At 71.4% G+C, this 215,211-nt stretch carries 186 protein-coding genes; 102 read left to right on the top strand and 84 right to left on the bottom strand.

Annotation, left to right across the window (positions count from 1 at the left end):
- Positions 1-301, bottom strand: a 301-nt coding sequence (locus ISP_RS38850; RefSeq protein ID WP_320109492.1) for a sigma factor, incomplete at its 3' end; no start/stop codon positions are given.
- Positions 302-404: 103 nt separating this feature from the next.
- On the opposite strand from ISP_RS38850, the gene ISP_RS38845 reads away from it, so the two are divergent.
- Positions 405-602 (top strand): hypothetical protein, encoded by a 198-nt coding sequence (locus ISP_RS38845; RefSeq protein WP_013229264.1) that lies wholly within the window; start codon positions 405-407, stop codon positions 600-602.
- On the opposite strand, the gene ISP_RS38840 is transcribed toward ISP_RS38845, so the two are convergent.
- Positions 599-967 (bottom strand): RNA-binding S4 domain-containing protein, encoded by a 369-nt coding sequence (locus ISP_RS38840; protein WP_230468554.1) that lies wholly within the window; start codon positions 965-967, stop codon positions 599-601. The two genes, ISP_RS38845 and ISP_RS38840, sit on opposite strands and share 4 nt — an antisense overlap.
- A 263-nt stretch (positions 968-1,230) precedes the next feature.
- Here ISP_RS38840 and ISP_RS38835 point away from each other — a divergent pair, with 263 nt between their 5' ends.
- Entirely contained in the window at positions 1,231-2,748 is a 1,518-nt protein-coding gene (locus ISP_RS38835; protein WP_459542240.1) for a GMC oxidoreductase, read from the top strand.
- 703 nt (positions 2,749-3,451) lie between these two features.
- Here the strand turns inward: ISP_RS38835 and ISP_RS38830 are convergent.
- Positions 3,452-4,528, bottom strand: coding sequence for an NAD(P)H-dependent amine dehydrogenase family protein (locus tag ISP_RS38830; protein WP_014467639.1), 1,077 nt, complete (start codon positions 4,526-4,528; stop codon positions 3,452-3,454).
- A 114-nt stretch (positions 4,529-4,642) separates the two neighbouring features.
- Between ISP_RS38830 and ilvD the strand changes: the two genes are divergently transcribed.
- Positions 4,643-6,334: a dihydroxy-acid dehydratase gene (ilvD, locus tag ISP_RS38825; RefSeq protein WP_013229259.1), complete on the top strand. Its 1,692-nt coding sequence runs from the start codon at positions 4,643-4,645 to the stop codon at positions 6,332-6,334.
- Here the strand turns inward: ilvD and ISP_RS38820 are convergent.
- Together ISP_RS38820 and ISP_RS38815 are read right to left on the bottom strand one after the other, a co-directional pair.
- Positions 6,324-7,688: a class I adenylate-forming enzyme family protein gene (locus tag ISP_RS38820; RefSeq protein WP_013229258.1), complete on the bottom strand. Its 1,365-nt coding sequence runs from the start codon at positions 7,686-7,688 to the stop codon at positions 6,324-6,326. The genes ilvD and ISP_RS38820 overlap by 11 nt on opposite strands.
- A gap of 15 nt (positions 7,689-7,703) precedes the next feature.
- The gene (locus tag ISP_RS38815; RefSeq protein WP_013229257.1) at positions 7,704-8,117 is read right to left on the bottom strand and encodes an SsgA family sporulation/cell division regulator; all 414 of its coding nucleotides are present in this window, start codon (positions 8,115-8,117) and stop codon (positions 7,704-7,706) included.
- A 334-nt stretch (positions 8,118-8,451) separates the two neighbouring features.
- On the opposite strand from ISP_RS38815, the gene sigK reads away from it, so the two are divergent.
- The 4 genes from sigK to ISP_RS38795 all read left to right on the top strand — a co-directional run bounded on the left by sigK (position 8,452) and on the right by ISP_RS38795 (position 12,009).
- The gene (gene sigK / locus ISP_RS38810) at positions 8,452-9,048 is read left to right on the top strand and encodes an ECF RNA polymerase sigma factor SigK (protein WP_014467638.1); all 597 of its coding nucleotides are present in this window, start codon (positions 8,452-8,454) and stop codon (positions 9,046-9,048) included.
- The gene (locus tag ISP_RS38805) at positions 9,045-9,725 is read left to right on the top strand and encodes an anti-sigma factor (protein ID WP_013229255.1); all 681 of its coding nucleotides are present in this window, start codon (positions 9,045-9,047) and stop codon (positions 9,723-9,725) included. Before sigK ends, ISP_RS38805 begins: the two co-directional genes overlap by 4 nt.
- Positions 9,726-9,765: 40 nt before the next feature.
- Positions 9,766-11,241 carry a molybdopterin-dependent oxidoreductase gene (locus ISP_RS38800; RefSeq protein ID WP_013229254.1) on the top strand — a complete coding sequence of 492 codons (1,476 nt, stop codon included), beginning with the start codon at positions 9,766-9,768 and terminating at the stop codon, positions 11,239-11,241.
- A gap of 93 nt (positions 11,242-11,334) precedes the next feature.
- Positions 11,335-12,009, top strand: a complete 675-nt coding sequence (locus tag ISP_RS38795; protein ID WP_013229253.1) for a fasciclin domain-containing protein — start codon at positions 11,335-11,337, stop codon at positions 12,007-12,009.
- A gap of 1 nt (position 12,010) precedes the next feature.
- Here ISP_RS38795 and ISP_RS38790 read toward each other — a convergent pair whose 3' ends face one another.
- Both ISP_RS38790 and ISP_RS38785 read right to left on the bottom strand, forming a co-directional pair.
- The gene (locus tag ISP_RS38790) at positions 12,011-13,009 is read right to left on the bottom strand and encodes an LLM class flavin-dependent oxidoreductase (protein WP_034284494.1); all 999 of its coding nucleotides are present in this window, start codon (positions 13,007-13,009) and stop codon (positions 12,011-12,013) included.
- A gap of 45 nt (positions 13,010-13,054) precedes the next feature.
- Positions 13,055-13,714: a TetR/AcrR family transcriptional regulator gene (locus tag ISP_RS38785; protein ID WP_013229251.1), complete on the bottom strand. Its 660-nt coding sequence runs from the start codon at positions 13,712-13,714 to the stop codon at positions 13,055-13,057.
- Between the two features lie 99 nt (positions 13,715-13,813).
- Here ISP_RS38785 and ISP_RS38780 point away from each other — a divergent pair, with 99 nt between their 5' ends.
- Positions 13,814-14,794: an NAD(P)-dependent alcohol dehydrogenase gene (locus ISP_RS38780; protein ID WP_013229250.1), complete on the top strand. Its 981-nt coding sequence runs from the start codon at positions 13,814-13,816 to the stop codon at positions 14,792-14,794.
- A gap of 917 nt (positions 14,795-15,711) precedes the next feature.
- Here ISP_RS38780 and bdeA read toward each other — a convergent pair.
- Positions 15,712-16,641 carry a bis(hydroxyethyl) terephthalate hydrolase gene (gene bdeA / locus ISP_RS38775; RefSeq protein ID WP_013229249.1) on the bottom strand — a complete coding sequence of 310 codons (930 nt, stop codon included), beginning with the start codon at positions 16,639-16,641 and terminating at the stop codon, positions 15,712-15,714.
- Between the two features lie 197 nt (positions 16,642-16,838).
- Positions 16,839-17,438 carry a QsdR family transcriptional regulator gene (locus tag ISP_RS38770; RefSeq protein WP_013229248.1) on the bottom strand — a complete coding sequence of 200 codons (600 nt, stop codon included), beginning with the start codon at positions 17,436-17,438 and terminating at the stop codon, positions 16,839-16,841.
- Between the two features lie 222 nt (positions 17,439-17,660).
- Between ISP_RS38770 and ISP_RS38765 the strand changes: the two genes are divergently transcribed.
- Positions 17,661-18,299 (top strand): DsbA family oxidoreductase, encoded by a 639-nt coding sequence (locus ISP_RS38765; RefSeq protein ID WP_176742128.1) that lies wholly within the window; start codon positions 17,661-17,663, stop codon positions 18,297-18,299.
- Here ISP_RS38765 and ISP_RS38760 read toward each other — a convergent pair.
- Positions 18,274-18,459, bottom strand: a complete 186-nt coding sequence (locus tag ISP_RS38760; protein ID WP_013229246.1) for a hypothetical protein — start codon at positions 18,457-18,459, stop codon at positions 18,274-18,276. The genes ISP_RS38765 and ISP_RS38760 overlap by 26 nt on opposite strands.
- A gap of 641 nt (positions 18,460-19,100) precedes the next feature.
- Positions 19,101-20,156 (bottom strand): LacI family DNA-binding transcriptional regulator, encoded by a 1,056-nt coding sequence (locus ISP_RS38755; protein ID WP_013229245.1) that lies wholly within the window; start codon positions 20,154-20,156, stop codon positions 19,101-19,103.
- A 111-nt stretch (positions 20,157-20,267) separates the two neighbouring features.
- Here ISP_RS38755 and ISP_RS38750 point away from each other — a divergent pair, with 111 nt between their 5' ends.
- The 6 genes from ISP_RS38750 to ISP_RS38725 all read left to right on the top strand — a co-directional run bounded on the left by ISP_RS38750 (position 20,268) and on the right by ISP_RS38725 (position 28,758).
- Complete coding sequence (locus tag ISP_RS38750; RefSeq protein WP_014467636.1) at positions 20,268-21,194, top strand: carbohydrate ABC transporter permease; 927 nt, start codon at positions 20,268-20,270, stop codon at positions 21,192-21,194.
- A 1-nt stretch (position 21,195) separates the two neighbouring features.
- Positions 21,196-22,059, top strand: coding sequence for a carbohydrate ABC transporter permease (locus ISP_RS38745; RefSeq protein WP_013229243.1), 864 nt, complete (start codon positions 21,196-21,198; stop codon positions 22,057-22,059).
- A 49-nt stretch (positions 22,060-22,108) separates the two neighbouring features.
- Complete coding sequence (locus tag ISP_RS38740) at positions 22,109-23,449, top strand: ABC transporter substrate-binding protein (RefSeq protein WP_049878184.1); 1,341 nt, start codon at positions 22,109-22,111, stop codon at positions 23,447-23,449.
- Positions 23,446-24,990 carry an arabinosylfuranosidase ArfA gene (gene arfA / locus ISP_RS38735; protein WP_013229241.1) on the top strand — a complete coding sequence of 515 codons (1,545 nt, stop codon included), beginning with the start codon at positions 23,446-23,448 and terminating at the stop codon, positions 24,988-24,990. The genes ISP_RS38740 and arfA overlap by 4 nt, the downstream gene beginning before the upstream one ends.
- Positions 24,983-26,737 (top strand): glycoside hydrolase family 35 protein, encoded by a 1,755-nt coding sequence (locus ISP_RS38730; protein ID WP_013229240.1) that lies wholly within the window; start codon positions 24,983-24,985, stop codon positions 26,735-26,737. The genes arfA and ISP_RS38730 overlap by 8 nt, the downstream gene beginning before the upstream one ends.
- 77 nt (positions 26,738-26,814) lie before the next feature.
- Positions 26,815-28,758 carry a glycoside hydrolase gene (locus tag ISP_RS38725; protein ID WP_265049881.1) on the top strand — a complete coding sequence of 648 codons (1,944 nt, stop codon included), beginning with the start codon at positions 26,815-26,817 and terminating at the stop codon, positions 28,756-28,758.
- 102 nt (positions 28,759-28,860) lie between these two features.
- Here the strand turns inward: ISP_RS38725 and ISP_RS38720 are convergent, their stop codons facing one another.
- Entirely contained in the window at positions 28,861-29,196 is a 336-nt protein-coding gene (locus ISP_RS38720) for a DUF3140 domain-containing protein (RefSeq protein ID WP_013229238.1), read from the bottom strand.
- 173 nt (positions 29,197-29,369) lie between these two features.
- On the opposite strand from ISP_RS38720, the gene ISP_RS38715 reads away from it, so the two are divergent.
- Positions 29,370-30,095 carry an ANTAR domain-containing response regulator gene (locus ISP_RS38715; RefSeq protein WP_014467635.1) on the top strand — a complete coding sequence of 242 codons (726 nt, stop codon included), beginning with the start codon at positions 29,370-29,372 and terminating at the stop codon, positions 30,093-30,095.
- A 160-nt stretch (positions 30,096-30,255) separates the two neighbouring features.
- Complete coding sequence (locus ISP_RS38710) at positions 30,256-31,470, top strand: metal-dependent hydrolase family protein (protein ID WP_013229236.1); 1,215 nt, start codon at positions 30,256-30,258, stop codon at positions 31,468-31,470.
- Here the strand turns inward: ISP_RS38710 and ISP_RS38705 are convergent, their stop codons facing one another.
- Both ISP_RS38705 and ISP_RS38700 read right to left on the bottom strand, forming a co-directional pair.
- Entirely contained in the window at positions 31,471-32,535 is a 1,065-nt protein-coding gene (locus tag ISP_RS38705) for an aldo/keto reductase (protein WP_013229235.1), read from the bottom strand.
- A 79-nt stretch (positions 32,536-32,614) separates the two neighbouring features.
- The gene (locus tag ISP_RS38700; RefSeq protein WP_013229234.1) at positions 32,615-34,114 is read right to left on the bottom strand and encodes a tannase/feruloyl esterase family alpha/beta hydrolase; all 1,500 of its coding nucleotides are present in this window, start codon (positions 34,112-34,114) and stop codon (positions 32,615-32,617) included.
- Between the two features lie 149 nt (positions 34,115-34,263).
- Here ISP_RS38700 and ISP_RS38695 point away from each other — a divergent pair, with 149 nt between their 5' ends.
- Positions 34,264-36,963: an ATP-binding protein gene (locus ISP_RS38695; RefSeq protein ID WP_013229233.1), complete on the top strand. Its 2,700-nt coding sequence runs from the start codon at positions 34,264-34,266 to the stop codon at positions 36,961-36,963.
- 94 nt (positions 36,964-37,057) lie between these two features.
- On the top strand, positions 37,058-38,089 hold the full coding sequence (locus ISP_RS38690) for an alpha/beta fold hydrolase (protein WP_013229232.1): 1,032 nt from the start codon (positions 37,058-37,060) through the stop codon (positions 38,087-38,089).
- A gap of 29 nt (positions 38,090-38,118) precedes the next feature.
- Here ISP_RS38690 and ISP_RS38685 read toward each other — a convergent pair whose 3' ends face one another.
- Complete coding sequence (locus tag ISP_RS38685; protein ID WP_230468552.1) at positions 38,119-38,424, bottom strand: hypothetical protein; 306 nt, start codon at positions 38,422-38,424, stop codon at positions 38,119-38,121.
- A gap of 81 nt (positions 38,425-38,505) precedes the next feature.
- On the bottom strand, positions 38,506-38,937 hold the full coding sequence (locus ISP_RS38680; protein WP_013229230.1) for an organic hydroperoxide resistance protein: 432 nt from the start codon (positions 38,935-38,937) through the stop codon (positions 38,506-38,508).
- 154 nt (positions 38,938-39,091) lie between these two features.
- On the opposite strand from ISP_RS38680, the gene ISP_RS38675 reads away from it, so the two are divergent.
- Positions 39,092-40,114 (top strand): NAD-dependent epimerase/dehydratase family protein, encoded by a 1,023-nt coding sequence (locus ISP_RS38675; RefSeq protein WP_013229229.1) that lies wholly within the window; start codon positions 39,092-39,094, stop codon positions 40,112-40,114.
- On the opposite strand, the gene ISP_RS38670 is transcribed toward ISP_RS38675, so the two are convergent.
- On the bottom strand, positions 40,111-40,380 hold the full coding sequence (locus ISP_RS38670) for a hypothetical protein (RefSeq protein WP_013229228.1): 270 nt from the start codon (positions 40,378-40,380) through the stop codon (positions 40,111-40,113). The genes ISP_RS38675 and ISP_RS38670 overlap by 4 nt on opposite strands.
- A gap of 196 nt (positions 40,381-40,576) precedes the next feature.
- Positions 40,577-41,536: an ArsR/SmtB family transcription factor gene (locus ISP_RS38665; RefSeq protein WP_013229227.1), complete on the bottom strand. Its 960-nt coding sequence runs from the start codon at positions 41,534-41,536 to the stop codon at positions 40,577-40,579.
- 374 nt (positions 41,537-41,910) lie between these two features.
- On the opposite strand from ISP_RS38665, the gene ISP_RS38660 reads away from it, so the two are divergent.
- The 5 genes from ISP_RS38660 (at position 41,911) to ISP_RS38640 (ending at position 46,334) form a co-directional block, all read left to right on the top strand.
- Complete coding sequence (locus ISP_RS38660) at positions 41,911-44,106, top strand: sensor histidine kinase (RefSeq protein WP_013229226.1); 2,196 nt, start codon at positions 41,911-41,913, stop codon at positions 44,104-44,106.
- Positions 44,103-44,537, top strand: coding sequence for a roadblock/LC7 domain-containing protein (locus ISP_RS38655; RefSeq protein ID WP_014467633.1), 435 nt, complete (start codon positions 44,103-44,105; stop codon positions 44,535-44,537). The genes ISP_RS38660 and ISP_RS38655 overlap by 4 nt, the downstream gene beginning before the upstream one ends.
- On the top strand, positions 44,534-44,911 hold the full coding sequence (locus ISP_RS38650) for a DUF742 domain-containing protein (protein ID WP_013229224.1): 378 nt from the start codon (positions 44,534-44,536) through the stop codon (positions 44,909-44,911). Before ISP_RS38655 ends, ISP_RS38650 begins: the two co-directional genes overlap by 4 nt.
- Before the next feature lie 88 nt (positions 44,912-44,999).
- Positions 45,000-45,539 (top strand): GTP-binding protein, encoded by a 540-nt coding sequence (locus ISP_RS38645; RefSeq protein WP_013229223.1) that lies wholly within the window; start codon positions 45,000-45,002, stop codon positions 45,537-45,539.
- An 18-nt stretch (positions 45,540-45,557) separates the two neighbouring features.
- Positions 45,558-46,334, top strand: coding sequence for an MHYT domain-containing protein (locus ISP_RS38640; RefSeq protein WP_014467632.1), 777 nt, complete (start codon positions 45,558-45,560; stop codon positions 46,332-46,334).
- A 29-nt stretch (positions 46,335-46,363) separates the two neighbouring features.
- On the opposite strand, the gene ISP_RS38635 is transcribed toward ISP_RS38640, so the two are convergent.
- Positions 46,364-47,011 carry a PaaI family thioesterase gene (locus ISP_RS38635; RefSeq protein ID WP_013229221.1) on the bottom strand — a complete coding sequence of 216 codons (648 nt, stop codon included), beginning with the start codon at positions 47,009-47,011 and terminating at the stop codon, positions 46,364-46,366.
- Between the two features lie 114 nt (positions 47,012-47,125).
- Positions 47,126-47,662 carry a ferritin gene (locus tag ISP_RS38630; RefSeq protein WP_013229220.1) on the bottom strand — a complete coding sequence of 179 codons (537 nt, stop codon included), beginning with the start codon at positions 47,660-47,662 and terminating at the stop codon, positions 47,126-47,128.
- A 47-nt stretch (positions 47,663-47,709) separates the two neighbouring features.
- Between ISP_RS38630 and ISP_RS38625 the strand changes: the two genes are divergently transcribed.
- The 3 genes from ISP_RS38625 (at position 47,710) to ISP_RS38615 (ending at position 50,418) form a co-directional block, all read left to right on the top strand.
- Positions 47,710-48,468 (top strand): SDR family NAD(P)-dependent oxidoreductase, encoded by a 759-nt coding sequence (locus tag ISP_RS38625; protein ID WP_013229219.1) that lies wholly within the window; start codon positions 47,710-47,712, stop codon positions 48,466-48,468.
- Positions 48,469-48,724: 256 nt separating this feature from the next.
- Entirely contained in the window at positions 48,725-49,465 is a 741-nt protein-coding gene (locus ISP_RS38620) for an SGNH/GDSL hydrolase family protein (protein ID WP_013229218.1), read from the top strand.
- 41 nt (positions 49,466-49,506) lie between these two features.
- Entirely contained in the window at positions 49,507-50,418 is a 912-nt protein-coding gene (locus ISP_RS38615) for an extracellular catalytic domain type 1 short-chain-length polyhydroxyalkanoate depolymerase (protein ID WP_014467631.1), read from the top strand.
- Between the two features lie 68 nt (positions 50,419-50,486).
- Here ISP_RS38615 and ISP_RS38610 read toward each other — a convergent pair whose 3' ends face one another.
- The 5 genes from ISP_RS38610 to ISP_RS38590 are packed head-to-tail and all read right to left on the bottom strand — an operon-like array spanning position 50,487 to position 56,006.
- Positions 50,487-52,622 carry an alpha/beta hydrolase family protein gene (locus ISP_RS38610; RefSeq protein ID WP_014467630.1) on the bottom strand — a complete coding sequence of 712 codons (2,136 nt, stop codon included), beginning with the start codon at positions 52,620-52,622 and terminating at the stop codon, positions 50,487-50,489.
- Positions 52,619-53,731, bottom strand: a complete 1,113-nt coding sequence (locus tag ISP_RS38605; RefSeq protein WP_176742129.1) for an alpha/beta hydrolase family protein — start codon at positions 53,729-53,731, stop codon at positions 52,619-52,621. Before ISP_RS38605 ends, ISP_RS38610 begins: the two co-directional genes overlap by 4 nt.
- Before the next feature lie 21 nt (positions 53,732-53,752).
- Positions 53,753-54,736 carry an ABC-2 transporter permease gene (locus ISP_RS38600; RefSeq protein ID WP_013229214.1) on the bottom strand — a complete coding sequence of 328 codons (984 nt, stop codon included), beginning with the start codon at positions 54,734-54,736 and terminating at the stop codon, positions 53,753-53,755.
- Positions 54,733-55,614, bottom strand: a complete 882-nt coding sequence (locus ISP_RS38595; RefSeq protein ID WP_013229213.1) for an ABC transporter ATP-binding protein — start codon at positions 55,612-55,614, stop codon at positions 54,733-54,735. Before ISP_RS38595 ends, ISP_RS38600 begins: the two co-directional genes overlap by 4 nt.
- Positions 55,611-56,006: a GntR family transcriptional regulator gene (locus tag ISP_RS38590; RefSeq protein WP_034284752.1), complete on the bottom strand. Its 396-nt coding sequence runs from the start codon at positions 56,004-56,006 to the stop codon at positions 55,611-55,613. Before ISP_RS38590 ends, ISP_RS38595 begins: the two co-directional genes overlap by 4 nt.
- 243 nt (positions 56,007-56,249) lie before the next feature.
- Here ISP_RS38590 and ISP_RS38585 point away from each other — a divergent pair, with 243 nt between their 5' ends.
- From ISP_RS38585 to ISP_RS38530, 12 genes are all read left to right on the top strand, one after another.
- A complete protein-coding gene (locus tag ISP_RS38585; RefSeq protein ID WP_013229211.1) occupies positions 56,250-57,776 on the top strand; it encodes an alpha/beta hydrolase in 1,527 nt (508 codons plus the stop codon).
- A gap of 221 nt (positions 57,777-57,997) precedes the next feature.
- A complete protein-coding gene (locus tag ISP_RS38580; protein WP_155258941.1) occupies positions 57,998-58,153 on the top strand; it encodes a hypothetical protein in 156 nt (51 codons plus the stop codon).
- Positions 58,134-59,051 carry an SAM-dependent methyltransferase gene (locus ISP_RS38575; protein ID WP_013229210.1) on the top strand — a complete coding sequence of 306 codons (918 nt, stop codon included), beginning with the start codon at positions 58,134-58,136 and terminating at the stop codon, positions 59,049-59,051. Before ISP_RS38580 ends, ISP_RS38575 begins: the two co-directional genes overlap by 20 nt.
- A 120-nt stretch (positions 59,052-59,171) precedes the next feature.
- Positions 59,172-59,849 (top strand): hypothetical protein, encoded by a 678-nt coding sequence (locus tag ISP_RS38570; protein WP_013229209.1) that lies wholly within the window; start codon positions 59,172-59,174, stop codon positions 59,847-59,849.
- Between the two features lie 198 nt (positions 59,850-60,047).
- Complete coding sequence (locus ISP_RS38565; protein WP_187324688.1) at positions 60,048-61,628, top strand: DNA polymerase Y family protein; 1,581 nt, start codon at positions 60,048-60,050, stop codon at positions 61,626-61,628.
- A gap of 145 nt (positions 61,629-61,773) precedes the next feature.
- Complete coding sequence (locus ISP_RS38560) at positions 61,774-64,065, top strand: Orn/Lys/Arg family decarboxylase (protein ID WP_013229207.1); 2,292 nt, start codon at positions 61,774-61,776, stop codon at positions 64,063-64,065.
- A gap of 95 nt (positions 64,066-64,160) precedes the next feature.
- Entirely contained in the window at positions 64,161-64,886 is a 726-nt protein-coding gene (locus tag ISP_RS38555) for a dihydrofolate reductase family protein (RefSeq protein WP_013229206.1), read from the top strand.
- Between the two features lie 15 nt (positions 64,887-64,901).
- Entirely contained in the window at positions 64,902-65,264 is a 363-nt protein-coding gene (locus ISP_RS38550) for a YciI family protein (protein WP_013229205.1), read from the top strand.
- Entirely contained in the window at positions 65,261-66,466 is a 1,206-nt protein-coding gene (locus ISP_RS38545; RefSeq protein ID WP_013229204.1) for an RNA polymerase sigma factor, read from the top strand. Before ISP_RS38550 ends, ISP_RS38545 begins: the two co-directional genes overlap by 4 nt.
- A gap of 131 nt (positions 66,467-66,597) precedes the next feature.
- The gene (locus ISP_RS38540) at positions 66,598-69,924 is read left to right on the top strand and encodes an error-prone DNA polymerase (RefSeq protein WP_034284781.1); all 3,327 of its coding nucleotides are present in this window, start codon (positions 66,598-66,600) and stop codon (positions 69,922-69,924) included.
- A gap of 80 nt (positions 69,925-70,004) precedes the next feature.
- Positions 70,005-71,837 (top strand): fibronectin type III domain-containing protein, encoded by a 1,833-nt coding sequence (locus ISP_RS38535; protein WP_230468551.1) that lies wholly within the window; start codon positions 70,005-70,007, stop codon positions 71,835-71,837.
- Entirely contained in the window at positions 71,741-72,037 is a 297-nt protein-coding gene (locus tag ISP_RS38530) for a cellulose binding domain-containing protein (RefSeq protein WP_080713088.1), read from the top strand. Before ISP_RS38535 ends, ISP_RS38530 begins: the two co-directional genes overlap by 97 nt.
- Here ISP_RS38530 and ISP_RS38525 read toward each other — a convergent pair.
- Complete coding sequence (locus ISP_RS38525; protein WP_013229201.1) at positions 72,034-72,444, bottom strand: SRPBCC family protein; 411 nt, start codon at positions 72,442-72,444, stop codon at positions 72,034-72,036. The genes ISP_RS38530 and ISP_RS38525 overlap by 4 nt on opposite strands.
- Before the next feature lie 53 nt (positions 72,445-72,497).
- Between ISP_RS38525 and ISP_RS38520 the strand changes: the two genes are divergently transcribed.
- Positions 72,498-72,914: a MarR family winged helix-turn-helix transcriptional regulator gene (locus ISP_RS38520; protein ID WP_013229200.1), complete on the top strand. Its 417-nt coding sequence runs from the start codon at positions 72,498-72,500 to the stop codon at positions 72,912-72,914.
- Positions 72,915-73,306: 392 nt separating this feature from the next.
- Here ISP_RS38520 and ISP_RS38515 read toward each other — a convergent pair whose 3' ends face one another.
- Positions 73,307-74,161 carry an LLM class flavin-dependent oxidoreductase gene (locus tag ISP_RS38515; protein WP_013229199.1) on the bottom strand — a complete coding sequence of 285 codons (855 nt, stop codon included), beginning with the start codon at positions 74,159-74,161 and terminating at the stop codon, positions 73,307-73,309.
- Positions 74,158-75,180 (bottom strand): aldo/keto reductase, encoded by a 1,023-nt coding sequence (locus tag ISP_RS38510; protein ID WP_013229198.1) that lies wholly within the window; start codon positions 75,178-75,180, stop codon positions 74,158-74,160. The genes ISP_RS38515 and ISP_RS38510 overlap by 4 nt, the downstream gene beginning before the upstream one ends.
- Before the next feature lie 87 nt (positions 75,181-75,267).
- Between ISP_RS38510 and ISP_RS38505 the strand changes: the two genes are divergently transcribed.
- From ISP_RS38505 to ISP_RS38475, 7 genes are all read left to right on the top strand, one after another.
- A complete protein-coding gene (locus ISP_RS38505) occupies positions 75,268-75,840 on the top strand; it encodes a TetR/AcrR family transcriptional regulator (protein WP_013229197.1) in 573 nt (190 codons plus the stop codon).
- Entirely contained in the window at positions 75,837-76,271 is a 435-nt protein-coding gene (locus ISP_RS38500; protein WP_013229196.1) for a pyridoxamine 5'-phosphate oxidase family protein, read from the top strand. The genes ISP_RS38505 and ISP_RS38500 overlap by 4 nt, the downstream gene beginning before the upstream one ends.
- Positions 76,272-76,453: 182 nt before the next feature.
- On the top strand, positions 76,454-77,662 hold the full coding sequence (locus ISP_RS38495; RefSeq protein WP_014467629.1) for a cytochrome P450: 1,209 nt from the start codon (positions 76,454-76,456) through the stop codon (positions 77,660-77,662).
- Positions 77,659-78,279, top strand: coding sequence for a TetR/AcrR family transcriptional regulator (locus ISP_RS38490; protein ID WP_013229194.1), 621 nt, complete (start codon positions 77,659-77,661; stop codon positions 78,277-78,279). The genes ISP_RS38495 and ISP_RS38490 overlap by 4 nt, the downstream gene beginning before the upstream one ends.
- Before the next feature lie 19 nt (positions 78,280-78,298).
- Positions 78,299-78,499, top strand: a complete 201-nt coding sequence (locus tag ISP_RS38485; RefSeq protein ID WP_013229193.1) for a ferredoxin — start codon at positions 78,299-78,301, stop codon at positions 78,497-78,499.
- A complete protein-coding gene (locus ISP_RS38480) occupies positions 78,496-79,677 on the top strand; it encodes an NAD(P)/FAD-dependent oxidoreductase (RefSeq protein ID WP_013229192.1) in 1,182 nt (393 codons plus the stop codon). The genes ISP_RS38485 and ISP_RS38480 overlap by 4 nt, the downstream gene beginning before the upstream one ends.
- Positions 79,678-79,755: 78 nt before the next feature.
- A complete protein-coding gene (locus ISP_RS38475; RefSeq protein ID WP_013229191.1) occupies positions 79,756-81,186 on the top strand; it encodes a BNR repeat-containing protein in 1,431 nt (476 codons plus the stop codon).
- Between the two features lie 11 nt (positions 81,187-81,197).
- On the opposite strand, the gene glmS is transcribed toward ISP_RS38475, so the two are convergent.
- Both glmS and ISP_RS38465 read right to left on the bottom strand, forming a co-directional pair.
- Positions 81,198-83,021, bottom strand: coding sequence for a glutamine--fructose-6-phosphate transaminase (isomerizing) (glmS, locus tag ISP_RS38470; protein WP_013229190.1), 1,824 nt, complete (start codon positions 83,019-83,021; stop codon positions 81,198-81,200).
- Between the two features lie 11 nt (positions 83,022-83,032).
- The gene (locus ISP_RS38465; protein ID WP_013229189.1) at positions 83,033-83,305 is read right to left on the bottom strand and encodes a hypothetical protein; all 273 of its coding nucleotides are present in this window, start codon (positions 83,303-83,305) and stop codon (positions 83,033-83,035) included.
- Between the two features lie 94 nt (positions 83,306-83,399).
- Here ISP_RS38465 and ISP_RS38460 point away from each other — a divergent pair, with 94 nt between their 5' ends.
- The gene (locus tag ISP_RS38460; RefSeq protein ID WP_013229188.1) at positions 83,400-84,122 is read left to right on the top strand and encodes a class I SAM-dependent DNA methyltransferase; all 723 of its coding nucleotides are present in this window, start codon (positions 83,400-83,402) and stop codon (positions 84,120-84,122) included.
- On the opposite strand, the gene ISP_RS38455 is transcribed toward ISP_RS38460, so the two are convergent.
- The gene (locus ISP_RS38455) at positions 84,076-85,035 is read right to left on the bottom strand and encodes a LysR family transcriptional regulator (RefSeq protein WP_013229187.1); all 960 of its coding nucleotides are present in this window, start codon (positions 85,033-85,035) and stop codon (positions 84,076-84,078) included. The genes ISP_RS38460 and ISP_RS38455 overlap by 47 nt on opposite strands.
- A gap of 72 nt (positions 85,036-85,107) precedes the next feature.
- On the opposite strand from ISP_RS38455, the gene dapA reads away from it, so the two are divergent.
- Positions 85,108-85,944 carry a 4-hydroxy-tetrahydrodipicolinate synthase gene (gene dapA, locus ISP_RS38450; RefSeq protein ID WP_013229186.1) on the top strand — a complete coding sequence of 279 codons (837 nt, stop codon included), beginning with the start codon at positions 85,108-85,110 and terminating at the stop codon, positions 85,942-85,944.
- 351 nt (positions 85,945-86,295) lie between these two features.
- Here the strand turns inward: dapA and ISP_RS38445 are convergent, their stop codons facing one another.
- From ISP_RS38445 to ISP_RS38430, 4 genes are read right to left on the bottom strand one after another with little or no spacing between them, the layout of a single operon-like run.
- The gene (locus tag ISP_RS38445; RefSeq protein ID WP_013229185.1) at positions 86,296-86,640 is read right to left on the bottom strand and encodes an STAS domain-containing protein; all 345 of its coding nucleotides are present in this window, start codon (positions 86,638-86,640) and stop codon (positions 86,296-86,298) included.
- The gene (locus ISP_RS38440) at positions 86,637-87,806 is read right to left on the bottom strand and encodes a SpoIIE family protein phosphatase (protein ID WP_013229184.1); all 1,170 of its coding nucleotides are present in this window, start codon (positions 87,804-87,806) and stop codon (positions 86,637-86,639) included. The genes ISP_RS38445 and ISP_RS38440 overlap by 4 nt, the downstream gene beginning before the upstream one ends.
- 59 nt (positions 87,807-87,865) lie before the next feature.
- Positions 87,866-88,666 (bottom strand): alpha/beta fold hydrolase, encoded by an 801-nt coding sequence (locus ISP_RS38435; protein WP_013229183.1) that lies wholly within the window; start codon positions 88,664-88,666, stop codon positions 87,866-87,868.
- A gap of 50 nt (positions 88,667-88,716) precedes the next feature.
- Entirely contained in the window at positions 88,717-89,385 is a 669-nt protein-coding gene (locus ISP_RS38430) for a TetR/AcrR family transcriptional regulator (RefSeq protein ID WP_013229182.1), read from the bottom strand.
- Between the two features lie 53 nt (positions 89,386-89,438).
- Between ISP_RS38430 and ISP_RS38425 the strand changes: the two genes are divergently transcribed.
- The gene (locus ISP_RS38425; protein ID WP_013229181.1) at positions 89,439-90,446 is read left to right on the top strand and encodes a hypothetical protein; all 1,008 of its coding nucleotides are present in this window, start codon (positions 89,439-89,441) and stop codon (positions 90,444-90,446) included.
- Here the strand turns inward: ISP_RS38425 and ISP_RS38420 are convergent, their stop codons facing one another.
- From ISP_RS38420 to ISP_RS38405, 4 genes are all read right to left on the bottom strand, one after another.
- A complete protein-coding gene (locus ISP_RS38420; protein WP_013229180.1) occupies positions 90,447-90,818 on the bottom strand; it encodes an STAS domain-containing protein in 372 nt (123 codons plus the stop codon).
- A 219-nt stretch (positions 90,819-91,037) separates the two neighbouring features.
- Positions 91,038-92,006 carry a hypothetical protein gene (locus ISP_RS38415; protein ID WP_013229179.1) on the bottom strand — a complete coding sequence of 323 codons (969 nt, stop codon included), beginning with the start codon at positions 92,004-92,006 and terminating at the stop codon, positions 91,038-91,040.
- A gap of 100 nt (positions 92,007-92,106) precedes the next feature.
- Positions 92,107-93,129, bottom strand: coding sequence for a GDSL-type esterase/lipase family protein (locus ISP_RS38410; protein ID WP_013229178.1), 1,023 nt, complete (start codon positions 93,127-93,129; stop codon positions 92,107-92,109).
- Positions 93,126-95,852 carry an exo-rhamnogalacturonan lyase family protein gene (locus ISP_RS38405; RefSeq protein ID WP_013229177.1) on the bottom strand — a complete coding sequence of 909 codons (2,727 nt, stop codon included), beginning with the start codon at positions 95,850-95,852 and terminating at the stop codon, positions 93,126-93,128. Before ISP_RS38405 ends, ISP_RS38410 begins: the two co-directional genes overlap by 4 nt.
- 284 nt (positions 95,853-96,136) lie before the next feature.
- Between ISP_RS38405 and ISP_RS38400 the strand changes: the two genes are divergently transcribed.
- From ISP_RS38400 to ISP_RS38340, 13 genes are all read left to right on the top strand, one after another.
- Positions 96,137-97,423 carry an ABC transporter substrate-binding protein gene (locus ISP_RS38400; protein WP_013229176.1) on the top strand — a complete coding sequence of 429 codons (1,287 nt, stop codon included), beginning with the start codon at positions 96,137-96,139 and terminating at the stop codon, positions 97,421-97,423.
- 11 nt (positions 97,424-97,434) lie between these two features.
- Positions 97,435-98,376, top strand: a complete 942-nt coding sequence (locus ISP_RS38395) for a carbohydrate ABC transporter permease (protein WP_013229175.1) — start codon at positions 97,435-97,437, stop codon at positions 98,374-98,376.
- Positions 98,373-99,203, top strand: coding sequence for a carbohydrate ABC transporter permease (locus ISP_RS38390; protein ID WP_013229174.1), 831 nt, complete (start codon positions 98,373-98,375; stop codon positions 99,201-99,203). Before ISP_RS38395 ends, ISP_RS38390 begins: the two co-directional genes overlap by 4 nt.
- The gene (locus ISP_RS38385; RefSeq protein WP_013229173.1) at positions 99,200-99,757 is read left to right on the top strand and encodes a hypothetical protein; all 558 of its coding nucleotides are present in this window, start codon (positions 99,200-99,202) and stop codon (positions 99,755-99,757) included. The genes ISP_RS38390 and ISP_RS38385 overlap by 4 nt, the downstream gene beginning before the upstream one ends.
- Positions 99,754-100,812, top strand: a complete 1,059-nt coding sequence (locus tag ISP_RS38380; protein ID WP_013229172.1) for a LacI family DNA-binding transcriptional regulator — start codon at positions 99,754-99,756, stop codon at positions 100,810-100,812. The genes ISP_RS38385 and ISP_RS38380 overlap by 4 nt, the downstream gene beginning before the upstream one ends.
- Complete coding sequence (locus ISP_RS38375) at positions 100,809-101,981, top strand: glycoside hydrolase family 53 protein (RefSeq protein ID WP_013229171.1); 1,173 nt, start codon at positions 100,809-100,811, stop codon at positions 101,979-101,981. The genes ISP_RS38380 and ISP_RS38375 overlap by 4 nt, the downstream gene beginning before the upstream one ends.
- Before the next feature lie 169 nt (positions 101,982-102,150).
- Entirely contained in the window at positions 102,151-104,418 is a 2,268-nt protein-coding gene (locus ISP_RS38370) for a cellulase family glycosylhydrolase (protein ID WP_013229170.1), read from the top strand.
- Positions 104,419-104,456: 38 nt separating this feature from the next.
- Positions 104,457-105,512 (top strand): rhamnogalacturonan acetylesterase, encoded by a 1,056-nt coding sequence (locus tag ISP_RS38365; protein WP_013229169.1) that lies wholly within the window; start codon positions 104,457-104,459, stop codon positions 105,510-105,512.
- Positions 105,513-105,531: 19 nt separating this feature from the next.
- A complete protein-coding gene (locus ISP_RS38360; RefSeq protein ID WP_013229168.1) occupies positions 105,532-107,355 on the top strand; it encodes a rhamnogalacturonan lyase in 1,824 nt (607 codons plus the stop codon).
- Positions 107,355-109,547 carry a glycoside hydrolase family 2 gene (locus ISP_RS38355; protein WP_014467627.1) on the top strand — a complete coding sequence of 731 codons (2,193 nt, stop codon included), beginning with the start codon at positions 107,355-107,357 and terminating at the stop codon, positions 109,545-109,547. Before ISP_RS38360 ends, ISP_RS38355 begins: the two co-directional genes overlap by 1 nt.
- A gap of 14 nt (positions 109,548-109,561) precedes the next feature.
- The gene (locus ISP_RS38350; protein ID WP_013229166.1) at positions 109,562-110,878 is read left to right on the top strand and encodes a right-handed parallel beta-helix repeat-containing protein; all 1,317 of its coding nucleotides are present in this window, start codon (positions 109,562-109,564) and stop codon (positions 110,876-110,878) included.
- Between the two features lie 128 nt (positions 110,879-111,006).
- Positions 111,007-111,384, top strand: coding sequence for a VOC family protein (locus tag ISP_RS38345; protein WP_013229165.1), 378 nt, complete (start codon positions 111,007-111,009; stop codon positions 111,382-111,384).
- 146 nt (positions 111,385-111,530) lie between these two features.
- Positions 111,531-112,295: an MEDS domain-containing protein gene (locus ISP_RS38340; protein ID WP_013229164.1), complete on the top strand. Its 765-nt coding sequence runs from the start codon at positions 111,531-111,533 to the stop codon at positions 112,293-112,295.
- Here the strand turns inward: ISP_RS38340 and ISP_RS38335 are convergent.
- Positions 112,252-113,193, bottom strand: coding sequence for a lysyl oxidase family protein (locus ISP_RS38335; RefSeq protein WP_013229163.1), 942 nt, complete (start codon positions 113,191-113,193; stop codon positions 112,252-112,254). The two genes, ISP_RS38340 and ISP_RS38335, sit on opposite strands and share 44 nt — an antisense overlap.
- A gap of 162 nt (positions 113,194-113,355) precedes the next feature.
- Between ISP_RS38335 and wecB the strand changes: the two genes are divergently transcribed.
- Complete coding sequence (gene wecB, locus ISP_RS38330; protein ID WP_013229162.1) at positions 113,356-114,531, top strand: non-hydrolyzing UDP-N-acetylglucosamine 2-epimerase; 1,176 nt, start codon at positions 113,356-113,358, stop codon at positions 114,529-114,531.
- Here wecB and ISP_RS38325 read toward each other — a convergent pair.
- Both ISP_RS38325 and ISP_RS38320 read right to left on the bottom strand, forming a co-directional pair.
- Positions 114,501-115,811 carry an NAD(P)/FAD-dependent oxidoreductase gene (locus tag ISP_RS38325; RefSeq protein WP_013229161.1) on the bottom strand — a complete coding sequence of 437 codons (1,311 nt, stop codon included), beginning with the start codon at positions 115,809-115,811 and terminating at the stop codon, positions 114,501-114,503. The genes wecB and ISP_RS38325 overlap by 31 nt on opposite strands.
- A 4-nt stretch (positions 115,812-115,815) precedes the next feature.
- A complete protein-coding gene (locus ISP_RS38320) occupies positions 115,816-116,646 on the bottom strand; it encodes a glycosyltransferase (RefSeq protein ID WP_013229160.1) in 831 nt (276 codons plus the stop codon).
- Between the two features lie 314 nt (positions 116,647-116,960).
- On the opposite strand from ISP_RS38320, the gene ISP_RS38315 reads away from it, so the two are divergent.
- Positions 116,961-118,391, top strand: a complete 1,431-nt coding sequence (locus ISP_RS38315) for an exopolysaccharide biosynthesis polyprenyl glycosylphosphotransferase (RefSeq protein ID WP_013229159.1) — start codon at positions 116,961-116,963, stop codon at positions 118,389-118,391.
- Positions 118,373-119,779: a putative glycoside hydrolase family 15 protein gene (locus ISP_RS38310; protein WP_013229158.1), complete on the top strand. Its 1,407-nt coding sequence runs from the start codon at positions 118,373-118,375 to the stop codon at positions 119,777-119,779. The genes ISP_RS38315 and ISP_RS38310 overlap by 19 nt, the downstream gene beginning before the upstream one ends.
- 131 nt (positions 119,780-119,910) lie before the next feature.
- Here ISP_RS38310 and ISP_RS38305 read toward each other — a convergent pair whose 3' ends face one another.
- From ISP_RS38305 to ISP_RS38265, 9 genes are all read right to left on the bottom strand, one after another.
- A complete protein-coding gene (locus tag ISP_RS38305) occupies positions 119,911-121,041 on the bottom strand; it encodes a glycosyltransferase family 4 protein (protein WP_013229157.1) in 1,131 nt (376 codons plus the stop codon).
- Positions 121,038-122,147, bottom strand: coding sequence for a glycosyltransferase (locus ISP_RS38300; protein ID WP_013229156.1), 1,110 nt, complete (start codon positions 122,145-122,147; stop codon positions 121,038-121,040). Before ISP_RS38300 ends, ISP_RS38305 begins: the two co-directional genes overlap by 4 nt.
- Positions 122,144-123,568, bottom strand: a complete 1,425-nt coding sequence (locus ISP_RS38295) for an oligosaccharide flippase family protein (protein WP_230468549.1) — start codon at positions 123,566-123,568, stop codon at positions 122,144-122,146. The genes ISP_RS38300 and ISP_RS38295 overlap by 4 nt, the downstream gene beginning before the upstream one ends.
- Positions 123,565-124,734 (bottom strand): glycosyltransferase 87 family protein, encoded by a 1,170-nt coding sequence (locus ISP_RS38290; protein WP_230468548.1) that lies wholly within the window; start codon positions 124,732-124,734, stop codon positions 123,565-123,567. Before ISP_RS38290 ends, ISP_RS38295 begins: the two co-directional genes overlap by 4 nt.
- A gap of 173 nt (positions 124,735-124,907) precedes the next feature.
- Positions 124,908-125,762 (bottom strand): YveK family protein, encoded by an 855-nt coding sequence (locus ISP_RS38285; protein ID WP_013229153.1) that lies wholly within the window; start codon positions 125,760-125,762, stop codon positions 124,908-124,910.
- The gene (locus ISP_RS38280) at positions 125,759-126,811 is read right to left on the bottom strand and encodes a glycosyltransferase (RefSeq protein WP_230468547.1); all 1,053 of its coding nucleotides are present in this window, start codon (positions 126,809-126,811) and stop codon (positions 125,759-125,761) included. The genes ISP_RS38285 and ISP_RS38280 overlap by 4 nt, the downstream gene beginning before the upstream one ends.
- Positions 126,786-128,021 carry an O-antigen ligase family protein gene (locus tag ISP_RS38275; protein ID WP_013229151.1) on the bottom strand — a complete coding sequence of 412 codons (1,236 nt, stop codon included), beginning with the start codon at positions 128,019-128,021 and terminating at the stop codon, positions 126,786-126,788. The genes ISP_RS38280 and ISP_RS38275 overlap by 26 nt, the downstream gene beginning before the upstream one ends.
- Positions 128,018-128,983, bottom strand: coding sequence for a polysaccharide deacetylase family protein (locus ISP_RS38270; protein WP_013229150.1), 966 nt, complete (start codon positions 128,981-128,983; stop codon positions 128,018-128,020). The genes ISP_RS38275 and ISP_RS38270 overlap by 4 nt, the downstream gene beginning before the upstream one ends.
- Complete coding sequence (locus ISP_RS38265) at positions 128,980-129,816, bottom strand: hypothetical protein (protein WP_013229149.1); 837 nt, start codon at positions 129,814-129,816, stop codon at positions 128,980-128,982. Before ISP_RS38265 ends, ISP_RS38270 begins: the two co-directional genes overlap by 4 nt.
- Positions 129,817-130,239: 423 nt before the next feature.
- Between ISP_RS38265 and ISP_RS38260 the strand changes: the two genes are divergently transcribed.
- The 4 genes from ISP_RS38260 (at position 130,240) to ISP_RS38245 (ending at position 132,266) form a co-directional block, all read left to right on the top strand.
- Entirely contained in the window at positions 130,240-130,608 is a 369-nt protein-coding gene (locus ISP_RS38260; RefSeq protein WP_013229148.1) for a hypothetical protein, read from the top strand.
- 106 nt (positions 130,609-130,714) lie between these two features.
- On the top strand, positions 130,715-131,065 hold the full coding sequence (locus tag ISP_RS38255) for a hypothetical protein (RefSeq protein ID WP_013229147.1): 351 nt from the start codon (positions 130,715-130,717) through the stop codon (positions 131,063-131,065).
- Positions 131,066-131,145: 80 nt separating this feature from the next.
- Entirely contained in the window at positions 131,146-131,502 is a 357-nt protein-coding gene (locus ISP_RS38250; RefSeq protein ID WP_013229146.1) for an ANTAR domain-containing protein, read from the top strand.
- 410 nt (positions 131,503-131,912) lie between these two features.
- Positions 131,913-132,266 carry a hypothetical protein gene (locus ISP_RS38245; RefSeq protein WP_013229145.1) on the top strand — a complete coding sequence of 118 codons (354 nt, stop codon included), beginning with the start codon at positions 131,913-131,915 and terminating at the stop codon, positions 132,264-132,266.
- A gap of 262 nt (positions 132,267-132,528) precedes the next feature.
- Here the strand turns inward: ISP_RS38245 and ISP_RS38240 are convergent, their stop codons facing one another.
- Both ISP_RS38240 and ISP_RS38235 read right to left on the bottom strand, forming a co-directional pair.
- Positions 132,529-132,762, bottom strand: a complete 234-nt coding sequence (locus ISP_RS38240) for a hypothetical protein (RefSeq protein WP_013229144.1) — start codon at positions 132,760-132,762, stop codon at positions 132,529-132,531.
- A 284-nt stretch (positions 132,763-133,046) separates the two neighbouring features.
- A complete protein-coding gene (locus tag ISP_RS38235; protein WP_013229143.1) occupies positions 133,047-134,675 on the bottom strand; it encodes a glycoside hydrolase family 27 protein in 1,629 nt (542 codons plus the stop codon).
- Between the two features lie 241 nt (positions 134,676-134,916).
- On the opposite strand from ISP_RS38235, the gene ISP_RS38230 reads away from it, so the two are divergent.
- The 3 genes from ISP_RS38230 to ISP_RS38220 all read left to right on the top strand — a co-directional run bounded on the left by ISP_RS38230 (position 134,917) and on the right by ISP_RS38220 (position 139,412).
- Positions 134,917-137,796 carry a glycoside hydrolase family 9 protein gene (locus ISP_RS38230; RefSeq protein WP_176742130.1) on the top strand — a complete coding sequence of 960 codons (2,880 nt, stop codon included), beginning with the start codon at positions 134,917-134,919 and terminating at the stop codon, positions 137,794-137,796.
- A 168-nt stretch (positions 137,797-137,964) separates the two neighbouring features.
- Positions 137,965-138,690 (top strand): ABC transporter ATP-binding protein, encoded by a 726-nt coding sequence (locus tag ISP_RS38225; protein ID WP_013229141.1) that lies wholly within the window; start codon positions 137,965-137,967, stop codon positions 138,688-138,690.
- On the top strand, positions 138,687-139,412 hold the full coding sequence (locus ISP_RS38220; RefSeq protein ID WP_013229140.1) for an ABC transporter permease: 726 nt from the start codon (positions 138,687-138,689) through the stop codon (positions 139,410-139,412). Before ISP_RS38225 ends, ISP_RS38220 begins: the two co-directional genes overlap by 4 nt.
- Before the next feature lie 18 nt (positions 139,413-139,430).
- On the opposite strand, the gene ISP_RS38215 is transcribed toward ISP_RS38220, so the two are convergent.
- Positions 139,431-140,630 carry a glycoside hydrolase family 5 protein gene (locus ISP_RS38215; protein WP_230468546.1) on the bottom strand — a complete coding sequence of 400 codons (1,200 nt, stop codon included), beginning with the start codon at positions 140,628-140,630 and terminating at the stop codon, positions 139,431-139,433.
- A gap of 240 nt (positions 140,631-140,870) precedes the next feature.
- On the opposite strand from ISP_RS38215, the gene ISP_RS38210 reads away from it, so the two are divergent.
- Both ISP_RS38210 and ISP_RS38205 read left to right on the top strand, forming a co-directional pair.
- The gene (locus tag ISP_RS38210) at positions 140,871-141,221 is read left to right on the top strand and encodes a UBP-type zinc finger domain-containing protein (protein ID WP_013229138.1); all 351 of its coding nucleotides are present in this window, start codon (positions 140,871-140,873) and stop codon (positions 141,219-141,221) included.
- A gap of 681 nt (positions 141,222-141,902) precedes the next feature.
- The gene (locus tag ISP_RS38205) at positions 141,903-142,994 is read left to right on the top strand and encodes a TIGR01777 family oxidoreductase (protein WP_013229137.1); all 1,092 of its coding nucleotides are present in this window, start codon (positions 141,903-141,905) and stop codon (positions 142,992-142,994) included.
- Positions 142,995-143,041: 47 nt separating this feature from the next.
- Here the strand turns inward: ISP_RS38205 and ISP_RS38200 are convergent, their stop codons facing one another.
- Positions 143,042-145,303, bottom strand: coding sequence for a glycoside hydrolase family 3 N-terminal domain-containing protein (locus ISP_RS38200; RefSeq protein ID WP_230468545.1), 2,262 nt, complete (start codon positions 145,301-145,303; stop codon positions 143,042-143,044).
- A 131-nt stretch (positions 145,304-145,434) separates the two neighbouring features.
- Between ISP_RS38200 and ISP_RS38195 the strand changes: the two genes are divergently transcribed.
- Positions 145,435-145,749, top strand: coding sequence for a DUF6204 family protein (locus tag ISP_RS38195; RefSeq protein WP_013229135.1), 315 nt, complete (start codon positions 145,435-145,437; stop codon positions 145,747-145,749).
- A 101-nt stretch (positions 145,750-145,850) separates the two neighbouring features.
- On the opposite strand, the gene ISP_RS38190 is transcribed toward ISP_RS38195, so the two are convergent.
- Positions 145,851-148,904 carry an RICIN domain-containing protein gene (locus ISP_RS38190; protein ID WP_014467624.1) on the bottom strand — a complete coding sequence of 1,018 codons (3,054 nt, stop codon included), beginning with the start codon at positions 148,902-148,904 and terminating at the stop codon, positions 145,851-145,853.
- Positions 148,905-149,186: 282 nt separating this feature from the next.
- Positions 149,187-150,086 (bottom strand): LysR family transcriptional regulator, encoded by a 900-nt coding sequence (locus ISP_RS38185; RefSeq protein WP_034284765.1) that lies wholly within the window; start codon positions 150,084-150,086, stop codon positions 149,187-149,189.
- Between the two features lie 91 nt (positions 150,087-150,177).
- On the opposite strand from ISP_RS38185, the gene ISP_RS38180 reads away from it, so the two are divergent.
- Positions 150,178-151,263, top strand: a complete 1,086-nt coding sequence (locus tag ISP_RS38180) for an alcohol dehydrogenase catalytic domain-containing protein (RefSeq protein WP_014467622.1) — start codon at positions 150,178-150,180, stop codon at positions 151,261-151,263.
- A gap of 1 nt (position 151,264) precedes the next feature.
- On the opposite strand, the gene ISP_RS38175 is transcribed toward ISP_RS38180, so the two are convergent.
- The 7 genes from ISP_RS38175 to ISP_RS38145 form a co-directional block, all read right to left on the bottom strand.
- On the bottom strand, positions 151,265-152,110 hold the full coding sequence (locus ISP_RS38175; RefSeq protein ID WP_013229131.1) for a hypothetical protein: 846 nt from the start codon (positions 152,108-152,110) through the stop codon (positions 151,265-151,267).
- Positions 152,111-152,158: 48 nt separating this feature from the next.
- The gene (locus ISP_RS38170) at positions 152,159-153,628 is read right to left on the bottom strand and encodes an amidase (protein WP_034284768.1); all 1,470 of its coding nucleotides are present in this window, start codon (positions 153,626-153,628) and stop codon (positions 152,159-152,161) included.
- 261 nt (positions 153,629-153,889) lie between these two features.
- On the bottom strand, positions 153,890-154,387 hold the full coding sequence (locus ISP_RS38165; protein WP_013229129.1) for a hypothetical protein: 498 nt from the start codon (positions 154,385-154,387) through the stop codon (positions 153,890-153,892).
- 169 nt (positions 154,388-154,556) lie between these two features.
- On the bottom strand, positions 154,557-155,405 hold the full coding sequence (locus ISP_RS38160) for an SGNH/GDSL hydrolase family protein (RefSeq protein ID WP_230468544.1): 849 nt from the start codon (positions 155,403-155,405) through the stop codon (positions 154,557-154,559).
- 73 nt (positions 155,406-155,478) lie between these two features.
- The gene (locus ISP_RS38155) at positions 155,479-156,927 is read right to left on the bottom strand and encodes an O-antigen ligase family protein (RefSeq protein ID WP_141748465.1); all 1,449 of its coding nucleotides are present in this window, start codon (positions 156,925-156,927) and stop codon (positions 155,479-155,481) included.
- Entirely contained in the window at positions 156,924-157,724 is an 801-nt protein-coding gene (locus tag ISP_RS38150; protein WP_080582947.1) for a S1 family peptidase, read from the bottom strand. Before ISP_RS38150 ends, ISP_RS38155 begins: the two co-directional genes overlap by 4 nt.
- Before the next feature lie 535 nt (positions 157,725-158,259).
- Positions 158,260-159,489, bottom strand: coding sequence for an acyl-CoA dehydrogenase family protein (locus ISP_RS38145; RefSeq protein ID WP_013229126.1), 1,230 nt, complete (start codon positions 159,487-159,489; stop codon positions 158,260-158,262).
- Positions 159,490-159,573: 84 nt separating this feature from the next.
- Here ISP_RS38145 and ISP_RS38140 point away from each other — a divergent pair, with 84 nt between their 5' ends.
- Positions 159,574-160,200 (top strand): TetR family transcriptional regulator, encoded by a 627-nt coding sequence (locus ISP_RS38140; RefSeq protein WP_230468543.1) that lies wholly within the window; start codon positions 159,574-159,576, stop codon positions 160,198-160,200.
- Positions 160,201-160,212: 12 nt separating this feature from the next.
- On the opposite strand, the gene ISP_RS38135 is transcribed toward ISP_RS38140, so the two are convergent.
- From ISP_RS38135 to pstC, 6 genes are all read right to left on the bottom strand, one after another.
- A complete protein-coding gene (locus ISP_RS38135; protein WP_013229124.1) occupies positions 160,213-162,030 on the bottom strand; it encodes a PstS family phosphate ABC transporter substrate-binding protein in 1,818 nt (605 codons plus the stop codon).
- Positions 162,017-162,715, bottom strand: coding sequence for a DUF6313 family protein (locus tag ISP_RS38130; protein ID WP_013229123.1), 699 nt, complete (start codon positions 162,713-162,715; stop codon positions 162,017-162,019). The genes ISP_RS38135 and ISP_RS38130 overlap by 14 nt, the downstream gene beginning before the upstream one ends.
- Before the next feature lie 127 nt (positions 162,716-162,842).
- Positions 162,843-164,360, bottom strand: coding sequence for a substrate-binding domain-containing protein (locus ISP_RS38125; protein WP_230468542.1), 1,518 nt, complete (start codon positions 164,358-164,360; stop codon positions 162,843-162,845).
- Entirely contained in the window at positions 164,357-165,172 is an 816-nt protein-coding gene (locus ISP_RS38120; protein ID WP_013229121.1) for a phosphate ABC transporter ATP-binding protein, read from the bottom strand. The genes ISP_RS38125 and ISP_RS38120 overlap by 4 nt, the downstream gene beginning before the upstream one ends.
- Positions 165,173-165,180: 8 nt before the next feature.
- Entirely contained in the window at positions 165,181-166,299 is a 1,119-nt protein-coding gene (gene pstA, locus ISP_RS38115) for a phosphate ABC transporter permease PstA (protein ID WP_013229120.1), read from the bottom strand.
- Complete coding sequence (gene pstC / locus ISP_RS38110) at positions 166,296-167,285, bottom strand: phosphate ABC transporter permease subunit PstC (protein WP_013229119.1); 990 nt, start codon at positions 167,283-167,285, stop codon at positions 166,296-166,298. The genes pstA and pstC overlap by 4 nt, the downstream gene beginning before the upstream one ends.
- Positions 167,286-167,508: 223 nt before the next feature.
- Between pstC and ISP_RS38105 the strand changes: the two genes are divergently transcribed.
- Both ISP_RS38105 and ISP_RS38100 read left to right on the top strand, forming a co-directional pair.
- Positions 167,509-169,830 (top strand): hypothetical protein, encoded by a 2,322-nt coding sequence (locus ISP_RS38105; RefSeq protein WP_013229118.1) that lies wholly within the window; start codon positions 167,509-167,511, stop codon positions 169,828-169,830.
- Complete coding sequence (locus ISP_RS38100; RefSeq protein WP_013229117.1) at positions 169,827-170,699, top strand: sortase; 873 nt, start codon at positions 169,827-169,829, stop codon at positions 170,697-170,699. The genes ISP_RS38105 and ISP_RS38100 overlap by 4 nt, the downstream gene beginning before the upstream one ends.
- Positions 170,700-170,757: 58 nt before the next feature.
- Here the strand turns inward: ISP_RS38100 and ISP_RS38095 are convergent, their stop codons facing one another.
- Together ISP_RS38095 and ISP_RS38090 are read right to left on the bottom strand one after the other, a co-directional pair.
- Positions 170,758-171,747 carry a PstS family phosphate ABC transporter substrate-binding protein gene (locus tag ISP_RS38095; protein ID WP_013229116.1) on the bottom strand — a complete coding sequence of 330 codons (990 nt, stop codon included), beginning with the start codon at positions 171,745-171,747 and terminating at the stop codon, positions 170,758-170,760.
- Positions 171,748-171,988: 241 nt separating this feature from the next.
- Positions 171,989-172,381: a DUF1508 domain-containing protein gene (locus ISP_RS38090; protein ID WP_013229115.1), complete on the bottom strand. Its 393-nt coding sequence runs from the start codon at positions 172,379-172,381 to the stop codon at positions 171,989-171,991.
- Positions 172,382-172,628: 247 nt separating this feature from the next.
- Between ISP_RS38090 and ISP_RS38085 the strand changes: the two genes are divergently transcribed.
- Complete coding sequence (locus ISP_RS38085) at positions 172,629-173,189, top strand: phosphoribosyltransferase family protein (RefSeq protein WP_230468541.1); 561 nt, start codon at positions 172,629-172,631, stop codon at positions 173,187-173,189.
- Here ISP_RS38085 and ISP_RS38080 read toward each other — a convergent pair.
- A complete protein-coding gene (locus tag ISP_RS38080; RefSeq protein WP_013229113.1) occupies positions 173,163-173,978 on the bottom strand; it encodes an NAD(P)H-binding protein in 816 nt (271 codons plus the stop codon). The genes ISP_RS38085 and ISP_RS38080 overlap by 27 nt on opposite strands.
- A gap of 81 nt (positions 173,979-174,059) precedes the next feature.
- Between ISP_RS38080 and ISP_RS38075 the strand changes: the two genes are divergently transcribed.
- The 4 genes from ISP_RS38075 to ISP_RS38060 all read left to right on the top strand — a co-directional run bounded on the left by ISP_RS38075 (position 174,060) and on the right by ISP_RS38060 (position 177,798).
- Positions 174,060-174,992 carry an AraC family transcriptional regulator gene (locus ISP_RS38075; protein ID WP_013229112.1) on the top strand — a complete coding sequence of 311 codons (933 nt, stop codon included), beginning with the start codon at positions 174,060-174,062 and terminating at the stop codon, positions 174,990-174,992.
- 92 nt (positions 174,993-175,084) lie between these two features.
- A complete protein-coding gene (locus ISP_RS38070) occupies positions 175,085-175,702 on the top strand; it encodes a TetR/AcrR family transcriptional regulator (RefSeq protein ID WP_013229111.1) in 618 nt (205 codons plus the stop codon).
- Between the two features lie 162 nt (positions 175,703-175,864).
- A complete protein-coding gene (locus ISP_RS38065) occupies positions 175,865-176,551 on the top strand; it encodes a serine hydrolase domain-containing protein (protein WP_013229110.1) in 687 nt (228 codons plus the stop codon).
- Between the two features lie 176 nt (positions 176,552-176,727).
- Entirely contained in the window at positions 176,728-177,798 is a 1,071-nt protein-coding gene (locus ISP_RS38060; RefSeq protein WP_013229109.1) for a class I SAM-dependent methyltransferase, read from the top strand.
- A gap of 79 nt (positions 177,799-177,877) precedes the next feature.
- Here the strand turns inward: ISP_RS38060 and ISP_RS48430 are convergent, their stop codons facing one another.
- Positions 177,878-178,132 (bottom strand): cellulose binding domain-containing protein, encoded by a 255-nt coding sequence (locus ISP_RS48430; protein ID WP_350601914.1) that lies wholly within the window; start codon positions 178,130-178,132, stop codon positions 177,878-177,880.
- On the opposite strand from ISP_RS48430, the gene ISP_RS38055 reads away from it, so the two are divergent.
- A complete protein-coding gene (locus ISP_RS38055) occupies positions 178,128-178,331 on the top strand; it encodes a hypothetical protein (protein WP_013229108.1) in 204 nt (67 codons plus the stop codon). The two genes, ISP_RS48430 and ISP_RS38055, sit on opposite strands and share 5 nt — an antisense overlap.
- A gap of 902 nt (positions 178,332-179,233) precedes the next feature.
- Here ISP_RS38055 and ISP_RS38050 read toward each other — a convergent pair.
- Positions 179,234-184,327 carry a LamG-like jellyroll fold domain-containing protein gene (locus tag ISP_RS38050; protein ID WP_013229107.1) on the bottom strand — a complete coding sequence of 1,698 codons (5,094 nt, stop codon included), beginning with the start codon at positions 184,325-184,327 and terminating at the stop codon, positions 179,234-179,236.
- Between the two features lie 400 nt (positions 184,328-184,727).
- On the opposite strand from ISP_RS38050, the gene ISP_RS38045 reads away from it, so the two are divergent.
- Genes ISP_RS38045 through ISP_RS38035 form a run of 3 tightly spaced genes read left to right on the top strand, consistent with a single transcriptional unit; the run spans position 184,728 to position 192,950 of the window.
- A complete protein-coding gene (locus ISP_RS38045) occupies positions 184,728-191,501 on the top strand; it encodes an RHS repeat-associated core domain-containing protein (RefSeq protein WP_014467616.1) in 6,774 nt (2,257 codons plus the stop codon).
- Between the two features lie 9 nt (positions 191,502-191,510).
- Positions 191,511-192,395, top strand: a complete 885-nt coding sequence (locus ISP_RS38040; RefSeq protein WP_014467615.1) for a leucine-rich repeat domain-containing protein — start codon at positions 191,511-191,513, stop codon at positions 192,393-192,395.
- Positions 192,396-192,410: 15 nt separating this feature from the next.
- Positions 192,411-192,950, top strand: coding sequence for a hypothetical protein (locus tag ISP_RS38035; protein ID WP_013229104.1), 540 nt, complete (start codon positions 192,411-192,413; stop codon positions 192,948-192,950).
- Between the two features lie 84 nt (positions 192,951-193,034).
- On the opposite strand, the gene ISP_RS38030 is transcribed toward ISP_RS38035, so the two are convergent.
- Together ISP_RS38030 and ISP_RS38025 are read right to left on the bottom strand one after the other, a co-directional pair.
- A complete protein-coding gene (locus ISP_RS38030) occupies positions 193,035-196,238 on the bottom strand; it encodes a hypothetical protein (protein ID WP_230468540.1) in 3,204 nt (1,067 codons plus the stop codon).
- Positions 196,239-196,347: 109 nt separating this feature from the next.
- Positions 196,348-196,893: a hypothetical protein gene (locus ISP_RS38025; protein ID WP_013229102.1), complete on the bottom strand. Its 546-nt coding sequence runs from the start codon at positions 196,891-196,893 to the stop codon at positions 196,348-196,350.
- Between the two features lie 570 nt (positions 196,894-197,463).
- Between ISP_RS38025 and ISP_RS38020 the strand changes: the two genes are divergently transcribed.
- Complete coding sequence (locus ISP_RS38020) at positions 197,464-198,930, top strand: MFS transporter (RefSeq protein ID WP_034284773.1); 1,467 nt, start codon at positions 197,464-197,466, stop codon at positions 198,928-198,930.
- A gap of 108 nt (positions 198,931-199,038) precedes the next feature.
- Here the strand turns inward: ISP_RS38020 and ISP_RS38015 are convergent, their stop codons facing one another.
- Together ISP_RS38015 and ISP_RS38010 are read right to left on the bottom strand one after the other, a co-directional pair.
- The gene (locus tag ISP_RS38015) at positions 199,039-199,614 is read right to left on the bottom strand and encodes a dihydrofolate reductase family protein (protein ID WP_013229100.1); all 576 of its coding nucleotides are present in this window, start codon (positions 199,612-199,614) and stop codon (positions 199,039-199,041) included.
- 88 nt (positions 199,615-199,702) lie between these two features.
- Positions 199,703-200,650, bottom strand: coding sequence for an LLM class F420-dependent oxidoreductase (locus tag ISP_RS38010; RefSeq protein WP_230468539.1), 948 nt, complete (start codon positions 200,648-200,650; stop codon positions 199,703-199,705).
- A 510-nt stretch (positions 200,651-201,160) separates the two neighbouring features.
- Between ISP_RS38010 and ISP_RS38005 the strand changes: the two genes are divergently transcribed.
- Complete coding sequence (locus tag ISP_RS38005) at positions 201,161-202,693, top strand: FAD-binding protein (RefSeq protein WP_014467614.1); 1,533 nt, start codon at positions 201,161-201,163, stop codon at positions 202,691-202,693.
- Between the two features lie 124 nt (positions 202,694-202,817).
- Here ISP_RS38005 and ISP_RS38000 read toward each other — a convergent pair whose 3' ends face one another.
- Entirely contained in the window at positions 202,818-203,534 is a 717-nt protein-coding gene (locus ISP_RS38000; RefSeq protein WP_013229097.1) for an RNA polymerase subunit sigma-70, read from the bottom strand.
- Positions 203,535-203,955: 421 nt separating this feature from the next.
- On the opposite strand from ISP_RS38000, the gene ISP_RS37995 reads away from it, so the two are divergent.
- Complete coding sequence (locus tag ISP_RS37995) at positions 203,956-205,224, top strand: cytochrome P450 family protein (RefSeq protein WP_013229096.1); 1,269 nt, start codon at positions 203,956-203,958, stop codon at positions 205,222-205,224.
- 209 nt (positions 205,225-205,433) lie between these two features.
- Positions 205,434-206,324 carry a bifunctional transcriptional activator/DNA repair enzyme AdaA gene (locus tag ISP_RS37990; RefSeq protein ID WP_013229095.1) on the top strand — a complete coding sequence of 297 codons (891 nt, stop codon included), beginning with the start codon at positions 205,434-205,436 and terminating at the stop codon, positions 206,322-206,324.
- 39 nt (positions 206,325-206,363) lie between these two features.
- On the opposite strand, the gene ISP_RS37985 is transcribed toward ISP_RS37990, so the two are convergent.
- Together ISP_RS37985 and ISP_RS37980 are read right to left on the bottom strand one after the other, a co-directional pair.
- On the bottom strand, positions 206,364-207,113 hold the full coding sequence (locus tag ISP_RS37985; RefSeq protein ID WP_013229094.1) for an SDR family NAD(P)-dependent oxidoreductase: 750 nt from the start codon (positions 207,111-207,113) through the stop codon (positions 206,364-206,366).
- Positions 207,114-207,115: 2 nt separating this feature from the next.
- Positions 207,116-208,078: an LLM class flavin-dependent oxidoreductase gene (locus tag ISP_RS37980; protein ID WP_013229093.1), complete on the bottom strand. Its 963-nt coding sequence runs from the start codon at positions 208,076-208,078 to the stop codon at positions 207,116-207,118.
- Positions 208,079-208,318: 240 nt separating this feature from the next.
- Between ISP_RS37980 and ISP_RS48185 the strand changes: the two genes are divergently transcribed.
- From ISP_RS48185 to ISP_RS37955, 6 genes are all read left to right on the top strand, one after another.
- Positions 208,319-208,843, top strand: a complete 525-nt coding sequence (locus ISP_RS48185) for an FO synthase (protein WP_320109491.1) — start codon at positions 208,319-208,321, stop codon at positions 208,841-208,843.
- A complete protein-coding gene (locus ISP_RS48180; RefSeq protein WP_320109490.1) occupies positions 208,843-208,950 on the top strand; it encodes an FO synthase in 108 nt (35 codons plus the stop codon). Before ISP_RS48185 ends, ISP_RS48180 begins: the two co-directional genes overlap by 1 nt.
- An 85-nt stretch (positions 208,951-209,035) precedes the next feature.
- On the top strand, positions 209,036-209,653 hold the full coding sequence (locus ISP_RS37970; protein WP_320109489.1) for a nuclear transport factor 2 family protein: 618 nt from the start codon (positions 209,036-209,038) through the stop codon (positions 209,651-209,653).
- Between the two features lie 190 nt (positions 209,654-209,843).
- Positions 209,844-210,281 (top strand): SgcJ/EcaC family oxidoreductase, encoded by a 438-nt coding sequence (locus ISP_RS37965; RefSeq protein WP_013229090.1) that lies wholly within the window; start codon positions 209,844-209,846, stop codon positions 210,279-210,281.
- A 232-nt stretch (positions 210,282-210,513) separates the two neighbouring features.
- Entirely contained in the window at positions 210,514-211,386 is an 873-nt protein-coding gene (locus tag ISP_RS37960) for an SDR family oxidoreductase (protein WP_013229089.1), read from the top strand.
- Between the two features lie 156 nt (positions 211,387-211,542).
- Entirely contained in the window at positions 211,543-211,812 is a 270-nt protein-coding gene (locus ISP_RS37955) for a hypothetical protein (protein ID WP_230468537.1), read from the top strand.
- Between the two features lie 121 nt (positions 211,813-211,933).
- Here the strand turns inward: ISP_RS37955 and ISP_RS37950 are convergent, their stop codons facing one another.
- Positions 211,934-212,248, bottom strand: a complete 315-nt coding sequence (locus ISP_RS37950; RefSeq protein WP_013229087.1) for an ArsR/SmtB family transcription factor — start codon at positions 212,246-212,248, stop codon at positions 211,934-211,936.
- 114 nt (positions 212,249-212,362) lie between these two features.
- Between ISP_RS37950 and ISP_RS37945 the strand changes: the two genes are divergently transcribed.
- A complete protein-coding gene (locus ISP_RS37945; protein ID WP_013229086.1) occupies positions 212,363-213,214 on the top strand; it encodes a Rossmann-fold NAD(P)-binding domain-containing protein in 852 nt (283 codons plus the stop codon).
- A 183-nt stretch (positions 213,215-213,397) separates the two neighbouring features.
- Here ISP_RS37945 and ISP_RS37935 read toward each other — a convergent pair whose 3' ends face one another.
- The gene (locus tag ISP_RS37935) at positions 213,398-213,907 is read right to left on the bottom strand and encodes an SRPBCC domain-containing protein (protein ID WP_265049927.1); all 510 of its coding nucleotides are present in this window, start codon (positions 213,905-213,907) and stop codon (positions 213,398-213,400) included.
- Positions 213,908-213,953: 46 nt separating this feature from the next.
- Between ISP_RS37935 and ISP_RS37930 the strand changes: the two genes are divergently transcribed.
- On the top strand, positions 213,954-214,562 hold the full coding sequence (locus ISP_RS37930; protein WP_230468536.1) for a TetR/AcrR family transcriptional regulator: 609 nt from the start codon (positions 213,954-213,956) through the stop codon (positions 214,560-214,562).
- Positions 214,563-215,211: the final 649 nt, after the last annotated feature.

Genomic DNA, 215,211 nt, shown 5'->3' with positions numbered 1-215,211 from the left:
CCCCCCGGGGGTGGGGTCCGGCCCCCCCCGCGTGGCCGGGCGGGTCGGCCTGTAGGCGGACCGGCCCGCCCGCCCGCGCGCCCCCCTCGGGGGGGGCCGCGACCTTGGTCCGGGCAATGTCCCAGACGAAGTCCGCGAAGGCGCGGTCCGGCGGTCGCCGCGGCAGGGCCTTGATGAGCGCCACGCAGACGTCCTGGGCGACGTCGTCCGCCGCATCGGGGTCCAGGCGGGCGCGGCAGTAGCGCTCCACGAGTGGCCGCGCCGCGGCCAGCAGTTTCTCCGGGGTGGTGCTGCTCGTCATGGCTTCCTCCGAGCGGGGAACTACCCGCATTCCCCGCGGACCGACCTGCCCGCGGCGGATTCCCGGCTATTTCCGGGGAAGGACCGCAGGAGGCGACGATCCGTTGATCGAAGGGCGAGATGACCTAGTCCTGCGCGGTCGGCCGGACGACGATCTCGTCGACGTCGACGTCGACGTCGACGTCGACGTCCGCCGGCTGACCGCGCCCAGCCGCTCGGCCGGCGTGCCCAGCCTCCAACTAAGTGGACAACTGTCCGCTTCGACCGACTTCGGCGCCGATCGGGACGGCCTGCAGGCCTAAGGCTCCTGCTGGGACCGGAACGCGTCCAGCACGCGACGCTCCCTTTTGGTCGGCCGGCCGGCGCCGCGGTCGCGGCGGGCGACCGGGATCGCCGTTTCGGGAGGCGGCTTCGGGGTCCGGTCGACGTAGCACGTCGCCGCGTCCGGGGCGCCCACGCGCTTCTGGATCACCCTGACCACGTCGAGGATCTTCGTCGTCCCGGCGACGCGGTAGCGCACTTCGTCGCCCGGGACGACCGTGGTCGCCGGCTTGGCCGGTTTGTCGTTGACGCGCACGTGGCCGCCGCGGCAGGCCGCCGCCGCGTCCGGGCGGGTCTTCGTCAGCCGGACCGCCCAGAGCCAGCGGTCCACTCGGGTGGACTCCACAGTCGTCCATCATGGCCCATTCAGCGGCACAGCCCGCCAACCCCGCCAGGTTACTCGTGGGTATATGTCGACTTGTCTGTACCTTAGAGCTATAACTTGTTCTAAAATACCTCAACGGTGAGGAACAACGAATGAGTGACGAACCCGTGTGGAGAACAACTTCCGGCTCCGTGTCCCGTCGTCTCTTCCTTGCTGGAACCGGTTCTATATTGGCGAGCGCCGCGCTGGCCGGTCGGGCCACGGCAGCGTCGTCGCAGCCGGCTGTGGCGGGCTCGGCGGCCGCGATTTCCGACGGCGCCCGGGTGACCGCGCTGGTGATCGGCACCGGGTACGGCGGCTCGGTCGCCGCGCTGCGGCTGGCCCAGGCCGGCGTCGACGTGCAGATGGTCGAAATGGGCATGGCCTGGGACACCCCGGGCGCCGACGGCAAGATCTTCTGCACCACGCCCAATCCGGACCAGCGGTCGTTCTGGTTGCGCACCAGGACGAAGCAGCCGTTGTCGAACTTCCTCGGGTTCCCGATCGACAAGGACATCCCGCGCTACACGGGCATCCTCGACGCCGAGGAGTTCAGCGGGATCACCGTGTACCAGGGCCGCGGCGTCGGCGGTGGCTCGCTCGTCAACGGCGGCATGGCCGTCACGCCGAAGCGGGAGAACTTCGGCGCGATCCTGCCGACGGTCGACGCGAACGAGATGTACGACGTCTACTACCCGCGGGCGAACGCCGGGCTCGGGGTCGCCAGTGTCCGCCCGGCCTGGTTCGAGACCACCGACTGGTACCAGTTCGCCCGTGTCGGCCGGAAACAGGCCCAGCGGTCCGGTTTCCCGTTCGTGTTCGTGCCGGACGTGTACGACTGGGACTACATGGAACGGGAGGCGGCGGGCACCGCCACGAAGTCGGCGCTGGCCGGGGAAATCCTGTTCGGCAACAACTACGGCAAGAAATCGCTGCAGAAGACCTACCTGCCGAAGATCGCCGCGACCGGCCGGGTCACCATCTCGCCGCTGCACCGCGTGACGCAGGTGGTGCCGGCCTCCGGCGGCGGCTACACCGTGACCATCGAGCAGCTCACCACCGACGGCGCGGTGTCCGCGATCAAAACCGTCACGGCGGCCAAGGTGTTCTTCGCCGCGGGCAGCGTCGGCACGAGCAAGCTGCTGGTGAAGCTGAAGGCGACCGGCGCGCTGCCGAACCTCAACGGCGAAGTCGGGAAGGGCTGGGGCGACAACGGGAACGTGATGGTCGGGCGCGCCAACCAGATCTGGGACCCGACCGGGGCCTCCCAATCGACCATCCCGTGCGGCGGTATCGACAACTGGGCCGCGGGCGGCGCGTTCGCCGAGGTCGCGCCGCTGCCGACCGGGATCGAGACGTGGGCGTCGTTCTACCTCTCGATCACGAAGAACCCCAACCGCGCGCAGTTCACCTGGAACCCCACGACGCGCGCGGTGGACCTGAACTGGCAGACGGCGTGGAAGCAGCCGGGCATCGACATGGCGAAGACCATCTTCGACAAGATCAACGCGACCGAGGGCACGATCTACCGGACCGACCTCTTCGGCACGTACAAGACCTGGGGCGACCACCTCACCTACCACCCGCTCGGAGGCGCGGTGCTCGGCAAGGCGACCGACAACTACGGCAGGCTCGCCGGCCACCCGGGCCTGTACGCGATCGACGGCTCGCTGATCCCGGGCAACACCAGCGTCAACCCGTTCGTCACCATCACCGCACTGGCGGAACGCAACATCGAGAAGATCATCGCGCAGGACTTCTGACGCTCCCAGGTCGTGGGGGGGGGGGGGGGGGGCCCCCCCCCCCCCGGGGGGGGCGCCCCCCGCCCCCCCCGGGGGGCCCCCGCCGGGGGGGGCGCGCGCCGGCCCCCCCCCCCCCCCCCGCCCAGCCCCCCCCCCCCCCCGGCCCGCAACACCACTCTCCGCACCCCCGCGGCGGCGGGCCGGCGGCGGGGGGGGGGGGGGGGGGGGGGGGCCCCCCCCCCCCACGACCGGTGGGACGGCAGCACGCAGACCGTGTCGAGGCCCAGGACGTGGTTGAGCCGTCCGAAGGCCAGCCACGCGCCGAGGCTCATGCTCAGCTCGACGATCTCCTGCTGCGTGTAGCACGCGGACATCCGCTTCCAGAACTCGTCGTCGAGGTTGTGGTGGTCGGTCGCGTACCGCTCGGCGTACTCCGCAGCGAGCCGCGTCCGGTCGTCGAAGCGGCCGGTCGTGCGCCACTCGAGGACGGCGTCGGCGAACTCCGCCTCGACCTTCTCCCCGTCGCGTTCGGTGCGCCAGTCGAGGCAGAAGACGCAGCCGTTGAGCTGCGCGATCCGCAGCCGCGCGGCCTCGAACTCCCGCAGCCCGAGCGTCGTGTGCTCGTACACCGCCAGCGAGAACTTCGACGCGGCGATGCCGATGCCGGGCACCATCTCGCCCCAGACGTACCCGATCGGGTCCTTGCCCGCGGGGATGTCGATGTTCACGGACGGCTCCTTCCGAGCTTGCCGGCTGCCGGGCGCAGCGGGACGTCGAGTGCGTCGTAGAGGCCGGGTTCCGCCGCGGCCAGCCAGTCGATCGCGCCGACCAGGCGGCCGACGGCGGTGGCGTTGCCGCCCGCCGACCGGTTTTCGCCTTCGTCGGTCGCCTCGACGGTGACTTCGATGCGCGGCCGACCTTCGATGATCACGCGGTGGGCGCCGTCACCGCTGGGCGGTGTCGGCCAGTCGGGCGCGCACGACGGGTGGATGCGCGTGACGTGTTCGACGACGATCCGCGGCTCGCCGTCGACGATGCCCTGGACCTCGAACCGCACGGCACCCTGCGTGCCTTTCTCGAACTCGCCCATCGTCCGCGTGCTCACGGTTTCGTCCAGCGGACGCCGGTCGAGCGTCTCGCGCAACTCGGTCAGCTCGACGCCGAGGCCGCGCGCGATCAGCCGGACCTGGCCGCCCCAGACCATCGACGGCACGCCGGTCATCAGCATCGGCGGGTCGTAGTCCATCGGCTGGCCCATGCCGACCAGGTAGCGGACGGAGTCGGGCTGCTCGTAGGTCGAGTAGTCGAAGATCTCCTGGCAGCGGACGACGTCGACGTCCGTGCCGAGCCCGCTGATCAGCAGCGGCAGCACGTCGTTGCCCCAGCCGGGGTCGACGCCGGAGACGAACAGCGAACCGCCCCCCTCCTCGATCGCGGCAAGCACCGGGTCGCGCAGCTCCGGGGGCGCGTTGCGCTGGTCGTAGAGGGGGTAGAGGGCCGGTGTCACGACGACCGCGCCCGCCCGGACCGCACGAACGATGTCGGCGAGCGCGTCGTCGAACCGGACGTCACCCGAGGCGGCGTACACGATCGCGCGCGGGCTCGTGGCCAGGACGGCGTCGATGTCATCCGTCGCGGCGACACCCAGTGCGTCGACTCCGGCCAGCTCTCCGGCGTCCTTGCCGACCTTGGCCGGGTCGTGGACGAGCACCGCGGTGAGCTTCAGCGCCGGGTGGGCGTCGACGGCCCGGATTGCCGCACGGCCGACGTTGCCCGTGCCCCACACCACTGTGGCGATCATGGCCTGAGTTTTCGCCCGCTCGCGCGGGCGCGGTAGGACTTCGTTCCGGCCAGCGGACCGCGGGCCCGTTGGTAACATGACCAGCGCCCGAACGTCGTAATCCGGAGGCCCGCGATGACGATCGACCCGAAGCCCCGCAGCCGCACGGTGACCGACGGGATCGAGGCCGCGCCCGCGCGCGGCATGCTCCGCGCCGTCGGGATGGGCGACGGCGACTGGCAGAAACCGATCATCGGCGTCGCCAGCTCCTGGAACGAGATCACCCCGTGCAACCTGTCCCTGGACCGGCTGGCCCAGGCGGCCAAGGAGGGCGTGCACGCCGGTGGCGGCTACCCCCTGCAGTTCGGCACGATCTCGGTGTCCGACGGCATCTCCATGGGCCACGACGGCATGCACTTCTCGCTGGTCTCCCGCGAGGTCATCGCCGACTCGGTCGAGACGGTGATGCAGGCCGAGCGGCTCGACGGCTCGATCCTGCTGGCCGGCTGCGACAAGTCGCTGCCGGGCATGCTGATGGCCGCCGCGCGCCTCGACCTGGCGTCGGTGTTCCTCTACGCGGGCACGATCGCTCCCGGCTGGGTGAAGCTCACCGACGGCACCGAGAAGGACGTCACGCTCATCGACGCCTTCGAGGCGGTCGGCGCGTGCCGGGCGGGCCGGCTCGGGACCGCCGACCTCGACCGGATCGAACGCGCCATCTGCCCCGGTGAAGGCGCTTGCGGCGGGATGTACACCGCGAACACGATGGCGTCGGCGGCCGAAGCCATGGGGATGAGCATGCCGGGGTCGGCCGCGCCGCCGTCCGCGGACCGCCGTCGCGACCACTACGCCCACCTTTCCGGGGAGGCCGTCGTCGGCCTGCTGGAAAAGGGCATCACCGCGCGGGACATCCTCACGCGGGAGGCGTTCGAGAACGCCATCACCGTGGTCATGGCGCTGGGTGGTTCGACCAATGCCGTGCTGCACCTGCTGGCCATCGCGCACGAGGCGAAGGTTTCGCTGACGCTCGACGACTTCAACACGGTCGGCGACCGCGTCCCGCACCTGGGCGACCTGAAGCCGTTCGGCAAGTACGTCATGAACGACATCGACCGCCACGGCGGCATCCCGGTGCTGATGAAGGCGCTGCTGGACGAGGGCCTGATCCACGGCGACGCGCTCACGGTGACCGGGCGGACGGTGGCCGAGAACCTCGCCGCGCTCGACCCGGACCCGATCGACGGCGAAGTGCTGCGCACCCTGGACAACCCGCTGCACCCGACCGGGGGCATCACCATCCTGCGCGGCTCGCTCGCGCCGGAGGGCGCGGTCGTGAAGTCCGCGGGCTTCGACACGGCCAACTTCGAAGGCCCGGCGCGCGTGTTCGAGCGCGAGCAGGAGGCGATGGCCGCGCTGAACGAGGGCCGGATCTCGGCCGGCGACGTGGTCGTCATCCGCTACGAAGGCCCCAAGGGCGGCCCCGGGATGCGCGAGATGCTCGCGATCACCGCGGCGATCAAGGGCGCCGGGCTCGGCAAGGACGTGCTGCTGCTGACCGACGGGCGGTTCTCCGGTGGCACCACCGGCCTGTGCATCGGCCACGTCGCGCCGGAGGCGGTCGACGGCGGGCCGATCGCCTTCGTCCGGACCGGCGACCGGATCGCCGTCGACATCAAGGCGCGCAGCATCGACCTGCTGGTCGACGCGGCCGAGCTGGCTTCCCGCCGCGCGGGCTGGGAGCCGCTGCCGACCAAGTTCCCGGAAGGGGTGCTCGGCAAGTACGTGAAGCTCGTCAAGTCGTCGTCGGACGGCGCCGTCACGAGCTGAACGCGGCGCGCAGCGCGCGTTTGTCGACCTTCCCGACGCTCGTGAGCGGCAGGGCGGCCACGAAGTCGACACTCGCCGGGACGTAGTGCTCCTGGCCGAACGCGTCCCGCGCGTGGGCCCGGACCTCTTCGGAGGTCACTTCGGCGGACGCGACCACGACCGCGTGCAGCAGCTGGCCGTCCTCGCCCGGAACGCCGAAGACCGCCGCGCTCCGCACCGCGGGATGCGCCGCGAGGGCGTGTTCGACGACGGTCGTGGCGACCTTCGTGCCGTGCTCGCCGACCACGACGACGTCGTCCACGCGGTCGAGCAGGTAGAGGTAGCCCTCGTCGTCGAAGCGGCCGAGGTCACCGGTGCGCAGCCAGCCCGCGCCGATCTCCGGGCCGCCGAGATAACCGTCCATCATGGACAGTCCGCGCACCTCGACCTCGCCGTCGGTGAGGCGCGCCTCCATCCCCGGCACGATCCGGCCGACCGAGCTGCGCAGTTCGGGACGGGCGATCAGCTCGGCGGCGGAGATGCTCGCGATCATCGGCGCCTCGGTGAGGCCGTAGCCCTGGCCGACGACCGGGCCGAAGACGTCGAGGGCCTGGGTGAGCCGGTGCGGCGGCAGCGGCGCGGCGCCGAGGGAGAGCGAGCGGACGCTGCTCAGGTCGGTGCTTTCGCGGGCCGGGTGGTCGAGGAGCGCGGCCAGCCGCGGCGGAGTCAGGGACAGCGTGTCGATCCGGTGCGCCTGGATCGCGTCGAGGACGGCTTCTGCGTCGAAGCCGTCGTGGACCACCACGGTGTCCAGCCGCAGCAGCGCGCCGAGCACGGTGGCGTTGCCGGTCATGTGCGTCATCGGGGCGACCAGCAGGGTGCGGCCCGGGCCGTCCGGCGACGGCGTGAAGAGGTAGGCCATGCCGTCGTAGATGCCGCTGTGGCGGATCAGCTTCGGCGTGCCGGTGGTGCCACCGGTGGGGAAGAGCAGGCGCACGGTTTCCGGCGGGCGCAGCGGCCCGGGTTCGTCGTCGAGGTCGTCGAGGGTGCGGACGTCGCCCGCGGGCCAGTCGTGCGGCCGGTCGGTGACGACGGTGGCGCCGTTCACCGCGGCGAGCCGGTCGCGGGCCGGCGCCGAGGCCGGGACCATGAGCACGGTCGCGCCGCGCAGGAGGGCCGCCAGCTGGACCAGGACCGTCTCGGGCCGGTTGCGCAGGTCGACGGCGAGCGTTTCGACGTCGCCCAGTCCGCCGTGCAGGCGGCGCAAGCGGTCGCGGGCCTGGCGGTAGGTGGTGACGTCGCCGCCGCAGTGGAACAGGACGTGGTCACCGCCGTCGTCCAGCGCGGCGAGGACCTTCGTCAGGAAGAAGCTCACGCCTCGGGACGGTACTCAGTCCTGGTAGGAAAGCTTCGCCAATTCCTCGTCGAAGTCGAACCAGTCGCTCTCGCTGCCGGCCGGGATGACGTCGTAGGTGCGGTCGAGGAAGGCCGCGATCTCCTTGGCGGGCGCTTCGAGCACCGCGGCGCCGTCGGGGGAGCTCAGCTCCACGAGGACCAGTGCGGGGTCGCCGGCGGGCCCGATCCGCACGTCGCCGTCGCCGCAGCGGGCGAGCAGGCCGTCGGCGAGCAGGTCGCGGCCGAAGAGCCACCGGACCGCGCTCGGGCCGGCGTGCAGCACCACGGCGACCGCGTACGGGTCGAGGGTGTCGTACTCCAGCTCGGCCGGCACCGGTCGCGGTCCGGCCCCGAAGGTGCGGAGCGCGAAGTCGATGCGGGCGGTGATCACGGTGTTCGGGTCGGCCATGGTGGCCCCTTTGCTACTCGTCGGTGGGGTTCGCTCTCGTTCCAGGGATAACCCATGGTGAGTTCAACGCCCAGCGATCCGAAAAACTTTCACACGCGAGGGTGATCAAGAAGTGTCCGAGGTCACCTTCCGCGTGGCCGAAAGGGCAGCTTCCTCACTCATGGTGAGCGTTCGTCACAGCTCCTGAACGAGCTTTCGGAGCCGCGCCGCCGCCGGATGGGTCCCGGCGCCGGAGTTGCGCCTTCCGGGTGGGAAGGGTCACCGCACACCAGTCCGGTCCACCCTCCGGCGGCGAACCCTGCACGGGAAGCGGGATGACGTGGAGGGTGCCGGCATGGCTGAGCGTGGGCGGTTGCGACTGCAACCGGATGAGGCGCAGGCGCTCGCGCCGAGCGCCGAAGAACTGCTCCGGCGGGTGGCGGCGGGCGATGAGACGGCGTTCGCGTCGCTCTACGACCTCGTCGCCGGTCCGGTGCTCGGCCTGGCGACGCGCGTGCTGCGCAGTCACGCGCAGGCCGAAGAAGTGGCGCAGGAGGTGCTGGTGGAGGTGTGGCGCAAGGCGACGAGGTACGAGCCGGAGCGCGGCAGTGCGCTGTCGTGGGTGCTGACCATCGCCCACCGCCGGGCCGTCGACCGCGTGCGCTCGCACCAGGCCGGCGTCGACCGGGAGGAGCGGGCCGGCCTGATGGACGTGCGACGGCCGTTCGACGAGGTGACCGAGTCCACTTTGGCCGGTCTGGAGCAGCAGCGGGTGCGGCAGTGCCTGGCCGCGCTGACCGAGCTGCAGCGCGAGTCGATCGTGCTGGCCTACTACAACGGCTACACCTACCCCGAGGTCGCCGAGGTGCTGAAGGTCGCGCCCGGCACCGTCAAGACCCGTATCCGCGACGGCCTGATCCGGCTGCGCGACTGCCTGGGGGTGGACCGATGACCGCCGAGCTGCACATGCTGACCGGGGCGTACGCCCTGGACGCGGTGTCCGATGTGGACCGCGCCGAATTCGAACGCCACCTCGGCGAATGCGCGGCCTGCCAGGAGGAGGTCGCGGAGCTGCGGGCGACCGGTGCGCGGCTCGCCGTGGCCGCCGCGGTGGCCACGCCGCCGGAGCTGAAGCCGGTGGTGCTGGCCGAGGTGGCCCGCACCCGGCAGCTGCCGCCGAAACTGCCGGTCGTCCGCCGGCTGAGCCGGGCCAAGACCTGGCAGCTGCGCATCTCGCTGTTCGGTGCGGCCGCCGCGGCCGTGGTGGCGGTCGTGCTCGGCGTCGCCAGGACGCCCGCGCCCGTCGACTCGGTGCTGGGTGCGCCGGACGCGTCCGCGATCCAGGGAGCCGGCCAGGGGCACGCGACGCTCGTCGTCTCGCGCAGCCGGAACCAGGCCGTGCTGCTCGCCTCGGACCTGCCCGCGCTCGACGCCGGGCACGTCTACCAGGTGTGGCTGATCGGCAGCCGCGGCGCGCGGTCGGCCGGGCTGATGACGTCCGAGGCGTCGCAGCGGATGCTCGTGGCCGAGCTGCCGTCCGACGTCGACCGGATCGGGATCACCGTCGAACCCGCCGGCGGTTCGGCCGGCCCGACGACCCCCGCCGTCACCAGGATTTCCCTTGTCTAGCGGGCGCTCGCTGCGCCGTTGGCGGGCCGCCCTGCTCGGGGTGCTGGCGCTCGTGGCGGCCTTGGCGGCGGGGCACCTCGTGGCCGGGTTCGTCGGCGTCAACGCTTCGCCGTACCTGGCGGTCGGCAACGGCGCCATCGACTTGACCCCGGTGTGGCTCAAGGACTTCGCGGTCCGCACCTTCGGCACCTACGACAAGCTGGTGCTGCTGTCCGGGATGGCGGTGGCCATGGTGGCCGTGGCGGCGGTGGCCGGCCTGCTGTCCCGGCGCACGCCGGTGCCGGGGCTGGTGGTGATCACCGGGGTCGGGCTGGTCGGCCTCGTCGCGGTGTACGCGCGGCCCGACCTCGACGTGGTCGCGCTGCTCGCGCCGCTGGCAAGCCTGGTCGCCGGGGTGGCGACGTTCGCCTTCCTGCACCGGCTGGCCCGCCGCGAAGCCGTCTCGGACGCCTCGCGCCGGACGGTGCTGCTGGCGGGCGCCGGTGTCGTCGTCGGGGCCGGGGTCGCGGGCCTCGGCGGGCAGCTGCTCGCCGGCAGCCGGGACGCGACGTCGTCGCGCGAAGCGGTCGGGCGGCTCGTCCCGGCCCGGACCGCGCCGATGATCCCGGCCGACGCCGACTTCGCGAAGCTCGGCACCCCGCCGTTCCTGACGTCCAACACCCGCTTCTACCGGGTCGACACCGCGTTGAGCGTGCCGCAGGTGCGGACCGAGGACTGGAGCCTGCGGCTGCACGGGATGGTCGACCGCGAAATCCGGTACCGCTACGCCGACATCCGCAACCGGCCGCTGGTGGAACGCACGATCACGATGACCTGCGTCTCGAACGAGGTCGGCGGCACCTACGTGTCCACCGCGAACTTCGTCGGCGTCGACCTGGCCGACCTGCTCGACGAGGCCGGCGTGCGGCCCGGCGCCGAGCAGCTCTTTTCGTCCAGTGTGGACGGTTGGACCTCCGGCAGCCCGGTCGCCGCGGCGCTGGACCGGACGCGCGGGGCCATGCTCGCCATCGGCATGAACGGCGAGCCGCTGCCGATCGAGCACGGTTTCCCGGCCCGGCTCGTCATTCCCGGGTTGTACGGCTACGTGTCGGCCACGAAATGGGTGACCGACCTCGAAGTCACCACCTGGGGAGCGCGGCAGGCGTATTGGCTGAAACGCGGTTGGGGCCGGGAAGCGCCGATCAAGACGGAATCGCGGATCGACACGCCCAAGGGGTTTGAAACCGTTTCTTCGGGGAAGGTCCGCGTCGCCGGGATCGCCTGGGCCCAGCACACCGGGATCACGAAGGTCGAGCTGCGCATGGACAACGGCCCGTGGCGCGAAGCCATGCTGTCGCACGAAGTCAACGTGCGCACCTGGCGCATGTGGTGGCTCGAGTTCGACGTCGCACCCGGCGGGCACCAGGTCGTCTGCCGCGCGACCGACAAAAGCGGGTACACGCAGACCGAAATGCGGGCCGGAACCGTCCCCGACGGCGCCACCGGGTGGCACAGCATCGCCTTCACGGCCCGGTGACCCGGATCACCCGAATGGGGGCAATCCGCTTTCTCCACAGTTCCGAATCAAGGGTAAGAAGCAGTTCTCAGCCGCTTTATGGGAGTGATTTTTGTGACCAAGCTCCGTGTCGCCGGTATCGGCGTCGCCGCCGTCGCCGCCCTTTCGCTGACCGCGTGCAGCGGTAGCGACACCGCTTCGTCGGGCAGTTCCAGCAGCTCGATGGCGCCGTCGTCCTCGGTGCCCGCGCCGTCGTCCAGCATGGCTTCCGGTGCCGCCAACGGCGTGACCACCAACGCCGACGTCTTCGGCCCGGCGTGTTCGCAGCTGCCGCAGGGGTCCTCGCCCGGTTCGCTGGACTCGATGGGCCCGCAGCCGGTCGCCTCGGCCGCGTCGACCAACCCGCTGCTGACCAAGCTGGTGGCGGCCGTCAAGGCCACCAACCTGGTCGACACGCTCAACAGCCAGGAGGCCATCACGGTCTTCGCGCCGGCCGACCCGGCGTTCGCCGCGCTGGGCGACGCCAAGTTCAACGAGCTGGCCGGCAAGCCCGCCGAGCTGGCGCCGATCCTGCAGTACCACGTCGTCGGCAAGCGCTACGACGCCAAGGGCCTCGCCACCGCGGGTTCGGTCGACACCCTGAACACCGCCGGTGGTCCGGTGAAGATCGAGGGCTCGGGCGACAACATGACGGTCAACGGCGCGAAGATCCTGTGCGGCAACATCCCCACCAAGAACGCCACGGTCTTCGTCATCGACAAGGTGCTGACGCCGGGCACCAACAAGTAGGTCAGGAATTGCGGCCCAGCGCCGGGCCGAGGCGTTCCGCGATGTCGGTGAGGATCTGCACGTAGTCTTCGTGTTCGAAGGTGAACGGCAGGGCGAAAGCCACCTCGTCGATCTCGCGGAACGCCTTGTGCGCGTGCAGCCGCTCGGCGATTTCCGCGGACGTGCCGACGAAGTCGGGGGAGAACAGCGTCCGCGCCGGACCCTGCGGTTCGGCGGTGCGGGGCAGGCGCTTTTCGGCGTAGGCCTCGTACTTCGCCCGCTGGTGCGGCGTCGCGCTGTCGGTCGGGATCACGACCAGGCCCTGCGAGATGCGGCCGGCGGGGTGGTGCTCGCGGAACGCCCGGATGTGCGAGAGCTGGATTTCGGCGAAGTCCGTGCTCTCGCCTTCGGCCTTGACCACGCTGCTGGTCAGGAAGTTCATCCGGTGCTCGCCCGCCCACTGCGCCGAGCGCAGGCTCGCGCCGCCGTACCAGAGGCGGTCGCCGAGCCCGGGCGACTGCGGCTGGACCCGGTCGGAGAACACCTCGAACCCTTGGGTGCCGCTGAACCCGGTGGCCGGTTCGCCGCGCACGAACCCGAGCAGCCGTTCCACCCGGTCGTAGGAGAAGTCCTCGGCGTCGGCGGTGTCGGGGTAGAGGGCGTCCTTGACGTCGTCCCAGCGCATCGGCGGCCCCACGCTGAGGCCCGGGTTGAGCCGCCCGCCGGAGAGCAGGTCGACGGTGGCGAGGTCCTCGGCCAGCCGCAGCGGGTTCTCCCAGCCGAGCGGGATCACGGCGGTGCCGAGCTCGATCCGGCTGGTCCGCTGCGACGCGGCGGCCAGCACGGCGACCGGCGACGAGATGCCGTACTGCAGGTGCCGGTGGCGTACCCAGGCGCTGTCGAACCCGAGCCGTTCGCCCAGCTCGATGATCTCCAGCGTCGACTCGTGGCCCCGGCGCGGGTCGGCCGCGTCGAACAGGCCGATGGTCAGGAAGCCGAGCTTCCGCAGTGGTCGTGACACGGTGCCGATTCTGCCCCCGCGCACGCCGGGGTCCCACCTGGTGGACTACTGCGTCCGCAGCCGGTCCAGGCCGTCGAGGATGACGTCGAGGCCGAATTCGAACTCGGCCTGGTCGTCGCACCAGCCCAGCGTCGAGTGCGGGTCGTCGTGGGCGATCTCGCTGAGCATCCCCACCAGGTTCGGCAGCTGCCAGACCAGGTCCACCGGCACGTCGGCCGACTCGCCGGCGCTGGGGTCGAACAGCTCCTGGCTGAACCCGAGCGCGCGGCTGCCGAGGGCGTGCAGCGCGTGGTGCACCAGGTCGTAGGAGAACCCGCCGTTGCGCATCAACCCGACCAGCGCGTCGAAGTAGCGCAGGACCTCGGTGCTCGTCGACGACCGCGTCTCGAACAGTCCCGGCGCCCAGCGGTGCCGGAGGAACACCTGCCGCGCGGCCAGGATCCGCTCCCGCACCGCCGTCTTCCAGTCCGGGCCCGCCTCGATGCGGCCGACGGCCTCGTTGATCTCGCCGGCCACGACGTCGACGATGCCGTCGAGCACGTCTTCCTTCTTGGCCACGTGGTAGTAGAGCGACATCGCCTCGGCACCGAGCTCTTCGGCGAGGCGGCGCATCGTCAGCGCCCGCAGCCCGTGTTCGTCGGCGAGGCCGACTGCCGCGCGCAGAACGCGCTCGCGGCTCAGGGGCATCCGCGCGTCGGTCGTCACCCACAAGATCGTACAAGGTAAGGCGCGGTTGACGTTCTTACATTGTACGGCGTACCTTACAACGTACGACTTACGGCGTAAGAGCAGCGGGAGGCAACGATGAAAGCCCTGGTCCAGCACGTGTACGGTGCGGCTTCGAGCCTGGTCCTCGAAGACGTGCCGGAGCCCGTCCCCGGCGAAGGTGAGGTCCTGGTCCGGGTGCGCGCGACATCGGTCAACCCGTACGACTGGCACTTCATGAGAGGCGAGCCGTACGTGGCCCGCCTGATGACCGGGGGCTTCGGCCTCCGCCGTCCACCGGTGGGCGTCCTCGGGTGTGACCTGGCCGGCCGGGTCGAGACGGCCGGGACGAGGTTCGCACCCGGCGACGACGTCTACGCGCTCCTGCCGCGGGGTGCGCACGCCGAGTACGTCTGCGTGCGCGAGGACCTGCTGGCACCGATGCCGGCGAACCTCACGCACGAGCAGGCGGCGGCGATGCCGATGGCGGCGGTGACGGCGCTGGTGGCCTTGCGGGGTGTCGAAGCCGGGCAGCGGGTGCTGGTCAACGGCGCTTCCGGCGGCGTCGGCACGTTCGCTGTCCAGCTGGCGAAGGCGCTCGGTGCCCAGGTCGATGCGGTGTGCGGCGCGGCCAACGCCGAGATGGTGCGCTCACTCGGGGCCGGCCACGTCTTCGACTACCGGGCGGAGGACTTCACCCGCAGCGGCCGTGGCTACGACGTGGTGCTGGACATCGCGGGCAGCCGTTCGGTATTCGCCTGCCGGCGGGTGCTCGCCCGCGACGGCACGTTCGTCGCCGTCGGCGGCCCGGCGGGGCGCTGGGTCCAGCCCGCCGGGCACGTCTTCTCCGCCCTGGCCTCCGGGCCATTGGCGCGAAGGCGCGTGGTCTTGGCGGACGCCGTGGCCTGCGCCGACAAGGCGGCGGCCCTCGGCGAGCTGGCAGGCATGGTGGAGCGCGGCGCGGTCACGCCGGTGATCGACCGGAGCTACCCGTTCGACGACCTGCGTGAGGCGTTCGCCTACCAGGAAGCGGGACACGCCAGGGGAAAGGTGGTGGTGACCATCGGCGCGCCTGCTTGAGCGATGGGGTCGTCTCGTTGGGGGCGGGTCGGCGGCTCGATGAATGGCGGCGGAGACGAGCCGGCCGGTGATGGGGAGGACCTGATGCTTTGTCGAGGGGCCGGCGTGAGGGGTTCGAGCCAGTGCCGCACGCTTCCCGAGCCGAGCCGAGCCGAGCCGAGCCGAGCCGAGCCGAGCCGAGCCGAGCCGAGCCGAGCCGAGCCGAGCCGAGCCGGGCCGAGCCGGGCCGAGCCGGGCCGAGCTGGGCCGAGCTGGGCCGGGCCGGGCCGGGCCGAGCCGAGCCGAGCCGAGCCGAGCCGAGCCGAGCCGAGCCGAACCCAGCCCAGGGCGGGCCGGGCCGAGCCGAGCCGAGCCCAGCCCAGGGCGGGCCGAGCCGGGCCGGGCCGGGCCGAGCCGAGCCCAGCCCAGGGCGAGCCGGGCCGAGCCGGGCCGAGCCCAGTCCAGCCCAGGGCGAGCCGGGCCGAGCCCAGTCCAGCCCAGGCGAGCCGGGCCGAGCCGAGCCCAGCCCAGGCGAGCTGGGCCGAGCGGAGCCCAACCCAACCCGGCGGCGGGCCGGGCCGCTGCCGAGCGGGGTTCCCCACCGCGCCGGGCAAGCTCAGCCTGGCGCAGTGCAGCCGAGCGCAGCCCAGACCAGCGGCGGCCCGGGCCGCCGCTGCAGCCGAGGGAGCCTCACCGGGCCAGCCCTGGCCAGCCCAGCCCCGGCGCTGCTTCGATCTCAGCCCTGGCAAAGTCCCTTGCCCAGCTCCGGGCCCCAGTCCCGATCCTGGCCTGCTCGGCCCTGGCCCTGGCCACGGCTCCAGTTGGTGGCGGCGGCGAAGGCCCAGAAGCTGGCTGCTTCGAGCCGATGCCGCGTCCGAGTGCGATACCGGGTAGCCGGTGCAGCAATCCGAGCCACACCGGCCCCCGGATAACCTCGCCTAACCGTTGTGCGGGCAGTTGCCGCGGTAGTCCGAAATGGACAGGCTGGTGCTCGGGATCGGGCAGAGGAACTGTTCGTAGCGGGTGTCGTTGTCGATGAACCGCTTGAGCCACGACAGGGTGTACTTCGCAATCGTCGTGTTCGGCGAGTTCGGCGCGAAGTGGCTGGCCCCACGCAACTCCAGGTACGCGCGGTCCAAAGTAGACGGGAGGCTGGTGTAGAACGGGATCGAGTGCGACGCCACCGGCGCGACGGTGTCCGATTGCGCCCCGACGACGAGCGTCGGCACCTGCAGCGTCGACCAGTTCTTCGTCAGGTCCCAGGCGGTCAGGGGCACCGCGGCCTGCAGCGTCGGCCGTGACCGCGCCGCTTCGAGGGTGCCGCCGCCACCCATGGAGTGCCCGACGACGCCGAGCCGGGTGCTGTCGATGCGCGACCGCACCGAGCTCTGCTGGGTCAGGTAGTCCAGCGAGGCCAGCAACTGCCTGCCGCGGCTGTCGGGCTGGTCGCTCGTGGTCAGCGTGTCGATGGTGAACACCACGAAGCCCTGCGACGCCAGGCGCGGGCCCAGCCAGGCGATGCTCGACTGGGTCGCGGTGAAGCCGGGCGCGATGGAGAGGGCGCCGAACGTGCCGGCGGTCGTGGTCGTCGGGTAGTAGATGGTGCCGCCGCCGAAGCCGGAGACGGCCAGCCGCGACACCGTCACGGTGCTCGTCGCGAACGAGCCGCTGGTGGCTTCGATGCTGGCGGTGGTGGGGTCGGGACCCCGCTCGTAGGGGTTCGCGGCGGCGGGCGCCGGCGCGGCGACCCCGGTGGTCAGCGCCAGCGCGGCCAGGACCACGCCGGCGGCCTTGGCGCGCCACCCACGGAGGCGGGGAATTTTCTCACTCGAGCCGGACGACGTCGGCTGGCTGGTGAGTGCGGACATGGATCGCTCTCTTTCCCCGGGCAGGCGAAAGCGCGCCCGGACACAGACGGGCGGATCGGCAGAACTGGTGCACGGCAACGGAAAGGAGTGCCGCGGGCGGGTGCGGGGTAACCGCTTTCCCGTCGCCTATGAAACACCTTGGGGAAATGTTCCACATCCTCCGAACGGGGGAGTGGTCTGACGAACTGTGCGGTCGCTCAGTGAACGCGGACCGGCTCCAGGGCCCCGCGCACCAGGGTGTCCACCAGTGTCGTCGCGACGGTCAGGTCCACCGACCGGGCGGCCAGGACGTCGGAGTAGAGGAACGACTCGCCGAGCCGGACGACCGCGAACGCCAGGTCCGGCAGGCCGACCAGCGGAGCCAGCCCGGCGGCGTCGGCGTCGGCCCGGAACAGCTCGACGTGCGCGTCGACCAGCCCGGGCTGGACGGCGCCGCGCGGGTCGGTCAGCACGCGCAAGGCGACCGCCGACTCCGCCTCGATCAGCTTGCGCATCCCGTCGCTGCCGGCGACCTCGCGGCGGTACTCCTCCATGACCCACAGGCAGCGCAGCCGGCCTTCCGGCGTGCGGACCGCGTCGCCGTGCCCGGCGCGCCAGCCGTCGAGCGCGCGCTGCCAGGTCCGGTCGGACAGCAGCCGCAGCCCGGCGCCCATGAGGTCGTCGCGGTTGCCGACGCGCCGGAAGAACGTGGTGCGCGAAATCCCGAGCTCGGCCGCCATCCGGCCGAGGTCGAGGCGGGTCCCGGCCATCAGCAGCCGGGCCGCGTGCCGGACGATGTCGTCGGTCGAGACGGTCACCGGCCCACCCTAGCTTCGGCGCCCCGGAGGTCACGGCTTCTTTCGGGGGTTCCGGGTGGCGGAAGCCCCGGGCCCGGGGTGAAGCCCCGGAGGTCACGGCTTGTTTCGGGGGTTCCGGGTGGCGGAAGCCCCGGGCCCGGGGCGAAGCCCCGGATGTCACTGTCCGCAGGTGGCCGCCGGTTACCTTGAAGTGTGCGGTGCCCCTTCGGTTAGCGTGGATTCGTGCGCGTAGACATTTGGTCCGATCTGGTCTGTCCCTGGTGCTATCTCGGCAAACGCCGCTTCGAGCGGGCGGTGGCCGAAGCCGGCGTCGACGTCGAGGTGGTGCACCACTCGTTCCAGCTCGATCCGTCGTTCCCGCGCGGTACTTCCAAGCCGACCCGCGAGGTGCTGGCCGAGAAGTACGGCCGGACACTCGAAGAAGCGGACGCGATGGAAGCCCAGATGGAGGAGCGCGCGGCCGCCGACGGCCTCGAGTACCACCTTGACGGCGTCCACATGGGCAACACGGTCGACGGCCACCGCCTGGTCCACCTCGCGCAGGAGCGCGGAGTGGCCGACGCCGTCATCGACCGGTTCTACCGAGCGCACTTCACCGAGCGCCGCTCGCTGTTCGACCACGAGTCCCTGGTGGAGCTGGCGGCCGAAGCGGGTTTGGACGCCGACGAGGCGCGAGCCGTGCTCGAGTCCGACGCGTACGAAGCAGAAGTGGCGTCGGACGGCGAGCAGGCCCGCGCCCTTGGCGCGTCCGGCGTCCCGTTCTTCGTGATCGACGAGCGGTACGGCGTGTCGGGAGCCCAGTCGCCGGAGGTGTTCGCGCAGGTGCTGAGGCGAGTCAGCGACGGCGCCGCCGCCGGGTGAACCGCGACCGGTCGGTGGCCACCCCGGCCAGGTGCAGGGCAACGCACAGCAGCCCGGCGGTGGTGAGCGTCCCGGTGGTGATCACCGGGCCCAGCCCGAACCCGGCCAGCTCCATGAGCAGGGCGAGCCCGAAGAGCACGGCGGCGAGAATGGCGAGCATGACGGCCTCGTTTCCGTGGGTGCGTCCGAATGGTCCACACCACTGCGACGTTCGCGGTGCCGGAGATCCCGGCTTGGTGGCCGGTAATTCCCCCGCCCCGCCCGCCTGAAACGACCTTTCGTGCGCATCTCGTCCCAACGCGCCGCGCCTCAACCCGCCTCGCTCCCGACCAACCCCGCACTCGCCCCGCCCGGTCGCAACCCCCGCCGGCTCGTGACCCCGCCGGCTCGTGACCCCCGCCCGCTCGCGACCCCGGCGCGGCCCTCGCCCCGTCCGCCATTCGACTCGCGTGCCCACCCGATCGGCGCGCCCCGGTTGGAAAGCCGCCCCGCAGGCCTCGTTCCGGCCGGATGTCGCGTACCCACCCGGTCGGCTGGCGTACCCAGAGGGTCGGTTCGCGTACCTGGAGGGTCGGTTGGCGTGAGCGAAGGGGCATCACTCGTGATTGGAGGGCGACACGCGTGATTGGCAGGGCATCACGCTGATGCCCGCTCAATCACGGGTGATGCCCCTCGAGACACGAGAGATGCCTGTCCGGACACGGGTGATGTCCTCAGGCGCGATGACCGGCGGCCGAAAGCCCCGGGCCGCGGGGGCGCCCCCCGTTTTCCACGCTACCGGAGGGCACCGACAGTTTCGGGTCAAGCCGGGGGTGGGGCGGTGCTCGAACGGATGACCAGCTCCGTCGGGAGCAGGACCGGTTCGCCGGCTTCGGCGCCCGTCTCGATTTCGGTCAACAGGGCCTCCACCGCGTGGCGGCCCACCGCCTCGAAGGACTGGCGGATCGTCGTCAACGGAGGCCAGAAGTGGGCCGACTCCTCCATGTCGTCGAAGCCGACCACGCTCACTTCGGACGGCACACCGCGACCAGTCTCGTGCAACGCGCGCAGCAGACCCAGCGCCATCTGGTCGTTCGCCGCGAAGACCGCCGTCACCGTCGGGTCCGCGGCCAGCCTCAAGCCCGCCTGGTAGCCCGACTCCGGTGACCAGTCGCCGACCACGACCGGGGGTACCGGGCGGCCCGCCCGCTCCAATGTGGCCTGCCACGACTTTCGGCGGCGCTCCGCCGAATACGACTGCGGCGGGCCCGCGATGTGCCAGACCGTCGAGTGCCCCAGCGAAAGCAGGTGGCTGGTCGCCCTCGCCGCTCCGTCGGCCTGGTCGTTGTCCACCACCGGGTAGTCGTAGCGGGCGCTGGAATCGATCACCACCACCGGGAGCCCGTGCGGCAGTTCGATCTCGCTTTGGTCGAGCTGGTGCTGCTCGATCAGGATGATCACGCCGTCGACGGCCTGCTCGTTGAGCGTGCTGAACGCTCCCGTCACCTCGCCCTGGGTCGGGCGCGTCACCGGCATCAAGATGATCGAGAACCCCTCCGGGACGACCGCGGCCGCGATGGCGTCGAGCGTGCGGCTGTTGCCGAACGTCGGTAGCGCCGAAATGATCACGCCGATGCTGCGGAACTGGCCGTTGCGCAGGGCGCGGGCGGCGCTGTTCGGCCGGTAGCCGACCCGGCGCATCGCGGCCAGGACCCGCTCGCGCGTGGCGTCGTCCACATTGGTCTTGCCGTTCGCGACGCGCGAGACCGTCTGGCCCGACACGCCCGCCTCGCGGGCCACGTCCGCCATCGACGGCCCCCGGCGCCGGGTGGCGTGGCCGGATGCGGACGAGGTCGCTGTCTGGCGCGGCACGGTCACTCCTTGGTGTCCTGGACATGTTTACGTCAACAAGTTACTCTGCGGCCGTCCATGTTGACGTAAACATCACGCCGGGTCCATAGCCCGGCCGCATGACCACTCGGAGAGACGATGACGTCCACAGCGGCTCCGCCCGCCCCGGTGCCGGCACGCCGGGCGCCCGCGGCCCGCCGGCCGCGGCGGAAATGGCGGGGCTGGCTCTTCGTCGCCCCCTTCATGCTGGTGTTCGCGCTGACCTTCGTCGCGCCGGTCGTGTACGCGTTCGTGCTCAGCCTCTTCCGCGACCAGGCCTTCTTCGGCGGCACCGTGTTCGTCGGCGCCGACAACTACGTCCAGGTCTTCGGCGACCCGAAGTTCTGGGAGGCCTTCCGGCGCGTGCTGGTGTTCCTCGCCGTGCAGGTGCCGATCATGCTGGTGCTCGCGCTGATCGCGGCGCTGGCGATCGACAGCGCCCGGCTGCACGGCGCCGGGTTCTTCCGGATCGTGATCTTCCTGCCGTACGCGGTCCCCGCCGTGGTCGCCGCGCTGATGTGGGGCTTCATCTACGGTGACCACTTCGGACTCGCCGCCGACCTGAACCACCTGCTGGGCACCGCGGTCAAGCCGTTGTCGCCGAGCTGGCTGCTGACGTCGATCGGCAACATCGTCACGTGGGAGTTCGTGGGCTACAACATGCTCATCTTCTACTCCGCGCTGAAGGTGATCCCCAAGGAACTGTTCGAGGCGGCCGCGATCGACGGCGCCGGGACGTTCCGCACGATCGTGTCGGTCAAGCTCCCCGCGATCCGGGGCGCCATCGTGGTCGCGACGATCTTCTCGATCATCGGCAGCTTCCAGCTGTTCAACGAGCCGAACATCATGCGCAACCTGGTGCCGAACACGATCGGCACCTTCTACACGCCGAACATGTACGCCTACAACCTTTCCTTCAACGGGCAGCAGTACAACTACTCCGCCACCGTCGCGATCGTGATGGGCGTGATCACCGCGGTCATCGCCTACGTCGTGCAGCTGCGCGGCTCCCGGAAGGAGATGTGACGTGGCCACGTTCTCGGTGACCCAACCCCGCAAGTCGCGTGTCCTCACCGGCTTCATGGCGCTCTACCTGCTCTACACCCTGGTTCCGCTGGTGTGGCTGGTGATCAACGCGAGCAAGACCCAGCCGGCCCTGTTCTCGACGTCGGGGCTGTCCTTCGGCGGCACGTTCGCGCTGTTCGACAACATCGGCCAGACGTTCACCTACAACGGCGGGATCTTCTTCCGCTGGCTCGGGAACACCCTGCTGTACGTGGTGGTCGGGGCCGGTGGCGCGACGATCCTCGCCACGGCCGCGGGCTACGGGCTGGCCAAGTACCGCTTCCCCGGCCGCCGCGCGGTGTTCGCCGTCGTCCTCGGGGCCGTGGCCGTGCCGCCGACGGCGCTGGCCGTGCCGACGTTCCTGATGTTCAGCAAGCTCGGGCTGACCAACACGCCGCTGGCGGTCATCATCCCGTCGCTGATCAGCCCGTTCGGCCTGTACCTGATCTGGGTCTACGCCGCCGACGCCATCCCCGACGAGCTGCTGGAGGCGGCGCGGATCGACGGTGCCGGGGAGATCCGGATCTTCCTCACCGTCACGCTGCGCCAGCTGGTCCCCGGGATCATCACCGTCACGCTGTTCACGATGGTGCAGACGTGGAACAACTACTTCCTGCCGCTGATCATGCTCAGCGAGCCGAAGTGGTACCCGCTGACCGTCGGGCTCAACCAGTGGAGCGCCCAGGCCAACGGCGCCGGCGCCCAGCCGATCTTCAACCTGGTCCTCACCGGGTCGTTGCTCACGATCATCCCCCTAGTCGTCGCTTTCCTGCTCATGCAACGGTTCTGGCAATCGGGCCTGAGCGCCGGCAGCGTCAAGCAGTAGCAGCGTCGTCAGTAAAACCCGCCGTCACACCGCTGTGAAGGGACACTCGATGTCAAGATTCCGCACCCGCGCCAAGGCGGCTGCCGCCGTGGCGCTGGCCGCCGCACTGGCGGTCGGCTGCTCGTCCGGGGGCTCGTCGTCCGCGCCCGCCGCCGCCACCGGCACCCAGGACTCCGTCGACGCCGCGCTCAAGGCCGGCGGGGAGATCACCTACTGGAGCTGGACCCCGTCCGCCAAGGACCAGGTGGCCGCGTTCGAGAAGGAATACCCGAACGTCAAGGTCAACTACGTCAACGCGGGCACCAACAAGGACGAGTACACCAAGCTGCAGAACGCGATCAAGGCCGGCTCGGGAGCCCCCGACGTCGCCCAGATCGAGTACTACGCCCTCCCGCAGTTCGCGCTGACCGATTCACTGGCCGACCTCAACCAGTTCGGCTTCGGCTCGTTCGAAAAGGACTACAGCGCCTCGACGTGGGCGCAGGTGAAGAACGGCAACGGGGTCTACGGCCTCCCGCAGGACTCCGGCCCGATGGCGCTGTTCTACAACAAGGAGGTCTTCGACAAGAACGGCATCGCCGTGCCGAAGACCTGGGCCGAGTACATCGAAGCGGCGAAGAAGCTGCACACCGCCGACCCCACCAAGTACATGACCTCGGACACCGGTGACCCCGGGGCCGTGCTGAGCATGATCTGGCAGGCCGGCGGGCGCCCGTTCGCCGTCGACGGCAAGAACGTGAAGGTCAACTTCGGCGACGCGGGCACCAAGAAGTGGACCGCGCTGTGGGACCAGATGATCCAGGGCAAGCTGCTCGCCCCGGTCAAGGAGTGGTCCGACGACTGGTTCCGCGCCCTCGGTGACGGCACCGTCTCGTCCCTGGTCACCGGCGCCTGGATGCCGGGCAACTTCATCTCGTCCGTGCCCGGTGCCTCCGGCAAGTGGGCCGTCGCGCCGATGCCGACCTACGACGGCAAGCCGGTGACGGCGGAGAACGGCGGCAGCGCGCAGTCCGTGGTCAAGCAGAGCAAGAACGCGCCGCTGGCCGCGGCCTTCGTGCGCTGGCTCAACCACGGCGGCGGCGTCCAGCCGTTCATCAAGAGCGGCGGCTTCCCGTCCACCACGGCCGACCTGACCTCGCCGGCGTTCGTCGACCAGGAGGTGCCGTACTTCGGTGGCCAGAAGATCAACCAGGTGCTGACGCAGGCGTCGAAGGACGTCGCGCCGGGCTGGAGCTACCTGCCGTACCAGACCTACGCCAACAGCGTCTTCAGCGACACCGCGGGCAAGGCCTACCTGAACGGCACCGGCCTCGACGCCGGGCTGGCGGCCTGGCAACAGGCCATCGTCGACTACGGCAACCAGCAGGGCTTCACGGTCAGCGCGGGATGACCGTCCACATCGAAGGCGACGCGGGCCAGGTCATCGGCCCGGTCCCGCGTCGCCTCTTCGGCTCGTTCGTCGAGCACATGGGCCGGTCCGTCTACACCGGACTGTACGAGCCCGGTCACTCCACTTCGGACGATCGCGGCTTCCGCGGCGACGTGCTGGAGCTGGTCCGGGAACTCGGGCCCACCGTGCTCCGCTACCCCGGTGGCAACTTCGTCTCCGGCTACCGCTGGGAAGACGGCGTCGGACCGGCCGAAACCCGGCCGGTCCGGTTGGACCCGGCGTGGCACAGCGTGGAACCCAACCGCTTCGGCCTGCACGAATTCGTCGCGTGGGCCGAAGCCGCGGGTGCCGAGGTGATGTACGCCGTCAACCTCGGCACCCGCGGCATCCAGGAAGCGGCCGACGTCCTGGAGTACTGCAACCACGCCGGCGGCACGGAACTGAGCGAGCGGCGGCGCGCGAACGGCGCCGACCGCCCGTTCGGGTTCAAGCTGTGGTGCCTCGGCAACGAGATGGACGGCCCGTGGCAGATCGGCCACAAGACGGCCGACGAATACGGCCGCCTCGCTGCGGAAACCGCCCGGCTCATGCGGATGATCGACCCGGGTGTCGAGCTGGTCGTCGCGGGCAGCTCGCACGCCGACATGCCGACGTTCGGCTCGTGGGAGCGCACGGTGCTGCGCCACACCGCGGAGCTGGTCGACCACATCTCGCTGCACGCCTACTACCAGGAGCTGCACGGCGACACCGACAGCTACCTGGCCAGCGCGGCCGCGCTGGACCAGTACATCGCCACGACGGCCGGGGTCATCGACGAAACGCTCGACGAGCTGGGGCTCGACAAGAAGATCGGGATCAGCGTCGACGAGTGGAACGTCTGGGACCTGCGCCGCTGGAACGAGGTCGACCAGGCGAAGCTCGCCGCGGGCGGCTGGCGGGAGCACCCGCGGATCATCGAGGACACCTACACCGTCACCGACGCGGTCGTCGTCGGCTCGCTGCTGAGCTCCCTGCTGCGCAACGTCGACCGCGTCACCATGGCGAACCAGGCCCAGCTGGTGAACGTCATCGCGCCGATCCGCTCCGAGCCCGGCGGCCCGGCCTGGCGGCAGACGACGTTCCACCCGTTCCGGCAGGTCGCCGCGCTTGCGGGCGGGGCGAGCCTGCGCCTGAGCGTCGAAGGCGCGCGGCTGCGCACCGCGCAGCACGGCGAAGTCGACCTCGTGGACGCCGCCGCGACGGTCGAGGACTCCGGGCGCGGCGCGGTGTTCCTGACCAACCGCGCCACGGCGTCCGCGACCGAAGTCCGGATCCGCCTGCGCGGCGCCCGGTTCGGCGTCTACGCCGCCGAAACGCTGACCACACCCGACGGCGAGACCCGCCACACCGTGAACACCGCCGACGCACAACCGGTCCGGCCGGTGCCGCTACCCGGCACGGTCACGACGTCCGATCCCGGGGGGACCACCATCACCGTGACACTGCCACCGCTGTCCTGGACCGTGCTCCAGCTGACCCCGCAGGCGGCCCCGAATGCCTGAGTTCGCCATCGGGGAGCACGACTTCCTGCTCGACGGGCGCCCGTTCCGCATCCTGTCCGGCGCCCTGCACTACTTCCGGGTGCACCCGGACCTGTGGGCCGACCGGATCGACAAGGCCCGGCGGATGGGGCTCAACACCATCGAGACGTACGTGGCGTGGAACGCGCACGCCCCCGAACCCGGCACGTTCGACCTGTCGGGCGGCCTCGACCTCGACCGCTTCCTGCGGCTCGTGGCCGATGCCGGGATGTACGCGATCGTGCGGCCCGGCCCGTACATCTGCGCCGAGTGGGACAACGGCGGGCTGCCCGCGTGGCTGTTCCGCGACCCGTCGGTCGGGGTGCGCCGGTACGAGCCGAAGTACCTGGACGCCGTCCGCGAGTACCTCACGAAGGTGTACGAGGTCGTCGTCCCGCACCAGATCGACCGCGGCGGGCCGGTGCTGCTGGTCCAGGTGGAAAACGAATATGGGGCGTTCGGCGACGACAAGCGCTACCTGAAAGCGCTTGCCGAGCACACGCGCGAAGCCGGCGTCACCGTGCCACTGACCACAGTGGACCAGCCGACGCCGGAGATGCTGGAAGCGGGCAGCCTCGACGGGCTGCACCGCACCGCGTCGTTCGGGTCCGGCGCCGAGGCGCGGCTGGCGATCCTGCGCGCGCACCAGCCGACCGGGCCGCTGATGTGCAGCGAGTTCTGGAACGGCTGGTTCGACCACTGGGGCGCGCACCACCACACGACCTCGGCCGCGGACTCGGCGGCGGAGCTCGACGCGCTGCTCGCCGCGGGCGCGTCGGTCAACCTCTACATGTTCCACGGCGGCACCAACTTCGGCCTCACCAACGGCGCCAACGACAAGGGCGTCTACCAGCCGCTGATCACCTCCTACGACTACGACGCGCCGCTGGACGAAGCCGGCGACCCGACGCCGAAGTACCACGCCTTCCGGGACGTGATCGCCCGCTACCACAAGGTGCCCGACACGGTCCCGCCGCCGGCGCGGCCCGCGCCGACGCCGTCCGGGGTGCTCGGCGACCCGGTCCGGCTGCTCGACGCGCCGGAACGCTGGGGCACCTGGGAGTTCCACGAGGAACTGCCCGCGTTCGACGACCTGACGCCGATGCCGCAGCTCGCGCTGCTGCGCTGTGCCGTCGAGGGGGACCGGTCCGGGGTGCTGACCTTCGGCGAGGTCCGCGACCGCGCCACGGTGTTCTTCGACGGCGACCTGGTGGGCACGCTCAGCCGGGACCACCACGAGCGCGCGATCCCGCTGCCGCGTGGCCGCGGCGAGCTGCTGGTGCTGGTCGAGGACCAGGGCCGCGTCGACTACGGCCCGCGCATCGGCGAGGCGAAGGGCATCATCGGCGGGGCGTCGCTGCAGGGCGAGCCGCTGGCCGGCTGGGACGTGCTGCCGCTCGACCTGGCCGCGCTGCCCGCGCTGCGGCCGCCCGCGCCGGAGTCCGTGACGGGTGCGGTGGCCGGGCCGGTGGTGCTGCGCACCGAGATCGACCTCGACGAGCCTGCCGACCTCTTCCTCGACACCGGGGAGTGGGGCAAGGGCGTTGCGTGGCTCAACGGCTTCGCGCTCGGCCGGTACTGGCGGCGGGGGCCGCAACGGACGTTGTACGTGCCGCGCCCGGTGGTCCGGGCCGGTGCCAACGAACTCGTCGTGCTCGAACTCGGCACGATGCTCGACCCCGCGGCCCGGTTCGTGCCGCGGCCGCTGCTCGGCCACACCGAGGCCTGAGAAAGTCCCCACCGCACCGAAGGGCAGTTTCGACGATGAACCTGCGGCGTTTGCTCACCGTCCTTTGTGTACCGATCGTGGCGATCGGGCTGGCCGCCGCGCCCGCCGAGGCCGCCACCTCGGTCACCGTGAAGCCGGACCCGACCTACCGGCAGCAGCCGTTCGACGGGTGGGGCGCCAGCCTGGCGTGGATGGCCGAGGCGACCGGCGGCTACCCCGACGCGGTCCGGAACAAGCTGGCGGACCTGGTGTTCGGCCCCGACGGGCTGAACCTGAACATCGCCCGGTTCAACGTCGGCGGCGGCAACGCCCCCGACGTCCCGGCGTACCTGCGTCCGGGCGCGGCGGTCCCGGGCTGGTGGAAGGCGCCGGCCGGCACCACCCGCGCCGACAAGGACTGGTGGACGCCCGGCGACGCCGCCGAGTTCGACCCGAAGGCCGACCCGAACCAGCGCTGGTGGCTCGACAAGATCAAGAACCGGGTCACGAAGTGGGAGGCGTTCAGCAACTCGCCGCCGTACTTCCAGACCGTGTCCGGGTACGTCTCGGGCGGCTTCAACGCCACCGACGAACAGCTGCGCTCCGACAAGATCGGCGACTTCACCGCGTACCTGACGCAGGTCGTGCGGACCCTCGAACGCGCGCACGGCATCAAGTTCGCGTCGGTGAACCCGCTGAACGAGCCCAACACGAACTACTGGAAGACCGCGCTCGGAGCCGACGGCAACCCGACCGGCGGGCGGCAGGAAGGCGCGCACATCGGCCCGTCGGTCCAGTCGCAGCTGATCCCGGCGATGGCCGGAGCTCTGAAGGCGGCCGGCTCGCGGGCGATCGTCTCCGCGCCCGACGAGACCAACCCGGACATCTTCGCCGCGGACTGGGCCGGCTGGTCGGCCGACGCCCGCGCGGCGGCGGGCCGGCTCAACGTGCACACCTACGGCACCGGCAACCGGCCGGTCCCGCGCGATCTGGCCAAGGGCGGCGGCAAGCCGTTGTGGATGAGCGAGGTCGGCGGCAGCTGGCTGGACCGGCAGGACTTCACGGACATGGACCCCGGCCTCGGGATGGCCAAGCAGATCACCGACGACCTGCGGCTGCTCGAGCCGAGCGCGTGGGTCAGCTGGCAGCCGATCGAGGACTACAACAACATGAAGCCGGGCGGGGAGTCCGCGGCCGGGATGAACTGGGGCGAGATCCAGGTCCCGTTCGACTGCCCGAAGAACGCCACGCTGCAGACCTGCCAGATCAAGACGAACACGAAGTTCAACACCATGCGCAACTTCACCCACTACATCAAGCCGGGTGACCGGCTGGTCGGGGTGAACGACACCGCGTCGACGGCCGCGATGCGCGGCGAGGACCTGGCGACAGTCGTGCACACCAACGCGGACACCACCGATCAGGACGTCACGCTGGACCTGTCCGGTTTCCGGAACGTCCGGCCCGGCGCTTCGGTGACGCCGGTCGTCACCGACGTCACCGGGGCGCTGAAGCGGGGCAAGCCGGTGCGGGTGACCGCGGGCAAGGCGACGCTGCGGGTGCCGGCGCGTTCGGTGACGAGCTTCCTCGTCGACGGCGTCTCCTCGACGGCGCCCGGCACGGGCCTCGGCTCGGGCCGGCCGGTCACCTTCACCGGCGTGCAGAGCGGCAAGTCGCTGTCGGCGGAGAACGGCTCGCTGGTCCAGCGCACGACGGACGCTTCGGCGACGGCGCAGCGCTGGACGCTCACCGACCGCACGGGCCGCTACGGCAACCGCGACCGGTTCACCATCACCAACACCGGCACGGGCCAGGTGCTCGCCACGGCAGGCGGCGCGGTGACCCTGGCCGCGGCGGGACCGTGCGACCCGGCGGCGCAGTGGACACTGTCCACCACCGGTGACGGCACCTGGACGTTCGTCAACGCGGCGACCGGGCAGCTGCTCGACGTCACGGGCGAGTCCCGTGCGGACGGCGCCCGGATCGGCCTGTACAAGCCGACCAACGGGCCCAACCAGCGCCGGCAGGCCATCGCCGGCTGACGACCGGCCCAAGCGCCCCAAGGTGGCCTTGGTTGCGTTGAACGCACCCAATGTGGCCTTCGGTGCGTTCAACGCACCGAAGGCCACATTGGGGCGCTCTGGTCAGGCGGGCTTGAGCGGGTCGTGGCCGATCGACATGAGCCGGTGCCGCCAGTGGGCCTCGCCGGCGGTGGGTTCCAGGTCGTCGCGGCGCTCGGAGTGCACCCGGTCGACCACCTTGCGCATCACGTCCGCGTCGCGGTCGTCCACGTCGGACCGCCGCTTGCGCAGGACGCCCAGCACCTGGTGGCCCGTCGGCGGGCCCGCCTCGTCGGGGAGCGGCTCGGCCTCCGGGCCCGCGTCGCGGGTGCGCAGCCAGTCCTCCAGCTCGCGCGAGGTCATGTTCACCACCCGGTGGAACTCCGCCCACAGTTCGTCGTCAACAGCGGGATTGTCCATTGTCCCGGGCTACCCGGCGCGGCCGACGTCAAACCGCCGCCGGTGGCCGGTAGAATTCCTCCGGACCCGTTGAAACGCCAGCGGTGGTCTCTGTTGACGCTGCTGGCGAGCTCATCCCGTGCTCGCCGCTTGACGCATGGGAGGGGTGGGCCTTGCCGACCACTGGCGACGGCATGGCGGAGCGGGTCGACGAGCTGAACGCCGTGCTGGCCGATCTCGTCGGGGTCCTCGAATCGATGTCCGACACGCCCGGGCTGCTCGACGCGGTCTGCGGCGAGGCGGTCCGGGTGGTCCCGGACGCGGACCTGGCCAGCATCCTGGTCGTCCGCGACGGGGTGACCCAGACCGCGGCTTTCACCGACGAGCGAGCCCGGCGCATCGACGACGTCCAGTACGCGGCGGGCGACGGTCCCGGCCTGCTCGCGGCGCTGACGGGCGAAGTCGTGCGGGTGGCGGTCGCGGAGACGGGCGATCAGTGGCCCGAATTCGTGGCCGCGGCCAAGGAACTCGGCGTGGGCAGCTACCTGGCGGTCCCGCTGCGGGTGGACGACACCCTGGTGGGCGCGATCACGCTGTTCGGTTTCGAGACCCACGGCTACCACGAGTTCGACACGAAGGTGTTGCGGCTGTTCACGTTGTGCGTGGAGACGGTGCTGCGGCTGACCCGCCGCTACCGGGAGGCTAGAAGACTCGCCGACGAGCTGCGCAACGCGATGGAGACGCGCGCGGTGATCGAGCAGGCCAAGGGCATGCTGATGCTGATCCACCGGGTCAACGAGGACGCGGCGATGCACCGGCTGATCGTGGAGTCCCAGCACACGAACATCAAGCTGCGCGACGTCGCGGCCCGCTTCACGAAGCGGATGAGCTCGGCGGACGGCGGCTCGGCGCGGCACTGAAGGTCACGGGCACGGCCGGGCGGCCGTGCCCGTGGTCTCGGCCGCCCGGACGCTGGAGGGTGCTGAACACCCTCGACGCGGAAGGCGCCCAAGACGAGGATTCCGTCAAGGCGGCCGGATCCCTCGCGCCGCTCGCCGTGCCCGCGCTCGAGGAGGACCGATGACCGGATCGCTGCTGCTGCGCAACGCCCGCCTGCTCGACCCGCTGTCCGGCGAGTACACCGAAGGCGACCTCCGGTGCGCCGACGGCCGCGTCGCCGAGGTGGGGCCCGGCCTGGCCGCGGCCGACGTGCCCACGCTCGACGTGCGGGGCGCGGTCGTGCTGCCCGGCCTGATCGACGCGCACGTGCACGTCACGGCGTCGACCGCGGACCTGGGTTCGCTGCCGTCGTCGTCACCGTCCTATGTGGCCGCGCACGCCGCCCGCACGATGAGCCGGATGCTCGACCGCGGGTTCACCACGGTCCGCGACGTCGCGGGCGCCGACTTCGGGCTGGCCGACGCCCAGGCGGAGGGGTTGTTCCGCGGCCCGCGGCTGCTGTTCTGCGGACGGGCGCTGAGCCAGACCGGCGGGCACGGCGACAGCCGGACCCGCGGCAGCCAGGTGCAGGACGACCACCCGTGCTGCGCGGGCCTGAGCCGGGTGGCCGACGGCGAGGACGCCGTCCGCGCCGCGGCCCGCGACGAGCTGCGCAAGGGCGCCCACCACCTCAAGGTGATGGCCTCGGGCGGCGTGGCGTCCCCGACCGACCGCGTCGACTCGACGCAGTACTCGGCCGGGGAGCTGCGCGCGATCGTCGAGGAAGCCGAGGCGGCCAACCGGTACGTCGCCGCGCACGCCTACACCGCCCGCGCCGTCAACCGCGCCCTGGAACTGGGTGTCCGGTCGATCGAGCACGGCAACCTCATCGACGACCGCAGTGTCGAGCTGTTCCGGGAGCACGACGCCTTCCTGGTCCCGACGCTGGTGACGTACTGGGCCTTGAAGGAGGAGGGCCGCGAGCACGGGCTGCCGGAATCGAGCCGGCGCAAGGTCGACGACGTCCTCGGCGCGGGCCTGGCGGCCCTGGACCGCGCGGCCCGCGGCGGCGTCCGGCTGGTCTACGGCACGGACCTGCTCGGCGGCATGCACCGCCACCAGAACCACGAGTTCCGCCTGCGCGCCGAGGTCCAGTCCCCGCTGGAGGTGCTCCGCTCGGCGACGTCGACGGCGGCGGAGCTGCTGAACCTCACCGGCGAGATCGGCACGCTGGCCGTGGGCGCGCACGCCGACCTGCTGGTGGTGGACGGCGACCCGCTGGCGGACGCCGGCGTGCTGGCCGAGCCGAAGCACTTCCGCCACATCGTCCAGGGCGGCGAAGTGGTCTCCGGCTGACTACCAGTTCCGGACCGGGGGCGCGTACCCCGCCGGCTTGTCGCCGATCTTCAGGTCCGGGCTGACGATCCAGTGCTGGTACGCCGGGGTGAACATGCGGTACACCGACGCCGGCGGGACCGCGCTCGCCTCGTCGAGCAGGGTCCGCAGCTCGGCCGGGAGTGCGAAGTCGAGCGCCGCCATGCTCTTGCCGAGCTGCTCGGCGCTGCTCGCGCCGACGATCGCGGCCGCGATGCCCGGCTGCGTCGCCACCCAGTTGATCGCCACCTGGGCCATCGTCACGCCCAGCTTGGTGGCGACCTCTTCGAGGGGCTCGAGCACCTGAGGGGTGCGCTCGGTCCAGCCGGTCCCGTCGCTGAGCCGTCCCGCGCCGCCGTCGCGGTACTTGCCGGTGAGGACCCCGCCGGCCAGCGGGCTCCACGCCGTGACGCCGAGGCCGAGGTGCTGGGCCATCGGGACGTGTTCGGTCTCGATCTGGCGCTCGACCAGCGAATACGGCAGCTGCAGGGTGACCATCGGAGCCAGCGAGTGCGCCTCGGTGAGGCTCTGCGCCCGCGCCGCGTACCAGCTCGGCACGTCGGACAGGCCGGGGTAGCGGATCTTGCCCGCGCGGACGAGGTCGTCGAACGTGCGCACGACCTCCTCGACCGGCGTGATCCGGTCCCAGGTGTGCAGCAGGTAGACGTCGACGTAGTCGGTGCCCAGCCGGCGCAGCGAGGCGTCGAGCGCGCGGATCAGGTGCTTGCGCCCGTTGCCGCCGGCGTTGGGATCGGCCGGGTCGACGGTGTTGGTGAACTTGGTGGTGAGCACCACCCGGTCGCGGGAGTGCGTTTCGGCGATCAGCTTGCCGAGGATCGTCTCGCTCTCGCCGGCGGTGTAGAAGTCCGCCGTGTCGACGAAGTTGCCGCCCTCGTCGAGGTACTTCCGGAAGATCGGGCGCGCTTCGGCTTCGGTCTTGCCGTAGGCGGCGTGGAAGCCGCCGGTGCCGAAGTTCATGGTGCCGAGGGCGAGCCGGCTGACGCGCAGCCCGGAGCGGCCGAGGAGGTAGTACTGGTCTAGTGCCATGACTGCAGCGTGCCGAGCCGTTTTTGGACCCGCAAGTCCAGTCCGCGAGCGCCTCGGGATGGCGCTCGCGGACCGGAGCTCAGCGGCAGCGGTAGCTCGACGCCGTGGCCGGGTCGCCGCCGGTGTAGCGCGAAACCCGCGGGTACGGGCACAGGTTGCGCGTCTTCCCGTCCGCGGACGCCGCCAGGGTGGCCGGCGCCGTGCCGTGCTCGACCCAGTCGACGAGCGCGCCCAGCGCGTTCGTCGGCTCCGGGCCGCCACCGCCGAAGCAGTGCTCGACACCCGGCGCGAGGAACAGCCGGTAGAAGTCGTTCACCCGCTGCGGGCCGCCCATCGTGCGCTCCACCTGGGTGCGGTAGGACAGCGTGCCGCCCGGCGGGATGAGCTGGTCGTTCACGCCGACGAACGTGATCAGCTTGCCGCCGGCGCGGCGGAACGCCGACAGATCCGGGTCGGACGTGCCGATGACGTCGTCGTACTCCCGCACCGACTGGCGGAACAGGGCGGTGAACTGCGGGTAAGTGAGCTTCGAGGTGTCGAAGCCGTTCTGCTTCTCCAGGAACGACTGCACCCACTTGACGGCGACCGGGAAGCCCGGCGCGGTCAGCGTGCCGTCGGGGCCGGGCTGGGTGCCGGCCAGCCACGTGAAGTCCGCGCCCTTCGGCAGCCCCGCCCACAGCTTGCGGCCGCGCTCGTCCGTGGGGCCGGCCCAGATCTTGCGCACGACCTCGGCGTCCGCGGCCGTGACGGTGACCTCGTGGCCGTCGCAGACCACCTTCGTCCCGACGAGGCTGCGCGGGTCGTAGCCGCACTCGTCCGGGCGGTCGACGATGCCGTTGGTCACGCCGTCCCGCGCGTCACACGCCTGGACCGCGGCCGTGCGGAACGCCGAAAGCACGCAGGGGCTGGGGAAATCGTGGCTCTGGTTCATCACGATCTGCGGCCAGAGGGTCGCGACCGCGAACTGCGTCCAGTCGACGGCGGGTGCGTTGGCCAGGATGCCGTCGAAGTCGCCCGGGTGGTTCTGGGCTTCCGAGTAGCCCTGGCGGCCGCCGGTCGAGCAGCCGGTCCAGTAGGAGTACGAGATCGGCCGCTGGTAGTACCGCTGGGTGACGGCCTTGCCGATGACGGCTTCTTCGTGCACCGATCGGGTGGCGAAGTTGGTCAGGAGCGTCTGGTCGACCTGGCCGTCTTTCAGCGCCCAGGACGTGTCGAGGCCGTTCAGGGACACGCCGGCGTCGGTCGTCACGGCGCTGTAGCCGTCCTTGACCGCCTGCGGGAGCGCGTCGAAGTTGCCGGCGGCGTAGGCGCTGCCGCCGAGGGCCTGGAGGCGGCCGTTCCACCCGGTGTCCGGCAGGGCCACGGCGACCTTGACGTGGTCCGCGCCGGTGTGGGTGAGCGTGACGGTGATCTGGCAGTACGACGGCTGCTGCGCGGCCTGCACCGACTCGATCTTGGCGCCGGGCGGGGCGGGCACCGCGACGGCGGCGCACGGGGTCGGGGTTGCTGCCGAGGCGGCCGGCTGCGTGACGGTGGTCAGCAGGAGCGGCACGGCGGCGGCGAGAAGGAGGCGTTTCATCGGTCTCTCCGGTCGCTTTCGTCCGATGTGGACATTGCGGGGGGAACGGTAGGCGCGAGGCCGGGGCCCCCGCGCCCGTCGGATGACGCTGCTGCCGTACGTCACTCGGCCGTGAGCTGCGGAAACGGGCGTTGGGTAAGGTCGTTCGCATGGCGCTGAGCGGACGGGACACCGAGCTGAAGGAGCTGGGCGAGCTCGTCGACGGCCCGGCGGACCGCAGCGGCGTCGTCCTCCGCGGCGAAGCGGGCATCGGGAAGTCCGCGCTCGTGGCGTCGACGGCCGCGGCGGCCTCGGTGGCGGGGTTGCGGGTGCTGCGGACGTCCGGGGCGGAGGCCGAGCGGAACCTGGCTTACGCCGGGCTGCACCAGTTGCTGTACCCGGTCCGGGCGGGGGTGGCGGAGCTCCCCGCGCCGCAGCGGGACGCCTTGCGGACGGCGCTGGGGCTGGCAGACGGTCCTTCGCCGAGTGCGTACCTGGTCGGGCTGGCGGCGCTGACGCTGCTGGCCGAGGAGGCGGCGGCCAAGCCGCTGCTGCTGGTGGCGGAGGACGTGCACTGGCTGGACCGGGCGAGCGCGGACGTCCTGGCGTTCGTGGCGCGGCGGATCGAGACCGAGCCGATCGTGCTGCTGGCCACCCTCCGGGACGGCGCGGAGTCCCCGTTGCTCGAGGCGGGGTTGCCCTCGATGGTGCTGGACCGCCTCCCGCCCGACGCGGCGGCCGAGCTGCTGGATTCGGTGGCACCGCGGCTGGCACCGGCGGTCCGGACGAGGCTGCTCGCGGAGGCGGCGGGGTTGCCGCTGGCGTTGACGGAGCTGCCCTCGGCGGTGGCCGAGCTCGACGGGCTGGATCCGGTGCTGCCGTTGACCGAGCGCTTGGAGCGCACGTTCACGGCCCGGGTGGCGGCACTGCCGGAGGCGACGCGCACGGCATTGCTGGTGGCGGCGCTGAACGAGACGACATCGTTGACGGAGACACTGGCGGCGACGGGCGCGCTGCTCGGGATGACTACAGAGTCCGGCATCCTCGCCCCCGCCGTCGAGGCTCGGCTGGTCGAGCTCTCCGCCGGAGCCGTCACCTTCCGGCACCCCCTCATGCGGTCCGCCATCCCCGGCGCCTTCACCCCGCTCGACCGCCGGAACGCCCACCTCGCGCTCGTCGAAGCCCTCCGGGACCAGCCCGATCGGCGCGCCTGGCACCAGGCCGCCGCCACCGCCGGGCCCGATGAAACCGTCGCCGCCGAACTCGAACGCACCGCCGAGCGGGCGCGGTTCCGGGGCGGGGCCGCCGCGGCCATTGCCGCTCTCGAACAGGCCGCGCGGCTGAGCCCGGACGCCGAGGACCAGGCCGACCGGCTGCTCAAGGCCGCCGAACTGGCCGTCGAGTCCGGGTGGCGGGAGACCGCCGAACGGCTCGTGCACGCCGCCAACCCCGCGGACTCCCGCCGGCGGGCCACCGCCGGGCGGCTGCTCAGCGAGTTCGATGACGGCGTCCGCGAAGATCCCGCCCGCGTCGCCGAACTCGCCCGGACCGCCGCCTCCGTCGCGGAAGACGGGCACCACGACGCCGCCATGCGGATCCTCTGGAGCGCCGCCATGCGCTGCTTCTGGACCGAACCCGGCCGAGAAGCGAGACAAGCCCTCCTGAACGTCGCCGATCGGCTGCCCATCCCCGGAAACGACCCGCGGATCGTCGCCGTCACCGCGTACGTCGCGCCCTTCGAACGCGGTGAAGCCGTCCTGGCCCACCTGCGGGAGCTGGTCGCCAAGACCGGCGCCGATCCCGAAGTGGACCGGTACCTGGGCAGCGCCGCGCTGCAGGTCGGGGCCTTCGACCTCGCCGCCCGGTTCTCCGCCGCGGCAGCCCCCGGCCTGCGGGCCCAGGGCCGGCTCGGGCTGCTGCCGCGGGCGCTGGCCGTCCAGGCGTGGAGCCGCGTCCGGCTCGGCGATCTGGCCGGGGCCGGGCCGGCCGCGGCGGAGGCGGCCCGGTTCGCGCGGGAGACCGGCCAGCCGTTCATGGCCGGGCTCGCCACCGCGGTCCAGGCCGAAATCGCCGCCCTGCGCGGCGAGCACAAGCAGGCGAAGACGCTGGCCGACGAGGCCGAACGCGCCGGACTCGCGGCCGGCGCCCGGCCCGTGCTGGCCACCGTCCAGCTCACCCGCGGGCTGACCAGCCTGAGCGAGGGCCGGTTCGAGGACGCCTTCGCCGACCTGCGGCGGCTGCTCGACCCGGCCGACCCCGCCTACCAGCTGGCGTTGCGCACCTACTGCGTCGCGGAACTCACCGAGGCCGCGGTGCGGGCCGGCCGGACGGACGCGCTGCGCGACGTCCTCGCCGAGCTCGAGCCGCTCGCGGCGAAGACTCCGTCACCCGCGCTGCACATCGGGCTGCGGTACGCGCGAGCCGTGCTCGACCCGGACGACGAGCGGTTCGCCGAAGCACTGCGCGCCGACCTGACCGGCTGGCCCGCCGAACGCGGCCGCGTCCACCTGGCGTTCGGCGAGTGGCTGCGGCGGCAGCGGCGGGTCGTCGAATCGCGGACGCACCTGCGCACCGCCCGCAAGACGTTCGACGCGCTCGGCATGGCCGCCTGGGCCGACCGGGCGCGCCGCGAGCTGCGCAGCGCGGGCGAGTCGAGCCCGAACCGCGGCCCGGACGCCCGGGACAAGCTGACCCCGCACGAGCTGAGCATCGCGCAGCTGGCCGCCGAGGGGCTGACGAACCGGGAGATCGGGCAGCGGCTGTACCTTTCGCACCGGACCGTCGGCACCCACCTGCACCGGATCTTCCCCAAGCTGGGCGTGAGCTCCCGCGCCGACCTCGCCGGGAAGCTCAAGACCCTCGGCGGGTGACGTACACCGGCTGCGTCATTTGACGGGCGCGCGGTTCACCGGACAGCTCCTAACGTGGTGAAAGTCCCACGGTCTTTTCGCACAGGAGCAGCAGATGATCAGCAGGAGAAGGTTCGGGCAGGCGTTCGCGGCCGGGCTCGCGGCGGCGTCCTTGGCGGCCTGCTCGACGACGGGCACTCCCGCGGCCGCCCCCTCCTCGCCGCCCGACTTGCGGGCCGGGTCCGGGGAGCACACCTCGCTCGGGCCGGTCAAGCAGGCCGACGCCGGGGTGCTCACCATGGCCTACCACGAGTTCGGGCCGGCGACCGGGCAGCCGGTGGTGCTGCTGCACGGCTGGCCCTACGACCCGTACAGCTACGTCGACGTCGCGCCGATCCTGGCCGCCGCCGGCTACCGGGTGATCGTCCCCTACCTGCGCGGCTACGGCCCGACGGCGTTCAAGTCCGCCGAGACGGTCCGCAACGGCCAGCAGACGGCCGTGGCGCTGGACGTCATCGCGCTGCTGGACGCGCTCAAGATCGACAAGGCCGTCTTCGGCGGGTACGACTGGGGCGGCCGGACCGTCGACATCATCGCCGCGCTGTGGCCGCAGCGCTGCAAGGCGATCGTCGCGGTGAGCGGGTACATCGTCACGAACCTCACGGCGAACCTGCAGCCCTTGGCGCCGCAGGCCGAGCTCGGCTGGTGGTACCAGTACTACTTCGCGACCGAGCGCGGCCGCGCCGGCTACACGGCGAACCGCCACGACTTCAACAAGCTGATCTGGAAGACCGCGTCCCCGGCCTGGCACTTCGACGACGCGACCTACGACCGCAGCGCGGCGGCGTTCGACAACCCCGACCACGTCGCCATCGTCATCCACAACTACCGCTGGCGCCTGAGCCTCGCCCCGGGCGAGCCGCAGTACGAGGCGTACGAAGAGAAGCTGGCGGCCGGCGCGACCATCGGCGTCCCGTCGATCACCATCGGCAGCGACTTCGACGGCGCGGCCAAGGACGGCCAGGCGTACCGGGCGAAGTTCACCGGCAAGTACGAGCACCGGATCTTCGACGGCATCGGCCACAACGTGCCGCAGGAGGCGCCGCGGCCGTTCGCCCAGGCGATCGTGGACGCCGACCGGATGTGAGAAAAGGGCCCGATCTTCCCGGGCCCCTTTCAGTGCGTCGCTCGGTGGATGACGTCGACGACGGCTTCCGGGCCCGCCGCCGCGATCGCGTGCGGCGAATCCACCTCGGTGATCGACGCGTGCGCGCGCCGGGCCTCGAACCGTTCCGCCGCCGGGGGAATCGCCTGGTCGCGGGTCGCGACCAGGGCGTACTTCCGGATGCCCGCCGGTGCGGTGGCGGCGATCTGCTCGTCGAAGGCCGCCGCCAGGATCGGGCGCCGGCCCGCCGCCGCGACGGCCGTGTCCAGAGCCGGGAGACCCGCGGCGAACAGCGATGGGTAGCTCGCCGCGTTCACGACCAGCTCCGGGCCCACCGCGAGTGAGCACGCCCGCCCCGGCGACCGCCACGGCCGCCAGCGCCGTGATGGCCCGCTGCATCAGGCGACCGTCGCGTCGAGGGTGACCTCGATGTTGCCGCGCGTGGCCTTCGAGTACGGGCACACCTGGTGCGCGCCCTGGACGAGCTCGTCGGCCGTGGCCTGGTCGATGCCCGTCGCCTCCAGGTGCAGCGCGGCGCTGAGCTGGAACTCGCCCGCCTCGGTGTCGTGGTGCAGGGTCACCTCGGCGACCACGGCGAGGTCGTCCAGCGGCACCTTCTTCGCGCCCGCGACCCGGCGCACGGCCCCGACGAAGCAGGACGCCCAGCCCGCCGCGAACAGCTGCTCCGGGTTGGTGCCGTCGCCCGCGCCGCCGAAGGCCTTGGGCACGGTGAGGGTGACGTCGAGCGCGCCGTCGTCGGAGGTCGCGCGGCCGCCGTTGCGGCCCTCCGCGGTGGAGGTGGCGACGGCGGTGTAGGTCACTTCGGACATGGTCTTCCTTTCAGCGGGTGACTTCACCACGCTAGAAATCCCGGAGGGCCCGCGGCGACCGTCGTCCGACGTCACCCGTGTACGTCACCGCAGCCGGCCGGCCGCTTTCGAAGGAAGCAGGGTTGTCCGTCCGGACCCCGGGTAACCGGCCCGGATGCGCATCGTGGTGACCGGAGCGACCGGCAACATCGGAACCGGGGTCGTGCGCGCGTTGGGCGCGGATCCGCAGGTCGAGACCATCGTCAAGCTCGCCAGGCGGCCGGCGGAGGGGGTCGTCACGGCCGACGTCGAACGCGACGACCTCGTGCCGCTCTTGCGCGGCGCCGACGCCGTCGTGCACCTGGCGTGGCTGTTCCAGCCCACCCGGCGTCCCGAACGGACGTGGCGCGCGAACGTCCTCGGCTCGATGCGGGTGTTCGAAGCGGCGGCCGCGGCGGGCGTGCCCAAGCTCGTCTACACGTCGTCGATCGGGGCCTATTCGCCGCGGCGGGACGACGAGCCGGTGACCGAGGACTGGCCGACGCACGGCTGGCCCGGGGCCGCCTACACCCGGGAAAAGGCCTATCTGGAGCGGTACCTCGACGCGTTCGAGGGCCGGCACCCGAAGCTCGACGTCGTCCGGATGCGGCCGGGGTTCGTCTTCCAGCGCAGTGCCGCGACCGAGCAGCGCCGCCTGTTCGCTGGGCCGTTCGTGCCGGGATCGCTGGTGCGGCCGGGCCTGATCCCGGTGGTGCCGGACGTCCGCGGCCTGCGGTTCCAGATCGTGCACACCGACGATCTCGCCGACGCCGTCCGCCGCGCGGTGACGCGCCCGGTGCGCGGGGCATTCAACATCGCGACCGGCCCGGTCGTGGACCCGCGGTTCGCGGCCGGCCTGCTGGGCGCGCGCACGATCGGTGTCCCGGCGGCCGTGGTCCGCGCGGCGGTGGACGCGGCTTGGCGCCTGCACGCGATCCCGGCGTCACCGGGCCTGTTCGACGCGGTCATGCGGCTGCCGGTGCTGGACACGAGCCGCGCGGAGTCCGAATTGGACTGGCAGCCGGGCCGGGACGCGGCGGCCACGCTGAAGGAATTCCTCGCGGGACTGCGGGAAGGCGCCGGCGCGGACACCGCCCCGCTGGCCCCGGACGCCCACCGGCTGCACGAGATCTCGACCGGCGTGGGGCGCAAGCCCTAGGCGAGCTCGGCCGAGACGACCGACAGCAGCTCGCGCAGCCGGTCGAGCAGGGGGCCGGTCTCGTCGGCCGCCAGCAGGACGGCGCAGACCATGCTGCTCTCGCGGACGCCGTCCTTGATGTCGACGGACAGTTCGTGCACGGGCCGGCCTTCGAGGGCGCCGACCAGCGCGGCGATCTCTTCGGCACCGCCGACGAAGTAGGTGGCGATCCGGCGGCGCAGCAGCATGGCCGAGCGGGGCGCGGCAACGGCGAAGGACGTGGACATGGCGGATCTCCCTTGTGGAGGGGGGAATGAGATCGGGGCCAGGTCCCGGAAAAGGGCGATCGTCGACGCAGCGCGCCGGCGACCTGGGTTCAGCCGGCGCGCCGGGTTACGAGTCGCGAGGACAGCATCGGGCGCAGCACGGCGACAGGCTAACACGACCCCGGAACACCGCGCACGGCGTCACCGGCCGCACCCCTCAACTCGCGCGGATGATCCCCAGGCCGAGCGGCGTGATCTCGTGGATCTGCGACTTCCCCGACCGGTTGCTGCTGATCAGCCCGCTGGCCCGCAACACCGACGCGTGCTGGCTCGCCGTGGCCGGGGAGATGCCCGTCAGGTCCGCCAGCTCGCTCGTGTTGCACCTCGTCGTCGCGATCGTCACCAGGACCTTGGCCCGCGTCTGGCCCAGCAGCGCCGCCAGTGAGGGGCCCGGCTCCGCGTCGCTGTCGAACCTCGGGTGGCTGATCGAATAGACCAGCGCCGGCGGGAGGAGGGGGTCCTTGTACGTCGTCGGCATGCCGTGGGCGAAGAACGCCGGGATCAGCCTCAGCCCGCGGCCGTCGAGGTGCAGCTCCTGGTCGATCGGGAAGCGCACCCGCAGCACCGGCGGGGACCAGGTCACCTCCGGGTGCAACGTCGACAGCAGCAGCTGCGGCCCGCCGCGGTCCAGGTTGGCCTGCAGCCGGTGGCGGTCGCGGGCGACCGCGCGGCGCACCGTCGCCCAGTCCGGCGCGACGCACTGGCGGTAGTAGTCGTGCAGCGCCGAGCCCAGCCGCCGCAGCTCGCGGGGCTCGCCGTCGCCGATGCGGCGCAGCCACGCCGGGACGTGGGTGCCCTGCGCCGCCAGCTCGCCGACGTCGGCGGCCAGCACCGGCGATGGCGTCTCGAGCACCGCCGAAATCCCGTCGCCGATCGTGCGGGTGCCGGCCGGGGTGAGGAAGTCCGGGCAGTAGCCGTACGGCGGGACGGCGGACATCAGCAGCCGGCCGGACTGCGGGACCGCGGAGCGTGATCCCCGCCGCCAGCGGCCGAAGAACGGCTCACCCTCCGGACGCCGGATGCGGTAGCTGCTCATCAGCAGCTCCCACATCGGGTCGGCGTCCTCGGCGATGGTCAGCTTCGCCAGGTCCGCTTCGGTGAAGTGAATTTTCAACATCGATGGCGGCACCCCTTTCCCCGCCGAGGGTAACGGGCACCGCCGGGGCATCCGACGAGGGTCACGCGGCCGCCGGAAATTCACGCACCCGGGCTCGAATTCCGCACAGTCTGGCGAGCCGCCTTCACCCTCCGCAAGGGTAAAAAGCCGTGCTGTGGCAGTTCACGCTGTGTGATTGGTGCGTACGGGGGAAACGACCGGCATTCCTTGACAACACCACGGTCGCCGGAGTTACGTCGTCGGCTGAATTCCGCGGAAAAGGAACCGGAAATCGTTCTCGGGCCACCGGTACGAATCGAGCCACGCCACCGATGAAAGAAGACGAACCCTCGTCCCGCCGTTCCGTCGCGTCCTGGAATCCGGGTAGCTGGCGGTTGCGCACCAAGATCTCCGTAGTCCTGTTGCTGCCCGTCCTGGTCGCCCTGCTGCTGGCGGGCGGCCGGGTGCAGGCCGAACTCGCCCAAGCGGGCGGCCTCAGCGCCGTCCGCGACCAAATGCCGGTCGTGCAAGGGATTTCCGAACTCGCCGGGCTGGTCGACGACGAGATGATCCACGACGGCGCGGCCGCCCAGACCGCGGCGGTCGACGAGAAAGCCGCCACCGTCCGCCACGATGCCGCCTTTTCCCAGCTCAGCCCGGAGCTGGCGCGGTCATTGGAAGATCAGCTGGGTAAATTGGCCGACCTGCGGCAGCAGACCGGTTCACCGGCCGCGAAAACCGCGGCTTACCACGACTTCACGGTCGCGCTCAGCGAAGTGATCGCCGGGATCGTCGAGCAGGCCGGGAATGGTGATCTCGGCGCTTTGGCCTCCGTCGCCGAATCGTTGGTGCAGCTGAGGACCAGTCTCGCCGATCAACAGGCATTGGCCGGCCGGTCCGAAGGCACCTCGGCCTCCGCCGCCGAGCGCGCCGCGGCGGAGGAAACCGTACTCACCGGACAGATCCGGCGTGCGCTGCCCGCCGGCGCCGCGGCCGCCCGGTTCGCCGCGGCGACCAGTCCGGGTGCCGGGGGCGCCGAGGCGAAGCGCACGGTGCTCGGCACCATCCTCGCCGAGCAGGTGAAAACGCTTTCGGACGCGGTCGGTGCGCAGACCAACACCGCGCGGTCCGACGCGCTGCGCGACACCGCGCTGGTGATCGCCTCGCTCCTCGGCGCCCTCGCCATCGCCCTCGCCGTGGCCCGCTCGGTGGTCGCCCCGATCCGGCGGCTGCACGCCGCCGCGCTCGACACCGCGCAACGCCGCCTGCCCGGCACCATCGAACGCATCCGCGAAGGCGAGGAGGTCGACTGGCGGCGGACCGCGCCGATCCCGGTCGACTCCGAGGAGGAGATCGGGCAGCTCGCCCGGGCCTTCGACGACATGCACCGGCAGGCGGTCCGCCTGGCCGTCGGTGAGCAGGCCGAGATGCGGATCCAGGTCAGCGAAATGTTCATGACGCTGTCCCGGCGCAGCCAGTCGCTGGTGGAGCTGCAGCTTTCGGTGATCGAGGACCTCGAAGCCGACGAGCAGGACCCGCAGCGGCTGGCCGAGCTGTTCCAGATCGACCACATCGCCACCCGGCTGCGGCGCAACGGCGAGAACCTGCAGGTCCTCGCGGGCGGCAAGCCGGTGCGCCGCGACGTCGGCCCGGTCGCGACGGTCGAGCTGCTGCGGGCCGCGACGTCGGAGGTCAAGGACTACCAGCGCGTCTCGCTCGGCAACGCGCCGCGCGGCTCGGTGCAGTCCGAGGCCGCGGCGGACGTCGTGCACATCCTCGCCGAGCTGCTGGAGAACGCCATCCGGTCGTCGCCGCCGGAGGAGCAGGTCGTGCTCACCGCCGACCGCGGCTTCGACGGCGGCCTGCTGATCGAGGTCGTCGACGTCGGGCTCGGCATGACCCGCGAAGACCTCGAAGCGGCGAACGCCCGGCTGGCCGCCGGGGCCGCGGTCAGCCCGGAGACCACCCGCCGGATGGGCCTGTTCGTGGTGAGCAGGCTGGCCGCCTCGCACGGGATCACCGTCCGGCTGCGGCCCACGACCACGCGGACCGCGAGCGCCGGCATCACCGCCAGCGTGCACGTCCCGGGCGTGCTGATCCTGGTCGACCTGCCGCCCCGGACCGTCCCGCCGGCGCTGACCCCGGCGGTCAACGGCTCGGTCAACGGCGGGGTCAACGGCGCCGTCCGGCACGAGCTCGAACCGCGGTGGCCCGCCGAAGAACCGCCGCCGGTGGCCGTGGCGGACCCGCCGACGCCGATCTTCGACCAGATGCTGTCGCACTGGTTCGCCGAAGCCCCGGCGACGCCGGCCCGGCCCGGCACCTGGGCGACGCCGGCCGACCCGGTCCGCCAGGCCGCCGAAGCCGCGGTCGGCACCCTCGACGACAGCGAGTTCACCGATTCGGGGCTGCCGGCCCGGACGCCGGGTGCGCAGCTCGCGCCGGGCTCGGTGACCCCGCGCGCGCCGCAGCCGCCGGACCCGGCCTTCCGCGACCCGGCCGCGGTGCGGAACAACCTTTCCCGGCACTACAGCGGCATGCGCGCGGCCCGGCACCGGGTCGCGGGCGAGCCGGAGGCGGAGCAGCGATGAGCACCCGGCAGGAAGGAGCGGAAGTGGCCGAGAGGTCCCGGAACTGGCTGGTTTCGGCGTTCACCCAGGAGGTGCCCGGCGTGGCGCACGCCGCGCTGGTCTCGGCGGACGGGCTGCTCGTGGCGGCGGACGAAGCCCTGCCGCGCGACCGCGCCGACCAGCTCTCGGCGATCGCGTCCGGCCTCTCCAGCCTCGCGCTCGGCACCGCCGACCTGTTCACCGCGGGGCGGGTGGTGCAGTCGGTGATCGAGATGGAGCAGGGCTTCCTGCTGCTGATGAACGTCGGCGACGGCTCGAACCTGGTGGTGCTGGCCAACCCGGGCTGCGACATCGGTCTGGTGGGCTACGAGATGACGTTGCTGGTGGACCGGGTCGGGAAGGTGGTCGAGACCCCGGCTCGGCCCGCGGCCGCACCGGGGGCGGCCCGGTGACCGAAGGCCGGCGACGCGAGGGCGGGCGGCACGCGGCGTCGCTGGCCCGCCCCTACGCGTGGACCGCCGGTCGCACCCGGCCGACGGTCGACCTGGCGGTGGAAGCCCTCGTGGAGACGACGGCGGAGGGCCGCACGGCGCCCTTCAGCCCGACCAACCCCCTGGCCGTGGTGACGCAGCTGTGCCTGCACCAGCGGTCGGTGGCGGAGGTCGCCGCCCACCTGGGCGTGCCGCTCGGCGTGGCCAGGGTGCTCATCGGCGATCTGCTCATCGCCGGCCAGGTGTCGATCCGCGACACGCTCACCGCGGACGCCTCCTGGGACGAACGGAACGACCTGCTCGAAAGGGTCCTCAGTGGACTACGTGCGCTCTGACAGTGTCACCCAAAGCGGTGTTTCCCAAAACGGTGTCGCGAGAAGCGGTACCACCCGAAGCAGCCGGATCACCTCGGCGAAGATCGTCGTGGCCGGGGGGTTCGGGGCCGGCAAGACGACGTTCGTCGGTGCCGTCTCGGAAATCGCCCCGCTGCGGACCGAAGCCCTGATGACGACCGCGTCGATCGGCGTGGACCGGGCCGAAGCGGTGCCGGGGAAGTTCGCCACCACGGTCGCGATGGACTTCGGCAGGCTCACCCTGGCCGACGACCTGGTGCTCTACGTCTTCGGCACGCCGGGGCAGCACCGGTTCTGGTTCATGTGGGACGACCTCGTCTGCGGGGCGGTGGCGGCGATCGTCCTGGTGGACACGCGCCGGCTGGCCGACTCCTTCGCCTCGATCGACTTCTTCGAGTCGCGCGGCCTGCCGTTCCTGGTCGCCATCAACCAGTTCCAGGACACCCGCCAGCACGGGCCCGACCAGGTGCGCGAGGCCCTCAAGATCCCGCCCGCGGTGGAGGTCGTCACCTGCGACGCGCGCTCGCCGGAGTCGACGAAGAAGACCCTCATCGCCGCGGCCGAGCACGCGCTCGCCGAGCACCACGCCCCCCGATCACGCAAAGCTTGAAGGAGCCCGGAAATGCCCATGAACCACGAAGACTTCGCGATGGGCAACTGGCTCGTCGTGCTCGCGTACCTCACCTCGGTGGTGGGCTGCGCCCTCGGCCTCGCCTGCACGCTGCAGGCGCGCTCCACCGACAGCCCGCGCGCCCGGCTGACCTGGCTGGTGCTCGCGGCGGTGTCGATCGGCGGGGTCGGCATCTGGGTCATGCACTTCATCGCGATGCTCGGCTTTTCCACGCCCGGCATGCCGGTGCGGTACGACATCCTGCGCACGGCGCTCTCGGCGATCCTGTCGGTGGCGGCGGTGTTCTGCGGGCTGCTGGTGTTCGGCGTCCGCAACCGGTTCGCGTGGAGGCGGCTGCTGCTCGGCGGGCTGCTGACCGGGCTGGCGGTGGCCGTCATGCACTACACGGGGATGTGGGCGGTGCAGGTCAAGGGCGTGATCGGCTACGACCCGACGCTGGTGGCGCTCTCGGTGATCATCGCCGTGGTCGCGGCCACGGCGGCGCTGTGGTTCACGGTCGGGCTGGACAAGCTCCTGCCCCGGCTGGCGGCGGGCCTGGTGATGGGCGCGGCGGTCACCGGCATGCACTACACCGGCATGGCGGCGGTGCGCCTGCACCTGGACCCGGGTGCGCCCGACCCGTCCGGCACCGAGGTGTTCTCGTTCCTGTTCCCGGTGTTCGTCCTGGCGGCACTGGCGATGGCGGTCCCGATCTGCGCTGTCCTGATGGCGACGTCGAGTTCGGAGGCACCCCGGCACACGACGGTCGTGCCCTCGGAGCTGTCCTCGAAGTAGGGGCGGCTCATCGGCCCGGCGGACCCGCCCTAGTCCGTCGCGGACTTCGTGGCGGCGGTGGGCACGGGGAACCGGTCGGCGCTGAAGTGGACCAGGATCGCCGTCGCCGTGGCGCAGACGACGTCGCCCGCTCTGAGCTCACCGGTGGCGTGGAGCTTGCGGCCGTCGCGGCGGACGAGCCGGGCTTCGGCGGTGAGCGGCACGGCGTACGGCGTCCCCTGGTGGTAGTCGACGGTCAGCGACGCCGTCATGCCCGGGAAGCCGGCCGCGGCGGTGGCGCGGCCCAGCACGTGGTCCAGCACGGCGGCGACCCAGCCGCCGTGCACGCGCCCGGGCGGCCCTTCGTGCGCGGCGCCGAGGAGGACGTCGGCGCGCACCGACTCGGGTCCCACGTGCACCCACGACAGCGGCGGCGCCAGCGGGTTCCCCGGCCCCTCCAGGGGATTGTTGATGCTCAGGTGACCTCCGCCGTCGAGGGCGGCGAGCAGCAGCGGCTGCGCGCCGCCGCCCGCGCGCAGTGCCTCGGTGACGGCTTCGACCCGGCGGGCCGCGGCGGCGAGATCGGCTTCGCCGTCGCGCACGCAGACGGAGGCCTCGATCAGCTCGCGGATCCGGGCGCCGAGCAGCGCCCGCCCGGGTGGCACGCCGTCGACGATCGGAAAGGGGTTTTCGGACATCGCGCTCCCCGGGCCCGGAACTAGAACACGTTTCACTCTAGCAGGCGGAAAGCGCCGATCGGCAAGATCAACCAGGCATACCCGGTGCGCCGCCGGCGGTGCGCCCGGTCGCCGTCAGAGCTTCCCGCCCGCCACCGGCGGCATGTCCGGGGCGTCCTCGATCGGCGTGCCGGCTTCGCGGAACAGGTGGTTCTCGACCTCGAACAGGTTGCCGCCGGCCCGCTCGACGACGGTGAGCAGCGTGGACATCTGCGCCACCTCCTCCACCTGTTCCTTCAGGAACCAGTGCACGAACTGCTCGCCGAGGTAGTCCTCCTCCAGCCGCGCGGCCTTCGCCATCGCCTCGATGGCGGCGGTGACCGTGCGTTCCTGGGTCACGGCCAGCTCGATCGCTTCGTGCACGCTCGAAAAGTCGTTCCGCACTTCTTCGCTGCCCGGGATGGCCACCGGCTCGTCGCGGTCGAGCAGGTAGCGCACCATCGCCAGCGCGTGGTTGCGCTCCTCGATCGCCTGCCGGTAGAAGCGCTTGGCCAGCCGGGGCAGGTCGCGAGCGTCGAACCAGACGGCCAGGGCGATGTACTGCTGGGCGGCGGTGAACTCGTGGCGGATCTGCGTCTGCAGCAGTTCGGCGAACTTCCGGGTTTCGGCCATGCCCCACAACCTACGACGGATCCGGGGCGCGCAGCTACGATCGGCCGGTGCCTCCCGCGCCCGGCCTGCCCGATCTGTCCGGCACGATCGCCTGCGTCACCGGCGCCTCCGGGGTGATCGGCCGCGGGATCGCGCTCCGGTTCGCCGAAGCGGGCGCGGCCGTGGCGGTGCACCACCGCCGTCCCGGAGCGGCCGACGAGGTTGTCGCGGCGATCGAAGCCGCCGGTGGGCGGGCCCGCGCGTTCGCCGCCGAGCTCACCGAAGACCACGCTCTGCTCGACGCCGTCGCGGAGTGGGGTGGCCGGCTCGACGCGCTGGTGAACAACGCCGGCATCCAGCCGGTGGAAGCCCTCGACGGGCTGACGGTCGAGCGCTGGCGGGCCATGCTGGAGGCCACCTTGACGAGCGCGTTCTCCTGCACCCAGGCCGCGGCCCGGCTGATGGGCGACGGCGGGAGCGTCACGCACATCGCGTCGATCGAGGCCCGGCAGCCGGCGCCCGGCCACGTCCACTACAGCGCGGCCAAGGCGGCGCTGGTCATGCACGCCCGCGGCGCGGCGCTGGAGTACGGGCCGCGCGGGATCCGCGTCAACACGGTGTCGCCGGGGCTGATCGCGCGGCCGGGTCTGGCCGAGGACTGGCCGGAGGGCGTCGAGCGGTGGCACCGCGCGGCACCGCTGGGCCGGCTGGGCACGCCCGCCGACATCGGCAACGCGTGCGTGTTCCTGGCCTCCCCGCTGGCGTCCTGGATCACCGGCCACGACCTCGTCGTCGACGGCGGCGTCACCGCGCACCCGAACTGGTGATCCGAGGCGGTATTGCGCTGAGTAGCCGACCGTTGTCATCCGGTGCCGTGCGGGTTTAAGCTGTCGTCAACAACCGAATGTTACCGCTAACAGCAAAAGCGAAAGTTTCGGGAACCCGTCGATTTTTCGGATCCGATGGCGAAAGTTTCGGCCGCCACCGTACTACCTCGTTTGCCAGAACGACGACGCCGCCGGCAGCGATATTTCCCATGCCTGCGGCGGAAGTGTGTCGAAGAACTTGCCGAGGAGGAGGACGATGAAAAGATTCCTGGCCGCCGCGGCGGCCCTGGCGATCGCGTTCGCCGGCCCGACCGGAGTCGCGAACGCGGAATCGAACGGCGGCGTGCGGATCATGCCGCTGGGCGACTCGATCACCTACGGCACCGGCGTGCCGGGTGGGTACCGGATCGGCCTGTGGCAACGCTTGGCCGCGGGCCGCTACACCAACGATTTCGTCGGTTCGCAGTTCAACGGGCCCGGCAGCCTGTGGGACCACGACCACGAAGGGCACCCCGGCTGGCGCATCGACCAGATCGACGCGAACGCCACCGGCTGGATGCGCACCTACAACCCGCGCTCGGTGCTGCTGCACATCGGCACCAACGACGTGCTGCAGAACTACAACGTCGCCGGCGCGCCCGGCCGGCTGTCCACGCTCATCGACCACCTCACCGCCGCCGCGCCGAACGCCGACGTCTTCGTCGCGCAGCTCATCCCGATCGGGTGGGCGAGCGGGGACGCCGCCGTGCGGACGTTCAACAACGCCCTGCCGGGGATCGTGCAGGGCAAGGTGAACGCCGGCAAGCACGTGCACCTGGTCGACCTGCACAGCGCGGTGAGCGCCGCCGACCTCACCGACGGCGTCCACCCGAACGCCGGTGGGTACGACAAGATGGCGGCCGTCTGGTACACCGCCCTGCGGTCGGTCCCCGGCAGCATCGGCAACCCGCGTGCCGCCGTGGCCGCGGAGACGCTCGCCGCGGCGACGCGATCGTGAGCCATGCCCACGCCTTCGGCGCGGCGTAAAGGAGATCAGTGATGAAACGCATGCTCGGAGTCCTGCTGGCACTGGTGGTCATGGTCACCGGCCTGGCTTCGCCCGCCCAGGCGGCGGCGTTGACCAGGGTGACCGGCTTCGGCAACAACCCGACGAACCTGAACATGTACGTCTACGTCCCGGACCACGTGGCGGCCAAGCCCGCCATGCTGGTGCTGGTGCACTACTGCGGCGGCTCGGCGAGCTCGATCTTCGGCTGGAACGGCAAGGACTACGTCACCGCGGCCGACCGGTACGGGTACGTCATCGTGCTGCCGGAGGCCACCCGCAGTGAGAAGTGCTTCGACGTCTCGACGCCGAACGCGTTGCGGCGCAACGGCGGCGGGGACTCGACCGGGATCATGTCGATGGTCGCCTACGCCAAGTCCCGCTACAACGTCGACCCGGCGCGGGTCGTGGTCAGCGGGTTCTCCTCCGGGGCGATGATGACGAACGTGCTGGCCGCCCAGTACCCCGACGTGTTCTCGGCGGCTTCGGCGTTCTCCGGCGTGCCTGCCGGGTGCTTCGCCACCACGAACGGCTCGCTGTGGAACAGCACGTGCTCGGGCGGGAAGTCGATCAAGACCGCGCAGCAGTGGGGCGATCTGGCCCGGGCGATGTACCCGGGCTACACCGGCCGCTACCCGCGGATGCAGCTGTGGCACGGCACCACCGACACGACGCTGTCGTACCCGAACTTCGGTGAAGAGATCAAGCAGTGGACCAACCTGAACGGGCTGAGCCAGACACCGGCGTTCACCGACCACCCGCAGTCGTCGTGGACGCGCACCCGGTACGGCAACACCAGTACCCAGGCCACGGTGGAGGGCGTCAGCATTGCCGGCGTCGGGCACCAGCTGCCGATGACCGGCCAGCTGGCGTACGCGATCTCGTTCCTCGGCCTCGACCACTGAGAAACGACTGAGAACGACCGGGAAACGGCGGAAGCGGCACCCCCAGTGCCGCTTCCGCCGTGTCTCTCTCAGTGGCAGAACGTGACTTCCGGGTAGCCCGGCCGGTCGAGCACCGGCCGTGCCTCGCCCCGCAGGTGCTGGTCGAAGAAGGCGTTGACGTACGTCCGGGCGATTTCCTGGGTCCGCAGCGCGGTCGTCGTCGCGCCGTAGCCGACGCCCAGTTCGTCGCCGACCAGGCCCACGTCCGTGAACGACGCGTGCTGGGCGCCCCGCACGTCGGCCCAGCGCCGCCAGCCGGTCAGCTGCGCCCAGTCCCGTTCCCACGTCGGGTCGCCCGGTACGCAGGCGGTGGCACCGAGCTGGTGGCCCAGGAACATGAACGGCCGCGACAGCCCGGGCGGGGTCAGTGCGACGTGGGTCGTGCCGTCGATGTCCATCCCGGCCTTGATCCGGCTGTCGGCGAGCATCGCCGGGAGGGTGCCGGCGCCGCCGATGGAGTGCCCGGCCATGCCGATCCGGGCCGCGTCGATCAGCGGCGCCCACTTCGAGTGCGTCAGCGAGTCCAGCACGAACGACACGTCGGCGGCCCGGCCGAGTTCCAGCTTCTCCCAGAACGCGTCGTCGTGCGGGACGTCGCACGACGCGCACCCGGCGAACCGCCCGTCCGGGAAGCTCTGCCCGGCGTTCTCGTAGGTGTGGCCGACCAGCGCGACGGCGTACCCGTGGCTCGCCAGGTCCTCGGCCAGCGCGGTCAGCGTGGCGCGGGGTTTCGTGTAGCCGGGCGAAAGCACGATCAGCGGCAACCCGCGCCCGGCCGGCCGCGCGTCGGCGACGGAGTTGGTCACCATCCCGGTGAGCAGGTCCGGCGCCACGTTCAGGCCGCTGTCCTTCAGCAACGCCGCGGACTCCGCCGAGGTCAGGTACTGCGTCTTCGGGCCCTTCGCCGAAGCGGCGGGGTAGAAGAGGGAAACCATCAGTTCCCGGTAGGGCACCGAAGGCACCCACGGGTCGGGGCGCGAGGTGTCCTTCAGGTACACCGCCGTGCTGCCCACCGGCCGGTCGCCGGTCGGAGCGGGCAGGTACGGCGTCGACGTCCGGGCGAAGGCGACCTCCGGGTACTGCGGGGCCGGCTGGTCCAGCAGCGGCTGCGGCCGGCCGCGCAGGTGCTGGTCGAAGAACGCCCGGACGTACGCCGCGGTGATCGCCTGGCCGCGCCCGGCCGGGGTGGTCGCGCCGAAGTCGAGGCCCAGCTGCTCACCCACCAGGCCGAGGTCGGTGAACGACGGGTGCTGCATCCCGGCCACGGTGAGCCAGCGCTTCCAGCCCGTCAGCTGCTTCCAGTCGGCGTCCCAGGTGCCGGATTCAACGCCGGTACCGGGGGCGTACAGGCTCTGGCGGCCGAAGAACAGAAACGGGCGGTCGAGCCCCGGGGCGAGCAGGGGATCGCTCTGCGTGCCGTCCACGTCGATCCCGGCCTTGATCCGGGTGTCGGTCACCATCGCGTTCACCGTGCTCGTGCCGCCGACGGAATGCCCGGCCATGCCGATCCGGGAGGTGTCGAGCAGCGGAGCCCACTTCGAGTGCGCCAGCGAGTCCAGCACGAACGACACGTCCTTCGCCCGGCTGCGCTGCAGCCGCTGCCAGAACTCGGGACTGGAGCTGCCGCAGGCCGCGCAGCCGGTGACCCGGCCGTCCGGGAAGGTGGTGGCCACGTTCTCGTAGGTGTGGTCGACCAGGACCACCAGGTAGCCGTGACTCGCCAGGTCTTCCGACAGCGAGGTCAGCTCGGCGCGGGGCCGCTTGAAGCCGGGCGACAGGACGACGGCGGGCAGGCCGTGCCCGGCCGGCCGCGCGTCGACGACCGCGTCGGTGCGGACCGTGGTCAGCACCGACGGCGGGATGCCCTTGATGCCGGCTTCGTCGAAGACGGCCTTCGCTTCGGCCTCCGACATGAACTGCTTCTTCGGCCCGTTCGCCGGAGCCGCTGGGTAGAAGAGGGAAACCATCAGTTCGCGGTAGGGCACCGACGGCACCCACGGATCGGGCCGTGCGCTGTCCTTGAGGTACAGGGCGGTCGTGCCGACGGGCCGGTCGCCGGTCGGTTTCGCCAGCGTGGGCGCCGGGTCCGCCGAAGCGGACGGCGACGTCAAGGCGAGGGTGAGCGCGGCGATGACCATGATGGCCATGATGCTCTTGATTCTCATCCGACGAAGGTCACTTCCGGGTAAGCGGGCGAGGGGGTGGTCAGCAGCGGCTGCGGACGGCAGCGCAGGTGCAGGTCGAAGAAAGCGCTTACGTACGTCCGCGTGATGGCCAGCGCGCGGTACGGGTCGATCGCGTCACCGAGGTCGACGCCCAGCTGCTCGGCGAGCACGCCGAGGTCGGTGAACGACTGGTGCACCGTGCCCGACACCATGAGCCAGCGCTTCCAGCCGGTCAGGTGCGGCCAGTCGGTTTCCCAGTCGTCGTACGGACCCGGCTCGCCCGGCGTGTAGGACTCCGTGCGGCCCACGAACATGAAGGGCCGGGACAGCCCGGACGCCGGGATCGGCACGTGGACGCTGCCGTCGAGGTCGGCCCCGGCGCGGATGCGCGGGTCGGCCAGCATCGCCTGGGTGGTGACCGCGCCGCCCGCGGAGTGCCCGGTCATGCCGATGCGCCGCGGGTCGATCAGCGCGCCCCACCTCGAGGACAGGAGGGAATCGAGCACGAACGACGTGTCCTTCGGGCGGACCTGCGCGAACTTCTCCCAGAAGCCGGGCTGTTCGTCGACGTCACAGGCAGCGCAGCCGGTGACGTGCCCGTCGGGGAAGGTGGTGGCGCGGTTTTCGTAGGTGTGGTCGATCGCCGCCACGGCGTACCCGCGGCTGGCGAGCTCTTCGGCCAGCGCGGTGAGCGTCGCCCGCGGCTGGGTCCAGCCCGGCGACAGCACGACCAGCGGCAGGCTGTGCCACCGCCCGGCCGGGTGCGCGTCGACGACGGCGTTCGTCCGGACCGTGCTGAAGACGTCCAGCGGCAGGCCGGGGATGTTCTGCCGCTCGAGGTTGCGTTCCGACTCGAGCGGGGTCATGTACTGCTTCTTCGGCCCGTTCGCCGAGGTCGCCGGGTAGAAGAGGGAGACCATCAGCTCCCGGTAGGGCACCGTCGGCACCCACGGGTCAGGCCGTGAAGTGTCCTTCATGGACAGTGTGGTGACGCCGACGGGCTGGTGCCCGGTCGGGGCGGGCAGGTAGGGCGTCGTGGCCGCCGAAGCGGGCGACGCGGACAGGGACAAGGTCAGGGTCAAGGCGGTGGCTACCGCGAGAGTGCGCATGATTCCCCCAGTCGGAATTCATCAGGACAGGTGGCGGAGACGGCGGAAGCAGAACCAGGTGAGCAGGGCGGTCATGGCGAGGTAGAGCGCCAGCTCGAGCCACTGCAGCGGCCAGAACCGGGAGCCGGGCTGGAAGGTCAGCCGCTGCTGGTAGCCGTGGGCGCCCAGCTGGGCCATGCACTGTTCCAAGGTGCCGCGTTCCGGCGGGCCCGCGCCCGGCCTCGGGGCGCACGTCTGCACGAAGGACGGCAGCGGGTCGGCCACGTTCCCGGCCGGGTCCACGGTTTCGTTCGCCAGCACCCACGCACCGGCCGGCTGCCGCATCCCGATCTCGGTGATCCCCTGGTCGTCGTTGCCGGTGATGTTCGTGATGTCCTTGCCGACGATCGCGACCGTCTGGGTCTGCGGCGGCAGCAGGTACGGGCGCACGAACGACGGGACCAGCACCAGTACGGCGGCGAGCGTGACGAGGGTGACGGCCATGGCGGCCACCGTCCGCTTCAGCAGCATCCCGGCCGCGACGCCCAGGGCGAGGGCGAAGGCCGCGTAGCCGATCGGGACGATGCCGCGGGCGCCGAACACCACCGGCATGATGCGCGAGAGCATTCCGCGATCGGTTTGCGTCGCCGCGAGCGCGTCGATCGGGCTCGCCCACCACGACACCGCCCAGCCGAGCAGACCGGCCGCGAGCATCGCGGCGAGCAGGCCGAAGCCGAGCTTGGTGGTGAGCCACTGCTTGCGCGTGACGGTCTGGTTCCACACCAGGCTGTGCGTGCCGCTCTCCAGCTCGCGCGTGATCATCGGGACGCCCCAGAACACGCCGATGACCGCCGGCAGCAGGTACAGTGCCAGGATCGTGCCACCGAAGAGGGTGTCCTGGTCGGAGAAGTTCGTGCGGCCCACCAGGTCCGGCCCCGTGATCGCCAGCACCACGGCGATCGCGATCAGGCCGGCGAGCACGGACAACGCGGGAACGCGGAACTGGCGCCAGGTCAGCCAGGTCATCGGAGGACCTCCAGGGCGGGGCGGGCGGCGGTGGGGTGGCTCATGTACTCGAGGACGAGGTCTTCGAGGCCGAGCTGCGCGACCGTCCACGCGGGATCGAGGATCGGCGCTTCGGTGCGGACGAGGACGGTGGTCTGGCGGTCGGTGTGCGTCGCCGACACGACGTGCTGATCCGCCGGCAGCGTCTCGACGTCGCGGCGCGGCCCGGAGAGCCGGTGGTGCGTGGCGAGCAGCGTCTCCACTTCGCCGATCACCCGGACCTGGGAGTCCACCAGCACGACGAGGTGGTCGCAGACCCGTTCCAGGTCGTTGACCAGGTGCGAGGACATCACGACGGACAGCCCGTGCTCGGCGACGGCTTCCATCAGGTCCTGCAGGAACTCGCGGCGCGCCAGCGGGTCCAGCGCCGCGACCGGCTCGTCGAGCAGGAGCAGTTCGGGCCGCTTGGCGATGCCGATCGTGAGCGCCAGCTGGGCGCGCTGGCCGCCGGAGAGCTTGCCGGCGGGCTGCTTCGGGTCCAGTCCGAGCCGTTCGACGCGCTTCTCGGCGAGCGAGGTGTCCCAGCCCGGGTTGAGGTGGGCGCCGAGCCGCAGGTGCTCTTCGATGGTCAGTCCACTGTAGACCGGCGTGTTCTGGGCGACGTACCCGACCTTGGCCAGCTGCTCCGGGCCGCTGCCCGGCAGGCCGCCGCACACCTCGATCGTGCCGCTCGTCGGCTCCAGCATGCCGGCCGCGATGTTCAGCAGCGTCGACTTGCCGGCGCCGTTGGGGCCGACGAGCCCGGTGACGTGGCCGGCCTCGATCTCCAGCGTGCAGCCGGTCAGTGCCTGCTTGCGCCCGTACTTCTTGCCCAGGCCCTGGGCTTTCAGGACAGTCACGCTATGTCCTCTCTGGCGGAGTCGCGAAACGTGGACATCAACAAGGCTTCGATGCTCTCCTCGTCGAGGCCCGCCTTGCGGGCCTGGGAAAGCCAGCGGCGCAGGTCGCGCCGCAGCGGTCCGAGCGCGGCGAAGGAGGCTCCGCCGTTCAACGTGGCCGTCACGAACGTGCCGACGCCGGGACGGGCCGCGACCAGGCCGTCGTGCTCCAGCTCGCGGTAGGCCTTCAGCACGGTGTTCGGGTTGATCGCGAGGCTCGCGACCACGTCCTTGACCTTCGGGAGCTGGTCTCCCTCGGACAGCAGGCCGAGGCGCAGCGCGTGCCGCACCTGCTGGACCAGCTGCTGGTACGGCGACAGGCCGGACCTCGCGTCCAGGTGGAACTCGATCATCGGCAACTCCATTTATCTAGTTACCTAGCACTATAGCTAAGTGGTGCCGTCGGGGCCAGTGCTCATCCGGGGCTTCGCCCCGGGCCGGGGGGCTTCGCCACCCGGAACCCCCCGAAAAGCCGCCAGTGATCTTTTTCGGCGGCCGGAGCCAACCTCGCCGCCGGTGCGGCGTCTGTGGAGGCGAAGTGATCGTTTTCCTCTCCGAAGGGACTTTTCGTGCGCCGATTTTCTGGGGGAGGCCTCGTGCGCGGCGTCGTCGTCGCGCTCGGGGTCTCGATGGCCGTCGCGGCGGGACCGGCGGTTGCGTCCGCGGCACCGGTGTCCATCGACAAGGTGCCGACACCGCAGCTGAGCTGGACGGACTGCGCGGACGGATTCCAGTGCGGCAAGGCATCCGTGCCGCTGGACTACGACCGGCCGACCGGCACGAAGATCGACCTGGCGCTGATCAAGCTGCCCGCCACCGATCCCGCGCACCGGATCGGCACGCTGTTCGTCAACTTCGGCGGGCCCGGCGCGTCCGGCCTGCAGCGGCTGCGGGAGCGCGGCAAGTGGCCGTGGCTGTTCTCCGACGAACTGCGCGCGCGGTTCGACCTGGTCTCGTGGGACCCGCGCGGGATCGCCAACAGCACGGCGGTCCGGTGCTTCGATTCCCTGGCCGAGCAGCAGGACTTCTTCGGGTCGTTCCCGGAGATGCCGGGTGACCCGAGCGGCAACGCGGCCTTCTACGCCAAGTCGAAGGAGCTCGCCGACCGCTGCTCGGCGAAGGCCGGCCCGATCCTGGAGCACGTCTCCACGGCCAACACCGCCCGTGACCTGGAACTGCTGCGCCGCGCGGTCGGCGACCCGAAGCTGAACTACCACGGCATTTCCTACGGAACGCAGCTCGGCGCGACCTACGCGAACCTGTTCCCGAACCGGATCCGGGCGATGGTGTTCGACGGCACCATGGACTTCGCCGGCAACTCGACCGGGCAGAACGGCAACGGCAAGAGCGTCCCGCTGGACACCCGCCAGGACGTCGCGACCGGCATCGCGCAGACCTTCGAGCAGTTCCTGCGGCTGTGCACGGAAGCGGGCCCGAAGTGCGCGTTCTCTTCGGGCGACCCGAAGGCGAAGTGGGCGGCTCTCACGGCGCGCGCCAAGCAGGCCCCCATCGTCAGCAACGGCGAGACCTGGACCTACTCGGGCATCATCAACGCGGCGGCCGACCTGTCCGACTCGCGGGGCTGGCCGGACATCGCCGCGCTGCTGCAGCGGCTCTACGACGCTCCGGCCACGCCGGCCCTTCGTGCTTCCGCCGCGGTGGCCGGTGAGCAGTACACCTCGAACCGGACCGAGTCGTTCAACGCCATCCAGTGCTCCGACAGCGACGTGCCCACCGACCCGGCGGTCTACAGCCGCTACGCCGAGTCGGAAGACCAGCGCGTGCCGTACTTCGGGCGGATCGCCGTGCTGGACATGATGAGCTGCGCGTACTGGAAGGCGAAGGACACCGACCGCTACACGGGCCCGTGGAACCGCCCGACGTCGGCGGAGATCCTCGTGCTGAACAACCGCTACGACCCGTCCACGCCGGTGCACGGCGCGCGGGACGGCGCCGCGGAACTGGCGCGGGCGCGGGTGTTCGTGACCGAGGGCTACGGGCACTCGTCGATGTACGTGCCGAGCACGTGCACCGAAAAGGTCAAGCGGGACTACCTGATCTCGGGGACCTTCCCCGCGGCGGGCCAGACCTGCACGATCGACGCCAGCCCGTTCGCCGGCTGATCTCGATCGGGGCGGGCCCCGCCGGCGACGGTGGGGCCCGCCCACGAAGGTGTCCCGCGGGGTGCTGCACCGGTCACGACGAGCGCGGCTGCGGCTGCGGCGGCTTCGGCGAAGGGCCGCGGCGAGCAACGGGCCGATCTTCGGTGTCCCAGGCCGATCCGCCGATGCCGGTCCGGTCGCCGGGCGTGCGTGGCCCGGCGTGCGTCGGCAGAATTGCGTGGATGGCGCACACCGTCCGGCTCCGTGATGCCTCGACATGGGCCGGCGCGCTCGGCCTGATCGCGTGGGCGGGCGGCGGGCACGCGTGGACCGTGAGCCGGGTGGTCGGCCCGCGGCCGTCGGAAGACGGGGGAGAGCATGGCTTCGAGCAGGCATGACGGCGACACCTGGGACCTGGCGTCCAGCGTCGGCGCGACCGCCACGATGGCCGCGGCGGCGCGGGCGATGGCGACCCGCGCGGATCCGTCGCTCATCGACGACCGGTTCGCCGAACCGCTCGTCCGGGCGGTCGGCGTCGACCTCCTCACCCGGCTGGCGAGCGGCGAAGCGGCGCCCGGCGACCTGGTCGAGCAGGTGTGGATCGACGTGGCCAAGGTGCGGACGAAGTTCTACGACGAGTTCTTCCGCGCGGCGGGTCTCCCGCAGGTCGTGATCCTGGCTTCGGGCCTGGATTCGCGCGCTTACCGGCTGCCGTGGCCGGCCGGGACCGTCGTCTACGAGGTCGACCGGCCGCAGGTCCTCGAATTCAAGACCCGCACCCTGGCCGGGCTGGGCGCCGAGCCTGCCGCCGACCGGCGGGTGGTGGCGGCCGACCTGCGCGAGGACTGGCCCGCCGCCCTGCACGCCGCCGGCTTCGACCCGGCGCGGCCGACCGCGTGGAGCGCCGAAGGCCTGCTCGGCTACCTGCCGCCCGAGGCGCAGGACCGGCTGCTGGACACCATCACCGAACTCAGCGCGCCGGGCAGCCGGGTGGCCACCGAAAGCCGGCCGAACCCGCGACCGGGCGACGAGGCCCGGACGAAGGAAAGCCTGGACCGGCTCTCCGGACGCTGGCGCGAGCACAGCTTCGACACGGACATGGCGAAGCTGCGCTATTTCGGTGAACGCAACGAAGCGGCGTCCTACCTGGCCGCCCGTGGCTGGGAGCTGACCGGGAGCACCGTCCGGGAGCTGCTCGCGGCCCACGGTCTCGCGCCCCTGGAGGACGACGACCTGCGCACGGGCGACGTGCGGTACGTCAGCGGCGTCCTCCCCCCGATGCCGCGCCCGGCTTGACAGCGGGGCCGCCCGTCTCGCACTATGCGAACAAGTGTTCGATGATTGTTCTGGGTTCGCCTGTGGCTTCCTGACGCGGGTGTCTCCGGTACGAGTACGTGGTGCTGGAGGTGAGCGGCGGTGGCGGTGCCGGAGGCGCTCACGGCCATTCCCGGGGTGCGCACGGCCGCGCAGCTGCGTGAGCCGGACGCGGGGCCGGGGGAACTGCTGACGGTGCTGCCCGAGCTGGCCGGCCTGCTCCCCGGCGGCGGCCTGCGGCGCGGCAGCACGATCGCGGTCCGCGGAGGGACATCGCTGGTACTGGCCCTCCTCGCGGCGGCCACCCGCACCGGTTCCTGGGCGGCGGTGACCGGCCTGCCGCAGCTGGGCCTGGCCGCGGCCGCGGAACTCGGCGTCGACCTGGAGCGCCTCGCCCTGGTGCCGGAGCCGGGCGCGGAGCTGGTGGCGGTGGTGTCGGCGCTGGTCGACGGGTTCGACGTGGTGGTCCTCGGCCCGGCCCGGGTGCAGCCCCAGGTGGCTCGCCGGCTGGCGGGCCGGGTCCGCAACCGGGGAACGGTCCTGCTGACGGCGGGATCGTGGCCGGGAGCGGACCTGGAGCTGAGGGTGTCGGGCCGCCGCTGGCACGGCCTGACCCAGGACGGACACGGCCACCTGCGCGCCCGCAAGGTGGTGGCGACCAGCCGCGGCCGAGGCGCGGCGGCTCGGCCGTCGTCGGTGGGGTTGCTGCTCCCGGGCCCGGAAGGAGCGGTGGCCGGGGCTGACGTCCCGGGGCGGCGGCTGGTCGAGGTGGCCGGGTGAACCCGGCGGTGTGGCCGGGTGCCGGGGTTTCGGGTTGGGTCCGGGCCGGCCGGGGTGTGGAATGAGCGCGCCGAGGCGGCTTGGCCGGTGTGGTGGTTGGCGGGTTCGCCGCACCAGTGCGGTGCAGAGATCGGTGTTGGTGGCCGGTCGAGGCTGCGGGATGAGCGCCGCACCGAGGTTGCTCGTGCTGGTTGCCGGATGAACGATGCGCCACGGTTGCTCGTGCTGTGGTGCCCGGACTGGCCGGTCGTTGCCGCCGGGGCTGCTGCCGGGACGCCGCCCACCTCGCCCGCCGCCGTTTTCTCCGCCAATCGGGTGGTGGCCTGCTCCGCTTCCGCGCGGCACCACGGTGTCGGGCGGGGGATGCGGCGCCGGGATGCCCAGTCGCGGTGTCCCGGGCTCGTGGTGCACCAGCACGATCCCGATCGGGATGCCCGGCTGTTCGAACCCGTCGCCGCCGCCGTCGAAGCGCAGGCCGTCGGCGTCGAAGTCGTCCGGCCCGGGCTGGTCGCCGTGCCCGTCGACGGGGCTGCCGGGTACTTCGGCGGGGAGGCCGCCCTCGCCGAGCTGCTCATCGATGAGGCCGCGGCCCGGGCCGGGGTCGAATGCCAGGTCGGGGTGGCCGATGGGCTGTTCGCCGCCACCCTCGCCGCCCGTCGATCGGCGCTCGTTCCGCGGGGACGGGCGGGCGAATTCCTCGCGCCGCTCTCGATCGGCGAGCTGAACCAGCCGGGTGACGACCGCGGGGAGCTCGTCGACCTGCTCAAGCGGCTCGGCCTGCGCACCCTCGGTGCGTTCGCCGCGCTGGCCGAACGCGACGTCGCCGGCCGCTTCCCGAAGGACGCCATCACCGCCCACCGCCTCGCCCGGGGGCTCTCCGAACGCCCGCCGCTGCGTCGCGCCCTTCCGCCGGACCTGGCGGTCACCGAAACCTTCGACGAACCTCTGCGCAGAATCGACGAAGCCGCCTTCGTCGCGAAGACGCTCGGCGAGCGCTTCTTCGCCGGGCTCGCGAACCACGGCCTCGCCTGCACGCGCCTGGCCATCGTCGCCGTCACCGAAGCCGGCGAAGAACGCGTACGCGTCTGGCGCTGCGCCGAGCCCCTCACCGCCCGCTCGACGGCCGATCGCGTGCGGTGGCAGTGCGAAGGCTGGCTCACCGCGCGGGACCGGCCCACCGCCGGCATCGTCCGGCTGCGCCTCGACCCCGAAGAGGTCGCCGGCGGCCAGGCGCTGCAGCTGCAGCTCGGCTCGGTGGGCCGCGACGCGGCCGCCGCCGAACGCGCCGGCCGCGCCCTGGTCCGCATCCAGGGCCTGCTGGGCCCGGACGCGGTCGTCACCCCGCTGCTGGACGGCGGCCGCGGCCCGGCCGAACGCGTCCGGCTCATCCCGTGGGGCGAGCCGCGCCGTCCGCTGGCCGCGGACCGGCCGTGGCCGGGACGGCTGCCCGCGCCTTCGCCGACGGTGGTGCCGCCCCGCCCGGTGCCGGCCGAGGTGCTCGACGCGGTCGGCGACGTCGTCCGCTGCTCCACGCGCGGCGAACTCGGCTACCCGCCGTCGACGGTCGCCGTCGAAGGGGGGCCGCCGCGCCGGGTGATCGGCTCGGCGGGCCCGTGGGTGGTGCACCCGGCCCTGCCCGGCCGCCGCGGCGAGCGGCCCCTCGCCCGCGTCCAGGTGGTCCTGGAGGGCGACTCCGCGGAAGACGGCGACATCGCACTCCTGCTCCGGGTCACGGTCGGCGACGATCCACAGTGGACGGTCGAGGGCTGCTACGACTGAGCACGAAAGGGTGATGAGCCGCTACCCAAAGGCGCCATTCCGCGGCGAATTCCCCGAAAGGGAAGAAATCCTCAGACTTCCGGCCGATCGACGACGGACCGGATCAACGGATATAACCGAAAGGATCTCCGGAAAGGACACCGACGTGGCCGGTTCGACGGTTCTGCTGGCGTTGACCGGAATTCCGCCGGGGTCGGTGCCCGATGCCCAGCTGGCGCGGATCTGCGAGCACCTCGCCGAAGGCGGCCACGACGTCGTGCGCGCGGGCACCGACGAGGACGCGCTGGCCCTCGTGCAGAGCCGGGCCGATCTCACCGCCGCCCTCGTCAGCTGGGACCTGGGGGAAAGCGACGCGGCCGCCGAAGCCGTGCTGAAAGCGCTGGTCGGCCGGTTCACCCGGCTGCCGGTGTTCCTGGTGACCACCTCGACGTCGGTGGACGACCTGCCGCTGTGGGTGTCCGAAGTGATCTGCGGGTACGTGTGGCTGCTCGAAGACACGCCGGGGTTCATCGCCGGCCGGATCGGCGTGGCCGCGCGCCGGTACCGGGAAGAAATACTGCCGCCGTTCTTCCGGGAACTCCGCCGGTTCGACGACACCCACGAATACTCCTGGCACACGCCGGCCCACGCCGGCGGTGTCGCTTTCCTGAAATCGCCGGTCGGGCGGGCGCTGTTCGACTACTACGGCGAACGGCTGTTCCGCACCGACCTCTCGATTTCCGTGGCGGAGCTGGGTTCGCTGTTCGAGCACACCGGGCCGATCGGTGACGCCGAGCGCAACGCCGCCCGGATCTTCGGCGCGGATCTGACCTACTTCGTGCTGCACGGCGATTCCACCGGCGACCGCATCGCCCTGCACGCCAGCATCGCCACCGACGAGCTGGTGCTCGTCGACCGCAACTGCCACAAGGCGATCTACCACGGGCTGACGCTGACCGGCGGCCGCCCGGTCTACCTCGTGCCCACCCGCAACGGCTACGGGCTGATGGGCCCGATCCCGCCCGCCGCGCTGACCAGCGAAGCCGTCGCCGACCTCGTGCCGAGCAGCCCGCTCGCCGCCGAAGCCGCCGCACCGGACCCGGTGTACGCGGTCGTCACCAACTCGACCTACGACGGCCTGTGCTACGACGCCGTCCGCGTCGCCGAGCTGCTCGGGGCGAGCGTGCCGCGGCTGCACCTGGACGAGGCGTGGTTCGCCTACGCCCGGTTCCACCCGCTCTACGCCCGCCGCTACGGGATGGCCGTCGGCTCCGGCGCGGTGCCCGACGCCGTCCGGCCCACCGTGTTCAGCACCCAGTCCACCCACAAGCTGCTCGCCGCGATGTCGCAGAGCGCGATGCTGCACGTCAAGAACTCGCCCCGGTCGCCGGTCGAGCACCGGCAGTTCAACGAGACGTTCATGATGCACGCGACCACGTCCCCGCTGTACCCGATGATCGCCGGGCTCGACGTCGCCGCCGGCATGATGGACGGCCCGGGCGGCCGGTGGCTGGTCGACGAGGCCGTCACCGAAGCCATCCGGTTCCGGCAGGCGGTGGCCCGCATCGGCCGCCGGATCGCCGCCGCCGGCGACCGGCCCGCCTGGTTCTTCGGCACGTGGCAGCCGGACGAGGTCGGGGACCCGGCGACCGGGCAGCGGTACCCGTTCGCGGACGCCCCGCTGGACCTGCTGCGCACCGAGCCCGCCTGCTGGAGCCTCGAACCGGGGGCGGCCTGGCACGGCTTCCCCGGCCTGGAGGACGGGTACTGCCTGCTCGACCCGGTCAAGGTCAGCGTCACCTGCCCGGGCACCGACGCCGCGGGCACCGTGGCGGAGCAGGGCATCCCGGCGCGGATCCTCACCGCCTACCTCGAGACCCGGCGCATCGTCGTCGAGAAGACCGACGCCTACACCTGCCTGATCCTCTTCTCGATGGGCATCACCAAGGGCAAGTGGGGCACGCTCGTCGACGGCCTCCTCGACTTCAAGGCGCTCTACGACACCGGCGCGCGCCTCGCCGACGTCCTGCCCGCCCTGGTCGCGGCGCACCCCGCCGGCTACGCCGAGCTGACCCTGCGTGACCTGTGCGACCGGATGCACGCCCACCTGCGCAAGAGCGATCTCATCCCGCTGCTCGACGCGGCGTTCACCCACCCGCCGCGCCCGGAGCTCACCCCGGCGCAGACCTACCAGCGGCTGCTGCGCGGCGGCACCGAGCCGGTCCGCCTCGCCGAGCTCGCCCACCGGACGGTCGCCACCCAGGTCGTCACCACCCCGCCGGGCATCCCCGTCCTCATGCCGGGCGAGAACGCCGGCGGCCACGAGGAGCCCACGCTGCGGTACCTGCGGGCGCTGGAGGACTTCGACCGGCACTTCCCGGGCTTCCCGAGCGAAACCCACGGTGTCGCGAGGGGCACCGACGGCGACTACTGGATCACCTGTCTGCGCGACCGGTGACGATTTCCGCCGGCGCGTGTCGAGAACGGGCGGCCGGCTCCGACTGGGGGGCATCGGCGGCCGACGGGGCCGCCAGCACGAGCGGAGCGCGAACGATGACCAAGGTGACCGCCCAGATGTCGGTGTCCCTCGACGGCTTCTACACCGGGCCGCGCGACACCGAAGACCCCCAGGACATGCGTGGCTGGATGCGCGGGCCCGAGGCGCCCGGCTTCTTCCGGGTCACCCGCTGGGTCGTCGACGCCATGGCGTGGCGCGAGCGGCAGGGCTTCGGCGGGGGCGAGCAGTCGATCGACTCGGAGATCATCGCGGAGACGTTCGCCGCGGCCGGGGCCTACGTCATGGGGCGGCGCATGTTCGACGCCGGCGAGGTCCCCTGGGGCGACGAACCGCCGTTCCGCGCCCCGGTGTTCGTCGTCACCCACCGGCCCCGGGAGGTCCTCGAACGCCAGGGTGGCACCTCCTTCACCTTCGTCACCGAAGGACCCGAGCGGGCCGTCGAACTGGCCCGCGCCGCCGCCGGCGGCAAGGACGTGGCGGTGGCCGGTGGCGGGGAGCTCCTGCGCCAGGTGCTGGCCGCCGGGCTGCTCGACCAGCTCGAGCTGCACATCGCGCCGGTGCTGCTGGGCGAGGGCCAGCGCCTGTTCGGCCCCGGGCTCGGCCTCGGCGCGGACGACGGCATCGAGCTGGTCCCGGCCCGGGTCGTCGACACGCCCGGCGTCACCCACCTCCGCTATACCGTCACCGGGCGGTCGAAACTGGTGCTGGACGATCGCGGCGCGAGCGGCGACCTGGTCGGACCGGCCAAGACCGGGCAGTGAGAGAGGACCGCGCCCATGAAGTACATGCTGCTGATCTACGGCAACGAGGAAGCCTTCAACTCGATCGGCGCGGAGGCCCTCGCCGAGCTCATCCGCGAGACCGACGCGCTCAACCAGGAGCTGTTCGAGTCGGGCGAGCTGGTCGGCGCCTACGGCGTCGCCGACGAGGTGAACACCAAGATGGTCCGGGTCACCGGCGGGACGCCGGTGGTCACGGACGGTCCCTACGCCGAGGCCAAGGAGTTCCTGGGCAGCTTCATGATCGTCGACTGCGACGGCCTGGACCGGGCCTTGGAGATCGCGGCCCGTGCCCCCTCGGCGCGCCACTGGGGGGTCGAGGTCCGGCCGCTGATGCACGAGGCGAACGTCGGGCCGTGACCGGCTGGCAGGCCGTCCGGCGGCTGGTCCCGGAGGTGCTCGGCGTGCTGGTGCGCCGCTACGGCCGGTTCGACGCCTGCGAGGACGCCGTCCAGGAAGCGCTGGTGGCGGCCGCGGCCCAATGGCCGGTGGAGGGGTGGCCGGAGAACCCGCGGGCCTGGTTGGTGACGGTGGCGTCGCGCCGCCTCGCCGACCAGGTGCGCAGCGACGTCGCCCGCCGACGGCGGGAGGAGGCGGATGCCCTCCGCACTCTTCCCGCCGGTGGCGAAGTGGAAGCCGGGGACGACACCCTCACGCTGCTGTTCCTGTGCTGCCACCCGGCGTTGACGCCGTCGTCGCAGGTCGCGCTGACGCTGCGGGCCGTCGGCGGCCTGTCGACCGCCGAGATCGCCCGGGCCTTCCTCGTGCCCGAGGCGACCATGGCCCAGCGCATCAGCCGGGCCAAGCACCGCATCAAGGCGGCCGGAGCCGGCTTCGAGCTGCCGCCGGCCGCCGAGCAGGCGGCTCGGCTCGGCGTCGTGCTCCACGTGGTCTACCTCGTCTTCAACGAGGGCTACACGGCCACGTCGGGGACGCAGCTGGTGCGGGCCGAGCTGACGGCCGAGGCCATCCGGCTGGCCCGCGAGCTGCACCGGCTGGTCCCGGGCGACGGCGAGGTGGCCGGGCTGCTGGCCCTGCTGCTGCTGACCGACGCCCGCCGCCCGGCCCGCACCGCCCCGGACGGGTCGCTGGTGCCGCTGAGCGAGCAGGACCGGACGCTCTGGGACACCGAAGCCATCGCCGAGGGCGTGGCCCTGGTGACCGGTGCCCTGTCGAGGGGCCCGATCGGCCCGTACCAGCTCCAGGCCGCCATCGCCGCCGTCCACGACGAGGCACCCACCGCCGGAGCCACCGACTGGCCGCAGATCCTGGCCCTCTACACGGTTCTGGAGCGCGTGGCGCCCAATCCGGCGGTGACGCTCAACCGGGCGGTGGCGGTGGCCGAGGTGCACGGACCCGCGGCCGGGCTGGCCCTGCTCGACGCCCTCTCCGCCGACGAGCGCCTCTCCGCCTCCCACCACCTTCTGTCCGTGCGGGCCCACCTGCAGGAAATGGCGGGCGACCACGAGGCGGCGCGCGCCGGCTACCGGGCGGCGGCCCGGCGCACCACCAGCGAACCCGAGCGGCGCCACCTGCTGACCCGGGCCGCGCGGCTGGGGTGACGACTGTCGCTTGTGGCCGGTCACGGTTGACACCGGACGCGTGTGCGTCGCAGGATCGGTCCACAGTAGTCGATCGTGTGTTCGAACAGTAGTCGCTGGCTTCCCCACAGCGAACGTGGTGGGAGCTGGTGTTGGCGTTCAACAATCCGCGCGTGCCGTGGTCCGAAGTGGAGCGGATCGCCTCCGGGCGGCCGCCCGTTCCCGGGGACGGCAACGACGCCCCGGCGTGGTCGCGCAAGCGCGAAGGGTATGCCGGTGCGCCGCTCGATCTGCGGAACCGGCGCGGGCGGGACGACGGCGGCGACCGGATCCGGGCGCCCTACGCCGAGCTGCACGTCCACTCCAACTTCAGTTTCCTCGACGGCGCTTCGCACCCCGAGACCCTCGTCGAGGAGGCCGCCCGGCTCGAGCTCGATGCGCTCGTCCTCACCGACCACGACGGCATGTACGGTGCCGTGCGGTTCAACGACGCCGCCCGGGAGCTGGGGGTGCGGGTCGGGTTCGGGGCGGAACTGTCCCTCGGGCTGCCCGCGCCGCAGGCCGGGGCGCCCGATCCGGCCGGGTCGCACCTGCTCGTGATCGCCCGGCAGCAGACCGGCTACCACCGGCTGTGCCGCGTCATCTCCCGCGCCCAGCTCGCCGGCGGGGAGAAGGGGCGCCCGGTCTACGACTTCGACGAGCTGGCCGAGGAGCTCGCCGGACACGTCGTCGTGCTCACCGGCTGCCGCAAGGGCGCCGTCCGCCGGGCACTGGCCGAACGCGGCCCGGCCGCCGCGCGCGCCGAACTGGCGCGGCTCGTGGACCGGTTCGGGCGGTCGCACGTCGCCGTCGAGCTGATCGACCACCGGCTGCCGCGGGACGACGCCGCCAACGACCTCCTCGCCGCGCTGGCCAAGGACCTCCGGCTGCCGACGGTCGTGTCCGGCAACGTGCACTACGCCCGTCCCGAAGACGCCGTCGTGGCGGACGCGGTGGCCGCGGTCCGGGCGCGGCGGTCGGCCGAGGACCTCGAAGGGTGGCGGCCGCCGTCGGGGCAGGCGTTCCTGCGGTCCGGGATGGAGCAGCGGCGCCGCTTCGAGCGCCGGTACCCGGGCGCGGTCGGCCGGGCCGCCGTCCTGGGCGTCGAAGTGGCGTTCGACCTCAACCTCGTCGCGCCGGACCTGCCGCCGTTCCCCGTCCCGGCCGGGCACGACGAGATGTCGTTCCTGATCGAGCTGACCCGGCAGGGCGCGGCGAAGCGCTACGGGCCGCGGGACGAGCACCCGAAGGCCTACGCCCAGCTCGACCACGAACTCGCCGTCATCGAAAAGCTCGGTTTCCCCGGCTACTTCCTGGTCGTCTGGGACATCGTCCGGTTCTGCCGGGAAGCCGGCATCCTGTGCCAGGGCCGCGGATCCGCGGCGAACTCCGCGGTCTGCTACGCGCTGGAGATCTGCCACGCCGATCCGGTCAAGTGGAACCTGCTGTTCGAGCGGTTCCTCGCGCCGGAGCGGGACGGGCCGCCGGACATCGACGTCGACATCGAGTCCGGCCGCCGCGAGGAAGCCATCCAGTACGTCTACGAAAAGCACGGCCGGTTCCACGCCGCGCAGGTCGCCAACGTCATCACCTACCGCGCGCCCTCAGCGATCCGCGACGCCGCGAAGGCACTCGGCCACAGCCCCGGGCAGCAGGACGCCTACGGCAAGCTCGTCGATCGCTGGGGCGGGGTCGCCGCCACGAAGCAGCAGGCGACGGGGGCGATCCCGGACGACGTCCTCGACCTCGCGGCGCGGATCGAGGACTTCCCGCGCCACCTCGGCATCCACTCCGGCGGCATGGTGCTTTCGAAGCAGCCGGTGTCCGAAGTGGTCCCGGTCGAGTGGGCGACCATGAAGGACCGCAGCGTCCTGCAGTGGGACAAGGACGACTGCGCCGCCGTCGGGCTGGTCAAGTTCGACCTGCTCGGCCTCGGCATGCTTTCGGCGCTGCACCACATGATCGACCTCGTCGCCGAACACCATGGATCCACTGTGGACATCGGCAAGCTCGACCTCGCCGACCCGGCGGTGTACGACATGCTCTGCGCGGCGGACGCGGTCGGCGTGTTCCAGGTGGAATCTCGCGCCCAGCTGGCCACCCTGCCGCGGTTGCGGCCGCGGAAGTTCTACGACCTCGTCGTCGAAGTAGCGCTCATCCGGCCCGGCCCGATCCAGGGCGGCTCGGTGCACCCCTACATCCGCCGTCGCCGCGGTGACGAAGAATGGGAACACGCGCACCCGCTGCTGGCCGCGTCCCTGGACCGCACCCTCGGGGTGCCGCTGTTCCAGGAGCAGGTGATGCAGATGGCGGTCGACGTCGCCTCGTTCACCGCCGCCGAGGCCGACCAGCTGCGGCGGGCGATGGGCGCGAAGCGGTCGAGCGCGAAGATGCGAGCCTTGATGGCGCGGTTCTTCGCCGGCTGCGCCGCGAACGGCCTCGACCGGGAACTGGCGACCCGGATCTTCGAGCAGATCCACGCCTTCTCCGGGTACGGCTTCCCCGAAGCGCACTCGATGTCCTTCGCGCTGCTGGTGTACGCGTCCGCGTGGTTCAAGCGCTACTACCCGGCCGCGTTCTGCGCCGGGCTGCTGCGCGCCCAGCCGATGGGCTTCTACAGCCCGCAGTCCCTGGTCGCCGACGCCCGCCGCCACGGCGTGCACATCCGCGAGCCCGACATCAACGCGAGCCTCGCCGGCGCCACCCTCGAGGAGGACGCCGGGAGCACCGGCGGCGTCGCGCTCCGGCTCGGCCTCGCCGCGGTCCGCCACCTCGGCGACGACGTGGCCGATCTCATCGTCGCCGAACGGGACGCGCACGGTCCGTACACGGACATCGGCGACCTGACGAGCCGCGTGCCGTTGAAGAAGAACGTCGCCGAGGCACTGGCCACGGCCGGGGCGTTCAGTAGCTTCGGCGGCGACCGGCGGCAGGACCTCTGGGCCGCCGGCGCGGCCGCGGCGACCCGGCCCGGGCACCTGCCCGGCCTCGCCCCGGGCCTCGACGCGCCCGCGTTGCCGGGGATGACGCGCCTGGAGGTGACGGCGGCGGACCTGTGGGCCACCGGCGTCTCCCCGGACGGCCACCCGGTGGAGTACCTGCGCGAACTCCTCGACCGGCGCGGCGCGATCACCGTCGCGGAGCTCATGCGGACGGAGGACGGAACGCGGGTGTGGGTCGGCGGCGCGGTCACCCACCGCCAGCGCCCCGCGACGGCCGGCGGGATCACCTTCCTCAACCTCGAAGACGAGACCGGCATGGCCAACGTCCTCGTCTCACCCGGCCTCTGGCAGCGGCAGCGGCTCGTCGCCCGCACGAGCGCCGCCTTGCTCGTGCGCGGGCAGGTGCAGGCCGCCGAAGGCGTCGTCACGCTCGTCGCCGACCGCATCGAAAACCTCGATCTTTCGGTGCGAACCGGCCCCTCGCGCGACTTCCGTTGACTTCGGGCGGCCTCGGTGGTTCTCTCGCTGGAAGCGCTCCCAGTCATCCGTTCGTGTCCGACGAGTGAGGATGGACCTTCATGACAGCTCGACGTCTGCGCTGGGCAGCGTGGCCGGTGATCGCCGTGCTCGCCGCGGCGGTGCCGGCAGCCGGTACCGCCGGGGCGGCGACCACGCCCACGGCGACCGTCACCGTCAACGCCCGAGCCGGGCTGGCCACCGTGCCGGACACCGGGATCGGCATCAACCACGCGGTCTGGGACAGCCAGCTGGGGACCGGTCAGGTGGCCGACCTGTACGGGGCGGCCGGTGTCCGCACGATGCGCTACCCCGGTGGTTCCTACGGCGACATCTACCACTGGAAGGACAACACCGCGCCGGGCGGGTACGTGGCGCCGAACACCGATTTCGACACCTTCATGGGCGGGGTGCGCCGGGCCGGTGCGCAGCCGATCATCATCGCCAACTACGGCACCGGCACGCCGGAGGAAGCCGCGGACTGGGTGCGGTACGCCAACGTGACCAAGGGTTACGGCGTCAAGTACTGGGAAATCGGCAACGAGCTCTACGGGAACGGGCACTACGGGGCGAACTGGGAAGCCGACAACCACGCGGACAAGAGCCCCACCGCCTACGCCAACGGGGTGGTCGCCTACGCCGACGCGATGAAGGCCGCCGACCCGGGCGTCAAGATCGGCGCCGTGCTGACGACCCCGGCGAACTGGCCGGACGGCATCGTCGGTTCCGGGGACACCGCCACCTGGAACCAGACCGTGCTGTCGATCGCGGGCCCGCACATCGACTTCGTCATCCTGCACTGGTACCCCAGCGGCTCGACGGCGGCGGAAGCCCTCACCAAGCCGGAGCAGATCACCGACATGATCTACCTGGCGCGCGAGCAGATCACGCGGTACGCGGGCGCGAACTCCGGCCGGATCGGCATCTCGATGACCGAAACGAACACCCCGGTCGGCATGGACACCCAGCCCGGCGCCCTGTTCGCCGCCGACACCTACAGCTCGCTGCTGGAGAACGGCGTGTTCACCGTCGACTGGTGGGACACGCACAACGGCGGGACGAAACTGTCCACTGTGGCCGGTTATCCGGACTACGGCGACTCCGGCCTGCTCTCCAGCGCGACCTGTCTCGAGGACGGCTCCTGCGAGCCCGCGCTCAACACGCCGTTCGCGCCCTACTACGGCTTGAAGATGCTGAGCACCTTCGCGCGCCCGGGTGACCAGTACGTCCGGGCCGCCGCGGACGACCCGCTCGTCGGCGCGCACGCCGTCCGGCGGCCGAACGGCGACCTCGCCGTGCTGCTGCTCAACAAGGACCCCGACCAGGCCAGGACGGTGACGCTGGACTACGCGGGCTACACGCCGGCCGCGGCCGTGCCGCAGGTGTTCACCTTCACCAACGGTTCCACGTCGATCTCGAGCGCGGCCGCCGGCACGAGCAGTTCCCAGACGCTGCCGCCGTATTCGCTCACCACGGTGATGCTGCACCCCGCGGCCGCCGCGGCCGGCGGCCCCGGGACGCCCGGGCAGCCGACCGGGACGGCGACCGACCGGACCGCGGCGATCAGCTGGCCCGCGGCCGCGCCCGGCGCCCACCCGATCGCGAAGTACGAGGTCTACCGGCAGGTCGGCACCACCAGTGAACAGTGGGGCGAGTCGACCGGGACGTCACTCGACGTCGGGAACCTCGTGCCGGGCAGCCGGTACACGGTCAACGTGCTGGCGCGCGACACGGCCGGCAACCTGTCCGCGGCCTCCCCGCCGTTGACGTTCACGACCGGTGCGCCGGCGGCGAGCAGCTGCACGGTCCGGATGACCGACGCCAACGACTGGGCGAGCGGCTTCGTCGGCGGAATCCACGTCACCGCCACCGGTGTGGTGGGGACTGGACCCTGACGTTCAGCTGGCCGACCGCGCGCCAGCGGCTCACGGGTGGCTGGAACGGCACCTGGGCCCAGAACGGCACGACGGTCACGGTCTCGTCGTCGGCCCCACCGGCGGCGGGCGTCGACGTCGGGTTCACGGCCGACTACAGCGGGCCGAACATCCTGCCGTCGGCGTTCACCCTCAACGGAGTTCTCTGCGCGGCGGGCTAGCGTCCGGACTCGACGCGATCGCGCACGGCCCGCAGTTCTTCCCCGACGACCACCATCTGCGCGTCGACCGCCGACGGGTCGGTGCCGTCGGGGAAGAACAGGCTGAAGATCAGCTCAGCGCCGGTCAGGTTCGGCACCACGCGGGTGAACAGGCCGAGGTTCGGGGCGTCGGCACTGACGACGTCGACGACGCCGTGATCGGCCGCGACCCGTACGGCCACCCGCTGTGGGCCGCCTTCGGTCTGGACGCGCCAGATGTCGTCGTGATCGTGGTCGACGGCGGTGGCGAATCTTGGTGCCCACTCGGGGATGTGCCGCGGATCGGCGAGGTATTCGAGGACCCGCGCGGGCGGGGCGGCGACGGAGATGGTGCGGGTTTCGGCGCGTCCTGGTGTAGTCAGTGTCATGTGGAAAACGATACGCACCTGCGTACGATTTGTCGACGCGTAAAATCCCGCCGGTGAACGAGGACGACGATCTCGGGGCCCTCTGCGCCGGGGCGGGCCGCAGCCTGGCCGAGGCCGAACGGCCGGTGCTGGAGCGGCACGGCCTCTCGATGTGGCAGTACGTCGTGCTGTCGGCACTGGCTGCGGGGGCGGCGCCGAGCCAGCTGGTGCTGGCCCAGCAGATCCGCTACGACAAGACCCGCTTGATCGCCCTGCTCGACGCGCTCGAAGCGGACGGCCTGGTCGCCCGCGACCCGGACCCGGCCGACCGCCGCGCCCGCGTGGTGAGGCTGACCCCGGCGGGCAACCGGCGGCACGCGGCGGTCCGGGCCGCGATCCACGAGGTGGAGGAGCACAAGCTGGCGGGGCTGCCGCCCGAGACCCGGCGGCTGCTGCGGTCGGCCTTGGCCCACTTGGCCAACTCGGACTGACCGCGGCGGCTGCCGCGCCGCCGCGGAAGAACCGGCCGTAGAACCCGCCCTGCCGCGACGCCGCGGTAGAACACACGCCGTAGACCCCCGGCAGCCTTCTGCCGCGGCAAAAGCAAAAGCTGTCCTCGCCGGACGGGCAGGCTCTGGGATGGCCGCCCTGCCCGCTGCCCTCTCGCTTTCTCGAGGTGGGCCGCTGGGTGGTCATCCCGTCGCCTGATTGAGGCCTATCACTTTGAGCCGGGGCCCGCAAGCCTGCGCTGGCATCTCGCCTTGCGCTCTGTGTTGCGGGCCCGGCTCAAAGTGATTTCACGGCCTCAGGCGACGGGATGACCACCCCGCTCCTTGATTGGGTCAGGCACCCGGCCGCGGCCATCAGACCCGGTGACCCCGCGCTACCGGCGGATCAGCTCATCCGCCACCCACTGCGCCACTCCCTCGGGGTACGGATTCCCCAACCCGAGCACGAAGTGCCCGAACCCCGCGTCCGCCGCCTCGGCGATCTTGCCGCGCGTTACCTCCGGGCGCTCGTAATCCACCGGTAGGAAGATCGATCGCGTGATCTCCGCCGGGTCGCGGCCGATCTCCGCGCAGTACTTGTCCAGCAAGCGGCTGCGGCCCGCCAGATCCGCGATGTCGCCGCCGCCCGGGATGTTCCACTGGTTCGCGTGCTCCGCGACCACTCGCAGTGTGGCGCTCGCCCGGCCGCCGATCATGATCGGCGGGTGCGGGCGCTGCACCGGCTTGGGATTCCCGAATGCTCCCGTCAACCGGACGTGCGACCCCGCGAAGTCGAACGGCTCCGGAGATGTCCACAAGCGACGGATGACCGTGCACGCCTCCGCCAGGGCCGCGACCGCGTCCGCCTGGTCGTGGTACGGCAGGCCGTGCGCGTCGTACTCCCGCCGCGCCAGCGGGTGGCTCGGTCGGGAGCCCACGCCGATGCCGAAGTCGAGGCGGCCGCCGGAGACGATGTCGACCGTCGTGGCGATCTTCGCCAGCATGGCCGGCGGGCGGAACCGGTTGCTGGTGACCAACAGGCCGATGCGCAGCCGTGACGTCTGGGCCGCCAGCGCCGAAAGCAGGGTCCAGCCCTCGAAGATCGGGCCGTCCGGGTCGCCGGCGATCGGCATCAGGTGGTCGAACAGCCACGCGTGCTCGATCTCCGGCACGGTGTCGGCTTCGCGCCAGACGCGCAGGATTTCGTCGTACCCCACCTGCATCGGTGCGGTCAGGATGCCGAACCTCATCGGCGCCGCCGCAGCGACGGGTCGAGCAGGGCCGGCGGGGTGTCGAACTTCTCGCCCGGGGCGAGGTCGGTGCCCGGGGCGACGATCGCGTCGATCTCGTCGAGGACGTCGGCGGGCAGCACGGTGCCGGCGGCTTCGAGCTGCGAATGCAGGTGGTCCAGCGTCCGCGGGCCGATGAGCGCGCTCGTCACGCCGGGGTGCGCGGTGACGAAGCCGAGCGCGAGCTGGATCAGGGTCAGCCCGGCCTGCTCGGCGAGCTTGGCCAGCTGTTCGACGGCGTCGAGCCGGGCCCGGTTGGCGGGGACGTCGAGGTCGAAGCGCTCCGGCACGACCGTGGCGCGGCTGGTGGTGATCTCCCGGCCCGCGCGGACCGCGCCCGACAGCCAGCCCGAAGCCAGCGGGCTCCAGGCCAGCACACCCATCCCGTACTCCTCGGTCACCGGCAGCACGTGGGCTTCGATGCCGCGCTGCAGGATCGAGTAGCTCGGCTGCTCGGTGACGTACCGGCCGAGGCGGTGCTCGCGGGCGGCCCACTGCGCCTGGACGATGCGGTACGCGGGGAACGTCGACGAGCCGAAGTAGCGGATCTTGCCCGCGCGCTGCAGGTCGGTCAGCGCGGAAAGCGCTTCCTCATCGCTCGTGGTCGGGTCCCAGCGGTGGATCTGGTAGAGGTCGACGTGGTCGACGTCGAGGCGGCGCAGGCTGTCCTCGAGCGCGCGGACCAGCCAGCGGCGCGAGTTGCCGCGGTGGTTGCGCTCTTCGCCCATCGGCATGGTCGCCTTCGTGGCCAGCACGAGGTCGTCGCGGCGGCCGGCGATCGCCTGGCCGACGATCGTCTCCGACTCGCCCTGGCCGTACATGTCGGCGGTGTCGACGAGGTTGATCCCGGCTTCGAGCGCGGCGTCGACGATGGCGGTGGCCTCGTCCTGGGGGACGCGCCCGATGGCGCCGAAGTTCATCGCGCCGAGCGCGAGGGTGCTGACTTGGACGCCGGTCCGGCCCAAGGTGCGGTACTGCATGGGGGGTGCCTCCGTGGCATGATGAGCAAACGGAACGTTGCTCCGCTAACCATACGGAACAATGTTCCGCTTAACAAGGAGGGGTCGGTGGGCGAGCGCAAACCCAAGCGGGCGGATGCCCGGCGCAACGAAGAGGCGTTGCTGGACGCGGCGGCCGCGGTCTTCGTCGCGTCCGGGGTGGACGCGCCGGTGCGGGACATCGCGGCGAAGGCCGGGGTCGGGATGGGCACCATCTACCGCCACTTCCCGACCCGTGCGGACCTCGTCATCGCCGTCTTCCGGCACCAGGTGGACGCCTGCACGGAGGCGGGCCCGGCGCTGCTGGCCGCCGGCGAATCGCCGTACGCCGCGCTGGCGCAGTGGATCGACCTGTTCGTGGACTTCCTGGTGACCAAGCACGGGCTGGCCGGGGCGCTCCAGTCCGACAACGCCGGCTTCGAGTCGCTGCACGCGTACTTCCTCGACCGGCTGGTGCCGGTGTGCGGCGAGCTGCTCGACGCCGCCGCGGCGGCCGGCGAGATCCGGGCCGAGGTGCCGCCCCTGGACCTCATGCGCGGGGTCGGCAACCTCTGCATCGGAGCGGGCGACCCCCGGTACGACGCGCGCCTGATGGTGAAAGTCCTCATTGCCGGGCTGCGGTGCGGCACGATGGGCGCATGACGGCGTGGCGGGAGTTCGAAGCGGCGGAGCCGGAGTTCGCGCGGCGGGTGCAGGCCCTGTTCGACGCGCACAAGCACAAGACGATCGCGACCCTGCGGGGCGACGGCTCGCCGCGGATCTCCGGGATCGAAACGACCTTCGAGGACGGTGACCTGGTCTTCGGGTCGATGCCGAACGCGCGCAAGGGCGCGGACCTGCGGCGGGATCCGCGGTTCGCGCTGCACAGCGCCACGGTCGACCCCGTCGAGGGCGCGGAGGCGCAGTGGCCGGGGGAGGCGAAGATCGCCGGGCGGGCGCGCACCGCGGACGGCGAGCGGTTCGTGGCCGACGTCGCCGAGGTCGTCCACACCCACCTGAACGAGGCAGCGACGCTGCTGGTCGTCGAGTGGTGGACGCCCGCGGGTGGCCTGCGCAAGGTCGAGCGCGAATAACTCGCCTCTGCCCCTGCCGCCGCCTTGCAGTGAATGACTCATTCCTGGCGTCAGACGCCAGGAATGAGTCATTCACTGCGGTCGAGGCTTCCGGCTCTCCAGTAGTTAAGTCAACTGCTTGACTTAATCGTGGATCGTCGCCATGCTCGAGGCGGGGGACATTCACCGACGAGAGGCTCGTGATGACGCCCAGCCACACCGATCCGCTGCCGCGCTTCCCGTTCGAGGCCGCCACCGCGCTGGCGCCGCCGGCCGAGTGGGCCGAGTTCCGGGAGAAGTGCCCGGTCGCGCGCGTGGCGCTGGCCAGCGGGGACGAAGCCGCCCTGATCACCCGCTACGACGACGTCAAGACCGTCCTGTCCGACCCGCGGTTCACCCGGCCGACGCCGTCGGACAACGCGGCCCGCGTCGCGGACACCGAATCGGGCGGGGTGTTCAACAGCGAGATGGCGACCGTGCTCCCGCAGCACGGCGAGGCGCACCTGAAGTGGCGGCGCCTGCTCGGCAAGTGGTTCACCGCCAAGCGGATGAACGCGCTGCGGCCCGGGATGGCGGCGATGGCCGAGCAGCTCATCGACGAAATGGTCGCGAAGGGGGCGCCCGGCGACCTCAAGGCCGGCCTCGCCTTCCCGCTGCCGGTCTGGGTCATCTGCGACATGCTCGGCGTGCCGGACACCGACCGCGACCGGTTCGCCCACTGGTCCGACGTCATGCTCAGCATGACCCGCTACACCCAGGCGGAGTTCGACGCGGCGCAGGCGGAGTTCGGCCGGTACATGGGCGCGCACATCGCGGCCAAGCGGGCCGAGCCCGGCGAAGACATCCTCAGCGCGCTGATCGCCGAGGGCGTCGACTGGTCCGACGCGATGCTGACCGCCACCGGCATCGGCCTGCTCATCGCCGGCCACGAGACCACCGCGAACATGATCGCGAAGATGACGGCGATGCTGCTGGCCGACCGCAGCCGGTGGGAGCAGCTGCTCGCCGATCCGTCGCTGGTGCGCACGGCGGTCGAGGAAGCCCTGCGGGCGGACGCCAACGCGGGCGTGGGCATGCAGCGCTACCTCACCGAGGAGTTCGAGGTCGGCGGCACGGTGCTGCCGGCCGGGACCACCGCGATGTGCAGCATGGCCGCGGCCAACCGCGACGAGGCCGCCTTCGAGAACGCCGCCGAACTGGACCTGACCCGCAGCCCGAACCCGCACCTGGCCTTCGGTGCCGGCGCGCACGCGTGCCTCGGGCAGCCGCTGGCCCGCACCGAGCTGCAGGTCGTGCTGGAAGTGCTGCTGCGCAAGCTGCCGTCGCTGGAGCTCGCGGTCCCGGCGGACGAGCTGCGGCGGGTCGAAGGGCTCGCGGTCGGCGGGCTGCGGGAACTGCCCGTCCGCTGGTGACGGACCGCGCTCAGGCGACGCGGGAGCGGATCCTCGTGGCGGCGGAACGCCTCTACGCCGAACACGGCGTGCTGGCCGTGTCCAACCGGCAGATCAGCGAGGCGGCCGGGCAGGGGAACAACACCGCCGTCGGCTACCACTTCGGCACCCGGACCGAGCTGGTGCGGGCCATCGTCCGCAAGCACGCCGGGTCGATCGAGCGGCTGCGGGAGCGGCGGCTGGGCCGTGGCCACGCGCAGCTGCGGGACTGGCTCGGGTGCCTGGTGCACCCCACGGCCGAGCACCTGGCCGGGCTGGGCACGCCCACCTGGTTCGCCCGGTTCGCCGCCCAGGTGATGACCGAGCCGTCGCTGCGCGCGGTCATCGTCGAGGAAACGCTGACGTCCCCGTCGCTGGCGCGGACCGTCGCGGGGCTCTCCCGGTGCCTGCCCGGGCTGCCCGCCGAGGTCCGCGCCGAACGCAACGACATCACCCGGCTCGTGGTGATGCACGCGATGGCCGAGCGGGAGCGCGCGCTCGCCGGAGGCGCGGGCACCCCGGGAGCCGGCTGGCGCGAAACCGCCGGCGCCCTCACCGACGTCCTGGCCGGGCTGTGGCTCGCGCCGGTCACGAAGTAAACCGACGAAAGGAACGGCCATGAAGGTCACTGTGGACGAAGCGAAGTGCTGCGGGGCGGGTACCTGCGTCATGCTCGCCCCGGACGTGTTCGACCAGCGCGACGACGACGGCATCGTCATCCTGCTCGACGAGCACCCCGGCGAAGCGCTGCACGGAGTCGTCCGCGAGGCGGCGAGCGTGTGCCCGGGTGTGGCGATTTCGGTCAGCGAGGACGCGTGACGGCTCCGAGCGACGTCCTGGTCGTCGGCGCCTCGGCCGCCGGGCTCGCGACCGTGGAAGCCCTGCGCCGCAAGGGCTACGCCGGGCGGGTGACGGTCCTGGGCGCCGAGGCGCACCTGCCGTACGACCGGCCGCCGCTGTCCAAGCAGGTCCTCGGCGGGAGCTGGCTGCCCGGGCAGGCACAGCTGCGGACGCCGGCCACACTGTCCGCATTGGACACCGAGTTCATCCTCGGTGACCCGGCGGTGCGCCTGGACGCCGGCGCGCGGACCGTCCACACGGCGGCCGGGCGGACCCTGACCGCGGACGCGGTCGTGCTCGCCACCGGGCTGCGGCCGCGCACCCTGCCCGGCCAAGACGGCCTCGCCGGCGTCCACGTGCTGCGCACCCTCGACGACACGCTGGCCCTGCGCACGGACCTCGCGCCGGGCAGGCGGGTGGTGGTCGTCGGCGACGGCGTGCTCGGTGCGGAGATCGCCGCGACCGTGTGCGCAGCGGGCGTGCCGGTCGCCCTCGCGGGCCCCCAGCCCGCGCCGCTCGCCTACCAGTTCGGCCCCCTCGCCGCGGGCCTGCTCGCCGAACTGCACGCCGCTCGCGGTGTCGAGCTGCGGCTCGGTTCCGCGGTCACCGGGCTCGCCGCGGACCACGGCCGGGTCGCCGGAGTGCGGCTGGCCTCCGGCGAGGTGCTGGCCGCCGACGTCGTCGTGGTCGCCTTCGGTGCCGCGCCGGCGACGGAGTGGCTGGCGGGCAGCGGGGTGGTGTGCGACAACGGCGTCGTGTGCGACTCCCGCTGCCGGGCGGCGGACGGGATCTACGCGGCCGGTGACGTCGCCCGCTGGCACCACGAGGGCCTCGATGCACTGCTGCGGCTGGAAAACCGGACCAACGCCACCGAGCAGGCGGTCGCTGTCGCCGGGAACATCCTCGGCGAGGACCGCCCGTACATGCCCGTGCCCTACTTCTGGACCCACCAGTTCGACGCCCGGATCCACGTGCACGGCACGCTGTCCGCGGACGCCGAAGTGTCCGTTGTGGAGGGTGACCCTGGCGAGGGCCGGTTCGTGGCGCAGTACCGCCGGGACGGCAAGGTCACCGGCGTGCTCGGCTGGAACATGCCCAAGCAGGCCCGGCTGCGCCGCCAGGACATCGCCGGTGCGGTTCTGGCCGGGAGAACCTGAAACCCGCCATCCGTCGGTTGACGGGGGCTCGCCGGCGGCCGATCCTTGTTCGCGTTAACACTGCGGGAAGGATGAGCTATGGCCGCGAAGAGAGCGCTTTCCCGGATCTTCGGCGTGCTGGTGGCCGCGGCGCTGCCGCTGCTGCCCGCCGCGCCCGCCGAGGCGGCCGTCTCCGTGGTCAAGATCGCCGACACCCAGCTCGACGCGACGGCGTTGTACTTCGTCTCCTACGACGGGCTGGTGAACAACGACTCCTTCCAGCAGAGCGGGATCTTCAGCTACGCCGGCTACCAGTACGCGGCTTGGTACACCGCGGACCGCAGTGCCGTGGTCGCCCGGCGGGTCGTGGGCGCCGGCGCGTGGCAGACCGTCGCGCTGCCGCACAAGCTGACCGTGGACGACTCGCACAACGTCATCTCGATGGGCGTCTCGACCGACGACGGCCGCCTGCACGTGGCCATGGACACCCACGGCAACCAGGTCTACTACGTCGAGTCGGTGGCCGGCCTGCTGTCCGCGCCCGCTTCGCACGCTTGGACGTCGTCGGCGTTCGGCGGGGTGCAGCGCACGCTGAACGGCGTCGACCTCGGCGCGATCACGTACCCGCAGTTCGTCGTCACGCCGGAGCGGAAGCTGCAGCTCAGCTACCGGACCGGGGCGTCGGGCAACGGCACCAACGAACTCGCGGAGTACAGCGGGGGCAGCTGGCGCAAGCTCGGGAAGTGGTCGTCGGCGACCGGCTCGTGGACCTCTGGCAACGGTGTCACCAGCACCACCCGCAACATGTACCTGCACGGCATCACCTACGGGCCCGGCGGCCGGCTGCACAGCACGTTCACCTGGCGTGAAGGCAATTCCGGCGTGCTGTGCAACGCCGGTGGGCTGGCCAACCACGAAACCGGCTACGTCTACAGCGACGACCGCGGCCGGACCTGGCGGAACAACGCCGGCACGGTCGTCGCGACGACGGGCGGCACGCCGGTGGCCGTGTCTTCGCCGGGCACGGTCGTCGACCCGCTCGGCGTCGACCACGCGCTGATGAACCAGGAGAGCCAGGCCGTCGACTCCGCGGGGCAGCCGCACGCGGTGATCAGCTACATGCCCGGCCGGTTCACCCAGTGCGTCACGAACTACTCCGCGCAGCGCAAGCAGGACGGCCGGACCTTCTTCCTCAGCCGGGCGGCCGACGGCAGCTGGACCAAGCGCGAAGTGCCGGTCGCGCCCGACTCCACCCAGCGAACGAAGCTGGTCTTCGACCGCGGCGACAACGCCTACCTCGTCATGCCGTACGGACGGATCGTCGCGGCCACCAAGGCGAGCGGCTGGACCGACTGGAAGACCGTCTACAGCCCGGACCTGAACGCGTTCGGCGAGGTCGACGTCGACGACTCGCGGCTGGCCACCGACGGCGTGCTCTCCGTGATGTACCAGCAGGCTTCGAGCGGGACGACGCCCTCGCCGATTCGGGTGGCCGATTTCCGCCTAAGCTTAAGTGCTACTCGACTGTGACAGCTTAAGTGCTACTCGACTGTGACAGATTTCGCTAGGTTGCGCGGCTTGTCGATGTCGTAGCCCAGGGTCAGCGCGGCGTGGTAGGCGAGCAGCTGCAGCGGGATGGTCAGCAGGATCGGGTCGAGCTCCGGCTCGGTCTTGGGCACCACGATCCGCGGGACGTCCAGTTCGCCGAAGTCGACGTCCGCGTGGGTCACCGCCAGGACCGCCCCGCCGCGGGCCTTGATCTGCTGGACCGCGGCCAGGTTGCGGCCGGTCAGCTCGTCCGACGGCACGATGGCGACCGTCGGGAGCGCTTCGTCGATCAGGGCGAGCGGGCCGTGCTTGAGCTCGGAGGTCTGGTACGCCTCGGCGTGGCGGTAGGAGATCTCCTTGAACTTCTGCGCGCCCTCCCGGGCCACCGGGTAGCCGCGGACCCGGCCGACGAAGAAGAGGCTCTTCGCGGCGGCGACGGTCTTCGCGTGTTCGGCAATCTCCGGCTCGAAGTCCAGGATGGACTTGATCTGGCCGGGCAGCGCGCGGATCGCGTCGATGATCCGCTGACCGTCCGCATTGGACAGATCGCGCACCCGGCCGAGGGCCAGTGCGATCAGCGCGAACCCGACGGCCATGTTGGTCAGCGCCTTGGTCGAGGCGACCGCGATCTCCGGGCCGGCGTGCAGGTAGACGCCGCCTTCGCAGGCGCGGGCGATCGTCGAGCCGACGACGTTGACCAGGCCGACGACCCGGCCGCCCTTGCGCTTGATCTCCTCGACGGCGAAGGCGGTGTCGATCGTCTCGCCGGACTGGCTGACCGCGATGTAGAGCGTGTCGGCTTCGATGATCGGGTTGCGGTAGCGGAACTCCGACGCGGCTTCGGCGTCGGCCGGGATCCTCGCCAGCTCCTCGATCATCGTCGCGCCGATCTGGCCGACGTAGTAGGCGGAGCCGCAGCCGAGGATCTTCACGCGGGCGAAACCGCGCAGCTCCCGCGGCGTCAGGTTCAGCCCGTCCAGGCGGGCGACGCCGAACCGGTCGTCGAGCCGGCCGCGGATGATCCGCTCGACGGATTCGGGCTGTTCCTGGATCTCCTTGGCCATGTAGTGGGGGTAGCCGCCCAGGTCGAGGTCCTCGGCGTCGATGTCGATCTCGGTGGCGGGCTTGGTCGTGTCGCTCTCGTCGACGGTGAAGGTGCGGTAGCCGGTGGCGAAGACGGTCGCGAACTCGCCGTCGTCGAGGTGCGCGACCTGCGAGGTGTGCCGGACGAGCGCGGCGAGGTCGCTGGCGACGAACATCTCCCGCTCGCCGACGCCGATGATCAGCGGCGAGCCGTTGCGCGCGATGACCAGGCGGTCGGGGTGCGCGCTGTCGGCGACGGCGATCGCGTAGGTGCCGGTGATCCGTGAGACCGCCTCGACGACGGCGTCCTCGAGGGTTTCGGCGGCCGAGCGCGCGATCAGGTGGGCGAGGACCTCGGTGTCGGTCTCGGAAGCCAGGGTGACGCCGGCGTCGGCGAGCTGGGTGCGTAGGGTGTCGGCGTTGTCGATGATGCCGTTGTGGACGACGCTGATCCGGCCGTCTTCGGACGTGTGCGGGTGGGCGTTGGCCTCCGACGCGGGCCCGTGCGTGGCCCAGCGCGTGTGCCCGATGCCGACCTTCCCGGTGAGCCGCTTGGGCAGCGCGGCGGTGAGGTTCCGCACCCGGCCGACGACGCGGTGGACCTGGGCGCCGCCCTTGGCGCCGAGGACGGCGATGCCGGCCGAGTCGTAGCCGCGGTACTCCAGCCGCGTCAGGCCTTCGAGCAGGATGGGGGCGGCGTTCTGGCCGCCGATGTAGCCCACGATTCCGCACATGGCGAACCTTTCTAGCCGTAGACGATGCGGCGCAGCTGCCGCTCGGAGAGGACCGGCGCGGCCACCAGCCGGCCACGGAGCTCGGCGGCGATCAGCGGGAAGATCTCGGGGTTCTTCCGGCCCTGGGCCTGCAGCTCGGCGTGCCGGCGGCGCACGTAGTCCTCGGTGGGCGTCCGGTAGAAGGCCAGCACGTCGTCGACGACCCGGGCGGCGACCCGGGGCGGCAGCCCGGTGGACGCGGCCACGCGCTCGACGATGTCGGTGTCCTCCACGCGGGCCATCATGCCTCTTCGCACAGCGAACCCCAAATTCCTGCCCGAAATCGGGCAAATTCTAATTCGTTGGACAGTTTCACCCACCCCGGACGAGGGTGGCGGGGTGCGACAGGACATTTGGGACGCCGAGACGGCCGAGCGGTACGACACCCCCGGCACCGGCATGTTCGCCCCCGAGGTCGTCGGGCCCGCGGTGGCGCGCTTGGCCGCGCTGGCCGGCGGCGGGCGGGCGCTGGAGTTCGCCATCGGCACCGGGCGCATCGCCGTCCCGCTCGCCGAGCGCGGGGTGCCCGTGACCGGCATCGAGCTCTCCGAGCCGATGCTCGACCGGCTGCGGCCGAAGGCGGCGATCCCGGTCGTCGTCGGTGACATGGCGACGGCGCGGGCCGAGGGCCGGTTTTCGCTGGTCTACCTCGTGTACAACACGATCTCGAACCTGCTCACCCAAGACGAACAGGTGGCGTGCTTCCGCAACGCCGCCCGGCACCTGGACCCGGGCGGCCGGTTCGTGATCGAGCTGGGCGTCCCCGAGCTGCGGCGGCTGCCGCCGGGGCAGGACGCCGTGGTGTTCCGCGCCGACAACGGGTACGTCGGTGTCGACACCTACGACACCGTGCGCCAGCACCTGGTGTCGCACCACTTCACGTTCGGCGACGGCCGGCAGGCGCGGGTGGGCCGCTCGTCGCACCGCTACATCTGGCCCGCCGAACTGGACCTGATGGGCCGCCTGGCCGGGTTCGAGCTCGAGTCACGGCACGCGGACTGGACCGGCGCGGAGTTCACGACGGCGTCGGAATCGCACGTTTCGGTCTATCGGCTGGGCTGATCGCTTCGCCCGGGGAAGCAGCGAGGCCCAGCTCGGCCAGCACCGCCCGGATCGCCGGGCTCGCCTCCGCACTCCGCCGCCACACCGCGTGCACCTCCCGCTTCGGCGGCCGCCGCAACGGCCGCGCGATCAAGTCCTCGCCCAACGGCGGCCGCGCCAGCCGCGGGATCAACGCCACCACCTGTCCCGCCACCACCAACGACAGCTGCGTCGCAAAGTCGTCCACGAGGTGACGCACGTCCGGCTCGGCCCGTGCCTGCGCGAACAGCCGCCGGAACCATTGGTGGCACACGGTTCCCGGCGGGCTGGTCACCCACGCGTGCCCGGCCAGCGCGGCCTCGTCGAGCGGCGCGTCGAGCCGGGCGAGCGGGTGCGCGCGGCTCATCACCACGTCACCGACGTCGGTGTGCACCCGGCGCCGCACGAGCGACGGCGGCAGCGGCGCCGGCAGCAACCCGTCGGCGTCGTGGACGAGCGCCAGGTCCGCCGTCCCCGCGCCGACGCTGTGCAACGCCTCGTCCGGGTCCTGCTCCGTGAGCTCCACGCGCAGCTGCGGGCACCGCGACGCCAGCCGGGGCACGACCGGCGCGAGCAGGCCGCGGATGGCCGTCGAAAACGCCACCACCCGCAGCGTGCCGCGCGGGGCGCCCGCCGACACCGACCGGGCCGCTTCGGCGCAGCGTTCCAGCGCCTGGAACACCTCCGGCGCCGAGCCGGCGATCGCCTGCCCGGCCGGGGTCAGCACCACCCCGCGGCCCGCCGGCGCCAGCACCGGGACCCCGACCTGCCGTTCCAGCCGCTTGATCTGCTGCGACACCGCCGACGCGGTGAACCCGAGCTCCTCGGCCGCCCGGGCCAGCGTCCCGAGTGCCGCCACCGCGCGCAACGCCCGCAGCGCGCCCACCTCGATCATGAAGCCAGGCTACGCAATATCGGCAAAAAAGCATCGCTGGACCGCGGCAATTGCGCCGGGCAGGGTCAGCACATGACCGAATTCGGCGCGAATCTCGTCGCGATGGTGACTCCCATGCAGCCCGGCGGCGCGCTCTGCGAGCCCGGCCTCGTCCGGCTCGTCGACCACCTGCTGGCCACCGGGTGCGACGGCCTCGTCGTCGGCGGGACCACCGGGGAGTCCCCGACGCTGTCCGGCGCCGAATCCGCGGACCTGATCCGTGCGGTGGCGGCACAGGTGGGCAGCCGGGCACGGGTGATCGCCGGCGTCGGCACCCACGACACGGCGACGAGCGTCCGCCGCGCCCGCGAAGCCGAGGCGGCCGGTGCCGACGCGCTGCTGCTCGTCTGCCCCTACTACTCCCGGCCGACGCAGGCCGGCGTGCTCGCCCACTGCCGGGCCGTGGCGGACGCCACCGAGCTGCCGGTGATGCTCTACGACGTCCCCGCGCGCACCGGCCTCGCGATGACGCCGGAGACCTTGATCGAGCTGGCCGGCCACCCGCGGATCCGGGCGGTCAAGGACGCCAAGGGCGACCTGGCCGAAGCGATGACGGTCATGGCCCGGACGTCGCTGGCGTACTACTGCGGCATCGACGAGCTCAACCTGCCCTACCTCGCGTGCGGCGCCGCGGGCCTGGTCAGCGTCGTGGCCAACGTGGCCGCCGACCGCACCGCCGACCTCATCCGCACCGTTCGCGCCGGCGACCTCGAGCGGGCGCGGACGATCCACGAGGAGCTGATCCCGGTGACCGAACGCCTGCTGCGCTCCGGCACGGCTGCGGCCAACACCAAAGCCGCCCTGGCGGACCTGGGGATCATCCCGCACCCGAGCGTGCGGCTCCCGCTGGTCGAGGCAAAGACCGCCTGATCAACCCGCGGTCGCGGTCGGCAAGGCGCCGCCTGCGCGCCCCCGGCGTCACGCCGCCGCTCGGGCTGGGGCATCGGCCGGGTCGTGTTCGCCGCGCTCGACCGGGTCGAGGCCCGGTCGCGCCGGCCCTCGCCGCTTGTCCCATGGCCGGATCGCGGACCACGAGCGCGGTGGTCCTCGGCGCCGCCGCGGTCCTCGTGCTGCTCGTCCGGGTGGCGGCCGTCCGCCCGGCACTGACGAACCGCTCGGATCGGGTGCCGGCCGGCGAAACCGGGCCGCGCGACCGGGCGCACATCGGCTGGGCCGGACTCGATGTGCTCGAGGTGGCCGCCCGCTCGCCTTCGTCGATGGTCAGTCTCCGAAGGCGTCTTCGGCGCTCGGGTAGGTGGGGAAGAAGTCCGCGAGGCCGATCAGCCCGAACGTCCGGCTCAGCCGGGCGGGCACGGCGGCCAGCCCGACGGCCGCTCCGGCCGCCTCGGCGACGTTGCGGGCCGCGATGAGCGCGGAGATCCCGCTGGAGTCGCAGAACGTCACCCCGGCCAGGTCCACCACCAGTACCTGACCGGGCTTCAGGACGAGCGCGGCCACGCCGGCGCGCAGACGTGGTGCGGTGGCCAGGTCGAGCTCTCCCTCGACGGTCACCACCGCGCCGCCCCCGGCGGTGCGCGTCGTGACGGAGAACGGGGTGCCGGTCACGGTCGATCGCCTCCGGGAAGCGGGATGCTCAGCGCCAGCAGGGCCGTGTCGTCCTCGACGCCGTCGCCGAAGCCGGCGAGCAGGCCGGTGACCGCCGTGATCACCGCGGGTGCCGTCGTCGGCGCCAATCCGGTCAGGTGCTCCTGCAGCTGCTCTTCGCTGTAGCGGACGCGGCCCTGCGTGCGGGCTTCGGTCAGCCCGTCGGTGTACAGCAGCAGCGTGTCGCCGGGGGTCAGGCGGACGTCCACGGCGGCGAAACGCGCGCGGGGCAGCGCGCCCACCAGCTGGCCGCCCGGGACGGGCAGGAACGCGGACGTGCCGTCGGCGCGGATCAGCAGCGCCGGCGGGTGGCCGCCGGTGGCCAGGGTGACCGCCGCGCCGTCGCCGCCGGGCCGGAGGTGGCCCTGGATGACGGTGCAGTAGCGCGGATCCGGGCCGCGGTACTCACGGTGCAGCACCGTGTTGAGGTGATCCAGCACGGTGGCCGGGTCCGGGTCGTGCACCGCGGCGGCGCGCAGCGTGTAGCGCGCCAGCGACGTCACCACGGCCGCGGCGGCGCCCTTCCCGGACACGTCGCCGAGGAAGAACCCCCACGTGTCGCCGGTCAGCGGAAACAGGTCGTAGAAGTCGCCGCCGACCTCGTCGGCCGACGCCGGGTGGTAGTAGGCCGCGACCTGCACACCGGGCACCTCGGCCAGGGCGGGCGGCAGCAGGGTCTGCTGCAGCGTCCGCGCGAGCCGCTGCACCCGGTCGCGTTCGCGCTCGGCCTCTTCGCGCGCCCGCAGCAGTTCCTGCTCGTAGGCCCGCCGGTCGCGTGCGTCGAAGATCGTGGTGCGGATCAGCTGTGCCTGTCCGTCGGAGCCGGTCTTGACCGTCGAGGTGATCAGCACCGGCAGCCGGCTCCCGTCCGCGGCTTTCAGCTCGAAGGCGACGCCGCCGAGCTCGCCCTGCATGCGCAGGAGCGGCGCGAAGTGCGTCTCGTGGTAGATCCGGCCGCCGACGGTGAGCAGATCGGCGAACCGCCGCCGGCCGACGACGTCGTCACGCTCGTAGCCGAGCCAGCCGAGCAGCGTCGCGTTGATCTTCGCGATCGTGCCGTCGAGCAGCGTCGAGAGGTACCCGCAGGGGGCGTGCTCGTAGAGGTCTTCCGTGCTGTCCTCCAGCAAAGCCGAGAATTCCGGTGCGGCGCTTTCCCGACCGCCCGGGCCCGGGCGGTCTTCGCACATCATGGCCCGCTCACGAACGCCGTGATCGCGGCGGCCGTCGCCTCCGGCGCGCTGAGCTGGGGGCAGTGCCCGGTCGCGGCCAGCGTCACCAGGGTGCTGCCGCTGATCTGCTCGTGGGTGAACCGCCCCACCTCGGGCGGCGCGATGGCGTCGTTCGAGCATTCGAGCACGAGCGTCGGCACGGCGACCTTCGCCAGATCGGCCCGGTTGTCGGAGAGGAACGTCACGCGGGCGAAGACGCGCGCGATCGCGGGATCGGTGCGGCAGAAGCTGTTCGTCAGCTCCTCGCCCAGCTCCGGCCGGTCCGGGTTGCCCATGATCACCGGCGCCATCGTCGCCGACCAGCCCAGGTAGTTCGACTCGAGCGAGGCGAGCAGCTCGTCGATGTCTTCGCGGCTGAACCCGCCGCGGTAGCCGTCGTCGTCGAGGTAGCAGGGGGACGGCGTGAGCAGCACCAGCTTCGCGAACCGGTCCGGTTCCCGGTTGGCGGCCAGCACCGCGATCATCGCGCTGACCGAGTGGCCCACCAGCACGACGTCCCGCAGGTCCAGCTCGTGGCAGATGGCCAGGACGTCGTCGGCGTAGCCGTCGAGGCTGCCGTAGCGCTCGGGCGTCCAGGCGGCCAGGTCCGAGCGCCCGGCGCCGGTGTGGTCGAACAGCACGACCCGGTACCGCCGCGCGAGTTCGGGGACGACGAGGCGCCAGAGGTTCTGGTCGCAGCCGAAACCGTGGGCGAGCAGGACGGTGGGGCCGTCTTCCCGGCCGGTGACGGTCACGTTGTTCCTGGCGCGCATGCACACCGCGCACATCCTGCCACCGACCCGGTGGCCATGTGCGCTGAGCGGCGATCTCACCGCCGCCGCCGGGCGAAGCCGTCGAGCAGGCAGTCCAGGCCGAGCTCGAACCGCGCGTCCGCCGTCAGGTCCGGCAGGTCCGGGAGCCAGGCGGCGAGCGAGCCGTCGGCCATTTCGCTCACGTAGGACGGCAGGTCCTCGGCCGAGCCGATGCCGAACCGCGCGAGCATCGCCAGCTCGCGGCTGACGCTCATCGCCGTCCCGGTGACGTAGTTGTCCAGCAGCGAGGCGTAGGCGACGGCCGGCGCGAGGCCCGCGCCGTCGAGCACCGTCAGCAGGAAGGCGGCGCGCCGCAGGGTGCGGGGGCCGAAGGGCGGCCGGCCGTCCACGAGTTCGGCGTACCAGCGGTGCCGGCCGATCATCGCCCACAGGCCAGTGGCGAGCCCACGCAGGTCGCCGCGCCAGTCGCCGCTCGGGGCCGCGGGCACCTCGACCTCGGCCGACACCTCGTCGAGCATCAGGTCGACCAGGCCGTCCTTGTTCAGGACGTACCGGTACAGCGACATCGGCGTCGACACGCCGAGCGCATCGGCCACCGCCCGCATGGTCAGCGCGGCGACCCCGCCGGTGTCGGCGATGTCGATGGCCGCTCGCACGACCGACGCGCGGGTCAGCGCGTTCTTCCGGCCCGGGGGCTCGGGGTGGTGCCAGATCAGGCGTGACATACGCGGAGTGTACAGCGTACATTCAAGTGTACGACGTACATTCGGGAGGGCGGATGCAGCTACGGGGGATCAACTACGACACCGGCTTCGGCGGCGCGGTCGGGGACAGGTCGCGCCGGGAGTTCGAGCCCGCGACCGTGCGGCGGGAACTCGAAATCATCGCGGCGGACCTGCACTGCAACGCGGTCCGGATCAGCGGTGACGACCCGGACCGGCTCACCGTCGCCGCGCACGCCGCGATCGACGCCGGGCTGCGCGTGTGGTTTTCGCCGTTCCCGATGGACCGCACGCCGCCGCAGCTGACGTCCTACTTCGCCGAGTGTGCCCGGCGGGCCGAGGAGATCCGGGCGCGGGACCCGGAAACCGTGCTCGTGCTCGGCTGCGAAATGTCGCTGTTCTGCACCGGGTTCATGCCCGGCGCCTTCCTAGTGGAACGCCTGCGGAACATGACGGATCCCGCCGCCTGGGCCGGGTTCTCCCACGAGTGGAACTTCGCCACGGTGCTCCGGGACCTCGCCGGGACCGCGCGGCAGCACTTCGGCGGCCGCCTCACCTACGCGGCCGGGGACTGGGAGGAGATCGACTGGGCGGACTTCGATTTCGCCGCCGTCGACCTGTACCGCTCGGCCGCCAGCGCCGAGGACTTCGCCCGGCACGTGCGGACCCACGGCAGCCACGGAAAGCCGTTGGTCATCACGGAATTCGGCTGCTGCACCCACCGGGGCGCGGCCGACGCGGGCGGGCTGGGGTGGACGATCGTCGACTTCGAGGCCGACCCGCGCGCCTTGAACGGCGACTACGTCCGCGACGAGGCCGGTCAGGCGGCGTACTTCACCGAGCTGATGGACGTCTTCGAGGCCGAGGGCGTGCACGGCGCGTTCTGGTTCACCTTCGCCGGCTACGAGTATCGGTCCGCTCCGGAGCCGCGGCGCGACCTCGACCTGGCGAGCTACGGCGTCGTCAGAGTCCTCGACGGCCGAAGCGGCACGGCGTACCCCGGCCTGACGTGGGAGCCGAAGGAGGTCTTCCACGCCGTTGCGGCCCGGTTCGCCCGGCCTTGATCACCCGAGCGCGTCGTCCCTGCTGGTGGCGACGGCCAGCGCCTCGTGCAGGCCGGTGAGCTGCAGGGTGCGGTTGACGACGCCGCCTTCGGGGGCGACGACCCGGACCCGGGTGCCGGCGCCGGCCTCGCGCCGGGCCTCGAGCAGGACCGTGATGCCGATGGACGCGAGGAAGGACACCTCGGAGAGGTCGATGACCAGCAGGTCCGGCGCTTCGGCGAGGGCGGTGGTGACGCCGTCGCCGAGCACGGGGGCGCTCAGCAGGTCGATTTCGCCCGCCACCGCCAGCACGACCGTGCCGCCGGAGTGCTGGGCCGTCACGCGCAGGAGGTCCTGGGGCCGGACCCGGTTGCCGTCAGCGGTCACGATCACCCCTGGTCTGCATGTGGATCCCTTCGCTCGCCGAGCGGCCGGTCCGCTCCGGGTCGGTGGTACCCCGGGATCGCAATGACGAAACATCGGGCAACGACCCGAACGGAGTCACCGGAGAGCGGCAGGGCGCATCTCGCGTGATCAGCGGGGCATCTCGCGTGATTGGAGAGGCATCTCGCGTGATTGGCGGGGCATCACGGTGCAGGCCGAGCCCAGAAGTCAGCTCAGCGGCTCCGCTCGGTACCGGCCGATCCGATCCGCCAGGGCGCGCACCTCCGCGTCGCCGCGGTGGGCGCGCAGCAGGCGCTCCAAGGGCGCCAGCCGGTCCTTCGGCCGGACCGAGCCCACCTGGCCGGCCAGGGCGACCGCCTCCTCGCCGATCCGGGTGGCCTCGGCGAAATCGCCGCTGAGCGCGTGGTTCTGGGCCAGCATGACCAACGTCAACGACCGGCTCCGGGCCATGTCCGCGCCGTAGCGGTCCGCGGCTCCGGTCAGCTGGGTGATCGCTTCGCCGCTGTGGCGGGCCGCCACCGCGGTGGCCAGCTCCGTCAGCACCGTGCCGCGCATCGCCGCCATGTCCGCTTCGCGGAAGAACGCCTCCCACGGCTTCGGCTCCGCCCACGAACCCGCCTCCGCGAACGCCGCCTCGGCCTCCGCCAGCCGGGTCAGGGCCGCGTGCTCGTCGCCGCCCATCGCGAACGCCCACGCCTCGTTGGCCGCGAGAATCGCCAGGGCCCGGCCGGAATCGGAGCGCCGCGCGGCCGTCCGGCCCCGGGCGAACTCGGCCAGTGCGCCGGCGACGTCGTGGCGGTGCAGGTGCACGCGGCCGAGCCGGTAGCGGATGTTCGCCACCAGGCTGTCGTTGCCCGCCTCGGCCGCGATTTCCAGCGCGCGCCCGAAGCGGCGCCGCGCCGGTTCGCCGTGTCCGATGTCGAATTCCGTCCAGCCCAGCAGGTTGTGCACGTCGGCCAGCACTGTGGACAGCCTGGCCCGCAACGGATCCGGGACCGTGCCCCAGTGCAGCAGCAGGCTCGCCGTCTTCACCACCTGGACGGCGTCCCGGCAGAAGCCGCCGCCCTGCCGGTAATCCAGGGCCCGCAGGACGCCGACGGCCGCTTCCAGCTGGGCGACGTCGGTGTTTTCGATGCTGATGGGAAGCGGAAAGCCATCACCTGTCGTCGTCACCATGACCTCACCTCGGGCAGGGGCGCATGCATGGTCGGTTGCCGGCGCAGGAGGAATACCCAGGCAGGGCCGAGCGGAAACGGCCGTCACCCGTCGGAGGACGTCACGGACGTAGGAACCGCGCGAGCGGCAGCCGGGCCTCGATCATCGCCCGCGTGACGAGCGTGGCGAACTGCTCGGCGCCGTACCGGCTGAGGTGGGTCGCGTCGTCGACACCGTCGTGCGCGAGGGTCAGGTACAGCGGCCAGGACTCGGCCTCGCCCAGGCTTTCCAGCAGGATCCGGCTGCGCGCGGTCAGGTCGAGCAGCGGGATCTTCTGCTGCCGGGCGACATCCCGCAGCACGGCGGGCAAGTCGACACCGAGGTTGTTGACGACGAGGCCGAGCGGGGTGAGCTTGCCGTCCGCGCCGAACCGGTGCCGCACCGGCGGGGTGACGATGACCGGCATCCCGCCCTGGTCGCGGACTCCGGCGATCAGCGTGGCGAGGTTGGCGCGGTAGACCTCTTCGGTCGTCTGCTTGTCGTTGTGCGCCAGCTGGATCAAAACCGTGTCCCCGCGCCGGATCATCGGCCGCACGCGAGCGAAGTAGCGGGGGTCGTCGAGGTAGCTGACCGTGCTCGCGCCGGATTGGGCGTAGTTCCGCACGCTCGGCCCGGCGCGGAAGAACTCCGGCAGCGCCTGGGCCCAGCCGTTCTTCGGCAGATTCGTCCAGTCGGCGGCGGTGGAGTCGCTGATGACGAAGACCCGCGGCGCCTTCGGTTCCGGCGTCACGGCGATCCGGACCGGCTGCGGCGCCGGACCGGTGAGCCGCACCTGCAGACCGGGCGTACCGGGGCCGTCCTCGCCGCTCGGCATGCCTTCGGGCGTGCGCACCTCGACCGTCACCGAACGCTCGACGTACTGGCCCGCCCGGGTGGCCACCGGGGCGAGCGCGATCCGCCGGGCTTCGACGTCCAGCCCGGTCGCCCCGGCGTCCCGGCCGCCCAGCACCACATCGATCCGGTAGTCGCCCGCGGGGACGTCGAACGAGCACGAGCCGGCGCACACGCTCCACCGTGGACCCGCGTCCGCGGCGGCCGGGAGGGCGCTGAGCGCGAGGGCGGCAACCACGGCGAGGATCTTCACGGCGCTTCCTCCGGGGCGATGGCGAGCAGGGCGATGGTGGCCAGGTTCCGCTGGGCGAAGTCGTTGGTGGCGAAGGTGGCGAAGTCGCCCGCGGGGTTCGTCGTGGTCCGGGTGGGAATCTCGGTCACCGGACCGGCGACGGCGGAACCGGTGACGCGTTCCGCGGGTGGCCACGGCTTGCCCGCCGGGTCGCTCGTGAACTGGTCCCAGCCGCGCTTGCGCAGGCTCGCGTCGCCGAGCTGCTCACCCGCCCAGGCCGTGACGCGGGAGTAGATCGTCTTGAACAGCCCGGGGTTGAAGTCGCGGCCGTACCGGGCGATCTTTTCGGCCGACGGCGCCTGCGCGTACCGGGCGAAGTCCAGATAGGTCCGGCGGAACTCGGGGACGTCGACCAGGTCGAGGGCTTCCCAGAGGATCTGCTCGCCGAGGAAGGCCATCGAGAGGTTGTAGCCGCCGTCGAAGTCGCCCTTTTCCAGGTTCACCAGGTGGCCGGTCGCCGGGTCGAAGCCGACCGCGCCGCCCGCCTCGCCGGTGAACAGCCCGGCGGGGAACGTGGCGATGTCCCGCATGCCGGTGACGATCCGGTCGCGCCAGCGGGCGTCGCCGGTGCGTTCCCACTCCGTCAGCCAGTTGCTGACCAGCGCGTACCAGTCGGGTCCGATCCGGACGCGAGCCGGCGCCTTCGTCTGCGGCGGCAGGACTTCGCGCAGCGGATCGACCGTCCGCAGTGTCTCATCGACCTGCATCGACGACCGGATCAGCTCGCCCAGCAGCTCGTCGGCGGTGAGGTAGTAGGAGAACCGCTTCGTGAACGACTCGCCGACCCGTGCCTCCTTGGCGCCGTCGCCCCAGTGCACGACGGCGTGGCGCGACCCGAGCCCGGCGAACCGGCCGCTGTGGTGGGTGTCCACTTCGGACACGTGCTGGGTCATGGCGTGCGCCAGCCGGAACGTCCGGGGATCGCCCGAGCGCAGGAAGGCGTACCAGAGCAGGGCGTCCGTGCCGAGCTCGGCGTTGTCCCATGCGTACCCGCCGACGTCGTAGCGCCATTCGTGGCGGTCCGCGTCGTAGGTGTGCATGACGTCGCCGTAGTGCCAGAACCCGTACCACTCGCGCTCGTCGACCTGCTCGGCGTAGAAGCCGATTTCCCGCGCGATCCCGTCTTCGAGGGCCGCGCGGGCGGGCGTGCTGCGGTCGGGCAGGCTCCAGCGGCCGAACACCCCGGCCGCGTGGTAGGTGCCCGGGTCCGCGACGAGCTGCGGCGGCGCGGTCAGGGTGGCCGACAGCGCGGCGATCGTGTCCCGGGGCGGGGTGGCCGCCAAGGCCCACAGCCGCAGCTCGGTCGAGCGCACCATGCCCTGCGGTGTCGCGAAGCCTTCTTGGACGTCTTCGTAGGACAGGTCGAGCCCGTGGGCGACGGTGTCGTAGGTGCGCAGGTCCATCGCCGGGGCCAGCGGGGAGTACGACCAGAGCGTCACCGACGCCGTGTCCGTCGCCGCGCCGCGGACGTCCAGGGAGCGCGGGGCGCGCTGCCAGAAGTCACGCAACCCGAAGCCCAGGCCGCCGGCTGGCCCGCCGACGTAACCGAAGCCGGACGCGCGGTCGCCGTGGCCGGCGTGCTTGAGCCAGCTGCCCGCGGCGCTCGTGCGTTTCCACACGGCGAAGTGGCGGGCGGACTCCTGGAACAGCGTGAAGTCGTTCCACAGCGCCAAGTTCTGGTAGCCGTCACGCACCTGCTGACCCCACTGGGCGACCGGCGGGGTGGCGGTGCCGTCGGTCTGGGCCTTCCGGACCGCCGCGCCGGGGTCGCGGCGCAGGCCGGTGAGCACCCGGACGGGCTCGCCCCAGACACCGCCCGCGGCCGTGCCGAAGCGGACGTGCCGGTTGTGCGGCTCGTCGGTCAGCGGAACGGCGAACCGCAGGCCGAGCCCGCGGACGAAGTCGTGGTTTTCGTCGGCGTCCCAGCGGAAACTGTGCACCACGCGCAGGGACTCGTCGCCCGCACCGAGGTAGACCCGCAGCGTCCAGGGCAGGATCGCGCGGGTGCCGCGGCCGCGGTCGCGCCGGTACCGGCCGGTCAGCTTGACCACCGCGCGCACCGGGCCCGCCTGCTCGACCTCGGCGCGTTCGACGATGCCCGTCCAGTCCTCGCGGCGGGGCGCCCGGGTGTCGTCGGCGTCGTCCGGCTGGTCCTGCAGCCGCAGCACGAGCTCGCCGTCGCGGGCGACGACCCGCCCGGCCCGGGAGAGCGACGGCAGCGCGACGGCGCCGGTCGTGGCCAGCCTCAGCTCGATCGTTCCGTTGGCCACCACGATTTCGCGCGGCGACCGGCGCACGGTGACCGGAACCGGTGGCGGCGCGGGTGTCCCGGGTGCCAGCGCGAACGTGTCCGCGGTGGCGGCCGACGTCACGGCGTGCCCGGTCCACTTGACCGAGCCGTCCGGCCAGTACGCCAGCGGCCACGACTGCAGTGGGACTTCACCGCCGTCCCCGGTGTGCAGGGCCAGCGGGACGTTCCTGGACAGCGTTCCCCGTGGCCAGGGGACGCCGAAGGCGCAGCCCACCGGGGCGGCGGGCCTGCCGTCGAGCCAGTGCAGGCGCACTTCGCCGCCGCCGGACGCCGGGGAGGCGGCCGCGGCCATCGGGGGAGTGACGGCGGTGGCGGCCAGTGCCGACACGCCGCCGAGGAAGACTCTGCGGGAAAGGGGGAACTGCGGGGACATCGTCGGCCTCCGGATCAGCTCGTCGCTGCCGCGATGAACCGATTCAAACCAGCCGGTTCCGGGTCTGTCAACCCGGTCGACCCGATCAGTCCAGTCGGTGAGTAAGCGCTTTCTCGATGATCGGGTGAACGACTGCGGCCGTTCGACCGATTCGAAAGTTTCGGCGCTTTCGGGGCGATCATTGCTGGTTGACGCCGCCCGCGCGCGGACTTACCGTGCTTGAACCGATTCAAGACCGAATTCCGGTGAGCTCGCCCGGTGGTGGTCTCCAGAAGGGAAATTCGATGAACGGACGGTTCGGGCTGCGCGCCGCCCTGACGGCGGTCGTGGCGGTCACGCTGGCGGGACTGGTCACCGGGTGCGGTGGCGGCGGCGACGCGTCGGGGCCCACGACGATCCGCTTCGTCTGGTGGGGCAACGAAGACCGGGCCAAGGTCACGAAGGCCGCGGTGGACCTGTTCATGAAGGACAATCCGGGCATCACCGTCCAGACGGAGTACGCCGCGTACGACGCCTACTTCCAGAAGCTCTCGACCCAGGTCGCCGGCGGCGCGTCGCCGGACCTGATCCAGCTGGACCGCGCGACGCTCGGCGAGTACCAGCACCGGCACGTGCTCGAGGACCTGAGCCCGTACATGGGCAAGGCGGTCGACGTCACCGGGATCGCGCCCGCGCTGCTGGCCGGCGGGAAGATCGAGGGGAAGCAGTACGCCGTGCCCGGCGGCCAGACCACGCAGATGCTCGCCTACGACGCGGGCGTCTTCACGAAGGCGGGCGTCGCACCGCCGTCCGGGCCCGGCAAGACCTGGACCTGGGCACAGTTCGGCGAGGGCCTGCGCAAGGTGGCCGCGACCGGGGTGGCCGGGACTACCGACTTCGGCTGGGCGATCGACTGGTTCGAAGTCTGGCTGCACCAGCACGGCAAGCAGCTCTACACCGACGACGGCAAGCTCGGGTTCACCGCCGCCGACCTGACGCAGTTCTGGACGCTGACCGGCGACCTGCGCGCGGCCAAGGCCGTCACCGCGCCCGAGGTCACCACGAAGATGGACGGCTCGATGCCGAACTCCGGCCTGGTCACCAAGCGCGCCGGGTCGGAGATCAACTACGACTCCAGCCTGAGCGCGTATCTGTCGAGCTACGGCCCGGGGATCCAGGCGGCACCGCTGCCCACCGACGGCACGGCGTCCGGCATGGCCGCGATGCCGCCGGTCACCTTCGCCGTCGCGCAACGCTCGGCCCACAAGGAGGCCGCCGCCAAGCTGCTGAGCTTCTTGGTCAACAACCCCGAAGCCGGGAAGCTGCTGGGCGTGGCGCGGGGGCTGCCGCCGAACACGGCGATCCGCGAGCAGGTCTGCGGCGCGGCTCAAGCGGCCACGAAGGCGGTGTGCGACTACGAAAAGTCGGTCGCCGACCGGATCGGGCCGGCGACCGGCCTGTGGCCCACCGGGTCCGCGGCGGTGAAGCGCGATTTCCAGCGCGTCTACGACGACGTGATCTTCGGCCGCACGGGTGTCGCCGACGGGGCCGCGCGCGCGGTGCAGACCGCGCAGCAGTCGCTCGGATCCTGACGGAGGAGCAGATGACGCAAGCTGTGCTGGACCGGCCGGTGGCGCCGGAACGGGCCGTGCCCCGCCGCCGCCGAGCCGGCCAGGGCACCGGGTACCTGTTCCTGTCGCCGTGGCTGCTCGGTGTGCTGGTGCTGACCATCGGCCCGATGATCGCGTCGCTGTACCTGTCGTTCACCGACTACGACCTGTTCGACGCGCCCCGCTGGGTCGGCCTGGACAACTACGCAACGATGTTCACCCGCGACGACCGGTTCTGGCACGCCGCCGGCGTCACCGCGCGGTACGTCGGGCTCTCGGTGCCGCTCAAGCTCGGGCTCGCGCTGGCCGTCGCGATGCTGCTGAACCGCGCCCGCCGCGGCGCCGGGCTGTACCGCTCGGCGTTCTACGCGCCCTCGCTGCTCGGCGCGAGCGTGAGCCTCGCCCTGGTGTGGCGCGCGATGTTCTCCACCGGCGGCACGGCGGACCGGGTGCTGGCCGCGTTCGGCCTCGACACCGGCGGGTGGGTAGACCAGCCGCAGTTCGCGCTGCTGGCCGTGATCGCGCTGGCCGTCTGGCAGTTCGGCGCGCCGATGGTCATCTTCCTCGCCGGGCTCAAGCAGATCCCGAAGGAGCTGTACGAGGCGGCGGAACTCGACGGCGCCGGGGCCTTGCGCCGGTTCCGGTCGGTGACGCTGCCGATGCTGTCCCCGGTGCTGCTGTTCAACCTGGTGCTGGAGACCATCCACGCGTTCCAGTCGTTCACCGGCGCGTTCGTCGTCAGCAGCGGCCGCGGCGGGCCCAGCGACTCGACCCTGCTCTACACCCTCTACCTCTACCAGCGCGGCTTCACGGACTTCCGGATGGGCTTCGCCTCGGCGATGGCCTGGGTGCTGCTGGTGGTGATCGGCGTGCTCACCGCGCTGCTGTTCCGCGGCTCGCGCCGGTGGGTGTTCTACGCGGGGGAGAGCCGATGACCCGCCGGTCGTGGGGGTGGCACCTGCTGATGGTGCTCATCCTGCTGGTGCTCCTGTATCCCGTGGGCTGGCTGGTCTCGGCGTCGTTCAAGCCCGCGGAGGAAGTGCTGGCCGGGCTTTCGCTGCTGCCGTCGCACCCGACCGGGGACAACTACACGCAGGTGTTCGCCGGGGTGGCCGGCTACAGCGTCTGGCACTACTTCGCCAACTCGCTGGTGATTTCGGTCGGCGCGGTGCTCGGCAACGTCGTGTCCTGCTCGCTCGCCGCCTACGCCTTCGCCCGGCTGCACTTCCGCGGTCGCGGGCCGATGTTCGGGTTCATGCTCTCCACCATCATGCTGCCGCAGCACGTCGTGCTCATCCCGCAGTACGTGATCTTCCAGAAGCTCGGCATGGTCAACACGTTCTGGCCGCTGGTCCTGCCGAAGTTCCTGGCCACCGACGCGTTCTTCGTCTTCCTGATGGTGCAGTTCATCCGCGCCCTGCCCGGCGAACTGGACGAGGCCGCGACGATCGACGGCTGCGGGCCGGTGCGGACGTTCCGGTACGTGATCGCGCCGCTGCTGCGCCCGGCGCTGATCACCACCGCCATCTTCACCTTCATCTGGACCTGGAACGACTTCTTCTCGCAGCTGATCTACCTCAACGACCCCGGCCGGTTCACCCTGCCGCTGGCGCTGCAGATCTTCGTCGACCAGACGAGCCAGTCGGCGTTCGGCCCGATGTTCGCCATGTCGGTGCTCGCCCTGCTGCCGATCGGGTTGTTCTTCTTCGCCTTCCAGCGATACCTGGTGGAGGGCGTCGCGACATCGGGGCTGAAGGGATGAAGACGCAGTACCGCTCGCTGACGCTGCTCGCCGAGGTCCTGTTCGTGGGCCTGCTGGTCTGCGTGGCCTCGGTGTTCGTCGTGACGTCCTTGGCCGCGGCGGCCGCCGGTTCGGTGCTGGTCACCGACGTCGCCGCGGACGCCCGGACACCGACCGTGCGCCGGTTCGCCCGCCTGTTCCGCGCGGCGCTGGCCCACCCGGTGGCCGTGCTGGCCCCGGCGGGTCTGCTGGTCGTCGGAGCCGTCGACGTCGTCGCGGTGCTGGGCGGGCTGCCGGGCGGCCGGGTGTTCGGGGCCGTGCTGGGACTGGTGCTCGCCGCGCTCCTGGCGGCCGGCCTGCGCGGCGCGGCGGCCTGGCGGCCGGACCGGCGCTGGCCGGAGGTGCTGGGGGTGGCCGGCCGGGAGACGGTCTTGGACTGGCGTGGCAGCTTCGGGCTGGTCGTCGCGATCGTCGTCGTGGCCGTCGTCGTCGGGCAGGCGCCGGCCTTCGTGGTCGTCGCTCCGGGCCTGCTCGTGCTGGCCGCGGTGGCGGTGGGCTTGCGGGAACGCCGGTGAAGCCGCCGATCGGCATCCGGGACGTCGCCGTCCGGGCCGCGGTGTCGGTCGGGACGGTGTCCAACGTGCTGAACCGGCCCGACGTGGTCGCCGCCGCCACCCGCGCGCGGGTCCTCGCCGCCATCGACGCGCTGGGGTACGTCCGCAACGAGCCGGCGCGCCAGCTGCGGTCGGGCACCGCCCGCACGATCGGCCTGGTGGTGCTCGACGTGGGCAACCCCTTCTTCACCGACGTCGCCCGCGGTGTCGAAGAGGCGGCGAGCGAGGCCGGGCACGCGGTGATCCTGTGCAACAGCGGCGAATCCGTGGCCAAGGAACGCGGGCACGTCGAGCTGCTGGCTTCCCAGCGGGTGCACGGGGTGCTGATCACGCCGGTCGAGGCCGGGCCGGCACCGGTGCGGTGGCTGCGGGACCGGGGGATTTCGGTGGTCCTGCTCGACCACCCGACGGCGGAGGAGGACCTGTGCTCGGTCGCGGTGGACGACCGCCACGGCGGCGAGCTCGCGGTCACCCACCTGCTGGCCGAGGGGTGCGAGCGCATCGTGATGGTGACCGGCCCGGCGGGCATCCACCAGGCGGCCGAACGCCACCGCGGCGCCCGCGACGCGATCCGGCTGGCGGGCCGGCCACCGGATGTGCTCGAGGTGCTGCCGGCGCCGGCCCTCAACGTGGCGTGCGGCCTGCGGGCCGGTGAGCAGCTGCTGGCCCGGGCGGTGCTGCCGGACGCCGTCTTCTGCGCGAACGACCTGCTGGCGCTCGGCCTGCTCCAGGCCGCGGTGCGGGCGGGCGTGCGGGTCCCGGAGGACCTGGCGATCGTCGGCTACGACGACATCGACTTCGCGGCGGCGGCCGCGGTGCCGCTGACGTCGGTCCGCCAGCCGCGGCACGGGATCGGCCGCACCGCCGCGGAGCTGGTCATCGCCGAATCGCTGTCGCCGTCCGAGCACGAGCACCGGCACGTGGTGTTCACCCCGGAACTGGTGGTCCGCGAGTCCAGCCGCCGCCCCCGGCCGCGCCGGACAGCTTCGAAAACTCGATCAAAGGAGATCGGATGACCGTGTCCCGTACCGGCCGCCTCGCGACGGCGGCCCTGATCCTGGCGGCCCTCGCCCTGCCGGTCACCGCGGCTTCGGCCGCGAACTCCCTCGGCATGCTGGGCGCGGACGTTTCGACCGCCCAGCGGGCGCTCGACCTCGGCGCGAAGTACACCGACGCGGCCGGGGTGGCCCGCGATCCCCTCGACATCCTCAAGGGCGCCGGCGTCAACTACGTTCGCCTGCGGGTGTGGAACAACCCGCGCAGCGGCTACAACAACAAGGCCAAGGTGCTGCAGTACGCGCGGTCGGTGAAGGCCAAGGGCCTCAAGCTCCTGGTCGACTTCCACTACTCCGACACGTGGGCCGATCCCGGTACGCAGACCAAACCCGCGGCCTGGGCCGCGCACCCCATCGGCCTGCTGCAGACCGATGTGTACGACTACACCTATGACGTCTGCTTCGGGCTCAAGGCCCAGGGCACGACGCCCGACAGCGTGCAGATCGGCAACGAGATCAACGTCGGCCTGCTGTGGAACGACGGGAAGGTTTCTTTCGGGGGCTCCGGGTGGCGGAGCCCCCGGCCCGGGGCGACGCCCCGGAATGGCACTGTCGTCAACAACGACTTCACCAACCTCGGCCTGCTGCTCAAGGCCGGCTACAACGCCACCAAGGCCTGCAACAGCGGCACGCAGGTGATCATCCACACCGCCGACGCCGACAGCGACGCGCACGCCCGCTGGTTCTACGACGGCATCCGGGCCCAGCGCGTCCCGTGGGACATCACCGGCCTGTCCTACTACTGCTACTGGCACGGCACGATGGCGAACATGGCCGGCGTGGTGTCCGACGTGCGGTCCCGGTACGGCAAGCCGGTCGTCCTCGCCGAAACGGCCTACCCGTACACGACGGCCAACGACGACAGCACCCCCAACGCGGTCTCGGCCGCGCAGCCGTGCGCGGGATATCCGGCCACCCCGGCCGGGCAGGCCGCGAACTTCACCGCGGTGCAGGACACCGCCCGTGCCGCCGGCGCGATCGGCGTCTTCTACTGGGAACCCACGTGGTACGCGGTGCCGGGCAACGGCTGGGACCCGGCCGACATCTCCGGGTCCGGCGACGGCTGGGAGAACCAGGCCGTCTTCGACCGCTCCGGCCGGTTCAATCCGCAGGTGCGCTGGCGAGCTTGACCACCGTTCGAGAAAACGCTTTCTCAAACGGCGTCCGGGCAGCTTAACGGTTAAGCAGATTGGCCGGTTTCTGTCTCGTGGCCGGTGTTCCGCCCGTGTCGCGCGTGTTACCGTGGGAGCGCTCCCAGCCTGAAACTTTCCTGTCGAGTCCTTCTCCAGGAGGTCGGTAATGAACTGGCGATTCCTCCGCGCGCTCCTGGCCGGCCTGCTGGTGGCCGCCTGCGCTCTCGTGGCCCCCGCCGCGGCCGGGGCGGCCACGCCCACCCGGATCATGGCGCTGGGCGACTCCATCACCGGGTCGCCCGGCTGCTGGCGCGCGTTGTTGTGGAAACACCTCCAGGAGACCGGCCACACCGACATCGACTTCGTCGGCACCCTGCCGGCGCAGGGCTGCGGCTTCACCTACGACGGTGAGAACGAGGGCCACGGCGGGTTCCTGGCGACCGGGATCGCCCGGGACAACCAGCTGCCCGGCTGGCTGTCGGCGACGCACCCGGACATCGTCCTGATGCACCTGGGCACCAACGACGTCTGGAACAACATCCCGGCGAGCACCATCCTCGACGCCTTCACCACGCTGCTGGGCCAGATGCGGGCCGCGAACCCGGCGACCAAGCTGATCGTCGCCAAGATCATCCCGATGAACCCGGCCAACTGCACGGCCTGCGGCCAGCGGGTGGTCGACCTGAACAACGCCATCCCCGGCTGGGCCCAGGCGCACTCCACGGCCGCGTCGCCGATCACCGTCGTCGACCAGTGGACCGGGTTCGACACCGCGGCCGACACCGGTGACGGCGTCCACCCGAACGGCACCACCGGCATCCAGAAGATGGAGAGCCGCTGGTACCCGGCCCTGGTCGCGGCGCTCGGCACGGACACGCCCACCGCGACCGGCCTGCACGTCGACGGCACCCGGATCCTCGAGGCGAACGGCTCGCCGTTCGTCATGCGCGGGGTGAACCACGCGTACGTCTGGTACCCGGGCCAGAACCGCGCCTTCGCCGACATCAAGTCCTTCGGTGCCAACACGGTCCGGGTCGTCCTCGGCAGCGGGCAACGGTGGGGACCGACGTCGGCCGCCGAAGTCACCAGCGTCATCGGGCAGTGCAAGCAGAACCGGCTGATCTGCGTCCTGGAGGTCCACGACACCACCGGGTACGGCGAGCAGAGCGGGGCCGCGACGCTGGATCAGGCGGCCGGCTATTGGATCAGCGTGGCCGATGCGCTGAAGGGCCAGGAAAATTACGTCGTCATCAACCTGGGCAACGAGCCGTTCGGCAACGACCAGCAGGTCAGCGCGACCTGGACGAGCGCGACGAGCAACGCGATCAAGCGGTTGCGGGCCGCCGGCCTGCAGCACCTGCTGATGGCCGACGCGCCGATGTGGGGCCAGGACTGGCAGAACATCATGCGCGACAACGCGGGCACGGTGTTCAACGCCGACCCCCAGCACAACACGGTCTTCTCCATCCACATGTACGGCGTCTACGACACCGCCGCCGAGATCAACGCGTACTTCGACGCCTTCCGCACCGCCGGGCTGCCCCTGGTCGTCGGCGAGTTCGGCAGCATGCACACCGACGGCAACCCGGACGAGGACACGATCATGGCCCAGGCGCAGGCCCGCGGCCTCGGCTACCTCGGCTGGTCCTGGAGCGGCAACAGCAGCGACGTCGCCTACCTCGACATGACGAACAACTTCGACCCGGCGAGCTTGACGGCGTGGGGTGAACGATTCCTCAACGGCATCAACGGAATCCGGCAGACGGCGAAGGAAGCAACGATCTACGGCGGCAGCCAAGCCGACACCCAGGCGCCGTCCGTTCCGGGCACGCCGGCCGTCTCGGGCGTGACGTCGAGCGGCGCCACGCTGAGCTGGGCCGCGTCGACCGACAACGTCGGCGTCACCGGCTACGACGTCCTCCGGGCGCCGGGAGCGAGCGGGGGCACGTTCGCCGTGGTCGGTTCGACCGCGACGACGTCGTACACCGACAGCGGCCTGACGGCTTCGAGCACGTACCGGTACCAGGTGCGGGCGAGGGACGCCGCCGGGAACACCTCGGCCGGCTCCGGGGTCGCGACGGCGACGACGAGCGCGGGCGGCGGATCCGGTGCGTGCAAGGTGGCCTACGCCGCCTCGAACTGGGGCGGGGGCAACGGGTTCACCGCCAACGTCACCATCACCAACACCGGCACGAGCGCGGTCACCGGCTGGACGCTGGCCTTCGCCTTCGCCGGCGGCCAGCAGGTGACCCTGCCCGGCTGGGGCGCCACCTTCGCCCAGTCCGGCGGTGCCGTCACGGCCAAGAACCTGAGCTGGAACGGCACGTTGGCGCCGAACGCTTCGACCGGCATCGGCTTCAACGGCACGTTCACCGGCACCAACTCGGCGCCGTCGGCGTTCACGCTCAACGGGAGCAGCTGCACGGCCGCCTGAGCCGGCCACCTTCGCGAACCCAGGACAAAGGAGTCCTCATGTCCCTCAGACAGCAGGCGGTCCTCCTCGCCGGCCTGGCCGCGGCCACCCTGGTTCCCGCGCCGGCGGTGGCCGCGGCCGCCCAGGAAGCGCTTCCCGCACAGTGTTCGGGTACCGCGCCGATCAAGTGCCACTTCGCGGTGGCACCGGGGAACTACGACGTCACCGCAGGGCTGGGCAGCACGACGAAGGCGGCCGGCACGTCGATGTCGGTGGAGGCCCGCAGGCAGGTCCTGAACGCCGTCGCGACGAAGGCCGGACAGGTCGTCCCCACGACGGTCACGGTCAACGTGCGCAACCCCGAGGGGCAGCCGACCGGCCAGGGCGGCACGGGCACCGCGGGCCTGGACATCACGTTCGGCGGCACCGCCCCCGCGATCGGCTCGCTGACCGTCACGGCGGCCCAGGCCCCGCTGGTGACGTACCTGGCCGGCGACTCGACCGTCTGCGACCAGCCGGCCGCGCCCTACACCGGCTGGGGCCAGGTGCTGCCCACCGCGGTGCGCTCCGGCGCGGTGATCGCCAACTACGCGGACTCCGGCGAGAGTTCCGGCAGCTTCCTGGCCAACAAGGCGCTCTTCCCGACGCTGAAGCCGCTGATCAAGAGCAAGGACCTGGTGCTCATCCAGTTCGGGCACAACGACAAGCAGACGTCGGCGACGGCGTTCCGCGACAACCTCACCAAGCTGGTCAGCGGCGTCCGGGAGCGCGGGGGCGTCCCCGTGCTGGTGACGCCGCCGGTGCGGCGGCTGTTCAGCGGCACCAAGCTGACGCCGACCGCCCTGCACGTCAACGGCGTGGGCGTCGACCTGCCCGCGGTGATCCGGGCGCTCGGCAAGAGCGCGAACGTGCCGGTGATCGACCTGACGGCCAAGAGCAAGGCCCTGGTGGAGTCGCTCGGCCCGTCGGCGTCGCAGCAGATCTACCTCACCCAGGCGAGTGACGGCGTCACCGACAACACGCACTTCTCGGCCTACGGCGCGACGCAGATGTCGAACCTCGTCGTCCAGGGCGTCCGCGAGCAGAACCTGTCCCTTGTGGCCTATCTGCGCTGAACCACCGAATGGAGGAGCCATGCGTAACTTCGGCAAGCGGCTGGTGTTCGCCGCCGCGGGCGTGGTGGCCGCGGGATTGCTGCCCGCCCCGGCCACCGGTGCCGCGGTCGCGGCCACGCCGCAGCTCGACAAGCTGAACCGCGGGGTGGTCAGCGTCCACACCGCCCAGGGCAACACCGTCGGCTGGCGGCTGCTCGCCGACGACCCGGCCGGCGTGGCGTTCAACGTCTACCGCGACGGCACCCGGGTGACCACCACCCCGGCCGGCGGGCCGACGGACTTCGTGGACGTCGGTGCGCCCGCGGGCGCCCGGTACACCGTGCGCCCGGTGGTCGGCGGGATCGAGCGGATGTCGGCCTTCGCCGCGGAGGATTCGCTGACGTTGGCCAGCGCTGCCGCCGCGAGCACCCGGGACGTCCCGATCCAGCCGCCGGCCGGCGGCACCACCCCGTCCGGGGAGAGCTACACCTACACCGCGAACGACGCCAGTGCCGGTGACCTGGACGGCGACGGCCAGTACGAGCTCGTGCTGAAGTGGGACCCGACGAATTCCAAGGACAACTCGCAGTCCGGGTACACCGGCGACGTCTACGTCGACGCCTACCGGCTCGACGGCACCCGCCTCTGGCGGATCGACCTCGGACGCAACATCCGCGCCGGCGCGCACTACACGCAGTTCCAGGTCTTCGACTACGACGGCGACGGCAGGGCCGAGGTCGCGATGAAGACCGCGGACGGCACCCGGTCGGGCACCGGCCAGGTGATCGGCAGCGCGAGCGCCGACTACCGCAACTCGAGCGGGTACGTCCTGTCCGGCCCGGAGTTCCTGACGATGTTCAACGGGCAGACCGGTGCCGCGATGTCCACGGTGAACTACCATCCGCCGCGCGGCACGGTGTCCTCGTGGGGGGACAGCTACGGCAACCGCGTCGACCGGTTCCTGGCCGGGACGGCCTACCTCGACGGCTCCCACCCGAGCCTGATCATGAGCCGCGGCTACTACACCCGGACCGTGATCGCGGCCTGGGACTTCCGCGGCGGCGCGCTGACCGAGCGGTGGAAGTTCGACTCGAACTCGGCCGGCTCGCAGTACACCGGCCAGGGCGACCACCAGCTGGCCATCGCGGACACCGACGGCGACGGCCGCGACGAAATCGTCTTCGGCGCCATGGCGATCGACGACAACGGCAGTCCACTGTGGAACACCCGGCTCGGCCACGGCGACGCCATGCACGTCGGTGACCTGATCCCGAGCCGCCCCGGCCTGGAAGAGTTCAAAGTGGACGAAGACAAGTCCAAGCCCGCCGCCTGGATGGCCGACGCGAAGACCGGGCAGATCATCTGGCAGAACAGTTCCTGCAGCTGCGACAACGGACGCGGTGTCTCGGACGACATCTACGCCGGCAGCCCCGGCGCCGAGTCGTGGTCGTCGGCGGTGTCCGGGCTGCTGAACACCAGCGGCCAGAACATCGGGCGCAAGCCGTCGTCGACGAACTTCGTCATCTACTGGGACGGTGACGCCCAGCGCGAGCTGCTGGACGGCACGCACATCGACAAGTACGGCACCGGCGGCGACACCCGCCTGCTGACCGCGTCCGGCGTGCACGCGAACAACGGCACGAAGAACACACCGTCGCTGCAGGCCGACCTGTTCGGCGACTGGCGCGAGGAGGTCGTCTGGCCGACGTCGGACAACCGGGCGCTGCGGATCTACTCCACCTCGGACCCGACGAGCATCTCGCACGTGTCGCTGATGCAGGACCGGCAGTACCGGGAGGCCGTCGCGTGGCAGAACACGGCGTACAACCAGCCGCCGCACCCGAGTTTCGCGATGGCCCGGTGATGGCGGTGTCCACGCTGCGGAAGGTCGTCGCCGGGGTGCTGGCACTCGTGCTCGCGCCGCTGACCGTGGTGTCCGGCACCGCCGACGCCGGGGTCGCCGCCAACCGGTACCGGATGGTCACGGACTTCGACGCCGGCTGGCTGTTCAACTACGGCGACGCCAGTGGTGCCGATGGTGCGTCCTACAACGACGGCGGCTGGCGCAAGCTCAGCGTGCCGCACGACTGGAGCATCGAGGGCAAGAACCCGCCGGCGAACCCGTTTTCGCAGTCGGCGCCGAGCACCGGCCGCGGCGGGTACCTGCCCTCGGGCATCGGCTGGTACCGCAAGCACTTCTCGTTGTCGGGGGTGCCCGCCGGCCGCAAGGTGTTCCTCGAGTTCGACGGCGTGATGGCCAACGCGAGCGTGTATATCAACGGCACGCTCATCGGTACCCACCCGTACGGGTACACGAGCTTCCGCTACGACATCACGGCCGCGGCGAAGCTCGGCTCCGACAACGTGGTCGCGGTCAAGACGGACACGACATCGCAACCGGCGTCGCGCTACTACACCGGGGCGGGGATCTACCGTGACGTCCGGCTGATCGCGACCGATCCGGTGCACGTCGGCCAGTGGGCCACCCGCGTCACCACGCCGAACGCCACCACCGTGCACGCGGAAACCACGGTGGTCAACGAAGGAGGCGCGGCGGCGAGCGTCAGCGTCCAGGGCGTGCTCAGCGACCCGGGCGGGGCCGCGCTGCCCGCCGTGACGACGGCGGCCAAGACCATCGCTGCCGGGGCGTCGGCCACCTTCGCCTACGACGTGCCGGTGAGCAACCCGAAGCTGTGGGACCTGGCGAACCCGAACCTGTACTCGCTGGCCACCAACGCCCTCGTGGGCGGCACCGCGGTGGACGACGACGTCACGTCCGTGGGCATCCGCACCCTGACGTTCAACGCCGCCACCGGGATGAGCCTCAACGGCAAGAACGTGAAGTTCCAAGGTGTCGCGCTGCACCAGGACCTGCACGGGCTCGGGATGGCGGCGCCGCAGCGGGCCGTGCAGCGGCGGCTCGCGCAGCTGAAGGCGCTCGGGGTGAACGCCATCCGCACCGCGCACGACCCGCCGAGCCCGGCGTTCCTCGAGCTGACCGACCGGATGGGGTTCCTGGTCCTCGACGAGTTCTTCGACGTCTGGACCCAGCACAAGTACGCCGACGTGGGCGACTACGCGACTTACTTCAACCGGACCGCGGCCGCGCCGACCGGCACCCCCGCGGTGCCCGGCGCGAGCGGCTCGGTGCCCTGGTACCAGGTGGACACGACCAGCGTTGTCCTGCGCGACCGCAACCACCCCAGCGTGGCGATGTGGAGCACCGGCAACGAGATCCGCGACCCGATCGCGACCCGGACACCGCTGCTGACCCGGATGGTGGCGATCGCGCACAGCCAGGACCCGGGCCGTCCGGTCACCCAGGCGCTGTTCCGGCCGGCCGACAGCGGCGACGTCACCGGAGCCACCCGGACCATCGTCGACGTCTTCGGCGGCAACTACCGGCCGGACGAGGTCATCCAGGCCGCGAAGACATCTCCGGCGCGGGCCGGGCTCTTCACCGAGATGGGCACCGACACCTCGGCGTGGGCGACGGTCCGCAACAACGCGGTGGTCACCGGTCTGTTCCTCTGGACGGGTGCGGCGTACCTGGGGGAGGCTGACGGCCTGTGGCCCCGCGTGGAGCCGGACTTCGGCCTGCTGGACGGCGTGGGCACGGTCCGGCCGATCGGGTACTCGTGGCAGCGCACGTGGGGTGCGCCCACGACATCGCCGCCGGCGACCGGCACCACGGCGAACCGCGTGCTGCTCTCGCCGGACCACAGCACCGTGTCCACGGACGTCGACGACGTCTCGTACGTCAAGGCGACCGTGGCCGATTCGGCCGGCCGGGTGGTGACCGGCTCTTCCGCCCCGATCACGTTCAGCGTCAGCGGGCCGGGCGAGCTGGTGGCGGTCGACAGCGGGAGCCCGGTGCAGGAAACCTTCCGCGGCCCGGTGCGGAAGGCCTACCAGGGCGTCGCGTACGGCCTGGTGCGGGCGACGGGCGCCGGCACCATCACGGTGACCGCGAGCTCGGCCGGGCTGACGCTCGGCACGACCACGCTGACCGGCACCACGGCGCCGTTCGTGCCGTGTTCCGGCAGCTGCAACTGACCTTTGGAATGCGTATGAAACTCGCAGTCTCCCTCGTGGTGTTCGCGACCGCGGTGACCGTCGCCGGCGCGCCGGTGGCCGCCGGCAGCCCGGCGGCCGGGAAGACCTACTACGTCGCCCCGGCGGGCAGTGACAGCGCCCCCGGGACGCAGGCCGCGCCCTGGGCTTCGGTCGCGCACGCCCAGGCGATCGCGCAGGCCGGCGACACGGTGTACCTCCGGGGTGGCACCTACGCCTACTCCCGGGCGAACAAGGCCTGCGCGAGCCAGACCGACCGGGTGGACGCGATCACGCTGGACAAGAGCGGCAGTTCCGGCAACCCGATCCGCTACTGGGCCTATCCCGGCGAAACACCCGTCTTCGACTTCTCCCGGGTCGGCGACGACTGCCGGATCAAGGGTTTCGACGTCACCGGGAACTTCATCCACCTCAAGGGGCTGGAAGTCAAGGGCGTGCCCCAGAACAACAACCTCAACCACGAGTCGTGGGGGATCTGGGTCTCCGGGAGCGACAACACGTTCGAACTGCTGAACCTGCACAACAACATGGGGCCGGGGTTGTTCATCCAGGACGGTGGCGGCAACCTCGTCCTGAATTCCGATTCCCACGACAACTACGACCCGCGCACGTCGAACGGCGCCGGGGAAAGCGCCGACGGGTTCGGCGCGCACATCTCCGCCGGCCACCCGGGCAACGTCTTCCGCGGCTGCCGCGCGTGGTGGAACTCCGACGACGGGTTCGACCTGATCAACGCGTTCTCGCCGGTGACCATCGAGAACTCGTGGGCGTGGCGCAACGGCTACCTGCCGGAGACGACCACGTCGTCCGGCAACGGCAACGGCTTCAAGATGGGCGGCTACGGCGGCAAGTACGTCGCCAACGGCGTCAAGCACACCGTCCGCACTTCGGTGGCGTTCAACAACAAGGCCGCGGGGTTCTACGCCAACCACCACACGCTGGCCAACGACTACTTCAACAACACGAGTTACAACAACCACCCCGACTACAACATGCTCGGCATCACCTCGAGCAGTGCCGCCACCGGGCTGGGCAACCTCCGCAACAACGTCGCCTACGGGGGAACGCTGCTGTCCAACATGTCCGGCACGAGCGCCAGGGCCAACTCCTGGAACGGGGGCGGCACGCTGTCCGACGCGCAGTTCCGGAGCGTGTCGACGTCCGGCTGGGACGCGCGGCGCCAGGCCGACGGCAGCCTGCCGGTGCTGCCCAACCTCCGCCTGGCGGCGGGCAGCTGGCTGATCGACAAGGGCACCGACGTCGGCCTGCCTTATCACGGCAGCGCCCCTGACCTCGGCGCCTTCGAGTCCTGAATGGACGAATCGGCGGTGACCGCGCACGGGTCACCGCCGATCCGTCCGGCGCCGGCCCGGGGGTTCGCCGCCCGGCCGAGCGGGTAACCGGCTGCACGACGCGGCCGCCGGCAGGACGGGAGACGACCATGGCCATCAGGCTGGGCAGCACGGTGATCAACTGCACCGACCTGGAGACCATGACCCGCTTCTGGTGCGCGGCACTCGGCCTCGAGCCGGCGTCCGAAGCCGACGACTTCCGGCTGCTGCGCGGCCCGCACGTCAACCTGTCGCTGCAACGCTCCCCGGTGTCCGCGCGGGACCAGATGCACCTCGACCTCTACACGGACGACCAGGAGCACGAGGTCGACCGGCTCATCGGCTTGGGCGCGCGGTTCGTGCGCCACGTCGACGACGACCCGGCCGACGACTGGGTCATCCTCGCCGACCCGGAGGAGAACCTGTTCTGCGTCTGCGCGAAACCGGCGGACGAGGTCCGCGACCCGGGAGCCGGTTCCGCCGCGTGATCTCGATGCGTGCTGAAGCCGACCGAGCGGGAAAGCCGGCCGTCCTCACCGGCCCGCGATCACGTCTGCCGGGGGTACCGGAGGCGTGGCGAATTCGTCGCACGCGCCCAGGAGTTCCTGGCCGAGGGCCTGGCGGCCGGCGAGCGGTGCGCTACGTCGCCCCGGGGGACGAGGCCGCGCTGGCCGGGCAGCTGCGGGCGGACGAGCGCTGCGACGAGGGCCTGGAACGCGGGGCCGTCCAGGTCGCTTCGGTCGAGGCGACCTACCGCACGGGAGCCGTCGTCGACCCCGCCGGCCAGGTCGAGCACTACGCCGCGGCGACGTCCGAGGCGCTGGCGGCCGGGTTCACCGGATTGCGGGTCGCGGCCGACGCGACGTCGCTGGTGCGCACGCCGGCCCAAGTGGACGCCTTCGCCCGCTACGAGCACCTGGTGGACCACTACCTGGCCGGTCATCCGATGTCGGCGATGTGCGGCCAAGACGTGGCCGAGCTCGGCCGCGAAGCCGTCGCGCAGCTCGCGTGCATGCACCCGGCCGCCCACGACGGCGCGACCCCGTTCCACCTGCACGCGCACGCGCGCGACGGCAGCGCCGCGGCGCTCGACGGGGAGCTGGACCTGGAGGCCCGCCGGCTCTGGCCGCCGGTGCTGGAGCGCGCCGGCCTGCGGCCCGAGGGCGGCACGATCGCCATCGACGCCGCCGGCCTGGAGTTCGTCGACCACCGCAGCCTGGTCGCGCTGGCCGGCTACGCCGAGCGGCACGGTGGTCCTGCGCACGCGATTGTCCACGCCCGCCCGGCTCGCCGAGCATCGCGAACCGGCCGCCCGAGCCCCAGTGCGTTCGAGCTCGGCGGCGGCGTCCAGCCGCTCAGGCGCAGCGGGGCTGTCCCGGGCAGCTGCGCAGCAGCTTGACCACCGGCGCGGCCGGAATCGTCCCGTCCGCCCCCGGCATCCCCAGCGGCCACGCGATGGCCAGTGCCACCGCCGAAGAGTTGTTGCCGTAGTTCGTCTCCAGCAGCGTCCGGTCGGCGTTGACCGTGTTCACCAGGTCGTACGTGCCCGTCGGGACGTGGGTGATGTCCAGCCACTGGAAGTCCACCGGGTACTTGTAGTCGTCGCCCGCACCGACCGAAATCCCCTCGACCACCTCGAGCGCCGTGGGTTCGTGGTGGCGGCACATGTTGCCGCGCAGCGTATCGGCGAGAGAGGCGTCGGCACCCGAGCCGCCCGGCACGTTCTTCAGGCGGCCGACGTCGTGGACCGGGAACCGGTCGCCGAGGCAGAAGCCGTTCTTGCGGTCGGTGACCACCGTCTCGCCCTGGGGGGAAACCAGCGCGAAGCGCTCGAAGTTCATCAGGTGCCAGTGCTGGTGGGCGGGAGCCGGCTCGTAGTACGTGAAGGCCCCGGTGGCGCGTTGCGCCGCCGCGTAGCTGTCCGGGATCGAGCCGTCCGCGCCGTTGCGCAGCGCCTGCCGGACCGTCATGGTCTGCTGGTTCGTGCTGTCGCGGCGGCCGTACAGCAGCAGCGGCCCGTCGCCGACGTTCTCCTCCGCGCTGGTGAACCGCAGCCGGACGGCCTTCGCCACCGACGGCGCGACGCAGCGGCCGTTGGGGGCGGCCGGATCGACCACCGGGCAGACGTCCCAGGCGGTGCACAGCGGGAGTTCACCGGAACTGCCGCCGGCACACCCCGGCACGGCCTGGCGGAGGTCGGGGAGCAGGAGGTCCGGCGCCGCGTCGGCACGGGGAGCGGAGGCGGAAACGGTCGCCGAAAGGGCCACGAGCGCCAGTACCGCGAATTTCTTCAGCAAGAGCGGGCCGTCCTGTCCGGTATTCCGATCGGCCCCATCCTAGGGCGTCCGCAATTCCCCGGTGCGACACCGCGTCGTCACACGATCGACTGAGTCGCCTCCGGTTTCGCGGTTCCGGTGAGTAGCGTGCGGCGAACTCACCGCCCGAAAGGACCGCACCGCATGTCGACGACCACCGCAGATTTCCGTGCCGACACCGGGAGCTCCCCGGCGGTGCGGCCCGCCGGAACCGGCGGGATCACGCTGGTCTGCGGCACACGGCCGGAACTGATCAAGCTCGCGCCACTGATGCGGGTGTTCGGCGACGAGTGCGCCGTCGTCTACACGGGACAGCACTACGACCGCTCGCTCTACGCGCGGATCCGCGCGGACCTGCCGCCGTCGGACCGGTTCCACGAACTCGGCGTGGGCGCCGGCCGCCGCGGCGGCCAGCTCGGCCGGACGATCAGCGCGGTCGACGAGGTACTGGCGGACCGGCCCGGCCGGGCGGTGCTCGTCCAGGGCGACACGACGTCCGCGCTCGCCGGCGCGCTGGCGGCCAACGCGCACGATCTGCCGCTGGTGCACGTCGAAGCCGGGCTGCGCAGCCACGACCGGGCGATGCCCGAGGAGCACAACCGCGTGCTGATCGACCACCTCGCCGACCTGTGCTGCGCGCCGACCGAGCTCAACCGCGCCCACCTGCTGGCGGAAAACGTGCCCGCCGAACGGATCGCCGTCACCGGCAACACCGTCGTCGAAGCGCTGCAAGCCGCGCTCCCGGCCGCCGAGGACCGACGGGCGGTGCTGGCCGCCCGCGGGCTGGAGCGGGATCGGTTCGTGCTGGCCACGATCCACCGCCCGGAGAACGTCGACGACGCCGGACGGCTGGCGGTGATCCTGCGCGAACTGGGCCGCCTGCAGCTGCCGGTGGTGTTCCCGCTGCACCCCCGCACGGCCAAGAGCGTCGAGGGGTTCGGCCTGCGGCACCTGCTCGAGCCGCTCGTCGAGCTGGAACCCCAGGCCTACCCGGCGTTCCTCGCGCTCGCCGCCGAGGCGGCGGTGATCGTGTCGGATTCCGGGGGCATCCAGGAGGAAGCGAGTGTCCTCAAGCGACCGGTGGTCGTGGTCCGGCGCAGTACCGAGCGCCCCGAGATCGCCGGAACGTTCGGCACGCGAGTGCTCCCGGGGCCGTCGATCGGCACGGAGGTGGCGCGGTGGCTCGACGACGTGGCCGGCCACCGCGAGCGCCTCCGGCACCTCCCGTCACCGTACGGCGACGGGTCCGCCTCCGCCCGGATCGTGACGGCGCTGGGGACGTTGCTCGATCAGCGGGCCGGTTCGGTCACCGCGGGCTGATCCGCCAGCGCCGCGACGACGTCGTTCGCCAGGGCGACGCTCGAGTTCCAGCTCGTCACGTCCGGGTAGACGTGGGCGGTGGTGGCCAGCAGGAGGCCGGTGCCGTCCACGGTCACCGGCGGCCGCGCGGCCCGGTACCCCAGCGGGTACACCGGTTCCACGAACGGCGCCTTGAACACCCGCACCTGCTCGATGTCGTCGGCACCGAGCTCCGGGTACAGGCCGCGCAGCTGCGCCGACCAGCGGGCCGCGATCGCGGTGTCGTCGTCGAGGTACAGCTGCGAGTCGCGGTCGGTGTAGTGCATCACGTACACGAGGTGGCGGCCGTCCCGGGAGCCGGCGAGCGCGGACATCGCGACGACCCCGTCGAACTCCGTGCCCGAGTGCAGCACCGGCGTCCAGTAGTGCTCGGTGACCGGCCGCCGGAGGAAGAACACGCCGGTGACCACGCCCTGGTAGGGCAGGTCGGTCGCCGGCAGCCGGGCGGCGAGCGCGTCGTCGGCGATGCGCCGCAGCAGGGGCAGCGGCACGGTCGAGATCACGTGGTCGGCGTCGAGGACCTCGCCGCCGGTCAGGGTGAGGACCGAGCGGCCGCCGGTGCTGTGCAGCCGCCGGACCGGGGCCGACGTCCGCACCACCCCGCCGGCCCCCTCGATCGACGCCCGCAGCGCGTCGATGATGGTCTTGTAGCCGCCGTCCGGGTAGCCGCGGGTGGCGACGTTGCGTTCGCGGCCGAGCCGCTGCCACAGGTACAGCGCGGGGACGTCCCCGAAGGACGGCCCGAACTTCGAGCCGAACATCGGCGCGAAGAGCCGCTCCCAGACGACGTCGCCGTAGAGCCCGCGCAGCCAGTCCTCGGTGCGGAGGTTGTCCAGGTCGCGGCCCCGGCCCAACCGGCGCAGCAGCAGCGAAACCACGCCGAAGCGCACGCGGTCGTGCAGGCGCAGCGGGGAGAAGCGCAGCAGGTCGAGCGGGGAGTTGAACGGGTGGCGGCGGCCGTCGACGACCATGCCCATCGTCGTTTCGCGCCACTGCACCGCGTCCCGCAGACCCAGCTCGCCGAGCAGCGCCAGCAGGCTGGCGTCCGACGGCATGATGCAGTGGTAGAAGCGCTCGGCCCACTGGTCGCCGTCGGCGAAGAAGGTGCCGAGGCCGCCGAGCTGGTCGCTGCCTTCCAGCAGGGTCACGCGGGTGCCGCGGCGGACGAGGCGGTGGGCGGCGGCGAGGCCGCAGATGCCGCCGCCGATCACGGCGACGTGCGCGGAGTCGGGAGGGGTCACCGGGTCACAGCTTCCGGTAGGGCGCCGGGCTCAGCCGGTCGCGCGCGAGCAGTTTCAGGTATTGGACGAGGGTCCGCCGCAGCTTCAGCTTGCTGGGTCCCTGCTTGCGGTCGTACCGCAGGGCCAGCGGGACCTCGGTGATCACCGGGCGGCAGTGGCGCAGCTTGAGCAGCAGCTCCACCATGCAGGCGAAGCCCTGCTCTTCGATGAGCCGTTCGCCCCAGTGCGCGGAGGCGCGGGCCAGCAGCGACGCCCGGTAGGCGCGGTAGCCGCTGGTGAAGTCCCGGACGCCGTCGACGTCGAGGGCGCGGTGGAACAGCTGCGCCGCGCCGCGGGAGAGCAGCCGCCGCCCGAACGGGGCGGTCCGGTCGTCGCCGCCCGGGACGAACCGGGAGCAGATGGCGACGTCCGCGCCGGCGGTGATCTCCGCCTGCAGCGCGCGGATCAGCGCCGGGTCGTGGGTGTCGTCGGCGTCCATCACGACGACGACGTCGTCGGGACCGGCTTCCTCCAGCGCCGCCCGCAGCCCCGACTGCACCGCGCGGCCGAGCCCGAGGTTCACCAGGTGCCGCACGACGCGGACGTCGAGCCCGCCGTAGCCCGACTCGGCCACGGCGACCGTGGCGTCGGCGGAACCGTCGTCGACGACCCAGACGGTGACCTGCTCGGTGCGGGCCACGTCGGCGAGCCGGCGCAGCAGCGGCGGCAGGGACGCTTCTTCGTTGAACGCGGGCAGCACGACGTGCGCCCGTCCGCCGGTCCGTCCCCCGGTGGGATCCGGACCGGTGCGGTCCGGTTCGGACAGTGTGGCCAGGGTGGTTTCTTCGAGCGCCACGGTTCCCCTCGTCTGGTTGTCCTCGTTTTGGCCCGTCACCCGTCCGGACTCGGGTTTGGTGCGGCCGTCCAGTCCTATTCGGCTATGTTGTGTGGTTTCTTTAGTGGCCCCGGAAGTCCCCCGGAAGGATGCGCGTCATCAGAACTACTTGCTGTTTCCTGAAATCACCGGATCGGGTTCGCTCGACGCCCCGATCGAGTGCATTTCTGGGCTTTCAAGGAAAAAATCACCCGATCGTGCCGGTGTTGCCTCGAATGGCTGAGTCGTGAAGAAAGCGAGAATGGAATCCTCATGTCAAGTAGAGGTCGAGACCGGTGACTGAACTCAGGGACACGGTCGTCACCGAAGCGGTGCCGGCCCAGCGGCGGGTCCGGCCGGGCGACCGGCCGCGCGACGCCGTCCGCGCCCGCCCGCTGCTCGCCAGGGTCAACGCCGTGGCCGTGCTGCTCGTCGCCGTCGACGGCGCCGCCTGGCTGGCCGCGGTGCTGCGGACCGGGCCCGTTCCGGCGTGCGCGGCGGTGACCGCCGCGGCCCTCGCGGGGGCCCGGGTGGCCGGCCGCGTCCACCGCCGCCGCCTCTGGCTCTCCTGGCTGCAGGACCTGCCGCGCTCGGTCACCGCCACCGCGCTGGCGTTCGCGCTCGTCACCGGCTTCGGGCTGGTGGCGGGGATGGACGGCGACGACACGGCGCGGATGCAGGAAGTGGTCCTCTGCTTCGCCGTGCTCAGCGAAGCGGCCCGGCCGGCGGTCTTCGCGTTCGGCCGCTGGGGCCGGCGGCGGCTGCGGCGCTGCGACCGGGCCGTCGTGGTGGGGTCCGGCCGGATCGGCGGCGAACTGGTCCGCACCATGCTGGAGCACCCCGAATTCGGGCTGCTGCCGGTCGGCGTCGCGGCGTCCGGCCCGGAGCCGGTGCCGCCCGGCCTGCCGGTCGAGCGGATCGACGGCGACCTCACCGGGGCCATCGCCCGGCTGCGCGCGGGCACGGTGATCCTCGCCCCCGCCGACGACTCGGGCGGCGCGATCGTCGACGCCGCCATCACCGCCCACCGCCTCGGGTGCGTCACCCTGGTGCTGCCGCACCTGTTCGAGCTCTGCCCGGACGGGCCGGGCGTCGACCGGCTCCGCAGCTACCCGCTGGTGTGGCTGGGCGGCGCGCCGACCCGGCGGCCGAGCTGGTGGGTCAAGCGAGCCGTCGAAACGACGCTGGCCGCGGCCGCGCTCGTCGTCCTCGCGCCGGTCATCGCGGTCTGCGCGCTCGCCGTCGCGGTGGAGAGCGGGTTCCCGGTCTTCTTCCGGCAGGTGCGCGTCGGGATGGACGGCGGCACGTTCGTGCTCTACAAGCTGCGCAGCGTGCGGCAGGCCGCCGTCGACGATTCGCAGACGCGCTGGTCGGTCGTCGGCGATCACCGGGTCGGCCCGGTCGGCCGCTTCCTGCGCCGGTCCTCTTTGGACGAACTGCCGCAGCTGTGGAACGTCGTGCGCGGGGACATGTCACTGGTCGGCCCGCGGCCGGAGCGGCCGGTGTTCGTGCACGAGTTCTCCGCCGTCCACGACCTGTACTGGGCCCGGCACCGGGTGCCGACCGGGCTGACCGGCCTGGCGCAGGTGCACGGCCTGCGCGGCGACACCTCGATCGCGGACCGGGCGCGCTACGACAACTACTACATCGCGAACTGGTCGTTGTGGCTCGACGTCAAGATCATCATCCTCACGGTGGGAGAACTGCTGTGCCGAAGGCAACGCTGATGCGCCACCACCCGGTGGCGTGCTGGACGGCCGCGTTCGTGCTGCTGGCCGGCTGCCTCGCCGGCTGCGTCGCCAGTTCGGCGCAGGAGATCGCGGTCCCGCCGCCGAAACCGCTCGCGCCCTGCGCGTGGTGGTACGGGATCGGTCAGCCGCCGACGGCGCAGGAGATCGAGCTGGCGGCCAAGCGCTACCAGGTCGTGGTGCTCAACGCCGACCAGGGCGCGGCCATGCGCCGCCTCCACCAGCTCAACTCGCGGGTGAAGGTGCTGGTGTACAAGGACCTCTCGAGCACGCGCAACTACCCGGGCGCGGTCGACGGCGGCCAGGACGCGGTCTTCCTGCCGAGCGGGATCGGCTACGTCGCCGCGCAGGAACACCACCCGGAGTGGTTCGCCCAGGACGTCAACGGGCGGCGGATCGAGTGGCAGGGCTACCCGCGGCACTGGCAGATGACGGTGTGGAACCCGGACTACCAGCAGGCCTGGACCGACGCCGTCGTGGCGGAGGTGACCCGCGAGGGCTGGGACGGCGTGCTCGCGGACAACGACTTCAACTCGCTGAGTCATTATTCGTCCGCGGTGCTCGCGGGCACGGCGAACGTCGCGGAGACCGACCGCAAGCTCCGCGACGGCCTGGACGCGTTCCTGTCCAAGGCAGGCGACGCCCTCACGAACGCGCAGAAGCTCATGGTGCCCAACGTGTCCGAGACGCACCTGGTGCCGGGCCGCTGGACCGCGCACTCCCGCTTCGGCGGCGCGATGGAGGAGAACTTCGGGTTCCGCGAGAACGGCGGCACCGGTGGCCTGCTGACCTTCCGCGGCAACGAGTTCCAGGAGCTGCGCGCGCAGGCCGCCCTCGGTGAGTCCCTGCTGCTGCTGGTCACGCGGACGCACAACGCGCGCGAGGAGCGTTCCGGCTACGCGAGCGCGGCCCTGCTCGCCGGCCCCCGCACGTGCTGGACCCGCGCGACCACCGACGACTACCGCGACCCGGAGTGGTCGGCGTTGCAGGATTCCGGGCTGGGTGAGGCGATCGACGCGGCGAGCCGGCTGCCCAACGGCGTCTGGACCCGCACGTTTTCCCACGGCTGGGTCGCGGTCAACACGACGGCGTCCACCCAGACGGTGGAGCCCCCGCCGGGCTTGGTCAAGCCCGGCGCCCCCGCACCGACCCCAACCCCCACCCCAACCCCCACGCGAACCTCCACCCCCACCTCAGCGCCGACCTCGACCCGCACCTCGGCACCCACCTCAACCCCGGCTCCGCCCTCGCTCACGTTGGAAGCCGCGGACGCGATCATCCTGGTCGATCCGCAGCAGCTCGTGAAACGCGGCACCTGGCGAATCACCCGCGACGAGTTCCGAATCGGCCGCCTCTGGGCCCGCTGACTCGTGTCGTCCCGCCAATCACGCGAGATGACCTCCCAATCACGCTAGATGCCTCCCCGATCACGCGAGTTCCCCTTGGGGTCACGCGGAGCCCGGTGATCAGAGGGACATCACCCGTGATCGGAGGGTCGTCACCCGTGATTGGCGGGTCGACACGACCTGGTCAGCTGGTCGTACAGGTCCAGGTGACGGCGGGCGCAGGCCTCCGGGCGGTAGCGGGCGTGGGCGCGTTCGGCGAGGAGCCGGCCCAGGCGGCCCGGGTCGGGCTCCGCGAACAGGGCCCGTAGGCGGTCGGCGAGGGCCGGGACGTCGCCCGGTGGGGCCAGGAACGCGGGGGTGCCCGGGACGTCGAGCATGGCGGGGACGCCGCCGGTGGCCGTGGCCAGGACCGGCTTGCCCGCGGCCATCGCTTCGGCCACCACCAGCGGCTGTTGCTCCATTGTGGACGGCAGGACCAGCGCGTCGGCCCCGGCGAGCAGGGCGGGGACGTCCGGCCGGAAGCCGAGGAACGTCACGCGTCCCGCCAGCGGCGGCTGCCGCGCGGCCCGTTCCGCCGCCGCGCGTTCCGGGCCGTCGCCGATCACCGTCAGCCGGGCGTCCGGTGGCAGCACGCCCGGCAGGGACAACGCGGCCAGCAGGTCGAGCGCCCCCTTGCGCTCCACCAGAAGCCCGGCGAAGACGAGGTGCCGCACCGGCCCCTGCGGTGGAGACGGCGAAGCAGCGGAGACGCAGTTGTCGACGTGCACCAGCCGCCCGGCGGGCACCCGCAGCCGACGGCGCAGGAACGCCCCCATCGCCTCGGCCGGCACGATCGTCCGGTCCAGGACGCGGGCGACGACGGCGTCCGCGGCCAGCACCGTCCGCGTGTACGCCGACGGCCCGGCCGCCCCGCGCGCGCCCCGGAACCACGGCTCCGCGACGTCGTCGGGCACGCCGTGGTAGGTCTGGACCAGAGCCGGCCGGGCACCGCGGGCGAACCGCAGCCCCGCGATCACCAGCCCCGCGCGCCGGTCCTGCGCGTGCACTACGTCGGGCCGCCACGCCCGCAGCGCCGCCCGTGCCCGGCCCGCCGCCGCGAGGTCTTCCTTGCCGGTCACCGCGAGCTCCTCGTGGTGACCGTCGAGCAGCGCGGCTCCCCGCGCCGGCACGGGACCGAAGACGCGGACGTCGTGGCCGTCGTCGGCCAGCGTCGCGGCCAGCCGGACGGTGACGTCCACCGGACCGCCGCGGTCCTGGGTGAGCAGATAGGCGATGCGGGTCACGAGAGGCGCTCCGACGGGGTGAGTTTGTCGACGAGGGCGGCGATCTGGTCGGTCATCCGCCCCCGGTCGAAGGACAGTTCGACGCGGCGGCGGCCGCGTTCGCCTTCGCGCCGGGCCAGTCCGGGGTCGGCGAGGCGCGCGGCGACGGCGTCGGCGAGCCGTCCGACGTCGCCGGGCGGCAGCACCGCGCCCGCGTCCGCGACGCTCTGGCGCATCCCGCCGACGTCGAACGCGACGACCGGCCGCGCGCACGCCATCGCTTCCAGCGGCACCAGCGCCATCCCCTCGGCGCGCGAGGGCAGGACGACGACGTCCGCGGCGGTGTACCAGGCCGCCGGCTCGTCGGTGTGCCCCGGCCAGCGCACCGACGCGTGCCCCGCCACCGGGTGCCGCGCGCGCCAGACCGGGCCCATCGGCCCGTCGCCGGCGAGAACGAGCTGCGCGTCCGGCAGCCGCCGCAGCACCGCGGGCCACGCCGACAGCAGCTGGTCCTGGCCCTTGAGCTCGGCGAGCCGGCCGAGGCAGACGGCGATCGGCGCGTGTTCGGGCAGCCCGAGCCGCCGTCGCGCCGCGAGCCGGTCGCCGGGGACGAACCGGGTGGTGTCGACGCCGTTGCAGACGACTTCCGCCTCGGCGGTCACCCCGGCGGCCCGGCCGGCGGCCAGTTCGTCGTCGCTCACGCAGACGACGAGGTCGGTCCACCGCGACGCGAGGCGTTCCCACGCGGCGGACGCGCGGCGCAGGGGACCACCGGCCGTCTCGAAGGACCACAGGTGCGGCTGGAACACCGTGGGGCGGCCGCCGCGCACGGCCAGCCGTCCGGCGAGGCCGGCCTTGGAGCTGTGGAGGTGGACGACGTCGGGGTCGAGGTCGTCCAGGAGCCGCCGCAGCCGCAGCGCCTCGGCGACCGAGCCGGGACCGGGTGCGCGGCGCGCGGCCCAGCCACGGACGTCGATGCCGAGTTCGCGGGCGCGTCCGGCGAGCCAGCCGGACGGCGGGCAGGCGATCGTGACGGACCAGCCGCGGTCCCGTTGCGCCACGGCGAGGTCCAGCACGACCACGGCGACACCCGCGGTCACCGGCTGGGAGACGTGGACGAGCTTCACCGCAGGCCTCCCCGGCGCAGTTCGGCGAGCGCACTCCGCTGCAGCACCAGCGTCGCCCCGGCGTACCCGGCGACGAGGACCGAGGCTTCGGCCACCGCGCCCGGCAGCGAGTCCCCGAACCACCGTCCCAGTACCACCGCCGGCCCCGCGCCCGCCACGCACGCGAGCGCGACGCGCGCGAACATCCCGCCCAGCTCCGCCACCGAAGGCGCCACACCGAGCCCCGCCAGCACCCGCCACGCCGCCGGCACCACCAGCCACGCCGCCCCGCACTGCACCAGCGCGACCGCCCCGATGCCGGCGCGGGTCAGCACCGTCAGCCCCACCGCGAGCAGCACCAGGTGCGTCGTTTCGAGCGCCAGATAACGCCGGACGTGCCCGGTCGCCTTCACCGCCTGGTACCAGATCTGCAGCAGGCAGATCCCCAGGCCGTAGCCGGACAGCAGCACCAGCGGGCCGGCCGCGCCCGCCCACCGCTCGCCCAGCAGCACGACGTGACCGGCGAGGACCGCGAGCGCCAGGTACAACCCGCCGGTCACCACGAGCACCGCGCGGGTGAACCGGGTGACCGCCCCGCCGAGCGGCGTCCCCTCGCGCCGCAGCCGCGTGAACACCGGGAAGGCGACCGCGCCGAGCACGACCGCCACCATGATGTACGGCACCCAGGCGAGCCGGTACGCCAGCGAGTAGACGCCGACCGCCTCCGGCCCGAGTCCGTGCCCGACCGCGAAGTAGTCGAGGTTGACCAGCAGCGCGCCGACGACCGCGGCCGGCCCCACCACGGCCACCCAGCCCAGCACTTCGCGCGCCGCCGCGGGGTCCCAGCACGGCCGGACCCCGCCGCGGGCCAGCGCGCCGAGCAGCGGCTGCGTCACCGCGGTGGCCAGCAGGCCGAGCACCAGTGCCGACGGCCCGGCACCGCACGCGGCGAGCACCACCGTCAGCACCGCGCCCAGCACCGCGCTCCCGCCGTCGGGCAGCAGCCGGCGCCGGAAGTCGAGTTCCCGGTGCATCAGGCCCATCTGCACCCCGCCCGCCGCCGAGAACGGCAGGCCGAGCGCGGCCAGCCGGACCAGCCCGGCGGCGTCCGGCGTGCCGAGCAGCGCCGTGAGCGGGCCGGCCGCGGCCACCAGCGCGCCGGCCAGGACGATCCCGGCGCCGACGCTCAGCGTCAGGACGGTGCCCGCCGTCCGGCGCGGATCGCGCTCGGTGCGCCCGATGACGTCGTAGACCCCGATCGACTGGACGACCTGGCCGAGGTTCACCAACGCCACCGCGAGCGCCACGGCGCCGAGCTGCCCCTCGGTGAGCAGGGCGGCCAGCACCAGGGTGACCAGCATCTGGCTGCTCTTGCTGACGAGGTTGACCACGCCCAGCCACAGCGAGCCGCGGACCGCGCGGGTCCCGAGCGCGGCCGTCACGTCGCCCGCACCCGCCTCGCGGCGACCACGGCGAGGCCCCACGCGACGACCACCGCGACCCCGTCCACGGTGACCGCGGCCCGCGACCCGAGCGCCGAGCCCACCAGACTGTCCACTGTGTACAAGTAGGCGAAGGGGACGGCGAGCGCGAGGACGGCCAGGCCGGCCGCACCCCAGCCCGGCCCGCCCCGGTGGCGCCACCACAGCGCGGCCACCGCGGCCATCGCGGGGACGGCGATCAGCACGTCACCGGGTTGGTGCACCACGCAGACCACCACGGCGAGCACGGTCAGCAGATCGGCGATGGGAGGCTTCGCGGCCTGGACGAGCAGCGCGCTCGTCACCAGCACGCCGGCCAGCACCACCAGCTCGACCCCGGAGGGCACCCAGCCGGTGACGCGGAACAGCACCGCGGCGACGTCGATGCGTTGCGCGGTAACGGAATCGACGGCGCCGTAGTCGGTACCGCGCGCGTGGGTGAGGTTCGCGACGACGACTTCGGCGAACGGCCCGATGCCGCCGCCCCGCACCACGAGGAGCACGACGACCGGCAGGCTGGCGGCCGCGGCGATCGCGGTGCCGAGCACGGCGACCCGCCGCGAGCCCCGGGCGAACAGCAGGACGGTCAGCGGGAAGCCGTACTGGGGCTTCAGCCAGGCGAGCGCGAGGGCGGCGGCCGCCCATCCGGGCCGGTCGCGCCGGGCGAGCACGGCACCGGCCGCGCCGAGGGCGATCAGCGGGTTGACCTGGCCGACGTAGAGCTGCGCCTTCCCGACCTGGCTGGTCACGAGCAGCGCGGCGACGACGGCGGTGGTGACGGCGAACGGCACCGGAACGTACCGCCGGACGGCGTGGGCGGCCACCGCGGCGAGCGCGACGAGCAGCAGCAGCGAGAAGAGGGTGAACGCGACGGCGCCGACCCGGTAGCCGGGCAGCGCGAACGGCGCGTGCAGGAGGAGGTGGTAGGGCTGGTAGAGGTTGAAGTCCTGGCGCACCGGCCAGTGCGCGAACATCGCGGCGGGGTCGTAGGGGTTGCCGCCGGCGAGGAATTCGCGGATGGGGTAGTAGAGGGCATCGCGGAAGTCCTGCAGCCGTTCTTCTCCGAGCACGGCGGGGGTGGGGAGCGGGACTTCCCACGCAGGGGAGATGGCGTGCCAGGCGCTCACTCCTCCGGCGAGGGTCGCGAGGAGGAGGACGAGACGCTGCTTCGGGGATATGCGGTCGCCGCGGGCGAGAACGGCAGGTCGCGGGTCGGCGTCTTGCTGCGAGACACCACCGCGACCGAGTCGCCGGTGGCGTCCGGTGGCGGCGGGGGCAGCGGCGGTGTCTTGCTGCGGGGTCATGCCTGCACCACCGCCACCAGCACCGCGTCCCCCGGCAGCACACTCACCGTCGCCGTCAGGTCCGCCTGGTTGCGCCCCGCCGCCGTCACGGCCACCACCGAGGCGCCCTCTCCGCGCTCCTCCGGCAACCCCGCCGCCAGCTTGGCCGCCGTCTCGGTCAGCTCCGGGGTCACCGGGAGCACCCGGACCGGCCGCCCGGCCGCGCGGCAGAGCCCCGCCAGCCGGTCCGCCGCCGAGGGGTCCTCCTCGCGCAGGACCGTCACCGGGCGGTGCACCCCCGCCGCCGCCAGCGCCCGGCGGACCGGGCCCGGGCCGGCGCCGAGCGGGGTCAGCCGGCGCAGGGCCGCCGTCGCCAGGCCGGCCGCGACCGCGCCGACCAGGGCCAGCCCGCCCACCAGCGGCACGTCCGGTGCCACCGTGAGCACCTCCGGCCGCGCGTCCAGTGTCCGCAGCTTCCCGGCCGGCGCGAGGAGGTCCGCGTCGATCATCGCCTTGGCCAGCGCCATCGCCGTCGCGCCCGCCTGCTCCGGCGAGGCCGCGCGCACCGACAGCCGCGCCAGGCCCGATGCCGGGACCAGCTCGACCGACACGTGCCCCGCGAGCTCGTCGGGGCCGTACCCGGACACCGGCGCCGCCGCCGAAAGCACCGACGGGCTGCGGGCCAGCTCGACCAGCGCCGGCAACGCCAGCGAGACGACCTCGCCGTACGGCGCACCGTCCGCCGCGGCCGGACCGGCGAGCAGGCTCACCCGGCCCTGGTACTCCGCGCCGCGCGTCAGGCCGACGATCAGCACGAGCGCCCCCACCAGCAGCGCCACGGCGACGCTCGAGACCACACTGCGGTACTTCATCGGGCACCTCGAAGCAGTTCGTCGTAGGACTTCATGAGCGTGTGCGGGTCGTAATCGCGTTCGACGGCCCGGATTCCTGCCCGAGCCGCGGTTTCCCGCGCCGCCGGGTCGAACAGCAGCGTGGTCAGCGCCGCGGCCGTCGCGGCCGGATCCGCCGGCGGCACGACGATCCCGCCGCCGCCGGCCAGCACCCCGGCGATCCCGCCGACGTCCGTCGCGACCACCGGCCGTCCGGCCGCCATCGACTCCAGCACCGCCAGCGGCAGGCCTTCCCAGTCGCTGGTCAGCACCGTGACGTCGGCCGCGGCGAGCAGGTCCGGCACGTCCGGGCGGGTGCCGAGGAACTCGACCCGGCGGCCCAGCTCCTGCGCGCGACGCTCCAGCTCCGGACGCAGGCTGCCGTCGCCGGCCAGCCACAGCACGGCGTCGCCGCCGACCGCGGCCCAGGCGTCCAGCAGCACGTCGTGGCGTTTCTGCGGTTCCAGCCGGGCCAGGCAGAGCGCGACCGGCGTGCGTTCCGGGACGCCGAGGGACGCGCGGATCTCCGCGCGGCCGAACACCGGCGGCCGGGGGAACACCGCGTTCCGGATCACCGCCGGACGCTCCAGCCCCGACGCCGCCAGCCGGTCCGCGGTCGCGGCGGAGACCGCGACGACCCGGCCGGACGTGCGGCGCAGGATCCGCGCCGCCGCGGCGTAATCGGCCTCGGCGACGCCGTGGAAGACGGTGACCGGCCGCCGCCCGGGGGCGAGCGCGAGGCGGGCCACCAGGCTCGCGCCGACGTTGTGGGCCAGCACGACGTCGGGCCGGAACCGCGCGATCGCGCGCCGGGTGGCCCAGGCCGCCTTCAGCACGCCCGCCTTGCTGCGGCGGGCGAGCGGCACGGGGAACGTCGGCGTGCCGGCCGCGGCCAGCGCGTCGGCGCGGAAGCCCCCGCTGCCGGCGACGGCGGACACCCAGCCGTACTCCTCGCCGCGGGCCACCATGCCGGCCACGAGCGTCTCCGCCCCGCCCGCCCCCATCTCACTGATCACGTGCAGCACCCGCATCGGCGCTTCCCTCTCCTTCTCGAACCCGGGCTTCGGTCGCGACGGCGAGCGCGGCCAGCGACCAGAACGGCAGGTAGTACTGCTCGGACAGGAACGTCGAAGTCACCAGAACGGCCAGCAGCGCCGCCTGGATCGCGACCGCCTCCGTCCGCCGCGCGCCGGGGCCGGCCCGCCGGACCGTCCGCTCGCTCGCCACCGCGGCGGTGCCGACCACCCCGGCGAACAGCGCGAACCCGGGCAGGCCGAGTTCCGCGGCGACCTCGAGGTACATGTCGTGCGCCACCGGGGTCTGCTCGTCGACCTCGGCGTTGTGCGACTCGGCGGCGTAGTGCTCGCGGAACCCGCCGGGGCCGACGCCGAGCACCGGCTGGGCGGTCAGCATCCGGGCCGCCGCCTGCCAGCGCAGTTCCCGAGTGTCCACATTGGACGCCGCGATGAAGCTCTTCTCCTGCAGGGCCCGGTCCAGCTGCGGCCCGGCGAACAGCAGCGCGCCCAGTCCCAGCCCGGCGATCGCGACGGCCGCGGCGGCGAGCACCCGCCACGGCAGCACCCGGCGCAGCAGCAGCCAGCCGACCGCGGCGGTCAGGCCGAGCGCGCCGCCGCGGGAGAACGTCGCCGTCGCGCCGGCCACCAGGACGATGCCCGCGGCCGTCAGGACGGCGCCCCGGCCCCGGCGGTGCAGCGCCGCGAGCAGGGGCACCGCCGCGACGAGGAAGTAGGCCAGGTCGTTCGGATCCGGCTGCGGCCCGCTCGCGCGCGCTTCGCCCTGGGCGACCAGGCTGAAGAGGGCACCCGCCCCGGCGGCCGTCGCGCCCGCGGCCGCCGCGAGCAGCAGCCACCGGATCGGCACCTCCCGGCTCGCGACGTCCGCGAGCACCGCGGTGACCACCAGGAACGGCAGCCAGCGCACGGTGTACTCCGCGGTGAACGGGCCCGCCGCGTGCCGGGACGCGGTCGCCACCAGCACGACGGCGAGCAGCGCGAGAACGGCGTGCAGCGGGGTCGGCCGGGGCAGCTGCCGGTGCCGGATCCGCACGGCGAGCCAAACCGCGGTCAGCAGGGCGGGCGCGACCTTGCCGAGCTGGCTCTGCACGGCCGTCAGATAGCCCTCGACCGGCGCCAGGCCGACGGTCGCGCACGCGAGGACCCGCAGCAGCGCCACTTCCCGGGTTTCGCGAGCCGAGGGCCGGACGACCGTGACCAGGCTCATCTTCCGGCGTCCAATCCGGTCACCGGCCGGGTGCGCCGCAGAGGCGTCCGGCTGACGTACTCGCCGGTGCCGACGACGTCGAAGTGCTCCCGCAGCGCGGAAAGCACCCAGCCGAGCCAGGTCACCTTCCGCGCACCCGGTGCCGCCATCCCGGGGAAGAACTCCATCCCGGGAGCCTCGGCGGCGCCCAGGACGTCGGTGGGGTGCAGCAGCAGCGAAGGCGACACCCCGCGCACGAGGCAGAGCCGCAACGCCGTCCGGAAGTACGCCTTGGCCAGCCGCGGCGAGAGCGCGTGCAGCTGCAGGAGGTACGAACCGTGGATCGGCGTGCGCAGCAGCGGCATCGTCGTCACCGGGAGCTCCACCAGCGCGCTGCCCGCGCCGGTCTGCCAGCGGTAGGCGTGCACCGGCGCCAGCACCCGGGAAACCCCGCCGAACAGCTCGCCGAGTCCTTCGTCCGAGGTCTTCGCCGTGCGATTGTGGTACGCGCGGGCCAGCGGGCCGATCCACGTCGGCAGCGTGCTGGCGTCGTAGGCGTAGCCGCGTTCGGCGAGCAGCTCGACCAGGTCGCGCGTGACGCTGTAGCCGGGGCCGCGGAACCCGCGCGGCCGGGGCGCGCCCGCGGCGGTGATCGCGGCTTCGGTCCGGCTCAGCTCGTCCTCGAGCCGCTCGCGGGAGTAGCGGTGCAGCCAGGGTTCGTGACCGAAGGAGTGGTTGGCCACCTCGTGCCCGGCGGCGGCGATCTCGGCGACCGCCTTCGCGCCGTCTTCGCGGACGACGTCGGCGCCGACGACGAACACCGTCGTCGTCAGGCCCTGTTCGCCGAGGATCTCCAGCAGCCGCGGGACCGCGGATGGCAGGAAACTGGGCCGGTCGCGCCAGCCGGGATCACCGTGGGTCTTGAGGTAGGCCCACAGGTTGTCGAGGTCGACCGAGACGCTCGCGAGCGGCCGCGGGGTCACGCCGCTTCCCCCGCGAGGGCGGGCGCGCCGGCGCGGGACTGCACGCCGAGCAGCAGGACACCGCACACGACCACGGCGAGGCCGGTGGCGACCCACGCCCCCTGCCCGGCGACGACGTGGTCGCCGAGGACGGCGATGCCGGTGACCGACGCCAGCACGATCGTCGTCGCGTCGGCGGTGGCCACGACCGCCGCCGCCGCGCCGCGCTGCAGGGCGGCCGCCATCGAAGCCTGGCCGAGCACCGCGGCCGCCAGCATCAGCCAGGTCAGCGGATTTCCCGGCAGGGCAAGCAGATCGAGGTGCGCGAGGGTCCGGCTGGCGACCGCCACGACGGCGAACGCGACCCCGGACAGGACCGCGGCCGGCAGGAACGTCCCCGCCCGGCCCGCGGGGACCATCGCCAGCCCGATCCCGAGCACCACGACCGCCAAGGCGGCGACCCCGGCGGGCGGAAGATCGGTGGCGACCGAAGCCGACGAGGACCCGGCCAGCACGACCAGCCCGGCCGCCAGCAGCACCAGTGTCAGCGCTTCCCCGGTGCGGATCCGCCACCCGAGGACGAGGACCCCGAACGCGGTCGCCAGCCCGATGGCCGACGACGACGCGGCCTGGACCAGGTACAGCGGCAGGGACGCCCGCGCGAAGAACGCGAGCGCGAAACCGCCCACCTGACCGGCGAACCCCAGCAGGTACAGGCGATCGGCGGCGAGCCGGGCCAGCAGGCCCAGTCCCGTGCCCGGCCGGCTCCCGGCTCGCCGCGCGGCGACGCTCTGCGCGACGATCCCCACCGCGTAGAGCACCGCGGACGCCACGAGCACCGCGTAATCCACCACGAACCACTCCTCACGTCTCGCCCGCGTACCGGGTGACCCGGTAAAGCGTAGGAACGCGGAAGTGGCTTCACTTTCGAAGGATGGGGTTCGGGAATTCGTCACGCTCCGACGTCGATCTGCGCGCGTCGAGCAACTCCAAAGCGTGATGCATCGCAGTGTCTCGATCGACGGAACACGTTGCGTAGCAACGGTTCGTTGATCACCCGGATCGGCTGCCCGCCGACATCGTGGTCACCTCCGGCCGGCCACCCGTTCGGACTACACGAACCCCGGTCAGGGGTTCGCGCACCCCACACGATCGGTGAACCGGCTGGAACGCCCGGCGGGCCGTCAGTACGTTTTTCCCACCGAGGCGGAACAATGCGTTGAATACCACCTTGGCAACTGTCTTATCGATGGCAATTGTCTTATCGAGGAGAATCCATGCTGAAGAAAATCGGCTTCGTCGCCGCCGCCATGGCCGCCGGGGCTGTCGTCACCGGCGGGATCGCGTCCGCCGGGACGCCGGACGAAGAGCACGGCCACCACCACGGCACCTACGGCTACGACCACACCGGTCAGGTCGGCCTGGTGAACCTGAACAACACCGACGCGCTGCACAACGTCAACGGCACGCTCGGCCTCTGCGGCAACGACATCAACGTGCTCGGCGTCCAGGTGCCGATCCACGACTCGCTCAACGGCATCGGCGTGCCGATCCTGTCGCCGGGCGCCAGCGAGGCGAGCGGCGAGGCGCCGTACAACTGCGCCTCCAGCGGGCTCGCCGACGGCGGCACCAGCCAGGGCGAGTGACTTTCCGCTCCGGCGGAACGAATGGTTTTCCGAAAATGGCGCAGCCTCGGTTTGCGCCGCGAAGTACCGCCCCGAACCGGGGTGGGCAGTTGAGGAGTTCTTTCTCGTGATCAAGCAGCTCGGATTCGTCGCGACCGCACTGGCCGCCGGGTTGGCCGCCTTCGGCGGCTCGGCCTCCGCGACCACCGTCACCGTCTCGGGCCACCCGGTCGACCAGAGCGAACAGTTCGGCCTGGCCAACCTGCAGAGCCTCGACGCGCTGCACAACGTGAACGTGGTCGGCGGCGTCTGCGACGACGACGTCAACGTGCTCGGCGTGCAGGTCCCGCTGCACGAGGTCGCCAACGGCATCGACGTCCCGATCCTGTCGCCGGGGGCGCACGAAGCCGAAGGCTCGACGCCGTCGAACTGCGCCAGCGGCAGCGTCGCGGACGGCGGGACGGCCCAGGGCCACTGACCGACTCGGTGGGAAGAAGCCGTCGCACGGAGGCAGTTTTCCGTGCGACGGCTTTTCGCTGCGCAAGGGGGAGCACGACCGTGGCCGGTGAGGTCGACCCGGCGGAGGAGAACAGCGGCTTTTCGGGGGGTCCGGGTGGCGAAGCCCCCGGCTCGGGGCGAAGCCCCGATTGTCACGCGCAGCTGCGCGAGGCGCTGGCGTCCCGGCCGGTGATCGAACAGGCCAAGGGCATGGTGATGCTGCTGCGCGGCTGCCCCGCCGACGAGGCGTTCGGCGTGCTGGTCACCGTGTCGCAGCTGACCAACGTCAAGCTCCGGGACGTGGCCGCGGTCGTCGTGGCCGCCGGGAGCGACGCCGGCCCGGGACTGTCCGATGAGGACGCCGAGCGCGCCGTCCGCGCGGAGCTGTGCCGGCACGTGCTGGGCGGACCGGACTGACGGAGGGCTGGGAACCGGCGAAGTTGTGCGTCGCCCGGCTGCGGGCTCGGCTGAGGGGTTCACACCTCGCCGGTTCCCAGCCGGAAACCCGTTCCCGGGGTCGAGGGGAACGCGTTTCCGTGTGTCCGAGCCTACGGCTTCCGCCGCGTTTCCGTGGTGTTTCTTGGAGTGACGGTGTCATGAACGAGTGTGCGAATGCGGCTCGTTTTCACGGAAAGCGTTCTTCCGCGATAAACCTCGCTGACCCGATCGGGCCAATCATCGCCCGGTCAGCGGCTTGTGGTGCGCACCCGATGGTGGCGCGAAGTGGATTCGCTCCCATTCTCTCAGTACATTTCCCTCACGCGGGACGGAGCACACACACCTCGCCGCCGTCCTGTCCGATGCACCGAACTGATCGAGGAGAACAAATGCTGAAGAAGGTTGGTTTCGTCACGGCTGCCATGGCGGCCGGCGCTTTCCTGGCCGGTGGCGTCGCGGCCGCCGGTACGCCGGACGGCCACGACCACCACCACGGCGGGCACACCGGCCAGCTCGGCCTGCTCAACCTGAACAACACCGACGTGCTGCACAACGTCAACGCCGCGCTCGGCGTGTGCGACAACGAAATCAACGTGCTCGGCGTCCAGGTGCCGATCCAGAACTCGCTCAACGGCATCGGCGTGCCGATCCTGTCGCCGGGCGAGCACGAGGCCAGTGGCAAGAACCCGGAGAACTGCGCCTCCAGCGGCCTCGCCGACGGTGGCACCAGCCAGGGTCACTGAGTCCCCGCGCCACGGCCGCCCGTTGTGTGTGCGGATGCCGGCCGAGGCGCGGAATCCGGCGCCGCGCCCGAGGTGGTGCGGCGTGCCCGGAACAGGGAGCGAGCTGCACACTCCGGTTCCCCGTCCCGGGCACGCAGCGACCCCGGCGCCGACGCCGGCACGGGTGGGACCGGCCACCGGACACAGCCGGTGCGCCGGCCCCACCCGGCGCAGGCAAAAGCCGCGACCGACTCGTCGGTCGCGGCTTTTTCCGTGCGCGCGGTCACCGGCGGCCGAGCAGCCTCCCGACGACGCCGCGACGGCGTCCCGGCTCCGGGGCGGGCGTGGTGCCCACCCGCAGCACGATGTCCAGCACCGCCGCCTGCTGCTCGGTGGCGGCGCGGGTGTAGCCGGGTGACGCCGCAACGGCGCGGCGCAGGTCGTCGGGGTCGGCGGTGCCGCTGTCGAACCCGGTGATCCGGGTGACGTCGATGGGGCCTCGGCACGGTGTTTCCACGGGAAGGTTCTCCAGCTGTCGGACGGTCCTTATCCCGTTATCGCTCCGTTACCGCCCGCGCGTTACCGTCCCGGCGTCCCTCGGTCAGGTGAGAAGGGGAAGCCCGATCGGCCACCGGGCGACGAGACGGCACCGCGATTTCTCGCCGCGCTGCAGCAGGCGAGCGCGCAGTGGGACTTCGAACACGCCTCGAGCTGGGCGGCTCGGGACGAGCGCCCCGTAGGCAGCGCGCGAACGCCGCGTGCGCCGACTGCGGCACCGCCGCCGCACGCGGCGCCACTGGGTCAGACGCGGCTCCACCGCTGGTTCGCCTGGCCGTTGCAGGTCCACAGGATCGCGTGGGTCCCGTTGGCCGTCGCGGCGCCTTCGACGTCGAGGCACAGTCCTGATTGGACGTTGCGGATCGTGCCGTCCGAGCCGAGCGTCCACTGCTGGTTGCTCTGCCCGGTGCACGTCCGGCTGAAGACGCGGGCTCCGCTGGTCGTGGCGTCGAGGCACTTGTCGCCGAAGACGCGGATCTCGCCGTTCGCCCAGGTGGTCCACAGCTGGTTGGCGGCGGTCTGGCAGTCCCAGATCAGCGTGCCCGCGCCGGACGCGGTGGAGGCGTTGTCGACGTCGAGGCAGCGGTTGGCGCCGGCGCCGCGCAGCCGCGACGTCGTGGCGGCGAGCGGGGTGCCGCCGGAGACGCGGTAGGCGGCGGCGCCGTGGGCCGGCACGCTCGCGCTGATCGCTCCGCTGCTCGCCGACGTGCCGCCGGTCCACAGGTCGGTCAGGGTGAACGAAGTGCCGGAGAGCCCGATCTGCGCCGCGGTGGTGCTGATCGCGGTGGTGGTGCCGCCGCGGTTGAGCAGGCCGACGGCGACGGACCCGTCGGCCAGCGGCTTGGCGAAGACCTCGACGTCGCCGTCGTCGCGGACCCGGCGGCCGCCGGCGCCGAGGCGGTCCTGGTCGACCGCCAGCAGGCGGGGGTTGCGCAGGACGGCGCTGATGTCCGCGGACATGGTGCGGATGTCGTTGCCCGCCATGAGCGGCGCCGCCATCAGGGCCCAGAGGGTGAAGTGCGCGCGGGATTCGGTCAGCGACAGGCCGGGGCGGCCGACGACGAGCATGTCGGGGTCGTTCCAGTGCCCGGGACCGGCCTGGGCGGCCAGCGGGGCGGTGACGTCGAGGACGTTGCCGACGCCCATCGGGTAGCTGTTGGTGTTCCCGTTCTGCCAGATGTCGAGCAGGTCTTCGGTGGTGCGCCACAGGTCGGCGACCTGGCCCCAGTCGTACTTGTCGCCGGTGATGGCGTGGTAGCTGTTGGGGTTGATGCTGTACACGATGGGCCGGCCGGTGCCGCGCAGGGCGTCGCGCATCAGGCCGAAGCGGCTGACCTGTTCGTCGCGGGTGCCGGCGGGGGAGCACCAGTCGTACTTGAGGTAGTCGACGCCCCAGGAAGCGAACGTGCGGGCGTCCTGGGTTTCGTGGCCCTGGCTGCCGGTGGAGCCGGGGTAGGCGCCGCCGCGCTGGGCGCACGTGCGGTCGGTGGGGACCTGGTAGATGCCGAACTTCAGGCCGCGGGCGTGGATGTAGTCGCCGAGGGCCTTCATGCCGCCGGGGAACTTCGAGGCGTTGCCGCGCAGGTTGCCCTGGGCGTCGCGCTGCGGGTCGAACCAGCAGTCGTCGACGACGACGTACTGGTAGCCGGCGTCACGCATGCCCGAGGAGACCATCGCGTCGGCAGCCTGGTGGATGGTGGACTCGCTGACGTTGCAGCCGAAGCTGTTCCAGCTGTTCCAGCCCAGTGGCGGGGTCACCGCCGGGCTCCCGGGCGCGGCGACGGCGGCCGGCGGAACCGCTGCGGACAACGCCACCGCGGCGGCCGCCGCGGTGAACAGGTGCAGGACCCGTGAACGGGTTCGAGCGGGCATCGTCGCCCCTTTCCGACGGGCGGACCGAAGTTAGCGTTAACACTTCCGGTCGCGCGCTGGCTCGTGAAAATTTCCGAAAGTTTCGGCCTGGCCGGCCCTGATGGCTCAGGTATGTATAGAGGAAGCCCGGTGCCGCGTCCACCTCCCTTCCGCGGATTGCCAAAGGCGCTTGCGCATGATTACAGTCCCCTCTCTGGGAGCGCTCCCAAATACGCCTGGCTCACCGACGAGGAGATGGCGAATGCGGGCAAGGAAATTCCGGGCTGGTCTGGTGTTACTGGCGGTGACGGCGCTCGGGTTGACCGCGGGCTCCGTGCCCGCGTCCGCCGCGACGTACGAGCGGCTGCTCAACGGCACCTTCGCCGGCGGCACCCTCGACCCCTGGTGGGCCGGGTCCGGGACCACCGGACGCGTCACCGGCGGGGAGTTCTGCACCGACGTCACCGGCGGCACGGCCAACGGCTACGACGCGCTGGCCGGCCAGAACGGCGTCCCCTTCGAGACGGGCCAGCAGTACACGCTGACCTTCGACGCGCACGCGACGACCGCCCAGCAGATCTCCGCCGTCGCGGGCGAGGCCGTCTCGCCCTACCGGCAGATCTCCCGCACCGACCTGACGGTCATGCCCGCCACCCAGCACTTCACCGTCACCTTCACGTCCACATTGGACTTCCCCAACGCGGGCAACGGGCAGCTGGCCTTCTGGTTCGGCGGCCAGGCCGCGAACAACACCGTCTGCCTGGACAACATCTCGCTGATCGGCGGCGTCATCCCGCCCGGCGGCCTGCCGCCGACGAGCGGCATCCGGGTGAACCAGGAAAGCTACGTGCCCGGCCTGCCCAAGCACGCCACCGTGATCAGCAGCTCGGCGACGCCGCTGACGTGGACGTTGCGCAACTCCGCGGGCACCGCGGTGACCACCGGCCAGACCCGGCCCCGCGGCGCGGACGCCGCCTCCGGCGAGAGCGTCCACGACATCGACTTCTCCGCCTACGACACGGCGGGCACCGGGTACACCCTCGCCGTCGGCTCCGAGACGAGCTTCCCGTTCGACATCTCCGCGGACGGGCTGAAGAAGCTCCGCTACGACTCGCTGGCGTTCTTCTACCACCAGCGCAGCGGCATCGCGATCGACGCCCGGTACGTCGGGGCCACCTACGCGCGCCCGGCGGGGCATGTCAACGTCGCGCCGAACCAGGGTGACAACAACGTCCCCTGCCGAGCGGACCTGAACTGCGGCTACACCCTCGACGTGCGCGGCGGCTGGTACGACGCGGGCGACCAGGGCAAGTACGTCGTCAACGGCGGCATCGCGACCTGGGAGCTGCTCGACGAGTACGAGCGCGCCCTGAAGCTGGGCGACGCGAGCGCGCTCGGCGACGGGAAGCTGGCCATCCCCGAACAGGGCAACGGCGTCCCGGACATCCTCGACGAAGCCCGCTGGGAAGTCGACTTCCTGCTCTCCATGCAGGTGCCCGACGGCAAGCCGAACGCGGGCATGGTGCACCACAAGATCCACGACGCGGCGTGGACCGCCCTGCCCACCCGGCCCGACCAGGACAGCCAGCCGCGCCGGCTCTCCCCGCCGAGCACGGCGGCCACGCTGAACATGGCCGCGGTCGCGGCGCAGGCGTCCCGGCTGTGGCGGACGATCGACCCGGCGTATTCGGCCAAGCTGCTCGCCGCGGCCGAGAAGGCGTACGCCGCGGCGAAGGCCAACCCGAACGTGCTCGCCGACCCGAACGACGGCACCGGGGGCGGGACCTACAGCGACAACACCGTGACCGACGAGTTCTACTGGGCGGCCGCGGAGCTCTTCGCGACGACCGGCAAGAGCGGGTACCGCACCGACGTCACCGGCTCTTCGCTCTACCGCGGCGTCAGCTTCAACACCCACGGCTTCGACTGGGGCTCGACGGGGGCGCTCGGCGACATCACCCTGGCCCTGGTGCCCACCGACCTGCCCGCGGCCGACGTCGCGGCGATCAAGTCGGCGATCACCACGACCGCCGACAGCCACCTCGCGCAGATGGCGGGCATGGGCTACCCGGCGCCGTACCGCACGGCCGACGGCACGTACGAGTGGGGATCCAACGGCCTGGTGGCCAACAACGGCGTCGTGCTCGCCCTGGCCTACGACTTCACCAAACAGGACAAGTACCGCGATGGCGCGTTCGAGGCCATGGACTACCTGCTGGGCCGCAACCCCGCGAACTACTCCTACGTCTCCGGCCACGGCGACCAGGCCGTGCAGAACGTGCACCACCGGTTCTGGGCGCACGAGCTGGACCCGTCGCTGCCGTCCGCCCCGCCCGGGGCGCTCTCCGGCGGGCCCAACAGCGGCCTGCAGGACCCGACCGCGGCCCGGCTGCTCACCGGCTGCGCGCCCCAGCGCTGCTACGTCGACGACATCCAGGCGTATTCGGTGAACGAGGTCGCGATCAACTGGAACTCGGCGCTGGCCTGGCTGGCGAACTGGACGGCGGAGAAGTCACCGTCCGCGGTGGACACGACCGCCCCGGCCGCGGCGGGCAAGCCCGTCGTCTCGGCGGTGTCCGCCACCGGCGCGACGGTGACCTGGACGGCGTCCTCGGACGCCGAGAGCGGGATCAAGAGCTACGACGTCGTCAGCGTGACCGGCTCGGCCCGCAAGGTCCTGGCCACCGTCACCGGAACCACCGCGACCCTGACCGGGCTGTCGCCGTCGACGGCCTACACCCTGGTCGTGGTGGCCCGCAACGGCGCCGGTCTCACCGGGCCGGACTCGGCGGCCACGCAGTTCACGACGCTGCCGGACGCTTCGGGCGGCGGCTGCGCGGTGACCTACTCGGCCACCTCCTGGACCGGTGGCTTCACCGCCTACCTCACGCTGACCAACACCGGGACGACGGCGTGGCCGACGTGGGCGCTGAAGTTCGCCTTCCCGGGTACCCAGAAGGTGACCCAGGGCTGGTCGGCGACGTGGGCGCAGTCCGGTGCGGGCGTCACCGCCACGGCCCTGCCCTGGAACGCTTCGGTGGCACCGGGCAAGTCGGTCTCGATCGGCTTCAACGGCAGCTTCACGGGCAGTACCAACCCGCCACCGACGGCCTTCGCGGTGAACGGGAAGACCTGCGGCTGACGGTCTCGCCGGTCGCTCGATCGGCGAACCGGCGAAGAGTCCGCTAGCGTCACCCCTGCGGGCAGGTGCGCCTCCTCCCCCCTCGGCGCGCCTGCCCGCACTCATGCCCTCTTGTCCCGGACCGCTCCGGCGCTCACCATGAGAAGCCCGGGGCGGAAGGAGAGCGCCGTGGACGAGCCGGCGATCGTCGTGGCGGACCTGCGCGTCCGCCGCGGCGGCGAAGAGGTGCTGCGCGACAGCCCGGTCACCGTGCGACGCGGGACGGTGACCGGGCTGCTGGGGCCGAACGGCTGCGGCAAGAGCACGCTGATGCGCTCGATCGTCGGCGTCCAGCTCGTCGCGTCCGGGCAGGTGGCGGTGCTCGGCAGGCCCGCGGGGCACCCCGAGCTGCGCCGCCGGATCGGCTACGCGACCCAGGAACCGGCGATCTACGCGGACCTGACGGTGACCGAGGCCCTGCGCTACTTCGCCGCGGTGCTCGGCGCGCCGGCGTCCGATGTGGACCGGGTGATCACCCGGACGGGGCTCACCACCTCGGCCCGCGTGCTGGTCGGCCGCCTCTCCGGCGGCCAGCGCGGCCGGGCCAACCTGGCCGTGGCGCTGCTGGGCACCCCCGAGCTGCTGGTGCTGGACGAGCCGACGGTCGGCTCCGACCCCGAGCTGCGCGACGAGCTCTGGAAGCTGTTCCACGACCTGGCGGCCACCGGCGTCACGCTGCTGATCTCCAGCCACGTCATGGACGAAGCCGCCCGCTGCGACGACCTCCTGCTGCTGCACCGCGGCAAGCTCCTCGCCCGCGGCACGCCCGAGGCGCTGCGGACGCGGACCGGCGCGCCCGATCTCGAGCAGGCGTTCCTGCGCCTGATCAAGGGCCGTGCGGAGGCGGCGCGGTGAACGCGCTGGCCACCACCCGGCGGATCCTCACCCAGCTGCGCCACGACCCGCGCACGGTCGTGCTGCTCGTAGCGGTGCCGAGCGTGCTGATGATCCTGCTGCGGTACGTGCTCGACTCGGAGCAGCGGTTCAGCGCGGTCGCGCCGGCGTTGCTCGGGATCTTCCCGTTCACGATCATGTTCCTGCTGACCTCGGTGACGACGTTGCGCGAGCGCACGACCGGCACGTTGACGCGGCTGATGACCATGCCGATCGGCAAGCTCGACCTGCTCCTCGGCTACGCGCTGGCGTTCGGCCTGCTCGCCACCCTGCAGGTGGTCGTGGCCGCCGGCATCTCCCTGACCTGGCTCGGGCTGGCCATCGCGGGCTCGGTCTGGGTCCTGCTGCTCATCGTGGTGCTGGACGCGCTCCTCGGCACCGCGCTCGGCCTGTTCGTCAGCGCGTTCGCCCGCACCGAGTTCCAGGCGATCCAGTTCCTGCCGGTGTTCGTGCTGCCGCAGTTCCTGCTGTGCGGCCTGTTCGTCCCGCGCGGGGACATGGGCTGGGTGCTGAGCGCGGTGTCGGACGTCCTGCCGCTGTCCTACGCCGTGGACGCGCTCACCCAGGTGACCCGCTCGGCCGAGGTGGACGGCACCCTGGTCCGCGACATCGGCATCATCGCCGGCTGCGCGGTCCTCGCCCTGCTGCTCGGTGCGGCGACCCTGCGCCGCCGCACCCCTTGAGACCGCAGGTGCCGAGGATCATCGGCCGGCGAGGCCGCCCATGATGGCGTCGATGATGCCCTGGTGGGTCACCGCGTAGGACCTCCGGTCGAACAGGCCGAAGCCGTATTGGCCGTTGTTGCCGTTGTCCCAGTAGGCGGTGGCGGCGCCGTACTTCTTGGACGTCGCCACGATGGCGCGCGCGAAGTCGGCGCGGTAGCGGTTGTTGGCCGAATCGAACGAGGACTTGTCGATGGCTCCGTATTCGCCGACGACGACCGGATAGCCCTTCGCGACGAATGCGTCGTGCACCAGTTTCAGCTGGGCGTCGAGGTAGTCTTCCTGCCCCCAGGTCGACTTCTTCGCCGGATTGGCCGCGCCCCGGCCCCATTGCGTGATGGTGCCGTTTTCTTCGCCGGCGAAGTCCCACGGGCTGTAGTAGTGCACGGAAATCATGATCCGTTTTTCGGCGGCGGGAACCGACGAGGAGCGGAACTGGTCGGTGGGCAGCGTGAATCCGTAGTTCCCGGTGGTGTAGTCGATATTGGTGTTCCAGCCGGCGATGAGCAGCCACCGCGAACTGTTGTTCCCGCCGGTCTTGCGGACGGTGTCGACGAAGATCTGGTTGTAGGCGTTGATGTTCGAGTAGCACGGCTGTGTCGGGTTGCCGTACTGGCCGTCGAACTCCTCGTTCATCGACTCCAGGACCAAGTGCTGGTCGTAGCCGGTGAACCGGGCGGCGACCTGCTGCCAAACCTTCTGGTACTTGGCCTTGATGGTGGCCTGGTTGCCGGAGTCGCAGATCAGCCAGGAGCCGTTGACGGTCTTGTAGCCGTCGCCGTGCATGTTGATCAGCACGTACAGGCCGCGCTGGTAGGCGTAGTCGGCGACCTGCTGGATCCGGTTCAGCCAGGCCGCGTTGATCTGGTAGTTCGGGCCGGCGCCGATGTAGCCGAGGTAGGAGACGGGAATCCGGACGGTCTTGAACCCGGCGGCCTTGACCTTGTCGATGAGCGCCGGGGTGACGGCCGGCAGCCCCCAGGCCGTTTCACTGGGCACGCCGTTGCTGTTGGCCTCCAGCTGATTCCCCAGATTCCACCCGGCGCCCATGTCGGCGACGATCTGCGAAGCATTCAGCGAAGTGGTGGCGGTGGCCGGAGCGAGCCCGGACACGCTCGCGGTGACGGCCAGTGCGGCGGCGAGGAAGACGGACCGGAGCTTCATTGCTCTCGAAGTCATGACGGAAACCTCTCGTGCCCGATTGGTGGACATATTCCAACATGATCGGTACCCGTCGTCAATCCTCCCGACGATGCGGATCATTTACGCGGAAAGATCGGCGATCGAAGAAATCGAATAATCGAAAGAATCGACGTTTCTTCGCCGGTGGCGGGCGGGAATCCGGCTCGGTCGGCGGCCTCCTGGCGGCAGCGCTTAAGGTGGAGAGTGTCCGGTGCCGGATCAAGCAGAGGAGTGCGCATGCAAGGAGTGGATCCCTCGGTGCCGCCCAGTGGCACGGGGTGCGCGGACTGCGATGCCGCCGACCCGCAGGGCTGGTGGTTCCACCTCCGGCGCTGTGCGGAATGCGGGCACATCGGGTGCTGCGACTCCTCGCCGGGTCAGCACGCCAGCGGCCACGCCGCCGCCAGCGGCCACCGGCTGGCGCGCAGCTTCGAGCCCGGCGAAGAGTGGTTCTGGGACTACGGCGAAGAGGTGCTGTACGAATCCGGCCCCGCGCTCGCCGCTCCCGAACACCGGCCGCTCACCCAGGCCGTGCCCGGCCCGGCCGGCCGGGTTCCCGAGGACTGGACCCAGCACCTGCACCAGTAACCATCCGGGCGCCGGGACCCGCGAGGACACCGCCGTCCGCGACCCGGCCGCCCACCTCCACCCGGGCGATGCGGCCGCTGTCCCGATCGACCGGCTGTGACCGTCCATTCCGGAGCGTCACGGCAGGCCGGTGGTGCCGCGGTACCACCGGCCGGCCCGGATTCCTCCGCCGGTACCACGGATGGCGCGGCTCCCGCTCCTAGCGTGGACCTCGACGGGCCGGCAGCCGGCATGAAGGTGAGTTTTGCTGACCTTGGCCGGTTTGGCCAGGCGCGATCGGCACCGGGGCGGCGCAGAGGCGGGCGGGTTCCGGCTGAGCACCCTGTCGCGCTCCCTCGGCTCGACGTGTCCACCCTCGGTGACTTGGTCGACGCCGCGCTCGCGAGCCTGGCCGCGGAGTGGGCGGTGGCCGCCGCGGCTCCGGCGGCGCTGGACCGGCGGCGGGCACCGGCGCCCGCGCGGGGCGGCCGGGCCCCGCGCTGTTCGGGTGTGGGCCGGCCGAACGTGGCCTGCCGACGCTCGGTGAGCCGTTGCCGCCGTCGTTCGCCGATGCCTTGGCGGCTTTCGGTAGCTGAGGTACTGCATCGAAACTGAAACGCGACCGGAAAGCTTTGGCGAGCGCAATTGCCACCTTTCTCCTAGGCTTGCGCACCTGCATCGTCTGCGCATCGAGAGGTGAGCGTGGCCAGGGTCTTTCGCCCGGTCGTCCGGCCGTCGGCCGAAGAGGACGGCCACCGGCCGCCGCCGGTGGCCGAGGCGTTCCAGCGCTCGATGGCCGCCTACCGGCACCGGCAGCTGGCCGCCGACCTGGCCGCGCACCGGCGCTACCGGCACGATCCGCTGACGGTCGCCGTGACCGGGTCGAGCGGTCTCGTCGGGACGGCGCTGACCGCCCTGCTGACCATCGGGGGACACCACGTCGTCCGGCTGGTGCGGCGGCCCGCCGAGACCCCCGGCGAGCGGATGTGGCGGCCGGAAGCACCCGCGGCGGACCTGCTCACCGGCGTCGACGCGGTCGTGCACCTGGCCGGCGCCCCGATCGCCGGCCGGTTCGACGACCGGCACCGCCGGGCCGTGCGCGACAGCCGGATCGCGCCGACGCGGGCGCTCGCGGACCTGGCCGCGCGCACCGCCGGCGGGCCGAAGGTGTTCGTCTCGGCGTCCGCGGCCGGCTATTACGGGCCGGATCGCGGCGACGAGCTCCTCACCGAGGAAAGCGAGCGCGGGCAAGGGTTCCTGGCCGACGTCGTCACCGGCTGGGAAGCGGCCACCGAACCGGCGTCGGAGGCGGGGCTCCGCGTGGTCCGGGTGCGCACCGGCCTGGTGCTGAGCCCGCGCGGCGGCCTGCTGCGGGTGCAGTACCCGCTGTTCGCCGCCGGGCTGGGCGGCCCGCTCGGCACGGGACGGCAGTGGATGCCGTGGATCGGCCTCGACGACCTCGCCGACGTCTACCTGCGCGCACTGACCGACTCCGTCCTCAGTGGACCGATCAACGCGGTGAGCCCGGAACCGGTGCGCAACAACGAATACACGCGCACTCTGGGAATCGTGCTCAACCGGCCGACACTGCCCGAGGTGCCGTCGGCCGGTCCCCGGCTGCTGCTGGGCGAAGACGGCGCCCGCGAGCTCGCGGGCGCCGGCCGGCGCGTGGCACCTGGGCGGCTGACCGCGGCCGGCCACGAGTTCCGCCACCCCCACCTCGCCGACGCGCTCGGTCACCTGCTCGGCACCGCCGGGGACCTGGTCGGCTCGGCCGCCGGAGACCCGGCATGACGGCCCGGCCGGCCTGATCGGCGGCCAAGCCCGGCGGCCCGTGCTGGTCAGCCGACGGTGAAGCTCGCCGAAAGCGTGGCCGCCGAGCTGGTCCCGACGTAGACCTCGATCCGGCCCGGCTCGACGCGGAACCGGGCGGTGTTGTCGTAGAACCCGACGTCGTCCGGGGTGAGGGTGAACGAGACCGTGGTCGACGCGCCCGCGGCCAGGCTCACCCGCCGGAAGCCGCGCAGCCGCCGCACCGGCTGGACGATGCTCGCGACCGGGTCGCGCAGGTAGAGCTGGACGACCTCGTCGCCGGCCCGGGCGCCGGTGTTGGTGACGGTGGCGCTCACCTCGATCCGGCCGCCGTTCGCCGGCAGGCGTGTGCCGGAAAGCCGCAGGCCGTCGACGCGGAACGTCGTGTAGGACAGGCCGTGGCCGAATTCGTAGAGCGGCCCGTCGGCCAGGTCCAGGTACTTCGACGTGTACTTGTTGGCCGGGTCGGCGGGGCGTCCGGTGTTCTCGTGGTTGTAGTAGATCGGGAGCTGGCCCACCGCGCGCGGGAAGCTGACCGGCAGCTTGCCGCCCGGGTTCACCACGCCGAAGAGGACGTCCGCGATCGCGTGGCCGCCCTGCACGCCCGGGGCCCACGCCTCGAGGATGGCGGGGGCGTTCTCGTGCAGGTACGGGATGGTCAGCGGGCGGCCGTTGACGAGCACGACCACGAACGGCTTCCCGGTCTCCTTGATCGCGGCCACCAGCTGCTGCTGCACGCCGGGGAGGCCGATGTCGCTGCGTGCCGCCGCTTCGCCGCTCATCGCGGCGGTTTCGCCGACCACCACGACCGTCACGTCGGCGGCGCGGGCCGCCTGCTGCGCGGCGGCGAACCCGCCGGTATCGGTCCCGTCGACGGTGCAGCCGGGGGTGTAGCTCACGGTGGCGCCGGGCGCCGCGGCCTTGATCCCGTCGACGACGGTCACCGGCGGCGTCGTCCAGGCCCCGGTGCCCAGGCCCGCCCAGGTGCCGTTGAGGTCGTAGGTCGCCGTGCCGAGCGGCCCGACGACGGCGACCGAGCCGGCGGTTTTCGCCAGCGGCAGCACGGGTCCGTCGTTCTTGAGCAGCACCATGCACCGCGCGGCGGCCTGCCGAGACGCGGCCAGCGCGGCCGGTGAAGGCGCTTTCACCTCGGCCGCTTCGTCGGCGTACGGGCGCTCGAACAGGCCGAGCCGGAACTTGACGAGCAGGATCCGGCGGACGGCGTCGTCGATCTGGCCGAGGGTGATCCGGCGTTCGGCCAGCAGCCGTTCGGCGAACCGGGCGTAATTCGTGCTGACCATCTCCATGTCGACACCGGCCGGAAGCGCGGCCGCCGCGGCGTCCGCGCCGTCCCCGGCGAGGCCGTGCAGGATCAGTTCCTCGATGCCGGTGTAGTCGCTGACGACGAACCCGCGGAAACCGTAGGCGCCCTTGAGGACGTCGTGCAGGACGTAGCCGTTGCCGTGGGCCGGTACGCCGCTGATGGTGTTGAAGCTCGCCATCACGGTGGCAACACCGGCTTCGACGCTGGCCTTGAACGGCGGCAGGTAGAGGTTGTGCAGCCGCTGCAGCGAAACGTCCACGGTGTTGTAGTCACGCCCGCCTTCGGCGCCACCGTAGGCGACGAAGTGCTTGGCGCAGGCGGCCACCCGGTCCGGCGCGGAGTAGTCGTCCCCTTGGTAGCCCCGCACCTTGGCGACGGCGAACTGCGTCGCCAGATAAGGATCTTCGCCGTACCCTTCGGCAATCCGGCCCCACCGCGGCTCGTGGGTGACGTCCATCATCGGCGCGTAGGTCCAGTGGATGCCGCTGCCGCGCGCTTCCCGGGCCGAAACTCCTGCGTCCGTGCCCGCGACGGCGGGGTCGAAACTGGCGCCCTGGGCGAGCGGGATCGGGAAGTTGGTGGTGTACCCGTGGATGACGTCGAGGCCGAAGATGAGCGGGATCCCCAGCCGCGTCCGCTCGACGGCAAGGCGTTGCAGGGCATTGAGTTTCGCGGCTCCGACCACGGAGAAGACACCCCCGAGCCGGCCGTCGGCGAGGGCCGCGCGGGCGGTGGTCTCGTCGCCGACGAGCTGCAGCTGCCCGAGCTTTTCGGCGAGCGTCATCTTCTTGAGCAGCGCCTCGACCCGCCGATCCCGCGCGGCGGTCTCGTCCGCAGCGGTCTCTTCCGCGGCGGCCGCGGGGGAGAGCAACCCGAGGGAGGCCACGCCACCGGCGACCCCGGCCAGCACCGAGCGCCGGTTCACCCCACCCGCGGCCGAAGTTCCGTGACGATCTTGCTGCGACATGGCGGGGACCCTTTCGCGAGGCGATCTCCTCTGATCGGTCAGGCCTGTTCCAGCGTAGTCACCGGCCGGCCACCCGCAGCGTCAGCGGAAAACCGATTCCCCGCCGGGACGTGCCTCGCTAACGTGACGGCATGCCGACCTACCGCGTCCTGGTCCGTGGCAAGTTCGACCGGCCCACGGAAGCCGTCCGCGCGAAACTCCTGGCCAACGCCGGCGCTGCCGACCTGGTGTTCAGCGAAACGGGAGCGCTGGCGTACAGCCGGCACCTGGGCGGCTTCAGCTACCGCGTGGTGGTGGAAGTCGAGGCCGGCGAAGACGCCACGCAGCGAGCCCACGACCAAGCCGAGTTGATGGCGATGGAGCTGCTCGAGCGCGAGGGCTATCCGTACCGCGATCTCACGGTCAGCTCGACCTGCATGGACGACGTGAAGGTCAACCGCCGCTGAGTCACCGTCAACGGGCAGTCGTGTCCGATGCCGGGCCGGCCGTCCGCTTGGTGGTCACCGGCCCGGCGCGGTGGGGTACGCACGCCGGGCCGGGAGCTTGATCACGCGGGGACGAGCTGCCACTGCTGGTTGGCGCCGGTGCCGGCCGTGTACTGCACGACCTTGGCACCGTCACTGCCGTCCCAGTTGTAGTCGTCCGCCGCCAGTCCGCTGTCGTGGCTGACGATGCCGAAGTACCCGTCGCCGGTGGGCTGCAGGTACCACTGCTGGTTGGTGCCGCCGCTGGGCGTCCACTGCTGGAGCTGGAGCCCGAGCGTCGTGGCGTAGCCGTTGACGTCGAGTGCCTTGCCGGTGGGCACGTAGATCAGCGTGTACGCACCGCCGGGCGCCGCCTTGACCGTCCAGGCGCCGCCGCCGGTCCGCTGAACGGCCAACGCCCCGTCACCGGTCGCGTCGCCGGCGATGGCGAGCGGCTTGCCGCTGTTCCGGTTGACGATGCGGTAGTTCGTGCCCGCGACTGGCCGGCTGGAGATCTCGAAGCGGTCGATGGTGCCCCAGTCGTGCGAAGAAGCGGCGCGCTGGGTGCCGGTGACGCGCACGCGGATCGTGTGCGAGCCGGAGGTGAGCCGGGGACTGGACCAGACCGGGACGTCACCGGTGCGCGTTGCCGAGTACTCGTCCACCAGCGCCTCGGCTCCACCGTCGACGGAGACGCCCACGATGCCGTGGCTCGGCGCGGTCACGGCGTGCAGCGTGACGCCGGTACCGGTGAAGCTCAGCGTCGCCGTGTCGCCCGCGACGTCACTGTAGGAGTTGGTGCCGGCGTACAGGCTGGTCTCGCCGGTCGCGTGACCCCAGCTGCCGGCGTAGGTCACCGGCGAACCGGCGTCGTCGACACTGGTCGTCGGGGTGCCCAGGTTGAGGTACTCGACGTTGTCGGTGAACGTGGTGGTGCCCGATTTCGCGGTCGACAGCGTCAGGTACACGCGGGAGCCGCCGGCCGGCGCGGTGAACGAGATCGGCTGGGTGACCCGGGAGCCGAGCGGAATGGTGAGCGGGGTGCTGCCGGACGCGACGACCGCGCCGTCGGGCTGGTCGAGGTGCGCCGTCCAGCCGAGCGTGACGGACGTGCCGGTGAAGTCGTCGTTGAAGACGGTGACGTTCCGGGTGACGGCGCTGTTGTAGGCGTAGGTGTCCACCGCCTGCGGCAGCGGGAAGGCGCCGTTCGCGTCCGACTTGCCGGAGGCCGACCAGTAGGGCAGGTCGATCGCGGCGACCGGGTTGAACGCGGCCTGGATCCGCTGGAGCTGCGGGTTGCTCCACGGGGCGGTCAGGTTGTCCTCGCCGTAGACGGGGTGGCCGCCCTCTTCGGGGACGAAGTCGGTGCTCCGCACGCCGGGCACGAAGCTCGCCCAGCCGGACAGCAGGGTGTAGGGGCGCAGGTCGCTGGCGTCCTTGGCGCGCTTGGCCGCGGTCGCGGTGGCGAACCATTCGAAGCCCTGCTTGGTGTTCGAGCTGTTCCAGACGTACTCGCCCTCACCGTCGGGCCGGCCGGGCAGGTCGGCGCGTGCCTCGCCGTACGTGCCGATGCCGTCGATGTAGTGGGAGTACACGGCGAAGTTGCCGTTCAGCATGTTCGGGTACGGGTTGGTGTTCCAAGCGGTGTCGACGCTGACCGGCCGGGTGCCGTCGTTGCCGTTCATCGCCGCGTACAGGTCCTTTTCGAACGCCTCGGAGTCGAAGCTGCTGATGTCCGCCTCGTTGCTTTGGCTCCAGCGGATGATCCCGGGGTGGTTGCGGTCGCGCAGGGTCAGTGCCTTGGCGTGGTCGACCATGTTGTCGTGCCCGGCGACGAAGTCCTGGCAGCTGCAGGTGCCGCGGATCGCGGTCTCGTCGATGACCATCAGGCCCATCTCGTCGGCCACGTCGAGCATGTACGGGCTGGCCGGCTCCTGGTGGATGCGGACGACGTTGTAGTTGAGCCGCTGGTAGTTGTCCACCGCCTGCGGCCAGCCGCCGTTTCCGGTGGACGGCGGCAGGAAACCGGGCAGCGTGTCGTAGGCGTCGCCCTTGCCGCCGTTGTCGATCCGGTCGTAGTCCGCGCCCTGCAGGCTGTCGCCGCGGTAGTTCACGCGCACGCCGTTGAGGGAGTAGTACTCGCCGTTCTGGGTGCTCTCCCGGAACCCGAACCGATAGGTGGCGTCACTGGTGCGGCCGTCGTCGGTGGTGGCGTGCACCGAGAGCCGGTGCAGCTGGGCGCGGTACCCGGCGCGGTAGGGCACGTTCGGCCACCAGTACGAGGCGGTGCCGAGGTTCCACGCCACCGGGCCGACCGTCACCTTGGCGGTCGAGTGGGCCGCCACGGTGACCGTGCGGCCGGGCAGCGCCGGGTAGCTGAACGACGCACTGTTGTCCGGGGCGAGTGCGCCGGACAGCGTCACCGACCGGGAGCTGCCGGACGTGTTCGTCACGGACACGTCGTAGGTGAGGGTCCGGTTGGCCACGGAGGTGCGGATGAACGCGTCGCTGACGTACACCGCCGGGTACACGCGCAGGGCCGCCGAGCGGTAGATGCCCTGGGGGATCGCCTCGGACCAGTTGGCGGCGTCGGGAACCAGGGTCTGGCTGCCGTTCTTCAGCGCGTAGCGGCCCTTGACGTGCACGCTGATCGTGTGGGTGGTGCCGGGGGCGGCGAAGGCGGAGATGTCGAAGTTCGACGGCGTGAAGGCGGTGGTCCGGGTGGCGACCGCCTGCCCGTCCACCGACAGCGTCGCCTCGTGGTTCACCGCGCCGAACTCGATCCACGCGGACTGCGGCTGCCCGGTGTTCGGCACCGTCACCGTGCGCGAGTACGTCGCCTCGTTCACGTCGGTGAAGCCCTGCTTGTACCAGCCGCCGCCGGGCACGGTGATCGTGGTGGCGGCCCGGCCGGCGGGGGTGAAGCTCCACGACCCGGCCAGGTCGACGGACGCGAGCGCGCCGTTGCCGGCGCCGACCCCGTCGGGGGCGGTGGCAGCCGCCGCGGGGGCCGCCTGGGCGACGGCGGCAGGCTCCGCGAACCACACCTGCACCCCGGCCACGGCGAGCGCCGCGGTGGCCGTCGCCGTCCACCTGGTGAAGCGGCGACGCCACGCCGGCTGAGTTCGTTGCCCCATCACGCGGCTCCCTATCTCCGTTGACGGCCGGAATGTTATCGCTCACATTCCGGCGGCGGAAGCCTTGAATTTCGCCTACGCGGGAGCCATGCTCACCGATCGGCCGGGCCGCCTCCGAGGCGCCGCCCCCGTCGGATTCGGGCACGAAGATCCAGTACAGCGAGGTGCACGGCGCTGCGGCAGCCGCCGTCGAAGGACGTCGAAAGGCTGCGCGCTCGGGGTCCGCAGCGTCCCCCATGCGGTGTTAGCGTTAACCAAATGGCCGTATGCGCGCGCTCGTCGTCACGGTCGAGCGGCCGAGGTGATCGCCGCGGTGACGGCGGTGACCGCCGGTGTGGCGGCACCGGGAAGCCGGGCCACGAGCACCCGGCGGATCTCCGGTGGTGCGCCTTCCACCCGCAGGGAAATCACGCCGGGCGGGACGACCGGCGCCAGGCCGTCCGGGATCGTGGTGACCCCGAACCCGCCGGCGACCAGGTGCAGTTTGGTCAGCCAGTCGCGGGCGCTGTGGACGACGCGCGCTCGCCCCGGCAGGCCCGGCCAGACGCCGAGCAGCGGCTCCGCGCCCGATGACGGCGTGGCGATCCAGGGTGCGTCGACCAGTTCGTCGACGTGCACGGACGCGCGGCCCGCGAACGTGCCGGTGGCCGGTGCCGCGACGAGGAGTTCGGTGTCCTGGACGGTCGTGACGTGCAGGCGTGGTGCCTCGCCGTCCGGGGGCCGGTGCGGGGGCCGGGAGGTGAGCACGGCGAGGTCGAGCGAACCGGTGCGCAACGCCCGGGCCAAGCCGGGCGTGGTGCCTTCGCGGGTGGTGACCCGGATCCCCGGCGCGGTCCCGGCGAGCCGGGTGAGCGCGCCGGGCAGGAGCACCGGCCCGGCGCTCGGGACAAGCCCGAGCCGCACCACCTCCGTGCGGGGAGCCGCCCCGAGCAGTTCGCGTTCGGCCGCGTCGACCGACGCCAGGATCGCTCGCGCGTGGCGCAGCAGGGTCAGCCCGGTCCGGGTGAGCCGGACCCCGTCGGTCCGCCGCTCGAACAGGGTGGCCCCGAGGCTGCGTTCGAGGGCGGCCGCCTGGCGGGAGACCGCGGACTGCGTGTAGCCCAGCGCCGCGGCGGCCGCGGTGAAGCTGCCCGACTCGGCGATCCGGCACAGCACCCGGAGGCTCGTGCTCGACACATCCATGCTTACTACGCATAGCAGAGATGTCGGATCAGCGCTTCCCGCATGCCTCCGCGCTCCCTAGCGTGGAGAGGACGAAACAGAAGGGTTTTCCATGCGTGCAGCGACATTGACCGCGTTCGGCTCCCCGCTCGAGGTGCACGACGTCCCCGACCCGGAAGCCGGCACCGGTGAGGTGCTGGTCGAGGTGCTGGCCACCTGCGTGCCCCCGTACGCGGCCGAAGTGTTCAGCGGCCAGCGGCGCTATCCGCTGGAACCACCGGTCGTGCCGGGGGTCGGCGGGATCGGCCGGCTGGTCCACGTGGGACCGGACGCGACCAAGCTCGCGGTGGGCGACCTGGTGTGGTGCGACTCGACGGTGCGCGCCCGCGACGACGCCCTGACCCCGGACATCACGCTGCAGGGCTGGAGCTCCCGCGGTGATGGTGGCGCCCGGCTGGCCCGGTACCTGCACGACGGGCCGTTCGCCGAACTGATGCGGGTACCCACCGAGAACGTCCACCCCCTGCCCGCCGGCGCCGCGGCCGATCCCGCGCGCTGGTCCGCGCTGGGGGTGCACACCATTCCCTACGGCGGGCTGCTGGCCGGCCGGCTCGCGGCCGGGGAGACGGTGCTGATCAGCGGGGCGACCGGCAACCTCGGCAGCAGCGCGGTGGCCGTCGCGCTCGCCATGGGGGCCGGGCACGTGGTGGCCCCGGGCCGCAACCGGGCCGCCCTCGACCTGCTCGCCGGCCGGTTCGGCGCCCGGGTGAGCCCGGTCGGGCTCAGCGGGGACGAGGACCGCGACCGCGCGGCCATGGCCGCGGCCGCCGTCGGCCCGATCGACCTCGTGCTCGACCTCCTCCCGCCCCGGGCACCCAGCTCGGTGGCCCGTGCCGCCGCCATGACCGTGCGCGAGTACGGGCGGGTCGTGCTGATGGGCGGCGTCGGCATGCTCGGCGGCGCGGACTTCGCCCTGCCCTACCCCTGGATCATGCGCAACTCGGTGACCGTACGCGGCCAGTGGATGTACCCGCGCACGGCGAACGCCGGGATGATCCGGCTCGTCGCGACGGGCGCACTGGACCTCACGCCCGAAGACGTCACCCGCTTCGGCCTCGACCGGGTCAACGACGCGGTGGCCCACGCGGCCGCCCACGGCGGACCCTTCGACCGGACGGTCTTGACTCCGAGGGCTTGACTCAAGCGGTGGAGGCGCTGGGCTCGACCCGGTGGGCGGCCGCGTAGTGCGCCGTGCCGATGGCTCCGGCGACCGCCAGGACGAAGCCCACCGCGGCCGCGGCGGTGAAGCCGTCGCGGACGCGGTCGTCCAGCACCACCACGCCGATGAGCGAGGAGACGGCCGTGTTGGTGGTGAACATGATGGCGGTGACGGCGGTCGCCCGGCCGCGTTGCAGCGCCATCGCGAACGCCACCGCCGCGACGAGCCCGTTGGCGATCATCGCCCACAGCGCCGGCTCCACGGCGAGGTGCCAGACCGGCCCGGACGCGTCGAGCGTCCGCGCCGAGATCCCGACGACGCTGAACCCCAGCCCGGCGCAGAACCCGAGCACGATCGGCGACCAGCGGCCGTCCCGGCGCTGGACGGTGAACGCGATCGCCGCGATCACCACCGCCACGCCCACCAGCAGCAGCTTCCAGCCGGCCGGCAGCGCCCGCGCGGGGCCCGGGTCCGCGGACAGGCCGAGCAGGACCAGCCCGGTCGCCCCGACCCCCAGCGCGGCCCACCCGGCACCGGCCAGCCGGACGCCGAGGATCGCGGAGATCGTCGCGGTCACGCCGACACTGAACGCGAGCACCGACTGGACCAGGAACAGCGGCAGGCGGTGCAGCGCGGCGGCGGCGAAGACGAACCCGAGCAGGTCCACCCCCACGCCGAGGAAGTAGAGCGGCTGCCGGCGCAGCGCGACGAGGTCCTGGGGCGAGCCGCCGAAGGCACCGGCCCGCCGGACCCCGGCCGACTCCAGGATGGAGCCACTACCCGAGGCGACGGCGGCCAGCACCGCGAGGACGTATCCGAGGAGCACGGCCTGAGTGTGCCAGCCGCCGGCGACCGGCCGGGCCGGGTGTCCTGACTACCCGGCTTCGGCGCCCTGCTGCGGTGCCCGGAAGCCGCCGGTCGCCGGCTCGAGCAGTTCGGCCAGCCGCAGCGGGGTGCGGTCTTCGAACATCGGCCCGATGAGCTGCACGCCGACCGGCAGGCCCTCGGGGGAGCGGCCCGCGGGAATGGCGGTGGCGGGCAGGCCGGGCATGGTGGCCAGGCCGGCCCAGACGAACTGGTCGAAGTAGGGGTACTCGACGCCGTCGATGGCGATGCGCCGTTCCATCGGGTTGGGGTGGTGGTCGTGCGGGAACGCGGGCGTCGGCGTGATCGGGCACACGACGGCGTCGAACTCGGTGAACAGCCGCCGCCAGCCGTGGCGGTGGACCTCCCGGCGGTGGTTCGCCGCGAGCCAGTCGCGGTGGCTGAACAGCAGGGCGCGCAGCCGCACGGCGTCGAGGTTCTCGTCGTCCGCGCTCAGCCCGGCGACGCGGGTCCGCAGCTGCTCGTCCGTGTCGAGGGGAAACCGCGCCACCGACCCAGAAATCAGCAACTGCATGTAGAGCGTTGCGGCTTCGGTCAGATCGGGCAGCAGCGGGCTGTGCCGTTCGACGCGGGCACCGCCGTCGACGAGCGCGTCGGCCACCCGGCGCACGCCCGCCCGCACGGCGGCCCCGGTCGCGATGAGCGGGTGCTCGTCGAGGACCAGGACCCGGAAGTCGCCGAGTCTCTCGTGGCGGGCGGGCGGCAGCGCCAGCTCGTAGGCCACACCTCGCGTCAGCGGGTCCGGCCCGGCCATGACGTCGAGCAGGAGCGTGAGATCCCGGGCACTGCGCGCCATCGGACCGACGACGGCGAGGTCGAGATCGACCGGCAAAGCGGGCTCGGTGGGCGCGACCATGCCACGGTTGGCGGTCAGCCCGAGTGTCGGCTTGTGCGCGTGGACGCCGCAGAAGTGCGCGGGGGTGCGCAGCGAGCCGGCGAGGTCGGAGCCGATGGACAGCGCACCGAACCCGGCCGCGAGTGCCGCCGCCGACCCACCGGACGACCCGCCCGCCGTCCGATCGGGATCCCACGGATTCGTGGTGGTGCCGTAGATCTCGTTGAAGCTCTGGATGTCCTGCAGCCCCAGGGGCACATTGGTCTTGCCGAGGATGACGGCACCGGCGGCCTTGAGCCGCGCCACCTGAACGGCATCCTCTGCGGGAAGGTAGTCCCGGTGCGGCGGCAGGCCCCAGGTCGTGGGCAGCCCGGCGACGTCGTAGCACTCCTTGACGGTCACCGGAATGCCGAGAAGCGGCCGGTTCTCTCCACTTGAGCGTGCCTGATCGGCACGAAGTGCGGCGGCCCGGGCTCGATCGAAGTCCGGTACGCAGATCGCGTTGATCACCTTGTCGTCGCGTTCGATCCGGGCAATGGCTTCGTCGGTGAGTTCCACGGACGTCACGGCACCGGCGTTTAGCGCGGCGAGGAGTTCTTCGGCTGTCTTAAAGCTCCATCCCATGAATCCGACGTTATCGAGGTGCGGTGGAGGGCACGAAATTCCGGGTTGCGCAACGGGAGGCCACCTTCATGGCGAAGTTGGGCACTCGTTCTCCGTTTGAGCATGTCTCGTCGCAAGTCACAGTGCTGACAGGAGTCAACTTCGCTCGCGCAGGCCATGAGATGCGGCATCCTGCAACAGGACGGTTGTCTCAATTCTCACTCGCCCGGTGAACAAAGGCGTGGATCCGGGCTATGACTCCTGGCGCGGCTTGTTCCCCGGTTAGACGTGCGGGACGCCGAGGATGATCACGTAGCCGAGTGCGCCGATGACGAGGCCCAGACAGTACGGTGCGGCACGGTCTCGGTCATCTGCCCACAGGTAGAGGATGAACGAGAAGCCGGCGGAGAGAATCAGTTCGACGATCGGGATCGACGTTGAAATGGTGAGGAGTTGCATCATGACGGCGCCCACAGCGGTCATGGTCGCGGTGGCGAGCCACAGCGGGTGTTCGGGAATGCGCCCGCGAACTGCCTCGGCGGCGTGCTCTTTGCCGATTTTCGGCGCGACGACGAAAGTCAGTACCATCAAGGGGAGGATCACGGCCGCGAAGCTTCGCAAGCCTGCAGGAAATCCACTCGTGAAGGCGCGGATCACGAAGAAGACCGCAAGGCCGCCGAGGAGAAGCGGTGCGACGACGAGTGCGGTCCACATGATGCCGATGACAATTTTTTTCGCGTAGTTGTCCTGGTCTTGTGAAACCGCTTCATGGGTTGTCATGGCTTCGTCCTGTCGGTTGAATTCGCGGCCAGTGCACGAGCAAGGTCGGACAGCGGGCTGTCCGTGTTACGGCCCGTTTTCGACCGTTATGCTGCTCGGGGAAATCGTGTCGGGCCGGCCCGGCGTTCGTGTCCCGGGCCGGCAGTCTCCACGTTGGACGAAAGATCAGTCACAGACGACCGCTCAGGATCGCGGATTTGACCGTGTCGGCCAGTCGTCGCTGCCCGTCCGCGGTGGGGTGGAAGCTGTAGACCCAGTTCTGCAGGTCCACCACCAGCCCGGTGACGTACTGAGTGTGGTTCTTCGTGCACAGTTCGCCGCCCTGGAATGCACCCGAGGTGTCGATGTAGTGCAGGCGCGGGTTCCGGATGCGCTTGATCGCCTGGGCGATCTGGTTGTCGAGAGCGTCTTCCTTGCCGGTGATCCAACGTGCTTCGCCCGCTTCGATGCCGGAGCAGAAGATCGCCGGGTGCGCTGAGAAGATGTGCGGATAGCCCAGCACATACACCTGGGCGTTGCCCGCTTTGGCGAGCACGTCGCGGTAGAGACGCTCGAGCCGGGGGCCGGTCCACCAGATCAAACCACTGGTGGCCGCTTCGAGTTCGGGGCTGAGGTTACAGGCGATTTTTGCCACGCAGTATTCCATGATGTAGCGGAACTGGATGTCATTGCCGCCCATGGTCATCGTCACGGCCGTCACGCCGGGGTTGAGGGCGTCGAGCTGGCGAGGCTGGTCTTTGTGCTGCCGGTTGTAGGCGTCCCCGATAACCGCGTTGCTGCACGCGACGAAGTTCAGGTTGGTGGGGAATCCCGGGGTACCGGCCAATGTTCTGGGGTAGGCCTGGTACGAGCGGTGACATCCGTTCGCTTTGCTGTCGGGCAGGAAGTCCGGTACCCCCTCGCCGGAGGAGTACGAGTCGCCCATCGCGACGTAGGTACCGCCGACCGACAGCGTCGAGACCGACTGTCCGGTCGCGGTGAAGCCACTGATCCCGAGCGTCAGCACCGCTGCGAGCACGGGCACCAAGGTGTACTTCCTCGGCCGTCTTCGGCGTTCCGATCGACCCTCTCCGGCGGTCGTGTGTCCACCGTCAGTGTGTCTCTTCGTCATGGTCACTCCTCTTCTCCGTTGGGATCGAACAAGGCTGTGTTCTGCACTCGGTCCTGCCGGACCGCCGCAAGCGGCCGCGGTCGACGCCGACCATGAAGGCCACGAGAGCGGGCACCACGGGAATCTGCAGGGGAAAGTCGGTCGCACCGGCGACCGCGACGAGCAGGACGGCGGCGCCGGTCACCGGGGAGAGCATCAGGGCCGACCGGCCGGGAGCCTGCTTGCCGCGGTACAGCAGTCGTCCGATCAGCCACACCCCCGCCGCGAGCGCCGGAATGCCGTAGTACGTGATGAACTGGATGGCGTCGTTGTGTGCCAAGATGGACACCGCTTCTCCCCGGCTCAGCGCAGCGGGTTCGCCGGGCCCCTGGCCCAGCACTCCGCCTCGCCAGGCCTTTTCCAGCGCGTTGCGCCACAACGTCAGGTGCCCCGCCGCACTTCCAATGTCCAGCAGGCGTTCGCGCAGAAGAACGCCGCACGCGACCGCGATGGCGACCACAAGGATTTTCGCGGTCGTGACGATCCGGACCGACGCGTGCCACCGGACCAGCATTGCCAGGAGCAGCCCGGACAACACCGCCGCGGCGACCGCATCGACGGGATGCGCTTCACCGCCGCGGATGGAGGGCACCAGTCCCACCGTCGCGATGGCTGCCGGCGCAGCCACCAGCAGCAGGACCCGGCCGGTGCGCGGCCGGCGCCAGGTCACCACACCCCAGGCGACCAATGCGGCCAGCAACACGGTGCGCGACTGGGTCGACGCCATCGCCGTGATGAGCAAGGTGCATCGGGCAAAATCAGCCGGGTGACGCGATACGGCAGCGAGGCGAGCCGCGACAATCGCGCCTATGCCGAGGACGACGCCGGTGACGTTCGCGTAGCCGATGCCGGCGTCACCGCGCCAGCCCTGGTTCAGGGCAGTGGCGAAGGGGGTGAGGTGCCAGCCGATACCGATCCAGCACAACAACCCCAGCACCGCCGTGACATCGACAAGGATTCGCTGCAGCCGTGCCGGTGACACCGCGCGGACCGCAGCCGATCCAGTCAAGCCGAGGGCGGCCGCCGCGACAATCGGGCAGAGAACCAGGGGCAGGCCGGCGACGGCATCGTTTGCCACGCCGGAAATCACGACCGCGCTGCTGACGGGTAACAGCGTGATCGCCCACCAACGCAGTTCCCGCCGCTCGATCGACGACCAGGCCGACAGCACCGCCAGCAACGTGAGGAGCGTGAAGATCACGCGATCCGCAGCGAAGAAGGCACCTCGTGCGAACACTCCCCAGCACAACGTTGCCGATGTCACGACGATCGTCAGACGGATCGACCCCGCTTCGATGCCGGTGACGGGGGCCGTCGAACGACCGGCCGGCTCGCGATACGGGCCCCGCCGGTTGCTTTTCTGCGCCGGCTGTCCGGCCAGGGCGGTCACGGCGAGACCTGCAGCGATGAACGGTCCGCTCCCAGTTGCGCGGTCAGCCAGGGGATCAGGATGTCGACCCGGGAGGTCGTTTCGACGGAGGCGTGCGGACAGGGCGGACCGTGGCCCTCGATGGAGACCAGAGCCGGTCGCCCGGTGTAGGAGATGTCCAGATAAGGCGCGCCGGAGTCGAACCGGCAGGCGCTGGTCGCCGGGGACGGCGCAATGCCGTGAACACCGACTTCGGCAGCGGTGACGGTCGCGATCGCGACGGTGCCGAGCGTGAGATGACCGGCAGGTGTCGAACGCGCGGGGTCGGTGGCTCCCCATCCCGCGAGCAGCAGTCGCAGCCCGGCAGCCGGCTGGCGATCCCGTACGGCAACCGGTGTGACGCCCTGTGCCGGCGTCGCCAGGTGCGCGAGCGCCACGTCGTTGATCAGTGACTGGCGGACTTCCTGCACCTCGGACTCGACGCCGCCGGCGCGCCCGACGTCTGTCCGCCCGAGCAGCACGCTCGTCGGGACCGGAGGCGGACCGCTGACCCGGAACCCATGGACATCCCGGAAGCAGTGCCCGGCGGTCAACACCCAGGTCGGCGCGACCAACGCTCCGGAACACGCCATCGGGCGGCTGTCGGCTTGTTGGCTGTGGAAAGTCAGCCGAGCACTGAACGGATAAGCACCGTCAGCCGCGCGGAGCCGGTAGGTGACCGTACTGGGCTTGGCCGCTGCGCCTGTGCAGAGCACGAGCGCCAGCAGGCACGACAGAAGCCGCAGACCGGATGGAGCTGTGCCCGTTTTGAGTGGCATATGCGACCTCACTGTCGACTGCAGTGTTTCCAATGCAAGACGACGGTCGCGACGATCAGCAGTCTCGTTACGGGAAGACTCGAAACGCAAGCGTGCGAATAACTTTCGCGAGCCTGCTTGAAGCCGGTATTCAATTGCTGGACTTATAGCTTGTAAACGTTCGCCACGGTGCGAAAAATCTTGAAATCGTTTGGTGCGCTGGGTGAGTGAGGTTATCGGCTCGCGGTGTTGGTGATTTCCGCGCTGGCGAGCGAGCCGGCAGCGCAGTCATCCGGGCCGCATCGCCGTGCTTGCCGTCGAGCCGCCTTGTGTCGATCAGCGAAGTCAGGCAGCGCTTCGCGGACCTGATGCCGCCTGATCTCGGAGACGAGGCGCGTGATCCTCGTCCGGGCCGGTGATCAGGCCCCCGGACCAGCGTGGCGCGGCGGCCGGCTCGAACTCGTAACGCCAGATCTGGCCGCCGAAGACCGGGCGCCACCTGGCCGAGTCTTCATGCGGCCTGCTCTGCCAGGCGAATCGCTTACCCGGGACGGCGCTATTGTGCTGAGAGAACCGGGAGCAGCAGCCGTGCGTACTGTTCGCGGTCGATTTCGGTGACGAAAGCCGGGTGCCGGGTTGCGGTGCCCAGATCACGCCAGATCCGCTGCGCCGGATCCGATTCGGCGAATCGGCCGGCCCCGCCGACATCCAGCAGTTTGTCCGCCGCCAGGCGGATCTGACGCGCGGCGAACCCGCAGTCCATCCGGGAGCGGGCGATGGCGAGAGGAGACATTGGTGCACCCGTGCGGGTGGCTCGGTCGACGGCGTGGGCGGTGCGCGCGGCCTGCAGGATCGCACTGTCGATGAGCATGGCGGCATCGGCGATGTTCGCCTGCACGCCGGGGGAGTCGATCGCCCGCGCGTGCGAGCTCGTCGCGGAGACCAGCGGCCGGCCGGCGCTGAGTTTCGCCACGATGTGGTCGTAGAGCCCCATGCCCATCCCCAGCACCGGTGCCGCCAGCGCACCCATCAGGCCCTGCGGTTTCGGTACGCTCAGCGGCGTCGAAGCCCCGGGCACCTGCCGGGCCATCCGGGACGGGAAGATGACGTGGTCCTCCGGAACGAACACGTCGTCCGCGATGATCGTGTCGCTGCCCGTGCCGCGCATCCCTACCATGTTCCAGGTGTGGTCGACCGACAATTCGCTCGTCGGAACCAGGGCGAAGCCGCTTTCCCGGGCGGTCCCTCCGGCCTCCGTCACCACGCTGAGAATCGCCCAGGACGCGTGGTGGATGCCCGAAGCCCAGCCCCAGCGGCCGCTCAGCAGGTAGCCGCCGTCGATTGCCCGTGCCGGTGCGGCGCCGGCTGAGGAACCGCACACCGTCGCGTCCGGATCCTCGTCCCAGACGCGGTCCCGGACCTCGTCCGGGAAAAGCCAGAGGGCGATGCTCGCGGTGTAGTACACCGTCAGCACCCAAGACGCCGATGGGCAGCCGCGCCCCACTTCTGCGGCAATGGCCGTCGCGGCGCACGCGCCGGCCTCGTGACCGCCGTACTTCCGCGGTGTGGCGAGGCGGAGCAAACCCTCTTTGCGCAGCGCCGCGATGTCGTCATCGGGCAGTCTGCCCATGGCGTCCGCCGCCTCCGCGTTGGCGCTCAACGCCGGCACCAGCGACGCCGCGGCCGACACGAGCGCCAGTTCCTCCGCGGGCAGGTCGGCGGTGAGCGCCTCCAGCCGATCGTTCACGGGAGGCGAGTGGGGGTTGATGACCTGGCTCGCGTTCATCGGGCTGTGTCTCCGCTCCGGCTGATACTGAGTGTCGTTTGTGACACCACAGTACCAGGTTTGGGCTGTAGTACCGTTGGCCCGGTGAGCAGGCTGCCGGAGCGGGACGAGCGTCGTCCCGGTGCACGTGAACTCGCCCGGCGCGCCATGCGGGCCCAGGTGTCCGACATGGCGCTCGATCTGTTCCTGGAGAAGGGCTACGAGCAGACCACCATCGACGACATCTGCGCGGTCGCCGGCATCTCACGGAGCACGTTCTTCCGGTACTTCCCGTCCAAGGAAGACGTCTTCGCGAGCGAGACCTCGTCCGCGGTCGACGAGATATTGCTGGCGTTGCGTCAGCGACCTGATGACGAGCCCCCGTGGTCTGCGCTCCGCCAGGCGATGAGCCCGCTCGTCGAGCACTACGCGAGCCAGACCGATCGCGCCCATCGGCTGGCCGCGCTCGCGGTGGCGACCCCCGCCCTCGCGACGCTCCAGCAGGAAAAGCACGCGAGGTTCCAGGCCCTGATCGCCCCCGAGCTCGCCCGGCGGCTCGGTGCGGACCCGGCCGACTCGACCGATCCGCGGCCACGGGCCCTCATCGCCGGCGCCCTCGGCTGTCTGGAGGCCGCCGTCGCGGCTTGGATCGCCGGCAACGGAACGCAGCAATTGGGCCTGCTGCTCGACCGCGCGATGAATTCGATCGGCCTGGACCCGCCGGCGTCGTAGCAAGCCGGCAGGTCAGCGTCGCAGGCACAGGGGGCCGGCGTCGTCCGTGCAGGCGTAGAAGCGGAATGTGGCCAGCGCACTGTGACTCTCGGGCGTGAACAGGAAGTTCTTGAACGCGCGGGCCAGTGATCCGGGTTCGGACCCGGCGAGGCTGTAGACGTATTCGACGGTCCAGAACGGGTAGCCGTGCTCCCGGATGTCGGTGAAGGTGCCCTCGCGGCCGTCCAGGGTGATCTTCTTGACGCCCCCCGCCTGGTCCACATCGGACACACTCGCGTACCCGATCGCGCCGTCCAGGTTGGCGACCCGGTCAACCAGGTCGCCGGTCGAGCCTTGCTCGCACACGATCGGCGACCCGGCCGGAGTACCCGGACGCGGTTCCCGGCACGAGTCCGACGTCGGGGCCGCCTGCCGGACCGGGGCGTCGGGATTGCCGCTGAGGACGTACTTTTCCAGGGCCTGCCGGGTTCCCGAGTCGGTGGACCGGCCCACGACGCGGATCTCGCCGGTGTCGCCCGGGTTGTGGGTGATGTCGCTCCAGGTGTGCGCCGCGCCGGTGAAGATCCGCCGCGCGTCCGCTGCCGACAGGGCACCGACCGGCACGTCCGGGCCGGCCACGAACGTGAACGGCACGATCGCCAGCGGCTCGGCCACCAGCTCCCGGAACTGCGGATCGTCGAACCGGCCGTCGGACAGCGCGAGCTGCTGTACCCGGTTCTTGCCCGCGTCCACCAGCCGTTCCAGGCCTTCCCGGCTGCCGGGCGCGCGGACCTTGACCGACGCTTCCGGGCAGTACGCGCCGTACGACCCCGCCAGCGCCGTGGTGGCCCGGCTGAACGCGGTCGACCCTTCGACGCTCAGGGCGCCGGGCGCGCACACGACGCCGTCGGGGAGCTTGGTGAACGGGGTGACGTTGTTGAGCAGCAGCACCACCGCGAACGCCCCGGCGCAGAGCGCGGTCAGGCCGCCCCACACGAGGGTTTGCGGCCGGATCTTCTCCCGGCCTTGGTGCGTGGTGATCCGGCCCTCGCGCAGCCCGCCTTCCACCACGACCTGGTGCTCGGTCCCGGGCTTGGTGCCCGAGAGCACGATCACCAGCTTGAACGAGTCGCCCGGCTGGAGCGGGACCGCGGGCAGCTTCACCCGGTCCCGCTCGATTCCGGCCTCGCCCAGCCCGGCCAGCACCCGCTCCAGCACCGCGGGCTCGAACTCGGTGGCGTCCACGGACACCACGGTCCGGCCCGGGAAGTACAGGCTGAGCGGGGAGACGTAGTCCTCCTGGCGCAGCGGCGCGCCGCCGGTGTTCTTGATCCGGACGACCACGACACCGGGATCGGCCACGGCGTGGTGCTCGCTTTCCAGCCGGACGGCCTCCCCGACGTCGACACCGAACGGCGCGTCGATCCGGACCCGGCAGGACAGCACCCGCTCGCGCCGCGCCCGCACGACGGAGGCGACCATGCCGGTGATCGCGACCGCGGCCGCGGCCAGCAGGCCGGTGATGCCGATCGTGCTGATGGCCGCCTCGGCAACCCAGCGTCGTTCGGTGATCCCGAGCACCGAGGCCACCGCCGCCACCGCGCCGAGACCGGCGCCGAGGACGATCCGCTGCCGGGTGCTGCGCCGGCGCGGAGCGGCGTGGTTGAGCACCCCGTCGGACAGCCGGCGTGCCCCCTCGGCCGTGGACGGCCGCGCCCGCATGGCGCGGCCGATCCGGGCTTCGGCGGTGGCCACCCGCTCCTCGATCCAGGCGGGCTCGGAGCCCGGGTAGGCGGCCTGGTGCAGCTGCCTGGAGAGGTCCCGGGTGTCGCGCGGGTCAGTGCGTGCCATCGCCGCCCTCCTCGGGCCCGGTGCATTCGGGGCAGCGGCCGGACATGCCGTCCAGCACGTAGGACGCCTCCAGCACGGCCTCCCACATGACCCGCTTCGGTCCCTTGCCGCGGGCGTCCCCGGCGTTCAGGAACTTCTCGACGACGATCTCCCAGTGGTCCTGCGCGGTCGGCCAGTCCCCGTCGTGCCGCAGCGCGAACCGGATGCCGAAGTAGTTCGGGATCTCGAAGCCGTGCCTGCCGTACTGCAGGCGGTCCAGCAGCGGGATGGCCCCGATGCGCCGGCCGGCCGCCCGCCCGCGCGAACGCCGGAGGCTCCGGTTGTCCGTCACCTCGGACACCACGTAGCCGGCGACGGCACCGGCGAACCCGGTCACCACCAGCCAGCCCGAGATCGACAGGGGCAGCGCCACCCACGGCGCCCGCGTCTCCCACGGCGAGGCGATCTGCACGCTGACGTCGTAGGCGACCCGGCCCCCGATGACCACGGCGTTGAGGGTGAAGAGCCCGGCGAAGGCGGCCAGGATGTAGTAACCGCGGACGCGGAGCCAGTACTGGATGCCGCTGTGCCTGCCGAGCGAGCGGCGACGCCGCCGGAGCAGCGCCGTCAGCGATTCCCGCCGCGGCGGGTCGATCTCACCCGGTTCGTCCGCGTCGGCCGCGCGCACCGTCTGCTGTGCCGACATCACGCCCGCTCAGGATGCCGGTCGATTCCCTGCCCCACAGCCGAAAGCTACCCCGAGCGGAGGCCCGGGACCGGTCCCGAGCCCCGTTGTCCACCTTCCGTTCGTCTCGTGGACACGCGAGGACGGGCTACGAGGACCCCTTGATGTACCGGATCACGCCCCGCACCGCGAGCGGCGTCACGATCACCGCGAACAGCACCAGGACCGCCCAGCCGCCGAAGCCGCCCAGCCCGCCGCGGTCGTAGGCGGCCGGGTCGGCTTCGCGCCAGTTCTTCGAGCCGCCGTTGGCCAGGTCGTCCGCTGCCGCCGTCATGGTCGACGTGCCCAAGGTGGCGGACGGCGCGGCCGAGGCGGTACCGGACTTCGAGGGCGCGGCGGACTTCTTGCCCGGCCCGTCGATGATCCCCGCCGTGACGAACGGGTCTTGCGGGCTCGAAGCGCCCGCGCCGAGGTTGCCCTGGAACGTCGGGTTGGTGCAGTTGCCCGCGTTCAGCTGCTTCGCGGGATTTCCGGTGAGCCGGGCGCTCGCGTTCATCATCTCCTGCGCCAGGTTCGGCGGGAGCGGTGAATAGCCGATGCGGGACATGTTGACCTGGCCGTCGCACGCGACGTACTCGAGGAACGCCGTGACGCTGTCGGTCTTGCCCTGGTCACCGTAGCCGCCACGGCAGGTGTCGCGGCCGTTGGTGCACGGGATCATCACGTAGGAGTACGCCGAGATCGGGTACGCGCCGGGTTCGGTGGCACTGGTGTAGACCTCGTCGAGGTCCTGGCTCAGGTCCGGCCGCAGGTGGGCGTGCTTCAGCGCCGCGGCGATGTTCTCCGCGTACGGCTTGGTGTACTGGCCCGCGCCGTTCTGCACCCACGCCGTCGGCGCCTTGTAGCGCAGGGCGTAGGCGAATTCGTCGTAGCCGATCGAGAACGGCACGGACTTGCTGCTGATCGCGGTCGCGATCTGCTCGGAGTCGCTGAACAGCCGGTACCAGGTGGCGTCGGGGCCCTGCGTGGGCAGCTGGATCGGGCGGACGCCGTCGGGCAGGTTGCCCATGCCGTTGGCGGCGTTGCGTTGCACGAACGCGTTGTACGCCGCGGGCGCGGACTTCGCGATGAAGTCGTAGAACAACGCCGTCGTGCCGGACTGGCCGGTTCGGCCCAGCAGGGTGATCGGCTGGTCCGGCAGGGGCTTGCCGCCGTTGGTCGCGGTGATCGCCGGGTCGCTCCAGCGCGTGATGTCGCGGCTGAAGATCCGGCCGATCGTCTGCCGGTCCAGGTGCAGGTAGTCGACGGTGCTGCCGCCCGCGTCCGTGACGTTGTACATGACCGCGACCGCGCCGGCGACGTCCGGGACGTACTGGTAGCCGCGGTTCTGCGCGCTGAACCCGCCACCGCCGGCGGCCTGCAGCGACGTCACCTCGGCTTCGGTCGCGCCGAAGTCGACCGTCCGGTCGCCGTACTGGTTGACGCCCGCGGGGGAGCTGTAGGAGGAGTAGTTGACCGGGATGCCCCGCGAGTTCGCGCCGTTCTGCCAGTCGTTCATCGCCGGCCCGACGTAGCTGGAGCCGGACCCGGTGAGCCGCGTCTCGGCCGACGCGTCGAAGACCGGCGTCAGCAGCAGGACGAAGACCAGCACGAGAAGGCGTCTCATCCGAACCGCCCGTTGACGTAGTCGGCGGTGCGCTCGTCTTCCGGCGAGCCGAAGATCTTCGCCGTCGGCCCGTGTTCGATCACCTGCCCCGGCTCGTTCTCGGCGGCGAGGAAGAACGCGCAGTGGTCCGAAACCCGTTGCGCCTGCTGCATGTTGTGGGTGACGATCACGACGGTCACCTCGTGCCCGATCTCGGCGATCGTCTGCTCGATCCGGCGGGTCGAGGTCGGGTCGAGCGCGGAGCACGGTTCGTCCATCAGCAGCACGTTCGGCTGCACCGCCAGCGAGCGCGCGATGCACAGCCGCTGCTGCTGGCCACCCGACAGCGCCCCGCCCGGCGAACCGAGCCGGTCCCGGACCTCGCGCCACAGCCCGGCGCGTTCCAGGCTCTGCTCGACGAGCGCGGTCTTGTCGGCGCACTTGACGCCGGCCAGCTTCAGCCCGGCGAGCACGTTGTCGCGGATGGACATCGCCGGGAACGGGTTCGGCTTCTGGAACACCATCCCGATCCGCAGCCGGACCTGCTGCGGACGGGTGCCGTCGGCGTAGATGTCCTGGCCGTCGAGCAGCACCTCGCCGGCCAGCGACGCCGACGGCACCAGCTCGTGCATCCGGTTGAGGATGCGCAGGAACGTCGACTTGCCGCAGCCGGACGGCCCGATCAGCGCCGTCACCTCGCGTGCGGGCATGGTCAGGGACACGCCCTCGAGCACCAGCCGGTCGCCGAACCACGCACCTACGTCACGGGCCTCGAGGGTGGCGGCACCCGGCGGCGGGCCGCCGACGAGCGCCGGCGCGACCACGGTGTCCACAGTGGACGTCACTTGTTCTCCCGGGGAGTACGGGCCTTGCGGCGGGACCGGTCGCGCCCGACCAGGCGGGCGAGCGCGAACAGGGTGAAGATGAGCAGGATCAGCACGAGTGCGCCGACGTACCCGCGCTGCTGGACGTTCTCCAGCGGCTGCTTGATGTAGCGGTACACGAACAGCGGGATGCTCTCCTGCGGCTGGGAAAACGGGTCGGCGTTCAGCGTGATCGCGCCGAACGAGGTGAACAGCAGCGGCGCGGTTTCCCCGGCCACGCGGGCGATCCCGAGGATCACCGCGGTCGTCACGCCGGTGCGCGCGGTCGGCAGCACGACCGACCACACCGTCCGGGCGCGGCTCGCGCCCAAAGCCAGCGACGCCTCGCGCAGCCCGGCCGGGACCAGCCGCAGCACGACATCGACCGTGCGCGTCACCGTCGGCAGCATGACCATGGTCAGCGCCAGCGTCGCCATGAACCCGCTGTAGCTGAAGAACCCCACCCCCGCGTTGGTGCCCGGGATGATGATCGCGGCGTAGACGAACAGGCCCGCCACGATCGAGGGCAGCCCGCTCATCGCGTCGACCAGCACCCGCACCGGACGCCGGAACCGCGAGCGCGTCTCGTTGAGGAAGATCGCGGTCAGCAGCCCGAGCGGGACGACGAGCACCAGCGCCAGCCCGGTCTGCTCCAGCGTCCCGACGATCGCGTGCAGCCCGCCGGTCTTCTCCACCGGGTCGGTCACGGCCACCGTGGACATGTCGTGGGTGAAGAAGCCCCAGGTCAGGTGCGGCGCCCCGGCGACGACGATGTAGCCGAGCAGGAGCAGCAGCGGGATCAGCAGGCCCAGCGCGCCGGTGGCGACCACGGTGGACACGAGCCGGTCGGCCGCGGCGAGCCGCCCGAGCCGGTCGCGCGTGACGAGGTAGAGCATCCCGAGGTAGAGCGGGTACGCCACGACCAGGTCGGCGAACCAGCCCGGTGACGTCAGCAGCAGGTGCATGACGAACCAGGTCAGCAGGAGCGCCGACACCGCGCAGCCGAGCGCGGCGAGCCGGTCTTCCCTGGTGGTCACGGGCGTGCGGCGGCGCACGAGCGGCCGGGGCCGCGGGGGAGCGGGCGCGGTCAGCGTCATGCGTCCACCCCGGCACCGGAGCGGCTGCGCGAGATGATGACCGACGCGCTGAAGTTCGTCGCCAGCGTGAAGACGAACAGCACCAGCCCGCACGCCATGAGCCCGTTGAGCGCCAGTCCCGACGCACCGGCGTTCGTGGCGATGAAGCCGGAGATCGTCGCCCCGCCGAACTGCAGGAAGTGCGTGGTGATCTCCGGGACCTGCGGCAGCAGCAGGGAAACGGCGATGGTCTCGCCGAGCGCGCGGCCCAGCCCGAGCATCGAGCCGCCGATGATCCCGCCGCGGCCGAACGGCAGCACCACCGTGCGCACCATGCCCCAGCGGGTGCTGCCCAGCGCCAGCGCCGCCTCTTTCTCGCCGGGCGGGGTCTGGGCGAACACTTCGCGGATCACCGACGTCGTGATCGGCAGCACCATCAGCGACACGATCAGCCCGGCGATGACCATCGAGTTGATGTAGAGCGCGTTCTCCTGCCGGGCGAACGGCGGGAACCAGCCGAAGTTGTCGCTCAGCCACTGCGAGAGCGGGGCGATCTTCGGCCCGACGAAGCTGAACCCCCAGAGGCCGTAGAGCAGGCTGGGGATCGCCGCGAGCAGGTCGACCAGCCCGGTCAGCAACCCGCGGATCCGGCCGCTGGAGTACTCGGTGATGTACAGCGCGGCCAGCACCGACAGCGGCACCGCCACCAGCACGGCGATCAGCGCGACCACGACCGTGCCGTAGAGCAGGCCCAGTACGCCGAGTTCGCGCGACGCGGGGTCGAACCGGACGGTGCTGAAGAACCCGAACCCGCTGACTCCGAACGCCGGCACCGCGCGGTAGACCAGGAAGAAGCCGATCACCACGAGGATGGCCAGCATGACCAGGCCGGCCCCGGTGGTCACCCGGCGGAAGGCCTTGTCGGCCCGGGAAAGCACCTCGGTGAGCACCCGCCGCGCCGGGGCACCCGGCGGGGACGGATCGGGCCGGGGGAGCGCGACGGTCACGAGCGGGGCCTTTCCGGGTCGGGGTGGCCAGGGCAGCGTCGGATGCCCCAGCGTGGCCAGTATGTGCCGGACGATCACCGGAAAGGTGTCCGTCCGGGGAACGCCCGACGGGCTGTGCGTGAATCACGTTCGCGGGTGCCGCGGCGGAGTTGACCCGGCCTGGCCGGGTCCGGGACGTTGCTCCCCGAGACGCTCACATTTCGTGGAATCCCCGGAGAAAACCGTGCTCCTCGCCAGACGTATCGGTCTCGTGCTCGCCTGCGGCCTGCTGGCGGTGCTCGGGCTGCTCGCCGTTCCGGCAGCGCAGGCCCAGGTGACCCCGCCCCCGCTGCCGTACACGATCCGGACCACCCCGGCCGACCTCTCCGCGGTGCGGGACGGCGACCCGCTGCGGATCACGATCTCCGGCCTGCCGGCGGGCGCGACCGCGAAGGCGTACCTCTGCCCGGCCGACCTGCGGGACGCGCTGCTGAAGCAGGTCAGCGGCCAGTGGGTGCCCAACAACGACCTGACCGCGCGCGTGTCGGCCTACTGCGGCACCGACTTCGGGGACACGCTCACCGGCGCGAAGGCCGGCCTGCCGGTGATCACGCCGTCGCGTCCGCGCAGCGCCACGACCGGCGACATCGTGTTCGACACGCCGGTGCCGCGCGGCAGCAGCACCCCGATCTACGTGGGCAACGACCCGGACTACACGTCGCTCGACCCGATCAAGGGTACCCGGGAGTGGCCGAACAACCCGGTGACCGCGACCGACCCGAACACCGGCGTCAAGATCCGCACCCGGCAGTGGTCGTACCTCTGCGACGAGACCCACCCCTGCCGGGTGATGCTGACCATCACGGCCAAGAACGCCGACGGGAAGTCGGTCACCTGGACCGACAGCACGCTCCCGGCGGTGACGCCGACGGCGCCGGACCTGATCGTCAAGGGCTGCGCCGGGCTCGGCGCGAACACGCTGAACGCGAGCATGCCGCAGCGGGCGGGCCGGTCCGCGGTGGCGTGGAACCAGGCGCTGTGCGCGCCGTCGAAGAGCGAGCAGCCGACGAACATCGTGTCCGAGACCGAGGACGAGGCGCTGACCTCGTTCGACACCGGCGCGTCGGATCTCGCGCTGACCGGTTCCGGCGGCGCGCTCGCGACCCAGACCGTGCGGGCCCGGCAGTACGTGCCGGTGGGGATAAACGCGACGGTGCTGGCCGCGGTCGGCTGGGCGCCGACCGACAAGGCGGACAACGGGAGTTCGCTGAAAGGCAAGCTGGGCGACACCTTCACCGTCACCCTCGACGAGCTGGCGACGATGCTGACCAAGGGCGGCCAGAACCCGGACGGCGACGGCCGCGGCGGCGTCTTCAAGGACGGCACGCCGCTGGTGACCCGCAACCCCGCGCTGGCCGCGGTCACCGGGCAGACGTTCGTGCTGAACCCGAACGCCCGTGCCGGCACGCTCGACTCGGCGTCCGGCTTCTTCGGGTTCACCGGGGAAGCGGGCAAGGGCACGGTGCCGCTCGCGATGAGCACGGTGCTCGAGAAGAACGCGGCCGGGTCCTGGGTGTTCCGGAAGATGGGCAACGATACTTACTACGGGGGACTCGACGGGATCAGCCCCGGCCGGATCACGGACCTGACCCAGCTCGACCCCGGGACGAACCGCCTCGACAACGTGAACGCGAAGGTCGGGCAGTCGGCCGTCCGCAAGGTCGTCGACGGCGTGACCGTCGGCAAGGACGAGACGCTCTGCAAGAACGGCTGCCTGAACTGGGTGGTCACCGACCTCGCGACGGCCAAGGCCTACGGCTGGACGCCGGTCGCGCTGCCGGACGGCAAGGGCGGTTTCGTGGCCCCCTCGGAACAGAGCCTGCAGGCGGCGGCCGATTCGATGACCGAAGGCCCCGACGGGACCCTCCAGCCTGGCACCGCGGCTCCGGGCACGTATCCGCTGACGTTCGTCGAATACCTCGCGGTCCCGGTGAACCCGCTGATCGACGCCGGCTGCAAACCGTTGACAGGCAAGCAGGATGCGCTGAAGAAGTTCACCGCGATGGTGCAGACGCGGGGCCAGGGCGTGCTGGCGCCGGGGCTCGCGCGCTTGACACCATCGCTGGCCGGGGCGGCGCTGGACCGGACCCTGCAGATCGGCACCGGGACGCCGGAAAAGGCGTGCCAGGAAAAGGAAGTCGCGAAGAGCCCGCCACCACCGGGCACCGGGACGCCGGTCTCCCCGGTCTCGAACGACCTCGGCCCGGCAGGCGCGGCCAACACCGGTACGACGCCCGCGGCCGACACCGCCCCGGCGCACGACGCGGTCCCGACCCAGCAGAGCGTGCAGGCGGCGAAGAACGTCGCCGACGTCGTGCGCATCCCGCCGTTCGCCGGCGCGGGCGTGCTCGGCGCGCTGATCCCGTTGCTGGCGCTGGTGATCCTGGCGGTGCTGCCGTCCGCGACGGCGCTGGTCACCGCCGGGCGGCCGGCCCCGGTCTGGCTGACGCGGTTCGCGGAGGCCCTCGTCGGTCTGTTCGCCCGGATGCGCGGCGGTCGCGCGTGAGCACCCGCACTTTCGTCCGGGTGACGCCCGGCTGGCTCGGTGCGGTCGCGTTCGCCTGGCTGGTGACGACCGCGGTGGCGTTGTCGCTGGTGGTCTACGCGCTGGGACCGATGCTGCAGAGCGGCGACCAGCGGGCGGCGCTCGCCGACATCCGCGGGCAGCTGGACCGGGCGCTCGGCGCCAGCCAGAGCCTGTTCGGGGCGGCGCCGCCGGCCGAGCCGGCGGAGTTCGGTTCGCCGGTCGCGGTGCTGGAAATCCCCCGGCTTCAGGCGCAGCAGGTGGTTCTCGAAGGGGTTTCGAGTGCCGAGACCGCGTCCGGGCCGGGGCACGTCCCGGGGACTTCCGGGCTCGGCCAGCCGGGCAACGCCGGGATCGTCGGCCGGAAGTCGGGCTACGGCGGCCCGTTCGGCGCGCTGGGCACGCTGCGCCACGGTGACGAGATCGTCGTCGCGACGACGCAGGGCCGGTCCGCCTACCGGGTGACTTCGGTGGCGGTGCGGCCGCTGGACGAAGGCCAGGACTACGGGAAGACCGAGGACGACCGCCTGACGCTGGTGACGTCGACGTCCTGGTGGCCGCTGGCGGCGTCGGAGGCCGTGGTGGTGACGGCCGGGCTGGAGGGCAAGCCGTTCCGCCCGACGCCGCAGAACGGCCGCGCGGACGCCCAGGACGGCCGCACGGGCGACGGCGGGGCGTGGGCGTCGCTCGTGTTGGCGTTCGGTGGGTTCCTGGCGGCCGCGGCGGGTTCGACGTACCTGTACCGCCGCTGGCGCCCGGTGTCGACCTACGTCATCACGGCGCCGGTCCTGCTGGCCCTGGCGGCGATGTCGGCCCTGGCCCTCTGGCGGCTCTTCCCGGCTTGGGCGTAGGCACAAGAAAATCGGGCCGGGGAGAGACTCCCCGGCCCGATTTTCGGGTCTTGCGGCGTCAGGACAGGGTGCAGGAAAGGCCGTTGTCACCCGAGATCGTCTTGAAGCCGTACTGCGTGATCAGCCCGGCGAGCGCGCCACCGCACAGCGGGCTCGCGGTCGAGGCGTCGTCGCCCTCGTCGAAGCCCACCGCGCGCTTGGCCTGGTCGTAGGCCGGCGTGCGGTTGTCGAGAACGTGGTACACCACGCGCGAGCCGAGGTAGGTGTCGGCGAACGCCGGGGCGTAGCTGCCCGCCGAGCCGGTCACCTGGTCGCCGTCGGAGCCGGCGCCGGTCAGCTTGTTCACGGTGAAGTCGGCGCGCTTGTCGGACTCGACGCCGTTGCCCTGCGCGATCCACTGGGCGTCGGAGTACGGGGCGATCGCGGTCGCGCGGTCGGCGTCCGGGATCGAGGTGCCGTCGTTCTCCTGGAAGCGGTTGATCGTCAGGCCGGAGATCGTCGCCGGGTCGAAGCCGAGCACCGTGTTGGTGAAGAAGCTCAGCGTGCCCGAGCCCACCTGCGGCAGGTACAGCTTGATCGCCGCGTCGGCCCCGCCGACCTCCGACCAGTTCGTGATGGTGCCGCGGTAGATGTCGCGCAGCTGGGTCAGCGTCAGGGTCAGGTTCGCGCCGGCCCCGGTCGACGAGGAGGACCACGCGACGCCGTCGCGGGCGAAGCCGTAGTACTCGAAGCTGGCCGGGTCGCTGGTGGAACGCGGCGACGACGAGCGGGCGATGTCGATCCGGCCGTCGCCGGCGTCGGCGGAGTTCTTCAGCGCGGTCTTGCCCTGCGACGAGCCGTTCGGGGTCGGCGCGAGGGTGAACTCCGGCGTGTTGCCGTCGCCCGGGACGTCGAAGGACGCCGCACCCGGCGGGACGTTGACGTAGTTGTCGGTGTCGCTGTTCCACGTCGCCGAGTTGGCGTTGGCGAAGATCGCCGAGGTGATGTTGAAGATCGTGTCCGACCCGGCCGCGGCGAGCACGTCCTGGTTGCCGTCGGCCGGCGCCACCGCCGAAGCCGTCCCCGTCAGAAGCAAGCAGGCCGCGGCCGTGATACCGGTCGCGCCGAGAAGCCGAGTAGTACGAGCACGCATCGTGTCAGCACTCTTTCTCTCTGGTTCCCCACATCGTCACGGGATTCCGTGACCACACCCATCTCCTCGCGCCACGCTGTCCGCCGCCGGTGTTCCGCGTTCCCACCCGACGTCGCGGTGGTTAAGCTCCGGCAAACGCACATTGCGTGATTGTTGCTCACTGAGCGGGTCGTGAATTGGCCCGGTACTTCGTCCGCCAGTCCACTATGGTCTCGACGTCGCGTGCGGTGTCCGCGGCGGCGACCGCCGAGCGGAAGCGGTCGAGCCCGCGCTGCGCTTCGATCCGGCGGCCGTAGGCGTGCGTGGCGACCGCGACCGGCCCGTCGGCTGCACGCAGCCGCCACCGCCAGCGGCCACCGCTCGCGTGGGCGAATTCGACGGCCGGCTCGTCGAGGTGGGCGCGGAGCCAGCCGATCGCGGCTAGGCAGTCGTCGACGCGCGCGAAGTCCGTCGCGGCGGCGCCCAGCGAGGCGTTGTTGCCGCCGAGCAGTCGCCAATGGACTCGGTCCGGTGCGGTCCGGACGAGCTGGAACCGGGGCTCCCGCTTCACCTGACTACGCCCCTGGCGCGTGCTCGGACGCGTCAGGAAGGCGCTTTCCCATGATCACATCGGGAAGATCGGCGCAGAGCGGGCAAAGTTACCGGATACCGTGAAGGCGCGACGGCCGGAAAATGAACAATAGCCACCCAAGCCGGCCAAATTGCTCCCGGCGGCCCAGTGTGGTCGGCCGATGGGGGCAGTGTCAAGCAAGCGAAATCCGATTGCTCGCCGAAGCCGCCGACGCGACCATGGGCCGGTGTCTGGAAGCGGATGGCTGGAAGAGGTGAAGTCCGGGCTCCGCGACGCCTTCAACTGGCACGGAGACCGAACGGACCCGGATTACTACGCCGACGTCACAGGTTGGTGGCGTGACCCCGCCCTGCTCGGGCACCTCGGCCCCGCGCTGGCGCACCTGTTCGAGGGCGAGCGGCCCACGGTCGTCCTCGGGCCGGAATCCCGCGGCTGCCTGCTGGGGCCGCTGGTCGCACTGCGCTTCGACGTCGGGTTCGTCGAGGTCCGCAAGAACCGCGTGGGGTCCAGCGACAGTGACGCGTGGCGGCAGCGAACCACCCCACCGGACTACCGAGACCGGCACCTCACCCTGGGTTTCCGCAAAAGCCTGCTCCAAAGCGGCGATCGCGTGCTGTTCGTCGACGACTGGATGGAGACGGGCGGCCAGGCCGACGGCGTCCACCTCCTCGTCGAGGACGCGGGGGCCACGTGGATCGGCGCGGCAACGGTGGTGGACGGGCTCCGCAGCAACCAAGCCCGGCGGCGTCTGAACGTCCGGTCATTGCTGCACGTCCGGGAGCTCTGATTTTGTCCAGGTCGTGGTCGCGACGAAGTCTTCGAACGACCGCGGCGGCCGGCCCAGGGCGCGCTGAACCCCGTCGGCCAGGTCGGCACCGCGGCCGTCGCGGAGGTCGACCAGCAGCCCGGTGAGCAGCTTCGCCACGTGTTCCGGGACGCCGTAACGGATTTGGCGCTCGACGAACGCCTCCGGATCGACGTCGACGTAGTCGATCTCCCGCCCGGTGGCCCGCGCGATGAGCGCGGTCGCTTCCGCGAAGCCGACCGCGCGGGGGCCGGTCAGCTCGTAGACCTGGCCGTGGTGCCGATCATCGGTGAGCGCCGCCGCCGCGACCTCGGCGATGTCCTCGGCGTCGACGAACGGGGCTCGTCCCTCGCCGGTCGGGAGGGTCAACGCGCCGTCGCGGATGGCCGCCGCCCATGGGCCCTCGCTGAAGTTCTGCGCGAACCAGTTCGGGCGCAAGATGGTCCAGGCCGCGCCGCAGCCGCGGACCGCTTCCTCCGCGGCGTGCAGTGGATGGCCGGCCTCGCCGGCGCGCGGGGCGGACAGCAGCACGAGCCGGCGGGCGCCCGCCGACACCGCTTCGGCCACGAACCGCGGGAGCCGGTCCCCGGCGCCCAGGTTGGGCTCCACGAGGTAGACGGCCGTGACACCGTCCAAAGTGGAGGGCCAGGTCGTGGGGTCGGCGAGGTCGAAGCCGCGGGTGCGGGAAGCGACCCGGGCGGCGGCGCCGAGCTGCCGGGCGACGCGGTGGCCGGTCTTGCCGGTGCCGCCGAGGATCAAGGTGGTCTGCATGTTCGTAAGCCAACTCGCTGCGGGCGAGACGATCCATGGGAGAAAGTCCCCGATCCCTTTGTCAGCGTCTACATTACTGAGATGGACGTTCTCAGCGACCTGCTGCACCGGGCCCACGCCGGCCACGCGCTCGTCCGGCAGCTGATCCAGCGGCCGCCGTGGTCGCTGGCCTTCGCCGACGCCCCGCCGCTCACGCTGGTGACCACCCTCGGCGGCCACGCGTCGCTGCGTGTCGGCGACGCCACGCCGGTGCGCCTCGCCGCCGGGGACCTGGCGCTGATCAGCGCCTCCGCGTACACGATCGCCGACGACCCGGGCACCCCGCCACAGCTGGTGATCCGCGGGACGAAGAAGTATCCGGTCATCGACGCGCAGCCGGTGAGGAACCCGGCGTCGCGCACCTACGGCGACGGCGAGCCGGGGGCCACCACCATGCTCCGCGGCGCCTACGAGCTGCACGGCGCCGCCGCGGAACGGCTGCTCGCCATGCTCCCGCCGCTGGCGGTGGTGCCCGCCGGGCCGCGGACCCGAGGCGCGTTGGACCTGCTCGCCGCCGAGGTGGCCTGTGACGAGCCCGGGCAGGACGCCGTGCTCCGCCGGCTGCTGGACCTGGTGCTCGTGCTGGCGCTGCGCGGCTGGTGCGCCCGGATGGAGCCGCCGCCCGCTTGGTACCGCGGCCTGAGCGATCCCGGCGTCGGCGAAGCCCTGCGCTTGCTGCACGCCGAGCCGGCGCACCGGTGGACGGTCGCCGAGCTGGCCGTCCGGGCCGGCCTGTCCCGCGCCGCGTTCGCCGCACGCTTCGCGCGTCTGGTCGGCGAGCCGCCGCTGACCTACCTGACCGGCTGGCGGATGACACTGGCCGCGGACCTGTTGCGCGACACCGAAGACACCATCGCCGCCGTCGCCCGAGCGGTCGGGTACGACGACCCGTTCGCCTTCAGCGTCGCCTTCAAACGCGTCCGCGGTGCCAGCCCCTCGGACTGGCGCCGCGCACGGGCGGCTCCCGGTTCGTGAACGCTTGTACTCGAGACGGCGATGACACGACCAGGCCCGGCCGGACTTCGGCCCCCGTGGACCTGGTTGGTCAAGCAGGCTAGTGTCAGGCCATGCAACCTAAAGTCAGGTCAGACGACCTGACGTTCACGGAAGCGGCCCGGCGCAAGCAGATCGTCGCGGCCGCGATCGACACCATCGCCGAGGTGGGCTACACCAAGGCCTCCTTCGCGAAGATCGCCCAGCGAGCCGGACTGAGCAGCCCGAGCCTGATCTCCTACCACTTCGCCGACAAGGACGAGCTGATCGGCCAGGTCGTCGCCGAGGTCTGCGCTGCGGGCGGGGAGGTCGTGCGTCCGCACGCCGACCCGGCCGCTTCCAGCTCGGACACGCTGCGGGCGTATGTCGAGGGCAGCATCGCCTTCTACGACACCCACCGCCGCCACCTGCGCGCGCTGATGCAGATCCTCAACGGCCACCCCCACGCTCGCGAGCGCTGGGTGAACGCCGCCAATTCCGCCGAACTCGACAGCATCGAACAGCTGCTGGCCCGCGGTCAGCGCGACGGCGAATTCCGGTCCGGCTTCGCCCCACACGCGGTGGCCATGATTCTGCGCGACCTGCTGGCCGGAGCGTTGCTCAGGCTGCTGGGCACACCCGACCTCGACGTCTCCGCCTACACCCGCGAGCTCGTCGCGCTCTGTCTGCATTCCGTCGAACCGGTCTCGTGAAGGAGTTCTCCTTGCCCGACATCCAGGGCCACGTGGCCCCCGGCTACGAAGCCGTCGCCGACGCCTTCGGGGCCAATTTCGCCGAAGGCGCCGAGGTGGGCGCGGCCGTCGCGGTCTACCGGCACGGACACCCGGTGGTCGACCTGTGGGGCGGGACACCCGATGACCGACGCACTGGCCGCGCAACGCCCGCTGTGGGAGCCCGGCACCCGCCACGGCTATCACGCCCTCACCTACGGCTGGCTCGTCGGTGAAGTCGTCCGCCGGATCACCGGTCGCAGTCTCGGCCCCTTCTTCCGCGACGAGATCGCCCGGCCGTTCGGCCTCGACTTCCACATCGGACTCCCCGAGGACGACCTCCACCGCGTCGCCCGGCTCGTCCAACGCCCACCCGACTTCTCACGCGCCGCGGGACTCGACCCGAGCCTGCCGCCCGAGCCGATGCGTGAGCTCGTCACGGCCATGATCGATCCGAACTCGCTGACCCGGCGCGCCCACGCCTGTGTCGACCCGCCGTTCGACCACGACCACCCCGCCGAGCAGACCGCCGAAATCCCCGCCACCAACGGCATCTGCACCGCCCGCGCGTTGCCACGCTTCTACGCCGCCTTGATCGGCGAGGTCGGCGATCATCGCATCCTCGACCCGCAAACCCTGGCCGCGGCCACGACACCCCAGGTCACGGGACCCGATCTTGTACACTGCAACCGTTCCACCTCGGCGTCGGCCTCGGGCTGCCCGCGCCAGGGGCCGCGTGGCACTCGCCGACCGCGTTCGGTTTCCCGGGATTCGGCGGCTCCCTCGGTTACGCCGACCCGGCGACAGGCCTGGCGTTCGGCTACGTCATGAACCACATCCGCCAGAACGCCACCGCCGACCAGCCGTCCGCCCATCTCGTCGCGGCACTCCGCAGCGTCGAGCCGGCGCATGACCGCCAAGGCTGAGAAAGCGCTCCCGGCCGGCCCGCAACTTTCGTCCGTTCGCGGGTGCCCGTCCGGGTGGTTCGCGCGTTAGGATCCGCTTCCATGATCGAGGACGACGTCCCGGCCGATCCGGTCGCCTCGCGCCGCCCGGCCTACCTGAACGACCTGGCCGGCGGCGTGGATCGGTTCTTCGAGCCTCGCCGCACCGGCTGTCCGTGGTGTGGCTCCGATGCCCTTCGTGGCCGGTTGCGTACCACCGACTTGCTGCTGCACAAGCCGGGCCGGTTCGTGCTCGACGAATGCCGGGACTGCGGGCACGTCTTCCAGAACCCCCGGCTGAACCCGGCGGGGCTCGAGTTCTACTACCGTGACTGCTACGACGGGCTCGGCGAAAAGAACATGACCGGGATGTTCGAAAGCAACCGGGCGGGCTATCGCTCCCGGGCCGAGCTGGTCCGGGACATCGGCGCATCGGGTGAGTGGCTCGACGTCGGCATGGGACACGGGCATTTCTGCAAGGAAGCCGCCGCGGTGCTGCCCGGTGTCAAGTTCGACGGTCTCGATCTCGGCGACGGGGTCGACCTGGCGCGCCGGGAGGGCTGGATCCGTACCGGCTACCGGGGCTTGTTCGTGGACTTGGCCGACGAGCTCGCCGGGCGCTACGACGTGGTCAGCATGTACCACTACCTGGAACACACCGCGGAACCCCAGCGAGAACTGGCGGCCGCGATGGCGGTGTTGCGGCCCGGCGGGCTGCTGGCCATCGAGCTGCCCGATCCGGAATGCCGCTGGGCGAAGGTGCTCGGCCGGTGGTGGATGCCCTGGCTGCAACCCCAGCACCTGAACCTGATGCCGATCGGCAACCTCCGCGCGGAACTGGTGAGTCGCGGATTCACGGTGGTCGCCGAGCAGCGTGCCGAGCCGCATTCCGCGATCGACGTGCTGGCCGCCGCGATCATGGCGGTCAACGCCCTGACGATCGCGGGTGAGGATCTTCCGTGGCGCGCCGCCCCGCCGGCGCGGTGGCGGCGGATCCTGCGCAAGGCCACGTTCATCGCGTGCGTGCCGTTGTTCGTCCTGGCCTCGGTGGCGGACCGGATCAGCGCACCGTTCGGCCGGCGGCGCGGGTGGTCCAACGCGTATCGGGTGGTGGCCCGCCGGGATGTCGCATAGGCCGCCCCTTTCGATCGCCGAAGCGTGAAGCTACGAACCCACCTGCGTGCCGGCCGCATCAAGGACGCCGGAACCCCGTTCATCCAGCCGGACAGGCGGCCCCGTTCACGGTGAACCCGGTCGGAGCGGGGTTCGAGGCGGCGAATGATCCGTTGAACCCCGTCGTGAAAGCTTCGCCCGGCTGGAGATCCGTCTTCCAGGGCGGAGCCGAGGCGGTCAGCCGGTTTCCGCGTTGGGTCCAGGTGCCGCTCCAGCCCTCGGTCAGCCGCTGACCGGCGGTGAACGTCATGGCCAGTGACCACGAACGAAGAGTGTCGGGTCCTCGATTCGTGATTGTCGCCGAAGCGGTGAAACCGTTCGGCCAGGAATGTTCGATCGCGAAGTGGACCGAGCAGCTCGGCCGGCTCGGCGCGGTCGTCGGCGTGCTGCCCGGGTTGGCGGCGGAGTTCGGAGCGCTCGTTCGGCTCCGCTCGGTCGACAGCGGCGTCGCCGGGGTGTGGGTGGCGCTTCCCGAGACCGGCCTGGCTGGGTGAGATGGTGATGAAACGGGGGATTGCGTTGTGCTCGGCGAGTCGGCAGCCAGCACCGTATCCGCGGAACCCGGGAAAGACGTGGTAGGTGTCGCGGTCGCCGGCGGCAGGGACACGAAGCGGAATTCCGTGGGCGGCGGGTTCGACGGAGCCGCCGCGGCGCCGATCACGGCGGCGAGTCCACATGCGACAGCCGTGACGCCGAGAGCCACCGCGGCCTGCACGCTCCTGCGTTGCTTCGTGGGAGCCTGGTAAGTCAGGTGTTTCCCCTGGCGGCTGCCGAGTTCCCGTCCTTCGGGAGGGGCGCCGGTGACACCGCGGTCCGGTGTGGCCGGTCTTCGCGCGCGTGCTCCTGCGGTACGAAGAAGTTCGTCCACCGAGAGCTGGTCGTCCTTCCGGTGCCCAGGGGGCATCACTACCGAACCTCCAACGTTCGAACAGCCCTTCCGATTGTCCGCCGTCGACCGGCGCGAACAATTCGACCCCAGCACGGACCGCCTTCACCGCAGCGGGCGCGGGGAAGGTGGGGGTGACTCCTTGGGAATTGCTCCGTCTGGGGGAGTGGGGCTGACGGGAATCTTGCGGTTCCCATGATCGCATACTCGTCGCGTCAAGGCATCGATCGACCTGTCGATCCGTTACGGCCTAGACGAGTTGCGCCGGAGGAACATGCGAGCCGTGGTCGCCGAGATCACTGTCCATTGCGGAATTCGGCTCATTTCACGAGCGTCGATCAGTCTAGTGATCACTGGGCCGATCAAACGCAACTGGGGCCGAACCACCGAAGATAACAACGCCACAACGGTGTCTGTCCAGGCGAGGAGGAACACCCGGTCAGGCGTCCCCGTGCCGGCCGGCGGGGGCCACTACCGCCCGCCGGTCCGGCACTGGAGCCGGTCTCGACCTCAGAGCTGAGCTCCCGGCGGGAACGTGTTGACCGCGTCGGCGAGCGTCTGCGCGAGTTTGTCGTAGTAGCCGTCGTTCGGGGTGGTGCCGGTCAGGTAGCCGGGTGCGATCGTGGTGATGTTCCCGCTGTCCCGGACAGCCTTGTCGAAGTCGACGATGTCGTCGGCGCCGTAGTCGTTGAACCGGGCGACGAGGTCTGCGTTGAGCTGCTGGCGGTTCTTCTCCCGTTGGTCGCTTGCCGCGAGGCCGAGGGGTGGCACGGTGGTCAGCACGACGTGGACCAGCGAGCCGTCGGCACGTCGGAGGCACTTGAGGCCGGTGGGGCTCAGGCAGCTCATCAGTGAGGTCAGCTTCTGCTCGATGCTGGTGACGTTCGCGCCGTCGAGGATGTCGTTCGTGCCGAGGGCGAGCACGACGGTGCGCAGGTTCGGCGTGGACCGCACGGTCTGGTCGAGCGTGGCGGTCGCGTTGCCGGCGCTGAGCCCACCGGGTCGTGCCTGCGGACCGACGCCGGGTCCGCTGTTGTACAGCTGGGCCACGTCGTCGGGGTCGAGAGCCTTCTGGAAGACGCGAGCATCGGAAATGGCGCCGGTGAAGTAGTTGTTGGCGCTGCCGTTGAGCTGCACCACACCGCCGATGGTGAGCGGGCCGGTCGCGTTCCAGGGAACGACCGGGCTTCGCACGGTGCCGGCGAGTGCTCCGTTGACGTAGAGGCTCAGGTTGCCGCTGGTCACGTCGAAGGTGCCGGCGAGGTGCGTCCAGGTGTTGAGGTCGGGCGGCCCAGCGGCGTGCACCGCCGTTTGCGGCGCGGTCGACGAGTCGGTCTGCGGGGTCAGGAACGTCCACGATTTGAGGACCGCCGAGTACTGCAGGTAGAAACCACCCATCGCGGTGCCGGTCTGGCTCATTACGGTCTCGAAGGTACTGGTGGAGGACAACTTCACCCACGCGGACACGCTGTAGTTCTTGGCGGTGTTGAGCACCGGGCCGCTCGTGCTGACCATGCCGCTCGCGCCGTCGAACACGGCGGATCCACCGTGTTCGGCGCTCCAGCTCACCCCGCCGCCCAGGGTGCCGTTGTGGTTGCCCGCGCTGTCGACGGCGGTGGCGCCGGTCCCTTCGCCGAGCTTCCACTGTCCGGTCGGGCCGGTGCCGGTCAGGCTGGCGTTGACCAGGCCACCGGGCAGCGGTGTGCCGCCCGCGGCCAGTTTTGCCGGCAGCTTGTCGAGCCAGGTACCGCCCGGGCTGCCGGCGGCCGAGGTTTGGTCGCCGAGCACGGCGACCGTGCCCTGGGCCGGGTCGGTGGTCGACACGTCGATCGCGGTGACGTAGTAGGAGCTCGCCAGGGTCGTGGTGAACGGGGCGCCGTCGGTGTTGGCGGTGGCGTCGCCGCTCGCGAGGTAGCTGCTGTTGTTCGCCGACCGGTGTGCCGCGGTCCGGGTGACCGCGGTCGGCAGGTGCAGGCTGACCACGAGGTTCCCGGTCGGGGTGGCCGGGACGGCGACGGGGTCGCTGTAGCCGTCGCCGCCGGCGGGCAGGGTGATCGAGTGCCGGCCACACCCGGCCGCCAGTCCGGCGCTCGCGCAGAAGGTCAGCTGGACCGGCGCACCTGCGGTGGCGGCGGCTGTGCCGCTCTGGGCCGCGAAGGTGACGTCGTCGAGCGTCGTCGGCGTCTCGACACCGTTGTTGGACAACCGGATCCGGGCGTTCGCGCCGGAGATCGCCGGGTGCGCGACGATGCGCAGCGTCTGGTTCGCGAGGCCTGCCGTGCCGGGCGGCTGGGCGGCCGCGTTGTCGGTGGGTGCGGCCCAGGCGCCGAGCCAGCCGGCGTCGACCGGCCGGGGAGCGATCGCCATCACGTGCAGCGCGCGTGCGCAGGTGTCCGGCAGGAACGTGGTGCCCATGTTGGGCAGGGACACCGAAGCAACCTGCTTGGTCGGGTCGGCCGGCACGAACATCGCGTACAGCTTCGGGTGGTACGTGCCCGGCGAGGTCCCCGTGTTCCAGTGCGACAAGATCGCCGCCGGTGCCTGGCCGGGACCGCCGTCGATCCAGTCGGGCACGGTGGCCAGCGTCGCGTCGGAACGGGTGCCGTCGGTGTAGGTGATCGACATGGTCGTGGCCGGTGAGGCACCGCAAGTGGCGGCCGCCAGCAACCCGACCCCGGTGGCCATCACCTGCTGCGCGGCGGGGAGCGGAATGGTCTGCCCGGCGGCCACGACGTTGTCGTTCCCGGTGGCCGCGTTGGCCGCGGGCATGGTGAACCGGGCGCCGCCGTAGGTGAGCGTGGAGCCGGGGGCGAGCCCGGCGGCGGCCAGTGACTGCGCGGAAAACCCCTTGCTGCCGAAATCGACCGAGCCGACGGTGCTGTTGTCGGTGCCGATGCCGTGGTTGTTCATCGCGTCGGTGAAGCTGGCGGCGGTGACGTTGTTGATCGGGGTCACCGCGAGGTAGTCGACGCCCGCCATGTAGCGGCTGCCCGTCGACGCCGGGTTCGTGGCCACCACGGTGATCTTGTAGGTGTGTGCGCCCTTGGTCAGGTGCAGCCCGCCGAAGGCCAAGTACGCGGTGGCCCCGGTGGCGTCGTAGCCGTCCCAGGGGGTGGTGTCCGTGCCCAGCAGCGGCTTGCCGTCCAACGCGATCAGCAGCTTGCCGTAGTCCCAGGACTTCGTCAGGTTCGCGCCGAGTGCGTAGTCGGCTTCGATCGGGGTGGTGAAGGCCATGCTGAACGACTGGCCGGCGGCGCTGCCCTGGAACCAGAGCTGCTGCTGACCGGACCACGGCCAGTTGCTGCCACCCGGCTGGGCACCGAGGCCGACGTTCTGCCCGTTCGGCTGGGCCGGGGTGATCGCTCCCGTGTTCTCACCCTCGAGGTGGGTGGTGGTCACGCCGACGTTCGGCGAGACGTAGAACGCGTAGGGCGCCGACTCGGGGGACATGTTGTGCGCCTTGTCGAAAGTCCGCACGTACATCGTGTGGTACCCCGGGCTGAGCCCGGCCGGAACGGTGATGCTCGCCTTGCCGTCCGCTGTGGACACCCAGCCGCCGTTGGTGAACGTCTGGTCGTAGTTGCAGTCGGCGGTGTGGGGCAGCGTCTCGGTCCCCGCGCCGGCGAAGGTGTAGGAGAACCCGGCCACGTAGGGCGTGCCCGCGGCGTTCACCGTGATCTTCCCGCCGACGCCCTGTGGCGCACCCCAGTTTCCGCTGGGGTAGTCGAAGCTGCTTATCGACGGTACCTGGGTGATCGGCGTGCTGATCGCACTGAACTGGTACCAGGGTGACCAGCCCGGTGACCAGGTGTTCTTGGACGAGTCCCCGGGAAACGAGTTCTCCACAGTGACTCGGAAGGCGTTGTCGCTGTTGCCGAGGTCGGCACCTTCCTGCCACCCCGCACGGGCTCCGGAGGCCGAGCCGACGGCCGTACCGTTGCCCGCTTTCCAGGTGGCCCCCGTCGAGTCCCAGAGCTGGTACCAGAGGCCGACGTTCAGCGGCGGGTTGTTGTTGTCGGTCGCGGTGGCGTAGAGCGTCGGGAAGGCGTCCGGGGTGTAGACCTTTCCACCGCAGACGACTTCGTGGGACACGTGCAGATCGTTGGCGTCGTTCGGCGGGAAGCTGAACGTGACGTCGAAGCTGGCGCCGGTGGCGAACTTCTTCCACTGGGCGCCGTCACCTTCGTTCACCGCGGTCAAGGCCAGCGTGGTGTTGGGCCAGCTGCCGTTGGCCGCGTCGCGTGCGGCGGTGATCGAGTTGAAGACCACGTTGGCCGCGCCACCGCAGCCGTCGCCGGCGTGGGAGTACTGGGTGTCGATGACGCCGCCGAGCGGGCCGGGCCAGCGGGTCCCGCTGTTGATGACCCCGGCTTCGTGCAGCTGGACGGGCTCGTCGGTGCAACCTTGGTACTGGTGCACTTCGTTGGCGTAGAAGGACGACGAGAAGATCGTCGCCACCCTTCCGTTCCGCTGCTGCAAAGGTCCGCTGTCCATCTGGAAGTACGACCGCGCGGTGCCGATACCGCTGCAGTGCGCGGTGTCACCGCAGTAGCCGACCTGCTGCGGGAACCCTCCGTTGTTGAACTCCTGCTCGCTCGTGCTGCCGTTCGAGACGACCAGCCAGGCTTGGGTTCCGCCGGACATCGACGGGTCGAGGTAGAGCGGATAGGTGACGCCGGGACCGGTGAGCGCGCCCGCCGGCGGCACGAGCGTCAGGCTCGCCGTGGTGCCGGCGCCGAGGTCGGCGGCGGCCTTCTTCGCCGTGGCAGGAGCCGAACCGCCGAGGGTCAGCGCCAGCGGGCTCAGGTGCCCTTCGGCGGGATCGGTGGCCGAGGGCACCCCGGTCTTGACGTCGTGTGCCGAGTCCCACATCACCGGGGCGGCACCGTGGAAGACCTCGGTGCCCGAAGCGTCCTTTGCGGACAGTCTGCCGTCGTCGTTCGTCAGGGCCAACCCGGTGCCGGTGACGGTCAGCTTGAGGCGGCCCAGTGCCGGGTTCGCCGCCGCGGCGGCGTCGTGCACGATCAGGACTTCGCTGTAACTGTCGGCCTGGGCGGTCAGTTGCAGGTCGACGCCGGGCAGGACCGCCGGGTACGTCGCGGTGGCACCGGAGAGCACCGGTGCGGGCAGAGTGTCCGGCCAGGAAAACGCAATCGACTTGTCACCCGAGGTCAAGGACACGAGCGGACCGCTGCCGCCGTTCGAGAACCGGAGATCGGCGCTCACCGCGGCCGGGCGGAGCATCCCGTCCGCAGCCGGCTTCAGCGTCGGGTCCACCGGCACCCAGCCACCATCGCGCCGGACCCGGACCGGGTGCACCGACGACGACATCGTGAACGTGGTGTCCGGATTGGCCACCACCCGGCGGGTCTCGGTGGTCTGGTCCGCGACTTCGACCGGGTGGCCGGTCTCCGCGGCCCGGGCCACCGCGCTCTTCTCGGCAGGCGAGGTGGGTGAAGCGGCTGCCGGCGCACTCGCCGCGAGCGCCGGTGCCGCGGTCGCCGGCGAACCGAGCGCGGCGGATGCGGACACGGCGGTGGCGACGACCAGTCCGATGTGGACGAGCCGCCGGGAAACACCGGAACGGATTCTGAAACCGGACATGCGCACGCGAACGCCGCCTCCCCCTAGCAAGCTGGCTCATTGCCAAGCCAACGGCGAACGCAGACGCTAGCTGCGAGAGGAAACCGGCGCAAGGTCCGAACGCGACCGGAAGGCAAATGAAGTCTTTAAGAAGAGTTTATTATCTCTATACTTTCTACTGAGAGTAGTTTTTCGCCGCAATCGCTCGGGGCTGCGGCGTGGCCCGGCCTTGACGTTCCCGCATCCGGCCTCTTGTTCGGTGGATGTCGATCTGTGTAGCGTTTTGATCTCCGGGCGTCCGGGTGTTCGAGGGGGGAACGCGATGAGCCGCGTCATGGGGACGAGTACGTCTGTGCGCAGACGCCCGTGGGGATCGCTGAGACAGCCCAATCGCTGGCTGTCGACGGCTATTGCCGCGACGTTGGTCACTTCGCTGGTCAGTGCCGTGGCCGGGCCGGTCGCCGTCGCCGCGCCACTGCACCGCCGTCCGGACGTGCAGAGCGAAAAATCCGTACCGCACAAAGACTTCCCCCTGCAGAAGCCTCCTTCATCAAGCAAACAGGACAGTGGGACGCCGTCGGCCGATCTGCCGGCCGCCGGCGACGCCGAAGTCAGCTTGACCGCGACCGCCGCGGGGCGACGACCGGCCCAGCGAGCCGGAACCACGCCGGTTCTCCTGGGCCGCGCCGCCCAGGGGACCGCGCCGAACGCGACGTCGGATCCGTCGCCGGCGAACTTCCACGTCCACCTGGCCGATCAGTCGGTGACGCACAAGGCAGGCATCAGCGGCGTGCTCTTCACCGTCGCCCCCACCGGCGCCGGGGCCACGCAGGCGACCGTCGGTGTCGACTACTCGCGGTTCCGCGACGCGGGCGGTGGCGATTTCGGCAACCGCCTGCACCTGGTCGGGCTCCCGGCCTGCGCGCTGACCACTCCGGAGGTCGCGGCCTGCCGGGTCCAAACCCCGTTGCCGGGCAACGTCAACGACGGCAAAGCGGGCGTCGTCTCGGCGGAGGTCACCTTCGCCGGTGCCAAGCCGGCGGCCACCTCCGGTGCGCAGCAGAGCGCGATGCCCGCGGTCGTCGCCGCGACCCCCGGCCCGTCCGGCCCGAACGGCACCTTCACCGCCACCTCGCTCGCGCCGTCGGGTACCTGGTCGGTCGGCGGCGCGACCGGCAACTTCACCTGGACCTACCCGATCGCCACCCCGCCACCCGCGGCAGGCGGCGACGTCGCACCCAGCGTCGGCCTGTCCTACGACTCGTCCGGTGTGGATGGTCACGTCGCCTCGACCAACGACCAGCCGTCGTGGATCGGCGAGGGCTGGGACTACAACGCGGGCTACCTCGAACGCACTTACCGGCCGTGCGCCGATGACCCGGCGGGCACCTCCGGCAAGACCACCGACCAGTGCTGGGCCGGTCAGATCCTCACGCTGAACCTCGGCGGCCAGTCCACCCCGCTCGTCCACGACGACGCGCACCCGGACGTCTGGCGCCCGACGACCGACAACGGCGCGCGGGTCGAGCGGCTCACCGGCGCCGACAACGGAGCACTCGACGGCGAATACTGGCGTGTCACCACGACCGACGGCCTGCAGCACTACCTCGGCCTGAACAAGCTTCCCGGTGCCGGCGACCAGCGGACGAACTCCACCTGGACGACCCGCGTCTACGGCGCGCACTCCGGCGAGCCCTGCAACAGCTCGGCGGGCTTCGCGGCATCGTCCTGCACGCAGGCCTACCGCTGGAACGTGGACCTCGTCGAGGATCTGCACCACAACGCCACCGCGTACTACTACACGACCGAGAAGAACTTCTACGGCGCGAACAACGCGACAGCCGGCGTCGAGTACACCCGCGGCGGCTCCCTGTCCAGGATCGACTACGGGCTCCGGGACGTCGGCGGCGTTTACGGCGCACCCGCCCCGGACCAGGTCGTGTTCACCACTTCCGAGCGTTGCACGCCGGCCGACGCGGTCACCTGTGATCCGGCGCAGTTCACCAAGGACAACGCGAAGTACTGGCCGGACACCCCACAGGACCAGAAGTGCGACTCCGGGGCGACCTGCGACAACCACTCGCCCACGTTCTGGTCCACCAAGCGGCTCACGAACATCACCACGCAGTACTACAACGGTTCCGGCTACACCAAGGTCGACTCCTACGACCTCGGCCAGAAGTTCTTCGTCGGCCAAGATCCCGCCATGTGGCTGAACTCGCTCAACCGCACCGGGTTCACCCCCGACGGCCACTCGGTGACGACACCGCCCCTGAGCTTCGACGGCCAGGCGATGGACAACCGGGTGCTGAACTACAACAACCAGCCGGCGATGATCCACCGGCGGATGACCCAGATCACCACCGATACCGGCTCGATCATCAAGATCGGCTACACCACCCCTGACTGCACCAGCAGCCACGTGCCCGCGGACCCGGCCCACGACACGATGCGGTGCTTCCCGGTGTACTGGACGCCGGCCTACGACACGACCCCGATCCTCGACTACTTCCACAAGTACCTGACGACGTCGGTCGAGCTGCAGGAACCGCACGCCGTTTCCCCGAGCCAAGCCAGCACCTACACCTACGTCGGCGATCCGGCCTGGCACTTCGACGACAACGAGCTCGTCAAGCCGGCGAACCGGACCTACGGTCAGTTCCGCGGCTACGGCAAGGTCGAGGTCCGCACCGGCGCGCCGGCCGGCGCGGGGCAGCAGACCCTGACGACCACGACGTACTACCGCGGCATGGGCGGCACCGTGCCCGACTCGCTGGGCGGAACGGTGCCCGACGACAACATCTACGCCGACCAGGTCCGCGAGACGGAGATATTCGACGGGAGCGGCGGGGCGCACGTTTCCGCCACGATCAGCGATCTGGTCACGGTGGCCACCACCGCGTCCCGGGCTCGCGCCGGGCTCCCCGCACTGACCGCGAACATCGTCGCGACCGGCAAGAAGCGGATGCTGACCGACCTGGCGGCCGGGGGCACCAGGCAGAGCACGACCACCACCGGCTACGACAGCTTGGGCCGGGTGGTCCGGCAGAACGAGTCCGCCGACGGTCTCCCGGACCTCTGCACGAGCACCACCTACGCGGAGAACCTCAGCTCGTGGGTGCGGGCGTCGGTGGCCGAGACGATCAAGGCACAGCAGACCTGCCCCGCGCCGGACGTCCCGCTGACCGCGTCGGCGATCCTGTCCGACCAGCGGCACTTCTACGACAACCTGAGCGCCACGGGGGTCGTCGGTGACGCCGCCGAACCGACCCGCACCGACACCGCGACCGTCAACACCGGCGGTGCCTTGACCTGGGTCACGACCAACCGCGCCTCCTACGACTCCTCGGGACGGACCCTCAGCACGACCGACGGCCGCGGCTACGTCACCAAGCAGTCCTACGTCCCGGCCGAAGGAGGCGTGCTCGGCCAAACGACGACCACGAACGCCAAGAACCAGACCACGACGGTCACCCTCGAGGGCGGCCACGGCAAGACGACCAGCGCGGTCAACGTCGCCGGACAGCGCACCGACGCCGACTACGACGGGCTCGGCAGACTGATCTCGCTGTGGCTCCCGGGGCACGCGAAAGCAACTCAGCCGGCCTCCACCACGTACAGCTACCTCCTGCAGAACACCGGCCCGATCTCGGTGACGACCAAAACCCTCGTCGATTTCGGCACCGGAACCAACTACGTCACCGCCGTCGAGATCTACGACGCACTCGGCCAGTCACGGCAGAAGCAAGTCGATGCCGAAGGCGGCGGGCGGGTCGTCACCGACAGCTTCTACGACGGCCACGGTTGGAAGAGCCAAGGAAACGACGCGTATCAGACCGATGGCGCCCCGGCCACCACGATGATCGCCGTCGCCGACTCCCAAGTTCCGTCCAGGCACGTGCTCGCCCACGACGGAACGGGACGCCTCACCGAGGACACGTCGTATCACGGGCTGAACGCGACCTGGTCGACGAAGACCGTCTACGGCGGTGACCGCACCACCACCGTCCCGCCGGCCGGCGGGATCGAGAGCACCACCCTGATCGACGCGAGCGGCAAGACCGTCGAAACCCGCCAGTACACGGCCCCGCCGGTGATCAGCGGCAACGTCGTGTCCGGCGGCACCTACGACGCGACGTCGTACCACTACGCGGCCACCGGCCAGCAGGATCGCGTCACCGACCCCGGCGGCAGCGTCTGGAGCTACGGCTTCGACATGCTCGGCCACCGGACGAGCCAGACCGACCCGGACTCCGGTACCTCGACCTCGACCTACGACACGAACGGCAACCTGGCCACGACCACCGACGGGCGTGGCCAGACCCTGGCCTACGACTACGACGAGCTCGACCGCAAGACCGCCGAATACCTGGTGCCCGCCACCGGGCCGAAGCAGAAACTCGCCTCCTGGGTCTACGACACCCTCCAAGCCGGCAAGCAGACGTACTCCACCCGCTCGACCCCGAACGGTGACTTCCGCGTCGGCGTGACCGGTTACGACGACATGGGGAACCCGCGCGGGCAGATCGTCGGGGTCCCGGCCGGTGAACAGGGCTTCGCCGGCAACTACACCACGACGTTCGCCTGGTCCACGACCAACCTGCTGCTCACCAGCACGCCACCGGCGATCGGCGGGCTGCCCGCGGAGTCGATCGCCACCAGCTACGACAAGCTGGGCAATCCGACCACCACCACGGGGTACAACGCCTACGTTTCGGCCAGTTCCTACACGCCGCTGGGTGAGGCGCAGCAGTACACCCTCGGGCCGTCGAACAACCAGGCTTGGCTGACCTACGACCGCGATGCGCAGACCCGCAAGATCACCAAGGTCGACATGTCGGCGCAGCGAGCCGCGTCGGGTCAGCTGGATGACACGACGTACACCTACAACGCGGCCGGGAACATCACCCGCTCGGTCGATGTGGAGGGCCAAACCGGGGCGCCCACCCAGACCCAGTGCTACGGCTACGACCCGCTGGACCGCCTGACCCAGTCCTGGACCGCCACCGACAACTGCGCGGCCGCACCGTCGACCACCTCCGGCAGCAGCAACATCGGCGGCCCGAACCCGTTCTGGACGTCGTGGACGTTCGACAAGGCCGGCCTGCGCAAGAACCAGGTTCAGCACGCGCTGCCCGGAACGACCGGCGGCGACACCACGACCACCTACACCTACCCGGCCGCCGGGTCCGCCCAGCCGCACACGCTGAGCTCGACCACGACCACCGCACCCACCGGTACTTCGAGCGCGAGCTACGGCTACGACAAATCCGGCAACACCACCGGCCGCACCCTCCCCACCGGGCAGCAGACCCTGACCTGGGACGCGGAGAACCGGCTCGCCACCGTGACGACCACGGCCGGTGAGACCTCGTACGTCTACGACGCCGACGGCAACCAGCTGCTGCGCCGCGATCCGGCGAACAAAACCCTGTTCATCAACGGGCAGGAGCTCGTGCGCGACAACGCCACGGGGAAGCTGTCCGGCACGAGGTACTACAAGCACAACAGCACCACGGTCGCGATGCGCGTCGGCGGGGCGAACCCGCAGTACCTGGTCAGCGACTTGCACGACACCAGCCAGGTGGCGGTCGACTCGTCCACGTTCGCCGTCACCCGGCGAGCGATCGACCCCTACGGAAATCCGCTCGGGAACCCGACGTCCACCTGGCCGGACAGCCACGGCTTCCTCGACAAGCCCACCGACGCCGCGACGGGCCTGACCGACGTCGGCGCACGGAAGTACGACGCCACGACCGGCCGGTTCATCTCGCGCGACGCCATCACCGAGAAGACCGACCCGACCCAGCTCAACGGCTACGCCTACGCCGGCGACAACCCGGTCAACCAGGCCGACCCGACCGGGATGAGCCTGTGGAGCTGGGTCGGCGACCACATCGACACCATCAGCACGGTGCTGGTCGTCGCCGTCGTGGTCGTCGCGGTGGTCGTCGCGGCACCAGTGGCGCTGCCCGCGCTCGCCGCTGCTGCCGAAGTAGCCACCGAAGCGACCGCTGTCGTCGGCGCTGCCGTCGAAACCTCCACCGCGGCCGCGACGGCCGCATCGGCCGCCGAAGGTGCCGCGACAGCGTTCGCCGCCACCGGGTCACCGGCGATGGCGGCGATCGGCGCCGCGTCCAACGCCCTCACCACGGCGGCACCGGCCATCCTCGGTTCCGGCGCGGCGGGCACCATCGCCATGGCCACCGGTGCGGTGGTCTCGGAGTTCGTCGGGGCGTCGAACTCGCTCGGACCGCGCGGCGGCTGCGCGAACAGCTTCGCCGCCGGTACCGCGGTGCTGATGGCGGACGGCACCACCAAAGCCATCGAGGACGTCCGAGTGGGTGACCAGGTCACCAACGCCGAGCCCGGCAGCGATCGGACCGAGCGGCACACCGTCACCGACATCCACGTGACCGACACCGACCGGGCCTTCGACGACCTGACCGTGGACACCGCACTGGGCCCGCAGACGATCACCAGCACGGCACAGCACCTGTACTACGACGAAACCACCCATTCGTGGACTCCGGCACAGGACCTGAAGATCGGGGACCTCCTCCAGGGTCCGCACGGCGAGCACGTGAGGGTTCTGGCGAACCGGCACTACACAGCGAAGATCCGGACTTACAACCTCACCGTCGACCGGGTGCACACCTTCTACATCGTGGCCGGCACCCAGCCGGTGCTGGTGCACAACCAGAACCGGTGCGTCGGTACGAAGCCCTTGGAGGGTGAACACCTCGAAGGGGCCAAGGACGCCATCGCCCACTTCAGGCAGGGGCACGGTCCCGGCGCGAGCCAAACCCGTGGAGAAGTCGGCGAGTTCGACAAGGACTCGGTCTTCATGAAGGGCAGTGACGAAGAAGTCTCGGAACTGCTGGAGCACGTCGTCCTCAACAGCGACTCGTTCGACAACCCCTCGACCAACACCGAGGGGAACGGCGCACGGCACGTTCATTTCGCCAAGTTCGACGACATCGTCGGAACCGACTTCGACAAGGGCTCCGGTATCCGGCGCAAGACCAGGTGGGTGATGATCGTCGTCGACGACTACGACGACCATTTCGTCACCGCGTATCCTGTCTCGCAGTCCAAGGTCGCGAATGCGACCGGACAGACGAACGCGCAGCTGGACGCACTGTCCAAACCGGCCTCGGCAACCAAGCCCTGTACCCCGATGCGCTGCAACTAGGGAGGAGTGGTGACGGGCATCAGCGTCGAATCCGCCCGGTACCCGATCGTGGACGGGTTCGCCGTCCGGCTGGTCGATCAGGGCTACTACGGGATGCAGCCCCGGTTCTTCGACGGCGCGGGGCGGGACCTGGGCGGGTTCAGCTGGGGCACCTGGATGGATGTCCGGATGCGCTCCTGGGCCGCCGGTGACATCCCGGCCGGAACGACGGCGAAGCCGTTTTACGACGACGAACAGGGCTGGTGGCTCCAGATCCGGCCGGACGGCGAGTTCGTCTTCGTGCTGGAGGGCGAAGACGATCGTGATCCCGTCGAGATCCGGTTCCGGGTGCGGCGGGACGAATACTTCGCCGCCTGGACGGACGCGATCGGTGAAGCGCGGAAAACGTGCAGCACCTACCTGAGCCTCGACGAGGCCGAACGGGCGTCAGGACCGGTGACCCGGCTGGTCCTCGGTAGTCACAGCGCCGATTCGAGCCTCGACGACGTCGATCGGGTCCTGCGTTTTCCCGAACTCGTCCAGCTCACCCTTCTCCGGTGCGGGCTGACAGCTCTGCCCGGCGACATCGGGCAATTGTCGCGGCTGCGCTATCTCGACGTGGACGACAACCAGCTGACCGCCCTTCCTGATTCGATCGGGCAGCTGAGGCAGCTGGAGCACTTGAACGTCATGCGCAATCGGTTGCGAGATCTGCCGGAGCCGCTCTTCGACCTGCCGTCGTTGCGTTCGCTCAACTTGATCGCGAACGAGTTCTCCGCCGCGCCCGCGGGGCTGCGCCGCCTCCCCGCGTTGCGCAGTGTCCGGTTGGACGGCAACCCGCTGCCCGAGAGCGAGTTCGACCGGCTGCACGCGTGGTTCGATCACATCGACGGCTTCGACCGCTACTTCGGCTGACAGGGACCCCAGGCCATGGCTCGGCGATCCACCGGGACGCAGACACCGTTCGACCGGCTGCTCCACCTCTCCCGGCCGCGGACTCCGGAACGTGACCTCGCCGATTTCGAGGCAGGCGAGACGATCCAGGTGCTCTGTCTGGTGTGGACACTCGGCGGTGCGCGCAACTACGAGCTCAGCGGCCGAAAGCTGGCGCTGGCCAAACCCGGGCACCTCTACCTGACCAAAGGGGCACCCGTCGAGTGGCGCCGGGCCGGCGCCTCGGACGCGCTCACGAAGTACCTGCTGTGGGCGATGTCGACGCTCGGACTCGTCCGTCACCAGGGCAAGCGGGTGCCGCTGCCCAAGCCGGGTGACTCGTTCGAAGACAAGACGTGGGCCGAGAGCCGTGGCGAGGGCTCGGTGATCATCCCCGCGCAGAGCAACTGGGTGCGGGCGGCGCGGAAGCTGCGCGGGCCCAAGAGGGAAGCGTTCACCGTCCGAACCGCCGACGGCGAGCACGACATCGCCGTCCCAGCCGCCGATGTACCACTGGTCCGGCACGCGCTGAGCTGAATGCCCGGCCGGCGATCGCCGTCGGGCGACGGTCCGAGCTGCACGGCGCTGCCAAGCGGACGGTGGGAGCGGGGATGTCGAGGACTACTCGGCATGACCCGCACCCGCCCCAGCAGGGGTGCGAGCCTCGTCCTTGCCGGAATCCACGTGAACCGGCGGTGGCACGACCGCGGTGCTCGGAGGAAGGTAGATCTCGCCGTTCTTGCAGTAGACGACGACCCGGCGGACGGCGCCGCCGCCGACGTAGCTTGCGGGCTTGCCCTGCCGGGCGAACTCCGCGGCGACTTCGGCTCTGGTGACGTTGGGGGCGGTGATGTGGGTCTCGACGTCACTGAACCCGAACCTGACGGCCTTCTCGTGGGCGACCACGGCGGACTCGTACGCCACGGCGGCGCCGGCTTGGCCCGCCTGGGGCGGCCCCTTGAGCTGGAGCGGCCGCGGCGGGCGGCCGATCGTGCCGTCGATCCCGCCGAAGCCGTCGCCGAACAGCTCGATCGGCTCGCCGGTCGAGCGGGCGATGCCCTGCGCCTGGGCGATCTCCGAATTCGATGGGGGCAGCTCGTTGTACCGGATCCGCACGTTGCCGCCCACGTCCTGCGGGGGGTGCGCCATCTGCGGGTCGAGCGGATTCGACTGGTTGGTGGCGTTGGCCCGGCTCTGGGCCTCCTGGGCGGCCTCCACTTTGATTTGCTGGCCCATTTCCCGTGCGGCGACCCGGCGGAGCTGGTCCGGCGTCATCGCCTTGAGCTTCGTTTCGAACTGCGGACTGAGGTTCCCGGAGGCGCGTTGGCCGGCGATGAAGCGGTCGAACGCGGCCTGCTCGCCGGGGAGCAGGCCGGCCCGGCCGGGGAATTCGACGGCCGGACGCGCGACGGCCGGCGCGGCCGGTGTGTCGACCACCGGCCGGGTCGTCGGCGGTGGGTTCTTCAGCCCGGCCGCGGCGCGGGCCCGGAGCTTGATCCGTTCGCGGATGGCTGCCAGCGCGCCGGCGGCCTTGGGGAAGCGAGCCAAGAGGACCTTGCCCAGCTTCTGGCCGATGGCGGCGATGAGCACCAGCGCGAGGGTGATGCCGAGCGAGATCACCGAGTCGGCCATGACCCCGTAGTCGTCCCCGAGCTCATCGGACGTCCGGCCGGGCCGGCCCAGGTTCGACCACGCCTTGGCGATGCTGGCCGCCTGCAGGACCACGTCGGCGGCCAGCAGCGAAAGGCCGACGGCCAGCATGGCCCCCTCGCCGACGATCGGGGTACCGAGGATCGACCCCGCGATGAAGGCGGCGATCGAAACCTGGGCGAACAGCGTCGAAAGGATGGCCATCAGCTCCCGGGCCGCCTTCAGCCCCGCGTCGACGGCGTCACTGAACCGCCCGGCGAACAGGTCCTTCAGCGCGTGCCAGGCGGCGGTGAGCATCGGCGGCAGATGCCGGTAGAGCGACACGAACGGCACGAAGATTTCGAGCAGCACGTCGAGGATCACGCTGCCCCAGTGGCCGCCGAGGTAGGAGAGCCTCGCCTTGAGGAACTCCCAGAGGATGGCGGAGTGGGACGGCGGTTCCCCCTCCTGCCGCGCCTCCGCCGTCTCCTGCCGCTGGACCGTGCGCTGGGCGGCGGGGGTTTCCTGGCGGTCGCCGCCGAACAACGGCGCGACGTGGTCGTCGTACATCCGGTGTGCCTTGTCCGGCACCGTGTCGATCATGCCGCCGACCTGAGCCTTGTAGGGAGCGACAAAGGCACCGGGGTCGTTGACCGCACGAACGAGGCCGGACAGCACCTTGTGGCCGGTGACTCGCAGGAGCTCACGCACCTTCCCCGCGAACGCAAGCACGGCCCGGCCCGCCGCGATCAGACCCCGGACCAGGCCGGCCAGACGGTCGCGCAACCAGCGGCCCGCCGCCTGCAACGCCGACCACAAGCTGTGCAGGACCCCGGCCGCGAACTCGCGCAGCCGGTCGACGAGCCGGTCGAACGTGGCCCTGGCCGCGTTCACGGCCCGCCGGATGGCCCCGACCGCTGCCTTGGCGGCGGCCGCCAGGCGGGCGCCGACCCGGCCGGCGATCTCGCGGGCGGCGGCGACGAACCGGCCGACGCGGTCGGTGATGGCCTGGCGAACGCGGTCGAAAAGCCCCCGTACCCGGTTGAGCGCGGCATCGAGCACCGAACGGGCCGCCGACGCCACGGCGGACAGGCCCGAGCGCACCGCGCCCACGGCCCGGCCGGCCGCGCTCTTGATCCGTCCCCACAGTGAGCGCTGCACGGCGGGCCCCGGGACGTTGCCGCCCTGCCGGTCGGCCTCGCTGCGGGCGCCGGACATGATGGTCGCGGCTTCGCTGTTGGCCGCGCCGGCCTGCTGTTCGATGTCGGCGCCCGCGCCGGCACGCAGGGTGTGCAGCTCGGTGCGGCTGTCGGCGGTGACGCGGCTGTTCTCCGCCCGCCACGCCTGTTTGTGCCCGTCGACCTCGCCGGCCGTGCGAGCGTCCAGTTCCCGGGCCTCGCCGTCGGCGGCAGCCTGCTGGTCGTCGACGGCGCTGTCGTGCGCGGCCCGGGCGTCCCCGGTCACCTGGGTGTGGTGGGCGACCGCCGCGTCCTGCTCCTGCCGGGCCGCACCGGCCGCGGCCGACAGTCGGCCGCCGAAGCCGTTGTCGAGGACTCGGGCCACGGCCGGCTCGATGGCGGGGATGCCGGCCAAGTCGGGTGGCGGCGCGGCGACGGGCGACAGCGGCGTCCTGGCCGTGACGCCGATCGCGGCGGAGGCGCCCAGCGGGCCGATGCGCAGCGCGTCGGCCGCTTTGCCGGCGTCCCGGCCCGCGGCGTCGACGACGTGTCCTTCGGCCTGCTCCCTGGCCGCCAGGCCCGCGATGGTGGGTCCGGTGGCCACGCTGTCGCCGTCTGCCGCGGGGATCTGCGGCGCACTGCCGCCCGGCTCGGCGACTCCCGGGGCGGGCAGCTCGGGCAAGGCCTGTTCCGGTGCCACGGGAAGGCCGGGGGGCGGGGGCGCCGCCGCCAGCAGGGCGCCGGCCGCCCCGCCTGCTTGCTGGTGCGCACCGGCGATGTCCTGGGCAACGGCTCCCACGTCACTCGCGAACGTGCTGGGCTTGACCGCGCCGCCCGCTCCAGCACCCCGTCTGGTGAGCAGGCCGGTGACGGCGCGGTTCCCGGCCGCGCTCTGGAGGGCCATCACGGCGTTCATCGGCGCCTGGACGCCGCTGGCAGCGGTCTTGCCGGACCCCGGTCGCGGGGTCCGCTGCTCGGCGCCGTCCCTGCTCCCGGCGTCGTCCGACCGACGGTCCACCTCGGTACGGTAGGCCGGGTGACGGTCCGGCTTCCAGCCGTGGCCCGGCATCCGTCTCGGCGGTCTGCCGAAGTCTGCCCCTCCGGGCTGTCCGAACGGGCAGCACCGGTCAGATCAGGTGCCAGCCTCGGAGGTGCTCGAACTGCCGGAGGTAGGCGACCGCCCCCTCCGCGATGGTCCGGGGCTGAGGCGTCAGCCGGGTAGCGGCGATGAACGCCGCGGGGTCCCCGTCGCCGATGCCGGCGGCGGCCGCCAGCTGGAGGTCGTCATCCACGAACCGGCTGCCGTCGGCGAGCGCTGCCGCCAGGGCCATGGCCAGACCGGTCACCACGGCGTCCGCGCGGCGAACCGGGCTGAACACCAGTCCGCCCACGGCCGTGGGCATGATCACCACCAGCGGGCCGTTCTCGTCGTCGACCGCCTCCACCAGAGGGTCCGGAATACCGGTCCCCACCAGGGTCGAGTGCAAGTCGTCCTCACTCAGCAGCCGGCCGGGGTCCGTGACCCGGCCCGCCTCCCGCCGGCGCCCGGCCACCATCGCGGGCGCCGGGACATCCGCCAGCCCGAGCAGGTCGGCCTCGACGCGGCGGGTGCCGGCCACGAGGTCTCCCAGCGCCAACGGCCGCCGGATACGGGCCTGGAAATCGAGCGACACGCCCGAAGAGTACCGCCCGGCCCAGGTCGGCGGGGTTTGGCCGACAAGGCACGTTCAGCTGACGGCTGCGGACAAGCTCCGCGGCCCGCCCGGCATGTGCCCACCCGGGTGGGCACCGGCCTGTCGCCACTCGGTGTCCGGATGGGAAAATTGTTCATGAATTGTCGCCGACATGCGGTGTTCGCCCACCGAGTGGCCAATTGCTGGCCAGTTTCGGGGGAGCCGTCACGTCGGCCGCCCGCGGGCACATCGTCATTCCACTGGAACCGCCGGCAATGGCGAAGGCGCGCCTGACCAGCGCCGGCCGAGCATTTCCGGCCGGCCATGGCGACGGACACGGTGGCCGAGGCGCTGGCCAGCCCCGGCATCGCCCGCGGGCTGGTTGGGGACGGCGGGGCGGCCGGCCTCAACGCAGCGCTACGCCGGGCCGAGGCGCTGGTCCGGGCCGGTGATCCCGGTTGTGCGCACACCCGCGCCTTTCTTCCCGGTACGCTGGTAACATTTCCGCACGCGTCCGGAATACGCATTCTGGGAGAACACGGCGGATATCCCCGTCGGTACTGTCGGAACATGAGTTCTCCGACTCCGCTTTCCACCACCTCGGCGCGGTGGGACGGCCGCCTGTGGGCCATTTTGCTGGCCGTGTCCGTGGTCGTCGGCCTGGACGCGCTCGACGTCTCGATGGTCGGCGTGGCACTGCCGGCGATCCAGGCCGACCTGGGCATGTCCACCAGCGCGCTGCAGTGGGTCTCCGGCGGCTACGCGCTCGGGTTCGGCGGCCTGCTGCTGCTCGGCGGGCGCACCGCGGACCTGCTCGGCCGGCGCCGGGTCTTCCTCGCCGCCGTCACGGTCTTCATCGTCGCCTCGTTCCTCGGCGGCATCGTCGACGACAGCGCGCTGCTGATCGCCACCCGGTTCATCAAGGGCGTGGCCGCGGCGTTCACCATGCCCGCCGCGCTGTCGATCATCACCACGACGTTCCGGGAAGGCCCGGCCCGGTGGCGGGCGCTGGGGATCTACGCGGTGTTCGCCGCCAGCGGGTTCGCCGCCGGCCTGGTGGTCTCCGGGCTGCTGACCCAGGTCGGCTGGCGCTGGACGTTCTTCCTGCCGGTGCCGATCGCGCTCGTCGCGCTGCTGGTGTCCGCCAGGGTGGTTCCCGGCCACCGCCCGGAACGCGGCGGCATCGGCTACGACCTGCCCGGCGCGATCACCGGGGCCGCCGGCACGCTGCTGCTGGTGTTCACCATCGTGCAGGCCCCGGAGGCCGGTTTCGGCGCGCCCCGCACGGTGCTGGGCTTCGTCGGCGCGGTGGCGCTCCTGGTCGCGTTCGTGCTGATCGAGCGGCGCAGCCGCAGCCCGTTGCTGCGCCTGGGCATCCTGCGGTCGCGTCCGCTGGCCACGGCGAACCTCGGTATCGCGCTGTTCTTCGGCGCCTACCTCGGTTTCCTGTTCGTGGTGATGCTCTACCTGCAGTCGGTCCTGGGCTGGTCGCCGCTGCAGACCGCGCTGGGCTTCCTGCCCTCCGCCCTGTTCGTCGCGTTCGGCTCGCCGAAGATCGGACCGCTGATCTTCAAGATCGGCACCGAGCGGATGATCTTCGGCGGGCTGCTCGCGCACGTGCTGGGGTACGTGCTGTTCCTGCGCGTCGACGAGCACTCCGGCTACTGGGCCGCGGTGTTCCCGAGCATGGTCCTGCTCGGCATCGGCTTCCTGATGGCGTTCGCCTCGTTCAACATCCAGGCCACCGCCGGCGTGGCCGACCACGAGCAGGGGCTGGCCGGCGGCCTGCTGAACACCTCGCTGCAGGTCGGCGGCGCGATCGGGCTGGCCGTGGTCACCGCGGTGCTGACGGCCAGCGGTGGCACCGGCGGGGGAGCGGCCGCGCTCGTCGACGGGTTCGTCCCGGCGATCAGCATCCCGATCGCTCTTGCCGCACTCGGCGTCCTGGTCGTGCTGCCGGGCGTGTTCCGCCGGCGCGGCGGCGTGGTGGCCGTCCCGGCCGACCCGCCCGCGACCGAGCTGGACGAGGCCGCGTAGCGGCGGATGGCCCGGCACGGTGCCTGTGTGTCCACAACCGACCGATGCCTCGGATCCCTTGTGCTACGGGGATCCGAGGCATCGGTCCGGGTGTGACCGCCGCGGTGCTCAGCTCGTCGCGGGCGGCTGGGGGTGGTAGCTCAGGATGGCGATGCCGGTGTCGAGGCGGGTGTGCCCGGTGAGCTCCAGCTCCAGCGCCGGACCACCCTCGCCGAACAGTCGCTGCCCGGTGCCGAGGACGACCGGGCAGACCATGAGATCCAGCTGGTCGACCAGTCCGTTGTGCAGCAGCGAGCGCATCAGCGTGACGCTGCCGTACATCAGGATGTCCTGGCCGTCCTCTTCCTTGAGCTTCTTCAGCGCGCCGATCGCGTCGCCGTTCAGCAGGCTCGCGTTCCAGGTGAGCGGTTCGGTCAGGGTCGTCGAGGCGACCAGTTTCGGAATCGCGTTCAGCCGGTCGGCGTACGGTCCGGCGACGTTCGGCCACGCCTTCGAAAACATCTCGTAGGTGTGCCGGCCGCACAGGAAGTAGTCACAGGACCCCAGGCGTTCAAGTGATCGTTTTCCGACCTCTTCGTTGAAATACCGGTTCGCCCAACCGCCGTGCTCGAAGCCGGTCATCCCGCCCGGATCCTCTACGATGCCGTCGGTCGTCACCAGGGTCGAAACAATGATCTTCCGCAATGTGTCCCTCCTTCATGCCGGTGGACCGCGCCCGCGCTTTCGGCGGGCGCGGTCCACGAACTGACCCGACCAATCCCCGGTTACGCTACTACTGCAGGAATTCCTGCGCGTACCGCTGGATCGTGGTCAGTTCCAGGGCGTCGACGAATGTGATGACCAGTTCGTCCACGCCGGCGGCCTCGTAGGCGGCGAGCCGGTCGCGAACGGTGTCGATCGTCCCGATCAACCCGTATTCGGCGACGTCACCGGGGAACACGCTGGGCGCCCACGGCGGAACCTGCTGCGCGGCCTCCTCGTCGGTGTCGGCGATGATGCACAGGGTGAGCGAGGTCTTGTGAATGCTGTCGAAGTCGCGCCCGACCGCGGTGCAGTGGTTCTTCAGCACCTCGAACTTGTGCGCGAGCAAGGCCGGGTCACCGGCGACGTTGCACTGGTCGCCGTACTTGGCCACCAGCTTGAGCGTCACCTTTTCGCCGCCACCGGCGATCAGCAGCGGAATGTGCGGCTGCTGAATGCCCTTCGGCTGGTTGATCGCACTGTTGACCTGGTAGTACTTCCCGTCGAACTTGGCCTCTTCCTGGGTCCACATCGCGAGGATGACCTGCAAGGCCTCGTCGAGCCGGCGCAGCCGCTCGGCGGCGTCCGGGTACTCGTACCCGTAGCCCAGGTAGTCGGGCTCCCACCAGCCGGCGCCGATGCCGAAGGTGAACCGGCCGCCGGAGATCACGTCCAGCGTCGAGGCCATCTTGGCCTGCAGCGCGGGATTGCGGTAACCGTTGCCGGTGACCATGGTGCCGACGCGGACCCGCTCGGTCGCGGTCAGCAGGGCGGTGGTGGTCGTCCAGCACTCGAACAGCATGTGCTGGGTGTTCATCGCGTTGTGGAGGTGGTCGGCCACCCACACCGTCTCGTAGCCGTTCTCGTCCGCGGCCTTCGCCACGCGGGTCAGTGCCTGGTACGCCTCGGCTGGGTCCTGCATGCCCGCGAGCTCCAGCGAGAAGCCCTGGGGCAGGAACACACCATGCTTGATAGCCAACGTGCACACCTCTCTTTCGGTCGGGTCGTTCGTCTTGTCACCACGTACAGACCGGCGCGGGCGGCGAAAGGGAGCGCACCGTCAACAACTTTCTTTCCCGCCGTATCGGCGGCGAAATCTTTTCACTGTGGGTGATCGGAGCCGGAGGTTTCTTGATCGTTCCTTGTGGACAGTCGGCCTGCGCTGTAGCGATTACGCAGCCGCTCGGAAGGGCTACTCCGGTTCAAAGTGACAGCAACATTTGGAGCGCCCGCGGAACGGGCGCCGGGTACCGTCGGTAATCGAATCGGTGGTTTCACCCGGCACGGGTGAACGGTGGGGACACCGGTGAAGTCGTGTTCGTTAAGCCTAACTTTGGAGGACTCCATGGCTGACGGTAACCTGGGGCGCCGCGCCGTGCTCGGAGCCGGTGTGGTGGGAATCGCACAGCTAGCCGGAGGTGGGCTCATGGCGGCATCGGCCGCTCAGGGTGGTAACGACAATACGAGCAAGAGTGCAATACCGTCAGCTGTGGCCGTGACGCCGAATGATCCGCAATACGCCGACTGCGTGCGCGGCCTCAACACCCGGTACATCGGCACGCCGGAATCCGTGCGGATCGTCAACTGCACGGATCAGGTCGTGCAGGTCGTCCAGGAGGCCGTCACGTACAAGAAGCGGCTGACGGTCATTTCCAGCGGGCACTGCTACGAGGATTTCATCTTCAACCCGGACGTCAAGGTCGTCGTGGACATGACCATGATGAACAACGTGTACTACGACCCGGCGATGAACGCGGTCGCCATCGAGTCCGGCGCGACGATGCTGGAGATCTACAAGACCCTGTACAAGCAGTGGGGGGTGACGGTCCCGGCCGGCTTCTGCTACTCGGTCGCCGCCGGCGGGCACGTCGCCGGCGGCGGGTGGGGGCCGCTGGTCCGGGTCAACGGTCTTGTCGTGGACCACCTCTACGCGGTCGAGGTGGTCGTCGTCGACGCCAACGGAACCGCTCGTGCCGTGGTGGCGACCCGGGAGGCGAACGACCCGAACCGGGACCTGTGGTGGGCGCACACCGGTGGCGGCGGCGGGAACTTCGGCGTCATCACCCGTTACTGGTTCAAGACGCCCGGCGCCACCGGTTCCGATCCGCGGACCATGCTGCCGCGCCCGCCGCACGACGTGCTCATCAGCGCGATCGCCTACAACTGGAGCAGCCTCACCCAGGACCAGTTCACCCGGCTGGCGCGGAACTACGCGAGCTGGCACGTCGCCAACCGCGGGGCGGACAACCCGAACCGGGTGGTGACGAGCTACCTGCTGCTCAACCACCAGTCCAACGGCCAGATCGGGCTCATCACCCAGGTCGACGCGACGGTCCCCAACGCCCACACGATCCTGGACACCTACATCGCCTACATGCAGAACGGTGTCACGGCCACGCACGTCCCGCTCACCAACCGGATGGCCGAGATCAGCCCGATGCCGGAGCTGGTCCAGGCGCGGCAGCTGCCCTGGCTCGAGGCGACCCGCATGCTGGGCACGACGAACCCGCCGCTGAACGACCCGACCTACCGGGCGGAGTACAAGTCGACGTTCATGCGCGGCAACTTCCCGGACAACCAGATCGCCGCGGTGTACCGGCACCTCACCAGCACCGCGATCAGCAACCCCCTGGCGGGCGTGCAGTTCACCCCGTACGGCGGGCAGGCGAGCGTCGTCGACCCGGCGGCGACGGCGATTCCGCACCGCGGCGCGGCGTTCAAGATGCTCTGGTCCGCGCAGTGGATCGACCCCGCCGAGGACACCAAGCACATCGACTGGATGCGCCGCGGCTACGCGGACACCTACGCCGACACCGGCGGCGTGCCCGTGCCCAACGACGTCACGGACGGCTGCTACGTCAACTACCCGGACGGCGACCTGAGCGACCCGAACTTCAACAAGTCCGGCACTCCCTGGTACACCCTGTACTACAAGGGAAACTACGCCCGGCTGCTGCAGGCCAAGCGCCGCTGGGATCCGCTCAACTTCTTCCACCACCGCCAGTCCATCGGCACCACGTAGGCCGTGTGGCTCCTGACGGAAGCGTCCCTCCCCACGCTCAGCGCGCGGAGGGACGCTTTTTCAATTTCCGACCGCCAGTTCGCGTAAATGATCCCCGCAACCAACCGAGATGGTCAGACACGCCCTAAGCGACGGCCATGGCGAGGGTTTCGTGGACGGCGTCGTGGCGCAGCACGTTGCGCAGGGCCGTCGCGTCGGAGTTCTGGAAGGCGGAGATGTACCGGTCGAGGAGGGCGCGCCGGCCGGGTTCGGCGACCTCGACCACGTCCTCGGCGACCGGGGCCTCCTGCAGGATCCGGGTACGCGCGCGTTTGAGGGTGCTCTTGACCCCGTCGGTGGTGGTCTCAAGCAGCTCGGCGACCTCGCTGGCCGGCCAGTCCAGGACGTCGCGCAGGATCAGCACGACCCGCTGCCGGGCGGGCAGGTACTCGAGGCTGGCCATGAGGGCCAGGCGCAGGTTTTCGCGCAGCGCAACGATCTCCGCGGGATCGGCGAAGCCGTGCTGGGGCGGCATCTCCTGGCCGCGCCAGGCCGCCGCCAGGACGGCCATGGCCGCCTCGTCGTCGGGTCCCGCGAGGCCCGCGGGCAGCACGTTGTGGTGGCGCTGGCGCATCGCGGTCAGGCAGGTGTTGGTGGCGATCCGGAACAGCCAGGTGCGCACCGAGGAACGGCCCTCGAAGGCGCCGAACGCGCGCCAGGCCCGCAGGTAGGTCTCCTGGACGGCGTCCTCGGCGTCGTCCACCGAACCCATCAGCCGTCGGCAGTGCGCGAACAGCTGCCGCCGGAACTGCTCGGTGTGCCGCACGAATTCCTCGCAGTCGGCGGCGGCTCGAGTCGTCATCATTCACTCCTCCAGCGCACCGGTTCGTCGGCCGCGTGTTTCCCACCCGACCCGAAAACGGGAATCGGATCCGGGGCCCGCGCACCACCGCCGAGGCTATCCACGACCGGACGAGTTCGACCATCGCCGCGGCGCGACGGAGCACGTTGGAAGACCGGCAGAACGGACGCAGCAATCTGGGAGAAGTGGTGCCGCTGAACAGGAGCGTGCCGTCGCGGACCGGCTCCGCGCCAGTGAATCAGCAACCTCGAAGAAGGACGGCCCGGTTCCGCTCCGGCTGCGTGCCCGGCCGGATGCACACCGTTACCTGGCCTTCTGCCAACGACCGGGCCGCGATCGGGCCCGAGCAGGAGAGCACGACCGGAGTAGTGCGGGTGGTCGCACTTGGACATGCTGGACCCACACGAGAAGGGAGGCCACAGTGGACGATCACGCTACCGGTCGATGCCCGTTCGCACTGGACCCCGCAGGTACCGACATCCACGCCGAAGCCGACGAGCTGCGCCGGCGAGGTCCGGCCACCCAGGTCGAGCTGCCCGGCGGCGTCGTGGTCTGGTCGGTCAACCACTACTCGGGCGCCAAGCAGATCCTCAAGGACCCGCTGGTCACCAAGAGCGCCCGGGACCACTGGACCGCCTTCGTCAACAACGAGATCCCGCCCGACTGGGAGCTCATCAGCTGGATCACCATGGACAACATGGCCACCGCGACCGGCAAGAACCAGGTGCGGCTGCGTCGGCTGGTCAGCAAGGCGTTCAGCCCCAAGCGGATCGAGGCGCTGCGGCCGCGGATCGAGGAACTGGTCGACGAGCTGGTCGACAGCCTCGGCGCCGTCGCCCCCGGCGAGGTCGTGGACCTGCGGGAACGGTTCTGCTATCCGCTACCGGCCCGGTTGATGGCCGACATGCTGGGCATGTCCGAGCAGTCCCGGGCCAAGACCGCCCAGGTCATGGACATGATGGTGAACACTACGGTGAGCCCGGAGGAGGCCCAGGCGCTGCTGATCGGGTGGCAGAGCGCGATCGCCGATCTCATCGAGCTCAAGCAGCACGACCCCGGCGAGGACATCACCAGCGACCTGATCCTCGCCCGGGACGACGAGAACTCCAAGCTGACCCAGGAAGAGCTGCTGGGCACGCTCTTCGCCATCCTCGGTGCCGGCACCTCGACCACGGTCGACTTCCTCGGCAAGTTCCTGGTGGAGCTGCTGACCCACCGCGAGCAGCTCGACCGCGTGCTCGCCGGCGAGGTCTCCTGGGACGAGGCGATCGAAGAGGGGCTGCGGATCGAGGGCCCGGTGGCACACCTGCCGTTGCGTTACGCGGTCGAGGACATCGACATCGACGGCGTCACGATTCCCCGGGGCGACGCGATTCTGGTCAACTACGCCGGTGTCGGCCGCGACCCGGAGGTGCACGGCGACACGGCCGGCGAGTTCGATGTGGACCGTGCCGAAAAGACGCACCTCGCCTTCGGTGTCGGTCCGCACTTCTGCCTCGGCTGGGCGATCGCCCGCGAGGAGGTCAAGATCGGCCTGGGCAAGCTGTTCGCCAGGTTCCCCGACCTGGAGCTGGCCGTGGACCGGACGGAGCTGCAGGCGACGCCCACCTTCATCATGAACGGGTACCGCTCGGTGCCGGTTCGCCTTGCGGCAACGCGATCCGGCGCGGACCGCACCGTCGCGGCCTGAGCCGGGTCCAGCCCGTCTCGTAGAGTGGTTCGCGGGGGGAAGACCGCCTTCGACGGCGAGTACTACAAGCTGGTCAGGGCGAAGATCGGCGACCGTCCCATGAGGACGGCCCGCTGGTCTGCCACGGACCCGGTCATCACCAGGAGCGTTTCCTCGTCCAGTTCAGGCGAGGACGTCGTTCCCGCGTTACCCGAGCTCGGAGTTGCACGATGGACGACGAACGGCCGTATGTCAGTGAAGACGAGCGGTGGCGAGCCGTCCAGGAGCGGGATTCCCGGGCCGACGGCGCGTTCTACTACGTAGTCCGGACCACCGGCCGGTACAGCCGGCCGTCCTGCGGCACCCGGCCGGCGCGGCGGGAGAACGTCACCTTCTACGACACCGCCGCCCAGGCCCGGGAGGAGGGGTACCGCCCGTGCCGCCGCTGCCAGCCGGACGGGCCAGGGCTGCGGGAATGGTATGCCGCCACGATCACCCGGATCTGCCGCTCGCTGGCCGAGTGCGACGGCTGCTCCTCGCCCAACTTCGACGAGCTGGCCCGCGAGGCCGGGCTGAGCCGGTTCCACTTCCAGCGGATGTTCAAGCTGTACACCGGGGTGACGCCGCACGCCTATCTCACCGACGCCCGGGAGAACCGCGTGCGGCACGAGCTCGCCGTCGCGCCCTCGATATCCGAGGCGATCTACCGGTCGGGGTTCCGGTCCAACGGGCATTTCTACACGGTGATCCGGGACATTCTCGGCATGACGCCCTCGTCGTTCCGGTCGGGCGGCCTGGGCACCGTGATCCGCTTCGCCGAGGCCGGCTGCGCGCTCGGGCACGCCCTGGTCGCCGCCACCGACGACGGCGTGTGCGCGGTCCTGGTCGGCCAGTGCCCGGGCGACCTGCGCGAGCAGCTCAGCCGGCGGTTCGTGCACGCCCGGCTGGTCGGCGCCGACGAGGCGTTCGCCGCGCTCGCCGTCCGGGCGTTCGGCACGGCGGATCCGCCGGAGCAAGGCCGCGACCTGCTGCCGGCGGACATCCTCACCGCCGCGTTCCGGCAGCGGGTCCGGCAGGCGATCCGCGCCGAACCCGCCGTGGTCAGCGTGTGCTTCGCCTGAGCCGTCCCGGGAACGGCCCGGGCGAGGCACCGCCGCGGATCATGCCGTCGCGCCACCGTCGATGACGACCTCGGTGCCGACGGCGAACCCGGAGTCCTCCGAGGCGAGCCAGAGCACGGTGCCGACCACCTCGTCGAGGCTGCCGACCCGGCCGATCGGCAGGGCGCTGCGCATCCGGGCCGCCTGCTCGTCCTCGGTCTCGCCGCGGATGAGCGAGAACGGGGTGGCCACCGGGCCCGGACTCACGCTGTTGATGCGCACACCGGCCCCGATGTTCTCCAGAGCCGCGGTGCGCGTGATGGAGCTGATCGCCGCTTTCGCCGCACCGTACGCGCCGGTTCCGGGAATGGTCCGGCGGGTGCCGATGATCGACGACATGTTGACGATCACCCCGCCGCCGTGCGCGCGCATGTGGGCGATCTCGTGCTTCATCGACAGCCAGGTCATCGTGGCCACCGACAGGCCCTTCGCCCAGGTTTCCGGGTCCAGGTCGGCCAGCGGCCCGGGCACCATGATGCCGGCGTTGTTGAACGCCACGTCCAGCCCGCCGTGCCGGTGCACGGCGGCGTCGACCGCGGCCCGGACGTCGGATTCGTCGGTCATGTCGCCGACGAGGTAGCCGGCCGTGCCGCCGTGCGTCTCGATTTCCTTGACGGTCTGCCGGAGTGGTTCCTCGTCCGGACCGGTGACCAGCACGGCTGCGCCCTCACCGGCGAAGGCGATCGCCGCCGCCCGGCCGATGCCGGTGCCGCCGCCGGTGACGAGGACGACCTTGTCTTCGAATCGCATGTTCAGTCCACCTGAATCGAGTGAATGGCGGGTAGGACGTTCTCCGCGATGGCGTGCAGGTGCCGCTCGTAGTCGGTGAAGGAGCTGATCCGGATGACGATGTGCCGCGCGCCGGCCTCGACGTACTCGCGCAGGAACTTGACCATTTCCTTTTCCGGTCCGCCCCAGTAGATCTGGTAGGGCAGCATCGCCGGCAGCGGCAGCTCGTTGTAGCGCATCGTGTAGTCGTTGAGCCCCGCCTCGGCCACCGCGGCGTCGGCGTTGACGTTCACGTTCACGTACACCGCCGGGGTGATCTTCTCCGGGTCACGGCCGGCGGCCTTCGCGCTCTCGCGGATCTGCTTGAGGGACTGCCGGTACTCGTCCGGGTCGATGCGCACCGGCAGCCACCCGTCGTAGAACGAGCCGGTCCGCTCGACCGCGAGCGGCTTGCCGTTGCTGGCCAGCCAGAGGTCGGGACCACCGGGCTGGACCGGCGAGCCCTGGTCGCGCAGGCCGGACAGGTTGCGGTACTTGCCGACCAGGCTGCCGTCCTCGCCCCGCCACACCTTTTTCCAGGCTTGCACGGCCTCGTCCACGCGCTCGCGGCGCTCCCGGTAGGTCATGGTGACCGCGTCGTACTCGGCCTGCACCGGGAGCGGGGCGCCGGTGCCGATGCCCAGCTTCAAGCGTCCCTTGCTGATCTGGTCGAGGGTCACCATGATGTGCCCGAGGGCCAGCGGATCGCGCAGCACCGCCGTCAGGGACGCGGTGCCCACGGTGATCTTCTTGGTCACCATGGCGATGGCGGCGAGCAGGGTCAGCGGCTCCAGGCGGTGCCGCGCGACGAACGAGTCGCCGACCCACACCGAGTCGAACCCGAGCTCCTCGACCTCGCGGGACAGATCGAGCAGGGGTTCGGCGTCCCGCGCGCCAAGTATTGCGAACTCCCGGACTGGCAGTGCGATGCCAATTTCAACGGACACCGTGCATTCCTCCTGCTTCGCTGGCTGCGGACACAGTTCCCCACCGCCCGGAACCACGGTCGGTCTACAACCGAATCGCATCCACGTCGGTGGCGACCTGTTGCGGTGTCTGTTCCCAGTATCACGGCCGCCCAGCGGGTCGGCTTCTTCCGGTTTGCGATGTTGGACCGGTACGGCAGCGCCTTCTTCATCGTTGCTCGGCTGTACTGGCAATTGTTGATTCCGCCGTATTGTGTTGGCATGCCACAGCCACCGGGCGTGACCGTGGACGTCTCCATTCCGCCCCTGCAGGCGCCGCCGCGGCCGAACGAGACGGCGCTGCGCCGCGCGGCCGACGGCACCACCCTCGGCGACCGGCCGCAGGCCCGGGAGTGGCTGGACGCCCGCGGCCACGAGTCCACCGAGGTCTGCATGCAGGACGGCATCGACCCGAAGCTGCCGGTGGGCTACTACGCCGACATCGTGCGGGCGATAACGGCCGAGATGCCGGGCATGCACGTGCACACGTTCCCACCGATGGAGATCGTCTCGACGCTGGGGATCCGGTCCTCCTCGGCCATGATGTACGACCATCCCGGCCACGGGCCGGCGCACCTGCGGGTGCTCGCCCGGATCGCCGAGGAGACCGGCGGGCTCACCGAGTTCGCCGGCCTGCCGTGCGTGCACCACAACGCGCCGATCCACCTCGCCGGCATCGCCCGGCCGGGACCGACCCGGCGGCGGAGGTGCTGCGCGGCGGCGCGAACGACGTCGGCGGCACCCTGATGGAGGAGACGATCTCCCGGATGGCCGTGCGTACCGTCGCCGAGCTCGAGCGGCTGGCCGACCGCCTGGCCTGGCAGCGCACCACCACCTACTCGCCGGTTCGGTAGCCGGCGCGCGCTCTTTCACATTTGTCCCGGCGTGCTCGATGACGTCGTCACGGATATGTGGTGAACACCTCGCGCACGGGAAGAGATGTGCTCCTCCGGGCGGCGGCTTCACGCTCGTGTGAACGGCCGGTGCCGGAGGGCAAGAAACATGGTGGAAAACGCGCGGGACGTCCTGGGTGTGGTCCCGTTCCTGTGGATGGCATGTCATTGCCCGCGCGATGTCCGACCTGCGCGGCGGGCCGTGGACATTCTCTACAGCGTCAGCGGCGGTTCATCGGTCTATTTCTATATTCCCATCCAGCGTGTTTTTCAGGACGTGCACGCAATCAGAAAACACGCTCTCATGAATCTCGAAAAGAATATCGAACTGCACGGCGCGAGCTATCCGTCCCGGACCCGTGAACTCTCTGAATCTAGCCGAATGAAACAGTTCATGGCCAGTTCGCAAACGCCCGCGGCCGAGGCCGCCGATATCGCGTCGTCGACCCGGAAGATCATCGCGTCCCGGGCCTGTCACGTCCCTCGGCGACGGCTGCGCCGTCCTCATCACGCAGGGCGTCCGCCTGGCCACGGGGAGAGCGCGGTGGCCGAGGACCAGGCGATCCGCGCGTCCTGGGTGGTGGTCGAGCGGGACGGCCGGTGGTGGACCGCCGCCTACGAAAACAGCCCCGCGTACCGGCCGCTGCCAGTGTCCCGATCGTGAATGACGGGTTTGTCACCGAAAATAGTAATGCCGGCCAGGAATAAACGGATCCACGCAGTTGTTTGGTGCTGATTTATTCCCGATTTCGAGCGCAACTTTGAAGAAGTCACGGGTGTCGGGGTGCGGCAACATCGGTGGCAGCAGGGCACGCCTGCGGATGCTGGAACGGAAATAAGGGAGAAGTTCACCGATGACAACCAACTTTGCTGACACCGCGACGGAGACCGAGGTGGCCGCGGTGCGCGCGGTCGTGGACGGCATCGCCGAGTCGTGGGCCGCCAACGACCCCGACGGGTTCGCCGACGCCTACGCCGAGGATGCCAACATGATCCTGTCCGGCGACCGCTACTTCAAGGGCCGCGAGGTCATCCGGAAGATGACGGTGCACCAGTTCAAGGCCGCGCACAAGGGCACGACCCTGCTGCAGAACATCGTCGACGTCCAGTTCCTGTCGCCCGAGACCGCCGTGGTGATCACCGAGGGCGGCGTGCTCACCGAGGGTGAGACCGAGCCGCACCCCGCGCGCGCCCTGCGGGCCACCTGGGTGATGGCCAAGAACGGCGAGGGCTGGAAGATCGCCGCGTACCAGAACGGCCGCCTGGCCGATCAGCCGCTGCAGGGTGAGTAGCGGCTCGACCGTGCCATCGCCGTCCTTTCCCGCTGAACGCCTGATCCGGCGAGCCATCACGAAACACCGACACGTCGCGGACCGTCCACCTCCGACAGTGGACGTCTCCGCGACGTGCCGTATTCCCACCCGCGGGATCAGCGCACCACAGGAGAGGCGAGCCGACCCGGATTTCTCTACCTTGCTGTTACGGCACAGGGGCAACCGTCGATGTCGATAGAGGGAGAAGACCATGATCTTGGTGACCGGGGCGACCGGCACGGTCGGCCGAGAGGTCGTGCGGCAACTGGTCGAGGCGGGCCGCCCGGTCCGGGCGCTGACCCGGGACCCGGCGGCGGCCGCGGCCGTGCTCGGCGACGGGGTGGAGTTCGTCGCCGGTGATCTCGGCCGGCCGGAGACGCTGCCGGCGGCCGTCGCCGGCGCGGACAGTGTGTTCCTGCTCTCCGGCGGCGGGCCGGAGACGCCGCTGCACGACGCGAACCTGGGGCAGGCCGCGGCCGAGGCCGGGGTCGGGCACGTGGTCAAGCTGTCCATCATCGGTGCCGAGTACGAGTTCACCGACCTGGTCAGCACCTGGCACCTGGCCGGCGAGCGGGCCCTGCGCCAGATCGGCGCCCGGCCCGGCGGCCCGGCCTGGACCTTCCTGCGCCCCGGCGAGTTCACCTCGAACGCGCGGCTGTGGGCCGGCCCGGTCAAGGCCAAGGGCACCGTGTTCTGGTCGCAGGTGGACACTCCGGTCGCGGTCGTGGACCCGCGCGACGTGGCCGCGGTCGCCGTCACGACGCTGCTCGAGCCGGGCCACCAGGGCCAGACCTACCGGTTCGGCGGCCCGGAGCCGCTGACGGTCCGGGAACGCGTGGCGAAGCTGGGTGCCGCGCTCGGCCGCGAGCTGACTGTGGTCGACGTCCCGATCGCGGCCGCCCGCGACGCCGCGGCCAAGTCCGGCCGCCAGCCCCTGGTCGTCGAGACGACGCTGGGCAACCTGACCCGCGAGGAGTTCCAGGTGCACGCGGTGAAGGTCCTGCCCACGTTCGAGAAGCTGGTCGGCCGGCCGCCGCTGACCTTCGATCAGTGGGTCGCCGACCACATCGAGATCTTCCGCTGACGCCTGGGACGCACCGCTGGTGGCGCCGGCCGTCGTAGCAGCGAGCGGGCGCGCTGCACCTACACGCCGTTCGGCCGGGCCACCCAGGTCTCCGCCGCCATGAGCACCGGGCGTATTCCTTCGTGAGGCGACCCGGCCAGGCGAATGGAGAAGCAGATGTGGGCGGTCACCGGTTACGGCCGAGATGAAAGCCTGGTGTTCGAGCAGGACCTGCCCGGGCTCGGCGAGGACGAGCTGGCGCGTTTGCTCGGCGGCAGTCCCGGCGAGTACCAGGGCGGTGACGTCGCCATCTCCGCCGAGAGCCGGGAGCTGCTGGCGGACCGGCACGGAATCCGGTTCGAGCCGGACGTCGAGTACTTCCTCAGCTACTTCCGGGACTACCCCGGCCAGGTGGTGGGCCGGGCAGGAGACGACGGCAGGCAATGAGGGGGCGAGCGGGTCGGCCGGTGTCGACGATCGCCTCGTCCCGCGCAAGGCGTAGCCGGCGCGGGACGGCCGATCGCGAGCTCGGCGGGATCGGCCCGCCCCGGCACTGGATCAGCTCGGGTCAAGTCGCGAGTATCGCCGCCAGCAGACCGGGGAAACGCGCCTCCATCTCTTCGCGACGCACTCTGACCATCCGCTTGCGTCCCTCGGCGACAGTCCTGATCAGACCTGCTTCTCGCAGGACACGGTAGTGGTGGGAGATCGTCGGGTTGCTCAGGCCGAGATCGACCGTCGCGGCGATGACGGCGCAGTCGATGGGCTCCGGGCTGCGGTACAGCTCGGTCATCAGTGCGCGCCTGCCCGGTTCGGCCAGTGCGCCGAGGATGACCGTCAGGTCGAAGGAGTCGACCGAGGGCTCGGGTAGCGCGCGCGGCATCCGTCTCCGATCAATCGTTTGACGCTCATCGAATAGTAACCTATCGTCCCGTGGTGTGATCATTCGACAAGCATCAAACGATATGTCGTCGACCATCCTCGCGGAGGCCACCCGATGACCGGAGTGCTCGTGACCGGCGGTACCGGGAAAACCGGTGGCGAACTGGTGCGGCTGTTGCGTGGCCGTGGTGTTCCGGTTCGCGTGGCCAGCCGCAACCCGGCCGACGGCGATCCGGACGCAATCCGGTTCGACTGGGCCGATCCGGCCACCCACCAGGCCGCTCTGGCCGGTCTGGACCGCGTCTTCCTGGTGCCGCCGGTCCAAAGCGTCGACCCGATGCCCTCGGTCGGGCCGTTCCTGGCCGAGGCGCGGCACCTCGGCGTGCGCAAAGTGGTGTTGCTCGGCTCTGCCATCCCGCTGGCCCCGAGGGCACCGGAGCTGGCGGCGGAGGTCCGGGCACAGCCCGGCGGGGTTGTGCTGCGCCCGTCCGGGTTCATGCAGAACTTCTTGAGCCCGCACCCGCTGGGCCGGCGGATCCGGCGAGACGGGGAAATCCGCACCGCGGCCGGTGACGGCCGGATCGGCTGGATCGACACGCGCGACATCGCGGCGACCGCCGCCGCCCTGCTGTCCGATCACGACGCCGTCCCAGGAGACCGGCGTGACTACCTGCTCACCGGCCCGCAGTCGCTGAGTTACCCGGAGGCGGCGGCGATCATCACCGCCGGCACCGGCCTGCCGGTCCGGGTGGTCCGTGTCAGTGCGGACGAGCAGACGGCGCAGCTGCAGGCGGACGGCATACTCGCTGAGTTCGCCGCGATCCTCGCCGCCGCCGACGCCGGCGTCCGGGCCGGCCACGAAGCCGAGATCAGCACCGCCGTACTCGACCTGACCGGCCGTCCGCCCCGTACCTTCGCGCAGTTCGTCGAGGAGCACGCGGCCCGGTGGGCGGCGCCGGCCGGTTGAGTACCGTTGCCCGCGGACTGGACCGAAGTCCGGCATCGGCTGGAACCGCCTGCCCACCGCGCTGTTCGGCCCTTCCAGGGCCACCTGCCGGCGGCGGCTGACCGAATGGCACGAGGCCGGCGCCTGCAGCAGCTGCACGAACGCCCGCTCGCCGAGCTACGTGCCGCCGGGCTGCTGGACCTCTCAGCCGCGCTGGTCGACTCCGCCCATGCCCGCCGCCGCAGCGGCGGCGAGGTTGTCCACCCAGAGCTGATGCATGCGGCGCACCCGAGGAGCGTGCACCGGCCGCAGCGCGACCAGCAAGGTGCCGCGCTGGGTCTCCTCCGTGCGGATGTCGGTCCCGCCGTCGTCCCGAGGAGTCAGCAGCCAGGCGTGGTGGCCGCGAGCTCCTCTTACCTTCCCGGTCCAGGCCAGGCGCTCGAAGGGCTCGTACTCGGTGACCTCGGTGGTCACCCGCGCCCCGAACGTCACCCGGGAGAAGCTGGAGCCCAGCTCGATCCGCGGCCAGTTGCCCTCGAGGTGGCGGACGTCTTGCGCGTTCGAGTAGTAGTCGTGCCACCCGGTCGGATCGACCAGACGCGCCCACACGGCTTCGGGTGAAGCAGTGCTCCGGCCGAAGTTGACCTCATGGATTGCCGCGCCTTCGGGTGAGAAGCTTACGGTTGTCAGCGAAGTGTTTACGGATTTTTGCAAAATGCCAAGATTAAACCAGTGGCCGAGCCGCTGGTATGTTCTTGCGATGCCACCGAAAGTGCCTGCCAAGCAGCTGAGAGGGGCCGCCGCTCGAAAGGCGGTCCTCGACGCCGCAGGGGCGGCGTTCCTCGCGGACGGCTTCCGCGGAGCCTCGATCGAGTCGATCGCCGCGGCCGCCGGTGTGTCGAGGCCCACCGTGTACGCGCACTTTGCCGACAAGGAAGAAGTGTTCCGCACGATCGTCGCGGCATTGCACGATGACCAGCTCTCCGCCATGCGCACGGCCGCCGAACGCGAAGGTCCCATCGCCGAGAAGCTGTACGACGTCCTACTGGCGCGCTTCGCGCCCTTCGTCGCGCTGACGTCGTCCTCGGAGCACGGCGGCGAGCTGCTCGACGAAAACAGCCGAGTCTGCGGCGATATCGCCACAGCTGCGCGCAGGCACTCCGCGAAGCTGGTCGAGCAGGTTCTCGAGGACGCCTCGCGACAAGGCGAGCTCGACCTGGATCGGGCGGGCCTTACTGCCGCGCAAGCCGCCGGAGTCGTCTTCGACGCCGCGCTAGGGGCCAAAGAGAACGCCACCGTGACGCCGGGCGCCTACCGTCGAAAACTTCGCCGCTTGGTCAACGTGCTCTTGCACGGACTCGCTCGCTGATCTTCCGAGCGGTCCTCGGCGCTCGGCAGAAGCCGCGAGCAGGGGCCTGCCGCACGACTTGCTCCCGCCTTCGGCCAACGCTCTAGCCGCGTGGCTGTCAGCGCGACGGCTGGCGGTGCGGCAGGGCCGCATGATCCGCGTCACGGTGCCGCGACCTCGGCGCGTCCCGCGGACGGCAACGCGACAGCTCGGGCTCTTCACCGGCCATTGTGGACGGACAGAAAGCGGAAGAAATGATTCCGGATAACACAAAACCCCAGGTCGAAGATCTTCGACCTGGGGAGTGGGGGTGCGCCATCAGGGACTCGAACCCCGAACCCGCTGGTTAAGAGTGGTGATCTTGAGGTGTCGGACGGTGTCGAGTGATGCCGGGCAAGGTCGTTTTCCTCGGTCGTCGGGTCGCGGCAGTGCCGCCCTGTGTCGGCGTCTGTCGTCGTGTCCGTGCACTCTCGGGCTCCCCTCGGGCTCGCAACTGCCGGGTCGTGTCACCTGGTCCAAGCTCCTCGCCAGCGCTACTTGATCGGTCGGTCGGGCGCGTTCGGAAGGCTGCCTGGCCCGCGAATAAGGCGGAGCTGAGGTTCACCCCGGGTAGTGGACACCGAGTTAGCAGGACCAGGGGTTCTGCTGGAAGGATGTCCTCATGCCTCCT

Source organism: Amycolatopsis mediterranei, from assembly GCF_026017845.1.
GTDB lineage: Bacteria > Actinomycetota > Actinomycetes > Mycobacteriales > Pseudonocardiaceae > Amycolatopsis > Amycolatopsis mediterranei.
The sequence above is the reverse complement of the archived record's forward strand: the minus strand, read 5'-3'. Positions and strand labels throughout refer to the sequence as shown.

Excerpts from the sequence above, each read along its gene's own strand:
- ISP_RS38500 (WP_013229196.1), top strand. The coding sequence starts at position 75,837 with ATGACGGCGTGGCGGGAGTTCGAAGCGGCGGAGCCGGAGTTCGCGCGG.
- ISP_RS38050 (WP_013229107.1), bottom strand. The coding sequence starts at position 184,327 with ATGTCCGGTTTCAGAATCCGTTCCGGTGTTTCCCGGCGGCTCGTCCAC.
- ISP_RS38275 (WP_013229151.1), bottom strand. The coding sequence starts at position 128,021 with ATGAGCCTGGTCACGGTCGTCCGGCCCTCGGCTCGCGAAACCCGGGAA.
- ISP_RS38230 (WP_176742130.1), top strand. The coding sequence starts at position 134,917 with ATGCGGGCAAGGAAATTCCGGGCTGGTCTGGTGTTACTGGCGGTGACG.
- ISP_RS38690 (WP_013229232.1), top strand. The coding sequence starts at position 37,058 with ATGATCAGCAGGAGAAGGTTCGGGCAGGCGTTCGCGGCCGGGCTCGCG.
- ISP_RS38285 (WP_013229153.1), bottom strand. The coding sequence starts at position 125,762 with ATGAAGTACCGCAGTGTGGTCTCGAGCGTCGCCGTGGCGCTGCTGGTG.
- arfA (WP_013229241.1), top strand. The coding sequence starts at position 23,446 with ATGACCGTCCACATCGAAGGCGACGCGGGCCAGGTCATCGGCCCGGTC.
- ISP_RS38235 (WP_013229143.1), bottom strand. The coding sequence starts at position 134,675 with ATGCCCGCTCGAACCCGTTCACGGGTCCTGCACCTGTTCACCGCGGCG.
- ISP_RS38730 (WP_013229240.1), top strand. The coding sequence starts at position 24,983 with ATGCCTGAGTTCGCCATCGGGGAGCACGACTTCCTGCTCGACGGGCGC.
- ISP_RS38720 (WP_013229238.1), bottom strand. The coding sequence starts at position 29,196 with ATGGACAATCCCGCTGTTGACGACGAACTGTGGGCGGAGTTCCACCGG.
- ISP_RS38740 (WP_049878184.1), top strand. The coding sequence starts at position 22,109 with ATGTCAAGATTCCGCACCCGCGCCAAGGCGGCTGCCGCCGTGGCGCTG.
- ISP_RS38260 (WP_013229148.1), top strand. The coding sequence starts at position 130,240 with ATGCTGAAGAAAATCGGCTTCGTCGCCGCCGCCATGGCCGCCGGGGCT.
- ISP_RS38370 (WP_013229170.1), top strand. The coding sequence starts at position 102,151 with ATGAACTGGCGATTCCTCCGCGCGCTCCTGGCCGGCCTGCTGGTGGCC.
- ISP_RS37930 (WP_230468536.1), top strand. The coding sequence starts at position 213,954 with ATGCCACCGAAAGTGCCTGCCAAGCAGCTGAGAGGGGCCGCCGCTCGA.
- ISP_RS38580 (WP_155258941.1), top strand. The coding sequence starts at position 57,998 with ATGGCGCACACCGTCCGGCTCCGTGATGCCTCGACATGGGCCGGCGCG.
- ISP_RS38465 (WP_013229189.1), bottom strand. The coding sequence starts at position 83,305 with ATGATGGCCCGCGTGGAGGACACCGACATCGTCGAGCGCGTGGCCGCG.
- ISP_RS37950 (WP_013229087.1), bottom strand. The coding sequence starts at position 212,248 with ATGCCGCGCGCGCTACCCGAGCCCTCGGTCGACTCCTTCGACCTGACG.
- ISP_RS38510 (WP_013229198.1), bottom strand. The coding sequence starts at position 75,180 with ATGCAGTACCGCACCTTGGGCCGGACCGGCGTCCAAGTCAGCACCCTC.
- ISP_RS38485 (WP_013229193.1), top strand. The coding sequence starts at position 78,299 with ATGAAGGTCACTGTGGACGAAGCGAAGTGCTGCGGGGCGGGTACCTGC.
- ISP_RS37960 (WP_013229089.1), top strand. The coding sequence starts at position 210,514 with ATGATCTTGGTGACCGGGGCGACCGGCACGGTCGGCCGAGAGGTCGTG.
- ISP_RS48185 (WP_320109491.1), top strand. The coding sequence starts at position 208,319 with ATGCCACAGCCACCGGGCGTGACCGTGGACGTCTCCATTCCGCCCCTG.
- sigK (WP_014467638.1), top strand. The coding sequence starts at position 8,452 with ATGGCTGAGCGTGGGCGGTTGCGACTGCAACCGGATGAGGCGCAGGCG.
- ISP_RS38535 (WP_230468551.1), top strand. The coding sequence starts at position 70,005 with ATGACAGCTCGACGTCTGCGCTGGGCAGCGTGGCCGGTGATCGCCGTG.
- dapA (WP_013229186.1), top strand. The coding sequence starts at position 85,108 with ATGACCGAATTCGGCGCGAATCTCGTCGCGATGGTGACTCCCATGCAG.
- ISP_RS38365 (WP_013229169.1), top strand. The coding sequence starts at position 104,457 with ATGTCCCTCAGACAGCAGGCGGTCCTCCTCGCCGGCCTGGCCGCGGCC.
- ISP_RS38710 (WP_013229236.1), top strand. The coding sequence starts at position 30,256 with ATGACCGGATCGCTGCTGCTGCGCAACGCCCGCCTGCTCGACCCGCTG.
- ISP_RS38035 (WP_013229104.1), top strand. The coding sequence starts at position 192,411 with ATGGCTCGGCGATCCACCGGGACGCAGACACCGTTCGACCGGCTGCTC.
- wecB (WP_013229162.1), top strand. The coding sequence starts at position 113,356 with ATGTCGACGACCACCGCAGATTTCCGTGCCGACACCGGGAGCTCCCCG.
- bdeA (WP_013229249.1), bottom strand. The coding sequence starts at position 16,641 with ATGTCCGCACTCACCAGCCAGCCGACGTCGTCCGGCTCGAGTGAGAAA.
- ISP_RS38575 (WP_013229210.1), top strand. The coding sequence starts at position 58,134 with ATGGCTTCGAGCAGGCATGACGGCGACACCTGGGACCTGGCGTCCAGC.
- ISP_RS37990 (WP_013229095.1), top strand. The coding sequence starts at position 205,434 with ATGGACGACGAACGGCCGTATGTCAGTGAAGACGAGCGGTGGCGAGCC.
- ISP_RS38700 (WP_013229234.1), bottom strand. The coding sequence starts at position 34,114 with ATGAAACGCCTCCTTCTCGCCGCCGCCGTGCCGCTCCTGCTGACCACC.
- ISP_RS38805 (WP_013229255.1), top strand. The coding sequence starts at position 9,045 with ATGACCGCCGAGCTGCACATGCTGACCGGGGCGTACGCCCTGGACGCG.
- ISP_RS38680 (WP_013229230.1), bottom strand. The coding sequence starts at position 38,937 with ATGTCCGAAGTGACCTACACCGCCGTCGCCACCTCCACCGCGGAGGGC.
- ISP_RS38605 (WP_176742129.1), bottom strand. The coding sequence starts at position 53,731 with ATGCGCACTCTCGCGGTAGCCACCGCCTTGACCCTGACCTTGTCCCTG.
- ISP_RS37970 (WP_320109489.1), top strand. The coding sequence starts at position 209,036 with ATGTGCTCCTCCGGGCGGCGGCTTCACGCTCGTGTGAACGGCCGGTGC.
- ISP_RS38150 (WP_080582947.1), bottom strand. The coding sequence starts at position 157,724 with ATGCCACTCAAAACGGGCACAGCTCCATCCGGTCTGCGGCTTCTGTCG.
- ISP_RS38000 (WP_013229097.1), bottom strand. The coding sequence starts at position 203,534 with ATGACGACTCGAGCCGCCGCCGACTGCGAGGAATTCGTGCGGCACACC.
- ISP_RS38210 (WP_013229138.1), top strand. The coding sequence starts at position 140,871 with ATGCAAGGAGTGGATCCCTCGGTGCCGCCCAGTGGCACGGGGTGCGCG.
- ISP_RS38075 (WP_013229112.1), top strand. The coding sequence starts at position 174,060 with ATGGACGTTCTCAGCGACCTGCTGCACCGGGCCCACGCCGGCCACGCG.
- ISP_RS38815 (WP_013229257.1), bottom strand. The coding sequence starts at position 8,117 with ATGGCCGACCCGAACACCGTGATCACCGCCCGCATCGACTTCGCGCTC.
- ISP_RS38280 (WP_230468547.1), bottom strand. The coding sequence starts at position 126,811 with ATGCGGGTGCTGCACGTGATCAGTGAGATGGGGGCGGGCGGGGCGGAG.
- ISP_RS38130 (WP_013229123.1), bottom strand. The coding sequence starts at position 162,715 with ATGTCGGCACAGCAGACGGTGCGCGCGGCCGACGCGGACGAACCGGGT.
- ISP_RS38515 (WP_013229199.1), bottom strand. The coding sequence starts at position 74,161 with ATGAGGTTCGGCATCCTGACCGCACCGATGCAGGTGGGGTACGACGAA.
- ISP_RS38565 (WP_187324688.1), top strand. The coding sequence starts at position 60,048 with ATGAACGATGCGCCACGGTTGCTCGTGCTGTGGTGCCCGGACTGGCCG.
- ISP_RS38245 (WP_013229145.1), top strand. The coding sequence starts at position 131,913 with ATGCTGAAGAAGGTTGGTTTCGTCACGGCTGCCATGGCGGCCGGCGCT.
- ISP_RS37965 (WP_013229090.1), top strand. The coding sequence starts at position 209,844 with ATGACAACCAACTTTGCTGACACCGCGACGGAGACCGAGGTGGCCGCG.
- ISP_RS38670 (WP_013229228.1), bottom strand. The coding sequence starts at position 40,380 with ATGTCCACGTCCTTCGCCGTTGCCGCGCCCCGCTCGGCCATGCTGCTG.
- ISP_RS38635 (WP_013229221.1), bottom strand. The coding sequence starts at position 47,011 with ATGTCCGAAAACCCCTTTCCGATCGTCGACGGCGTGCCACCCGGGCGG.
- ISP_RS38060 (WP_013229109.1), top strand. The coding sequence starts at position 176,728 with ATGATCGAGGACGACGTCCCGGCCGATCCGGTCGCCTCGCGCCGCCCG.
- ISP_RS38165 (WP_013229129.1), bottom strand. The coding sequence starts at position 154,387 with ATGACAACCCATGAAGCGGTTTCACAAGACCAGGACAACTACGCGAAA.
- ISP_RS38385 (WP_013229173.1), top strand. The coding sequence starts at position 99,200 with ATGAAGACGCAGTACCGCTCGCTGACGCTGCTCGCCGAGGTCCTGTTC.
- ISP_RS38200 (WP_230468545.1), bottom strand. The coding sequence starts at position 145,303 with ATGTCGCAGCAAGATCGTCACGGAACTTCGGCCGCGGGTGGGGTGAAC.
- ISP_RS38020 (WP_034284773.1), top strand. The coding sequence starts at position 197,464 with ATGAGTTCTCCGACTCCGCTTTCCACCACCTCGGCGCGGTGGGACGGC.
- ISP_RS38355 (WP_014467627.1), top strand. The coding sequence starts at position 107,355 with ATGGCGGTGTCCACGCTGCGGAAGGTCGTCGCCGGGGTGCTGGCACTC.
- ISP_RS38405 (WP_013229177.1), bottom strand. The coding sequence starts at position 95,852 with ATGTCCCCGCAGTTCCCCCTTTCCCGCAGAGTCTTCCTCGGCGGCGTG.
- ISP_RS38135 (WP_013229124.1), bottom strand. The coding sequence starts at position 162,030 with ATGGCACGCACTGACCCGCGCGACACCCGGGACCTCTCCAGGCAGCTG.
- ISP_RS38430 (WP_013229182.1), bottom strand. The coding sequence starts at position 89,385 with ATGTCACGCCTGATCTGGCACCACCCCGAGCCCCCGGGCCGGAAGAAC.
- ISP_RS38180 (WP_014467622.1), top strand. The coding sequence starts at position 150,178 with ATGCGTGCAGCGACATTGACCGCGTTCGGCTCCCCGCTCGAGGTGCAC.
- ISP_RS38830 (WP_014467639.1), bottom strand. The coding sequence starts at position 4,528 with ATGATCGCCACAGTGGTGTGGGGCACGGGCAACGTCGGCCGTGCGGCA.
- ISP_RS38070 (WP_013229111.1), top strand. The coding sequence starts at position 175,085 with ATGCAACCTAAAGTCAGGTCAGACGACCTGACGTTCACGGAAGCGGCC.
- ISP_RS38705 (WP_013229235.1), bottom strand. The coding sequence starts at position 32,535 with ATGGCACTAGACCAGTACTACCTCCTCGGCCGCTCCGGGCTGCGCGTC.
- ISP_RS38185 (WP_034284765.1), bottom strand. The coding sequence starts at position 150,086 with ATGGATGTGTCGAGCACGAGCCTCCGGGTGCTGTGCCGGATCGCCGAG.
- ISP_RS38390 (WP_013229174.1), top strand. The coding sequence starts at position 98,373 with ATGACCCGCCGGTCGTGGGGGTGGCACCTGCTGATGGTGCTCATCCTG.
- ISP_RS38590 (WP_034284752.1), bottom strand. The coding sequence starts at position 56,006 with ATGATCGAGTTCCACCTGGACGCGAGGTCCGGCCTGTCGCCGTACCAG.
- ISP_RS38475 (WP_013229191.1), top strand. The coding sequence starts at position 79,756 with ATGGCCGCGAAGAGAGCGCTTTCCCGGATCTTCGGCGTGCTGGTGGCC.
- ISP_RS38495 (WP_014467629.1), top strand. The coding sequence starts at position 76,454 with ATGACGCCCAGCCACACCGATCCGCTGCCGCGCTTCCCGTTCGAGGCC.
- ISP_RS38425 (WP_013229181.1), top strand. The coding sequence starts at position 89,439 with ATGCAGCTACGGGGGATCAACTACGACACCGGCTTCGGCGGCGCGGTC.
- ISP_RS38525 (WP_013229201.1), bottom strand. The coding sequence starts at position 72,444 with ATGACACTGACTACACCAGGACGCGCCGAAACCCGCACCATCTCCGTC.
- ISP_RS38395 (WP_013229175.1), top strand. The coding sequence starts at position 97,435 with ATGACGCAAGCTGTGCTGGACCGGCCGGTGGCGCCGGAACGGGCCGTG.
- ISP_RS38620 (WP_013229218.1), top strand. The coding sequence starts at position 48,725 with ATGAAAAGATTCCTGGCCGCCGCGGCGGCCCTGGCGATCGCGTTCGCC.
- ISP_RS38715 (WP_014467635.1), top strand. The coding sequence starts at position 29,370 with ATGGCGGAGCGGGTCGACGAGCTGAACGCCGTGCTGGCCGATCTCGTC.
- ISP_RS38375 (WP_013229171.1), top strand. The coding sequence starts at position 100,809 with ATGACCGTGTCCCGTACCGGCCGCCTCGCGACGGCGGCCCTGATCCTG.
- pstA (WP_013229120.1), bottom strand. The coding sequence starts at position 166,299 with ATGACGCTGACCGCGCCCGCTCCCCCGCGGCCCCGGCCGCTCGTGCGC.
- ISP_RS38190 (WP_014467624.1), bottom strand. The coding sequence starts at position 148,904 with ATGGGGCAACGAACTCAGCCGGCGTGGCGTCGCCGCTTCACCAGGTGG.
- ISP_RS38695 (WP_013229233.1), top strand. The coding sequence starts at position 34,264 with ATGGCGCTGAGCGGACGGGACACCGAGCTGAAGGAGCTGGGCGAGCTC.
- ISP_RS38125 (WP_230468542.1), bottom strand. The coding sequence starts at position 164,360 with ATGAGACGCCTTCTCGTGCTGGTCTTCGTCCTGCTGCTGACGCCGGTC.
- ISP_RS38195 (WP_013229135.1), top strand. The coding sequence starts at position 145,435 with ATGCCGACCTACCGCGTCCTGGTCCGTGGCAAGTTCGACCGGCCCACG.
- ISP_RS38675 (WP_013229229.1), top strand. The coding sequence starts at position 39,092 with ATGCGCATCGTGGTGACCGGAGCGACCGGCAACATCGGAACCGGGGTC.
- ISP_RS38400 (WP_013229176.1), top strand. The coding sequence starts at position 96,137 with ATGAACGGACGGTTCGGGCTGCGCGCCGCCCTGACGGCGGTCGTGGCG.
- ISP_RS38665 (WP_013229227.1), bottom strand. The coding sequence starts at position 41,536 with ATGTTGAAAATTCACTTCACCGAAGCGGACCTGGCGAAGCTGACCATC.
- ISP_RS38750 (WP_014467636.1), top strand. The coding sequence starts at position 20,268 with ATGACGTCCACAGCGGCTCCGCCCGCCCCGGTGCCGGCACGCCGGGCG.
- ISP_RS38455 (WP_013229187.1), bottom strand. The coding sequence starts at position 85,035 with ATGATCGAGGTGGGCGCGCTGCGGGCGTTGCGCGCGGTGGCGGCACTC.
- ISP_RS38630 (WP_013229220.1), bottom strand. The coding sequence starts at position 47,662 with ATGGCCGAAACCCGGAAGTTCGCCGAACTGCTGCAGACGCAGATCCGC.
- ISP_RS38415 (WP_013229179.1), bottom strand. The coding sequence starts at position 92,006 with ATGGTGACGACGACAGGTGATGGCTTTCCGCTTCCCATCAGCATCGAA.
- ilvD (WP_013229259.1), top strand. The coding sequence starts at position 4,643 with ATGACGATCGACCCGAAGCCCCGCAGCCGCACGGTGACCGACGGGATC.
- ISP_RS38780 (WP_013229250.1), top strand. The coding sequence starts at position 13,814 with ATGAAAGCCCTGGTCCAGCACGTGTACGGTGCGGCTTCGAGCCTGGTC.
- ISP_RS38345 (WP_013229165.1), top strand. The coding sequence starts at position 111,007 with ATGGCCATCAGGCTGGGCAGCACGGTGATCAACTGCACCGACCTGGAG.
- ISP_RS38215 (WP_230468546.1), bottom strand. The coding sequence starts at position 140,630 with ATGACTTCGAGAGCAATGAAGCTCCGGTCCGTCTTCCTCGCCGCCGCA.
- ISP_RS38360 (WP_013229168.1), top strand. The coding sequence starts at position 105,532 with ATGCGTAACTTCGGCAAGCGGCTGGTGTTCGCCGCCGCGGGCGTGGTG.
- ISP_RS37945 (WP_013229086.1), top strand. The coding sequence starts at position 212,363 with ATGACCGGAGTGCTCGTGACCGGCGGTACCGGGAAAACCGGTGGCGAA.
- ISP_RS38550 (WP_013229205.1), top strand. The coding sequence starts at position 64,902 with ATGAAGTACATGCTGCTGATCTACGGCAACGAGGAAGCCTTCAACTCG.
- glmS (WP_013229190.1), bottom strand. The coding sequence starts at position 83,021 with ATGTGCGGAATCGTGGGCTACATCGGCGGCCAGAACGCCGCCCCCATC.
- ISP_RS38065 (WP_013229110.1), top strand. The coding sequence starts at position 175,865 with ATGACCGACGCACTGGCCGCGCAACGCCCGCTGTGGGAGCCCGGCACC.
- ISP_RS38610 (WP_014467630.1), bottom strand. The coding sequence starts at position 52,622 with ATGAGAATCAAGAGCATCATGGCCATCATGGTCATCGCCGCGCTCACC.
- ISP_RS37955 (WP_230468537.1), top strand. The coding sequence starts at position 211,543 with ATGTGGGCGGTCACCGGTTACGGCCGAGATGAAAGCCTGGTGTTCGAG.
- ISP_RS38170 (WP_034284768.1), bottom strand. The coding sequence starts at position 153,628 with ATGGGATGGAGCTTTAAGACAGCCGAAGAACTCCTCGCCGCGCTAAAC.
- ISP_RS38640 (WP_014467632.1), top strand. The coding sequence starts at position 45,558 with ATGAACCACGAAGACTTCGCGATGGGCAACTGGCTCGTCGTGCTCGCG.
- ISP_RS38080 (WP_013229113.1), bottom strand. The coding sequence starts at position 173,978 with ATGCAGACCACCTTGATCCTCGGCGGCACCGGCAAGACCGGCCACCGC.
- ISP_RS38145 (WP_013229126.1), bottom strand. The coding sequence starts at position 159,489 with ATGAACGCGAGCCAGGTCATCAACCCCCACTCGCCTCCCGTGAACGAT.
- ISP_RS48180 (WP_320109490.1), top strand. The coding sequence starts at position 208,843 with ATGGAGGAGACGATCTCCCGGATGGCCGTGCGTACCGTCGCCGAGCTC.
- ISP_RS38350 (WP_013229166.1), top strand. The coding sequence starts at position 109,562 with ATGAAACTCGCAGTCTCCCTCGTGGTGTTCGCGACCGCGGTGACCGTC.
- ISP_RS38615 (WP_014467631.1), top strand. The coding sequence starts at position 49,507 with ATGAAACGCATGCTCGGAGTCCTGCTGGCACTGGTGGTCATGGTCACC.
- ISP_RS38655 (WP_014467633.1), top strand. The coding sequence starts at position 44,103 with ATGAGCACCCGGCAGGAAGGAGCGGAAGTGGCCGAGAGGTCCCGGAAC.
- ISP_RS38555 (WP_013229206.1), top strand. The coding sequence starts at position 64,161 with ATGACCAAGGTGACCGCCCAGATGTCGGTGTCCCTCGACGGCTTCTAC.
- ISP_RS37985 (WP_013229094.1), bottom strand. The coding sequence starts at position 207,113 with ATGCGATTCGAAGACAAGGTCGTCCTCGTCACCGGCGGCGGCACCGGC.
- ISP_RS38600 (WP_013229214.1), bottom strand. The coding sequence starts at position 54,736 with ATGACCTGGCTGACCTGGCGCCAGTTCCGCGTTCCCGCGTTGTCCGTG.
- ISP_RS38760 (WP_013229246.1), bottom strand. The coding sequence starts at position 18,459 with ATGCTCGCCATTCTCGCCGCCGTGCTCTTCGGGCTCGCCCTGCTCATG.